The 230,686-nt window shown below is 38.1% G+C and carries 204 protein-coding genes, 1 other RNA gene, 9 pseudogenes and 1 riboswitch (1 of these 215 cut by a window edge); of the genes and pseudogenes, 48 read left to right on the plus strand and 166 right to left on the minus strand.

All coding sequences use genetic code 11. The features are described 5' to 3' along the window. Positions 1-28: 28 nt before the first annotated feature. Genes kdpC through kdpA form a run of 3 tightly spaced genes read right to left on the minus strand, consistent with a single transcriptional unit; the run spans position 29 to position 4,347 of the window. Entirely contained in the window at positions 29-586 is a 558-nt protein-coding gene (gene kdpC / locus QUF86_RS19845) for a potassium-transporting ATPase subunit KdpC (RefSeq protein ID WP_289335342.1), read from the minus strand. Between the two features lie 25 nt (positions 587-611). After that, positions 612-2,651 carry a potassium-transporting ATPase subunit KdpB gene (gene kdpB, locus QUF86_RS19850; protein WP_289335344.1) on the minus strand — a complete coding sequence of 680 codons (2,040 nt, stop codon included), beginning with the start codon at positions 2,649-2,651 and terminating at the stop codon, positions 612-614. Between the two features lie 22 nt (positions 2,652-2,673). After that, positions 2,674-4,347 carry a potassium-transporting ATPase subunit KdpA gene (gene kdpA, locus QUF86_RS19855; RefSeq protein ID WP_289335345.1) on the minus strand — a complete coding sequence of 558 codons (1,674 nt, stop codon included), beginning with the start codon at positions 4,345-4,347 and terminating at the stop codon, positions 2,674-2,676. Between the two features lie 669 nt (positions 4,348-5,016). Continuing rightward, a riboswitch (cyclic di-AMP (ydaO/yuaA leader) is annotated at positions 5,017-5,158 on the minus strand. Between the two features lie 244 nt (positions 5,159-5,402). On the opposite strand from kdpA, the gene QUF86_RS19860 reads away from it, so the two are divergent. Next, positions 5,403-5,777, plus strand: a complete 375-nt coding sequence (locus QUF86_RS19860) for a Na-translocating system protein MpsC family protein (protein ID WP_289316457.1) — start codon at positions 5,403-5,405, stop codon at positions 5,775-5,777. A 776-nt stretch (positions 5,778-6,553) separates the two neighbouring features. On the opposite strand, the gene QUF86_RS19865 is transcribed toward QUF86_RS19860, so the two are convergent. The 9 genes and pseudogenes from QUF86_RS19865 to QUF86_RS19900 all read right to left on the minus strand — a co-directional run bounded on the left by QUF86_RS19865 (position 6,554) and on the right by QUF86_RS19900 (position 14,393). Continuing rightward, positions 6,554-7,564, minus strand: a complete 1,011-nt coding sequence (locus QUF86_RS19865; RefSeq protein WP_483313928.1) for a C40 family peptidase — start codon at positions 7,562-7,564, stop codon at positions 6,554-6,556. A 24-nt stretch (positions 7,565-7,588) separates the two neighbouring features. Continuing rightward, the gene (locus tag QUF86_RS19870) at positions 7,589-8,671 is read right to left on the minus strand and encodes a dipeptide epimerase (protein ID WP_289335346.1); all 1,083 of its coding nucleotides are present in this window, start codon (positions 8,669-8,671) and stop codon (positions 7,589-7,591) included. A gap of 15 nt (positions 8,672-8,686) precedes the next feature. Beyond that, positions 8,687-9,847: a DUF819 family protein gene (locus tag QUF86_RS19875; RefSeq protein ID WP_289335347.1), complete on the minus strand. Its 1,161-nt coding sequence runs from the start codon at positions 9,845-9,847 to the stop codon at positions 8,687-8,689. Positions 9,848-10,039: 192 nt separating this feature from the next. After that, positions 10,040-10,357, minus strand: a complete 318-nt coding sequence (locus tag QUF86_RS19880) for a DUF3870 domain-containing protein (protein WP_289325054.1) — start codon at positions 10,355-10,357, stop codon at positions 10,040-10,042. 739 nt (positions 10,358-11,096) lie between these two features. Continuing rightward, positions 11,097-11,240: a hypothetical protein gene (locus tag QUF86_RS19885; protein WP_289335348.1), complete on the minus strand. Its 144-nt coding sequence runs from the start codon at positions 11,238-11,240 to the stop codon at positions 11,097-11,099. Between the two features lie 136 nt (positions 11,241-11,376). Beyond that, positions 11,377-12,609: a Zn-dependent hydrolase gene (locus tag QUF86_RS19890; RefSeq protein WP_289335349.1), complete on the minus strand. Its 1,233-nt coding sequence runs from the start codon at positions 12,607-12,609 to the stop codon at positions 11,377-11,379. Positions 12,610-12,713: 104 nt separating this feature from the next. Next, positions 12,714-12,974 (minus strand): annotated as a pseudogene (locus tag QUF86_RS19895) (amidohydrolase family protein); the annotation flags it as partial. Continuing rightward, positions 12,953-13,177, minus strand: a complete 225-nt coding sequence (locus QUF86_RS28940) for a hypothetical protein (RefSeq protein ID WP_483313929.1) — start codon at positions 13,175-13,177, stop codon at positions 12,953-12,955. The gene QUF86_RS28940 and the pseudogene QUF86_RS19895, both read right to left, overlap by 22 nt. Before the next feature lie 331 nt (positions 13,178-13,508). Then, on the minus strand, positions 13,509-14,393 hold the full coding sequence (locus tag QUF86_RS19900; RefSeq protein ID WP_289335350.1) for a hypothetical protein: 885 nt from the start codon (positions 14,391-14,393) through the stop codon (positions 13,509-13,511). A gap of 215 nt (positions 14,394-14,608) precedes the next feature. Between QUF86_RS19900 and QUF86_RS19905 the strand changes: the two genes are divergently transcribed. From QUF86_RS19905 to QUF86_RS19915, 3 genes are all read left to right on the plus strand, one after another. After that, complete coding sequence (locus tag QUF86_RS19905; protein ID WP_289335351.1) at positions 14,609-15,340, plus strand: hypothetical protein; 732 nt, start codon at positions 14,609-14,611, stop codon at positions 15,338-15,340. A gap of 689 nt (positions 15,341-16,029) precedes the next feature. After that, positions 16,030-16,983, plus strand: coding sequence for an arginase (rocF, locus tag QUF86_RS19910; protein WP_289316465.1), 954 nt, complete (start codon positions 16,030-16,032; stop codon positions 16,981-16,983). Positions 16,984-17,371: 388 nt separating this feature from the next. Beyond that, positions 17,372-18,808: an amino acid permease gene (locus QUF86_RS19915; protein ID WP_289335353.1), complete on the plus strand. Its 1,437-nt coding sequence runs from the start codon at positions 17,372-17,374 to the stop codon at positions 18,806-18,808. 412 nt (positions 18,809-19,220) lie between these two features. On the opposite strand, the gene QUF86_RS19920 is transcribed toward QUF86_RS19915, so the two are convergent. Next, positions 19,221-19,487 carry a hypothetical protein gene (locus QUF86_RS19920; RefSeq protein WP_289316467.1) on the minus strand — a complete coding sequence of 89 codons (267 nt, stop codon included), beginning with the start codon at positions 19,485-19,487 and terminating at the stop codon, positions 19,221-19,223. 402 nt (positions 19,488-19,889) lie between these two features. Between QUF86_RS19920 and QUF86_RS19925 the strand changes: the two genes are divergently transcribed. Together QUF86_RS19925 and QUF86_RS19930 are read left to right on the plus strand one after the other, a co-directional pair. Next, on the plus strand, positions 19,890-21,221 hold the full coding sequence (locus tag QUF86_RS19925; protein ID WP_289335354.1) for a polysaccharide biosynthesis protein: 1,332 nt from the start codon (positions 19,890-19,892) through the stop codon (positions 21,219-21,221). 261 nt (positions 21,222-21,482) lie between these two features. Next, positions 21,483-21,674, plus strand: a complete 192-nt coding sequence (locus QUF86_RS19930; RefSeq protein WP_289316470.1) for a DUF3934 family protein — start codon at positions 21,483-21,485, stop codon at positions 21,672-21,674. Positions 21,675-21,878: 204 nt separating this feature from the next. On the opposite strand, the gene QUF86_RS19935 is transcribed toward QUF86_RS19930, so the two are convergent. Next, positions 21,879-22,244: a DUF948 domain-containing protein gene (locus tag QUF86_RS19935; protein ID WP_289316471.1), complete on the minus strand. Its 366-nt coding sequence runs from the start codon at positions 22,242-22,244 to the stop codon at positions 21,879-21,881. 96 nt (positions 22,245-22,340) lie between these two features. After that, positions 22,341-22,727, minus strand: a complete 387-nt coding sequence (locus QUF86_RS19940) for a DUF948 domain-containing protein (RefSeq protein ID WP_289335355.1) — start codon at positions 22,725-22,727, stop codon at positions 22,341-22,343. A gap of 407 nt (positions 22,728-23,134) precedes the next feature. Here QUF86_RS19940 and QUF86_RS19945 point away from each other — a divergent pair, with 407 nt between their 5' ends. Continuing rightward, entirely contained in the window at positions 23,135-23,449 is a 315-nt protein-coding gene (locus QUF86_RS19945) for a hypothetical protein (RefSeq protein WP_289316473.1), read from the plus strand. A gap of 106 nt (positions 23,450-23,555) precedes the next feature. On the opposite strand, the gene QUF86_RS19950 is transcribed toward QUF86_RS19945, so the two are convergent. Beyond that, positions 23,556-24,233 (minus strand): hypothetical protein, encoded by a 678-nt coding sequence (locus QUF86_RS19950; protein ID WP_289335356.1) that lies wholly within the window; start codon positions 24,231-24,233, stop codon positions 23,556-23,558. 305 nt (positions 24,234-24,538) lie between these two features. On the opposite strand from QUF86_RS19950, the gene QUF86_RS19955 reads away from it, so the two are divergent. Continuing rightward, the gene (locus QUF86_RS19955) at positions 24,539-24,745 is read left to right on the plus strand and encodes a YqaE/Pmp3 family membrane protein (RefSeq protein WP_289318383.1); all 207 of its coding nucleotides are present in this window, start codon (positions 24,539-24,541) and stop codon (positions 24,743-24,745) included. Between the two features lie 85 nt (positions 24,746-24,830). Here the strand turns inward: QUF86_RS19955 and QUF86_RS19960 are convergent, their stop codons facing one another. Further along, on the minus strand, positions 24,831-27,401 hold the full coding sequence (locus tag QUF86_RS19960; protein ID WP_289335357.1) for a DEAD/DEAH box helicase: 2,571 nt from the start codon (positions 27,399-27,401) through the stop codon (positions 24,831-24,833). A 600-nt stretch (positions 27,402-28,001) separates the two neighbouring features. Here QUF86_RS19960 and QUF86_RS19965 point away from each other — a divergent pair. Then, a complete protein-coding gene (locus QUF86_RS19965) occupies positions 28,002-28,961 on the plus strand; it encodes a sensor domain-containing diguanylate cyclase (RefSeq protein ID WP_289335359.1) in 960 nt (319 codons plus the stop codon). A 284-nt stretch (positions 28,962-29,245) separates the two neighbouring features. Here QUF86_RS19965 and QUF86_RS19970 read toward each other — a convergent pair whose 3' ends face one another. Together QUF86_RS19970 and QUF86_RS19975 are read right to left on the minus strand one after the other, a co-directional pair. Then, on the minus strand, positions 29,246-29,425 hold the full coding sequence (locus QUF86_RS19970) for a hypothetical protein (RefSeq protein ID WP_289316477.1): 180 nt from the start codon (positions 29,423-29,425) through the stop codon (positions 29,246-29,248). Further along, positions 29,426-30,187, minus strand: a complete 762-nt coding sequence (locus QUF86_RS19975) for a type II toxin-antitoxin system SpoIISA family toxin (protein WP_289316478.1) — start codon at positions 30,185-30,187, stop codon at positions 29,426-29,428. It abuts the gene before it with no gap. 285 nt (positions 30,188-30,472) lie between these two features. Here QUF86_RS19975 and QUF86_RS19980 point away from each other — a divergent pair, with 285 nt between their 5' ends. Further along, positions 30,473-31,561, plus strand: coding sequence for an MBL fold metallo-hydrolase (locus QUF86_RS19980; RefSeq protein WP_289335360.1), 1,089 nt, complete (start codon positions 30,473-30,475; stop codon positions 31,559-31,561). Between the two features lie 36 nt (positions 31,562-31,597). On the opposite strand, the gene QUF86_RS19985 is transcribed toward QUF86_RS19980, so the two are convergent. Then, positions 31,598-32,551: a DMT family transporter gene (locus QUF86_RS19985; RefSeq protein WP_289335361.1), complete on the minus strand. Its 954-nt coding sequence runs from the start codon at positions 32,549-32,551 to the stop codon at positions 31,598-31,600. Between the two features lie 260 nt (positions 32,552-32,811). On the opposite strand from QUF86_RS19985, the pseudogene QUF86_RS19990 reads away from it, so the two are divergent. Next, positions 32,812-33,137 (plus strand): annotated as a pseudogene (locus QUF86_RS19990) (YnfA family protein). Positions 33,138-33,485: 348 nt separating this feature from the next. On the opposite strand, the pseudogene QUF86_RS19995 reads toward QUF86_RS19990, so the two are convergent. The 4 genes and pseudogenes from QUF86_RS19995 to ssrS all read right to left on the minus strand — a co-directional run. Next, positions 33,486-33,758: pseudogene (locus QUF86_RS19995) on the minus strand (family 43 glycosylhydrolase); the annotation flags it as partial. A gap of 613 nt (positions 33,759-34,371) precedes the next feature. Further along, entirely contained in the window at positions 34,372-34,560 is a 189-nt protein-coding gene (locus tag QUF86_RS20000) for a hypothetical protein (protein ID WP_289316482.1), read from the minus strand. Between the two features lie 307 nt (positions 34,561-34,867). Beyond that, positions 34,868-36,235 (minus strand): MFS transporter, encoded by a 1,368-nt coding sequence (locus tag QUF86_RS20005; protein ID WP_289335362.1) that lies wholly within the window; start codon positions 36,233-36,235, stop codon positions 34,868-34,870. A 319-nt stretch (positions 36,236-36,554) separates the two neighbouring features. Next, positions 36,555-36,742: non-coding RNA, 6S RNA (ssrS, locus tag QUF86_RS20010), on the minus strand. 330 nt (positions 36,743-37,072) lie between these two features. On the opposite strand from ssrS, the gene QUF86_RS20015 reads away from it, so the two are divergent. Beyond that, positions 37,073-37,279 (plus strand): twin-arginine translocase TatA/TatE family subunit, encoded by a 207-nt coding sequence (locus tag QUF86_RS20015; protein ID WP_289316484.1) that lies wholly within the window; start codon positions 37,073-37,075, stop codon positions 37,277-37,279. Between the two features lie 343 nt (positions 37,280-37,622). On the opposite strand, the gene QUF86_RS20020 is transcribed toward QUF86_RS20015, so the two are convergent. Next, positions 37,623-38,921 (minus strand): globin-coupled sensor protein, encoded by a 1,299-nt coding sequence (locus QUF86_RS20020; protein ID WP_289335363.1) that lies wholly within the window; start codon positions 38,919-38,921, stop codon positions 37,623-37,625. 486 nt (positions 38,922-39,407) lie between these two features. After that, a complete protein-coding gene (gene bcaP, locus QUF86_RS20025; RefSeq protein ID WP_289316486.1) occupies positions 39,408-40,814 on the minus strand; it encodes a branched-chain amino acid transporter BcaP in 1,407 nt (468 codons plus the stop codon). Between the two features lie 545 nt (positions 40,815-41,359). Here bcaP and QUF86_RS20030 point away from each other — a divergent pair. Continuing rightward, the gene (locus QUF86_RS20030) at positions 41,360-42,430 is read left to right on the plus strand and encodes a DUF3900 domain-containing protein (protein WP_289335364.1); all 1,071 of its coding nucleotides are present in this window, start codon (positions 41,360-41,362) and stop codon (positions 42,428-42,430) included. A gap of 299 nt (positions 42,431-42,729) precedes the next feature. On the opposite strand, the gene QUF86_RS20035 is transcribed toward QUF86_RS20030, so the two are convergent. The 8 genes from QUF86_RS20035 to QUF86_RS20070 form a co-directional block, all read right to left on the minus strand. Further along, entirely contained in the window at positions 42,730-43,230 is a 501-nt protein-coding gene (locus QUF86_RS20035; RefSeq protein ID WP_289335365.1) for a sunset domain-containing protein, read from the minus strand. Positions 43,231-43,552: 322 nt separating this feature from the next. After that, positions 43,553-44,473 carry an HNH endonuclease gene (locus QUF86_RS20040; protein WP_289335366.1) on the minus strand — a complete coding sequence of 307 codons (921 nt, stop codon included), beginning with the start codon at positions 44,471-44,473 and terminating at the stop codon, positions 43,553-43,555. Between the two features lie 451 nt (positions 44,474-44,924). Next, positions 44,925-45,779 carry a hypothetical protein gene (locus QUF86_RS20045; protein ID WP_289335367.1) on the minus strand — a complete coding sequence of 285 codons (855 nt, stop codon included), beginning with the start codon at positions 45,777-45,779 and terminating at the stop codon, positions 44,925-44,927. Between the two features lie 229 nt (positions 45,780-46,008). After that, positions 46,009-46,989 carry an HNH endonuclease gene (locus tag QUF86_RS20050; protein ID WP_289335368.1) on the minus strand — a complete coding sequence of 327 codons (981 nt, stop codon included), beginning with the start codon at positions 46,987-46,989 and terminating at the stop codon, positions 46,009-46,011. A gap of 425 nt (positions 46,990-47,414) precedes the next feature. Continuing rightward, the gene (locus QUF86_RS20055) at positions 47,415-49,502 is read right to left on the minus strand and encodes a P-loop NTPase fold protein (protein WP_289335369.1); all 2,088 of its coding nucleotides are present in this window, start codon (positions 49,500-49,502) and stop codon (positions 47,415-47,417) included. Positions 49,503-49,514: 12 nt separating this feature from the next. After that, positions 49,515-49,859, minus strand: a complete 345-nt coding sequence (locus tag QUF86_RS20060) for a nucleotide pyrophosphohydrolase (RefSeq protein ID WP_289335371.1) — start codon at positions 49,857-49,859, stop codon at positions 49,515-49,517. 325 nt (positions 49,860-50,184) lie between these two features. Continuing rightward, the gene (locus QUF86_RS20065; protein ID WP_289335372.1) at positions 50,185-51,648 is read right to left on the minus strand and encodes a GIY-YIG nuclease family protein; all 1,464 of its coding nucleotides are present in this window, start codon (positions 51,646-51,648) and stop codon (positions 50,185-50,187) included. Positions 51,649-52,656: 1,008 nt separating this feature from the next. Then, entirely contained in the window at positions 52,657-53,247 is a 591-nt protein-coding gene (locus QUF86_RS20070; protein ID WP_289335373.1) for a recombinase family protein, read from the minus strand. Between the two features lie 1,224 nt (positions 53,248-54,471). Here QUF86_RS20070 and QUF86_RS20075 point away from each other — a divergent pair. Beyond that, complete coding sequence (locus QUF86_RS20075) at positions 54,472-55,209, plus strand: hypothetical protein (RefSeq protein WP_289335374.1); 738 nt, start codon at positions 54,472-54,474, stop codon at positions 55,207-55,209. Positions 55,210-55,213: 4 nt separating this feature from the next. Then, positions 55,214-57,436, plus strand: a complete 2,223-nt coding sequence (locus QUF86_RS20080; RefSeq protein ID WP_289335375.1) for a pyridoxal phosphate-dependent decarboxylase family protein — start codon at positions 55,214-55,216, stop codon at positions 57,434-57,436. A gap of 482 nt (positions 57,437-57,918) precedes the next feature. Here QUF86_RS20080 and QUF86_RS20085 read toward each other — a convergent pair whose 3' ends face one another. The 11 genes and pseudogenes from QUF86_RS20085 to QUF86_RS20135 form a co-directional block, all read right to left on the minus strand. Beyond that, positions 57,919-58,506 (minus strand): hypothetical protein, encoded by a 588-nt coding sequence (locus tag QUF86_RS20085; protein WP_289335376.1) that lies wholly within the window; start codon positions 58,504-58,506, stop codon positions 57,919-57,921. A 78-nt stretch (positions 58,507-58,584) separates the two neighbouring features. Then, complete coding sequence (locus tag QUF86_RS20090) at positions 58,585-58,731, minus strand: hypothetical protein (RefSeq protein ID WP_170971731.1); 147 nt, start codon at positions 58,729-58,731, stop codon at positions 58,585-58,587. A 489-nt stretch (positions 58,732-59,220) separates the two neighbouring features. Beyond that, positions 59,221-59,415 carry a hypothetical protein gene (locus tag QUF86_RS20095; protein ID WP_289335379.1) on the minus strand — a complete coding sequence of 65 codons (195 nt, stop codon included), beginning with the start codon at positions 59,413-59,415 and terminating at the stop codon, positions 59,221-59,223. A gap of 19 nt (positions 59,416-59,434) precedes the next feature. Continuing rightward, positions 59,435-60,057: pseudogene (locus tag QUF86_RS20100) on the minus strand (recombinase family protein). A gap of 273 nt (positions 60,058-60,330) precedes the next feature. Then, positions 60,331-60,513: pseudogene (locus QUF86_RS20105) on the minus strand (hypothetical protein); the annotation flags it as partial. A 238-nt stretch (positions 60,514-60,751) separates the two neighbouring features. Further along, entirely contained in the window at positions 60,752-63,451 is a 2,700-nt protein-coding gene (locus tag QUF86_RS20110; RefSeq protein ID WP_289335382.1) for an NACHT domain-containing protein, read from the minus strand. A gap of 384 nt (positions 63,452-63,835) precedes the next feature. Next, positions 63,836-64,708, minus strand: a complete 873-nt coding sequence (locus tag QUF86_RS20115) for a YopX family protein (protein WP_289335383.1) — start codon at positions 64,706-64,708, stop codon at positions 63,836-63,838. 779 nt (positions 64,709-65,487) lie between these two features. Further along, on the minus strand, positions 65,488-65,649 hold the full coding sequence (locus QUF86_RS20120; protein WP_289335384.1) for a hypothetical protein: 162 nt from the start codon (positions 65,647-65,649) through the stop codon (positions 65,488-65,490). 1,143 nt (positions 65,650-66,792) lie between these two features. Next, positions 66,793-67,242 (minus strand): PH domain-containing protein, encoded by a 450-nt coding sequence (locus tag QUF86_RS20125; protein ID WP_137024313.1) that lies wholly within the window; start codon positions 67,240-67,242, stop codon positions 66,793-66,795. A 1,033-nt stretch (positions 67,243-68,275) separates the two neighbouring features. After that, positions 68,276-69,640: a hypothetical protein gene (locus QUF86_RS20130; RefSeq protein WP_289335385.1), complete on the minus strand. Its 1,365-nt coding sequence runs from the start codon at positions 69,638-69,640 to the stop codon at positions 68,276-68,278. 560 nt (positions 69,641-70,200) lie between these two features. Further along, positions 70,201-70,611 carry a hypothetical protein gene (locus QUF86_RS20135; protein WP_137024436.1) on the minus strand — a complete coding sequence of 137 codons (411 nt, stop codon included), beginning with the start codon at positions 70,609-70,611 and terminating at the stop codon, positions 70,201-70,203. Between the two features lie 506 nt (positions 70,612-71,117). Between QUF86_RS20135 and QUF86_RS20140 the strand changes: the two genes are divergently transcribed. From QUF86_RS20140 to QUF86_RS20150, 3 genes and pseudogenes are all read left to right on the plus strand, one after another. After that, the gene (locus QUF86_RS20140; protein ID WP_289335390.1) at positions 71,118-72,248 is read left to right on the plus strand and encodes a site-specific integrase; all 1,131 of its coding nucleotides are present in this window, start codon (positions 71,118-71,120) and stop codon (positions 72,246-72,248) included. Between the two features lie 50 nt (positions 72,249-72,298). Beyond that, positions 72,299-72,853, plus strand: a pseudogene (locus tag QUF86_RS20145) (DUF3898 domain-containing protein); the annotation flags it as partial. 978 nt (positions 72,854-73,831) lie between these two features. Then, positions 73,832-75,082, plus strand: a complete 1,251-nt coding sequence (locus tag QUF86_RS20150) for a helix-turn-helix domain-containing protein (protein ID WP_289335393.1) — start codon at positions 73,832-73,834, stop codon at positions 75,080-75,082. Between the two features lie 123 nt (positions 75,083-75,205). On the opposite strand, the gene QUF86_RS20155 is transcribed toward QUF86_RS20150, so the two are convergent. The 3 genes from QUF86_RS20155 to QUF86_RS20165 all read right to left on the minus strand — a co-directional run bounded on the left by QUF86_RS20155 (position 75,206) and on the right by QUF86_RS20165 (position 78,713). After that, positions 75,206-75,967: a GIY-YIG nuclease family protein gene (locus QUF86_RS20155; RefSeq protein WP_289335394.1), complete on the minus strand. Its 762-nt coding sequence runs from the start codon at positions 75,965-75,967 to the stop codon at positions 75,206-75,208. Between the two features lie 550 nt (positions 75,968-76,517). Further along, positions 76,518-77,852: a helicase C-terminal domain-containing protein gene (locus QUF86_RS20160; RefSeq protein ID WP_289335395.1), complete on the minus strand. Its 1,335-nt coding sequence runs from the start codon at positions 77,850-77,852 to the stop codon at positions 76,518-76,520. Between the two features lie 12 nt (positions 77,853-77,864). Further along, positions 77,865-78,713, minus strand: a complete 849-nt coding sequence (locus QUF86_RS20165; RefSeq protein WP_289335396.1) for a pyridoxamine kinase — start codon at positions 78,711-78,713, stop codon at positions 77,865-77,867. A gap of 209 nt (positions 78,714-78,922) precedes the next feature. Between QUF86_RS20165 and QUF86_RS20170 the strand changes: the two genes are divergently transcribed. Then, positions 78,923-79,462 carry an ECF transporter S component gene (locus QUF86_RS20170; RefSeq protein WP_096340597.1) on the plus strand — a complete coding sequence of 180 codons (540 nt, stop codon included), beginning with the start codon at positions 78,923-78,925 and terminating at the stop codon, positions 79,460-79,462. A gap of 139 nt (positions 79,463-79,601) precedes the next feature. Here the strand turns inward: QUF86_RS20170 and QUF86_RS20175 are convergent, their stop codons facing one another. The 6 genes from QUF86_RS20175 to QUF86_RS20200 form a co-directional block, all read right to left on the minus strand. Then, complete coding sequence (locus QUF86_RS20175; protein ID WP_095396088.1) at positions 79,602-79,859, minus strand: hypothetical protein; 258 nt, start codon at positions 79,857-79,859, stop codon at positions 79,602-79,604. Positions 79,860-79,882: 23 nt separating this feature from the next. Next, the gene (locus QUF86_RS20180; RefSeq protein WP_153246107.1) at positions 79,883-80,050 is read right to left on the minus strand and encodes a hypothetical protein; all 168 of its coding nucleotides are present in this window, start codon (positions 80,048-80,050) and stop codon (positions 79,883-79,885) included. A 143-nt stretch (positions 80,051-80,193) separates the two neighbouring features. Beyond that, on the minus strand, positions 80,194-80,316 hold the full coding sequence (locus QUF86_RS20185; protein ID WP_260089139.1) for a hypothetical protein: 123 nt from the start codon (positions 80,314-80,316) through the stop codon (positions 80,194-80,196). A gap of 4 nt (positions 80,317-80,320) precedes the next feature. Beyond that, positions 80,321-80,665, minus strand: a complete 345-nt coding sequence (locus QUF86_RS20190; protein WP_289335397.1) for a YolD-like family protein — start codon at positions 80,663-80,665, stop codon at positions 80,321-80,323. An 87-nt stretch (positions 80,666-80,752) separates the two neighbouring features. Further along, positions 80,753-81,013, minus strand: a complete 261-nt coding sequence (locus QUF86_RS20195) for a hypothetical protein (protein WP_289335398.1) — start codon at positions 81,011-81,013, stop codon at positions 80,753-80,755. Beyond that, entirely contained in the window at positions 81,000-81,470 is a 471-nt protein-coding gene (locus tag QUF86_RS20200; protein ID WP_289335399.1) for an endonuclease domain-containing protein, read from the minus strand. Before QUF86_RS20200 ends, QUF86_RS20195 begins: the two co-directional genes overlap by 14 nt. A gap of 313 nt (positions 81,471-81,783) precedes the next feature. On the opposite strand from QUF86_RS20200, the gene QUF86_RS20205 reads away from it, so the two are divergent. The 8 genes from QUF86_RS20205 to QUF86_RS20240 all read left to right on the plus strand — a co-directional run bounded on the left by QUF86_RS20205 (position 81,784) and on the right by QUF86_RS20240 (position 86,920). After that, the gene (locus QUF86_RS20205; RefSeq protein ID WP_289335400.1) at positions 81,784-82,095 is read left to right on the plus strand and encodes a hypothetical protein; all 312 of its coding nucleotides are present in this window, start codon (positions 81,784-81,786) and stop codon (positions 82,093-82,095) included. A 20-nt stretch (positions 82,096-82,115) separates the two neighbouring features. Then, positions 82,116-83,261: an FtsK/SpoIIIE domain-containing protein gene (locus QUF86_RS20210; RefSeq protein ID WP_289335401.1), complete on the plus strand. Its 1,146-nt coding sequence runs from the start codon at positions 82,116-82,118 to the stop codon at positions 83,259-83,261. Next, entirely contained in the window at positions 83,245-83,925 is a 681-nt protein-coding gene (locus tag QUF86_RS20215; protein ID WP_289335402.1) for a hypothetical protein, read from the plus strand. Before QUF86_RS20210 ends, QUF86_RS20215 begins: the two co-directional genes overlap by 17 nt. 84 nt (positions 83,926-84,009) lie before the next feature. Continuing rightward, the gene (locus tag QUF86_RS20220) at positions 84,010-84,663 is read left to right on the plus strand and encodes a hypothetical protein (protein WP_289335403.1); all 654 of its coding nucleotides are present in this window, start codon (positions 84,010-84,012) and stop codon (positions 84,661-84,663) included. A 32-nt stretch (positions 84,664-84,695) separates the two neighbouring features. Beyond that, complete coding sequence (locus tag QUF86_RS20225) at positions 84,696-84,908, plus strand: hypothetical protein (protein WP_289335404.1); 213 nt, start codon at positions 84,696-84,698, stop codon at positions 84,906-84,908. Positions 84,909-84,945: 37 nt separating this feature from the next. After that, positions 84,946-85,680, plus strand: coding sequence for a DUF5677 domain-containing protein (locus tag QUF86_RS20230; protein ID WP_289335405.1), 735 nt, complete (start codon positions 84,946-84,948; stop codon positions 85,678-85,680). Positions 85,681-85,711: 31 nt separating this feature from the next. After that, a complete protein-coding gene (locus QUF86_RS20235; protein WP_289335406.1) occupies positions 85,712-86,131 on the plus strand; it encodes a hypothetical protein in 420 nt (139 codons plus the stop codon). Positions 86,132-86,404: 273 nt separating this feature from the next. Next, positions 86,405-86,920: an Ltp family lipoprotein gene (locus QUF86_RS20240; RefSeq protein ID WP_289335407.1), complete on the plus strand. Its 516-nt coding sequence runs from the start codon at positions 86,405-86,407 to the stop codon at positions 86,918-86,920. Positions 86,921-87,034: 114 nt separating this feature from the next. Here the strand turns inward: QUF86_RS20240 and QUF86_RS20245 are convergent, their stop codons facing one another. The 7 genes from QUF86_RS20245 to QUF86_RS20275 all read right to left on the minus strand — a co-directional run bounded on the left by QUF86_RS20245 (position 87,035) and on the right by QUF86_RS20275 (position 93,514). Then, a complete protein-coding gene (locus tag QUF86_RS20245; protein WP_289335408.1) occupies positions 87,035-87,808 on the minus strand; it encodes a M15 family metallopeptidase in 774 nt (257 codons plus the stop codon). Between the two features lie 17 nt (positions 87,809-87,825). Continuing rightward, positions 87,826-88,074, minus strand: a complete 249-nt coding sequence (locus QUF86_RS20250; protein WP_289335409.1) for a phage holin — start codon at positions 88,072-88,074, stop codon at positions 87,826-87,828. 9 nt (positions 88,075-88,083) lie between these two features. Beyond that, positions 88,084-88,449 (minus strand): hypothetical protein, encoded by a 366-nt coding sequence (locus QUF86_RS20255; RefSeq protein WP_289335410.1) that lies wholly within the window; start codon positions 88,447-88,449, stop codon positions 88,084-88,086. Positions 88,450-88,721: 272 nt separating this feature from the next. Then, complete coding sequence (locus tag QUF86_RS20260) at positions 88,722-89,762, minus strand: SGNH/GDSL hydrolase family protein (RefSeq protein ID WP_289335411.1); 1,041 nt, start codon at positions 89,760-89,762, stop codon at positions 88,722-88,724. An 18-nt stretch (positions 89,763-89,780) separates the two neighbouring features. After that, a complete protein-coding gene (locus QUF86_RS20265) occupies positions 89,781-91,454 on the minus strand; it encodes a chitobiase/beta-hexosaminidase C-terminal domain-containing protein (protein WP_289335412.1) in 1,674 nt (557 codons plus the stop codon). 51 nt (positions 91,455-91,505) lie between these two features. Further along, entirely contained in the window at positions 91,506-92,492 is a 987-nt protein-coding gene (locus QUF86_RS20270) for a hypothetical protein (protein WP_289335413.1), read from the minus strand. A 2-nt stretch (positions 92,493-92,494) separates the two neighbouring features. Further along, positions 92,495-93,514: a phage tail protein gene (locus QUF86_RS20275; RefSeq protein ID WP_289335414.1), complete on the minus strand. Its 1,020-nt coding sequence runs from the start codon at positions 93,512-93,514 to the stop codon at positions 92,495-92,497. A gap of 100 nt (positions 93,515-93,614) precedes the next feature. Here QUF86_RS20275 and QUF86_RS20280 point away from each other — a divergent pair, with 100 nt between their 5' ends. Together QUF86_RS20280 and QUF86_RS20285 are read left to right on the plus strand one after the other, a co-directional pair. Next, on the plus strand, positions 93,615-93,962 hold the full coding sequence (locus tag QUF86_RS20280) for a tail fiber domain-containing protein (protein ID WP_289336264.1): 348 nt from the start codon (positions 93,615-93,617) through the stop codon (positions 93,960-93,962). A 339-nt stretch (positions 93,963-94,301) separates the two neighbouring features. Further along, positions 94,302-94,571 carry a hypothetical protein gene (locus QUF86_RS20285; RefSeq protein WP_289316516.1) on the plus strand — a complete coding sequence of 90 codons (270 nt, stop codon included), beginning with the start codon at positions 94,302-94,304 and terminating at the stop codon, positions 94,569-94,571. A gap of 212 nt (positions 94,572-94,783) precedes the next feature. Here the strand turns inward: QUF86_RS20285 and QUF86_RS20290 are convergent, their stop codons facing one another. The 8 genes and pseudogenes from QUF86_RS20290 to QUF86_RS20325 form a co-directional block, all read right to left on the minus strand. Beyond that, positions 94,784-97,018: a transglycosylase domain-containing protein gene (locus QUF86_RS20290; protein ID WP_289335416.1), complete on the minus strand. Its 2,235-nt coding sequence runs from the start codon at positions 97,016-97,018 to the stop codon at positions 94,784-94,786. Positions 97,019-97,098: 80 nt separating this feature from the next. Beyond that, complete coding sequence (locus tag QUF86_RS20295; protein ID WP_289335417.1) at positions 97,099-97,335, minus strand: hypothetical protein; 237 nt, start codon at positions 97,333-97,335, stop codon at positions 97,099-97,101. A gap of 914 nt (positions 97,336-98,249) precedes the next feature. Beyond that, complete coding sequence (locus tag QUF86_RS20300) at positions 98,250-98,642, minus strand: VOC family protein (protein ID WP_289335419.1); 393 nt, start codon at positions 98,640-98,642, stop codon at positions 98,250-98,252. Positions 98,643-98,745: 103 nt separating this feature from the next. Continuing rightward, complete coding sequence (locus QUF86_RS20305; RefSeq protein ID WP_289318386.1) at positions 98,746-99,024, minus strand: ArsR/SmtB family transcription factor; 279 nt, start codon at positions 99,022-99,024, stop codon at positions 98,746-98,748. A 198-nt stretch (positions 99,025-99,222) separates the two neighbouring features. After that, the gene (ppsA, locus tag QUF86_RS20310) at positions 99,223-101,835 is read right to left on the minus strand and encodes a phosphoenolpyruvate synthase (protein ID WP_289335420.1); all 2,613 of its coding nucleotides are present in this window, start codon (positions 101,833-101,835) and stop codon (positions 99,223-99,225) included. A 524-nt stretch (positions 101,836-102,359) separates the two neighbouring features. After that, a pseudogene (locus QUF86_RS20315) lies at positions 102,360-103,433 on the minus strand (helix-turn-helix domain-containing protein). 509 nt (positions 103,434-103,942) lie between these two features. Then, positions 103,943-104,854, minus strand: coding sequence for a VanW family protein (locus QUF86_RS20320; RefSeq protein ID WP_289335421.1), 912 nt, complete (start codon positions 104,852-104,854; stop codon positions 103,943-103,945). A gap of 43 nt (positions 104,855-104,897) precedes the next feature. Then, entirely contained in the window at positions 104,898-105,752 is an 855-nt protein-coding gene (locus tag QUF86_RS20325) for a hypothetical protein (RefSeq protein WP_289335422.1), read from the minus strand. Positions 105,753-106,541: 789 nt separating this feature from the next. On the opposite strand from QUF86_RS20325, the gene QUF86_RS20330 reads away from it, so the two are divergent. The 3 genes from QUF86_RS20330 (at position 106,542) to QUF86_RS20340 (ending at position 108,400) form a co-directional block, all read left to right on the plus strand. Next, positions 106,542-106,979: a serine hydrolase domain-containing protein gene (locus QUF86_RS20330; RefSeq protein ID WP_289335423.1), complete on the plus strand. Its 438-nt coding sequence runs from the start codon at positions 106,542-106,544 to the stop codon at positions 106,977-106,979. A gap of 11 nt (positions 106,980-106,990) precedes the next feature. Further along, positions 106,991-108,013 (plus strand): serine hydrolase domain-containing protein, encoded by a 1,023-nt coding sequence (locus tag QUF86_RS20335; RefSeq protein ID WP_289335424.1) that lies wholly within the window; start codon positions 106,991-106,993, stop codon positions 108,011-108,013. 258 nt (positions 108,014-108,271) lie between these two features. After that, a complete protein-coding gene (locus QUF86_RS20340) occupies positions 108,272-108,400 on the plus strand; it encodes a DUF3898 domain-containing protein (RefSeq protein WP_289336265.1) in 129 nt (42 codons plus the stop codon). 446 nt (positions 108,401-108,846) lie between these two features. Here the strand turns inward: QUF86_RS20340 and QUF86_RS20345 are convergent, their stop codons facing one another. Together QUF86_RS20345 and QUF86_RS20350 are read right to left on the minus strand one after the other, a co-directional pair. Continuing rightward, positions 108,847-109,989, minus strand: a complete 1,143-nt coding sequence (locus QUF86_RS20345) for an Ig-like domain-containing protein (protein WP_289335425.1) — start codon at positions 109,987-109,989, stop codon at positions 108,847-108,849. 1,814 nt (positions 109,990-111,803) lie between these two features. After that, on the minus strand, positions 111,804-111,983 hold the full coding sequence (locus QUF86_RS20350) for a hypothetical protein (RefSeq protein WP_289316525.1): 180 nt from the start codon (positions 111,981-111,983) through the stop codon (positions 111,804-111,806). A gap of 701 nt (positions 111,984-112,684) precedes the next feature. Here QUF86_RS20350 and QUF86_RS20355 point away from each other — a divergent pair. Further along, positions 112,685-112,924 (plus strand): hypothetical protein, encoded by a 240-nt coding sequence (locus QUF86_RS20355; RefSeq protein ID WP_289316526.1) that lies wholly within the window; start codon positions 112,685-112,687, stop codon positions 112,922-112,924. 161 nt (positions 112,925-113,085) lie between these two features. On the opposite strand, the gene QUF86_RS20360 is transcribed toward QUF86_RS20355, so the two are convergent. Continuing rightward, positions 113,086-114,690 (minus strand): phosphodiester glycosidase family protein, encoded by a 1,605-nt coding sequence (locus QUF86_RS20360; RefSeq protein WP_289335426.1) that lies wholly within the window; start codon positions 114,688-114,690, stop codon positions 113,086-113,088. Between the two features lie 278 nt (positions 114,691-114,968). Here QUF86_RS20360 and QUF86_RS20365 point away from each other — a divergent pair, with 278 nt between their 5' ends. Then, positions 114,969-115,283, plus strand: coding sequence for a hypothetical protein (locus QUF86_RS20365; protein WP_289335427.1), 315 nt, complete (start codon positions 114,969-114,971; stop codon positions 115,281-115,283). A 111-nt stretch (positions 115,284-115,394) separates the two neighbouring features. Here the strand turns inward: QUF86_RS20365 and QUF86_RS20370 are convergent, their stop codons facing one another. The 4 genes from QUF86_RS20370 to QUF86_RS20385 form a co-directional block, all read right to left on the minus strand. After that, positions 115,395-115,664 carry a peptidoglycan-binding domain-containing protein gene (locus tag QUF86_RS20370; RefSeq protein WP_289335428.1) on the minus strand — a complete coding sequence of 90 codons (270 nt, stop codon included), beginning with the start codon at positions 115,662-115,664 and terminating at the stop codon, positions 115,395-115,397. Positions 115,665-115,751: 87 nt separating this feature from the next. Continuing rightward, the gene (locus QUF86_RS20375; protein ID WP_289335429.1) at positions 115,752-115,979 is read right to left on the minus strand and encodes a M15 family metallopeptidase; all 228 of its coding nucleotides are present in this window, start codon (positions 115,977-115,979) and stop codon (positions 115,752-115,754) included. A gap of 145 nt (positions 115,980-116,124) precedes the next feature. Next, entirely contained in the window at positions 116,125-116,316 is a 192-nt protein-coding gene (locus QUF86_RS20380; protein ID WP_289335430.1) for a M15 family metallopeptidase domain-containing protein, read from the minus strand. A 169-nt stretch (positions 116,317-116,485) separates the two neighbouring features. Further along, positions 116,486-116,695 (minus strand): hypothetical protein, encoded by a 210-nt coding sequence (locus QUF86_RS20385; protein ID WP_289316530.1) that lies wholly within the window; start codon positions 116,693-116,695, stop codon positions 116,486-116,488. Positions 116,696-117,386: 691 nt separating this feature from the next. On the opposite strand from QUF86_RS20385, the gene QUF86_RS20390 reads away from it, so the two are divergent. After that, entirely contained in the window at positions 117,387-117,632 is a 246-nt protein-coding gene (locus QUF86_RS20390) for a hypothetical protein (RefSeq protein WP_289316531.1), read from the plus strand. 374 nt (positions 117,633-118,006) lie between these two features. Here QUF86_RS20390 and bla read toward each other — a convergent pair whose 3' ends face one another. The 9 genes from bla to QUF86_RS20435 all read right to left on the minus strand — a co-directional run bounded on the left by bla (position 118,007) and on the right by QUF86_RS20435 (position 124,603). Further along, positions 118,007-118,789 (minus strand): subclass B1 metallo-beta-lactamase, encoded by a 783-nt coding sequence (gene bla / locus QUF86_RS20395; protein WP_289335431.1) that lies wholly within the window; start codon positions 118,787-118,789, stop codon positions 118,007-118,009. A gap of 541 nt (positions 118,790-119,330) precedes the next feature. Further along, the gene (locus tag QUF86_RS20400) at positions 119,331-119,516 is read right to left on the minus strand and encodes a DNA/RNA non-specific endonuclease (RefSeq protein ID WP_289335432.1); all 186 of its coding nucleotides are present in this window, start codon (positions 119,514-119,516) and stop codon (positions 119,331-119,333) included. Between the two features lie 281 nt (positions 119,517-119,797). After that, on the minus strand, positions 119,798-120,208 hold the full coding sequence (locus tag QUF86_RS20405) for an immunity protein YezG family protein (protein ID WP_289335433.1): 411 nt from the start codon (positions 120,206-120,208) through the stop codon (positions 119,798-119,800). Position 120,209: 1 nt separating this feature from the next. Next, positions 120,210-120,521 carry a DNA/RNA non-specific endonuclease gene (locus QUF86_RS20410; RefSeq protein WP_289318388.1) on the minus strand — a complete coding sequence of 104 codons (312 nt, stop codon included), beginning with the start codon at positions 120,519-120,521 and terminating at the stop codon, positions 120,210-120,212. Positions 120,522-120,825: 304 nt separating this feature from the next. Continuing rightward, positions 120,826-121,314 (minus strand): hypothetical protein, encoded by a 489-nt coding sequence (locus tag QUF86_RS20415; RefSeq protein ID WP_289316535.1) that lies wholly within the window; start codon positions 121,312-121,314, stop codon positions 120,826-120,828. After that, positions 121,314-123,398, minus strand: a complete 2,085-nt coding sequence (locus QUF86_RS20420; protein ID WP_289335434.1) for a T7SS effector LXG polymorphic toxin — start codon at positions 123,396-123,398, stop codon at positions 121,314-121,316. Before QUF86_RS20420 ends, QUF86_RS20415 begins: the two co-directional genes overlap by 1 nt. A 5-nt stretch (positions 123,399-123,403) precedes the next feature. Beyond that, on the minus strand, positions 123,404-123,685 hold the full coding sequence (locus QUF86_RS20425; RefSeq protein ID WP_289316541.1) for a YwqI/YxiC family protein: 282 nt from the start codon (positions 123,683-123,685) through the stop codon (positions 123,404-123,406). Then, entirely contained in the window at positions 123,685-124,113 is a 429-nt protein-coding gene (locus QUF86_RS20430; RefSeq protein WP_289316542.1) for a DUF5082 domain-containing protein, read from the minus strand. The genes QUF86_RS20425 and QUF86_RS20430 overlap by 1 nt, the downstream gene beginning before the upstream one ends. A gap of 241 nt (positions 124,114-124,354) precedes the next feature. Further along, positions 124,355-124,603: a hypothetical protein gene (locus tag QUF86_RS20435; protein WP_289316543.1), complete on the minus strand. Its 249-nt coding sequence runs from the start codon at positions 124,601-124,603 to the stop codon at positions 124,355-124,357. Positions 124,604-125,055: 452 nt separating this feature from the next. Here QUF86_RS20435 and QUF86_RS20440 point away from each other — a divergent pair, with 452 nt between their 5' ends. Beyond that, on the plus strand, positions 125,056-125,466 hold the full coding sequence (locus tag QUF86_RS20440; RefSeq protein ID WP_289316544.1) for a hypothetical protein: 411 nt from the start codon (positions 125,056-125,058) through the stop codon (positions 125,464-125,466). 154 nt (positions 125,467-125,620) lie between these two features. Here the strand turns inward: QUF86_RS20440 and QUF86_RS20445 are convergent, their stop codons facing one another. The 21 genes and pseudogenes from QUF86_RS20445 to QUF86_RS20540 form a co-directional block, all read right to left on the minus strand. Further along, complete coding sequence (locus QUF86_RS20445) at positions 125,621-125,917, minus strand: hypothetical protein (RefSeq protein WP_289316545.1); 297 nt, start codon at positions 125,915-125,917, stop codon at positions 125,621-125,623. Between the two features lie 346 nt (positions 125,918-126,263). Continuing rightward, entirely contained in the window at positions 126,264-126,479 is a 216-nt protein-coding gene (locus QUF86_RS20450) for a hypothetical protein (protein ID WP_289335435.1), read from the minus strand. A 249-nt stretch (positions 126,480-126,728) separates the two neighbouring features. Then, the gene (locus QUF86_RS20455) at positions 126,729-127,754 is read right to left on the minus strand and encodes a serine hydrolase domain-containing protein (protein ID WP_289335436.1); all 1,026 of its coding nucleotides are present in this window, start codon (positions 127,752-127,754) and stop codon (positions 126,729-126,731) included. Positions 127,755-127,896: 142 nt separating this feature from the next. Further along, positions 127,897-128,727 carry an ammonia-dependent NAD(+) synthetase gene (nadE, locus tag QUF86_RS20460; protein ID WP_202310774.1) on the minus strand — a complete coding sequence of 277 codons (831 nt, stop codon included), beginning with the start codon at positions 128,725-128,727 and terminating at the stop codon, positions 127,897-127,899. A 34-nt stretch (positions 128,728-128,761) separates the two neighbouring features. Beyond that, positions 128,762-130,231 (minus strand): nicotinate phosphoribosyltransferase, encoded by a 1,470-nt coding sequence (locus QUF86_RS20465; protein ID WP_289335438.1) that lies wholly within the window; start codon positions 130,229-130,231, stop codon positions 128,762-128,764. 61 nt (positions 130,232-130,292) lie between these two features. Then, positions 130,293-130,844 carry a cysteine hydrolase family protein gene (locus tag QUF86_RS20470; RefSeq protein ID WP_289316550.1) on the minus strand — a complete coding sequence of 184 codons (552 nt, stop codon included), beginning with the start codon at positions 130,842-130,844 and terminating at the stop codon, positions 130,293-130,295. A 15-nt stretch (positions 130,845-130,859) separates the two neighbouring features. Then, positions 130,860-131,624, minus strand: coding sequence for an NUDIX domain-containing protein (locus QUF86_RS20475; RefSeq protein WP_289335439.1), 765 nt, complete (start codon positions 131,622-131,624; stop codon positions 130,860-130,862). 193 nt (positions 131,625-131,817) lie between these two features. Beyond that, a complete protein-coding gene (locus tag QUF86_RS20480; RefSeq protein ID WP_289335440.1) occupies positions 131,818-133,347 on the minus strand; it encodes an acyl-CoA carboxylase subunit beta in 1,530 nt (509 codons plus the stop codon). Positions 133,348-133,370: 23 nt separating this feature from the next. Continuing rightward, on the minus strand, positions 133,371-134,153 hold the full coding sequence (locus tag QUF86_RS20485) for an enoyl-CoA hydratase (protein ID WP_289335441.1): 783 nt from the start codon (positions 134,151-134,153) through the stop codon (positions 133,371-133,373). Positions 134,154-134,163: 10 nt separating this feature from the next. Continuing rightward, the gene (locus tag QUF86_RS20490; RefSeq protein WP_289335443.1) at positions 134,164-135,072 is read right to left on the minus strand and encodes a hydroxymethylglutaryl-CoA lyase; all 909 of its coding nucleotides are present in this window, start codon (positions 135,070-135,072) and stop codon (positions 134,164-134,166) included. 17 nt (positions 135,073-135,089) lie between these two features. Then, on the minus strand, positions 135,090-135,302 hold the full coding sequence (locus QUF86_RS20495; RefSeq protein WP_289316554.1) for an acetyl-CoA carboxylase biotin carboxyl carrier protein subunit: 213 nt from the start codon (positions 135,300-135,302) through the stop codon (positions 135,090-135,092). 40 nt (positions 135,303-135,342) lie between these two features. Beyond that, a complete protein-coding gene (locus tag QUF86_RS20500) occupies positions 135,343-136,692 on the minus strand; it encodes an acetyl-CoA carboxylase biotin carboxylase subunit (RefSeq protein WP_289316555.1) in 1,350 nt (449 codons plus the stop codon). A 12-nt stretch (positions 136,693-136,704) separates the two neighbouring features. Beyond that, a complete protein-coding gene (locus tag QUF86_RS20505) occupies positions 136,705-138,342 on the minus strand; it encodes an AMP-binding protein (RefSeq protein WP_289336266.1) in 1,638 nt (545 codons plus the stop codon). 123 nt (positions 138,343-138,465) lie between these two features. Continuing rightward, a complete protein-coding gene (locus QUF86_RS20510) occupies positions 138,466-139,608 on the minus strand; it encodes an acyl-CoA dehydrogenase (protein WP_289335444.1) in 1,143 nt (380 codons plus the stop codon). 61 nt (positions 139,609-139,669) lie between these two features. Next, positions 139,670-140,341 carry a TetR/AcrR family transcriptional regulator gene (locus tag QUF86_RS20515; protein ID WP_289335445.1) on the minus strand — a complete coding sequence of 224 codons (672 nt, stop codon included), beginning with the start codon at positions 140,339-140,341 and terminating at the stop codon, positions 139,670-139,672. Positions 140,342-140,524: 183 nt separating this feature from the next. Next, positions 140,525-141,286 (minus strand): hypothetical protein, encoded by a 762-nt coding sequence (locus tag QUF86_RS20520; protein ID WP_289335446.1) that lies wholly within the window; start codon positions 141,284-141,286, stop codon positions 140,525-140,527. A 28-nt stretch (positions 141,287-141,314) separates the two neighbouring features. Next, positions 141,315-142,361 (minus strand): cytochrome d ubiquinol oxidase subunit II, encoded by a 1,047-nt coding sequence (locus tag QUF86_RS20525; protein ID WP_289316559.1) that lies wholly within the window; start codon positions 142,359-142,361, stop codon positions 141,315-141,317. Between the two features lie 18 nt (positions 142,362-142,379). Further along, positions 142,380-143,741 (minus strand): cytochrome ubiquinol oxidase subunit I, encoded by a 1,362-nt coding sequence (locus tag QUF86_RS20530; protein WP_289335448.1) that lies wholly within the window; start codon positions 143,739-143,741, stop codon positions 142,380-142,382. Positions 143,742-144,521: 780 nt separating this feature from the next. Further along, positions 144,522-145,010: pseudogene (locus tag QUF86_RS28945) on the minus strand (Glu/Leu/Phe/Val dehydrogenase dimerization domain-containing protein); the annotation flags it as partial. Between the two features lie 106 nt (positions 145,011-145,116). Beyond that, the gene (locus tag QUF86_RS20535) at positions 145,117-145,623 is read right to left on the minus strand and encodes an acyl-CoA thioesterase (protein ID WP_289318391.1); all 507 of its coding nucleotides are present in this window, start codon (positions 145,621-145,623) and stop codon (positions 145,117-145,119) included. Positions 145,624-146,071: 448 nt separating this feature from the next. Then, a pseudogene (locus tag QUF86_RS20540) lies at positions 146,072-146,329 on the minus strand (proline dehydrogenase family protein); the annotation flags it as partial. 523 nt (positions 146,330-146,852) lie between these two features. Between QUF86_RS20540 and QUF86_RS20545 the strand changes: the two are divergent. After that, complete coding sequence (locus QUF86_RS20545) at positions 146,853-148,295, plus strand: flavin monoamine oxidase family protein (RefSeq protein ID WP_289336267.1); 1,443 nt, start codon at positions 146,853-146,855, stop codon at positions 148,293-148,295. 104 nt (positions 148,296-148,399) lie between these two features. Here the strand turns inward: QUF86_RS20545 and QUF86_RS20550 are convergent, their stop codons facing one another. Genes QUF86_RS20550 through QUF86_RS20560 form a run of 3 tightly spaced genes read right to left on the minus strand, consistent with a single transcriptional unit; the run spans position 148,400 to position 152,030 of the window. Beyond that, positions 148,400-149,512 carry a Ger(x)C family spore germination protein gene (locus tag QUF86_RS20550; RefSeq protein ID WP_289335450.1) on the minus strand — a complete coding sequence of 371 codons (1,113 nt, stop codon included), beginning with the start codon at positions 149,510-149,512 and terminating at the stop codon, positions 148,400-148,402. After that, positions 149,509-150,603: a GerAB/ArcD/ProY family transporter gene (locus tag QUF86_RS20555; RefSeq protein ID WP_289335451.1), complete on the minus strand. Its 1,095-nt coding sequence runs from the start codon at positions 150,601-150,603 to the stop codon at positions 149,509-149,511. Before QUF86_RS20555 ends, QUF86_RS20550 begins: the two co-directional genes overlap by 4 nt. After that, a complete protein-coding gene (locus QUF86_RS20560; protein WP_289335452.1) occupies positions 150,600-152,030 on the minus strand; it encodes a spore germination protein in 1,431 nt (476 codons plus the stop codon). The genes QUF86_RS20555 and QUF86_RS20560 overlap by 4 nt, the downstream gene beginning before the upstream one ends. A 212-nt stretch (positions 152,031-152,242) precedes the next feature. On the opposite strand from QUF86_RS20560, the gene QUF86_RS20565 reads away from it, so the two are divergent. The 5 genes from QUF86_RS20565 to QUF86_RS20585 all read left to right on the plus strand — a co-directional run bounded on the left by QUF86_RS20565 (position 152,243) and on the right by QUF86_RS20585 (position 156,959). Further along, positions 152,243-153,769 (plus strand): spore germination protein, encoded by a 1,527-nt coding sequence (locus tag QUF86_RS20565; RefSeq protein ID WP_289335453.1) that lies wholly within the window; start codon positions 152,243-152,245, stop codon positions 153,767-153,769. An 18-nt stretch (positions 153,770-153,787) separates the two neighbouring features. Beyond that, positions 153,788-154,879: a GerAB/ArcD/ProY family transporter gene (locus QUF86_RS20570; protein ID WP_289335454.1), complete on the plus strand. Its 1,092-nt coding sequence runs from the start codon at positions 153,788-153,790 to the stop codon at positions 154,877-154,879. Then, positions 154,876-155,961 (plus strand): Ger(x)C family spore germination protein, encoded by a 1,086-nt coding sequence (locus tag QUF86_RS20575; protein ID WP_289335456.1) that lies wholly within the window; start codon positions 154,876-154,878, stop codon positions 155,959-155,961. The genes QUF86_RS20570 and QUF86_RS20575 overlap by 4 nt, the downstream gene beginning before the upstream one ends. A gap of 250 nt (positions 155,962-156,211) precedes the next feature. Continuing rightward, positions 156,212-156,763 carry a Rid family hydrolase gene (locus QUF86_RS20580; protein ID WP_289316567.1) on the plus strand — a complete coding sequence of 184 codons (552 nt, stop codon included), beginning with the start codon at positions 156,212-156,214 and terminating at the stop codon, positions 156,761-156,763. Between the two features lie 19 nt (positions 156,764-156,782). Continuing rightward, positions 156,783-156,959 carry a twin-arginine translocase TatA/TatE family subunit gene (locus QUF86_RS20585; protein ID WP_289335457.1) on the plus strand — a complete coding sequence of 59 codons (177 nt, stop codon included), beginning with the start codon at positions 156,783-156,785 and terminating at the stop codon, positions 156,957-156,959. Positions 156,960-157,051: 92 nt separating this feature from the next. On the opposite strand, the gene cysI is transcribed toward QUF86_RS20585, so the two are convergent. Further along, positions 157,052-158,770 carry an assimilatory sulfite reductase (NADPH) hemoprotein subunit gene (gene cysI / locus QUF86_RS20590; protein WP_289316569.1) on the minus strand — a complete coding sequence of 573 codons (1,719 nt, stop codon included), beginning with the start codon at positions 158,768-158,770 and terminating at the stop codon, positions 157,052-157,054. Between the two features lie 26 nt (positions 158,771-158,796). Next, positions 158,797-160,611 (minus strand): assimilatory sulfite reductase (NADPH) flavoprotein subunit, encoded by a 1,815-nt coding sequence (locus QUF86_RS20595; RefSeq protein WP_289335459.1) that lies wholly within the window; start codon positions 160,609-160,611, stop codon positions 158,797-158,799. A gap of 350 nt (positions 160,612-160,961) precedes the next feature. Here QUF86_RS20595 and QUF86_RS20600 point away from each other — a divergent pair, with 350 nt between their 5' ends. After that, complete coding sequence (locus QUF86_RS20600; protein WP_289316571.1) at positions 160,962-161,870, plus strand: LysR family transcriptional regulator; 909 nt, start codon at positions 160,962-160,964, stop codon at positions 161,868-161,870. A 216-nt stretch (positions 161,871-162,086) separates the two neighbouring features. On the opposite strand, the gene QUF86_RS20605 is transcribed toward QUF86_RS20600, so the two are convergent. The 4 genes from QUF86_RS20605 to cuyA all read right to left on the minus strand — a co-directional run bounded on the left by QUF86_RS20605 (position 162,087) and on the right by cuyA (position 166,606). Beyond that, a complete protein-coding gene (locus QUF86_RS20605) occupies positions 162,087-163,163 on the minus strand; it encodes an alanine/ornithine racemase family PLP-dependent enzyme (RefSeq protein WP_289335460.1) in 1,077 nt (358 codons plus the stop codon). Then, the gene (locus tag QUF86_RS20610) at positions 163,160-164,248 is read right to left on the minus strand and encodes an N-acetyltransferase DgcN family protein (RefSeq protein ID WP_289335461.1); all 1,089 of its coding nucleotides are present in this window, start codon (positions 164,246-164,248) and stop codon (positions 163,160-163,162) included. Before QUF86_RS20610 ends, QUF86_RS20605 begins: the two co-directional genes overlap by 4 nt. Positions 164,249-164,850: 602 nt before the next feature. After that, a complete protein-coding gene (locus tag QUF86_RS20615; RefSeq protein WP_289335462.1) occupies positions 164,851-165,354 on the minus strand; it encodes a DinB family protein in 504 nt (167 codons plus the stop codon). 256 nt (positions 165,355-165,610) lie between these two features. Beyond that, a complete protein-coding gene (gene cuyA / locus QUF86_RS20620; RefSeq protein WP_289335463.1) occupies positions 165,611-166,606 on the minus strand; it encodes a D-cysteate sulfo-lyase in 996 nt (331 codons plus the stop codon). Positions 166,607-167,152: 546 nt separating this feature from the next. Here cuyA and QUF86_RS20625 point away from each other — a divergent pair. Beyond that, a complete protein-coding gene (locus QUF86_RS20625) occupies positions 167,153-167,866 on the plus strand; it encodes a GntR family transcriptional regulator (RefSeq protein ID WP_289335465.1) in 714 nt (237 codons plus the stop codon). A 196-nt stretch (positions 167,867-168,062) separates the two neighbouring features. Here the strand turns inward: QUF86_RS20625 and QUF86_RS20630 are convergent, their stop codons facing one another. The 19 genes from QUF86_RS20630 to QUF86_RS20720 form a co-directional block, all read right to left on the minus strand. Beyond that, positions 168,063-168,671 (minus strand): nucleotidyltransferase family protein, encoded by a 609-nt coding sequence (locus tag QUF86_RS20630; RefSeq protein WP_289335466.1) that lies wholly within the window; start codon positions 168,669-168,671, stop codon positions 168,063-168,065. Further along, positions 168,664-169,713, minus strand: coding sequence for an XdhC family protein (locus tag QUF86_RS20635; protein ID WP_289335468.1), 1,050 nt, complete (start codon positions 169,711-169,713; stop codon positions 168,664-168,666). Before QUF86_RS20635 ends, QUF86_RS20630 begins: the two co-directional genes overlap by 8 nt. Before the next feature lie 123 nt (positions 169,714-169,836). Next, positions 169,837-171,111 carry an MFS transporter gene (locus tag QUF86_RS20640; protein ID WP_289335469.1) on the minus strand — a complete coding sequence of 425 codons (1,275 nt, stop codon included), beginning with the start codon at positions 171,109-171,111 and terminating at the stop codon, positions 169,837-169,839. A gap of 129 nt (positions 171,112-171,240) precedes the next feature. After that, positions 171,241-173,634, minus strand: a complete 2,394-nt coding sequence (locus QUF86_RS20645; protein WP_289335470.1) for a xanthine dehydrogenase family protein molybdopterin-binding subunit — start codon at positions 173,632-173,634, stop codon at positions 171,241-171,243. A 13-nt stretch (positions 173,635-173,647) separates the two neighbouring features. Beyond that, positions 173,648-174,124, minus strand: a complete 477-nt coding sequence (locus tag QUF86_RS20650; RefSeq protein ID WP_289336268.1) for a (2Fe-2S)-binding protein — start codon at positions 174,122-174,124, stop codon at positions 173,648-173,650. Continuing rightward, positions 174,124-175,005 carry an FAD binding domain-containing protein gene (locus QUF86_RS20655; protein WP_289336269.1) on the minus strand — a complete coding sequence of 294 codons (882 nt, stop codon included), beginning with the start codon at positions 175,003-175,005 and terminating at the stop codon, positions 174,124-174,126. Before QUF86_RS20655 ends, QUF86_RS20650 begins: the two co-directional genes overlap by 1 nt. A 51-nt stretch (positions 175,006-175,056) precedes the next feature. Next, positions 175,057-175,506, minus strand: coding sequence for an SRPBCC family protein (locus tag QUF86_RS20660; protein WP_289335472.1), 450 nt, complete (start codon positions 175,504-175,506; stop codon positions 175,057-175,059). 446 nt (positions 175,507-175,952) lie between these two features. After that, positions 175,953-176,912: a VOC family protein gene (locus QUF86_RS20665; protein ID WP_289335473.1), complete on the minus strand. Its 960-nt coding sequence runs from the start codon at positions 176,910-176,912 to the stop codon at positions 175,953-175,955. Positions 176,913-176,953: 41 nt separating this feature from the next. Further along, positions 176,954-177,742 (minus strand): SDR family NAD(P)-dependent oxidoreductase, encoded by a 789-nt coding sequence (locus QUF86_RS20670; RefSeq protein ID WP_289335474.1) that lies wholly within the window; start codon positions 177,740-177,742, stop codon positions 176,954-176,956. 41 nt (positions 177,743-177,783) lie between these two features. Then, complete coding sequence (locus QUF86_RS20675) at positions 177,784-178,293, minus strand: aromatic-ring-hydroxylating dioxygenase subunit beta (protein WP_289316578.1); 510 nt, start codon at positions 178,291-178,293, stop codon at positions 177,784-177,786. A gap of 21 nt (positions 178,294-178,314) precedes the next feature. Then, positions 178,315-179,616, minus strand: coding sequence for an aromatic ring-hydroxylating oxygenase subunit alpha (locus tag QUF86_RS20680; protein ID WP_289335475.1), 1,302 nt, complete (start codon positions 179,614-179,616; stop codon positions 178,315-178,317). A gap of 39 nt (positions 179,617-179,655) precedes the next feature. Continuing rightward, positions 179,656-180,441, minus strand: a complete 786-nt coding sequence (gene nadX / locus QUF86_RS20685; protein WP_289335476.1) for an aspartate dehydrogenase — start codon at positions 180,439-180,441, stop codon at positions 179,656-179,658. A gap of 16 nt (positions 180,442-180,457) precedes the next feature. Then, positions 180,458-181,903, minus strand: a complete 1,446-nt coding sequence (locus tag QUF86_RS20690) for an aldehyde dehydrogenase family protein (RefSeq protein ID WP_289335477.1) — start codon at positions 181,901-181,903, stop codon at positions 180,458-180,460. A 12-nt stretch (positions 181,904-181,915) separates the two neighbouring features. Beyond that, on the minus strand, positions 181,916-183,604 hold the full coding sequence (locus tag QUF86_RS20695; RefSeq protein ID WP_289335478.1) for a thiamine pyrophosphate-binding protein: 1,689 nt from the start codon (positions 183,602-183,604) through the stop codon (positions 181,916-181,918). Between the two features lie 30 nt (positions 183,605-183,634). Then, positions 183,635-184,426: an SDR family oxidoreductase gene (locus tag QUF86_RS20700; RefSeq protein ID WP_289324892.1), complete on the minus strand. Its 792-nt coding sequence runs from the start codon at positions 184,424-184,426 to the stop codon at positions 183,635-183,637. Between the two features lie 122 nt (positions 184,427-184,548). Continuing rightward, a complete protein-coding gene (locus tag QUF86_RS20705; RefSeq protein ID WP_289335480.1) occupies positions 184,549-185,487 on the minus strand; it encodes a VOC family protein in 939 nt (312 codons plus the stop codon). Positions 185,488-185,610: 123 nt separating this feature from the next. Beyond that, a complete protein-coding gene (locus tag QUF86_RS20710) occupies positions 185,611-186,144 on the minus strand; it encodes a cupin domain-containing protein (protein WP_289316585.1) in 534 nt (177 codons plus the stop codon). 289 nt (positions 186,145-186,433) lie between these two features. Beyond that, a complete protein-coding gene (locus QUF86_RS20715) occupies positions 186,434-187,249 on the minus strand; it encodes an IclR family transcriptional regulator (RefSeq protein ID WP_289335481.1) in 816 nt (271 codons plus the stop codon). Between the two features lie 149 nt (positions 187,250-187,398). Then, positions 187,399-187,545, minus strand: coding sequence for a hypothetical protein (locus tag QUF86_RS20720; RefSeq protein ID WP_289335482.1), 147 nt, complete (start codon positions 187,543-187,545; stop codon positions 187,399-187,401). Positions 187,546-188,304: 759 nt separating this feature from the next. Between QUF86_RS20720 and QUF86_RS20725 the strand changes: the two genes are divergently transcribed. Next, on the plus strand, positions 188,305-189,594 hold the full coding sequence (locus QUF86_RS20725) for an MFS transporter (protein WP_289316588.1): 1,290 nt from the start codon (positions 188,305-188,307) through the stop codon (positions 189,592-189,594). Between the two features lie 315 nt (positions 189,595-189,909). After that, positions 189,910-190,092 (plus strand): YppF family protein, encoded by a 183-nt coding sequence (gene yppF / locus QUF86_RS20730; RefSeq protein ID WP_289335483.1) that lies wholly within the window; start codon positions 189,910-189,912, stop codon positions 190,090-190,092. A 185-nt stretch (positions 190,093-190,277) separates the two neighbouring features. Here yppF and QUF86_RS20735 read toward each other — a convergent pair whose 3' ends face one another. Genes QUF86_RS20735 through QUF86_RS20760 form a run of 6 tightly spaced genes read right to left on the minus strand, consistent with a single transcriptional unit; the run spans position 190,278 to position 196,347 of the window. Then, positions 190,278-191,603, minus strand: a complete 1,326-nt coding sequence (locus QUF86_RS20735) for a GntT/GntP/DsdX family permease (RefSeq protein ID WP_289316590.1) — start codon at positions 191,601-191,603, stop codon at positions 190,278-190,280. A gap of 55 nt (positions 191,604-191,658) precedes the next feature. Continuing rightward, the gene (locus tag QUF86_RS20740; RefSeq protein WP_289316591.1) at positions 191,659-192,381 is read right to left on the minus strand and encodes a GntR family transcriptional regulator; all 723 of its coding nucleotides are present in this window, start codon (positions 192,379-192,381) and stop codon (positions 191,659-191,661) included. A 17-nt stretch (positions 192,382-192,398) separates the two neighbouring features. Beyond that, entirely contained in the window at positions 192,399-193,412 is a 1,014-nt protein-coding gene (locus QUF86_RS20745; protein WP_289335484.1) for a sugar kinase, read from the minus strand. Next, positions 193,405-194,160: a 2-dehydro-3-deoxy-phosphogluconate aldolase gene (gene dagF / locus QUF86_RS20750; protein ID WP_289335485.1), complete on the minus strand. Its 756-nt coding sequence runs from the start codon at positions 194,158-194,160 to the stop codon at positions 193,405-193,407. Before dagF ends, QUF86_RS20745 begins: the two co-directional genes overlap by 8 nt. Beyond that, a complete protein-coding gene (locus QUF86_RS20755; RefSeq protein WP_289335487.1) occupies positions 194,157-195,266 on the minus strand; it encodes a DgaE family pyridoxal phosphate-dependent ammonia lyase in 1,110 nt (369 codons plus the stop codon). The genes dagF and QUF86_RS20755 overlap by 4 nt, the downstream gene beginning before the upstream one ends. Further along, on the minus strand, positions 195,244-196,347 hold the full coding sequence (locus QUF86_RS20760) for an amidohydrolase/deacetylase family metallohydrolase (RefSeq protein WP_289335488.1): 1,104 nt from the start codon (positions 196,345-196,347) through the stop codon (positions 195,244-195,246). The genes QUF86_RS20755 and QUF86_RS20760 overlap by 23 nt, the downstream gene beginning before the upstream one ends. Before the next feature lie 972 nt (positions 196,348-197,319). Between QUF86_RS20760 and QUF86_RS20765 the strand changes: the two genes are divergently transcribed. Then, a complete protein-coding gene (locus QUF86_RS20765) occupies positions 197,320-197,640 on the plus strand; it encodes a hypothetical protein (RefSeq protein WP_289335490.1) in 321 nt (106 codons plus the stop codon). A gap of 341 nt (positions 197,641-197,981) precedes the next feature. On the opposite strand, the gene QUF86_RS20770 is transcribed toward QUF86_RS20765, so the two are convergent. Together QUF86_RS20770 and QUF86_RS20775 are read right to left on the minus strand one after the other, a co-directional pair. Next, positions 197,982-198,335, minus strand: a complete 354-nt coding sequence (locus QUF86_RS20770; protein ID WP_289316597.1) for a GNAT family N-acetyltransferase — start codon at positions 198,333-198,335, stop codon at positions 197,982-197,984. 808 nt (positions 198,336-199,143) lie between these two features. Further along, complete coding sequence (locus QUF86_RS20775) at positions 199,144-199,590, minus strand: MarR family winged helix-turn-helix transcriptional regulator (RefSeq protein WP_289316598.1); 447 nt, start codon at positions 199,588-199,590, stop codon at positions 199,144-199,146. 122 nt (positions 199,591-199,712) lie between these two features. Here QUF86_RS20775 and QUF86_RS20780 point away from each other — a divergent pair, with 122 nt between their 5' ends. After that, positions 199,713-200,900, plus strand: coding sequence for an MFS transporter (locus tag QUF86_RS20780; protein ID WP_289316599.1), 1,188 nt, complete (start codon positions 199,713-199,715; stop codon positions 200,898-200,900). A gap of 81 nt (positions 200,901-200,981) precedes the next feature. Here the strand turns inward: QUF86_RS20780 and QUF86_RS20785 are convergent, their stop codons facing one another. The 24 genes from QUF86_RS20785 to parE all read right to left on the minus strand — a co-directional run. Continuing rightward, positions 200,982-201,281, minus strand: a complete 300-nt coding sequence (locus QUF86_RS20785; RefSeq protein WP_289335491.1) for a hypothetical protein — start codon at positions 201,279-201,281, stop codon at positions 200,982-200,984. Positions 201,282-201,440: 159 nt separating this feature from the next. Next, positions 201,441-202,484: an oxidoreductase gene (locus QUF86_RS20790; protein ID WP_289335492.1), complete on the minus strand. Its 1,044-nt coding sequence runs from the start codon at positions 202,482-202,484 to the stop codon at positions 201,441-201,443. 39 nt (positions 202,485-202,523) lie between these two features. Beyond that, the gene (locus QUF86_RS20795) at positions 202,524-202,955 is read right to left on the minus strand and encodes a DUF1801 domain-containing protein (protein WP_289316601.1); all 432 of its coding nucleotides are present in this window, start codon (positions 202,953-202,955) and stop codon (positions 202,524-202,526) included. 473 nt (positions 202,956-203,428) lie between these two features. Further along, the gene (gene nagE, locus QUF86_RS20800) at positions 203,429-204,904 is read right to left on the minus strand and encodes an N-acetylglucosamine-specific PTS transporter subunit IIBC (protein ID WP_289335493.1); all 1,476 of its coding nucleotides are present in this window, start codon (positions 204,902-204,904) and stop codon (positions 203,429-203,431) included. Positions 204,905-205,096: 192 nt separating this feature from the next. Beyond that, positions 205,097-206,335, minus strand: coding sequence for an exo-beta-N-acetylmuramidase NamZ family protein (locus QUF86_RS20805; RefSeq protein WP_483313930.1), 1,239 nt, complete (start codon positions 206,333-206,335; stop codon positions 205,097-205,099). A 13-nt stretch (positions 206,336-206,348) separates the two neighbouring features. After that, the gene (locus QUF86_RS20810) at positions 206,349-208,289 is read right to left on the minus strand and encodes a glycoside hydrolase family 3 protein (protein WP_289335494.1); all 1,941 of its coding nucleotides are present in this window, start codon (positions 208,287-208,289) and stop codon (positions 206,349-206,351) included. A 213-nt stretch (positions 208,290-208,502) separates the two neighbouring features. Beyond that, complete coding sequence (locus QUF86_RS20815) at positions 208,503-209,513, minus strand: MupG family TIM beta-alpha barrel fold protein (protein ID WP_289335495.1); 1,011 nt, start codon at positions 209,511-209,513, stop codon at positions 208,503-208,505. Continuing rightward, entirely contained in the window at positions 209,510-210,877 is a 1,368-nt protein-coding gene (locus tag QUF86_RS20820) for a PTS transporter subunit EIIC (RefSeq protein ID WP_289316605.1), read from the minus strand. Before QUF86_RS20820 ends, QUF86_RS20815 begins: the two co-directional genes overlap by 4 nt. A 32-nt stretch (positions 210,878-210,909) precedes the next feature. Then, on the minus strand, positions 210,910-211,767 hold the full coding sequence (locus tag QUF86_RS20825) for a MurR/RpiR family transcriptional regulator (protein WP_289316606.1): 858 nt from the start codon (positions 211,765-211,767) through the stop codon (positions 210,910-210,912). An 11-nt stretch (positions 211,768-211,778) separates the two neighbouring features. Then, positions 211,779-212,687 (minus strand): N-acetylmuramic acid 6-phosphate etherase, encoded by a 909-nt coding sequence (murQ, locus tag QUF86_RS20830; RefSeq protein ID WP_289336271.1) that lies wholly within the window; start codon positions 212,685-212,687, stop codon positions 211,779-211,781. 415 nt (positions 212,688-213,102) lie between these two features. Further along, positions 213,103-214,284, minus strand: coding sequence for an ABC transporter substrate-binding protein (locus QUF86_RS20835; RefSeq protein WP_289335496.1), 1,182 nt, complete (start codon positions 214,282-214,284; stop codon positions 213,103-213,105). A 21-nt stretch (positions 214,285-214,305) separates the two neighbouring features. Beyond that, positions 214,306-215,013: an ABC transporter ATP-binding protein gene (locus QUF86_RS20840; RefSeq protein ID WP_289335497.1), complete on the minus strand. Its 708-nt coding sequence runs from the start codon at positions 215,011-215,013 to the stop codon at positions 214,306-214,308. Beyond that, on the minus strand, positions 215,006-215,770 hold the full coding sequence (locus QUF86_RS20845; protein ID WP_289335498.1) for an ABC transporter ATP-binding protein: 765 nt from the start codon (positions 215,768-215,770) through the stop codon (positions 215,006-215,008). Before QUF86_RS20845 ends, QUF86_RS20840 begins: the two co-directional genes overlap by 8 nt. Positions 215,771-215,772: 2 nt before the next feature. Then, on the minus strand, positions 215,773-216,768 hold the full coding sequence (locus QUF86_RS20850; RefSeq protein WP_421155315.1) for a branched-chain amino acid ABC transporter permease: 996 nt from the start codon (positions 216,766-216,768) through the stop codon (positions 215,773-215,775). 1 nt (position 216,769) lies between these two features. Further along, positions 216,770-217,633 (minus strand): branched-chain amino acid ABC transporter permease, encoded by an 864-nt coding sequence (locus tag QUF86_RS20855; protein WP_289335499.1) that lies wholly within the window; start codon positions 217,631-217,633, stop codon positions 216,770-216,772. A 1,534-nt stretch (positions 217,634-219,167) separates the two neighbouring features. After that, the gene (locus QUF86_RS20860; RefSeq protein ID WP_289336273.1) at positions 219,168-220,856 is read right to left on the minus strand and encodes a sigma-54 interaction domain-containing protein; all 1,689 of its coding nucleotides are present in this window, start codon (positions 220,854-220,856) and stop codon (positions 219,168-219,170) included. A 138-nt stretch (positions 220,857-220,994) separates the two neighbouring features. Beyond that, positions 220,995-221,396: a MaoC/PaaZ C-terminal domain-containing protein gene (locus QUF86_RS20865; protein WP_289335500.1), complete on the minus strand. Its 402-nt coding sequence runs from the start codon at positions 221,394-221,396 to the stop codon at positions 220,995-220,997. After that, the gene (locus QUF86_RS20870; RefSeq protein WP_289316612.1) at positions 221,393-221,845 is read right to left on the minus strand and encodes a MaoC family dehydratase N-terminal domain-containing protein; all 453 of its coding nucleotides are present in this window, start codon (positions 221,843-221,845) and stop codon (positions 221,393-221,395) included. Before QUF86_RS20870 ends, QUF86_RS20865 begins: the two co-directional genes overlap by 4 nt. Positions 221,846-221,863: 18 nt before the next feature. Beyond that, complete coding sequence (locus QUF86_RS20875; protein ID WP_289335501.1) at positions 221,864-222,628, minus strand: SDR family oxidoreductase; 765 nt, start codon at positions 222,626-222,628, stop codon at positions 221,864-221,866. Between the two features lie 20 nt (positions 222,629-222,648). Then, positions 222,649-223,824, minus strand: a complete 1,176-nt coding sequence (locus QUF86_RS20880; protein WP_289335503.1) for an acyl-CoA dehydrogenase family protein — start codon at positions 223,822-223,824, stop codon at positions 222,649-222,651. 26 nt (positions 223,825-223,850) lie between these two features. Continuing rightward, positions 223,851-225,002 (minus strand): acyl-CoA dehydrogenase family protein, encoded by a 1,152-nt coding sequence (locus tag QUF86_RS20885; RefSeq protein WP_289316615.1) that lies wholly within the window; start codon positions 225,000-225,002, stop codon positions 223,851-223,853. Between the two features lie 39 nt (positions 225,003-225,041). Beyond that, the gene (locus QUF86_RS20890) at positions 225,042-226,643 is read right to left on the minus strand and encodes a long-chain-fatty-acid--CoA ligase (protein WP_289335504.1); all 1,602 of its coding nucleotides are present in this window, start codon (positions 226,641-226,643) and stop codon (positions 225,042-225,044) included. Between the two features lie 331 nt (positions 226,644-226,974). Further along, positions 226,975-229,419, minus strand: a complete 2,445-nt coding sequence (gene parC, locus QUF86_RS20895; RefSeq protein ID WP_289335505.1) for a DNA topoisomerase IV subunit A — start codon at positions 229,417-229,419, stop codon at positions 226,975-226,977. Further along, positions 229,409-230,686, minus strand: the 3' portion of a protein-coding gene (parE, locus tag QUF86_RS20900; RefSeq protein WP_289335506.1) for a DNA topoisomerase IV subunit B. Its footprint extends 708 nt past the window's final position; the window shows 1,278 of its 1,986 coding nt (coding positions 709-1,986); its start codon lies beyond the right edge, outside the window; the stop codon is at positions 229,409-229,411. The genes parC and parE overlap by 11 nt, the downstream gene beginning before the upstream one ends.

The following is a 230,686-nucleotide window of genomic DNA, read 5'->3' on the forward strand; positions in this document are numbered from 1 at the left end:
AGAGTCGTCTAAACCCTCCAAAATATGATTATTTTAATTCGTCCAATGCCATATTCAACTCCAAAACATTAATTCGGGGTTCACCAAAAATTCCAAGTGACCGCCCGCTTGTATATTTTTCCACGAGTAGATATACTGTTTTTTCAGATAATTCCCTTTCTTGAGCTATACGAGGAACCTGTACCTTCGCTCCATTAGGGGAAATATTGGGATCAAGTCCTGATCCCGAATTCGTCATCAAGTCAGATGGAATGTCTGCTTTATCGACAGTAGGGTTTTCTTTTAAAAAGTTCGAAATGTCTTTTCTTGTCCGATTTATCATCTTCTCATTTGAAGGAGAAAAGTTTGGCGAACCTGAGCCCGCCGCATCATATTCAATAGAAGAAACACGGCCTTGAAAGTAACCGGGTTCCTTAAAGGATTGGCCGATCATTGCGGAACCTATCAATTCACCCGATTCATTTTTAATTAAACTGCCCTCTGCTTTTGCAGGCATCATCAACTGTGCTAGCCCTGTCATAAGTAACGGATAGGCCACTCCAGATATGACTAGAAGCACCAAAACCAAACGTAAGTTTTTTAACATGGATTACCATCCTTAATTTATATTTTTAAGACATGCTTAACACGACTAGTAGCATATCGATCAATTTAATACCAATGAAGGGAACTAACACTCCGCCTAATCCATACAGGGTCAAATTCCTCGTCAGCAATCTTGTAGCGCTCATAGGAACATATTTAACCCCTTTCATCGCCAAAGGTATTAGCAACGGAATGATGATGGCATTAAATATTAAAGCTGATAATACGGCGCTTTGGGGTGTCGCCAATCCCATAATGTTCAGGGCTTTCATTTGAGGTATCGCCAACATGAACATGGCCGGTATTATCGCAAAATATTTAGCTACATCATTAGCGATGCTAAAGGTTGTCAATGCTCCCCTAGTCATGAGCAACTGTTTCCCAATCGCTACCACTTCGATGATTTTTGTGGGATCTGAATCTAAATCCACCATATTTGCTGCTTCCTTCGCCGCGTTTGTCCCTGTATTCATCGCCAACCCGACATCTGCCTGTGCCAATGCAGGAGCATCGTTTGTTCCGTCTCCAGTCATTGCAACAAGCTTGCCCTCCTCTTGTTCCCGCTTGATGACAGAGATTTTATCTTCTGGCTTGGCCTCGGCAATAAAATCATCGACACCTGCTTCTTTCGCGATGGTTTCAGCTGTTAACGGGTTATCCCCGGTGCACATTATGGTTTTAATACCCATTTTCCTTAATTCACCAAATCGTTCCTTCATGCCTGGTTTCACAGTATCTTTCAAGTATATTGTGCCAAGTATACGGTTTCCTTCTGTGACAACCAGTGGAGTACCTCCTTTTTTAGCCACTTCATCACAAGTGTCTTTTAATCCGATAGGCACTTTTCCTCCCTGATGCACTATATATTTCATTATCGTATCAACTGCACCCTTTCTGACCCTTTTCCCATCAGGAAAGTCCGTTCCGCTCATTCTGGTTTCCGCCGTAAATTCAATTCCTTCGGTACCGTTTTTATCCAGCATTTTTTCAGGTAACCCATTTTTTTTGGCGAATTCCAATACAGAGCGGCCCTCAGGGGTTTCATCATGTAAAGATGCGTATACGGCATATTGGTTAAGCTCTTCCTGACATATACCGCTAGCCGGTATTAAGGCTGAAGCCATGCGGTTACCATGTGTTATGGTTCCTGTTTTATCAAGGATGATCGTATTGATATCACCAGCCGCTTCGACCGATTTTCCAGACTTCGCAATTACATTGAATTGTGTTACCCTATCCATACCCGCTATTCCTATGGCTGAGAGTAAGCCCCCGATTGTTGTGGGGATCAGGCAAACCAGTAATGCCACCAAGGTCGCGATTGGAAGGGTAACTTGAATATAGGACGCAATCGGTACCAGTGTGGTGCAAACAAGTAAAAAGATAATGGTCAAGCTAACCAGCAGAGTGCCAAGTGCGATTTCATTCGGTGTTTTTTTCCTTTTAGCTCCTTCGACCAAATTGATCATCCGATCCAGGAAAGATTCACCAGGGTCTGCACTGACTTTAACCTTGATATAATCACTGATGACTTTTGTACCCCCTGTTACAGAACTGAAATCCCCACCAGTTTCTTTTATTACAGAAGCTGATTCTCCCGTGATCGCTGATTCATCTATGGCTGCCACTCCTTCGATGATTTCCCCATCCGTCGGTATTAAATCGTTTGCGTTCACTAAAACCATATCGCCTTTACGTAATTGCAAGGCATCGACTATTATTACTGATCCATCTTTCTGGATTAACCTTGCTTTAGTATCCTGCTTTGTCTTTTTGAGACTATTGGCTTGCGCTTTTCCGCGTCCCTCTGCAAGAGCTTCGGCAAAATTAGAAAAAATGATCGTTACGAATAAAATGATGGATACTGCAATGTTATACCCCCTATCAGCCACTCCACCAAAAAGCGCAGGAAATATAGACAGAAGAAGCGTAAGGGCAAACCCCACTTCAACTACAAACATGACTGGATTGCGAGCCATAACTTTTGGATTCAATTTCTTGAGTGCATCTTTACTTGCCTCATAAACAAGGTTCTTATTTAAACTTGCTATTCGCTCTATTCTCATTTGAAATGCCCCTTTTCAACATTTATCTAATCGTAAGCCATTCTGCAACCGGTCCAAGTGAAATTATTGGAAAGAAAGTCAAAGCTCCAATAATTAAAACCGAGGCTAAAAGAATGACAAGGAACGTACCATTATCCGTTTTGAAAGTTCCTATTGTCTCAGGAACAGGCTTCTTTACAAGTAATGATCCTGCGACGGCAATCATGGCGATCATGGAAAAATAACGTCCGAACAACATGACTAAACCAGTGGAAACATTCCAAAAAGGGGTATTGTCGCCTAAACCTTCAAAACCGGAACCATTATTGGCTGCTGAAGAGGTAAACTCATAAACGACTTGAGTAATGCCATGAAAGCCCGGGTTTGAAATAGCTGCTGAACCCATTTGTGTCGCTAAAGCAATGGCCGATGGAACTAATATGATCAACGGGTGGAGAAGAATCGCTATAGCTATTAACTTCATCTCCTGGCCTTCAATTTTCTTACCCAAAAACTCAGGTGTACGTCCCACCATCAGTCCGGCAAGAAATACAGCCAATATGGAATACATGAGAATATTGACCGTACCCACACCATCTCCGCCAAATACACAATTCACCATCATCATTGCAAGTGGTGCTACACTTCCTAGCGGTGTTAGGGTATCATGCATATTATTTACCGACCCTGTGGTGGCAGCTGTAGTTATACTAGTGAATAATGCACTCTGGGCCACCCCGAAACGAACCTCTTTCCCCTCCATACTCCCATCCTCTTGCGAAAGGCCTATTTCCTCTAATGCTGGATTGCCATTTTTCTCATTAAAATAAGTAATGCTAAAGAAGAGAAGTAACATGAATCCCATTGCTGAAAATAGGATCCAGCCTTGCTTCTTATTCCTCGCCATATACCCAAACGTCAGCGGAAGGGCAGCTGGTATTAGGAACATGGATAATATTTCTAAGACATTCGTGAAACCATTAGGATTTTCAAACGGATGGGCTGAGTTGACCCCAAAGAACCCTCCTCCGTTTGTTCCTATGTGCTTAATGGATTCTAGTGCCGCTACAGGTCCCCTTGCTATATTTTGGGTGGCTCCTTCTAATGTTGTAGCGACTGCCGTAGGGCTAAATGTTTGCGGAACCCCCTGGGACACTAAGACTAAACCAATTAAAATCGATAATGGTAGCAGCACTCGAGTAATCGTACGGATTAAATCCACATAGAAGTTTCCTAGGCTCCGCTGACCTGTCAATCCTCTAAAAAAAGCCATACATAAAGCAATGCCGGTAGCTGGGGTCGTAAACATCAAGAATATGATTACTGCCATTTGAGATAAATAAGAAAGTCCCGATTCTCCACTATAATGCTGTAAATTGGTATTCGTAAGAAAGCTTGCAGCGGTATTTAATGCCAACAATGGTTCCATGTTGTCTATCTTGCTGGGGTTGCCTGGTAACTCCCCTTGGAAGCGAATGATAATATAAGAGACTAAGAACATCACTAAATTACTCATTAGCAGTGCCTTGGCGTACTGCTGCCATTTCATATCCACCGTGTTAATGCCGGATAGTTTAAAGATATACCGTTCCATCCTTCCAAACACCCGATCTTGTTTCGTTAATTCAAGGGAATAAACATTCGTTAAATATTTAGCCAATGGTATGGCTAAGATAATCGCAACTGCCAGTACCGCAACGATTTGCACTAGATCCATTTCCTTCTCCTCCGTTAGTCTCCCTTAGTATTTTTCCGGGTATATTAAGGCATGTATTAAATACAACGTAACCGCTCCGACGATGATCATTAAAAACATTTCTCTACTCTCCCTTTGCAATGACTTTATTACAGAAATGAATGAATCCTAAAAAGAGGATAAACGGTGTAGCCATTAATGAAAGTGCTATAATATCCATTTTTCTTCTCCCTTCCCGCCCAGCCATTAAATGTCTTTATTCCCCTTCACCTCCTAAAAGATTGGTTTCTTATAGTTACTGGCTAAAATCGTGGTTCCTAGCGTTCACCTTTGGATTATGATATTGGACCTTTAACACTGTTCCTTTTCTCAGGCAGACGTCGGTTAAGGCATAAAAAAATAGACCAATGGTTACTTTTCCCCTAGTTTGCAGCCCTGCACAAATCCAATCTCCGTCCTACAGCGTCATGAACGCATCAGAAAAAGAAAGATATACAGAAACAAACATTTTGTTGGAGAAAAAGTAATCATTGGTCTACTTAACGCCCAGCAAGCCATAGAGCTTACTCCACGATCCGTCTTCCAAGAAACCTTTTCAATTATAGGCATAATAAAAAGACCTACGGAAATGTCAGGTTGCCATTTTGCTATGACATAACAAAAAAGCCTCCTGAATCAAGGTGGTCTTATGACCTCCTTCGCTTTAGCCGACGAAGTTAGCTGACGGGTAGGATGGCGAAAGAGTATCTCATCCCTTCTGCAAATGCAGAATTAACCCCATGAATAGTGGGTCCTCCGTTCTCAATCACTTGAGATTTGGCCGGTATCAAATTGTTTTTCATGAGGATTATTGTACGCCCCTCATTCAAGGTTTGTAAACTCTTATTAATCTTTAAAAACCTCCATTTCTGATCATTTAAGACGATATTTACCCATTTCATCAGCAAAAATGCTATATTTCTTAAATATACTAACTTTTTCACTTTTTTCTAAAGTTTTACAAACTGTTATTGACAGGAACTTAGACGTGGCATTATGATAAATCCCATAAATTCGTCAGATAAACTGGAGGCATTATGATAAATACAAAAAAAAGGATTGAGGCTGAAATAAGCGAAGCGTTCATTAAGTTCCAGCGTGAATTGATAGGAAGAGGACCTCAGGAAACTAAAACTTATATAATCAATGATATGTTGATAACCCGTTTCAAGGGTGTCCTTACTGTTGAGGAAAAGCACCTTGTGAGTCACAATTCCGGCAAAAAACTGGTAAAAAAAATGCGTTCACTACTTCGTGAAATGTACACTAAGGATTATGAAAAAATAGTTGAAGATCATACTGGTTGTAAGGTTCTTTCTTCTCACAGTGATATAAGCACTAAAACTGGCGAAAGAATTGAAGTTTTCATTATGGATAAGGATTTGGAACGGCTTTTTGATACCATCAAGTAGGTTAAAAAGTTATGATTATACCACTTTAATATTATAGTAAAATAATTACAAAAAGCTTTATATTAGAAAAACATCAGTGGGGTGACAATAATTGCCACCCCACTGATGTTTTTTAAGGTTCACTTTTCTTTTAACCACTTTTTTATCATTATACATTCTCCAATTAAACCACCTGCTAGAAAACATATAACAGCGGTTCCTAAAGTAGGTGTTGCAGCATATTTTATCTATTATTACAAAAAGCCCCTTACAGTGGAGCTTATGCAGCTGCAGGTGTTGTTGGTGGCTCTGTTCCATATATATATTACTCTATGAATGATGCCGAATGTATTATTGGTAACTATTCACACAACAAAAGTACTGATAAATTTCACAAAGACAAAGCTCGAAAAAAACAAATAGGGAAAACAAGTGTAAGTTATCAAAAAAGATTTCAGTATATTAATCCTGCCCCTTCCGAAGTGTAAAACGCTAAAAAAAGCACGAATGATGTTTTAACAACATTCATGCTTTTTGGGGATAATCTTAACTTTATCCTGTCAAGTAGACAATAAAAAAGAGTTTTTTTATTGAGAGGTTTTTTACTGCATCTCAATTAAACTGCTCAACAGGCCTTTATTCAACACCACGGCACTTGGAACACTAGTGATGCATCTTTTTTAAACCAACCATTCTCTTGTTCATAGACTTCAATAGTGATTTTTCGATCATTCTTACCATCAAAATAATAATCTATCTTCAAAACATTTTTACCAGAGTTTGTGTATCATTAAGAATCATTCGATATATCTTCTTGCTCCGGCATATTCCTCTCCGTATCCCGATGTTTTTATTTCATCTATCCTTACATGTGTTGAGCTGTTTGGCGAATGGATCATTTTGCCGTCGCCAATATACATTCCCACATGATGGACCCTTCCTTTCCCTTTATCATGTGCAAAAAATAGTAAATCACCTGGTTGAAGATCTTCTGGTTCCACCTTTTTACCATGTTGCGCCTGAATGGAGGAGTCCCTTGGAATCGTTATTCCATTAGCATGGTACATCGTATAGGTAAAACCAGAGCAATCAAATCCAAAACCGGACATTCCAGCCCATAGGTAAGGAAGCCCTAAAAATCCCTTTCCTGTTTCTACGATGTCCTTACCGGTTGGAACTGGAATTTGACTTTCGTCTCGGTAGACGGACACGTCTTTCTTTTCTATCCATTTTGCTCCATTGCTTGGTGTCATCACCTTCACTTTATCCTTTTTCACCTGTAATAACGGAAGACGTGTATTGAAGCTGATCTCCATGAATTTCGACCGATGTTTCGAATCCGAATAAAGCCAAGTCTTTGGAGCATTTACAAGGGCAAATCCTCTATTGAACTGCTTCTCGAAGGATTTTCCTAATTTCAATTGCCCCTTCGGCATCCAGCCTGGATAACCTGCTTCATTACGGGGCGTAGGCTGATTGGCAGCAGCTACTTTCACCCATTCACCCCGTTCTTCTAGAATGGTCACTTTAGAACCATATAACGCTTGTGTCTCCAGGTTACCCACAAGCCACAGTTTGTCTTCATAATGCATGGATTTAATCCATGCATTCAAATCAACGGGGTTCGATGCTGAAGGGGCATCCAATTCCCTTAATAGACCCGGCTCCGTCCAAAGAGTTGCAGCAGTTACATCCACATAGGCAATTCTCTCCTGTTCTCTTGCGCCGGCTTCGTTGGGATTTAATACTAAAATACTGAGCGCAAAGAAAGATAGCACTAAAACGGTTAACCTTTTTCGTCTAATCAAAATAATCACCCTTTCAAAATAGTTTTATTGAGTAAAAGAGGATTTCCTCTTGACTCCGAGTCCAGGTTTTTCGGCAATGAGGAGTTGATCTTTCCTAAATTCAATGCCTTCAAATGGTTCATTCTTAATCCATAATGGTGCATCTAAATCGATTTTCGTTATATTTGGATGAGCGGTTGCCAGATGTGCAGCGGCGGCTACGCTCACGGATGATTCCATCATACTGCCGATCATGCATTCCACCCCTGCTGCTTCTGCCATATCCGCGATTTGAAGTGCCCGTCGAATTCCTCCTGTTTTCATTAATTTAATATTAAGGAAATCAACAGCATGTTCATTCAGGAGTCTCATGGCATCACGAGGGGAAAACAAACTTTCATCTGCCATTATCGGCACTTGGACAGACCTCTTTATTTCTTTCAATCCTTCGATATCATGGGCTTGCACTGGCTGTTCCACCAAATCAACGTTCAGCTTTTTTTCCTCGAGTTCATGAATGATGGAAATCGCTTGTTTTGTTGTCCACCCTTGATTTGCGTCAATCCTGATAATGACCTGGTCGCCAACAGCAGCACGAATGCAGGCAACCCGCTCCACGTCACTCCTCCAGTCTTTCCCCAACTTTATCTTCATTGTTGAGAATCCGCCATCGATGAGGGACAATGCCGCCTTTGCCATTTCTTCAGGTTTATCAACGCTGATTGTCATATCATTTTTCAGGACATTCGATTTACCACCCAGATATTGATATAAAGGCAGCCGCCATCGTTTGCTGACTGCGTCATATAAAGCTATTTCAACAGCAGCTTTTGCACTTGTGTTGCCTACACAGGATCGTTGTATTAGTTGAGACAATGCATTGATATTTTCGATGTCGCGGCCGATTAGATGTGGCGTGATCACTTCTTCAATGACAGTCATGATTCCTTTTGTAGAATCACCTGTGATGGCAACCGTGGGGGCTGCAGCTCCCAAACCTTCCGTTCCATCCTCCAACCTCACGGAAACCATGATATTTTCAATTTCCATAGCTGTACGTAATGCAGTCTTGAACGGCTTGACAAGTGGCAAAGTTTCCACTGATACTTGTAAACTTTCAATCTTCATATTAACAACCCTTCCTTAAAAGCTTGAGAGTATATATGATGTAAGAATTCCAAAATAGGTACCCAGAAGACTGCCAAGTACAGCCATCAAAATTCCGACCGGTATTAGGGCACGGTTGAATGCACCAGCCAATATTGGGGCTGATGCCACCCCTCCTATATTCGCCAATGAGGCAACTCCCATAGTGAATAGATCCAACTTAAAGATTTTAGCTAAAATGACCATGATCAACCCATGAAAGAATAGAATCATAAATCCGGATAAAATATACACAGGCGCCTGAAACAGCTGTGAAAAATCGGCATGGGAAGCAATTAAACCAATGACTATATAAAGCATGACTTTGGAAATTTCCATGGAACCGGCAATACGGCCAACCTTTGTGACAGCCAGAATTAAACCTATTGTCGATGCAATGATGATCGTCCAAGTGGTCGCATTCACTGCGGCACCCAGTACTGGCAGCCTTTCCCCCATTTTGGTTGCCCCTGCTGATACAATTAAAGCCAGCGCCAGGAAACCGATCAATTCCACAAATCCAAATTCCGTTTTTGTGGTTTCCCCCGCTTCAAGCTCGGAAGTCATTTGATCAATGAACGATGTATCCGCTTTAGTCCAAATATTGAATTTTCCAGCAAGAGGCACCAGCCAAAACAAGAACATGACCCAAATGGAATAATTGACTGTATCCATGATCAACGCATAACCAAAAATATTTTCAGGAACTTCGAGTATGCCTTGTAAGATCACCATATTGGCAGATCCCCCCGTCCAGCTGGCGCTTAAAGCCGAGAATGCCTTCCATGTTCCTTCCGCATAAAAGCCATTCATTAAAACGTAAGTAAGGGTGAACCCTCCAATGATGCTGAATGAAGCGGCAAAAAAAGTTAAAAGCATCTTTGGTCCAAGTCTGATTATTTTACGCATATCGCATTGCAAAAGCATGAGCATCAGCATGGCAGGAAGCAGGAGTCCCCGTATGGTGCCATATGCACTTTCGACTGACTCACTGTCTGAAAAGACCCCAAAAGTTTTCATCAGAGCCGCTCCAATATAAATTAGGACAATACCAGGTACATACTTGAAGAACTTTCCCCCTATCTTTTTTTCCGCTACTGCAATCACGGCAGTAAATGCCAATAAAAAACAGACAAACATCACGCCATCTTGAATCATTTCCCATACCTCCTTATATTTAGGGGGTTCCGTTAAACTAAAATGTGATTTTCCTCTTCAGTAAAAAGCCAATAAGAAGAATTCAAATCCGACAGAGTCTAACATAGCCCCACATAAAAAAATCCAGCTGCCAAAGAGTGCGCATACACTCTTTAACAGCTGGATTTCAATCGCGAATAACAAAAGAAGCAGCTATAAATTATAAAGTTGTTGATATTTAATGCTCGCATTTCTTAGAGCGACGGTCAGTGCTTTCTGAGATGAACCAAAGTAACGTTTCTCAATTACTTTCTCCAATTCATCGGGTTGAAGTATGGATTTACCTACTAACATGGAATGAATGAACCGCGATGTAAGCGATATCGTAGTCGAGCATTCCACATCCACTATTTCATGTGTATCATTATCAATGACGAACCCGATAAAAAAGCAGTTGAATTGCTGCGTAATTGGGTTATTAGAAGCCGCCTTCGATTCGCCAACGATATATACTGTATTCTGATGAAACATAATATTTGTGCCTCCTGCCATTACAGACATCATAACAGGTATAAATAGGGTGACTATCTATATTATTACAATATGAAATGGTTATTTATATTCTAATATATATAACATGCATTTGACAATATATTTAGTATATTAAGTTAATTCCCAACTCCTTCGGCAAGAGACTTGAAAAGTTCTGGCCAATACGCAGCCCAAGTCCTTTTAAACGCATGTCATTAAGTGATAAATACCCATCTTCACACCATTATACGGAAGGTTATGCTGCCAATCTTAAACTAGATTAGCATGATTCCTTCCGTTCTATTTTTAGTTGGGAGATAAAAGATGAAAGACACTATTGAATTAATAGTATCTCAGTTTGTCGACAAAAGGTTGGCAGAATAGTCTCCTCTTGGACCAGTATTGAGCGAATCACGTGCTTAACACTTGAGTGCCCACTTCAATGACAGCTTCCATTTTCCGAAAGCATAGTGGTCACATCGAGGATTATTACCATAATTGAAGAAATTTGCGACACTTCTGCCGAATAACTGGCTAGCCGAGACCCCGCAGACGCTTGCGGCGAGGAGCCTTGGCAGACAGTTGGCGGAAAGGGAGCGGATTTCTGAAATCAACTATAACGTTATTATTTTAAAAAAACTGTAGGCAAACCCGCTTTTCATCGAGTTTGCCTACAGTCTGAGACACTATTATATTAATAATATTTTTTCCAATCAATTAATTCAGCCCCTCATAAGGCTTATATTTCGCATACATATCTTTTCGTCGATGGTTGCTGCACCACTTTTTCGATATTCATAAAGTTCGTCGATATCGACAGTTCAGGCAATAAACCTAAGAACCCTATAAGCGGAACCAAAAGCAATAGCTTAATGGCATTCAATTTATACCCTCCCCTATTTAGCTTCTTAACATGGATGCATCACCATCAGTTTAGCTGACTTTCATACTAAGCCGATGGTTTGATAGCATCCTTCGGTCCCAGTCATTTCCTGCTTTCAACCAACCATATATTCATCTTAAGTGGACTGTATGGCAATAACCGTTTCCAATATTACATTGACGCCTTTTTCACAATCTTCCCAGGTAGTAAGTTCCTCTTCACAATGACTTTTACCGTTGATGCTTGGGACGAAAACCATGGCAGTCGGTATATAACTAGCTATAAACTGAGCATCATGTCCTGCGCCGCTTACCATTCTTTTATATGGTAAGCCCAATGAATGGGTCGATTGCTCAAGCAAATTGCAAATCGATTTATCGAACCATACGGTATCCCTGTCCCATAATTTTTTCACTTGGATGTCGCAGCCACTTTCTGAACCTGTGGTTGTAAGGCCTTCAATGACTTCCTCCACCATTTCGATGACCTTGGAATCCTTATGTCTCGCTTCTAGCGAAAAAATCACTTTATTAGGGATGACCGTATGGATATTAGGAAACACATTTACCCTTCCCATCGTAAAAACTAAATCTTCATCAAGCATGCCCAGCTTCTGACGGGCCTCCATAATCAAGCTATTCGCCGTGAAAAAAGCATCCTTTCTCATATTCATCGGGGTAGTTCCCGCATGATCGGATTCTCCAGTAACTTCTATCTCATAGCAAACCATTCCAAGGACACATTCAACGACACCGATCGTCAATGATTCACGTTCAAGAATGGGCCCTTGTTCGATATGCAACTCTAGAAATGCAGTCGCTGCTTTTAAACGGGACTCTTTATCCCCTGCATAACCAATGGCATTCAAGGCGCTTTCGAAAGTGGTTCCTTCACTATCCGTCTTTTGCAGCATGATTGATTTTTCGAATTTCCCTGAAAGAACTCCCGATGACATCATGGAAGGTTCGAACCTGGCTCCTTCTTCGTTCGTAAAATTGACGATCATCACCGGAATTTTTGGTTGGATATTATTTTCCACCAGAGTCCGCACGACTTCCAAGCCTGCAGCTACACCCAAGATCCCATCAAACCTCCCGCCCTTTTTAACGGTATCCATATGTGACCCCATTACAATGGGCGGTTTGTTTTCAATTCCCGCTAAAGTAGCGTAAATATTCCCCATATCATCAACCTTAATGGTCATCCCCAATTCTTTACAACAAGCGCAAAAGTAATCACGGACTAATCGATCTTCTTCGGAAAGGGATAACCGTGTGACTCCGTTGTTTTCTGTGCGTCCATAATCCGCGAATTTCTCGAGTGTACGACTCAGCCTCTCACCATTAATTAATAATTTTTGCTTTTTCATAGCGAAAATCCCCCTTTTAGATAACCTGCTAAAAATTCAACATTTGTTCGCTTAATCCAAAAAAATCATAGTGAAAGTCTTGGTTGTTTACTAGATACTCTAGATTATATTTCCACTAATGATTCCCTATGATAGAGAATCTCTCCATTCAGAATCGTTGATTCAACCTTTAAATCCTTAATATTTTGAGGATCAACCTTCAAAATACTATCATTCAATACTACTAGGTCTGCCAGCTTCCCTTCCTCTATGCTGCCTTTGACATCCTCATCGAAACTCGCAAACGCGCCATTCCAAGTGTATAGTTTAATGGCTTCCATTACGCTAATCGATTGAACCGTCCCTATTTTCGTACCAGACCTGCTTTATGAGAATCTATAAACCCAGGAAGTAATGACTTTCCCTGCAAATCAATCACATTTGTTTCTTCTCCGATAAAAACCTTGATTTCCTGATTCGTTCCGACTGCCGAGATTATATTTCCTTTAATTGCCAAGGATTCTGCAACTGAATTTTTTTGATCAACTGTTATGACCTCTCCGTTTATGAACACGATATCAGCTTTCAAACACTCACACCTTCCTTATTATTTACCCTCATTACTCGTATCATTTCCTTTTCTTTTGCTGTCTCTCACTTTCACTTATTGGAATATTCCGTTTTTAATAGATTCATTATATCCACCCCAGATTATGAATTCATTAGACAAATAGTCAAAAGTTTTATCGTTTTTTTATACCTTTCATATGATTATGTCTATCCTCTTATGACTTTTAGTCCCCATTTACTCACGTTTTTTAGATAAGGAATGATAGAATTTAGGGGGAATTTCACCAATCAAAAAAAGGATAGGCACAGCCGCTGATATGCTTACCTATCCTTTCCATTTTTCATTTTTTTTACAACCCATTCAATCTCCCAATAATGCCAATGGTCAAATACTGTTTATTGGCATTAAATTCCCATAGCCAATATCGAAGGGATAATTCACTTTTATCCACTTCTTTAATAAAAGTTTTTATCCCAATCAATGCTGCCCCATAACCCACGTTTGAAGCTAAGGCAAAGATGGCATTCAGCCCTTCATTAATGGTATCCATATACTCGGGTTCCATTTTTAAGATATCAGTCCATGTAATATAGAATCCATTTTGCTTGATACATTTAGATATAGAGTGATTCAACGTACATACTATCTCATCCCTAAGATCTAAAAATCCATTCTTTATCTCTTCTGCGTCTCTTTTCTGATATTGTTTACCATAATCAGAAAGCAGTTCCTTGGCCCAATTATAAAAAAGTTGGGTATAAATGGCGGAGGTTGCCACGATATCAAAACCATTATGATAATCAGCAAAAATACTGTCAGAAAGCTGACTTAACCGATTCTCGGTATCCTTTATATACTGAATGATTCCCTCTGCCTTTTCACCACGCTTCAGCATGGAAGATAGGTGGTGATCAAACCCCATTTTGTCAAGGCCTGTTACATCGATTTCAACAAGTTGAATTTTTTCCCGAGTCCGTTCAGGCAAATTCTCAGTACCCTTTTCCATGCTTTCCATATCAATATCAAATAAATATATGGAGTTGCATTTAGTTGCCAGATACTCAATATCCAAATCATCGCAATTGCCTGCACCAACAATCGCCACTTTATCAACATTCTCTCTTTTCGAAAAGGCGGCATCGAATAACCCTGTAACTTTTAAACGATGCTGTTTCCACCTCATCTTTCTGAATTCTTCTCGATTATGATTGATTTCTCTTTGAAAGGTTTCCAAGTAAATCTCTCCCTTTAGGGTACTATCCATTTAATTATTGTAACAAAGTATCCCGATATTGTAGAGGGCAGGTCATTTTGATTTCGCAGTTGGATAAGGTTCGCTCCTTAAATTAAAGCCAGATTTCTAAATTTCAATAGTTAAATAAGCTAGGCAAATGTTAGAATGAATATGGGAAATATTGAAAGAAAGCAGAGATAACAGGAGGCTGTTCCTTGAGCAAAACAAAAAAGATTTCACTGACTTTACTAGGTGTTTTTTTAATTATCTTGACCGGTGTCGTGATACTTGTGTTTTCATTCACACAGAGCATGAAAGCAGATCTTGATGAAGAAAAGAAGGTTAAACAACAAGCTGAACGATACTTAGAGAAAAACTTTGAAGATGGAACGGAAATATATGATGTCCTATACGATAATATGGGTAACTGGGGCTATTTTGACTATGCAGCTAAAGTGAAACATGAAAAATATGGTACTCAATTTTTAGTTTTCTTTAATGAGGAAACAGGGGAAATGGAGGACACATTCATATCTGATAAATGGCAAGATGATGCTGAAAAAGAAATAAGGCCTTATATAGAAAATGAACTGGGGGACGTATTGATATCCAAGGATATGGGAGATATTGCTGAAAGTGATGATTGGGAAGAGATTCAAGAAGAAATAGGTGATTCGAATCAATTACTCTTGGTTTTTGATGAGAGGATCGGGAATGAATTAAAGATTGATCCAAATAAAGCAACTAGCTATAAAGATTACGAAGTTGCCCCAACCATTCGGATTACCCTTTCACGTAAAAAACAGGATGCAGATGAAGACCGATTTACTGAAATTATCACTGCCCTAAAAAAAGATGGGGTGCTTAAACATGGAAATATGATTGTAGAATTTATCAGCACCAATGGTGTGCTTCTCGAAGATGAGGAATGGAGTAAATCATTTTAAAACCTTCAGATTGTTTTAAAAAAAGGTAAAGAGCAACATTCATAGCCTGCTGCTCTTTACCTTTTTTTGTTTCTGGAAACACCCCCTAAGTTTTTCTCTACCAAACTATCCTATTTTTTTGTCGCAAATATCTTTGATTTTCCAATCGTCTTTTTTTCATGCTATTGCCCACCAGACAAAAACCATACTGGAAATGTCCAAAATACATTGAATTTGCCGACAGTGTTGGGCTAAATGTGATAATGTTTCGCTTCTCGTGTAACCTCAGTTTGGCGAACAGCCCTCCGTTTTTCTGGTCAGAAAAAAATTTTTTTATATGAAAATAACAATCCTTCCATGTTTTATATAAGAAACTGCCCCATTTCCTGAATAAATGTATCTAGTAAATTATATTTCATACCTACTGAATCATCCTTGGCGAAAATTTCTGATTGGTAGCGCTATTACTTCCATTCCTGGGATAAAAATCTTTACAATTCCAGGTTTTATAAGTATTTATCGCAGTTTTCTTAATTCCCCTTATACCCTACATGGTAATATTCTATATTCATGAATCATCAAAAATAGGAATTTTTACCCAAGACTTTTACCCTTTTCCCAATCGTATAAATATTCAAAAAAATGTCGAGTTGAGTCATCTATCCTTTTACCCTTATACTAGGGAAGAAAAATCGAAGGAGGAATTATACATGAAGAAGGAAATTTCAATTATTGGTGTTCCAATGGACCTTGGTCAAACTAGAAGAGGAGTGGATATGGGGCCTAGTGCCATTAGATATGCAGGATTGAGTGAAAGACTTGAAAACATTGGCTATACTGTCCGTGATGAAGGTGATATTAAAGTAGAAATACAAGAAAGAGCACAAAGTGATAGCGACACAAATTTAAAGAATCTGCAGGATGTAGCAGAAGGTAATGAAAAATTGAGTCAAAAAGTGGATGAAGTCATCCAATCAAATCGGTTTCCTTTAGTATTAGGGGGAGATCACAGCATAGCTATCGGCACATTAGCTGGTTTAGCGAAGCATTCTGATAACTTAGGGGTAATTTGGTATGATGCACATGGCGACTTAAACACAGCTGAAACTTCCCCATCAGGAAATATACATGGTATGTCCCTAGCAGTAAGTTTGGGCCTTGGCCACCCTGCATTGACTAACATTGGCGGATATTCTCCAAAAATCAAACCAGAGAATGTTGTCATTATTGGTGCCCGTTCCTTAGACCAAGGTGAGAAAGAGTTAATCAAGGAAAAAGGAATTAAAGTTTTTACCATGCATGAGATTGATAGAATGGGTATGACAAGAGTGATGGAAGAATCGATTGCTTATCTGAAAGAACGAACAGATCTTGTACATTTATCACTTGATCTTGATGGTCTTGATCCAGATGATGCACCAGGGGTAGGAACGCCTGTAATGGGAGGCATTAGTTACCGTGAAAGTCATCTTGCCATGGAAATGCTGGCTGAAGCTAACATCATTACATCTGCAGAGTTTGTAGAGATAAACCCAATATTGGACGAGCATAATAAAACGGCTGAAGTTGCTGTCGCATTAATGGGCTCATTACTTGGGGAAAAATTACTTTATGGAGCGGAAGATCACCTTATCAATCCTGGTTTACTGGCTGAAGTAAAATAGTCGAACTCTATTGAGATGACAGTGATTGATAGAATTATAGAGAGAGTTCTTTACATGGATGCTCCATTGGAATAAGTCCATAATTCATCAGGGTGCTTCTCTCCCCATTGGCGGATGATCGACATGATTCAATTTACATCCCTAGTTTCCTGACGCTTGGCTTCCTTTTCTTTATTAAGCGACGCTATCGAAATTAATTCTGCATAGGTACCTATGTTTATTGACTCATGTTTATTGCAGAAGTAATCTCTTTTCCGGGGGAATTCGACAACACCTGAGATTCAAAACCGAAGCTTTTAGAATTGTGAATGAAAAAACACACAAATTCCCTAAAAACGTCCAAACATAAATGAAACCGTTTGCACCCATCAGGTAAAGGAGTTTTTCAATGAAAACAACAGAAAATCAACCAAATGAATTAAAACGGAGCATGAAAGCAAGACATTTATTTATGATTTCAATAGGGGGATGTATTGGTACGGGCTTTTTCATTGGATCAGGCTATACCATCCATGAAGCAGGGGCCATCGGTGCTATCCTCTCCTACATAGTCGGCGGCTTCATTATGTACTTAACGATGCTTTGTTTAGGTGAACTATCAGTTGCCATGCCTGTTTCCGGTTCGTTTCAGACATATGCGACAAAATTCATCGGTCCTGGAACCGGTTTTGCAATAGGATGGCTTTACTGGTTAGGTTGGGCCGTTACAGTTGCCTTGGAGTTTCTGGCAGCAGGACAGCTTATGCAAAGATGGTTTCCTGAGTCACCAGTATGGATGTGGTGTGCAATCTTTGCTTTTCTCATATTTTCACTAAACGCCTTATCAGCAAAGGCATTTGGAGAATCGGAGTTTGTTTTTTCAAGCATAAAAGTATTGGCCATCATTCTGTTCATCATAGTTGGCGGTGCTGCTATGTTTGGTCTTATTGATATGAAAGGTGGACAAGAAGCTCCATTTTTCTCCAACTTTTTCAGTGAAGGTCTTTTCCCTAATGGGATATCAGCCCTACTAATCACAATGATTACAGTGAACTTTTCATTCCAAGGAACGGAATTAATCGGAATTGCCGCTGGTGAAAGTGAAAACCCGGAAAAGGTCATACCTAAATCCATCAAACAAACCGTTTGGAGAACCCTTTTCTTCTTTGTTCTTTCTGTCTCTGTACTCTCAGCGATGATTCCAAGGGAAAAAGCTGGAATTGCTGAAAGTCCATTCGTTGTTGTACTAGATAGCATCGGAGTTCCGTATGCAGCTGACATCATGAACTTTATCATTCTTACAGCACTGTTGTCAGTGGCAAACTCCGGTCTTTATGCTGCGACACGTATGCTCTACTCGCTCTCCAGGGAAGGAATGGCAAGTCCGAAGCTCGGTTTGGTAAATAAGAGAGGGATTCCGCTTAATGCCTTGCTTATCACCCTGGCAATTGCCGGTTTGTCTTTACTTTCAAGTGTAGTAGCTGCAAAAACAGTGTTTGTCTTTCTTCTCTCCCTTGCAGGATTAGGGGCACAAATTGGCTGGATTGCCATATCGGCTTGTCTTCTTGCTTTTAGGAGATCATATACCCGCCAAGGAGGAAAGGTAGAAAATCTGAAATTCAAAGTACCGCTATACCCGTTCATTCCAATTCTTGCTTTAACAACAAACTGCATCGTCATGATCAGTCTGGCGTTTGTTCCTGAGCAGCGGATGGCCCTTTATTGCGGGGGAGCATTCTTCCTTGGTTGTTATGCGGTTTATCACTTTAAAGTGAAGAAAAACAAGAAAGTAGAAACTCCAACACAGGAAGTCCAATTAAATGCCGGTAAAAAAATGGTCATTTAATTTTATCCAGATTGCTGCGGAAAAGAGTAAAACGATGAAAAGCATTCGCTTTTCATCCTTCGATTCCGATAGAAAGTATGCGACACTACATTAAAGAAGAAATACCCTGGATGTTTTCACACCCAGGGTATTTTTTATACTTAACCACTATTAATCTCGGTATTTCAATTTTCCCAACCTAATCACCTGCGTAGCAATCGAATGATAGTCATCAATCATTCCTATCAGTTCCCCATTCTATACCCTTCTGCTCAAAAAAAATTATTATAACCCGGTCCATGATTAAAAGCATATAATAGGAAGTTACATTTCAGTTTTAACGCATGGATAATTCAGCTCGAATTAAGCTAAAGAATGAATCTTATGACATTTAACAAGCATCACAAAAATAAAATCATCTTAATCGATGATTTTATTTTTGTGCATATTCTTTTAATCTAGGCAGGATTGGCTCTAAAATTTCCTTGGCTATGTAATCCGTATCCAATCCGATGAAGCGTTCACTTTCCAATTCGACCGATCTCGCCTTTTCCGGGTCATTACAAAAAATAAACGATATGATACCGTTCTCTTCGGTCATATCTACATACTTAAATGTAATGTCATGTTTCGTAAGACAACTTTCAAACGCAATGCACAATTCATCTATATTTGATTGACTAATAGATGTGAATTTCATATTGATCACCCCTCTGCTAAAGGATAGCAAAATAAAGCATGAATTACAAAGTGAAAATCAAAGCAGCAGCTAATGTTTCATGATCATGATTCATCCGACACAATTTCCAAAAGGGAACCTGACTTATCTTCTTTTTATCAGTGTAAAAACCTAAAATCAAGAAATGAATACAAACCATGACATGAATGATGTCTTCTGATGATGATCTCCATAAGAAATTTCATTCAACCAATCGATTTCATCCAATTTCCCATCCTTGTTTGATTTAATTTTCCATCTTCCATAATCAGTATATCCATAGCCATATCTGCATGATGTACCCCCGCAATATGGACTTCCTTATGAATATTCCAGGGCATGTCTCATATCTTTATACAAACACCTTGTTAGGAGTGGGCCAACATGAAGTCTTTTTATAAGGGAACGCTCATTTTGATTGTCGCAGCGTTTTTTGGTGAATGTATCGAATTTTTAGTGAACATGATCCTAGCCAGGGAATTACAGGAAGAGGGCATGGGGCTTTATATGTCCATATTGCCAATTTTCTTTTTAATATATGTGATTGCCAGCCTTGAATTACATATTTCCATTTCAAAATTCGTCGCAGAAAATAAACAGACCATGCATTATAATCTTATCATTCATGCACTTAAAATGGCGGCTGTCATCGTGTTGGTCATGTGTGTGGTCATGCCTTTCATACTTTCCTTCTCATCAATAATGGACAAATATCATCCCTATATTAAATGGCTGCTCATCACACTAATCCCAATCGTTGCATTTTCATCGATTGCAAGAGGTTATTTCATGGGTGTCCAGCAAATGGGGAAGATTGCTTTGTCCAACTTTTTGAAAGATATCATTCAATTTGGTTTGCTTTTCCTCATCTTTAACTTATTTCATTTTAACCAGGAAAAGTCACTTTTGATGGCCTTTTTTGTTTTAATTGGCAGTGAGTTCCTCGTTTTTCTATACTTGATCAACCTTTTGATTCTTCAAATGCGAATCATGAAACGCGGTACGAACTCGCGAACGACCGGTAAACATGCACGGCAAAAGTTATTGGCGGTTTCGCTGCCCACCATGGGGTTAAGGATCTTTCATGCCATAACAAATGCCATTCAACCTTTTTTGATCCATACGGCACTTCTCTCGGCAGGATTCGGTGCGGTCGTGGCAACAGAGCATTTTGGGATGCTCACTGGGGTTGCGATGACAATCGGCTTCTTTCCGGCCTTTATCGCGCATTCCTTAATGATCATGCTCATTCCGAATGTTTCGAATGCTTACAAGAAACAGGATAAGGAAAAATTGAGGGTTTTATTGCAAAAATCGATGTCTTTTACCGTATTGTATGGAGTTCCAGCCGTGATCTTCATTTATTTCTTTGCGGAACCTTTGACCTCCCTCTTTTTTTCTTCAACATCTGCCGCATACTATTTAAAATTATTATGTCCTTATTTCCTTTTTCACTTTTTTGTCATTCCAATGCAAGCCTACCTCATCGGCCTGGGCTTAGTGAAAGATGCCTTCATCCATACAGTTTGGTCCCATATCGTTGCATTTTTAATGATGTATATCCTTGGGTCTCAAGCTTCTCTTAATATGGGAGGCATCATTTTAGGAATGAATACGGGCGCTGTATTATTGACTTTCATGCACTACTTGACCATTTGCAAAAAGATTGGGATTAGCATTTTACTGACGAAATCGAGATCCATATCGATAAAGTGAAGCAAAGACCATGTTCATCCCCCTGATGCACAAAGTTACTTTATTTCACTTTCATTTTTATTTTGAGGAAACACAGCAAACCAATTATATACAAGTTCCATCCAGCAAATCCCTTGCTGTTGTTGGTTTGTAAGATTTGGATTAAAAATTTTGAGCCTTTCCCTGTACATATCACCTTGGTTCCTGTATATTTCAACATACTTGGGTAATAATCAAGTAAAATGGTTTATACTAACCATACAATTGTAATGGAGTGATTTCATGAGTAAAGCTAAGGCTAAGAGTGGAACGGGTAAAGGTACGGGCACAGGTACGGGCAAGAAGGGCTGGAATCGTTGGAAAACGGGTGCCAACAAGAAAAAAAGCGCAAAACCATATGTAAGTAAAGGCGTCAAACATTCCAATGAATCAAAAACTTCAGGCCAACCTGCAGGTGACAAGTCCGAAAAATAATAACTTGTTCTGAATCCAAAAATTAATATTTGTTCCATATTCTCATACAGGGTGTTAAGGAATCTGTATGAGAGAGATGGGTCTAATAGATATAATATTCATGGGCGATATCCATATATGCTAAGAATGCGGCTATTATTATACATACCATCAAAAAAGACACTCCCAATCCCGGTAGTGTCTTTCACTTTTTTTATGTTCTTTTTATCTAAATTGGCTTTTGGGTTTGATAGCATTGATTTTTTTCGGGGTAAACTCTGTCCGGAAGCCGTTAGTGGCTTTTTTAACAGAGTCTGTAACTGAATGTATCGCTTCACCAACATCCTGAGCAGAATCCAATAAAGGTTCAACCGTTTTCATTTTAGTTTTTACATCGTCGGTGATTTCATTTGCGGTTTGCAACAGTTGTTTCGATTCTCCGGATAAATCGTGGATGGCATTTCTCACTTCAACCAATGTTTGATTGGCTTCTCCTATAGTGGCCATTCCTTTTTGAAGTGTACTGATCAAAAAAACGACCAACCAAATGAAGGCTAAAGCGATTGCAGCCACACTATATTGAATAATCATGTTGAAGCTCCCCCTCTAAATTTAAAAGTAGAAACGATTAATCCAAATATGTTAGTGGATCCCGGGGTTCATGTTTTTTTAAAATGACCAATAGCACTATTTGATTTTGATTTGTATGCCCTCAGCTTCTGTTTGAGTTGAAGGAGCTGTCGGAGTGGATAAATCATTTTTTTGGCGGCCATCCAAGCTGGCTTCTTTCATGGAATTGGTCACATTATGAATCATTTCCCCAACATCTTGGGCGGATTCTAGTAAAGGATCGACATTTTCCATCTTCCCTTTTACATCTGCTGTAACTTGATTCGCAGAGTGGATCAATTGTTTGGACTCCTGCGTCAATCCATGTACTGCGTTTCTAACCTCTTCCAGTGTCTTATTTGTTTCTTCGAGCGTCCCCATTCCTTTACGCAGCGTCTGGTTGACATTATATATCAAATACACGACAGCTCCGGAGACACTGGCCACACTTAATTTCATGAACATTTCATTTCTCCACTCCCTTCATTTAAATTTATGCACTCGTCCTTCCATCATCCATCCTTCTATATCCTATAAGATGATTTATAGTAAGGATGAGACCGTATATGGGGAGAATCATCAGTCTGTTTTCGTAAATGTCCGGATATTTGTTCTTATTTAGAACAGGCGTAGGAAGAGGTCCCCTTTTCCCCCACCATTCTTCACCCCTACTTACCCATTCTTTTTTTAATCTTTTAAAGGGTGACGATACACACATATATTCTAACGAGGTATATGTTGGAATTATAATTAATCATATTGATGTCCTCACTTACAAAAGTATTTAAAAAATGAAATTTTTAAAAATACCAAAATCATACATTGAAATCCGCCCTTTTTAGGCACACTACTATTAAAAACAGGAGGATACCATGACACCTCGGAACGTTTCAGCTAAAAATGATTCAGAAGAGAAAGATACTCTTGCTTCACCTGATAAGGAAAGTGAACTAGGCAAACTCAACCGATTATTAGGTGCGGTCATGAGATATTTATCAGATGATGAGCAAGAAGAAATCGATATAGAATATCTTCTTGAAAACACAGAAGGGTTGCGGGATTGGTGGAGCCAATATAGGGAGCTTGATCGAAAAAGGGTCGAAGAAGAAATAAAAAATTCCCTGACAGATCTATCCCTTGAAGAACTTGAAACCATCCGTGAACAAATTCGCACAAAGGAAAAATAAAAAAATCCCTGCATGGGGATTAACTACAGGGAATTCTTCTTTCATTTTATATACATTATTGAATATAAAGTTCATGCCGTTCATGAAGCACCAGGAACCTTCTGATTCAAATACCGTTCAATGAACTTAGTTTTAGTTGATCGATCATTGAATCCACTAATGCTTGCAATGGATTTAAAATTGCTCTTCCTGTCTGAAACTCATATCTCTTGGCTGCGTCAACCATTGATAGTTGAGCAACCGACAGCAGTTTATTTTCGTTATTAAAGTCATGCAGGAACTTCACGATTTCCTGGCTATATTTCTCACCCAATCCCTGCATAATGTATTCAAAGGTATTGTCGATGATGATAACTTGAAAATCCACACCCCCATATTTTTCAGAATGGGCATTTAAACGTTTGACTGTTCCTTCAACTGTAGCAGGGTTCGTGAATAATATGACTTGCGGCTGCTGCAATTGGCAAATCTGCTCAAAATACGGTTCATCGATTTTAATGATAGGCATGGGTAAGGATAGTTGTTCTTCGTTTAAAAAGGCGATGTAGTTCGTACAGGTTATCAGGATGGCATCCACTTTACAATTAGCAATCCATTCAACTTTTTCTTTAACCGTTTTTTGAGCATCCGAATACTTAAACTTTTTATCCGTTGCCACCCGGTGCATCATTCCTGGATCTACAAAATGAAGCCATTCAATATCAAATTTCGAGAATGCTTTTTCTATGTATTCTATATTTGTGTAGTGTGCATGCAAACAGCCTATCTTTTTTCTCATAAACATCCCGCTTTCACTTTTGGTTTTCTGATTATTCTAACATAAAAAACGGCGTTATTTTGCCCACTACCGGCCAAAACGATAATTTCTAATTCTTAGCCATCCCACTCCTGCTATAATTGGATGAAAAATATACCCTTTAAACAGAATGCCACTCGGTTGGGTATGAATCGGGACTTCAAGCATATATTTATCAAGGCGATACCAACGCAAGTATTAGTGTTTGAATATAAGGATCATCTAAATGAATATCATGTAAATAATCAAAAAGGAACTGGTCAGATGAAATTTTTAAATGGAGAGTGTTCATTATTCTATATTTAATCGCGATTATTTTCCCTCCCTTAGCCGTATTATTAGTGGGTAAACCTATTCAGGCTGTGCTTAACTTGATCCTCACACTATTTTTCTATGTTCCCGGTTTAATTCATGCCATCTTAGTGGTGCATGATAAACAAGCTGATAAACGAATGAAGCGGCAAGCAGCACTTATTGCTAAATCGAAACGAAATGACTAAGTGAATATATACAACCACTTTTAACCCAAATAACGTACACCAAAGGTGTACGTTATTTGGGTTATTTAACATCAGAAAGAATTCGTTACTTGAATCTGTGCGACTTCCTAGGCCCTTTATGGTAACATGCATCACATATCTGAAAACGTGAGTCATTCGGCAACCTTTTTCCACAGCGCTTGCATTTTTTTTGATAATTCAACATTTCATCTTTTAACTGATCATGAACGCCATCACTGATTTCTTCACGGATACGCTCCCAATAAACAGCTTCGGTCCTCTTGCCCATCCGATACAAGAATAATAAATGAAGCCCTATCGCTTTATAAGAAAGCTCCAATTCCTCCAGGTTTCTAGTCTTGATGATCGGTTCAGGAAGATCACTGCCCTCGGCAATCGCTTCGACCGTTTCCAGCCACTGCCTGATCAGACTTGGTTCCTTGGCTGAAAAAGGAATATGCAGGAAACCATATAAATCCATTAAGGAAAAACGCACTTCGATTTCAGTATCCCGTATCAGCTCGTAAAGCTCCCTTTCTTCCGATAGAGACGCCTTTTTCGTGCCTTTAGGAGGCTCGAACCTTTCCCACATTTCGAAAAATGTTCCCATGTTCCGGTAATATTTTTGAAAACGTTCAAATACAGCAGAGGTTGGGGCAATGGTGAAGGTTTGAACTGGTTCATCCATTTGTTCCAGCAACTTATTCATGATTTTAACCTCTGCTGTAAATGCTACCTTGCCAGTGTCGTAAATACCTTTTCTACCCGCCCGCCCTGCGATCTGTTTGATTTCTTGAGAAGTCAATCTTCTTCTTCGTGTCCCATCGAATTTTTCATTTTCAAGAAACACGATGCGGCGGATTGGCAAGTTCAATCCCATCCCAATCGCATCTGTGGCAACGACAACTGATGTTTCACCGCGATTGAATAACTCTATTTGCCGTTTTCTATTTTCTGGAGGCATACTGCCGTATATCATGCTGACATTATGCCCACTCTCTTTTAGACGGGACGCGGTTTCCAGTACCTGCCTTCTCGAAAAACAAATGAGGGCATCCCCTTTTTTGGTATACTTCAATCCAAATTCCCTTTGTTCTACCTCAAGCGGTATTTCCCGTCTGTATTCGTGGAGTTCTAAATCTGCCTCATTCAGAAGGTTCAGAAGCATCATTTTGATATTCTTGCTTCCGATGATATGGACCTCTTTCGCATTTGCTTGAGTGATTGCCCGAAACCACGAAAAGCCTCGATCTTTATCGGCTATCATTTGGGCTTCATCTATAACGATTACTTCATGGTAGTCCTTTTCATGAAACATTTCAACGGTGCTCGAGACATGATTGGCACCCGCAACTGCCTTTTCTTCTTCACCGGTTTTTAATGAGCAAGGAACACCATCCGCATTTAATTTATCAAACACTTCGAGGGCCAGCAGTCTTAGGGGAGCTAGATACAAACCGCTCTCCGCTTCCTTCATTTTTTGTAGGGCCTTATGAGTCTTCCCGGTATTAGTCTCTCCGATATGCAAAACATACCTAACCTTTTTCCCTAATGATGGAGTATAGGCCTTACCTATGATGTCATCAATCATCCTTTGCTCTTCAGCCCGCTTTTTTGCTTCCTCTGCCAATACTTCAGCTTTTCTTCTTTCTCTGTTCGCCTCGTCCTTTTCAAATATTTCTTCGTGCAATGTTTCATCAAAAGGTATACCTTCGAGGTTCAGTAAATCAGAAAGGTATTCTTCCTGAAGTTCATCAAAACAGGCCTGTGACAAATCAGTCAATTCATCCCGTAGTATACCTTGAAGGGCTTCAACCTTCAGTCTCTCACCATATGACTCCAAAAAATCATGATGCAGTGCTACAGGTAAATGGTTCAAGTATTTTTTTGTTGCTAATTTCATAATGAAATCCGAAACTAACCTTTCATACCGGTAAAAATAATTTTCATATTCATAATGGTTTTTTCCCCAATCGAGTAACGTGTGAATATCCCCTGTCAGCTCTTCCAAAAAGTCGGTGACCATTAGGTATTCGTTAGGTTGAAATCCCCCTTCTTCAACCAATTGTTCTTCAAGCAAGTATGGATCGACATATTGGAATTTAGGCTTATTATTAAGATCCGCTGCCAAAATTCCCGCAATATGATACCTGACATGTAAATACAAAAGAAGTGAGTTTTTTTCAAAAAATGTATTGGCCTCTTCTTGCAGCCTTACGCGTATCTTCCAACGCTGCTTAGCTATCCGCTGTTCTTCTTGTCGTTTAAAGAAGTTTTCCCTCGCATTTTTATATCTCTTCTCCCAATCATCTGGATTTTCAGCAAAGGATTTTTTAATCCACGACAAGGCATCAAATGGGCGATACTTCTTTAATTCATTCCGGAACATGCTATTGATCAGCTTATGATCTGAGCCTTCCGTAACAAATCCCCTTTCGCTAAGAAACACCTTTTTTTCCTTTCTCGGCACATCGTTTGATGCTTTATTTAACCAAACATTAATCCAAATTTGCTCAATAAAAGACGTCCTGTCAGATAAATATGTTGCATATGAAGGCATTGAATCTTGATTCTCCAAATAAAAATCCATATCCTGGATTATTTTTTCCTTTGTATTCTCTATAGCAATAGGATATATACTTTCTAATTTTCCCATAATAATCCCCTTTTGAATTATCCGTTATGTACTTATTCTTACCTATTATCCTCTCCAAAACATTGTTTTAAATGAGCGAGATACATTCGTTTTATCTATATAATCCATGTGTTTCGTTAATCATGATAAAGAGCAGAAATGCCAAGCTGCATGACCTCTGGACGCGCTCGGGTTAATTCCAAGTATGTACGTTTAAGGTACTCTTACCATTTCACGTACAGTATAATAGATATTAGATAGACTGATTATCGACTTTAAGAAAGTGAAGTCTATCCCGCATTCAGAAAAAATCCACGATTTAGCTATGGTCATCAGACGAATGAAAATTAATGATATTAAAAGAAAGCCGATATTAAGGTAAAGGGCAATTTTTAACTGACTGACATTCATACTGAACCAAGAAAAATGGAAAACAGCCCATTACACGATCGGCTACTTCTCGATTACAAAATAAAACGAATCCCACCTCTTAATTGAGTTTAGTGGAAATCCGGACGACTGTCACGGTATTCAAATTCCGCTTTAGTGTCTTTCTAGTTCAATATGAGAAATAACTTCCGGAAACCTAAAAAGACTATAGATAAAAGAGGAGCCTTTAAAATGATTCAGCAAGATATCAATTATTATAAAAATTTGGACTCAATCGCTAAAGAAGTGTTAACACTATTAGCTCAAAGCATTGATGTGAATACATTCTTCCTTTCGATATTGAATCCCATACAGAGTTTTATAATCAAATCCTTCAATAGAAATGCAAAGTTAATTTGTGAAGGTGACATCATTCCTTATAATATGGTTTATTGCAAATTAGTTGTTGAGAATGGCTTGGAACCACTCGTTATCCCGAATTTAAAGGAACATGATTTGACTAGTGGACACCCTGCGACGAAGTTTATTGGGAACGGTTGTTTTATGGGGGCCCCCCTTATAAATGAGGGTGAAATCATTGGTACATTATGTGCATTCGACATTAAACCCTATGATTTTAAAGAGTATGATCTGATACTCATTAAGTCTTTGGCAGCTTTGATTAGTCAAACCATCATTCTTGAAAATGGAATTATCAGGGATCCTTTGACAGGTCTTTATAATAGGCACTTCATCTATAATTATTTTGATTATCAAAAGGATAAACAAAACGATGAAATGGCCATTCTTTACATCGATCTTGACCATTTTAAATTTTTCAATGATTCCTTTGGTCATGATGCTGGTGACGAGGTTATTAAACAGGCAGCTGGATGTCTTTTGCAAACCGTACCCGGTGACAGTCATGTGGCTAGAATCGGTGGAGATGAATTCATTGTATTATTACATCCATCTCATTGTGAGAATTTAATGAAAAGCACACAGCAAAGCGCTGAATTATTATTGAACCATTTATCCACCATGCCCATTCAAATTAATGGAAATGATCAATTTGTATCGGCTAGCATAGGGATAAGCTTTTATCCACATAATGGTACGGAAATGGAGTCACTTTTGACAAAAGCGGATCGTACGATGTATAAGGCTAAAGAATCTGGTCGTAAGAATATTCAATACTACCACCCGCTATGATTTTCCGAAAATTCAAAAAAACCAGTTCTCCTTAAGAGACTGGCTTTCTTTCACCTTAAAAAAATCCAACGTTTAGCTTTCAACCTTTGCAAAAGCTTGAGCAGATCAGCATTTCCCTTATGTATCCGTTTCTCGGATGGTGAAGCGGAGGGGGCCGGGATGTTGACTCTCTCGGGTTTTTTGTTCATATTCTGAAAGACCCTTCCTATTCTTTAATTTTGAATAGTATATGCGGGTTTTCCATTAAATATCATCAGGCAAAGGAAAAACCCCTGCCCCGTTTCTTATAAAACATTTTTTAACCGGCTGAAGCGATCAGCTTTTTCTTTTTGTTTCAGGATAATGCGTTCGTTCTGTTTCATCACCTTTTTAGTATGGGGACTTAATCCTACATCGGGTATTTTCACCTGTGGTTTGATTACGGCAACTGACACTTCGCTGCCAGCTTTATCATAAATGCTCATTTATCCTTCACCACCTGGGTTATGTTTTATGACCATATCGAACATCATGATTAATAATGCTATTAATAAACAATCGACTTCTGAAACGAAGCTTTCTGATTTCACGTCAAGGATATAGGGTTCCATCAAAATGCTTACAGGCTGCAGAGCCATTTTCTCTTCATCATTATAATACGTATCTTCTCTTTCCAATGTAGCACGAATGGTACTGCCATTCAAGTTCGGATGCCCATTTATCACCAATTGCTTGTCCTGTTCCGTTTTGAAAGGAAGAATTTTCACGTCCATCCCTTCCTTTGCTGCATAAGCTTGAAGGAGAATGCTCAAATAAGCCAAGTATTCCTTATTCGTTTGATAATACTCAGGAATCCCTTCTTTCTTTAGGAGATGAAACATATTCTTGACCTTTTCCCTATTATCCGTTAAAAGTTTGTCACTTTCCGCAACAGCTCTTGTTGCATAGGACAGTTCGTTATCGCCAATTTTGGATATATACATGCTCAAGAACACAAACATATCAATCAGGATAAATACGATAGCCATAATCAAAAAATTTTTCCACTCATTAAATATACTCATCGGATAGAAATTCCAATAAATCAATGCTCCCAGTATAAAAATGACATACCAGGTTTTTCGAATCGCTTCAATCCTTTTCGTTACCTTGTCTTTATATTTCCAAGAAAGAATGACATAAGCCAATAAAGCAAAAAATACTACCCATACAAAGACTCTGAAAAACATTAACAATCGATTTATCACCCTACCCTTCATCCTGCTGCTACATTTCTTATTCCGTACTCTATATTATTCATTATATATACCTCTATTCCCTGCCTAGGGCGTGCGAAACTTAGCCACTGTCGATGAGTTTTCACTTGACTCCCAAAGTGAGTTTCGAGTTAATGAATCATCGGTTCACATCTATAGACCTGAAGGGTAAATCCATATCATTTCCATTGAGGGACATCGCATTAAATAACCTTATATATTCTGTGATATGATAAGTTAACGAAAAGGTCTGATTAATACGGGAGGAACATATTCATGCTGAAAATTATTAAGATCATCATTTCTTTTTTTATATTATTGTTACTTTTCCTTAACCTCTATCCTCCGCTAGGGAGGCGGACAAACAAAGAAAAAGTGAGAAGATTCACTACAAAAGAGAATTTTGCCAAGGGTAAATTCCTCAATCAGATTCCTGCTGGTCAAGCGATGAGCCTTAAACATACTGGTTCCATTTTAAGGGATTACATAAAAGGCAATCCAAAAAGGAGGCCCGACCATCCAATCGTAATAGGAGCAAAAGAACCTGCATCATCTGTGAATTCCAATAAAATCACCTGGTTTGGTCATTCTGCATTCATGTTGGAGTTGGATGGTAAAACCATTTTAGTGGATCCAATGTTTGGAAAAGCCCCCACTCCCTTTCCTTGGTTTGGAAACAAGCGCTTTAGCGGGGAGTTGCCTATCGATTTGGATTTGCTGCCTCCTATCGATGCCGTCTTACTCTCACATGACCACTACGATCATTTGGATTATTTCTCAATAAAGAAGTTAAAAGATAAGGTCGGTCAGTTCATTGTTCCACTCGGTGTCGGTGGACATCTTGAAAGGTGGGGCGTGAAAAAAGAACTGATTCAGGAACATAATTGGTGGGATGAAGTTTCATTCAAAGAGTTGCAATTTGTTTGTACGCCTGCAAGGCATTTTTCTGGAAGAAGTTTAAGCGATGGCAATACGACACTTTGGTGTTCTTGGGTAATTAATGGCAAACAAGAAAAGGTATTTTTCAGCGGCGACAGTGGATATGGTGGCCACTTTAAAGAAATCGGCGAAAAATACGGTCCTTTTGATTTAACTTTAATGGAATGCGGCCAATATGATGAGCGTTGGTCAACCATCCATATGATGCCTGAAGAAACTGTTCAAGCACACATCGATGTAGAAGGAAAACTGATGATCCCCATTCATTGGGCAGGTTTCACATTGTCTTTTCATGACTGGACAGACCCGATAGAACGGGTAACAAAAGCGGCCAATGATCATGCCGTACAGGTCTGCACACCTCAACTAGGCGAGCCAGTAATGATTGGGACAGCAGATTTCCCTCAAACAAAATGGTGGAAATAAAAATGGTCCTTCCCGAATGGGATGGACCATTTTTATTCATTTCGCACTTTGTTCCCCTTTATATTCAAGATTCACTTTTATCGAATGCTCTTTCTTCCCGCCAAAATAATTCGTGCCTATTACACCTAAAATGATTAGTATCGACCCCAATATATCGTAGATCGTAATCTTTTCATCAAGAATGAGAGCTCCTGCAGCAATCGTGACAACTGTGGAAAGATTTGCAAATACGCTCATTTGGGACGCTTTGATCTTTGATAAAATCGTATTGGATAATAACGAAGTGACCAATGAAGCCAATATTCCCAGATACAAAATGGAACTGATGAATTCCATACTCGACCATGGTGTAAAAAATCCCGGCATCGTTCCTTGTTTTAGATGGGTGAAAATTGCGGCCACGTTAAAAATGACAAATCCTGTTCCCATCATGAAAAAGGACATTTCACCAGGTGTAAAATCCTTGGCAAGTGAACGGGTCATCGTTGTATAACATGCCGTTGCAATACAGGATAGCAAGATCAACACCATCCCAAGCATGTCAGAAAAATTGATCGTACTCCCTTTCACCACGAAAATAAAAATGACCCCAATTACAGACAAGATAATCGAAAGCTTTTGATATAAAGATGTTTTCTCCTTCAGGAAATATCCAGCTATCATCAATGTTAGAATTGGAGTGACTGCAGATAGAATTCCAGCATCTGTGGATTGTGAATACTTAAGTCCGAAAGTTTGAAAAGCAAAGAAAAGAGTTGGGAATAACAAGGATAGCGGAACCAGATTTTTAACCGACTCCCAGGAATAGTTCACTTTAATGACTTTAACGGCGACAAGGAATAAAATGATGACGAAAGAAACGGTGAATCGGAACGCCAAAGTATCAAGCGGATTCGATTCTGCAATGGCCATTTTGGTGAATAAGAAAGATAGGCCGACAATACTTGCATGAAAGATGGCTAACATGTATGCAAAAGTTCGGGATTTCATGGATGCAACTCCTTAACTAGATTACTATATTTCCTTTTTAGGTATAGTACCCTTTGCATCTGTATTGCAACCCAAGTTAGAGTTAAAAGATAAAGTTGGCATAAATTCCTCCTTTGAATTAAATGAATTAAAATGCTGCAGTTAACGTTCATGCGGTTATCACTTTTTTTCATAAGATATAGATTAAGAACACCGTTAAGTATGATCATGTACAGTTTCAAATATGGTAAAATTTCAACGAGGAAGCGAGGTATACATATATGTTAGTTACTACAGTAATATTCCTTATGGCAGGATTGGCGGAAATTGGTGGTGGCTACCTTATTTGGCTTTGGTTAAGGGAGGGTAAATCCATTTATCTTGGTTTAGCCGGAGGTTTCGGGTTGGTATTATACGGTATCATTGCAACTTTCCAAACGTTCCCTACTTTTGGACGTGTATATGCTGCATATGGCGGGGTTTTCATTGTTTTATCGGTTTTATGGGGATGGGGCATTGATAAGAAAACTCCTGATTTATATGATTGGATTGGAGCAGTAATCTGTTAGCTGGGGTTTCAATCATGATATGGGGACCTAGACAGTAAAAAAATTAAAGGGCCTTATGCCCTTTAATCAGACTGTAGACAAACTCAAAGAAAAGCGAGTTAGCCTGCAGTTTTTTTAATTTAAAAAACGTTCCAGCTTTTCAGAACCCCGCTCCATTTCCGCCGCCTGTCTGCCAAGCGTCTGGGTGTCTCTGCTAGCCGGTTTTTCTTGCAGGAGTGTCGCAAATGCTTCAATCCTGTGCCGTATAAAACAGTAAAAAATCAGGGGAATATAACCAAGTCTTGTTTTAAAATCATGAAAGGGAATGAGACCATCCTGAACCTATTTTTGAATATTCAGACTACAGACCACGAACTCTCCTAATTCCGGCAACATCACCTTACATGCTAGTATGTTGACCACCCTTGGGAATCCCAGTTTAAATCGTTGATTAACAGATTGGGTGTACCATTTGCTAAAGCATCATAGGCATGTCTGACTATAATATCATTATTTAGAATGTCCGAATGTCCAGGGCCCCTCCATCTGTCGTTCCCTGCATCAAAAATAGTCCCTCCGCCATACATCATATTCATTCCATTTTTATCATAGTACGGACCAGTTATGCTTGTCGATCTGCCAACAGCCATTTTATACGTGCTGTTGACTCCCTGGAAATAATTATCAAGGTTTCCCATTATTGACAAGTTTGCTGTCACTCGGGACATACAATTTTCCCCCTCCGAATTCCGATGGTCATACTATTAAACTAAGGATTGAACCCTTCTTGATACGCCAAAAAAGCCCTCTTATCAAAAGAGGGCTAAAAGGGGTTCAGAATTTGAGGTGATGAGGATGCTTTTTAAACATGATTCCTTGATACTCTCGTGTTTCCTTTCGAACCAGCAGCTATCATTAAGAGGCTATAGAAAATCTTTTCGAACAGGTCTGTATCTTTCAAGCGTCGCTTAAAATGACTGTAGGAGAAAGCGGCCCTGAAAACGCATCTTTCATCAAGTGATGTACCCGAAACAACTGATTCAAAGCAACAAGTTCAACTCCTCCGCAGGTAGGGTTTCTATCTAAAAGTTGATTGGAGGGGAAGGAGCGAGACTCCTGCGGGCACAAGCCAAGGAGGTACCCGGATCGCCAGCGAAAAGCGAGTGCCTTGCGTTCCAGTCAACGTTCAAATTGTACAAGCCATAAAAAAACTGTAGTCAAACTCGATTTTCATCGAGTTTGACTACAGTCCTGAGCCCTCTTATCAAAAGAGGGCTTTTACCTAATATAGGATCAAGCTTCTAAGGCTTCTTTACGCTTTCTTTCCTTTGATTCAGTTATTAGATCATAACCAAGATAAAGGATGATGGCTCCGCCTAATAATTTTATATATAACGGAACGTCCGCTACAAAGAAATAAATCATAGAAAATAATGTCCCTATAATGCATAACCAAAAAATAATATGTTTTAAAAATTTCAAAGTAATGACTCCTCTCAAAAGATGAGGTAATTTCTAGTTCGCTCCACTTTAAGGAGGAATTAATTAACCGTACCATCATTCTAACATTTATTCTTTATATAATGGAGTGAATCGTATTGCGAAATTATGAACATTTATGGGTTATCCATATTTATATCCTTACAATCGATTTCTTCTAGCGCAGGACAAATGCCAGGACTTGTCAATTTTCATAATTTTGATAGGAACCATGACTCCGCTAACAGAAGGTAATTATACATAAAATGACAGCTAGGTATCCCTTCACTGACATTTCATGCATTTGATTTTACATGATATTCATTTTATTGGACTCTACCGCCATTTCTTCAGTTTGTTCCTTATGATCATTTTTGTAATAAGCCATTTTCACTGGAACGAATGATAAAGCTACCGCGGCAATAAGACCCGGAATGGCGAAGGCAATGAAATTCAATTGGATGGGTAGCGAGATGGATAATAAGAATCCGCCAAGAATGGGTCCAAGCATACCGCCGATCCTTCCGATTCCAGATGCCACTCCTAGTGCAGTCGATCTAATATTTGGTGGATAGTACTGGGAAACATAGGCTTGTACAAGGTTTTGGGCACCGATGGTACAGGCTCCTGCAATCGCTACCAATGTGTAAATCACGAAGGAACTTCCACCCATTCCCAATAGAGTCAAACTGACTGCCCCAAGCGCATACATCGGCACAAGCATTTTCTTGGATCCATAACGATCACAAAGTTTAGCGATGATAAGCGTGCCTATGATAGCTCCCCCTTGAAGAACGATCAAGAAACCTAAGCTTGAATTCAGCGCATACCCTGCCTCGATCATTAGCTTTGGAAGCCATGTATTCAAGCCATATACCATCAATAGGCACATGAAAAAGGCGATCCAGAACATCAACGTGCTCAGGGCACGGGAATCCTTAAACAATCCAACAATCGGCATATTTGTATCCGTTTTTTTCACATCTACAATCTCGTCCTTGATGTCGAATTCACTCTCCGGACTGACCCTGGATAATATCCTGATTAACTCCTCTTTTCTGTTAACTCTAATCAGATGCGTCGAAGCCTCTGGTAAACGTTTCATCATGAAGGGTAAAAATAACAATGGTATTCCTGCAAACCAGAATATTGATTCCCAACCTAATGTCGGCATAACCAGGATACCCAGTATCGGTGCAAGCATCCCTCCGAATGAATAACCGCACAAAACGATCGAAACGACCATGCTCCGCATCCTTTTCGGTGCATAATCCGTCAATAAGGCAATGACATTCGGCATGATGCCCCCAAGACCTAATCCCGCTAAAAATCGGAAAGTCGAAAACATTGTAGGCGTATTCGCAAATCCACATAAAAGCGTAAACAAACTAAATAAAATCAGTGTAATCGCTATTACGTTTTTTCTGCCAATCCGATCTGCTAATGTACCAAAGAAGATGGCCCCGAACAACATTCCAAATAGACCGTAGCTGCCCATAGCCCCAGCTTCCACAGAAGTAAGGTTCCACTCCTCCGTCAATAGCGGGACGACCGTTCCGTAAACGACAAGGTCATAGCCGTCAAAAAGGATAATGATAAAACACCATGCCAGCAATCCAAAATGAAAGCGGTTGAACTTACTGTTGCTAATTACCTCGGTCGTATTAATTCTTGCCATAAAATTTTCTCCTCTCCTGGTGACTACAATAATTCTCTCAAAATGACAGCGCTTACGTAATCCTTTAAAAAAAATATCGATACACCCATATTTTATACAAATAGTGAACTGAGTTATCTAATTATTATTATAATGGCTAATTATCTGATATTTCAATAAAAACTTTCATAATAATTAAAGCTTTAAAATGATCCAAGACAATACAAGGGATATATGTTTTCTGAATTGTCCTTAAATGCAACTAGCTATAACGTATCTGGACATACGTATAAACAACAAAAAACCAGTCCCTTAACGGAACTGGTTTCTAATTTAAAAAAGGTAAGCCGCCATTGCCGTATTCAAGTAAGAAAGTTTTAAACCACCACTCCTCAAAGTGGGTGTTTGCAAAAACAATCCTGTTGTCCAAGTCAGTGACGAGGCATAACATTCCTGTTTCGATGTAAAACTCCCTATTACAGCTTAAAGGTTAAAACTTAATTATCATTACGAACAACGCAGCTTGTATAATTATAATACCTAAATATCATCAATCTTGCAAGTTTAATAATCCCAAGCACCCAAAAAATTATCATGTTAAACGAAATTAGTTACATGATCAAACGGCAGAACCAAAGCGACATGTACTTACTCCCCCCTTTATTGGGTTTCCTAAGCTGGGTAAGATATATTTTTAGAAATATTGTGCAAGATAAAATTAGGACAGAATAGCAAGTGTTTATCTTACGGATGTCTAGTTTCGGATGTTGAACCTGACAATAAATACTAAATAACCTTTGCAAATACTTGTCAGGAGTCTATAATATTAACTAACAGATTTGATTGGAGTGACTAGTTATGCTTTCAAATATTGGTTTTCCCGGCTTAATTTTAATCCTTCTTTTAGCTTTAGTTGTTTTTGGACCGAATAAGCTTCCTCAAATCGGACGGGCCGTCGGCACCTCGCTTAGGGAGTTTAAGGATGCAACCAAGGGAATAACGGAAGAAATACAAGAGGAATTCAAGGAAGACGTACAAGCTGCAAGGAAAGAATCGATAAAATGAAAAATGAAAAAGACGCCTGCACGCAGCAGGCGTCTTTGATGCGTTTGAGGCGCAGAACCGTCAGGCCACATCCCGACGTTTAGCTAAAAGCTTGTTCTTCGACTTACACAAATTAGCTCATCGCTTTATTAATATAACATTAATTCTATTTTATTTCAAGAGATTTATTAAACGGCCTTCCTTGGAATTGAATGTTGATCCAAATTCTATAAACGTTTGTTCTTATCCTGTACACCGCTTTGAGTTTTTTTATTAATATATTCTATCGAGTTGTTTATTAAAATACAAAAAATCACATAATCCCCCTTTAAGCCCGTTCTTCAAAACAAATCCTTGAACTTCATTACAAGTTCATCGTCATTTGGGTCAATTGATCCGATGAAACGGCAACTTGATTGAACGCTTCATTAATTTCATCGAATATATCATTCAGTTCTGTCATTTCCTTGGTTATTTTAATATTTTGCTCTTTTACTGAAAGCATGGCCTTTGCTATATCGGTAAAAAATATGCCCGATTCTTTTCCTTGCTTCGTGCCTTTAGTAATCTCCCCGCTAACCATGGAAATTGAAGTATTCATTACATTGGTAAAATGAGCAATGCCACTAACCAGCTTCACCACTTCCGAAACTGATTGCTTGGTATTTTCCGAAAGCTTCCTTACTTCACCGGCAACAACCGCAAATCCCTTGCCATTATCACCCGCTCTTGCCGCTTCAATCGCTGCGTTCAATGCCAACAAATTCGTTTGTTCGGCAATAGAAGTGATAATCGTGACAATTCGTTCAATTTCCTTTGATGTATTGGATAGCTGTTCCATATCTTTTGAGATGATCGTCATTTGATCCTGTGTTTTTATCAACCTTTTCTCTAACCCATGTAACATTTCTACACCTTCATTCGATTTCCCCTCTGCATGTATCGCAATCTCTGACCCCTTTTGAGTGAAATCATGGATTTCGATTACCTTATTTGCCATTAATTGCGTTGCTGAACTTGTCTCTTCACTGATTGCTGCCAATTCTTCGGCATTTTGATTGACCTGTAGTTTAATCATTTCTTTTTCTTCCAGGCTTTGTTGACGAATCTTCTCATTTTCAAGTTCATATGCTTCTAAAACTATTTGCTGCTCTAAATTAAAAATTTTAGTGACTGCCAGAATGTTATCCTGATATTGCTCTTTATTCTTTATATTGGCCATCACATGAATGATTATTGATTGCAGTAAATCTTGAAAAGCACTCATATACCATTTTGGCTGTAGTCCAATTCGCACATGTACCTGTGCGATAACATAGCGCTGTTTTATGTAAGCATCATCAATGGTACCGCTAAACATTTCGAACATATGACGATGCAGTGTCTTTTTCAACCTATCGATAGAACTATTGGCCGAAATGATTTTCAATAAAGAGGATTCATTTTCTAGATTTTTATAAAAATTTTCAACAATTTGGGTCAGATGTTCTTTCACTTCATCTTGTAAAGAACGAATGATGCATAAATCCCCGATCGTCAAATGAATCATCTCCACTTGTGTCAATACGCTCGGATACTCCCTGATATTGATACCGACTTGTTCCTTAAATTGCAAATAGTCTATTGAATCTATCTTTTGTTTATTTCGCCATAAACTTTTCATGATGAATTGCCCTCCAATTTTTTCTACCCATATATACTATTTCGACATAAAGCCTGTTAATCTTTAACTAATTTGATAATTTTCCCTCTAAACAAGCTAATATCACACAAGACTTATGAACTATATGGACCAAAACAAAAAGACACTCCAGAGAGTGTCTCAGCCTGTAGACAAATTAGAGAAGAGCCAGTTTACCTACAATTTTTTCTTTAAAAAAAGTTCCAGTTGATTTCAGAAATTCGCTCCCTTTCCGCCGACTGTCAGCTAAGACTCCTCGCCGCAAGCGTCTGTGGGGTCTCGCCTAGCCAGTTATTCGGCAGGAGTGTCGCAAATTTCTTCAATCTAGAGGGTTTAATCCGAATAAACAAGTAAAAAAACATGAAGGATAATCAAGTTTTCATTTAAAATCATGGTTCGGGGTGAGAGCATTCCGAACCTCCTTTTGTCGTCTGACTGAGACACTACAGAGAGTTTCTTTTTCAATGATTATTTTTCCTGCTGGTTAAGGTTGGAATGTTTACGGGAATAAGTGAAGTAAATAACGACTCCGATAGCCATCCAAATCAAGAACCTTATCCATGTATGACTTCCCAATTGAATCATCAAGAATACGCAAAAAACGATTGCTAAGCCCGGAACGAGCGGTACAGCCGGACAATAAAAAGCACGTTTCATATCCGGTCTTGTTTTCCGTAAAACGATGACCGCTACGGAAATCATCGTAAACGCAGTCAATGTTCCAATGTTGACCAACTCAGCCAATTCACCAAGCGGTATGAATGCTCCCAGTAAGGCCGCTATCAATCCAAACATCCATGAAGCAGCATATGGTGTTTTATATTTCTTATGAAGTCTTGATAAAGATTTAGGCATCAGCCCATCACGTGACATCGCAAACATTATCCTGGTTTGGCCATATAACATCACCAAAATAACCGTTGTCATTCCGAGGAACGCACCTAGATCAATGATTCCTGCAACCCAATTTTGTCCTGCGCTTTGCAAGACCAAAGAAATCGGGTGATCGAGAGCCGTGCTGAATTGTGCATACGGTACCACACCTGTCATTATTAAACTCACGACCATGTATAGCACAACACAAATGACAAGTGAACCGAGTATTCCACGTGGTAAATTCTTTCCTGGATTTCTTGTTTCTTCAGCAGCAGAAGCAACCGCATCAAAGCCGATGAAGGCAAAGAACATTAATGCGGCAGTTGAAAATACCCCATCGATTCCAAATGGCATGAATGGCTGCCAGTTTTCCGGTTTCACATAATAAATAGAAGAAACGATGAACAGCAAGACTACCAACACTTTTATGACGACCATTATGTTATTGATCCTAGTCGTTTGTTTCGTGCCTCTGGAGATCAATAAAGTAATCGCCATTACTATCAAAAAGGCTGGCAAATTCATATAAGTAGTGACACCATCAACCGAACCCGGTGCTGCCGTGAATTTCTCTGGAAAGTTAATCCCGAATCCACTTAAAAATGATTGGAAATAGCCTGACCAGCCGGCCGATACGGCACTAACGGCCAATAAGTATTCAAGGATTAAATCCCAGCCGATTATCCAAGCGGCAAATTCACCTAGAGTTGCATAAGCATACGTATAAGTCGAACCGGAAACCGGTACGGAAGCTGCAAATTCCGCATATGAGAGTGCAGCGAATAAACAGGCAAGACCTGCAATGACGAACGATAATGAAAGTGCAGGACCAGCATTTACAGCACCAGTACCTGTTAATACAAAAATGCCTGTACCAATGATCGCTCCAATTCCAAGCATCGTTAAATCCCAAGCGCCTAGTTCCCTTTTCAATCCCTTACCGCTGGAACTTGCGTTTATCAATAAGTCCTCAATGGACTTCTTTCTAAAAATACTCATGCTATCTCCTCCATAAATTTTAAAAACTATTCTGAAAATTGCAGACGAATAAATTAACTTGCTATTTATATCGGAGAAATTTCGACAAATTCCTACAATGCCTGAATTATCTGACTTTCAAATTATACGTATTAACACTTCCATCGTCAATGGATTATTATTGTAAAATTCTGTTTTTGATTCTTCTACATAATGCAAGAATTAGCATTAAACAGAATTATCCTTCATTATCAATACATTCAGTAGTCACCTTTGTAGTTCACCCTGTTTTTAGATCGACCGTTCATTATCTTAATATCATCAATAGTAAAATACTGAAGTGTTCCCTGTAATCTTGTATTTTGGTTTTATTGAGTTTTAACATTATTTATCCTAGATGGATTTAACGTTCATTTTTCCATATGTATTATTATGAAATAATACACCAATATTATTCTGATCATTCACGCACCAATAGTTTGACGGAATCAAAGTACATCTCTATACTTATTAAGTCTTAAAAAAAGTACGGGAATCATGCTTAATAATTGAAGAAGGTGACATTCATGGATTTTACGATTACCTATCTGTCTTTTTATTTAATCCAAGTCGATGGAAAAGGCGATCAGGCTGATAAGCGTTTTAAACATTTTCAAACTCTTGATACCCAGGAATATGAAGAAAGTCCTTTAAAGGATTTTTTGGATGGGGAATTGATGAAGATTTCCAAACGAAAAGTGGACCGTCATCCAAAAACTGAACAAATACCGACGAAAATCGGTTCTTTTATTGTCGAAGAAGGACATGCACTGGATTCCAACCCTAATTACAATGTATTTAACCGTGTTCGATATGCTAAAACGAAAGAAGAATTCCAAGAGGAAAATGAACAATTCACGCGGTCATATATTGATACTAGTGCCGTCCGCGGCGGTGTCTTCATAATCGCATCGGCTAAATTATCGAAATATCTCGATGAACCATTCGTTTTCTTATTAAAATGTGATTTCGAGCCAAAGGTTGCTTCCATTTCGGATGAACGGACCCTGATCAGACACGTTGAAATGGCCATCACCACCAAAAATATGAAATCCATTCAATATCCCTACATGCCCGAAGAAGGTATGGTAGAAGAAGCCGAACTGAAAATCCACCAGGCTTCACATGCTCGCTACTTCGAGGACTTTTTGAAATTCGTCGAATATGGTGAATCAATGCCGGAAATCATGAAAAACCAGGTCATCCACATGGTCCATGAGCATGTATCCGCTCAATTCGAAGAAAACAGTGACGAACTGCAGAAATTCGAACAGGACCTGGAAATCTGGGAAACCAGCGATAAAAGGGAAATCCAAGAACGCCTTGAAACCCACCAAGTCGTCGAAGCCACTGCCCAGATTGTCGAGCATACACCTGAAGCCGAACTACGAATGAAGCTTGGCAGTACATCTATCAAAGGACTGTTAGCCGATTTTGGCGACAGCATCCATTTAGGAAAGATTAACGGCAAGTATGTATTAATGATAGAATCCAATACGATAGAGTTCGATAAAGGTGTTTCGCCGATTGAATTTCATAGGCCGGATGATTTGATGGAGATTGTGGAGCGGATTAGTAGGAAAAGTGTTGGGGATTAAACAGGGTTTTGGAGGGTTTTTGTGATCATTGTTGTGATCATAAAAACAGTGCTATTTAAACGTTTGTGATCGTTTGTGTGATCAATTTTGTGATCAAATATATGCTCTAAAACATGTTAATAAGGGTTTCCTTTAATAAGTACAATTAGAATATTGAATCAAAAAGACAGTGAGCGAATCTTTGCTCACTGTCTTTTCGTTAATGACTAAACATTAGGTTATTTGATACACATCCTGCACGTCATCTTCGATTTCACGCTTTCGATCATTTACTTTTGGCATGACTGTATAAAGAGATACTATAATTTAGATTTTCTATATCCAGCAGATCTCGCTTCAGCTTCTGTACAGAATGTTTCTTCAGGTTCAGTCTTATCATAAAACTGGCCTGAAGGCACATGGTAAATCTTATCGCCTGAACTTGAAATATTACCTCGAATGTTTAAACATGCATGTTCTTCTTTTTCCTGTTTCGCCTTCTCAGCCTCTTCTCTCTCAGCTTTTTCTTGTTCTTCTTCTTCCTGTTTCGCCTTCTCAGCCTCTTCTCTCTCAGCTTTTTCTTTTTCCGCTTTTTCCTGTTTAGCCTTCTCTACCTCTTCTCTCTCAGCTTTATCTTTTTCCACTTGTTTTTTATTATCTACCTGTTCAGTTTTCTCTTTTTCTTTATCATCATCTTCTTCATTATCATTAAACATTGCTGAACAGCTACCTAAAATAATAATTATAATAAAAATTAAACAACCACAGCCAAAACACCCTCCTTTCTTTTTCTTTTCTTCTTCGTTCTGTGAATTAGACATATTATGTATCCCCTTAACAATTGATAAAATGCTATAAAATTATATCACTGAAAACCAAAAAAGCGGTTATTATATATTGAATTCCAATTGTTTTGTTTTTATAAATGATCACTTGCCCTTTATTCTTTCAACTCTCCCCATGTGTGTGTATCTGCATCATAGAAATTTATATCAAGCTTGTTGGATTTCGTCTATTATTCGTTTTTCCACACGAATTCCTTCTGTTCATAGTATGGGCATAAAACAAAGAATCTCCCAAAATGTAACACTTATTGAGACAGCGTCATTTTATACAATAAAAAACAAATTCGGATTATGGATATTAAGTTTCAAAAACATTTCTCTTATGCCACTTAAAAAACAATTTATTTTCAGAATGAATCTGAATTTTAGATGTTGGTAATAATCCATACTTCAAATAATCTTCATTACAGATCACTGAAGAAATGTGCAAACGTCCTTGTCCATCAAATGCAATTAACCCTTTATCATACAGGGCATCATGATTACAACAAAGAAGTACGCCATTGTATGGATTTATACGTTCTTCATTTGTGCTATCTTTCCAAGGTTTCGAATGGCTCGCTCGTAGTAACTCAGGTAAGTCAATACTGCATAATGCGCATTTATACTCCCACAAAGGCATAAGGCACTTGCGAAACTTCTGTTGACCTAAACGAATTTTTGTTTTTACTTCTGATTCTGTTTCTGCAATAACTGGAACTAATGTATTTCGTTCTGTTCTTCTCACATTATCAATCGATAACTCAAGCTGTTCCTGGTCTACTTGATATATATTTAAATCACTGATTAAATCTAGAAGTTTAATAGCCAGTTCCTCATTACAAGGATATAAATAGCCTTGATTGCCTTTAGCATTTTGTTGAAATGCTGAATACTTAATTGGAATGAACGGGAGAATTTCTATAAAACTATCTCTAACATTTAATGGTACATCTAACTCATGGTATTCTAATTTCACTAAATAGCCCTCATCGTTCCATTTGCTATGATTTTGCATATTAGAAGGTTTAGGAGCATTTTGATAATTATCAATTGCAACGCTAATTGCAACAAGTAAACCTTTTACATAGTGAAAGATTCGATCGCCTTTTTGTACCTCTTTCATACGTTGCCAAGAGTGCGGTACATTTCCTCCTTTATCTTGTTGTGGCGACCAAATAATCCCTAGATCTTTTTCCTCCTGATAAGTGTGACCTTGCATAACAATAAAATTATTCAAATTGCTTCCCCCTAAACACGTGCTGTTGATACATTCTATTTTACATTATATGTTCTATTAAAATAACACCTTCCACCTATTCGTCTCAGATCGCCAATATCGTCCTGTGTAATAGTCCGACAGCAAAATCTAAGAACAACACAAAAAAGGTTGATATACGTCAGTCACTCTTGATTATTTCTAACCAGAGAACCTTAATAAATCAACCCTTGGAGAGATTCGGACTCCGACCGACGCCTTAGAAGGACGTTGCTCTACCCAGCTGAGCTACTCTATATATCGATGTTCTTCTTTCGTTCAGTATAACGGTCAACTTTTCGACTTAGACCGTAAACATATTTTTCATTGTAGCTCAATAGATCATTTATAACAACACATAGGAACTACGTTAAAAATGAAAATAACAAATGATCTTTTCTTAATTAATTAAAAAAACTACATTTTATATTTCTTATTCCAATTCATCATCAGCAATAGAGTAATCTGCTGCTATTCTTTCTAACATTTTTCCGTGAATTAAAAACCCGACACTATTAAATACTACAATTTCATATCTTCCAGTAGTTTCGTTAAATCTAACTTCCCCTGTGGCTGAGAATACCAAATTATTGAAGTCATTAAAGTATCTTTCTAGATAATGAAACATTCCAATATAACGGTTATTGGCAGCAAAGAATGCTTCTTCAAACTTTATATCTACCTTAATTTTATTTTTCTCAACTACTATTACAGTATTTGTACTATTATTAATTTTCACCCTTTTTAAAATTCCAGTAACTGTTCTTGTTTGTCCTATATCTCCCTCTTTCAATGCATCTGCATTTTTCTTAAATAATCGAAAACCGTCAGTGAGGGTAGTTTCATCTATTTCATCTGGATTAGATACTATTCTATGCGCAGGTGTCGAGTCCTTACTTCCTCTTATTTTGTCTCTTTCTCTTTTGGTTCTTCTCTTCTCTCTATCTCTTTCCAACCTCTTAACTTTTTCCGCTTCAGTCATCATCTCTAATGCAAACGCTTCTCTGAGAGACCTTATTATCCTTTCATCACTTGCTAAACCAATAACTTGCCCTTCTGTTCTTCTTCCTTCACGAGATCTTGTTTTTTCGAAATAATAAAGGCATGTTTCTATATGAGGGCTTTCCCTCCACGTCCTAAAATGATCACTATTATTATCTCTAAAAACATATGAAAGTTTAGCAGTACAATTTGTTGTTGTACAATAAAGATGACCTTTATACTTATTATTATAATCAGCAGCGTTTATGTTATTTATATCAATCAATTCCTTCTTATTGTTTCCCATATAATAGGCTTCATAAATACTAACCAAATTAAAACACCTCTCTTTTAAAGTCACATACTATTAGGAATATAATTACATATTACTATAATTTTTTCAATAATTTGTTATTATTTACACATTTTTTAGATATTAATTCTCACTTTTCGGGAATAATAGTGAGTAATAAGTAACAATAAAAAAAGAGACGGTATACGTCTCTTAAATTGCTAGGAATAATATATCAATACGTTCATCTAACTTTTGATAAAGAATGATATTTAGCATGCCATAAAAAATACTTAGCATTATCCTCATTCCAGCCTGCTATTTGTCTTTCTTTTAATTTACTTAAATGCTCTTCTAACATTTTAGTTGTTATTTTTTGATTCACTACTATTCTTCCTTCTTCAACGGTAATGTATCCTTTCTCAAATAAATCATCACAACCAAATTTACACATCGGCATTACAATATTTTTATAGTCAAGTTTCTCTTCATTGGAACAGAAAGATCTTTTTTTAATATGGGCTGCAACCAAAAATGGAATTGGATATTCCTTACCACATATTCCACATCTGCCGACTGTCATATTCCCAAAGAGTGCTTTTCTAAGAAAACCTTGTTCAGCTCTGCTTTTAGTTTTCCCTTCAATGTCTAGCGTATCTTTATTGAAACTCTCAATAATATCCTTGTATTCAATCTCACTCACTGGCTGAACAACCGTTTCACTTTCCAAGTCAAAATAACTTAAAAGGGCATCACTCTTTTCTTCATCAAGAACACTAAACCCTTGAACTTTGAAATTTTGTGAATAACCTACAATCTCATTGAACAAGGAGATTGGTATGTCATGTTCTCTGATTTCATCAAGGAAGTATATAAATTCCCAAGTCTCTCCTTTTGAATTCCATCCCCATAGATTCTCCGCAAGTGGGACGTTATGTATTTTGTATGTTACATACCCATATGAGTACAGAACTTTATTGGCTGAAAAGAACGTTACATCGGCAGGTTGTATTTTACTCCATTTATTCGCATTGACTTTATTTACTCCAGCTGTTACTCCCCATGTCGGAACTAACCCACTTGGGTACAATTCTTCCAAGCGAATAAGCTCTTCCGTGGAAATGAACGGTTTTATTCTAAGTATGTCGACAGGTCTTACTAGTGTATCGACATAGTGTTCTCTTGCATCTTTATTTCCAGTGGGTTGAAGAATTACTCTACTCATTTTGTACACTCCTATGTATTCATTTGACACCGTAAGCTTTTTCAACAGGATACTTTAATCTTTTCTTTTGCATTTTGTTTTCTTCTAGGATCAAGATTTAAGTCATTTGCTAATAGAAAGAAGCGTAAATTATCAGTTCTGAAATAATGTCTTCAATTTTAGTCCTGCAAGTCAAAGTCTATCAAGTTCCTTTAATCATTCCTGACAGTTATAAAATAAATACGTTACCCATTCAAAAAATTTGTTTTTTTCGTTATTTATGACTAAGTACTTTTTGTATTAGTCACCTGTATCTGTATAATTCTTGCGTCTGATTCGATTCTAGTATACTTTTAAAACCATATTTTCTCCTCTGTAAATTTACTCTAAGTCGAATCTTTCTTATGCACGTTTCTTACTTTACTATAATGTATCATCAAAGTTTACTATTTCTTTCTCTTTTCATTTATGAAATACTCAGTAAACTTCAAATAAACGTTTTCCTCATCTATAAAGTAATTGTCATTTGTAGCTGCTATTTCTGCACTTAATACATCGGTATTAATTTGCCCTTTTAAAAAGTCCACCTCTAAAAACTTTACGATGAATTCTGTTAGCTCTTTTTCATACAGTCTATCTTCTTTGTCAATTTGATTACCTTTGTTTAGTTTTTTCAGCATTATTAAAGCATTTTTAAGCCGTTTAATCTTTCTTGGCTCAACATTAGATGCATACTTTTTAATGGTTTTTTTAATTACTTCCATTTCATGAATAGTAAATGATACTAACTTTTGTTCTTCTTTATCTAATCGAAAGTCTCCCTGCTCTATTTCTACACTTCCATGTTGGTCCGATACATGGTTTTTCTTTAGTGCTTCTTGCATCTCAATATTTACTGCACTTTCTTCAGACTCTCCCATACCTCCGAATAGTTCTTGCACTAACGTTGTATAATCAATTTTTTCTTCGAGATAAAGCGATAAGTCCAGATATTTATCCATAAATTCCTTACCTAGTTTATAGTAGTCAATATAGGCATCCTTTTGTTCACCTTCTACAAATCCCCTGTAGTCTCTGTAGCTATGAACAAGTAACTGCTTATCATTTAAAGTCACACTTTTACCGATTATCGGGAAAAGAATATCGTGATTAAATGAAAATAGAAAAGAAATTACAGACTTATTCTGATCAATCTCACTAGTAGATAACTCATTATTTAGTCCTTTAAATAGCTGAATAAGCTCGATAATGTCAGGTAGCAAGTCCTTATGAATGCGATCCAATTCATCTAGAACTAATAATATCTTTAGATTTTTTTTCTTAGGGATATCGTTTATTAAAGTCAACAGTTGTTTATATTCATTAACACTTTTAATGTAGCTACTTTCTTCATTCCTATCGTCAAATAAAAATACATTTTGTTTAACTAACGATAAAATAGTTTTAGTTATCGTATATAAAAATGTTAGTATACTTATAAGAGCTAACACCTCTTTAAAATCTTTGGGTAGTAGCATAGTTGGTAATGAGGATTTAGAAAAATTATAGATAAAAAAAGACAGCGATAAAATTACAAGAGATGGTAACCACCATTGCCGCTTTGACCAAGCTATCAAATTCTTAATAAAAAATTTCGTTTTAAGTGACCAAAATTTAGACCCAAAAACATTCTTTTTTATATCTTTTACTGAAAGATCGTCTAACAGCTTTTTAAGTATACTAATCCAAAGTTTGTCTTTTTTATGCATAAGTGAACAGTCAACTTTACATACAAAATAATGGTTCTCAGTTGAGTTCCTTTTCCTAATAATATTGGTTATCATTTCCACAACAGAACTCTTGCCCATTCCCCATCTAGCAAAGATTCCGAAATATATAGGGGAAGACTTACCCTGAATATATTCAATATAAAAATCACTCAACTCCTTAACGAGATTATCTCTTCCTAATAAATCTTTATGTGCTATTTCATCAGTCATCCCGTCTTCACCGTTTGGGAAGACTCCGCTTATAGGTTTTATAAGTGTTGCACTTGGAAGTTGAAGGAAGCTTAACAGGGCATAACTCTTATCCTCATCTAGAACTGTAAAACCTTGCACCTTGTAACTCTCAGAATAACCAACTATGTCGTTGAATAAAGAAATAGGTATATCATGTTCTCGCACTTCATCAAGAAAGTATATATATTCCCTTGTTTGTCCATTTTCATTAAAACCCCAAAGGTGTTCAGCTAGTGGTTTATTATGTATTTTAAAAGTTACAAAACCATATGAGTATAGTACTTTGTTAGCTGAAAAAAAGGCAACATCTGCAGGGTGTATCTTATTCCATTTGTTCACATTAGGGCTATTAACTCCACCAGTTACTCCCCATGTAGGAACAAGTCCACTTGGATAAAGTTCTTGTAAATGTTTAAACTCATCACGTGTTAAGTATGGTTTGATCCTTACTATATCTACAGCACGAACTAGAGTATCAACATAGTGTTCTCTTGCATCTTTACTTCCAGTGGGTTGAAGAATTACTCTACTCATTTAGTGACACCTCTACAATTTTGTATATTTTGTTTTGACACCAAAAGCTTTTTCGACAGGATATTTCCTAATATTCTTTTTGATTTTTTCCTTAACAACCTCTTCTATATCTAAATTCAAGTCATTTGCTAACAGCATAGAATAGATAATCACATCCGCTATCTCCTCTTTAATGTTTCCTAAATTATCACCTAACGCCTCTTCGCTACTTTTCCATTGAAAGTTCTCTAACAACTCACTTGCCTCTAACGAAATCGAAATAGCTAAATCCTTCGCATTATGAAACTGCTTCCAGTTCCTCTCATCTCTAAATTCCACAACAGCTGACATCAATTCATCTATACTGTTTTTTCCCATACATATTACCAACCTTTCACGAAGCTCATTTAGGATAATTTTACCACAATAATATTAAAGGCACTTACATATTAGTATATGCCTCTCATCAAAATTAACTTTTTGAATTAATAAAATCGATATTTCATTAATTGGGAAATAACAGGATGTTAAGTTGACCTACAATGTACCTTACACAAAGAAAAAGAGTCTTTAAAAGTGGGAATATCCCCCCAAAACTTCATAATAAAAAGGATGAGGTAACTCATCCTTTTTATAATACACTTTTCTCCTATATAAAGAGTTTCGGTTTTGGGCAGTTTCAAACAAAGAGTAGTTTATTCCTTTATAGAACTTGTAATTTTTCCTCTTTTATACTTTGACTTTGACGAAATTCTAACGCCTTCATTGTTGTAGTAAATTCAACCGTTGGATCTATGCTTTGTATGATGTTCTCAAGATTTACAATATCTGAGTAGAAAAACTCTTTACGCAAGTTAATTTTGTTCACTCTATTGACTTTAAGAGTTTGATGCATTTTTTGTTCTAACCCAACAGCATCATCACTAAATACCATAGCATGGATATCAAATTTAAAAGGTACGGATGCATCACCAAGCTCGTCAATACGGTCTAGTGGATTTAAACGTCTTGTCATGCCTATCTTAAACATATTATCACCGAACGAACCAAGGTTGGATATCACATAGACATATCCAGCTTTACCGTTTGCCCTTTTTAAAATCTCTTCTTTTTGTTCCTCAATTTTTTCAACTTGTTCTACTAATTCTTTTAATCTTGCTTCAAGTTTAGCAATCTTATCAAGGTCGGTTTCCTTACTTATCAACTCTTTATTATTACTAATCTCTTTCAAGTATTTCTCTTCTTCCTTTTCAATTTTCTTTCTTTCTTGTTCAAGTATGCGTTGTTCTTCCGCTTCTTGTCTCATTTGCTCTTTAATGCGACGTTGTTCCTCTTTCTCTTTTTCCTTTTGAACATAATAACTGTATTCTATTTCAATAGCATTATTAAATAATGGTTCTAATTCCGAGAGAAATCTAGTGATTGTTGGTAATATACTTGCATTCCCATTACCACAAATCGTTAAATACTTATCCGTTAAACTTTTAGCATTTTCTAGTGCTTTATCTAGATTTGTATAACTAAGTGTGTACAGTATGTTTTGTAGTTCAGCTTGCAAACCAATAACCATTAGGTGATAGATGGTTTTGTTTGCTTTTGTGGTATAACGGGATTCATAAGAAGTAAGTACCTTCTTAATTTCCCTAATATTAGCATTCATATCTTTCCGCAGTGTTTTAGAATCTTTATGATGTAAGTCAAGTTCAATGATAGTGTTTAAAACCCCATCACCTAATGATTTTTCTAGTAACTCCAGTTCTTGTTCAATAACAGTATAATCCACTGCACTTGGAAACTTTTCAATTAATTCTTTTATACCTACTGATTCACTTTTAAATTTTGTAGCCGCTTTCTTTAATTTGGTTAATTCTTTGTTCACTTTTTCGAGATTTTCTTCTGCTTCATTAGCTTCTTCTTCTATCTTATCTTTTTTACTAATCAAGTCACTTAAATTACTTCTCGTGGTAACTTTAAGTTCATCTGCTTCTTTTTTAGCAGTCACTATTATTTCTTCAGCTTCTGATTGAATAGATGCTTTAGCTTCGGCAATTGTTTCAGAGATTATTTTTTCTCTATTATTAGTTTTCTCTACTATTTCTTTCAAATATGACTCTTTTTCTTGGATAGTTTTGTTTAAATTAAGAAGTTCTTTAATTTTTTTAAACACAGTTTACCCTCCATGTCACTAATTTTTTGATGTTTGTCTTCTATATAGTATGAGTAAAAAGTTTAACTCATTCGTTAAAACATATCATACTAGAATGCTATTTGATTAATATTTCTTATTAGCTAACTTTATTATTTTTTTGTTTATCATAGTCTCCAATATAATGATATAAAGTTGTTCTTGATAATTAAATATCTCACATATTTCTTTCTTAGTTTTACCATTTTCATATATTTCATCATACCATTCATTTGTTGTTATGAATGAGCCTTTCTTCCTCCTCCTTTACGTCCTCTTGCCTTTGCTGATTCTACTCCACTCTTTACACACTCATTAATCTTTTCCGTTTCTGCCACTGCAACAAAGAATTGAATTAAAAAACGTCCCATTGTTGTAGACGTGTCTGTTTGTCATTTTAGTTCGTGCTTTTCGCACTGCTAATTTAATAGTAAATGTCCTTTAAATGTTGCCTTTGAAGAGCAATGAAATTGATAAATAAGTAAGAATAAAAGCCTCCTATTTACTGGAGGCGTTTCTTTTCACAAAGCAGTATGATCTGTTCGAATCGGGTCTATTCGTGACGTGTGCCTATACCTACTATGTACCTAACCCATAGATGAGAGGGCTATTAATGTGGGAAATACCCCCCACCTTTTCTACACGCATTATGGCTCTACGAGGAAAGATACAATTTCTACAACCACATTACCTTCCTAACATGTAACGGTGGTTTTCCTTTAACATTTTCTAAATATTCGACTTGAATTATTTAGAAGTTTGATAATGTTTTTCCTTGATTTCATAGTAAAGCCCCATCAGATTTAAGGTCGTCTCCATTCCTTATCACAATTGAATTTATTGCAATTGATCAACTTCGTAAAAATAAACTTCCTGCTGAGTAGTAGTAAACTCTGTATATATAATTGATGACCATCCTTTAACTTTATCCAATACTTCACTTCATCCGATCATACCAAAGTTTTTGGTAACTAACTTTAATCGTAATCGTCATCCCTTTGCTATTGATTTCTTAACCGCTCTATATAATGTAGCTCTGCTTATCTTAGTTATTTCAGATATCTCATTAACCGTCAGTTTATTTGTGTCCCTGTTGTTGAAAAGCTCAAGAGCATGATGTAATCCTTTATGCTTGTCGGTATACTTGCTCGGTCTTCCTTTATATACTCCTCTTTGCTTTGCTAGCTCGATGCCTTCCAATTGCCTTTCCTTAATCATGTCAGCTTCAAATTCGGCAATACCACTTAATACCGTTATCATTAGTTTACCAATAGCAGTAGAGGTATCTACCTTATCACCACCCATATTTAAGACAACAAGACTAACATTCTTTTGGTTAAGTAACTCAATTGTGCTTAAAGCGTCCTTTGTACTTCTAGCAAATCGATCTAACTTTGTAACAACCACAGTGTCACCTTCTTGGACTGTCTCAAGTAGTTTGTTAAACTCCTCCCTGTTATCCTTCTTTCTACCACTAACCTTTTCCTTATATATCACTTCACAATCATTGTCTTTTAATTGATTAATCTGTGCCGTCAGATTCTGCCCAATAGACGAAACCCTACCATAACCATATCTCAAATATTATCACCTTTTCTAAAACATTTATGAAACATGTATATGATACATTATGAAGCGGCATTAATACTTGGTCAAGGATGTGTTTCAATTGGGTGTACTTAAATGAGATGAATATATCTAAATGAAGACCCAACGTTTGAAGGAAAACAGTTACGATTTATTAAATCATGTGCTTGACAAACAGTTATTTCAACGAGTATATGAGCATCATTGGGCAAAATAAGTCACTCATTCCCCCTTAAACTCTATTTAAGCTAATTTATTCATATATAAGTTGTTCGCTAGTAATAAAGAGTATATTAATAAATCTGCCAGATCATCTTTTATGTTTTACTTGTTTTCATTAAGTGCTTCCAATTTTAATAAAATGCTAAGTCTTTCGGATTATGTAACTGTTTTCAATCGTTCATCCCTGTTCTTGAATTTCCCGTCATTTTAGTCCTCCATATTCAATCATTTTGAAATTGTTACTTTAATGATTCTTCATCAGTTAATAAAGTAGAATATGTTACTCCTTACATAAATATGGCTCATCATGCCATATACCATTGTCAATGCTGAAACCTTTTGACTTTGTCCTCTGTATTTTTTTTAACCATACTACTGCTTCTTCTTGGATACTATTACACTTATATCCACTGCTGCTTGGTGTTTTTTAATCATTACGAAAAGTAATTCTAACAAAAACAAAAGTTATAATGTTTGAGATTTTCATGAATAGTCCCTCCAATTAAGGAAGGGTTTTTTTATTAGTCAAAAAACTGAATAAAAAGCTCATCAGGCTGAGTAGGGTTTTTAGCAATTTTTTACACATCACGCATAGGAGGAGCTTTAGCTATGATATAACTAGTGAGTTTTTGTTCGAAATAACCTGCACAGTGTCATCAAGCATGAAAAAGGATGAAATATAATAGTCATTTCTGACAACTAGTAGTAATAAATTGGATAATTTGATTCATCGCAACTTCTACAGCTACTCTCCCATTAAAACTGCTGATCTACGCCAAACCAGTCTCAAAATTTCATTTCGCATATAGATTACAAAATGTAACTAACTAAGTTAAAATCCAATAAAGCGGCAAAAAAAAGATTAAATTATAAGGGTTGTCTTATAAATTTGTTAGGCAGCTTATGCATGTTCATATTAGAATCTCCTCTTCTATAGAATAAAACAAGTATTGATTATCAATACTAGTTAATAAAATTACAAAGGAGGATAGTTTAATGATGTGTCAAAATACTTCAAATATGCTAACGCCACTTAATACACCTGACCAACATGGTTTCGTTATGATTGGTACACAAATCTTATTTCTAGATCACCTACCAATGTTCTCTATGGAAAATCACAAGTTCCAATTAATTTTGAGAGCCAGTATCCCTCGTTATGCAATGGATATATACCTAATGGAAAAACGAACGAATAAAGATAAACCGTTTATTTTAGGAAACCTTAATACAAACTTATTTACTTTACCCCAAATAAAGAATGGTCAATTAACAAGTTTTATAGCAGATATCTTTTGTGGTGTTCCTACCGATCCAAATTCTGATAAACCACTAATACACAATGTTCCAGTAGTTATAGAAAGAATCATTCATTATCGGCATTTTTCTGAGCAATTTGATTATCCATCTAGCTTAACTTACTTGTTATTCGGTCAAGGTACAGAAGTTTTTCTTTCCCATTACATAACAAGGAAACCGAATTTCCACCAAATCGTTGAAGTATCATCTGTTCCTGATTGGTTACCTGCAGAATTAATTGAGTCTGGAGTACTTATAAATATACCCAGCTTATCTGAAAAAAATAACCTTAATAATCCTCTTAAAGAGGAAAAATATGACGTTCAATATGAAGGTGGAGTTCCTTTATATCCCTTAACTTTAGGTACAACTATGTGGTTTGAAACAGATCACTTGAATGGTGAACATTATTTCAAAAAAATAATCGAGGGTTGATAAGATGAATACACAAAGAAAGAGAGCTGCAGAATCATTCGCAAAACAATTAGAACAATACCTTGCCCAACTGCCTGAACATCAACTATATAGCTTAAAAGGAGATGGTACAGCCTCTTTAGAAAGCTGGTTCTTAGGTCCAAAAGCAGAAAATCAAGAGTTATTTCGTAGCCTTGCAATACAAGCAATTAATGAACATTGTAATGACAGACGCATTTATTTTAAGCAAGACCCAGAGTACATAACTGAGGCTGTTAAAGAAACAGAGGAGTATAAAGAAAGCGTATTTGAAATGAAGCAACAATTTGAGAAACTGTTAAACCAGCTCAAACTTTCCGTTCCATTTTACGGATATCGTTATCATGGACATATGAACTGGGATTTAACTATGCCAGGTCTTTTAGGCTATTTTGCAGGAATGTTATATAATCAGAACAATGTGGCAGCTGAGGCTTCTCCTGTTACAACAATTTTAGAAATGTTAGTGGGAGATGATTTATGTGAGATGTTAGGATATTACATTCCTGACAAAACGGAAATTATAGAGAAGAAAAAAATTCGCCCTTGGGGGCATATTACGTGTGATGGTACTGTTGCAAATATAGAAGGAATGTGGGCAGCAAGAAACCTAAAATTTTATGCTATATCAGTAGCTGAAGCCTTAAAAAATGAATCTTCTTTATATAATGCTAAGCAAATGACAGTTAAATTAGTAAATGGAAGAGATGAAGTTCTTATAGAACTTGATACATGGTCCTTACTAAATTTGAAAATTGATGAGTTATTATCACTTCCAGAGCGTATCAAAAGTCATTTGAAAGATGATGGTGTAATCAATAACAATGATGAAGAAGATCAAAAAATTGAGAAGATAATAAATGATTGTATAGAAAAATACACGATACAGTTTTTGGGTTATAACAATTTTTCTAAACGTTATTTAAAAGATATATCTCATGATCCTGCAATTATGATAACAGCAACAATGCATTATTCGTTTCCTAAAGGTGCAGCAATTTTAGGTATTGGAGCAAGCAATATCATTTCAATACCTGTAGACTACGATGCACGTATGAACGTTAATATTCTTCGACAAGAACTAGAAGAATGTCTATTAAAAAAACGTCCCGTTATGATGACGGTTTGTGTCATAGGTAGCACCGAGGAAAGTGCAGTAGACCCATTAACTGAAGTTATTAATTTGAGAGAAGAGTATCGTAGCAAGGGACTAGAATTTTGGATTCATGCAGATGCAGCCTGGGGAGGGTATTTTGCTACAACTTTAAATTTAAGAAATGATGATTCGAAAATGATTGAAACTCCAAGTTTAAGTATGAGTGAATATGTTAAAAAACAATATAGATCATTAAAAGATGCTGATTCAATCACAATAGACCCACACAAAGCAGGATATATCCCCTATCCCGCAGGGGGATTATGTTATAGAAACTCGTCCATGCGTAATCTTGTAAGCTTTACTGCTCCTGTAGTTTACCACGGAGGAATAGATCCTACGGTAGGTGTATATGGTATTGAAGGATCAAAGCCTGGTGCAGCTGCAGCTGGTGTATACTTAAGCCACCAAGTAATACGTACAACTCCAAGAGGTTATGGAAAAATTTTAGGGAAAACAATATTTAATAGCAAGAGATTATATGCAGCTATTGCAACAATGGCAAATGATAACGATCCATATACTGTTATACCATTTCACCGACTCCCTTCTGAGAAAGCAAATAAACCAGAATCGGAAATAAGAGAGGAATTGCAATTTATTAGAGAAAACATTGTTAATAAATCAAATGAAGAGATTATTAAAGACCCCAAAGTAATGGAGTTACTCTGTGAACTAGGTTCTGATCAATCAATTATTCCTTATATTTTCAACTTTAAATTTGAACAAAACCTAAATAAAGATCTTAACCTGATGAACGAATTAAATCAAACTATATTTAAAATGCTAAGTTTATCACCAGATCGTACAGATGTTTTAAAAACTCCATTGTTACTTACTTCTTCTGAATTTAACTCAAGTGGGTATGGTGAAGATTTTGTTAATTGGGTAAAGGAACGTTGTGGTGTAGAAGGTGAAGGAAGCGTAACATTTCTCTTGTCAACAACTATGAATCCATTTTTGACTGATACACCAAAGGGATCTATGATCCCTACCTTAATTCAATCTCTTCGTGAGACAGTCATTAAAGCTATAGATCAAATAAAAAATTGATAATAAATAAGCTCTAATTATTTGCATAGAAGATCCAATAGGTATTAAAAAGACATGCGATTTGACACATAATCAAAGTTTTATTAGTTGTCATAGTGGAGAAAATTTTAGTAGCATGTTAAATAACAAGAAATAGAAAAAGGATTGAGGAGAAAGACTCAATCCTTTTTTATACTTTTTAGTTTATGCCAATTTTTCATTGTACACTTTGACCAAGTCCTATTAACACAATTCCTCTACTTACCTCCTGAAAGAGTTCCATATTTACAAAAACTATTTTAACCTTCTTTTTCTAGGAAATCATATTGTACTAACTGGTATAGGTAAGGACATTATGGAAACATATGTAACTTCAATTAAAACCAAAAATTTATTTAACTACTTTAAATTTACTATATTTTAACTTAGATTGTATTTCTTCCATTGCTTTATCTATTCTTCAATTATTTCTTTTTATCCTAAATTTATAATTATTTCAAAATCTAATAACTATTATCTTTTGCATATGTATTAGATATAAGACTATCAATTAAAGTTATATGCTTCTTTAATTTTAAATCATTAGACATACTCTCATCTATAAGTTCTTTATATTGTAATAGCATTTTATTGTTTATATTAGGCACAGGGACATAATTACAAAGTTCATTTACGTCATATTCTTTGCCACCTTTTTCAAATAGTATTGCTTTATATTTATCTACACCCCATATATTAATGTATGCCCCGTATCTATAATCTAGCGGTTCACTCATCCAATCTTCTTTTATCTTTTTAACATCAGATTGGTTATCATATCTAGATTTTTTTAATTCTACTACTAAAAAATTAAAGGCATTGACTTGTCTTCTATGAAAAATGATATCGGGTCTATTATTTCTATAATTACGTTTTGTTACATCTAAATCATTATCCAACCAAAAAATATATCTTTTAATTTCATTAGATAAATGATGACTAAGATTCCACTCTGTTAAATTCGTCTGGTCTGTATTCACAAAAATTTCTGGTTGGTTTTTAAATAAATTCTTAATAGAAGAATATATTATATCTTTAATTAAGTTATTCACTTGAAACATCCCTTCTCTAATTCGTTGATAACGAGAATTTTACTAGACTTAACATGTACAATATTTAACACTTAGCCTTTATTCACCTTCTTTATAGGCTAGGTTTATTAATTCCTTTATACTTTTTAGAGTTACAATGTCCTTCAACACTCTATTACCTTTAGTTGAAATTGATAAAAATTTATGAAGTCTTGTTTCCCTTCTTACCATTATTCCTTCAGCCATATAGTAATCCACTCCTTATAGACTGCGGGCATAGTTAAATATTTCTTTTGCTATTTGTTGTTTTAATTAGATCATGCAACTGAATCTCTTTCAAATTAAACACCTCCAATCTTTTTCAAGTCCTGTACATAAACAATAATTCATAGTAAATCTAGAAGTTGTAATTTTGTGCTTTACTGTTATTATAGTCATAACAATACAGTTAATTAATAGAATATGAGTTAATTTAAGATAATTTTCCACAATTTCCGCCAATAGTCTTTATGGTTATCATATTCGTGGCAGTAATAGCAATAATTTATGTACTTGCAAAGAAATGGATAAATAAAAATAGACTGCAGTATGTACCTGTTCTAATCGGGTCTATTCGTGACGTGTGCTTGTACCTACTATGTTCAAATCACATAAAAGTGGGGGCTAAAAGTGTTGAAAACACCCCGCCCTACTACTTCAGGTCGACTATTGTATGATACCGTAAACACTCTCGTTCTAATAATCTGTATAACGTTCCTGTTCCAATTGTTCACGACTTACATATATAAAGAAAGACTTACCTTCTTGATAACATTCGATTGCCTGTGTTGTGATTTCTCTGATTGATTTCTTACCCCCAAGTGTAACCTCTAACTTACTTTCTTTATTTACCTCCTTTTCTTTGCATATCGATACCTTCACGTTTGACATTGTTATTTCTATCCACGTTCTAACTGCGGCTAGTTGCACAAACATAAAGTGTAAACTCACTCTTATTCTCGTATTCCTCAACTTTACTGTAGAAGGTTGCCTTAGCCATTCCCAAGGATTCCATGAACTGTACCGCTGTTATCTTATTAGCTTTCCACTGCTTGTAATAATTCTCCCTGTCTCTCGGCATTGCTACCGCTGGACGACCAAACTTGACCCCCTTCTTATTTGCTTCTGCAATGCCCTCCGCTTGCCTTGTCTTGATTTCATCTCTTTCCTTCTCAGCAATGTAAGGATGATCTTTTGAATCGCCAGTTTGATAATATCTTCTTGTTCGTTGCTCGTATTAATCATAGGCTCTTTTATGAAACGCTGCTGTACTCCATTTTTAACAAACCAATCATATTCATTCATCGTCTCGTTCATATTCCGACCCATACGAGTGATAGAATCAAACACGACTGTATCCCCTTCACGAACTATCTGTTTTAATAACTGATACTTCTGACGGTTAAAGTCTTTTCTTCTCAACTTATCGATAAACATATCACGTTCACCAATTCCCTCAGCTTTCATCGTCTCAATTTGCCTTACTACATTTTGCTCTTTGGAAGATACACGAACATATTCGAATATCTTCATAGTCTCATAACCTCCAATTTAGACTTAGACACTTGTCGTTACTGTGATTGTATTAATTGGCTAATCGTTACCGTATAAGTACAGCTATAAATAAAAGTGATTATCTTTTACGAACTCTATTGCAAATTATAAGAACAATTACGAAAAAAGACACCCAATTAATTTGGATGCCTTATCACTATTATTCTTAAAATTATTTCTTTTAAGCATTCAATTTTATGATACTTTGGCTTCTGCTGATTTTTAACTGTTCAGTTACTTCTAATTAAATTACTAACTAAGATTGGTGTTCCAACCAGATCTCCCCAGATATGATACAGTCTTTCTCTCCATCAATAATGTCAGGCATTGCAGGGCCAGCTGGTTCTGGCTGTCAGCCACAACTGCTTTAGTTGTTAAAAACATAGCAGCAACTGAACCAACATTTTGTAAGGCTGAACGAGTTACTTTGTAGGGTCAACGATAATTACAATATCTAAAGTAGATTGACTACTTCTCATACTAATGTTTTTTATTCCATTATATACGTAAAGCGACCTAAGGAAATACTCTAAGGAAGCCATACCAAGACTTTTTCCCTATTTTCAACATATTTTTTTAAAAAATTATATTCCTCTAATTTATAGGTGACGCAGGTGGGCCTGGATATAATGGTGTTTGTCGGTCGTCAAAGTAATAATTCCCTAGATAAATTTTATGAACTAATCGGTTCACTTATTATCTCTTCGATAATATTGTTAATCCCCAATGTTGTAATCGTTACATTCTTAATGCTAATATCGGAAAATCTGTCAAAGAAGGTTTTCATTTTCCTTAAATCAAGGCCATTTTTTGATAATGTTACTAAACTTTCTTTTAACTCTGCTGTATTGAGATTTTTATGGATTACATTACTAAGATAATTAAATATATAAGGTAAAGTAAAAGTACCGGAAAACTTTGAAATTATAAAATCATATAATTTATCTTCACCAAATAAATCTATATATCTTATAATATCTTCCAAATAATTATTATCGTCTTGATAGAATTTTACATATAGGTAAGAGTTACTTTCAACAAGCGTTCTAACCTCTGCTTCGTACTCTTTTGTAGTATTTCCATCTAACTCAATAAAGAAAGTGTGAAAATTAATTTTCAGTGATTTATCGGATTGTCTTACGACTTCTTCATATATTTCTTTTAAGTATTTTTTTATAATGGGTTTATAATGTTTAGTATTATATAATTTCTTAATTTCTATAAAAATCTTTCGGGCATAATTATTTCTATCTTCCACTTTTATATTCATTTCATTAATACATTTTTTTATTGAGTCTTCTATTAATTCATTTACTATGTGTTCTCCTACGTTTTTTAAATGGCTTATTATCTTTAAAAAGAAATAATTAATCTTAATATTATTGGAATTACTCCAATGAGTTTCTATTAACGAATTGATTACATCATCGTCACCTTGTATCTCATCTATCATGCTTATTAATAATTCAAGAACAATAAACCAGTATGAATTAGTAATATATTTATTTATAATTTCATCTCTTAAGTCCTTATTTCCTTTAGCATCGGAATTTTGAAAAATGTAGAGAGCGGTATAATATTCATGAAAAGTTTTATGTGTAAAATTATTATCAAAATAGATGGATCTCTTTTGTGCATAATTTAAAAACTCTTTTGCAAAAGCCTGTGCCTCATCTTCATCTTCTGATAAATTTTTAAAACTCAAAATAATTTTTTGAACTTCTTTAAGTACTGTTGAATTTGTAATAGGTGTTTTATTTTTCTTTTGTTTTCCACTCAACTGTAAATATTGCCAATACGCTAGTTTTGTAAATACTCTAACTTTTTTATTTTTTACGGATAATTCAATATTTAACTCCTTTAAATCATCCCACTCCTCAACCAGAGTATTAGTACACCCTCTATAAATTTCCAATTTGGAGTGAGGAAGTTTTCCATTATTGCGATAAAGTATTACTATCAAAGAAAGAGACAAAGGGTTTCTACTTAATTCATCATCTATATCTTTTATTAATTCTAAAAATGCATCGACCTCTTCATCCAATATTTTTTCATTTACTTCGTTTTCGCTATACCAATTTCTAACGTATTCTTCAATTTGGTCGTCATTAAATTCTAATATTCCAACTTCCAAGAAATTATCATTTAACTTTGCTTCTTCATAACCAATACTTCTAGAAGTTACTATACCCTTTGAATTGCCGTGTGTTATTAAAAAATTCTCAATGTCCCTCTTAATCTCTAACTTATCATTTATGTGGAAAATCTCATCTAAGCCATCAAAAAGGACTATATTTTTATTTCTTGATAAAATTCTTTCGATATCTCGTTTTGTTACATGAGTAGCAGCATATTCTGTGATTAAATTTTCATAAATATAATCAGTCAGATTCTTATTATGTTGTTTCTTGAAAGCGAGAAATTTTCTTAATTCAACTCTAAAAGGAATATATTCCTTAATAGGATGAGATGTTTTATCAGACATTATATAAAACATACAATATTTAAGTAGTATAGATTTACCTGCCCCAGGATTCCCCAATATAACTATGTGCTTATCCTCAGTAAATACCTTATCAAGTAAATCATTAAAAGATATAACTTGATTATTCTTTTCCCATTGCTCAATTATCTCTTGTTCGTCAATATTGACTTCTTCTGAATCAGTATCCTTTAAAAAATCTTCTGCAACATCATCCTTGGTTTCATGCGATTGGTCTTCCGGATGATTAACCTTTTTAGAGTCCTTACTATCTTTTTTTCTGTTTTTTAAAGTACTTTCTTTTACAATTTTTAACCTAGGTAAAATATAAATATCCTCTAATAACTTACGTGATTTTTTTACTTCTGAAGATAAACTCAATCCAAAAAAGTTAATTTGAGATATATTGTTCATTAGTGTTCTCTTGTAGTTCTCAAAAAAAATATCATAATTGAAACTGTCAGTTTGACTTCTCAATATTTCCTCAATTGAGTTAATCTTTTTATATAGATCAATATCGCCTAGAATTGAATCAAATAAAGGGTCTATTAGTAACTCTTCTTGTAACTGATATACAAACTTCTCTAAAAAATCTTTTGGTAAAGTTTCTTTATCAAAATGTTCATACATTTCTTCAATATTCACTGTAGATTTTTTGAATAGTAATTTAATTAATATGTCAATAATTTCTTTTTCTGTAAAAAATGACTCTATTGTTCCTGCTAATACATCTGGGTAATCTTTTTGTAATGATTTGGATACCTTTTCTACAGCTTTGTAAAACTTCTTGTCAATCGTACTTATATTATCTTTTAATGACTTAGCACTTTCCTTACCTAATAAAGTTGCCCCAAAAGATACTAATCCTTTTAATGCAAATGTTTCTAACATTTTCTCCCCCTAATTCTGACTAAAAGTCATCCCACTTTTTGTAATTTCATATTAATTTTAGCAAGAAATGTACGTATATGTAAATTAGGAATATATTTATGGTTAATCTTATTAGTTATATTCATATACGGAGTCATATTATTTCTATTATCAACTACTTCTACCAAAAAAAGTGCTTTTTATAATCGAGATTTGATTCCCATTTAATTTGACAAGAACAACATCTTGCTAGTGTTAATTTATTTGTTCGATTTTGCTGCAAAAAATCTAAAATGACTTTAAGATACGAAAAAGAACTTAGAGAGTTTCCGATTTATTTTTCATTTTCTTTGGAACAAAAACATCCTTTAATTGAACAAGCATATTTCCTATATCACTTTCGTATTATTCACTAATTAACGCTTTAAATAGTTCTTCATTTTTATAAACATTTCCTATTATTTCAACCAAATTCATATCTATTTCACAAAATAAATGATGCACCATTGTAAAACTCGGATATTTTGGATTATCAATAACCCAACAAGAAGAATCTTCCTCATATGTACAGATTCCTTTAAATTCTCCGAGTGAGAAACCATATTCCTTATAATCTTTACGATATTTCCTTTTATATTCTTCTTCATTTAAACCATTTTTTACAATATCACCTTCGTATATGTCCTTACCATTAATGTCTGTCGCTCCCGAATATTGCATTAGTTTACAGCAGGGGTCAATAGAAGAACAGTGCATTTCATCTTTAAACTCTAGTTCCCAATCACTTCCTTCAAAAATAAGTCGGTAACCACTGTTTTTCGATACATAAATAATATTTTGCCCATCCCATACACGAAATTTTATTTTAATTGGTTCTACATTTTCAGGAGGGGAATACAACGTTGGAAGCCATTCCTCATTTTCGTAGACATTTCCAGCAACTTCTACCATATTTATAAACTCTTCAAGGTAGTATCCACCTTCTTCAGTACCATCACTTACAACCCACCCATCATGCATATATTTAACTACTCCCGTAGGTTCATCAGGATCGTAATCGTCATCATCTAGCAAATCAAGTTCTTCATTATCATATACGTCCTTAATAAAGTCACCCTCATAAATCTCTTTCCCTTTAACATCCTTTAACCCAGAGAACTGTTGTTTTTCACCTTCTTCTACTATCCTTTTTAATGAAGCATCAAGACCTTCAAGTGGTGAAAAATAACAAAACCGCTTTTCGTCTTTGTCCCACACTCGAAATTTACTTTCTTCCATATTTTTCTCCTCCTTTATTAGATATTTTATTCTAATCATATCTCAGAAACTAATTCTGGGCGTTTTTTGTGAAAATAATATTTATAGTAAGTCTACACAACTTGTTTCAAATTGTTGCAGTAACAATTAGTTAATGCTTACCTAGATTTGCATGATTCCCCTCTCATACTTTAACTAAAACGTTATTCTAATCCAATATTAACATATTCCTCCAACAGTTAATAAGTTAGACTTTTTATTTAACAAATCTACCCCGTAGCACATACTTTCGAATTCTATTTGGCGTCGATGAAATGACCAAAAAGGGATATAATGTATTGAAATCATCTGTCCAAATGGAATTCACTTTGCACGAACTCATTATAGTTACATAAATATAAGAAGGGAAATCACCCGACATACATGTTACAGAAACAATGTTGTTCCTTCCTCTTATTCTCAAAAATTATTAAAATCAACATTTTCATTGACAAAGTAAAAAGGGTATGATGATCATACCCTTCAATCTATAAAGCCATTGGATTTTTCAACCCATTTTCCCATCCATCACATTATGAAGAGCTTAACTAAACTTCTACACCATGCTTTTCTTGATATTTTTGAGCTTAGAAAAACGTTTGGTCATTAAACTCCTCCTCGCCTTATCCACACGTATTATAGCTCTGTATGGAATAGACACCCCAGTTATGATGTGTCCTCCTTTTTCTAAAATACGAGCCAAGGCATTATCCTCGACTCTTCTTATTAGAAATATATTCCTCATATAAGCCTTTCCTGTTTCACACCTTTTCTGTTTCTCTCCAGTGATTTAACACCCCAATACCCATCAAGATACCTGCTAACCCAGTACCAAAGTCATACGGATCTTCACCAAGCATAGGTTGAAGTATGTCGTTTAAGAAAAAAATAACCATAGCAATAATAATAAGTATCTTGTTCATCTACATCTTCCCTTCTTTATTGCCTCCATGGGTACAGCGAAGTGACTGGGTGATGCTCCCCATATCTCAAATCTTACAACATACTTTGCATCTAAGTAAATATTTGTAATTATATACATGTTAATCCAAATAAGACCTACTATCGCCTCTATGTAACTTGCATACGGTGCGACTGCCTTATCGGAATCAATACAGGTTTGATGGTGAACGATATCCTAAGCTAAAAACAGAATTCATTTAGATGAACGATGAACTATTTCCGCAACTGTTTTATACTGTCCTAGACCCTGGTAACCATACCCATCTTCAAATATCATCGTTGAACAGAGTGTTTGGGCTGAGACACTTCTTAATACTTTAATAAGAGAGACGAATATATAATAAGAGAGAGATAATGCCCCTCATCAGGCGGTGGGGAGATCAAGGGATTTTGTTTGATTCTTATTCTTAGACTCTAAACTCTCCATGTTTCTTATGCATTACTTACAATATAGTAACTTGCTGTGATATGCTTGTTCGTTTTCAATATCAGAAGGATAATGTACCTTGATATACTGGTCAAATTTCTTTGTCTTTCCATTAGGAGATTATTCTAATCAACTCCATCCCTTCGCCTGCGGCTTGGGTAAGTACTTCAATTTAAGTGAAAGACTAATACAATTATTTTTTCATCTTTTAAAGGAATGAGGTTATTGATTATATAGAAAGTGAAGATGTGGATGATGCATTGAGCCGACTCCAATTTTTTTACAATCTTAGTTCAGAAATGTCTCAAGTGATTCTTACCTATAACACATATCTACACTATATGTTACCAAGGTTTATTAACAATGAGGGTTATGATGGGATAATATTTGATAGTCCATTAGGTACAGGAAAAATGTGGTTCTCTTAGTAACTTCAATTGGTCAAATACAGTATGACTTTTTTAAGGTATATTAAAATCAATAGATAAGGTAATTGAAGCGTTCAGTCACATACAATTCTAATAAGTACAAGCCTCATGAATGTACAGAAAAGACTTGAGGTTTTAAATAAGCCTCAAGCTTCAAATTTTTGTGTTGTTTCAGTATAGTACACGTTGCTTGGGTCTATTTAGGAAAGCCCCCGTTATCAGGGCATAGACTGTCTTTTTACACAATATTACTTAATGTGCATTTTCACAAATTCATATATTTCCATGAAGTTTGGTGAAGAGATGTGTGTTACTCTATCTTTTTTACTACCAAATAATCCTGATTTGTTAAGGTAAATCATGTTGTTGGTAATACCAAGAGCCTTCATCATGTCGTAGTCCACTTCGTCGTAGTTCTTATACTCATATACATGAGTCTTTAGCTTACCAAATGGTGGCTTCACTTCAATGAGGATAACCTTTGTATCTGTAAAGAATAGGTATCCGAAAGTTGTACCTTTGAATGCTCCTGTGGAAAGGAAGTAAAACTTCTCGTCCTTCGCCTCTTTCTTAAGTACATTCAGTACTTTTCTGTAATGTTCCCTGTTTGTTTTAGGGAGCTTCTCTGCTTCGCTGACTAATCCATCAAACGTAGAGTATTCTCCAATAATTGTGATTTCTACTTTTATTTTACTCACCTTGTATCCTCCACTCAAATTCCTTATCTTACAAAACATAGTATACTACCTTTTCGCTAGAATGTAAGGAGGAACTCTTACATGGAAGAGTAAATTCATTTATCCAAATTTTTACATTACTGTTACTGTTACTAATTTTCTTATTGCAATAACCTGCCCCGTTAGTGCAATAAGAAAAAAGCCCATGTTAAAGAACTGTTTACTAGCCTACTTATTATACCTAATCCGCTTTTGTATTCACTGCGGGCGTGAGAGGGGACTGTTTTTTCTTCATAAAATAACAGTTTTATTAATAACATAGCATCTATACAGCTTTGATGCGGCTTATCAACGAAGTCCTCCGTCTTAATTACTCCCCTTATACAGTTGCCAAAATTGGTCTGTAATTAATTTTTCAATCATATCCAGTTTTACTAGCATTTGCTTTTATTGCTGCTACTGTACTCCACAATTTGCATCAAGCTTTTCCATTGTCTTTTCATGAAAGAGTTTTGACAGGTTATCCTTTTCTATTTATTTCTCCTTTGATAATGAGTTGTATTTCTCTTGCATTGGACAAAAATCAAGAATGATAATGATAGTTGCCGTTCTGAACGCAAGTGAAGAACGAGCAACGCCGAGGAGGAACGGAGCTAGCGTAGTGACGGGCGTGATCAACGCCTTCTTTGTCTCTTTTACAATATCTTAAAGGCTTGTCAGCCCGTCCCTCGTACGTTCCTCACTCGCTCCTCCCCGACCATGTGCTAATCTCCGCTTTGCTACGATTAGCCACATGAATATAATTAATTATTGTTTCATTTATTCCATTAAAAGGCTCAAGTCTTTATTGCTATGAGTTACGCAGCCCCAACGAAGCAGGCGAGTTGTTAACTACCTCCGCAGGAGGTAAATAAAAAACTGTCTCTCTTTTGTTTGTACCCTTTTTTATACTTTCATTATAAGGGATACCCCCACCAAACTCTTATTTAGTAAGGCTTTGGTTTTTCATTTACCCCTTTGCAAGGGCAATGAATTTTTGAAGCAGCCTCTAAACTTATACCACTGAAATCGACTCTTTAGATTCCCTTTGTAACTGGGTTTGGTTTCTTATTATGTCATCAAAAATTTTCTCCTCAAAATATGCCACAGGTTCTCCATTGAGGTACTTCTCTAACATCTCTCTCATCCGAGAAGAGGGAACATATAAATTAATTTTTTGCCCCTGCCTTATACAGCTTCTGAACAACCACTGCAACAGTTCTGATAAAGCCCAACCATCTTCATCTACCTTAATATTATGACTTTTAAAAAATTGTTTTGTAACTGGATTCATATATCTGTTAGATAAATAAATTAAAGTATTCCTTTCAACATAATTATTGGTAGCCCTGCATGTGACTTCTACAAACTGCTTCTTTGCTTTAGGAACTGATAATTGTTTTTCAAACTCTTTTACACAAGTCCACATCACTTTATCTGATTTAGCTTCACACTTGTTGCGGTAGAAATTATATGCATTATCTGAAATCATTTTCAGAATTGATTTCTTGTCTAAATGGCGCTTAATCCAACTACTAGAAAATGCACTTGTCTCCTCTCCAATAGCATTTAAATCCTTCTTATCCTTGTGTCCCTTGTAATAGATACGTATGTTTTCCTTTAATACTGGGAGTTCCTTTTCCTTCGTAGGTTTAACATAGGATGTTAACTCATACTTACCTACGGTATTGAGGTCTACAGAATGAAATTTGTATTTAACATTAAACAAATCGAAGTAATACCTTTGCAATTGACCGTAAAACATATAGGTCAAAATATAGACATCTTTAAAGGATTTAAAAACAGCTGCAGGGAATGTCCAATACATAGCTGTATTGTTATGGATAATTAGATTGTTTGTATATGCTAAATGCTTTATATGACTAAATCTATCACCAGCATATTCTCTATTATTCCATTTAACATAACCATTTTCTTTTACTGTAATAAAATGTTCATCCTTATCCGTCTTTGCTTGCAGTAAAACCTTAATATCATCTTGCTTTATTGGCACCTGTTCTATGACATTCATTACTTCATCAAGGATCAACGTGTAATCTTGTAAATAGATTAACTTTAATATCTCATCATCGATATTTAGAAATAATGAATGAGTCGCTACTATATTTTCTCCCTTTTCAAGAAGTTGCTTAAAGCTCTCTATCTTAGTTACATTTTGATCATCTTTGGTTGGTTCATAAAACTTTCTTCCTGTAACTGACTCTTTAACACGCTGCACTTCCGTTAGAAACGGAGTAATATAAATGAACTTTTCTGATAATTCCACTTCATTCATATGTTGAATTGCCCATGAGGTTTTTCCTTTTCCGCATGTTGCATCTACTACAGTTAATCTTTCACATTTCTTTAAATAATCCAAATATGTTCAACTCTCTTTCGTGATGCAGGTTGATCTATTCCCATCAATTTGCCACAAAATGCCTATTATTTAGTGGTCATCGTCAACTACTTTCAAAGTATAAAGTATCAACTGTAAGTGTTTCGAAGATCCTATTACAAATACTTATGGATGATAGGTTTGTGTTCAGCGGAGATGGTGATATATCCGTCTCGCCTCGAGCATTTTAATACCTGTGTTGTGGATGTACAGGAGGCTACCATTTTCCTTCCAATACATGAAAGAAACAATTTTTTGTTCGTTCTTATGAACACCCTCTAGCTTCACTTTACTAATCTTAACGCTACATTATTTTTGTTTATCATCTAAGGATGTATACCATGTTCCTTTTTAAATTCTTAGATGAATAGCGGCCTTTTTGTTTCAATGAAAATTAGTATTTATACGACCATTCTTTATTTTTGTAATAGATGAAGAAAGCAGGACTCGAATTTGGAATCCTGTTCATGATTGTTATTATTGATAATTATGATTAAATGCCTAATACTTTCATCCATTCAAAATAATCATCATTATCAACTTTATCTAACTTTTTGCAATGATTTAATGCGTTCTATTTCTTGATTTAGATCCTCAATTTCCCAAGTATCTTCATCGCCTGTTAAGGCAAGTACATCTCCATACCAACCGAGTAAATCTACTTCTTCGTCATAATTTCCCCACTCTTTATCAATCTCAACAAGACGTTCAATGCTCATTTCAGATTCAATTTTTCCAATCTTTCCAATCTTACTGATTGATTGTTTAATTTTTTCAACATATTCTTTTTGAGATTTAATAATTTCTCTCAAACTATTAACTTTTTCAAAGTCACCAAATCTTAAAAATGTTTCCAAAAGATCTTTATCTTCTTTAATCGTCTCCTGTGCATTTTTCATATCTTTCTGAAGTCCTGCAATTTTCTTTTCAATAAATTGTTCAACTGTAATCACTAAGTATCATCCTCTTCGATAATTTTGTTTTCAGCAATAAAATATGGCATTCCCTATTGCATAACCTACAAGTACAGATTTAGTCAAACTATAAGTTTTCTATTATTCCACACCTCATTTCTATTTTAGTATACTATCAATTTTAATTTTTGTAAAATTATGTAAATTAAACAAATGTATTGCAAGTGTTGATACCATTAATTGAAAAAAGTTAATACAGCCTTATTCAGATTATTAAATACCTAAACTAAAGTATTGCAATATAACTAATCATTTCAAATCCCGAAAAAATTTTTAAAAATTTTATTTTATTTTTTCCTATACCCTTATTCTTCTTTTCATTTGACATTTGATCCTTTTCATCGAAAAAAGAACAGCCACAATGACCGCACTCAAATGTTCATTTAAATATTTTCTTATTGGCAAGTATCTATAACATCATGCTAATATAAAGTTAGGAATCCCTTTTGCATGTATAGAGCAACTTTTAAGGAGGTTGTTCAACTGTGAAAGGTAGTATAAAAAAAAATAAAAACACCAGCAAATGGGATTTAGTTTTTGATGCTGGAAAAGATCCTTTAACTGGTAAAAGGAAGCAAATTCTCAGAAGAGGATTTGAATCAAAACAAGATGCAAATAATGAAATGATTAGGTTAAAGGCAGAAATATTAGAAAACGAGTTTCTTGATTTGACGCATATGACTTATGGTAAATATATGGAAGAATGGCTTCAAGAAAGAAAAAGCCGTCTACAGGCATCTACCTTTGAGATACACTCCATCTTTTATAGAAATGTCATAAAACCAAGACTCGGTCTTCTTAAATTACAGCAAATTGCTCCTATACAAATCCAAAAATTTGTTACCGACCTTGTGAATAATACATCTTATTCAGAACACACTGTCCATCTCATCTTTCGAATTGTTAGTGCATCCCTTAAGAAAGCTAAAATCCTAAAGCTTATCAAAGATAACCCTACGACTGGAATTACACTTCCAAAGATTAAGCGAACAGAACTAAATGTTTGGTCGCTTGAACATGTCAATTTCTTTATTAGAAAAGCTAAGAATATAAAACGGCTGACCCGCTGCCATATCGGATTTCTCTTGTCAATCTTTACAGGGATGCGACAAGGAGAGATTCTCGGGCTAAGGTGGAAAGATATTGACTTTGAGGCACAAATAATTTTTGTAAGGCAAACACTTACGCAAAACGCAGAGATTAAGGCAGGAGCAAAAAACGAGGCAAGTGTCCGTTCCATTTACATCCCTAGTAAATTAGTGGACGAATTAAGGATTCAAAGAAAACTAATCATTGAGGAAAAACTATTACTTGGCTCAAGCTATCATGATTTTGACCTAGTAATCTGCACAAAAAGCGGAAAACCCATGATACCAAGAAACTTTCGAAAAGAGTTCTATAATCTAACAGAGAAGATTGGACTTCCGAAAATACGTTTTCACGACCTTAGACATACACATGCTACTATCTTAATTCAGCAAAATGTAAATGTGAAGCTTATCTCGGAGCGGTTAGGTCATGCAGATATTGAAACCACGCTCAATACATACAGTCATGTTCTTCCTGATATGCAGAAATCCGTCTCGGAAAAATTGGACAAAATCATAGAAATGTGATCGAATATGTGATCACTACACACCCAAAGTGCCTTAAATGTAGTCGTATCAATGTTTCAGCTACCTCCTATCCATACATGCCCGAAGAAGGTATGGTCGAAGAAGGCGAACTGAAAATCCATCAGGCCTCACATGCCCGCTACTTCGAGGACTTTTTGAAATTCGTTGAATATGGAGAATCGATGCCGGAAATCATGAAAAACCAGGTCATCCATATGGTCCATGAACATGTATCCGCACAATTCGAAGAAAACAGTGACGAACTGCACAAATTCGAACAGGACCTCGAAATCTGGGAAACAAGCGATAAGCGCGAAATCCAGGAACGTCTTGAAACCCATCAAGTCGTCGAAGCAACAGCCCAGATTGTCGAGCATACACCTGAAGCCGAACTGCGCATGAAACTAGGCAGTACATCAATCAAAGGACTTCTAGCCGATTTCGGCGACAGCATCCATTTAGGAAAGATTAACGGGAAGTATGTATTGATGATTGAAGCCGATACGATTCAATTTGATAAAGGCGTTTCGCCGATTGAATTTCATAGGCCGGATGATTTGATGGAGATTGTGGAGCGGATTAGTAGGAAAAGTGTTGGGGAGTAAACAGGGAATGGTTTTTGTGGTTTTTTGAACGTTAAAAAGTGTTGATATAACTATGATTCCCCTCATTTTTGTGACCACATTTGTGACCACGAAATTAGCGTAAAAAGAGTTTTTGTGACCAAAAATGTGACCACGGTTGTGAACATAAATAATAAAATTTCAAGGTCTAATGGCTTGTATTTTAAGGTTTCCATTTAATCAAATAATTCTCAAACCACTTCGCTTTTTTTTGCAAATGAAGTGGTTTTTCCTATTGTATTTTATATATACAATCAATAAAGACACCCAACTAATTTGGATGCCTTTCACAACTACTTCACTTGTTCTTGTAGCACTTCTTTTAATAATTCAATCATACTTTCTTCACTTGGGTCATTTGTTCCAACTTCACCTCGGAAAGCGAACGATGTTTTTTCTTTCACTCATCTAAATTAAAAATACGTTTATCTGGTATTCCCCCTCTTACTCCACCCTCTTGGTATTAGGTGAATATAACAATGAAATACCGTATCCCCTTGTTTTACTTCACGCATCATTAAGCCGAGCTTTGATAAATATAAAAACAAGACTTCCAATCGTTTCGTTTTTATCCTAATTGAATGTAGTCGATCTGGGTTGTACAAATTCAATGTATTGACTCATTCAAATATCGGAAAAGTAATCCACACCCCCTATCTGATACACCTTATTTTAGAAACTGAAAAACAAAACGAAACAACAATCCTTTGATAAAATTATCATACAAACAGCATTAAATAGGTGTTTTTACCTATATTATAGATAAAAAAACATAGTAAAAAATACTTATTTCGTGAAAAATAAGCAAAATCCCTTTACCTGAAATTTGAAACCATATATATTTAAGTCAGAAGCAAACGAGTACTCCCGCCAAGTTGCACTCGTTATAAGATATATCTTTACAGGTCGGAAACCTAATATCCTGCTTCTAATATCAAAATTATGCGAGGTTATTATAACATGAAAAATCAAGAAAAAGAAGTAAACAGAAACAACAAAAGACCACTAAATCTTAAAGTGGAAATGGAACTTCATAATCAATCATCATCAGACTTAGCTGAGATTTTAGATGTTTCTCCACAATCAGTTAATGGATGGTTAAGCGGCAGAAAGAATATTGCTGCTGAGCATCTTGAGACATTAGTGAAAATCTACGGGAAACCTGCTGAATATTTATTAGCTGAAAATGAACAAGTTGTAGCTGCTGTAGATTTATTCAAAAATAATGTCATTGCTCTTCAGCCGACAAGTGATTCAGTCGCACAAAAGAATTATGAAAAAACAATTATTAAATCAATTAAACTTGAAGATATTAAACCCCATCTTAATACATCTCAGTACGAAGAACTACAAAAAATTTATCCAGATGGTAATTGTTATATCTGGGGAGTTAAAGATGGAAAAAGTTCTGTTACTAAAAAACAATATGACAAATTAAATGTAAATGATACAGTACTGTTCTATCAAGCTGGTTTGTTTTATTCTAAGGCACTGATTACATTCCTAATGACTAGCGCTACCCTATCACTACACCTATGGGATGACGAACTGTATAAAAACATTTATTTCGTCACTAAAGTTGATGCCTTTAATTTAGCAGTTGAACAATTCAATAAATTTGTATATGGACGAGAAGAAAAGTTTCCTTTAATGGGCTTCCGTGTATTAGATCGTGAAAAGTCTCTTCAACTATTACTTGCTTTAGAAATTATTGAATCTGAATACATTTTATTAGAAGAATCAGACTCAATTGATGAAAAAAAGTTACTAGAAGATTTACTCGCTCTAGAAGAAAAAGAAAGCCTAAATTCCAATGCAACAGCTCAAGGACGTTTAGAACAAAGTATCATGCGTAAAATTCTTTTCGGCAACCGTAAAACCTCAAAATGTGCATGTTGTAAAAAAGAATTTCCTGTTAGTTACTTAGTTACAGCTCATATTAAAAAACGTAAATTCGCATCTAAAGAGGAAAAACTAGATTCAAATATTGTCTTCCCTTTATGTTCTTTCGGTTGTGACGCTGCTTTTGAAAAAGGCGATATTTTTGTTGAATACGGAGTATTTAGATTGAATCAAACTGCTAACACACCTTATCTAGCAGAAACCTTAAAGCATTTTCACAATCAACCTTGCGATTATTATAATGATAATACAGAGAATTTTTTTAAATGGCACAAAGATTTCCATGTATTAAATGTACCGACTAAATAACAAAAAACCAAACTCGTTTAATTTACGGGTTTGGTTTTTTGTTTGATAAAAGAAGTTTGGGTTAATAACTTCTCTTATTTCAAAAATAATAAAATCGATATTTCATTAAGAAAAACAAATCAATTACGTCAAATTTTCTTCTTTATCAATATAATTGTGGCTAAAGAGTAATGTTGATTGCTCTATAAATTGTACTATTTTAACAAATTCATCTGGGTTAGTATCAAACCACTCTTTTCCTTGTGCTGTCTCAATTCTTTTGTTTCTATATGTAAGAATATTATGGATCGCTTGCTCCAAAACATGCGAGTTATCTGTCTTGATTATTACTGCAATTTTTGGTTTTTCTGGTAAAGCCGTAGATGCCTGTGCAATTATCCTTTGCAAAGGATCTCTGTTAGTTTTTCCTATCTTACATGGCCAAGTATTTTTCCCTAATTTTTTTGAACTAATTCGATAAGTTGGTAAAAAGTATAAATAGACAGCACTTTCTCCTTCTCCTAAAACAACTTCTGATGCAATGTTCACTTCTTTAATCTCTTCTTTAATCTCTTCCTTAATCTCTGAAGGTTGAATTTTTATATTTTCACTACTAGTTTCATCGACTTCACTAACTTTCAAACTCTTATCAGTTATTACCCAATATCCATGAGCAGGATTCTCAGCCATTCCTTGCTTTTGTAGGTTTTCTAAGGCCTTCTTTAACATTCTTGGCTTGTCAAAAGCATTTGACTCTTTTCCCCCTCTTTTTATATGGACCTTTGTAACCTCTTCGAAAATTGTTTGCCTCGTTTCTGTTCTTCTGTTAAATAATTCTAAAATTAGTTCTTCACACATTTTTGGTTTAAGCGGTAAATTTTTATATTTATATTCAAAAGATTCCAAGTAAGGTAACCTCCAATTTTACTAAGACTAAGCTACATTCTATCAAATGGACAGTAACTATATAAGTAGATCTTACATTAATGTTTTACATTGAAATGACTTGCAACACCCATTTACCTTCGTTTTGTAACGATCATTTTCGAGACGTGTGCATATACCTACTATGTACCTATCCCATAGATAAGAGGGCTAATAATGTGGAAAATACCCCCCTCACCTTTTCCACATTATTATAGCTCTAGAGGGAATAGACATATCCAAGTCATGCTGTGGCATCCTTTTTCCTATAAACAAAAAGTCGAGGAATTATCCTCGACTCTTTCATCAATACCTATCGAACTCCTGACGACGACTTAGAACAACGTTGCTCTATCCTGCTGAGCTACTAGGTATATCACTGTCTTGATTCCGTTCAGTGCAACGGTCACTTTTAGAACTTAGACCGTTATCTTATTTGTATTATAAACAGATAAGTTAATGATGGTAATACGGTGGTACTAAAATAAAACAAACTGCCTGTTTACACCATTTCTTAAGATATCAAAAATACTTATCTTAGTGCCTCAGTGTACTTTTCAATTATTGTTGAATAGGTTAGTTTAAATCGTGCAAGTTGCTGGTGAATTTCTCCCTCAGTCCATTCAGTTGGGAGCTTGCTCGATAACACCTCTCCAAACTTGAGAATACCGCTTTTAAATTCTTCAAGCTTTTCCAATGGCATTACACGTGAATCGTCTGATGGGTGGGCATTTTCCATAGATATATTTCCCTTATGAAGCAATATTGGAATGTATCTTTGATGCACTCCATACTTATCATTATGCCACTGGATCGAATGGAGCAATTGTTCAATGTCACTTCTTGATATTTCCATACCAGTTCTTTGAGATTTTGCCTCAATTATTACATTAGTACCATCCTCTAACCTCCAAAGATTATCTGGTCCATCTCCTTCTTCTTCCTCAGGTCTTTGACTATAAAAGCCAAGAAACTGTCCGATTTTATATACGCTCTCTTCAAACAGTTTGGATTCCACATGCGGCGAATACACGAAGTTTGTTAATAATTCTTCAATTGCAATTAAAACGTCAGTGCCATTACCATAGTTTGATATCCAGTGTTTTATTACACCTGCTTGTCTTCCCTTAACTTTGGTATTCTTTGTAAGGTAGCTATGACGTGGCTTTAGTACCTTCAATGATTTGTCTTTAGCTAATATTTGAAGATCATTTGAGCGAACTGGATCAAACGGAAATATCAGACTAGCCGCAACCTGGGTATACCATGCCTCATCTATTTCATTAAGCTGTTCTCGATAAGTTTGTATATAATCCAACATGTTATCTAACGATTCCGTATACCTTTCTCTTCTATACAAATTCATAGATTTTTGCTCAAACACAGCTAACTCTAAAAGGAATGATATGTCCTCTTTACTATTGGGTTCAACTTGTAAAATCATTTCTTTATGAAAATCACGCCAATCTTGATCTCTTGCTAAAACACCATCAACTGCACCAACAATCTCTTTTATTGCCTCTTCGGCATTTTTAGGTTTTTCGTCCTCAAAAAGAGTTAGTCCAAAGTCTATTTGTTGTCTCGTTTCTGGGGCGAAGAATAGCTTATTAGAATTTTTAGCTATAAAGTTAATTAGTGAATTATCTAAGATAAAAACTGAACAATAGTCACTACCCGACCGAACAGCTCTTCCCAATCCTTGTTCGATAGTCTGAGCAACCTGACCAGATAATATTGGAGAACCTTCTCTCACAATTTGTTGGTATTTGTCCCTTAAAGAATGAGCAGTTGGCAGCCCATCCATAACTAAAACGGTACACATTTTACCAGCTAAATCAACACCATCATATCTATTAACAAACACCATTTTTTAAAGCATTCATAATAACATTCGTAAATATTTTTCGAAGTTAACTCCTTCTACTTTAGGAATTTGCTCCAAGGAGGAATCATTGATAGCCTCTATCAGGAATGCCACTGCGAGCTGTACGGATTTTTCTAGGTTCTCTCCACGCATCATGCTTCCCATAATCACAGATGCAAATAAATCACCAGTACCTGAATAGCTTTCACCGTTATACTGCGTCGCACTATAAAAGGTTCTACTTCCGTCCAAATGCATATTTCCGATAAACTGCTTCTCTGAATCTGCTGACGGTGGATTCATTCCAGTGATGATAACCTGAGCTCCCGTTTCTTGCTGCAACATATTCCCTGCTTCTTCTATCGCTTTAATATAGTCCTCTTCGTTTGAATAGCTATGCAGCTTTTCATAAGACAATCCGGTTAATAAACAGCACTCTGTAACATTTGGTGTAATGACATCTGCACGCTTCACCAGTTCTCTCATAAGTACCAGTAATTCATCGGTAAAAAGTTTATAGACTTCTCCTATATCCCCCATTACTGGATCAACAAGTAAAATGGTTTCTTTTGTATAAAATTTATCTAAAAAATGGAAAATATTGTTAATTTGCTCTTCACCAGTAACGAAGCCGGTATAGATTCCATCAAAGGTTACATTAAGCTTGCTCCATTCTTCTATGAAGTATTTCATTTTGGATGTAAAATCTTCACAAAAAAAACTTGGATATCCGGTTTGCGCAGTCAATATGGCCGTTGGTAAAGGGCATGCCTGCACGCCCATGACCGAAAGAACCGGAATTGCAGCTGTTAATGAACATTTTCCAAAAGATGATAAATCCTGTAGTACAGCAACTTTTTTCATAATAACCTCCATATGGCCTATCCACTTTAAACTTTATTTATCTTATCATAAATCAGCTAAAAACAGTCATCTCCTCTCTCTTTTCAATACGTATAATATCTGTATTTTTTATCAACTGACCTCATAGTTTTTTAATAAATTGACACTTTTATAGACACCAGTCTTTTGCTAAAATCATAGGAAAATTCTAGTTAGGAAGGTTTACAGATATGCAAAATACACAAAGTTATTCAAGGTCAAGTCAAAAAACTATGGATTTAATTATTACCGCAATGTTGATTGCACTTGTGTTCCTATCTACTTTCTTTTTGAATATTAAACTGCCAATTGCCGCAAATGGAGGGTTAGTTCATCTAGGAACAGCTATGCTTTTTATTGCATCTATTTTATTTGGTCCTAAAAAAGCAGCTCTTGCTGGTGCGATAGGAATGGGGTTATTTGATATAGTTGGAGGGTGGACATTGTGGGCACCTATCACCATTGTGGCGCGTGGTTTGCAAGGATATATAGTTGGTAAAATCGCTTGGTCAAAGGGTCGCAACGGTACTAGCATTGCTTTCAATGTAATAGCAACAATCGTTTCCATTCCATTTATGATAGCTGTTTATTATATTGGTGAAGGGATTCTATACGGTAATTGGATTGCACCTTTAGCTTCGATACCTGGAGATCTCGTTCAAAATATATTAGGAATTATCGTTGCCGTTCCAGTTTGTGTGGCTTTGAAAAAGGTTCCTTATTTTAAGTAAATTCGCTATAAAGGTAAACGTCAAGTAGCCCCCAAATACTACATGGATGGTGTATTTGGGGGCTATGTTTTGTTTGCTTCCCTTTTTATCGGTACTCTGCATGCAGAGGGTAAACTAGATGACCACGACAAGACTTTATCTATTTCTTTTTTTCATTCTTAAGTCTTTTAACGTGAGCTCTCATTTTATCTAATTCCTTTTGTTTCCCTTCTTCATCATTTGCCAATGCAGAAAATAAAGCTATCGTGCCTAATTTGTCGAATTCTACATCTCCAGATCCACCTTTAGTAAAACTAAAGTATAGTTCCGTAAACGCCTTAGCCATTAATTCGTAGTTAGGTTCATTTACAAAATAGCCATTTCCTCGCAGTTCTTTTCTTGGTTTACTCTTTTTCACATTAGAATAGTCCTTTCAATTAACTATTTATTCTTTTCCTTATACAAAAACAGCCTACTTTCTTCTTTGGCTATACACTCGAAAAGCTTCCTTCTAAAATATTCATTAATATCGATATTATCCGCTGAAATAACTTCTACATCGGTCATATCGACATCATTAAGATTAATTTTCTTTGACTTTTTATCCAATCAATATCACTCTCCTGTCCTACATAATAATCTCCAAACAAAATATCTTATATTCACATTTCACTAAATTATCTATGAAAATAGTAACGAGTAAAATTATAGAAAATAAAAAATCACCAATCGTATAGACTGGTGATTTCTATTCATTTTGTATATTTAGCTAAGATTAACTTCACTTCTTTTTTCAAGTATTCATCTACTGTAAATTCATTTAGGAATGTTCTACTCTTAATCCACAGTTTTCTTTTTGGTTTTGCTTTAGTCATTTTTTCACTCCCTTACCTCTACCGCTACAAGTTCCTCAAATTTCACCCTAATAATATGTCCCTTCTCATTCTCCAACTCTAAATGTATGACCTTTGTCAAAGGATCTAACCTATGTATCATCCCTGTATATTCCCAATCAAATCCATCTTCAAAAACTGTAAACTTTACAGGTGAAGCATACTCCATTGCAGTGTGTATTTGGTTCTCAAACTCCTCTAATTGGTATTCATCTAATATCGGTTTAACTTGCCGATAATAATCCTTATTTACTTTATTAAGTAATTTTACGTATTCAGGCAGCATCAAAGCTGGTTGCCATTTAAGTTTTCCACGATCTTTTATAGACATAAGAACATCTCCATTTCATTCTATAAATATATTATAGAACATTTGTTCTTTGTTTAGTCAAAAAAAATGAAGGGGAAAATTTCCCTTCTATAGATAACGCAAATATCTTTCCTGTAAAAGTGTTTTTATTAATCCTTCTAAATCCAAACTACCTTCCTCAGTAACAGTTCCAATTCCTTCTATATATGAGAAATCTTCAGTATCGATAACCTTTCGAGTAACTATTTTACCCTTAGCAATAATGAAGTCTTTATAATATGCAATATCGTCATAGTCGCTAATCTTTGTTGTAACTAACTCTCCGTTTTTATTAACGTATTCAATTATTCCTTCTTTACGTTTTGTCATATAAATCCTCCGAGTGACATCCACTTGAGTGTTTCTTTTGTATTTCAGATTCAATTCGAGTAATCACCTTGCTCATATTCCTGTTTATTGTACTTCCACTAAATCGCAGCGTTATCCACCCTTTTGATCTCAGGTATTTATCTCTTTTTCTGTCATGTGCTTTTTGTTTTGGTGTTGAATGGTAAGCCTTACCGTCACATTCTATGGCTATTCGGTACTCTGGTAGCGCTAAATCAAGTCTATACGGACTCATAGGATACTGTGCTGTAACTCTGTAATCCCTCATCCATAAAGCCTTCAATACCCTCTTTTCAATTGGACTTTCACACTTATCCAACTCCTCAAAGTATGGAGGGATATATTGTTGCACTTGTACCCCTTTGCTTCTCCGCATGTCCAAGCCAAGAAAAATAAATCCAGTTATAACAAGTCCAAAAAACACGATGTATTCTACCATTGTAAATAAATTTCCCCTTTCTCGTAGGTACAAGCAACATCTACGAACTTTCTACATACCATTTACCAAAGCAGATACGATTCCCTTGTTGTATTAGATACTGATTATCTGAAATAAATCAACTAATTATCCACTGATCAGTTACTTTTTTTTTACTTATTATCATTACCAATGAAATACAAGTTTAATCCGTTGGTATCACCGAATAAAAGGAATTTGTTAAGAGTGAACGGAGTGAAGGATTGAGGGGGAGCGCGAGGGGGATTTATTTAATTCGCAATTGTCTAGGTATTTAAAAGGAGGAATTATTCTTATGAGAAGAAAACATACTATAGAGTTGCATTCATTTATGGATCGAAGTTTTAAGGATAAAAAGAAGGTAAAAAGGCAAGCCAGTCCGAATATTAACCTATATTCAATCAGTCCATTTGTTTTATTAGACCCTACGATTTGTCTTATGGGTATTGGACTTGTATCTGTTGCCCTCTTAGAAAAGTTTTTTGAACAACAGGGAAATTATGATGTTGCTGAAGCACTACACACAGGAGTTAATATTGCTATCCCTTGTGTTGCATTCGGATTTATATGGAGATTAATGATTGCAGTTAGTGGTGCGTTCCTATGATGAAAATGTGGAGAGCAAAAATGAAGCTGCGCGGTTCTTTAATGAGGGCATTTAAGCTTGGTGGAATTCACAAACAAACTACTACTCAATCAAAGACGTATACACGCTATCCTAAGATTCACGAAGTCCATATTGACGAGGAAAATGAAGCTATTCGATTTACATTTACTTTACCCGATGGTGCTAATCCTGATTTAGTTTTGAAACAAGAATGGGTATTCAAACAGTGCTTTGGCAATAACATTGAAATAGATGGTAAGGTGAAGAAGTTTATCTTGTGGTGTTATTCAAAGGACATGGAAAAAGATATTCCATATGATTTTAAAAAGATTCAACCTCATTGTAAGGATAAAATAATCCCTATTATGTGCGGTGTAGATAGGTCAGGTAAGTTGAATGTAAAGGACATGGCAGAAGAACACCATATGTTGCTCACAGGAACTACTGGAAGTGGTAAGAGTTCTTTAATTAGGGGAATATTGACCTCGTTAATACTGCATAAAACACCGGATGAAATACAATTCTTACTTGGTGATTTGAAGTTCTCTGAATTTGGTATATACAAACGATTGCCGCATGTAATGGGTGTTTATATGGATGCTAAGTCACTCCTCCCTCCTCTTCAAATAATTGAAAAAGAAATGGTTCGAAGAGGTAAATTACTTGATGCGATGGACGTTGAAAGTATTTATGAATTAGAAGTGCAGCTACCTACTATTGTGGTTTGTATTGATGAGGTTATATTGCTCAAAGATAAACCAAAAATAATGAAAATAATTGAAAGTATTTCTTGTATAGGTCGTTCTAATGGTGTTTATCTGATGTTGTCAATGCAACGTGGTGATGCGAAGTCATTAGGTGGACAATTGAAAAATAACCTTACCTTTAGAATATCAGGTAAACAGTCAGATGAAACGAATGCAAAAATAAGTGGTATGAAGCAATCAGTTGATTTAGATACTGCAGGTAGGATGATACTTTCAACTCAAGGTAAAGAAAGAGTAATTCAAGTACCTTACATGAAAAAGAAAGAAGCAAAAGGGTTACTTGATCCATTTAAAACGGAACAGGAATCAGAGGTATTTAATGTAGAAGAAGATGTCGCAGAACGAAAGGTAAATGAATTTTCATTAGATGAGGTGTTCGATAGTGAACCAAAGAGATAAAGCGATTATTAACGACTTGAGACAAGTCAGAATGATGTCAAGAAACCAGATAGTTGAATTACACTTTAAGCATCTTAAGAATCCTATAAACTCTTGTAATAGCGTTTTAAAGCGTTTGACAAGGGATAATTTTATTAAATGCAGCACTCTTCACTCTCCATACGTTTACTTCAACTCTGACTGCAATATTAAACCAGACTCAACTAAAATCCCCCACTTCCTTGAACTTGTAGATACGGTAATTGAAATGAAAGCACATAGGGAAACCAAAAACCTTATGATTGAGCCTAAATATGGAGACAAGGGAACAATAGAGCCTGACATTTTTGCTATTTGGTTTAATCCCATATTTATCGAAGTTCAACGAAATGTTTATACAAAAGAAGTCATGCAAAAGAAAATTGATCTTTATGAAACTTATTATGATACAGGAGATTGGAAAGATGAACCCTGGCAAAAACCAGACAAAAAGGTATTCCCATCTATCCTAATTATTACACCTACTCGATATGCAGTTAAAAGTACAAAACTTGAAATCTATCAATCCCCTTCCATTTCTGACTTCATTGAAAGTAGGTCAGATGAATCAAAACTACAAATCAAACCTAAGCCTGTTAAAAATTTTATTCAATCAAATGGTGGTTCTTTGAAGCTGAAAAAGTAAATTCTATTCACAAATATATCCATTACTGTTAAACTTTAAAAAGATAATAGGTTATTATACCTGCATCTTAGGGAGGGAATTAATTTGAATGACAAAATAAAAGAAGTTGGTTATGCAATTGCAAAAGCTGGAGTGGGCTCAATTCCATTAGCAGGTGGTGTTTTGTCTGAACTATTCGGGGTAGCTTTCTCTGACCCTGCATCCAGAAGAAGAGAACAAATTTTATTTGAAATGGATGAAAGATTAAATAAATTAGAAAGCGAAGGTTTTCAAATAGACAGTTTGGCTGAAAATGATGAGTTCTTATCAATTGCCATGCAGGCATACAATATTGCTTTGAGGACACATCAGGCTGATAAAAGAGCTGCATTAATGAATGCAATCTCTAATACACCTCGTTTATCTATTGATGAAAACGAAAAATTAATGATGCTTAATTACATTGATAGTTTTAATGAATGGCACTTGAGAATTTTAGCATTTTCAGATGAACCTAAAAATTATTTTAATGAAAAAACTAAACCAAATATATCCTTTGGTGGTAAATCAGATTTATTGATAGCGACTTTTCCTGAATTGAAGAGCAGAAGAACATTTTATGATCGTATAGTAAGAGATTTGTACGACACCGGATTGATTCTACATGAATCGTTACATGGTACATGGTCAGAGCAGGGTTTATGGGCAAGTGGAACTACTGAATATGGTAAAAATTTATTAGCATTTATTTCGGAGTGAAATAATTAATTTAAGAAAGAGGTATTGTAAAAATGCTTAAAATAATATTTACCCTTATAGACAAGGACAACGAAAAAAGCAGAGTTACACAAGAGAAATATGGAGATCAATGGACTGAAGAAACACTACTGGAGTTTGCGAAACAACATGCTTTAGATTATTTGGAAGACGAAAACTTTATACATTTAAGAGAAGTAAAATGGGAGCTGGTTAATGTTATAAATGAAGGTCAAGTTACTAGGTAAAAGAATATTTTATTGGAATTGAAGGAGTGAAGTTAATTTGGTATTGGAAGTAAGATGTTTGCCTGAATATAAGCTTTCATTAAAAATATTCAATGCATTAGACAAGACCGTAGAATTGGTTAATGAGTTTGAAAGCACACCTCAGAATATCTTAGCGGCACAAGCTTTTGCAAAAATTAATATTTCTTTTAAATCTGTATTTGAATTATGTAATAACTCACTGCCTCACGATGCTATGACTGTCTGTAGGTCGATATTTGAGACATTATGTATTCTTAAAGCAACTTGTAATGAGTCTGATTTTGCTGAAAAGTACGAAATGAGTTACCGGCACAGTACCAAAAAATTATTAGAATCAACATTGAAGTATCCCAATGACTTCTCAACGGAAATGAGGAATTTTGCAACAGAAGAAGTCCTTAATACCGTTAATAATTTTATAAAGACTGAAAAAATTAGAAACTATAATGTAAGTGAAATTGCAAGTATAGCCGGACTACAGCACATGTATTTAACTTTTTATAAAATTGCCAGTGAGTATGCACATGGATCTATTTTAAATATGCAATATATCACTCATGAAGATGGGTATCAATTTATAGATTACAAACCCTCTGAGTTACTTTTCAAAGAAGTATTATTAAATGGAGTGTATTTTTCTTTAATAGCTATTGAATCATATACAGCGTTTATGAAAGTACACCTAGATGATCTTAATATAATGGTGCAAGAAATGGATGATTTGTTTAGTAGACTAACTAACACAAATTAAATTGCTTGTTTTAGTTTAAGGAGGCATTTCGATGATAAGATATAATCATCCAGAAGCTATAAAGAAAATATCTGAAATACTTTTGAAAAACGGTTACGAGGTAGCAAGGGTCAATAAGCCTAATATTGAAGCTGACATTATCCTTACTTATCATGATAAAAAGCTAAATATTTTGGTAAGGCATTTACAAAAAGACCATGCTTATAAAAATAGTACTAGACCTTATAAAATTTATAAAGTTGAAGCATTTGAAAATGATGAAGATAGAAATATAGGTAATAAAAACCTGGACTATGTAATTGGATATAACTTCAATGATGATTGTTTTGCGTGCGTACCTATTGGAGAATACAAGGATAAAAGAAGTACTGTTATACATGAAAAAGAGGATACTAGGCATGAATTTTTTAATTCTTTCTTATCAATGGATGAATTCCTTAATAAATCTTAAATTTTAAAAAAGCCCCTCCTCAAAAAGAGTAAGGGCTTTTGTGAATGGATGAGTACCACTTTGGGGTTAGTACTACACTATAATTTCCCCTAACATAAATACCATTTAAACCCAATATATTCTTATTTATTCAATTGTTTTAACTTCCTCTCACTTTTTCTAATCTATGAAAAAGAGGAGATGAATTTCCTTATTTACAAAACCAAACCATAAATGTTAGTATATTATCAGTGATTAGGTTGTTTTACCTATTTTAGTAGGGAGAGAAAAGTATTGAAAAAGTTTTTTAAGATTGGTTGTTTAGGATTTATCGGGCTTATTGTATTAGGTATAATTATCGGTATCGCTACCGGTGGCGATGATACTGAAACAAAAAACAGTACAAATAAAGAAGAAACAAAAACAGATTCTAAAGAAATTGCAGAAGTTAAAGAAGAGCCTAAAAAAGCAGAAAAAGAGGAAGAACCAAAAGAACCAGAAGTACCTACAGAATATAAATCAGCTTTACAAAAAGCGGAATCATACGCAGAAACTATGTCGATGTCAAAGCAAGGTATTTATGACCAGTTGACTTCAGAAGCAGGAGAACAGTTCCCGGAAGATGCAGCGCAATATGCTATTGATAATATCAAATGGGATTGGAAAGAAAACGCTCTGAAGAAAGCGAAACAATATACAGAAACTATGGCGATGTCTAAAGATGCTGTATACGACCAATTAATTTCAGAAGCTGGAGAACAATTCACTCCAGAAGAAGCGCAATACGCAATCGACAACTTAGATAAATAACACAAAACGAAAAGCCCCTCTCAATAAGAGAAGGGGTTTTTCAATGTGGGTAACTATTGGGGTAGTACCATATTATAAATACCCCCTCCAAATCCCATTTATGCCCATTTGTTTTTATTGCTTGATTAATTGTTTCAACATTGCTGCCCTGCTTTTCTTGCCGTATATACCGTCTACAGGATTACAATAAACAGATTGGAAGCGTCTCATGGCATCTGTAGTATGTTGTCCCCATTTTGAGTCTATACGTCCAAGTTTAAAGTTAAGCTTATCTAATGCAGTTTGAATTTGTTTAACAGCTTCCCCTTTGTCGCCTTCTCTGTATACTCCAGTCGGCAAGTCGAATGACTTCACAGGATTTGTTTTAACAGGTGCCTGAGGTTTCGTAGTGGTTTTATCTACATTCTCTTTAACAGATCCAGATTCTTCTGCTGCGTCCTTAAATACAGGTTTCTTCCCTGCTTGCAAATCTTTAAGAGTTAATCCGCCTGTCATTTCAAAATGTGGTGAATCATAAAAACCTTTCCAATCTCCACCCCATGCAAATCCAAGCTTTTTGGCCTCTTCTACACATTCCGCCCAATCTGCTTTACCGTCCTTGTCAAAATCGGATTTGGTATCCCATACTGCCTTTTTGCCGTCAGGGGTAACTAAGCAGATATCAATGGCTAAACCGTAGTTATGCATAGATTGACCAGCTTTAGCATTAGTGACAATTGGATTAGATTTATCTGTCCTTCCTTGTGCATACAAAGCATTCTGTTCTGCAAATGATCTAAAACCGTGAGTAATTTTCATTTTGTAGTTTGTAAGTCTTTTATTTGCATTTACCTCAAATAATTTTGCTTGTTTCTCAACATATGGATTCAAATCGTTTAAGTTAACCATTATGTATTTCCCCCTTATTATTTTAGTCCTTCTTTTTTAAGTACTTCTTCTTGTTGCTGAGATTTTTTAGTTAGTAAATATTGATTCTTATAGACACCGAATAAAGCAAACGCTAATGGAACTGCAGCTAATAAAAAGTTCAACAAAGCATCTATAGTTTTTGTATTAAACCAAGTTATTTCGAATCCTAACGCTTGAAAAAATAAAGCAGTGCCCCAAGAGCACCGCCAATCATAGCAACATATTGTTTTGTTTTTTCCATGCATATCATCTCCTTAAATAAAGTAAGTAATTGCTGCCCATGCTAACCCTAAAATTACACCTACAATTCCCCCAGCACCATATGCAGCTTTGAGTATATCTGCCCTGGTTGTAAGCTTTGCAGTTTTAATACCATACATCTGTTCAAGTAATGTGGAATTAAGTTTATTTGTTTGTTCAAGTAAACTGGCATTGGCTTTATTTTGTTCAGTGAGCATATCTTTTGTTGAACTAAATTCCTTAAGTACAACATTTTGAGTTGCCAACTGCATTTTTTCCATGCTTGAAATTTTTTCGGTGACTATTCCGTAGTTTGACTCCAATTGAGTGATCCTTTGTTCATGATTCTCTAATCTTGTTGGCATGTCCATTTCTTCCATGTCAATCACCCCTTTCATTGCATAATAAAAAGCCGCCCATAGGACGACTTGAGTATTTTTTTCCTTTTTTTTTAAAAATCGCGATATTATATTCTTAATAAATAACAATGAGAGATGTTAACTTATGATTATTTTTTGTGCTCTAGTAATTACACCCGTTATATTTTTTGCATGCTATGTAAATATTCCTTGGATGCAAAGTGATGCATTTAAGGAAATGATAAAAGATGATGTAAATTGGGAAGATCGCGAACCCCACGACTGGTAAAAGTTTAAGATTTTTCCCTTAAGACTTTAACAGTTCCATACTTATTAAAGCTACCCACATGCTCATGCGTAATTGTCCAATAGCCAGTGTTTAATGTTGGTGCATTTTTAATAACAAATGAAAAAGAATTACCTAAATAGACAACATCATCAACTTGTATTGTTCTCGAACTATTAGTGAAAAATTTAAATGTAGTTAATGTTAGATCAGTTGCCGGATTGTTTATCCACCCTTTTGCAATCACTTCATGATCATAAAAATCACTAAAGTCAATTTTCCTCGCACTAATATGCTCCGCGATTTCATCTCCAATCGCTCTATAGCCAAAATCATTTGGGTGAAGTTGATCTTTCATCAATATGTGAGAAGCGAGCGATTTACGTCCGAACACTAGGTTAGGAATATCAATAATGTCTAGTCTAGGACTATAACCTCTAAAACTCTCATATATTTCAGATAATCGTGATGAATATTCCTCTGCCAGTTCGTTAGGCGTTACCCAACTTGCGGTTGATGTAGTTAGAAATGTATTTGGAATCCTTAGTAATATATAGCTACTCGTTTCATTAAGCATACGGTCAATGACTGTTTTTAAGTCATCTCGTATTTGAGTTACGCTCCCTCCAACACGAATATCATTAATTCCATAACTTAATACGTATAAATCTGCTTGGTCTGCAACTACTGTATTAAGTGGGTTTTTACCCACGTTAATCACAAAATTTCGGACAGTATTCCCATCTGCCCCCCTATTTAGGTATGTAGCTCCTTCAAGTAATTTGCCACTCCCAATATAAAGTGTATCGAAGCGATTATATAAAGCAGGAGCAACATCTGTTGTACTGTCTCCAACAAATACAATCTTCTTGCCACTTTTAGAACCTTTATAAAAGTTTTGTATATAATTGGGACTATTTCCAACGACCATTTCTGATAGTTTTTGCTTCAATGTTTTATTATCCTCTACAAAAACACCTTCTGCTCTTGTAATAGGGTAAATAAACGAACCGTTATTATCTTTTATTTTTTTAAATTTACCTTGCATTTGATCTACCCTCCATTGTTAAAACGTTGTAACACTAAAGTTGTCGAAATGTGAAGTGTTGTCTCCGTTTGCTGTACCAAGTCCATGCATAGTTGCTGTTTTAAAATCAGTATCTGTAATTGATTTTGCAAGTGAATCATTAATATAAATTTCATGCGTATTTCCATTGAGTTTAACTTTTACAGTGTTGCCATTTGTAATAAATAGTGATGACGTTCCTAAAGATGTAAATACCCCTGCTTTTCTTTTATAGATCTGTAGTCCGTTATTAGAGCCGTTGTTTTGAGCAAGATAATAATTATCTTTATCAACGTACCTCCATATTAATCTAGTTTTCACAGGTACAACAGTAACAAAATCAGCTTGCACTGTAATTAAATCTGATTTAGTCGAATCTAAAACCGCTGTAAAATCAGCCGTTGCTGTTGTTGATACTTGGTATGCATGATTTGAGGATATTCCCCACACTCCAGCACTTCCGGTTGAAACAGCAGTTATCCATGTCTGTCCTGTATCTGCAACTCCTAAAGAATTCACATTGTCTGCTCTGTTAAACGAATCAGAAACAATTGATACCGGACTCGTTTTTGTATAAGTAACAGTCTGCACAGCACTTGCATTTCCAGCAGTATCTACTGCATAAGCCTTAACAGTGTCAGTTGCTGTCAATATCAAAGGTGTTGTATATTGAACCCGCGTACCTGAAGCAATCGGGTTAGAATCATCTAACGTATACCAAATAGTCACTGTACCAATGTTATCAGTTGCAGACATATTGACAGTTTTAGTATCTGTAAATGTTCCGGCAGGAGTAATTGTTAATACTGGCGGCGTTGTATCCGCTGGTGCTGAAGCATCTTTTGTAAAGGTAACAGATTTAACGGTACTAATATTACCTGCTGTATCCTTTGCGATTACTTTAACTGTTGTAGTATCACTTAGATTTATAGCGCTCGTATATTTAGTACTGGAAACTGTAGGTGTAGTTCCATCTAGGGTGTAAAATATTTCTGCTGTTTCATTGGTGGACATGGTTACACTTTGAGCAGTTGCAAAAGTGCCACCATTAGGCGTGATTGTTAGTACTGGAGCAGTTGTGTCAGGAGTAGGTGTTGTGTTTCCTGTATCTATAATTACTGATTCACTTCCTGTCCAATCCTCAAACAAAATAACATTTGATGGAGCTGATCCACCACCAGTACCTCCGCCACTTTCGATAATGTCTGCAATCTCAGCTAGTCTTTCTAAATCATATTCTTTAAGGAATTCTCCAGCAGCTATTGCTTGATTGAGGATAGGCCATTCATTTGCACTTTCCAATGAATCATTATCCAATATCCCCTTGATTACCGAGTAGGAAAATTTAGTGGAAACTGATACATAGTTAGAAGCATAATAAAGCATCAACTCTGCTACATGAAGACCTTCTGTTAAATAAGCCTGTGTAGTTAATTTAACTTCACATTCTCCTTCTAAGACATTATTAACTTGACAATCTAAAAATACTTTCTTTCCATCTGGTTTCTGTATAGCTAATCTTACTTCTACACCTTCTGCTAAAATAACTGGTTTACCATTTTGTAAAACATTTATTACTATTAGTGGTGTATTTAAATCATTGGTATTTATAGTGAACATGTTGTTTTGTACTTTTTTCATTGTGTCCACTGTTATTGAAAATGGTTTATACATATCTTTTCTCCTTTCAAAAACATAAAAAATAAGCACTCTATTACAGGGTGCTTACCCTATAGTTCCACCGTTTGAAATGATACCACCGCCATAAATATTCTCATTCTTAGTTCCAACTACAGTGTTATTGCCGTACTTATGAATAATCGAACGTGCACAAGATATCCCATTTGTATTTCCTGTACCAGTGCAATTAGATTCAATGGTAATTTGAGAGCTAAAATTGGCAATGATTCCATGTACACTATTTGATACAGTACACCCTGATACAGCACCTTTGCTTGCTGAATAGCTAATTCCAGCCATTCCCGCTGTTTTATTATCCTTTGTTGCTACACAATTATTAGTATTTATATAAGAACAACGATTGTAATAGAATCCATCTTTTGTAGTTGTTGTTGCTTCCATGCCACTAACATTCAAATATGCATCTACATTAACCGCATAAAATGAATTGATCTTTACATTGGTTGGGATATTTTGATTACCTACAAGTTTAATATCTGAACCCTTCTTATTTCTAAGAACTAAATCTTCTGCGTATGTACCATTATCTATCCATACGGTAATTTCCCCACCTGACGTTAATTGAGGAATCGTGTCTAATGCTTTCTGAATGGTCTTAAAAGGTGTAGCAACAGAAAGTCCGGTGTTGGTATCACTCCCAATTGCTTTATTGACGTAATAATATATATCTACAGGCTCATCAATATTAATCCTTTTCTTAAATTTATCTTGAAAGGTTAATAGTTGTTGTATGTTATTTGCATTATCCTCAATGTCTGATTCCATTGCTTCGGTATGTTGAAATAATGAATTATACGTTATTCCATTTTTCGCTGTTCTCGCAGCAAGGACTTCTGGATTGCCACCCCCATTTGGGTTTACTAAAATAGTGGTCAAACGTTTATTTGTTACATAATTTTTGTCATCTAACTTTTTCAATTCATTGCCTACACCCTTAAAATTTTCGTTTAAAGTATCTCTATATTCTCTGTTGAATTGTAATTGATCCAATTCTTTAGGATTAAAAACCATAATTATTTCCCCTTTCTTTTAATCATCTGTTCTGTTCCATTTAAAAGTACATTTCCAATCGTAATGACTGGAGTTTTAACGCTTGTTGGATAATCCGTTATTTCCACAACTCTTGTATAGATTTCAATCCCTAATTTCTCATGAATAAGCCACCCAGCATCTCCTAGTCCAATATCCTGACCAACATCATTTACTAAAGTGTGATAATCAAATTGTGTGGAAATTAGAGGGGTATCTTTTAATTCATCTATAATGTAATTCAGTAGACTTGTATTATCTGTAAATCTGTCATCGTATATTGGATCTGCATGTAAAATTCCGTATTCGGGTATAGAGCTGTTTGGGCTTAAATAATCAACACTCGCATAATACTTTTCACTACCAACTCTGCTTCGATATAATTGCAATACTTTTCCTGTAGATTGAAAAAAGACAGGTGATGTACTTCCTGTTGTATATGTGTTTTTCCCATCCCTGCTTTCAAGCCTAACGTCAACTGTATGAGATTTACTTTCCAAACCTCTAATGATTTCAAAAGTCTTTACTTTATTTGATGCTCCATCATATAAAGAAACAGTTTTGGTGTGGTCGCCATCAATTGTAAATACAACCTTTCCACCCATGAACGTACAGATCATATCCATGCTAAAACCTGTGCCTGTAAACTTGAATTGAAAACTATCACCTAGTACATCTGTTTTCTTACCCATTCCAACTCCTGTATTTTTTGCATCCCATTCCGCTTTTTCTTCTACTGTAGGGTTATCCCATTTTCCATCAAAGTCATCAACAGTAAGTGTAGTTTTAACACCAGTTGAAATATCGGTTTCTTCTCTTTTTTTACCGTAACCTTTTACATAAGTTCTCAAAGTATTGAGTTCATACTCTTGGTCTGTTCCTGTAATATTGTGTTTATACCTAAATTGAAAGTCATTCTCTTTCCAAGTAGAAGCTGAGAGTAATAATAATACTGCTCTTATCGCTACAACTCGAGGAAGGAATACAACAGCTTTGATTGTCAATTAATGGGGTACTGGAAACATTATCATCGGCAGAGATAACAGAAACGCTGAGGTCTTTCGTGTCCTTAATAATGGTGACGTTCAGGTACGTGGGATTACAATCACCAGTGATAAGAATGCTAAGGAGAATTTCTCGAATGTCAACACGCTCCAGGTTCTTGACAAATTAGTAAGCATGCCAATCCAGTCTTGGAACTACAAAGAGGACCTGTCCAGTTTGCGTCACATTGGCCCGACTGCTCAAGATTTCAAAGCCACCTTCGGACTAAATGGGGATGATGATATAAACATCTCAAGCACCGATTTGCACGGTGTAGCCTTGGCTGCGATTCAAGGGTTAAATGAGAAAGTTGAAAAACTCAAGGATGAAAATGCTCAGTTACATATGAATTTAGTTAACCTAGAGGCACGTCTATCAGCTCTTGAGTCTATAGGTCAAACCGAATGAAGCAGCAAACGAAAGGACCAAAAACTGGTCCTTTTTCTTTTGATTAAATATATAGGATAATAACGTTGTCCACAAATCCCTTACTAACAGGGGGTATATAGGTCGGCACAGTTAAAAAACAGTAGTAAGCCAATCTTTATGTATAACAACCCTTTAGCTGTCTTTTTCTAAAGGGTTGTTTATAGTCATTAATTTTTCTACCACGACCTACGAATTGCATTGTAAGTCATCCAACCTTCTGCAATTCATCAAATCTTTACATGATTAATATATTCTATTTGGTTTTCTATTATATAATTCTATTATAATTTAATAATTCATCATATGGAGGGTACAATCATGGAAATAAATGAAAGACAACCATTTGAGTCTATTTTATCTCCTCGTCAACTTACTGAGCTAAAAATCTTATCTGCTAAAACAAACATAGCTATCCATGAATTATTAGCAATGTCATCAGTAGTCTCTCTAATAGAGAAACTGGACAATACTACCAAACTGAATGATGAGCTTAATAATAAAGAAATGATATTAATAAATAAAGTTTTTATTAATAAGAATAAAGAAGTATTAACTAAAATACAAAAAAGCACTGACCATTTAGGTTAAGTGCTTTTTCAATTTATAAGTTTCTTTACACTAATTAGGCGTGCGATATAAAAATCATTTGAATTTTTTATTTGCATCGATTGGGAACATATCTTCATATCCATTCTCTGATCTTCAGCTAACGCACCCTATAGTTTAAGTAGAAACCTTCACATTCTCTTTTGTGTATCATAAAAAAGGATGGAACCAATGCGATCCCATCCTAAAAATCTTTATTGTTTGTTTTTCTTTTCCTCTTGTTGTTTATGCTTCTCTTCCTTTTGTTTGTGTTTCTTTTCCTCTTGTTGTTTATGCTTATCTTCCTTTTGTTTGTATTTATTTTCCTCTTGTTGTTTATGTTTCTCTTCCTCTTGTTTATGTTTTTTATCCTCTTTATTTCCATCAATATCAAATGGTTTATCTTTATTATTTTTTGTAACTGGTGGAGCTTCTTCAGGATTTGCACCTTTAATGAACAGTTCATTATTCACCTGGTATACATCACTAGGCTGCTGGAAGCTACTTTGGTCTGTTCCAAACGCTTCCAGCATGACCTTAAACATTTGGTGCGAGATTTTAGTTGTATTTCCATCCATATAATTACCTGGACCATTTTTAGTATATCCAGTCCAAACCGCCATAGTGTATTGCGGTGTATAACCAGCGAACCAACTATCATTTACCGAACCGGATGGATATCCATATTGTACTCTGGTTTTACTGTCAAAATTGGTTGTGCCAGTTTTTCCAGCCACATCTAGTCCAAGGACATTTGCTGTTTTTCCTGTACCAGATTTTACGACTGTCCGTAACATATCCGTCACCAAATAAGCTGTGTAATCATGCATAACGCGTTTTGGCTTTGGAGTTAAATTAACAACTTTGCCACCAGGATAGACAACTTTACGAACAAAATGTGGTGTATTGTATTCACCGTTATTTCCAAAAGCACTATATGCCCCTGCCAACTCTAATGGATTAACCGTATTACTTCCAATCGCATATGATTCGTACACCTTATTATTATTAAAAGTAATACCCAGATTTTCTGCAAAGTTTTGTGCTTTATCCATCCCTACTTCTTGAAGGGTAAGGAGTGCTGGAATATTGTATGACCATTGAAGTGCTGTTCTAATCGACAACATTCCGTGATATTGATGATCCCAGTTAGAAATAGATTGACCATTTGAGTAGGTTATCTCATGATCATTAATTTGGTGTGCTGTAGACCATTTTGAATTTTCAATAGCTGGACCATAATCAAAGACTGGCTTGAAAGTAGATCCTGGTTGACGTTTAATATCAACCGCAAAGTTGTTGCCTCGGAAGGAAGCTTTATATTGGTTTCGACCGCTTCCAATAGCTCGAACTTCTCCTGTTTTTGTATCTAAAAATACGAAGGCTCCTTGAAAATTGTCATTTGGATAAGAAATAATCGTATCGGTGTTCATTATTTTGTCCGCAAAGGTCTGAGCTTTTGGATCTAGCGTCGTATAAATAGATAATCCATCCGAACTGATATCTACATTTTTCAGCTTTCTTTCAACTTCTTTTACAACAGCGTCCAAAAACGCCTCGTACGGCATTCCTTGTTGTTTCTTTTTTGGAACAATTCCTGATGTAACTGGAACCTTCTTTGCATCCTCCAATTGCTTTTTCGTAATATACCCTTGTTTATACATAGCTTCTAAAACAATATTACGACGATTTGTTGCAGCTTTCACATGTTCGGGTTCAGTGGGATCGTAATAACTTGGACTCTGTGGGAGCCCCGCCAACATAGCGGCCTCCGGAAGTGTTAATTTATTTAGATGATCGGCATCGATTCCGTAGTAATTTTTGGCGGCAGCTGCTACACCATATGCCCCGTCTCCAAGGTAGATCTTATTTAAATACATCATTAAGATTTGATGTTTAGAATACTTTTGCTCAAGCTGATAGGCCAAGCTCCATTCCTGTACCTTTCGCTTTATTGTTTTCTGAGGTGACAAAAAGGAGTTTTTAATGACCTGCTGTGTAATCGTACTTCCGCCTTGAGATCCGAAATCCCCTTTTAGGTTCTTGAAGATTGCTCTCGCAGTTCCTTTTATATCAATGCCATTGTGTTCATAAAAATGTGCATCCTCCGTGGCAATGAAAGCATGTTCCAACATTATTGGAACTTGAGAATACTTAATTTTTGTCCGCTTTTCTTTACCATATTCGTAAAGGAAATTCCCGTTTTTATCGTATAATTTGGTAGAAAGCGGATCGACTAGTTTTGAAGCATCTATTTTAGGTGCATCATTAATCATTGCTGCAACCGTAACTGCCCCTATTCCAATTGAAACAACACCTAACAGTAAACACCAAAGTAAAACTTTTTTCAAGAAAGACCTTCTTTTAGGGGATCTTTTACCTTTTTTTTGATCTTGTTTTGTTTTTTCCACTTGTTTTCGTTCCTGACGAGAACGATACGTTTCTGACATTAATCTTCTCTCCCATATTCAAGTTACTCAACAAAATTGAAGAAAACTATGCAAATAACCTTTTATTTACTCACTAGTCATTAATGATTAGTATGGTATTTAAAACAATGCATTTCATTCAAAACCTGTATATAACGTATTAAGGAAGAATTTATCCTATACTCTCCTTGGTCGGTTTTCGCAATAAAGTAATTACTTCGTACTATCTTATCTAATACATCTTTTAGAACGTCTTCCTTCTTTACATCTGGCCCTTTTATTATTTTTTCTCGTTTAATATCATTATCCAAGGTATAACAAACAATAAATTTCTTCAAATTAAATCCCCCTTTCGAGAACAACTTCTGATTGTCTTAAGTAGGGAAACACGTCTACTTATTTGAAGCGAATAGTCTTAAAATTTATATACTGAATAAGAATGCAATTATCGACCAGCTTTGTCTTTCAAAGACGTTATTCATGAAGCAAATACCCATGTTGATAAAATGATGGATAGCATTCCTACTATTTTTGAAAAATACCTTTGTGTACCATCTATAAATATTTCATGAATACCATAGATACAGCCTAAAAAGATATATATCAAAGCGTGTATAGAAAATTTCATTTTTTTAAGTCCATTAATATTAATTCGGATTGAACCTTAGTATTATGGGGGCAAAATATTTAATCCTCGATTCCCCCCTCTATATAAAGACCAAATCTGCACTTTAGTCAATAAAAAAGCCACCAATTATGGCAGCTGGATCTTCGACTTTTGTTCCCGTTTAAGCACATTCTCTTTTTCTATATATTATGTTCGTTTTACGTAATAACCTGGATAACTTACCTATATAGACCATAGTGACAATAATGTTATTTAATTTTAAAACCTTAAACAAGCATAACCCCGTACTAAATTAGGACGGGGTTAAAATGTAAGACGCTTCTATGCACTTAAAAATATAACAATAAAGTCGTTTAAATGTAAGGGTTCTACCCTAATCGCGCCCGTTTGCTGAAGATCGTTAATAAAGGAAAGCACCCGTTAGAGTTTAAGTGAACTAATTTACAAGGTTACATTTCTATTTGAGAATGACAACTATGTTATTTAATTTTATACCTTAAACATGTATAACCCCGTCCTAAAATTAGGACAGGGTTAACATAAAGTTGTTTAATTTTTGATAAAAAAACACTTCACCGAACTTAAATATTACCAAAAAAGGCGTTTAGAAACTAGGTTATTTCGTCATAAAGTTACTTTCTGCAATATCTGAATAAGGTTTCCACATGTATCGTCGAAGACAGCTATTGTTAATTCGCCCATTTTTGTCGGTTCCATGGTAAACTTCACGCCTTTTTCGCTTAATCGTTTGTACTCTACGTGAATATCTGCAACGCCAAACATGGTTACTGGGATGCCTTCAGCAAATAACTTCTCTTGATACTCCTTTGCGGCAGGATGCTCATTCGGTTCGAGTAAAAGCTCGGTACCGTCATGATCATCGGGAGAAACAAGCGTAATCCACCTAAATTTCCCCATGGGAACGTCATGCTTTTTTACAAATCCCAGCTTTTCTGAATAAAATTCCAATGCCTTGTCTTGATCTTGAACGAAGATACTGGTAACAATGATTTTCATACTGTTTTTGTCTCCTTTGATATTTGCGATGTATGGTACTATGCTAACAATCTGGCTCCAAGCAGAAAAACCCATACATTCGTCAGAAGTTTTTTTAATAAAATTACTCTATCCATCCTTTCAGCAAATTTTCAAGTGGTTCGTTGTTGAATATAAGTACTCGATATTTTCCCTTGCGTTTTGATTTTACGAGCCCAGCATCTTCCAATGCAGAAAGATGTTTAGCTATCGCCTGTCGCGAAATGGAAAGGTCGTGCTTCATAATGAGACGTACCGTAAGTTCATACAACGTCAGCTCGTTGCGTTCGGATAGTTCGTCTAATATAAGCCGCCTAGTCGAATCGCCAAGCGCTTTGAATATAGCGTCTTTGTCCCAATTCATATATCGAGTATAAGCAACTCTACGGTTGCTTGTCAAGAATAAGCAACTGTATGGTTGCATGATAAAGGAACCGTATCATGCTATCTTAACAAGTTAAAGTCACATAATAGTAGTTTGAACCATTATAGAAATTTAAACTGTATTCTAACAAAAAAGTGCATTAATCCTCCTTGGATTAACACACTAGTTAAACAGCAATTACAATGTTTCGATATACCCTTCTGTTCCATGCACGCGAATTCGTTGCCCGTCTCTTATCAGTTTGGTAGCATTCTCCACCCCAACAATTGCTGGTAAGCCATATTCACGTGCGATAACTGCTCCATGGGTCATCAGTCCACCAACTTCGGTGACTAGGCCTTTTATGGAAACAAATAATGGTGTCCAGCTAGGGTCAGTAAAGGAGGTGACTAATATATCTCCATCTTCTAAATCAGCATCTTCCATGTTTAAGATGACACGTGCTCGTCCCTCTATAACTCCGGAAGAAACAGGTAGACCTACAATAGCTTCGGCTGGGAGATTTTCTCGTTTGTACTCACCTACAATGATTTCACCATCAGACGTGATAACACGTGGGGGAGTGAGTTTTTCATATAATTTGTACTCGTCTTTTCGTTTGCTGATGATCTGGTAATCCAGTTTATTTGTGCGTACTTCGCGAAGTTCTTCAAAAGTGAGATAGTATATATCTTCTTTTTCATGAATAACGTTGGCTTGTACGAGTTGTTCGGCTTCTTTCAGTAAAGCCTGCTTATAAACGAAGTAGCGATTAACCATGCCGTATTTTGGATATTCCCGATAACCGATGAAATTCCGGATTAGATCGATCATTCGTTTTGTTTCTTTGGTTTTTTGTTCACCATCCGGTAATTGCTTCAATCGATCTAATAACTCTTGTTCTTTTTTCAAAGCTTCCTGCCGCCCTTGCTCAACTTTCCGATTGCTAGCATTAGGCTCAAAGTTTTTGATATTACTAAGAATCATGGAGACAAGTGTAGTTGGTTTTTCGCTCCAACGAGTTTTAGTAATATCGATTTCTCCAGTACATCGCATTCCGTATTTGTTGAGATAAGCATAGATAGCGTCTTGGGTTTCCTGTCCGCCATTAAACTTAACAAGTTCATCCAAAAAGTTATCATTTTTAACATGTTTTAAATAATCAATTACTTCTGGATAAGGGCGAATCACATCTGCGACATCCAATAGCGCCAGGCCCATTTCCGAAGTAATATTGTTTGGTACAGATTGAGAAAGCGTATCTGCTACGTTTTTTTCACCTAACCACATGTTCATTTTTTCATTGATCCATGATGAAGCATCCATAGCAGCCATAATCACACCCAAACTTTGTGGGTCAAATAAAATCTTCTTTAATTGCTGGATATCTTCTTGAATAAAATCAAATAAATCTGATCCTGATTTCGTTTGGATGTTTTGTTTTAACTCTTCTATCGATGTTTGACTACTCTTAATCAAATCAGAAACGATTGTCGGATCGTTTTCGATTTGTGCTTGAAAACCCGCAGACGACATACCTTTATTGCCTTTACTGGGACTCAGTTCTTTTTTATCATTTGGTAACGATTTAATAAAATCTCCTCGCTCTACTATGGTCATGAGTGCGTCCTTTATGAGCGGATCGGATTGTCCCAAGGTATCTATTATCGTTTTTCTGCTGACAGGCGAAGCCAGATTATGCGTGACATCAACAAATAACCTTCCACCAGCTTTAAACCGGGGTCCAAAAGAGGTTAACTGGAATAAAGACATTCCCAATGGTTTCATGGGGTCGGTCATCATTTGTTGATGACCGACAGATACATAAACGTGATTTTCTTGATCATTCGCTTCAGGGATCGGGTATAAAGTAGTGATTGGCCGACTCTGGACAATATAAAATGTATCATCAACCAAACACCATTCGATATCTTGTGGGTAACCAAAATAAGCTTCGATCTGTCTTCCTGTGCGTGCTAGTTGTAAAATTTGTTGTTCAGTAAGTGTTTGAGTCTTTTGCTGATCAGGGTCGATCTGTTGTGTCTCTGTTCCGCCTTCTTTTAGTCCATAGATAGCCAATTTTTTGGTTGCTATCATCTTATCGACGATTTCCTCTTCCTGTACTTTATAACAATCGGCAGATACCAAGCCAGAGACCAGTGCTTCTCCAAGTCCAAAACTGGCATCGATTGATAGCAGCTTTCGGTTAGAAGTAATCGGATCAGCGGTAAATAAAATCCCTGAAGCCTGTGGGAAAACCATCCTTTGAACGATAACGGATAAATAAACTTGACTGTGATCAAATCCATTTTGCATACGGTAGATTACCGCGCGATCCGTAAATAGGGAAGCCCAACATTTGCTGATATGCTGCAAGATTGCTTCTTTTCCGATGATATTTAAATAGGTATCTTGTTGACCAGCAAAAGAGGCATGTGGTAAATCTTCAGCAGTCGCACTAGAACGCACTGCATAGGCATGTTCATCGCCAAACTGGGAGAGATAATGAGCAACTGCTTTCACAACATCGGAGGGAATTTCTATTTCCATAATGATTTGTCGAATCTTCCTGCTGATTTCACCAATTTGACCTCGATCCTCTACTTTTAGCAGTGTTAGTTGATCCAACAATGCTTGAAACGTTTCGTTTTGTTCGATGGCTTTTTGATATCCCACTGTTGTAACACAAAAACCTTCTGGTACTTGTATTCCTTGAATTTTTGATAATTCCCCTAATTTTAACCCTTTTCCGCCAACGAGCAAAAGCTGTGTTTTTTCCATTTCCTGAAAACCGAGAACCAAAGAACTCATTTATACATCTCTCCTAACCATTACATTTCTTTTGGTTTCTTTGATATATTTATCCCTCTCAACAAATCTCATTAAAGTTCTTTTGTATTTTAGCAGTAGCAAACGAGAATAAATAGTCTATATTTACCATTTTTCATATGCTATAATTAACTTAGAAAGAGTTAGAGTTCAATTTTCAAAAAATAGCTAGATCTTATCATACAGTAACCTGATAACCCGGTTCATCCCCTCGAAAGCAGCTCATATACCTTTTAGCCCACAATATATATGCCATCTAATCTGGTTTTTTTCCCAAAATACCTTGTATTAATATAAGATATCAATCTCTTATTAAACTAACCTACAATGTTAGTTCAACAAGAATGATTGATTTAACAACATTTAAAAACAACAACATTTTGGAATTCGTTTGACAAGTCGTTCAGAATAGTCCCGGATGACGGAAAAAGAGGTTTAGTTTTTTTACACTTTATGGAAACCCCTTCATTGATTGTCTTTAAAAATTCTTGTTCCCACTTCCAATTTTAAGTTTTATTAATAAGCTCTATATATTGTAAATCTCCATAGCCTACTGTTGGGAACAGAGCAAATAACCTATTAATTAATTCTGATGTTGCTAAATCTTTATTTTTGGAAATATACTTTACTACTGCATTATCTTCTTTTAGCATATCCAAATATATGTCTATTGCCTGATACATGACCGGAAGTAGTTCATTTGATGGTTTATTATGATTGACCAATACTTCCTCGTATACAGAATAATAATGACCTAATTTAAGTTCAGCTTGATTAACTTTAAATTCATCCTCTCTGAAGCAATTTAAGAACACTTTGCCTTCATATCCGGACTGTTCAAGATAGGAAAGTATGGTAAGTAGGTTCATTTGACAAAACATGTCTTCACCAAACCATAAAACGATACATTTATACTCTTTATTAAAAAGATTGTCTAATGGAACAATGACCTTTTTGATATAATTCTCTACCGACTCATGATGTCCAGAAGCTCGTGTGTTTATAAATTCTTTATCAAAAACTTGTTTAGTAGTCGCGTTTACACACATCGCTTCATTAAATGGAGCGTAATCAGAATCTCCCATTAGTCTGTTATCTTTAAACTCCTCATACATAACTTGACCATTCAATATGTTGAGTACGTCTTTGTCAAACAATTCACTCTTCTCATTTTGTAACTGTTCAACCTCAATTTTTCTAGAAACGTTCATTCTACACCATTCCCCGCCTTTATTAATCGTGAGCTTAACAAGGGACTGGACAGGCAACTTGTTAAGTTGATATTCTCTAGGATTGATACCAAAAACAGTTTTAAAGGCTCTGCTATATGCTTCTTGCGAAGAATAATCGCAATCAAAGGCTACGTCAATTATCTTCCTGTTATTTGCTAAATCTTCCGTGGATAAATACAATCTTCTAAGAAGAATATAGCGCCTAATACTTATACCTGTTACTTGGTGAAATTTAAACGAACAATAATAAGGGGACTACCCCATATAATTAGATAGTTCATCTAATGAAAATTGATTTTTTAAATTGTCTTCAATCCAATCAATCATAAGCTGTATCTGTTCATTCATTTATCTCACTCCTTAATAAAATTATATGAGGTATCAATTCCTTTTATTTGATATTTCTTGTGATATATAAAATTAAACCTACACAAAAATCCCGAAATATTGTTTAAAATTATCTAACTTTATATTAAAGCTACATTAAAAGCCGACACTATTAAAGTATAGTGTCGGCTTTTCATTTACATAATCTACCTTACAAATTGGAAAACGATCGCATGATTGGCTTAAGGTTATTAATTATCAATATACCGATGCAGTAATAACCGGATAAAGCCAGCCGGTGGAGTTTGTGACTCCTGCAGCCAGGAAACAATTCTATAGCCAGTATCAGGATTTAATTGTTGGTGAAATTCATTTATATTGATCCGAAGATTAGGTACAAGGTAAGGTTCAGAAATTATACAACGGCGGGGCTATTGCGTATTCCGTCCATATTGTTGGATTGAAAATGAATTTTTTCAGAAAAGTAGGTGATTTTATAAAAAAAACAACCCGCTCGTAAAAGTGTACTTTTACGAACGGTAAATCTGTTCTTTTGATATCTGATTTGAAGCAGCGGGAACTTTTCGTGTCTTATAATTTATCATATCTGAAGAGTAAACCCTGATACTTACCATTCCTCCTTGCGTTGTAGCTCGGATTAGGATAGGTTGATTGTACTTGTTTTTAAAACTAAAATCAGGACCATACCAACTTACTGTAGCATCGCGGCCAGATGGAACATACGGAACGCTCCTAGTATGGGAATAGCGTTGAATAGTTTGCAACCCTGCATTGTCGATAGCATTAAACAGGGTGGATGACACCTGACATATCCCTCCACCAATCCCTTCAGAAAACTCTCCTTTAACGATAACTCGAGCAAGCATATATCCTTTATTTACTGATCTCTTGCCAACGGCTTGATTAAAAGAAAACACCTCTCCTGGAAACACGACATAATTATTAATGGCTTCTGTAGCAAGCGAGATATTATTTGTACGATTTTTGTTGTTCACATTAAAATAAGTTCTATATTCACCTATCTTTTTTTCACGAATCTCCGCAAGTATTTCGCTATCAACTTTTGGATGAATAGCAAGCAAAGGTACTTCTAGTTTATAGGTTCTATTACTGTACAAAAAGGAATAAAATTGCTCTTTAAATGCTTGATGGTATAGCTTGTAACCCACCCGCCCAGGAAGAATATTACCTTGTTTGTCTATTGTGGCATTTACAGGTTTTTGGTAAACTTGTCGGTCTATTTTTTCGACAAATTGATTGTATTTATCCACGTCCATGATAGGAACATCTAGGAAGGGCATAGTAATATCAGCATGGTTGACACTAGCAATCGTTTGTCCTTGGTGGGTTACCGCTATGCTTTCAGAAATATTCACTGGTTGAACGAATAGTAACAGTCCGGCAATCCATGATAATCGCATAGAATTCACCCCCATATTGGATTGGAATTTATTTTTACAAATCTTATTTTAAGTCTTCATAGATCGCATCTTGATCAATGAACCAACGATCAGTCAAACTCTCCCTTCGGATCATAAAATGCATAACCTTTTTTTCTTTACCTTCTCTCTTCTTATAAATAGCTACTTGAACGGGTACATCCACGAGAAATAGCCCATTTAGTTGTTCAGGAGGTTGTCTTAAAGGGTCAACTACTCCAAAATATGTAATATCTTTAACAAGTTTATTGGCTCGATTAGGATGACTCGGATTTGATAAGGTCATTGCTAATAATTTCTGATTTCCTTGATTTATGGCAATGGTAAAAATACGTATAAGTTCATAGGGACTTACCGTTTGTATATAATCATCAAGCTTACCAGCCGCTTTCAATACCATTAATTTATGAGAAAGGTCTTCGTTTTTCAAACGATGCGTAATGCTTCCAGAGAAATGAACACAGAAATGACCTGAAAAACCATTTTGAAGAGCACCAGCACCATGTGGCATTCCGTGCATTGATGCAGCAATCATTTGATTATTGATTAATACAATAATGGCTCTTCTATTCCAACTCCATTTATTATTATAAATTTTCTTCATGATTTGAGTATCTTCTTTGGTTAGTGGCTGTACGTCGGCATGATGGCTACCTGCTCTTCGTTGTACCTTAAATGATAAACCAGTTTCAATATCAATAATGGTGAAATTTGTTTTATTAGGAATAATGTTGTTTACAATCTCCCAAGGTAACATCTCAATTTTAAAGCTAATGGGTACTTCTTCATCTTCCCATTCAATTGCATAGACCGAGTGATCGACCATTAAGACAATTATAAAAATAGCGATAAATACCTGATAAATTTTTTTGTTTTTCATTTGGTTTCTCCTGTACTTTTTCTTATTATTTCAGGACATGATCAGTTGAATACCTTCAAATATTTGGGAATTCTTCAAATTAAACTCCTCCCTGTTAATTTATGTTCTAAAACACTGGGTTTGGGGGAATCAGCTATAAAGGCATAAAATGGCTCAATCAAAAAGTTCATTTTGAAAGTGGAATGCATTGATATTTCTCGGGGTAAATTTAACCTCTATCTCTCTTTGTTAAACTGTTTCTATAAGCTAGTACATCTTAATTTAAGTGTTTAACCTCACATTTGAAAAAAAGAAACCGACTACATCTGTTCTAACCAGGGAGCAAAAAGTTAAATGGTCAAATTTCATTACTCTTAATCATAAGGAATAAAGAGAACATTTATAGGGGGTGGTCTTTATGAGAACAAGTATTTTTAACCTTCCAAGCACCTTCGGCTATCCAAACAGCACTCGCTTTACAAACCACATTGGATACCCCCTCCTTGGCTACAAAGCAGACTAGGACATGCAAGATTTGTGAAAACTTTGTCATTTCGACGCGTGATTTTGTTATATAAATAGATGGTTTCGGTGATTATTGCGCGCTATACTAAACGTTATTCAGAACATATAGACTGAAATGGGGGGGAACGACGTTGCTTAATCTGCTAGCAGCACGGTCATGCAAACGATTTACTTCCTTGTTGCAGCAATAGCTACATAAAAAACATAAATTTGACCAAGGGGAATCGGTAATGAAACCATCAGTAAGAATTTGTATGTTAATGATTGCTATGATTTTGGCGGTTAGTGGCTTCACACCCAAAAATAGCTAACGCCGAATCAAGTGAAAAAATTCAAAAGATCGATAAGTTTGTTGAAAAGCAAAGAAGCATTAGTAAAATTCCAGGGTTATCGTTAGTTATTGTAGAAAAGAGGAAAACGGTATATCAAAAAGGCTTCGGGTACGCTGATGTAAAGGCGAAAACACCTGTGACCTCTAATACATTATTTGAAATCGGATCGACAACGAAAGCATTTACAGGTCTAGCCATTCTGCAATTGGAAAAGGAAGGGCTGTTAAAACGCTCAGATGATGTCCGGAAGTATATCCCATGGTTAGAGTTAAAATATAATGGAGAGCCGCAGACGATTACTTTGAATCAGCTTCTTCATCATACCAGCGGGATAGCTACTAATTCTATAACTCAAATTCCTGAAAGTAATGCGATAACGCCCTTGAGTTGAATGTAAGAACATTGCTGAATCAGCAATTAGATTGGAAGCCAGGCAGCTCATTTGAATACGCAACACTCAATTACGAGGTATTAGGACTCGTTATCGAGAACGTAACGAAGCAGCCCTATGATGTATATATGAAAAAGCAGATATTAGAGCCGATTGGTATGAAAGACTCGCTCGTTGGGCTGCATCAAGTTCAGTCCACTGATATAGCTTCTGGTTATAAAATAGGATTTATGCAAGAGCAGTCTTACACGCCGCCCATTTATCGGGGGAACATACCAGCTGGATATCTTATCAGCAATACGAATGACATAGCAAAATGGATGAAATTACAATTAGGAAACGATTCAAGCAATGCGATAGACAAGCAGCTCATTCAAGAATCGCATATCCCTGATCAGTCAGTTGAGCCTTTCGATAAGGACACCTACTATGCCAGCGGATGGGGAGTTATGAAAAAAAACGAGAAACAATATATTCTTCATGCTGGAGAGAACCCAACATTTAGCTCGTATTTCATCATGCAGCCCGATGAACAATTAGGGGTAGCAATTCTGTCCAATATGAATACGAGCTTTACGACAGCCATAGGTCAAGGTGTGATGGATTTATGGGAGGGAAACGATGTTACTAATAATCATTCAGATAGATATCAAAAGTTGGATAGATTCGTGACCATCCTCTGTATTGTAGTCGGCTGTTTTGGTTTATTTTTCATCCTACTATCGATAAGAGTAATGAGGAAGCTTGTTAGAAAACAACGCATTAGGACATCATTAAACGTAAAGAGAATCTTACTATTATCCATCCATACGCTGATTGTAGCTGCAATTTTGACACTCGTAATCATGTTCCCGAAAATTTTATTTGGATATCCATGGACATTTATAAAAGTGTGGGCCCCAACTACGATTACGGTGTTATTTTATAGTGTCATAGCGACAAGCATCATTTATTATTTGTTTGGGTTATTACTTATTTTTACCAAAAATGAAATTGAATTAAAGAAGAAACAAATCTCGATAAAACAATTTTAACAATATGTTGATCGATATGTATCAAAAATGGGATTCCCGATTTAAGAACGATTTTCCATTAAAGAGCGTGATTGTTGAACAATGAACAGTCGCTATATACTAGGCGGATCCGAATAGTTCTATAAATGATGATGTAAATAATTAAGAAACCCAGCTAATCTTCTCATGTGAAGGTAGCTGGGTTTTTAAATTGGGTGTGCAAAATAACCCTTAAAATATACGTAAATTATCGGTGAAAGTGACAATTATCAAAGCCTTATTAACGGGAAGTATGTATTAATGATAGAATCCGATACAATAGAATTCGATAAAGGTGTATCACCGATTGAGTTTCATAGGCCGGATGATTTGATGGAGATTGTGGAGCGGATTAGTAGGAAGGTATGAGAGATTTAGAGGGTTAATTTAGGGGTTTTGAACGCTAATATAGTCTATGATTTCCCGCATTTTTTGTGACCACATTTGTGCCACGAAAAATAAAATATTAAGGTCTTATGGATTGTATCAATATCTTTCCATTTAATAAATTATTCATCTAACCACTCCGCTGCAAAAAAAGCGGAGTGGTTTTTATTTAATACTCATTTTTTTCGTTACAAATTTATAGATACATTCATATCCTACATAACAGTAACAATAAGGAACAAAGAAACGACACATGATAACAATCCCTTTGATAAGTTATTAAGAGTGTCGTTGCTAACTAAAAGAGATGTGAATGGTCTCTTTTCATAAACCGCCTCAATTTTTTAAATAACACCGATATAACATCTGCTAGAAATCCTTTTATAAACAAAAAGCCGAGGAATTAATCCTCGACTCTGTTATTGAACTTATTGTTTTACAACTTTAGTAGTTGCCTTTGAACTAGTATTCCCTGCCTTATCCTTTGCGGTTATAGAAAGTGTAGTCCCTTTTTTCTGTGCTTTAATCTTGACTGAGTAGCTCCCCTTAGAAGTCGCTTTTGCTGAACCGAGGGTTTTACTTCCTACCTTCACTGTTACAGTTGAATTTGCTTCAGCTTTCCCAGTAACAACTTTATCATTGTCATCTACTTTCTTTACTGTTGGCTTGCTTGGTGCGACAACATCTACTACAGTTACCGATGCACTTGAACTCACATTCCCTGCACTATCTTTAGCTGTGATTGTCAATTTAGTGCCTGCTTTTTGAACTGCTATTTTAACAGAGAATGTTCCTTTAGATGTTGCTTTTGCAGAACCTATCACTTTACTTCCACTTTTAACAGTAACCGTAGAACTAGCTTCTGCCTTTCCCGTTATTACTTTGTCATTGTTATCAACCTTATTAACAGATGGCTTAGATGGTTTAACATCGTCTACAAATGCTGTTGCCGTAGCGTAAATGTCATATTCTGTATTATCGTCAATATATTCGTTATCTTGGTCTATAACACCCACATAGTATGTGCCTTTTTTAGCTTGATACGCTTGTACTTCAACACCGTTATCATATTCACTACCTAGATATACTAAGTTACTATTTTTAACGAAATCTTTTTGCACAGCAGCAAATACTAGATCAATAACATATGAGTCTGTTAATCCTGCCACTAATAAAACTCCACTACTAGGAACAACTACTTTATGAAAATCAACATCATTTAAAGGAAGCAATTGCCCGATTGTTCCTTTTTCATAAGATGCACTATCAGCTGAATCAAAGTCGTCATTGTACTCAGTTTCAAAAATATAATCGCTACTGGCAGAACTACTCATTCTACCCATTTTGTTAAAACCTTTAACTGAATGTGATTGAGAACCAAATACTTCTTTTTCAAGTTGATTAAACGTTTTAGAATCAATAACACCTTTTTCAAGTGGTTTTTCCACCTGACGTTCAATAGCATTTCTTGCCAATCCGTTCTCGTTTCCTTCTGCCTTAACAGAAACTACAGACAATGATGAAGCAAATAGACCTACAGCAACCAATGACAAAATACCTTTATTACGCACGATTACTCCTCCTGAATTCGTTATAAAGAACCACTCACTTCACCTATACTAATACATAAGTACCTGAATTACCATATGTTTCTTTATATATATTTTGACAAAAATAAACATGGCAAGGTCTCCCCACCCCTTCTCCTGGCCCGAAGAAGTCGAACTGAAAATCAACCAGGCGTCAGTTTCCTGCTACCTTTAGGGGTTTCCTGAAGTTCGTCGAATATGGTGATCAATTCCAGAAATCATAAAAACCATTCACATGTGCCATGAACAATTCGAAGAGAACAGTGATGAACTGAATAATTCAAAATGGACTTGTTATCTTAGAAACAAGCGAAAGAAACTTCATATATTCAGTATGTCTTTCACTTATGGATCACAATTAGGGCAAAAAAAAGTCTGAGCATTGTGCCCAGACTCCTATCCAGAAATTATTTTTGGTATGTTGGTTTTTTAATTGCTATCAAAACCCAAAAAACCATGATTATTGGAATGAAAAATAAATTAAAATTAGTTCTTTCATCAACGATAATTGAAAAAACATCGTTAATAATTAAACTAATCAAGCTTACTAAAATGCATAAAAGCAAAGAATGTATCGTTAATTTCAGCATTTTCACTCTCGAAAAGTCAGGTATGTCAAACATTGTGTATCCCCTTAGCTTCGGATATTTCACCAGTATCCTAGTGCTTTACCCGCCTTTTACTTTAGGTTTCTTTTTACCCCATTTGGGACAAGCAGAATAAGCTCCTAATTTATACAAGTCTTGAACATATAAAGTAGTAACAGTCATCCCAACACTAGCTCCAAATAAAAGTTTTAAAGCCTTTTCGAATCCTGAAGGCGGTGCAGCAAGTCTACCAATAAGTGACGCTGTGACTCGAAACGTGACTCTAGAGTCACACTATACCTAAATCCAGAATATGGAGGTCTTTGTGACTGCCTAGTCTTTTCTACTATTATATAAAGTTATCTCGTTTGTCGAGGTCCACCACCCGGATCAGCACTATGTTTGTAATATCTTAAATGACTGGTGGTCTCAAGCTATAATTAATTCTATTTAAATTTTAATAATGGTCTACTGGTGCACCTAGGTTATCCATGTCTTGTGAAATATTTAGAATGATTAAATATCTCCACTCGTTTTTAAGTTTTCCTAAGTCCACAACCTGATGAACCTCTACTTCATCATTTTCATACTCTTTACTAGTCTCGCAAATTTCATATAAACTTTCTACTAATTCGGTATTATCCCAATTCCTAACGTCTAACTGTACGAATGTTTAGCTTTTTTTTATTTTCATTTTCTTCACGCCTAGTTTTTGAAGGATAAGGGATATTGATTACTCCTATTTGATTTAGTTTTGTTAATTACAACTCTATGGCTTTTTGTTGATGTATCCTTAGTGCTAATATTAGAATCACAACTCTTAGCATAATGAACCTGAACTTGATTAGAGACTTTGTCCTAAGTTGTCCACTTATCATCAAAGTTTGCAATCTTATCTACTCTTAATCTTTTTACATCTACATCACTACCATATTAAGTAGCCTTCCTAGCGAATATATTAGCTAGGAACATTAAAATGAACTTGGAAAAGTATCCAAGTTCATTTTTCCCTTGACATTTTTTTTACTACAAGCACCCTTTTGTTAAACACTATGTTAAAGTTCTTGGTTGATTTTGAATAAATCATAATCAGTTGTTGTATCCATTTTTTTGCTAAAGCTGACCCGTTAGTCGAATAAGGAATAACTATTTATATGAAGTTTCTGAAACTTCATATAAAGCATCCATTTTTCGAATAAGAAAATGTGATTACTTTTGATTCTCAATTGCTCTCGTAACAATTCGGAATACAAAGTAAGACATACCACTAAGTCCAATAATCCCTACGAAAGTTAGGAGAGGGATTTGTTCTGAAAATAACATACCTACAACAAATAATATAAAGCATAATATTATACCGACAATAATTAAGACGTCCTTATTTTCCAACGATTCCCCCCCTTTATTTTCACCTCTTGTTTCACTAATCTACTTACGTTAGTTTAAGTAGAAATCTTCACATTCTCATAAACATTTAAACATAAATATCCATTTTAGTTTTTTATTTTGACTATTTTCTAAATCAACCTTTGCCTTTAACATAGCCTGGTTAAATACGAAGGGTTCATAGTTGGGTTTCTCTACCTGAACTTTTCAGGTTCTTCTACATAAAACTCGATAAACCCACAGCAAGGACATACATAACAGGGGCTAATGTTGCTCATAGTATTAGCATTAGGTTTTTTACCTGTTTTGTAAATTCTAATTGGAAAACTATCTAGATTAGCATTCACCATAACTGTTTTACATTTAGAGCAAATATTCTCCAAAATTGCACCCCTTAATAGATGATTTCTTAATATTGGTAATGTATGTTGTATGTTATTCCATATTCTTCTTTTTATTTTAACATAAAAATCCAAATATCCTTTAAAAACACTTTTTAGACTCACATTAAGAGCAACCTGTCATCCATATTATCTATTAAAAATAAACCGTTACATTTAACATAACCTTTCCATTTAGCTCAACTTCGTTCCTCGATGAACATTTAAACACATCAAATCTTTAGGATGATTAAATCTCACTCTAGTAAAATTTTATTATATAATTATACTAATAAAATAATTCAACATATGGAGGGTACAATCATGGACATAAATGAAAGACTAGCATTAGAGTCATTGTTATCTCCTGAATTAATCAGCAAACTGAAAAGCTTATCAGATAATACAGACATGCCTATCCCTGAATTATTAGAAATATCTGTATCGTCTCTCCTAGAAAAGATGAGCAATCCTGCCGAACTAAATATTGGACTTAATAATAAGGAAATGATTTTAAGAAATAAAATCATCATTAATCAAAATAAAGAAGAATTAAATAAATAGATACAAAAAAGCACTTTACCATTTAGGTTAAGTGCTTTTTTTGATTGATGAGTTCCTTGAGTTGAATATTTTTACATTTCAAGAACATTGAAATGTAAAAATATTCATTTTCTTTGGTTTCAAAATCAATTTAAGATTAACCTCACTACATGGCCAATCCATTATTCTACTAACAATATTCCGTCGGCAATTGGGCGTTCACCTGCTGCATCGGATGGTCTTGTGACTCGATCATCCCCAACTGTCATGGTGGTCGATCCGCCGCCATCAAGATTGATGGCATCGACGGCTCCTAATGACTTCATGATTTTCGCACTTTCTTCAAAATTAGCCCCCACACTCCAGCCAGGTGCGCGTCCATCGATGGTGACAAATAATAGATTGCCATTTTCCTTGATTCCTGCAAGCGTTCTAGGATTACGACGTTCCCCAAAACGATAATAAAACCCAGGATCTTCTTCCCAGTGAAAGCCTTCCTCTACGGCATTAATGGAAATTTTTCCGTTTTCCAATAATCGAGGACCTCCATTAATCATGTTGGTGGTTTGGTCTAATTCCATTAGCTTTCCATCCCCAACGATTTCACTCTTCACCTGAATCTTCATCCCTTGTTGGGCGTGGTCACGAAGCCACACTGCTGCTTCCCCCGTTCCTGCAAAAACAGAACCGCTGCTTGGAATGTCTCCCCCACGCTGGTTACGAATTTCCACTACTTTTCCGGCATGATTTACTACCACTTCCACACCGTTACCCGATTCTGTCTTTTCTCCAAATACGGAAGTATATTGGATAAGTTCACTTTCATCCTTACAAGTAAAATCATGTTTCGGCCGTTCTGTAGTGGTGTCCCCTCCAACACCGCCACAATTACGGATTAATCCTGGCTTCCGGTTTAATCCATCCACTTCTCTAACCGCACCATCAGATGAAGTGGCCTGAATTGACGTGGAAACAGAAGCAATGTCTGCCTTCTTTTCAACAGAAGATAAAATCAGAGCTGAACGGCCATTAATCGCTTCACTGACAAGCTGTCCATTACTGGCAAATATACCGGCAAGATCGCCTGGTGTTCCATCCTTTTCTCCTACAACAAAGTAACCGGCATTAACTCCAGCAATGCCATCATTTCTGTCAGCCATTTGGGTCAATGTTTCTTTCCCTGTCACAGCATCATTTGCTAATTCAGGCATCAATTGCCCTTGAAAACGATCCTGATCCACTTCAAGGACGTTTACTACCCATGGTCCTGTTGTTTTCTCTCCGTCCTCACCCGTATACACATTCCGGTGACCCGTATATCCCTTTTCCGATAACTTTTTTCTCATTTCGGTTGCATCCGCTTCCAGCTGATATTGCCCGACGCGAACTATGTATCCAAGTGGATCTTTTTCGCGATCATCCATGGCCCGATTCTGTTCTCTAATGATACGAGCATTTTTGAAACCATCCTTCTTTAAATTTGCCAACAAGCTTTTTGCCTGTTCATGTGTTTCTACAAATGCCACATCCACTGTGAAAAAGTCTTTTGAAGATGTTTCACCACGATTGATTTTGGTATACGTAACTCCTGGTGCTGGATTCATTGAAGTTCTTTGCTCATGCAAATTAGGCGTTCCCAGCGGAAGTACATGATTTTTGATTTGCACTTGTGATTGAACAGTCGAATTTGCTTGAACTAGAGTTTCCGGAATGGTATTTACGACCATCACAGAAGCTAAACTAATAGAAGCGATAGGCAAAATTGCCTTATTCCATAAATTCTTCATTTTTTCCCTCCAATAAAGTTATGTCATCCTTTAACTTTATTGTTTAAATATTATGGAAATTCAAAAGAACTATTATATTTCAGTCAATTTTTAGTGAATAAAAATGAGTATAAATACTCGATAAATATTACTATTCACATTTGTAAAGGACAGAATTTTGGATACTTTCTCTTTGTACATAGTAAATCAACCTTTACTTTTAACAAAGCCTTCATCTTGCTTTGCTACTTGATCAGTGGATATTATAAAATGGGATTATCAATTTGGAGGTGAAATTTATGGAGACAGTAAAAAAGAACGTGTTGTTGATACCAACCATTTTGTCGGTTATCAATGTGATCTGCCTTGCTTCATTCCTCATTGGACTTAGTTCTATGAACTATCCAATTTCAAGTATCTTAACTGATTTTGGCTTGTTATGCCCATTGATCGCAACCTTATCATTCTTCTATTTAGTAATTAAAGTCAAAGGAATAAAGCATTCCGCATTAAAGTACTTTCATATCGTAAATGCGGTTACATTTCTTGTCCCGATATGTATTCTTACTTTTCTTATACTTCGATTCTTAAACGATTGGGATATTTACTTTTAAAAACTGCTATTATAAAAATCCTTTTTCATTCATACAAAAAAATTCCTCATTTTTAGGGCTTTTTGCTAAGCTAATTGCTTCAAGCATTATATTTCTATTCCATTTCATATATCATCCAAATAATTTTGCAAAGGAATTTTCACCGGCGATCCCGTCTGCAGGTATTCCAGTGGCCCTTTGAAATGCCTTGAACGCTATTTCCGTTCCACTTCCAAAGATACCATCTATGCCGTGCGGATTATGTCCTTCCATATAAAGTGCAGCTTGAAGGATATAGGTGATATTCCCTTTCGCCCCTTCCCTAACAATGGGTGAAGCCGCTTTTGTTTGGGGTCTCCATATTCCATCAACATTAATCTTTGCACCATATTGTTTATTCAATTCGGTTTGAAAACCCTTGATCAGCGCTTTTTTAGTATCAGGCCCATAATAACCATCCACATCTATTTTGGCATTGTAACGGCTATTTTATGTCCTTTGAATGGACTTGATAGTCTGATTGCCGCTGTCCTTTGCAGGCGTATCTTTTACAATGACATCGGATTCGACTTGTGTTGCTGGAGTGGTTCCATTCACTTTTGATATTAGTCTAGGCTTTGTTCCCGCTTTTAACTGAGAATAAGTTAGTCCACCCGTCATATCCAAGTGCGGATAATCTTTAAAGCTTGACCAATCCCCTCCCCATGCAAAGCCCAAAGATTTACCAATAGCCGCTACCCGTTTCCATTTTGAATCAACTGTCCATATGCCATTCTTTCCATCATCGCTGACTATGAAATAATCGCGTTGGTCACTCTCGGTTTCGATAAATCACTATAGTTTTTACCATCGTAGTTATAACCTAGGCGACCTTGACCATATAGCTTTGCTTGCTCTTCCATAGACCGATATAACCTGCGCTGATTTGCACGAAGATACCTTCTTGGTATGCTCGTTTAACCATTTCCAATGCTGATTCTTTTACGACTGGATGAATACCGCTGCCCATATTCTTTTCCGAACGATCCAATAAAGTTTCTAATTTAACTGTCAATTTAATCACCTCCTAATATGTTATTGTACTTATTAGGAAATGCTTGTACACCTACCTTGACGTTACAAAAAAAGTGCCCTTTTATGTTGACCTAGTATGGGTTCATCATTCATATAATTCTGGTAAAATAACAAAAGCACAACCCTTAATGGATTGTGCTTTTGTTCTATTATAAAGGCTTATTTTGATCTTCTTTATCTTTACCAATAACTCTTATCAACTCATCCAGCTTTTCATTTCTTTCTTGATCTAATCTTGTCTTTGCATTGATGAATTTAATTATCTTAATTATGAAATACACACTTAATACAATAAGTCCCAGATAAAACAATATAGGTATGATTGCAAAAAGCCCTATTAAACTGCTGGCTTGGTCCATAAATAATTCCTCCCAAATGTAAAATATAGTATTATTATACAGGAAAAACAAAAGATGTTTCGTCCGATATCAATTTATTATTTAAATTGCGCAATATGATAATTATTTTGCGCTAAATACTGAAGCTAGCAAAATTTTTAATAGCTCCAATTAGTCATCAGAAAATTGCTTAAAGATGTGGTAAAACAATATTGAAGAATCTGAGCAGAAAAAGGGAGAAGTTTAAGTTACCCATTATAAAAACCCTTATTTTATCTATTCAAATATACATAAAATAGGGGTTATATATTTTTTGTTGCGTTTCTAACATGATTATAAAATAGATAAATTAAACAACACATAATCAGTCAATACTCTTCTAAATCCCTCCTAATCTCTGCTCTCTACAATATGTTTTCTAAAAAGAGTTTACACTCTAGAACAGATTAGACTTTCAAAAGGCTAATTATCAAGGACAGGTTGCTGTTAACTTATTATGGGTAGCTTCTATTTTTTACGCAAAATAATTATTAAAATCACGTAATATAAATAATAAATTGACAGCTTCCAATCCAAAAATCATCCAGCTCCCAGTACAATTCACCAATCCATAACCAGCTTTCCATTATTTCCATTCATTTTCTTCCATATTTTTGCCTTCCAATCCTTTCCATCATATAATGGAGCTATTAAAGCTGAAGGGGGAATGTAAATGAACGATGGTAGAGATCCATTCGTTTCTTCACTCGCTTCTCATTTAAACATGAGGCTCACTCGTTTAGCAGATGAAAGGGGTATCCCACTGGAAAGATTGTTGGATAAATCCGTCGAATTGTTACTAGAATATATGGAAGACAATGAATTGATCAATGACCATGTTAAGTTAAACAATGTGGAAGCCATTAATAAAAATAATGAAATCATTCAGCAAAGCAGGCAAATCCTTAAGAAAGATTAACCGATGAACACTTAGCCATCATCTTTAAGTGTTTTTTCATCTTTATGGATCGTATAAATCAGGCTCACATCTATCGCCGCTATCTGTGTGTCCAAATAAAGAAGGCAGCCACTAGGACTGCCCTGTAGAACAACTGCCTTACAGTTGCTTCATTCTTTTAGTGATTAATAAAAACGGTGCTTGTTTTTTTGCATTTTTTACATTTACAGCGCTTTCCAGGAAACCATATTGTACTGGGGTCATTGTTCTCAAAACATTTTTCTACATAACAACAATTTATCTCCATCCTAACACCCTCCTTACTATTGTATATGCATGGACTAATCGAAGGTGTGGACAAGTTGCTAAAAGTTTAGAAGTGAATGCGATTTATTTCATTTTCCATGTTTCTGGACAATTTCCAATGTATGTGGAAGCAAACTGAAATCCCCCCAAGTTTTATGGCCTGGAATAACGATTTTCGTATCATTATATACATACATTAAATTCTTCATCGTATTTGGCCATGCTTCCATGTTGGCTCCATCAATGATCCCGGAATTTTTTTGTTCCAGCGCGAAAATCATATCACCAAATAATAAGTTATACTTTGGAAGCCATATTGTCATGTTATCAGAAGTATGGGCTTCTCCCGGGAAGTATGTTTCGATTTTCATATTTCCAACTTTTAAAGTTGATGCCATTGAATCCAGGGAAGGATCGGGCATAGGATAGTTGAACTCTTTTGCCAATCTTGCAGTTTCAGGAGTACTTATTGTTTTTATTTTTTGATCCAATAATGTCTGTATACCCCCAATTCTATCGTATTTGTGGTGCGTAATTATAGCCAGCTTTACAGGTTTTTTGAATTCCTTTTTAATCATATCCAATAATTGCTTTGCCAGCGTATCGTCCCATGTTGCATCGACTAAGACGATTCCTTTTGAAGTATTAAGAACCAAACCATTCGCACCAATCTTATTACCACTGATTTCCGTATAGGTTGTATGAACCCATACATCTTTTTTTATTCTAGTTAAAACCACTGTTCCATCTTCACTGGTTATAACCGTTTGTTTTGATTTGGATTCATGAGCTGAAACCGGTGTCGAAATGTTTAAGAGTAAAAAACAAACACTTGCTAAAACGATTAAAAATCCTTTTTTTAACTTTTTCATATAATTCTTCCTTTCGCTACTATATTTATAGAATTATATACACTTCCAAATTTTAGTTCAAATATATATGACGTTTTATTAATCGCAAAACAACAGCTCCTCTGATTGACGGAGGAGCTGTTGCGAATATGCTTTTAGGCTTGTGCTTCATGGATTTTCTGTTTTTTTTGCCGGTTTCCAAAATTGTTCGATTTCCTCGAGTTTATAATAATCATCTAGTTTTGATTCATTTTATTTTTTATCCCCCTGCTCTATTTTCAATGTTCTTAACTCCCAACGACTATCGTCAATTTTATACTCTATGTTTTGATGATGGCGGGGGCTAATTGATCCTTCTTTGTGTATGCTATCGTTCGTACTTGTCATACTTATATTGTTTCAACACCTCATTATGGTTGTATCTTCTTGGATTAAGCATTTCAAAGAGAATCACCTTTTCAAAAAAGGCAATGTAGTTTTCTATGAGTACCCTTATACAGATTCCATTATAGGCTCTTGGTTTTAACATATATTTTTCGATTAATAAAATTTAATTGACGTCCTATTTTTGGCCCCCTTGATCATCTGGCAAGTTTTCTTCTCTTCCAGCAATCCGCTGTGCATAATTGTTTCGTTTGCCTAAGTCGAGAGACCCTTCGACACTTGTTATACGATTCTTTTCGTCCGTTTTATATACATGACCACCAGGGAATGTATATTCAATATTCGGTTTTAAAACTTTCTTCATTCGCTCTCTTGTATAATGCTTTCCATACTCCACTTTTGTAATTTCAATCTATCCTCTTGCTAGCACTACTTTGCCTGTACCCTTACCACCTTCACTCTTCACCGCAAACTTCTGTAAGATAAATTTTTGTCAAACAGTATAAATAAGCAAGTGTTATCTATACTCTCTTAGTACCAAACTATTTATTCGGCACTAGGTAGCCCCCAAAAAAAAAGAAACCTTGAAAGGTATTTAGCCAATCAAGGGGTTAAAAAAGCATTTCAAGGTTTCATTATATAAATTTAGTTTAGATATTCAGCTTCCCTTTTATCTTGTTTTTCTACAGGGCTAAGTTCCGAGATATCCTCATATCCATAATTCATTTTCATTTTTCCTGTGTTATCTAAAATGAAAGTTAGGTTAGTCCATAGTTCCTGTTCTTGCTCCTTAAATTCTTCGTGCAATCTCGAAAAACAATTATACAATTCATTATCAAGCCCCTCAAACTCTTCCTCATCAACATTAAATAAATCAGTTATATCTAAACTATATACTGGTTCCCCTCCAGTTTCAGGGTAATAGTAGAAAAAAACTTTTTTATAACCTTCTCTATACTCAGCGTATAAAAAGATTTGTTTCCAATCCTCTGGAATTATATTTACTAATGTATTCGCAATTTGTTGATATGTCTGCTCCATTATTTTGGTTTCCATCTCACTTACCTCCTAAATAATTAGTTAATCTATCTGAATATTTTTTACCATCTATTGCATAGTTGATTTTAAACTCACTCGGTCTAGCTGAATGCGCCTCATATATTGGTTTTACTTTAATAGTTACTTCTTTACCCTCTAATAAAGCCTTCTTCCATGTATTTTCTAGAGTCTTATATTCACTCCTATTTAAAGTAGCATTCATAGGTACTAAGTTATCAATTTCACCAGAACCTTTAAAGACACTTGCTATTAAATGTCCACCATCATCGTTTGATAGTCTATCGTCTCCTCCAACCTTTCTTTGGGCTATGGATTTCGTTTTGCTTTACCCAATTCTAATTTAGCTTCAGCAATCGCAATACGCCCATTATCATCAGTGGTATATTTATATCCTTCTTTTGTTGTATACTCTACATTTGGTTTTAAGGTCTCTCTTTGTTAATTGTAAATTTTCTGTTTCAAATTTTGAAATCCTACCTAAATTATCTGTTTTATGGTACATATTCATATCAACAATGAAAAGACCTTAACTTTTGCGTTAAGGTCATACAAAAGAACAAGCTTTTCTTGTCCACCGTTATTCTTTCTTAAGGTATTCTTCTAAAATACTCTATTCATTTTTTCAATTTATACGCAACAATTTTCCCATCTGGATAATCACCATTCCAACCGCAAGGAAAAGCACCGAATTGATATATGTCAAATAATTCTTCAAAAAAGGAACTATTCTTTCCGTTTATTGCTCTATTGATAGCACAATTAGTAAGATCAGCCACAACATCGTTATAAAATATATTATATTCAAATGGGCTTTCTCTTACATTCTTAGAGATTATTTCTAATAATGCTTCCAATCCCTCCGGCTTTTCATCTTCTGGCATTGCATAATAACTACCCCAAACTTCACTCATTTCTAATTCCCTGATATCTTTCCAATTATATTCGTCTTCACCAAATATTTCATCATAAGCTAAGTGCTCTGCTGTTTTTATATCATTAATAAAAACAATTTTATCTGAAATATTATTAGGAAGTTCTCCTTGAAAATTTTTCGAAAACTGTATCACTTCTTCAACAAAATTATTATATATACCATAATTCATTACTTATTATACCACCTTTCCCATAGGTCGACTGTTGCTCCCCCTCCTCTTTTCCATACAGGGGTTACAATCTCCTTTTCCATTCTTTCAATTTTATACTGTTCCAACCCAATTTCTTTTATCCTCTTAAGCTCAATTTCAAGATAAGCATCTTTCATGTATAATGGTAATCCCTTTTCTTGAAGTGTTCTTAACTTTTGTTGCAATTCAAAAACTTGCATTTCTATTTTAGATATATCTTGACTAACATCTATTTCGTCTAATTTTTTTCTTACAAAATTACTATAAACTGAGTGATATCCTTTATGTCTAGAAGTTGTACTAATATCAGCATCAGGTACTCGAAGAAAAAATCCATTTGAGGCATCGTCCATATCCATTCCTATTTTTATTAATACAGGATGACTTCTAAATTCCTTTGGAATAATATGTTGTGCTTGATAAGGCGTTCTTTTTGTAGTTTTAGGTAGACCCATTTCTTCAAACATATTTTTCCCTAATTTTGTAGAACTACCTCCTGTCACCTTTCCAGGACTACCAGGAATAAGCCTTTTAACTTCACCCGTACCCTTAGGAACACTCTTCCCTGAAACACCCTCTACTTTTCTATCCTTCACCGTAAATTTCTGATAGGCTTCCTTAATTGTCTGCTTTTCCATTACAACTTGGGGAAGGCTTGGTCCTCCTGCGAGGGAAACTTGTTCCACACTGATACGTTTAGGAATTTCCTTTTTACCTAGTTCTTCACCTATATTTTTTAACGTGGTTTTTCCTGATTTCGCTATGTCTGTTATTGTAGCTTGAACCTTCTGTACCTGCTTTTGCGCAAATTCCTTGCTGTAAGGAATGAACTTTGTACCACTCGCTACTTTATCTGCGACCTTCGCCGCACCTGCCACACCGCCGATTCCGAGTGCCATCAACAGGCCGTTTTGGCGCTGTTCCTCGGTTAGTTGATTGCCGAACATGTCTTTGCCTGTGACTGCTTCGCCGAGGCCATTGGCTGCGAGGAGTCCGTAGATTCCGTATTCGGTTTTCTGGAGGAGGCTAAAGCCTTTTGTCGTTTTATAGGCATCAAGCGCGTGGTTCGCTGCGTTGAGTCCTTTAGCCGTTTTGTATAGGGCGCTGCCGCCTTTGATGGCCCGGCCGGCCCAGCCGACGACGGGGATGAATCCAGCGGCGGCCATGGCGCCGGCGGCGATTCGTTCGGCATCGGACAGCTTGCGGCCCGTTACTGGATCGACTCCGGTTGAGGCTCTGATAGAATCATAATATCCCGTGAATTCCCCTGTAAAGGTTTTTGTGGTATCCCAGGCTTTTTCATACCACGGGCGGTTTTCGAGTTCTTCCATTTCACGTTCGATTTTCTGGGCTTCGGCTTGTTGCTTTTTGAAGGTCTGATAGTCTTTCATCTGACCGGCGACTTCATCCTTTACTTGATAGACGTCACTATTCTTAAATGCCGATTGGTTGAACGTCATCGGCGAAACGTTGCCGTCCTGTTTGGTGGCATCAAGCAAGGCGCGGAAGAGGCCAACGGCCACGTTTTCCTGCCCGACGGACACATCATATTCCTCGACCAATTGCCGGTCGACATTCTCGACCTTTGTCACGGTGTCATCCAGTCTCTGTCCGGCCAGCGTGATTTTTTCATTAAAGTCATTTTGGTTGAACATATCAAGAGGAAGGATATCGTCAATGCTGTTCAGGATTCTTTGAAGATCGCTCGCTTGTTCATCGACAAGCGACTTCGCTTGGTTAATGCCGGTCGAGACTTCGCCATCTAAAAAGGGAACCTCGACCACCGTATTTCCGGATAGATCCGCCTCTTCCAGGCTGGCTGGAATGCCTTCCAAAAAACTGATTTGGGTAGTGAAAAGTTCCATCCAGGCGTCCGCCACCTCGATTTGCGCTTCATAGAAGCTTTTGATGGCGGTGGCACCAGCACCTTGAAACTCATTATCCAAGCCAACGATGCCCTGAAATTCCTTTTTCAGGGCTGCGACTTCTTTCTTTAATTCTTCATATTGCTTGGCACGCGACTTGGTTGCGGCCGTCAATGTCTTGGCTTCATATATTTTCATCGCGGCTAATACCCATGTGAAGACGTATGGGCGATGGCTTCATCCTGTTCTTTTAATAAATCAATGTTGGCACGGGTATCTTCGACATTTTTCTGGACGATTTTGATATATTGCTCAAAGACCTTCTCCAGGTTCGTTTCCCGATCGATCCATTTCGAGGTGAATTCCAATTTATTGTTGCCAAGTTCGCTTGCCGGCAGATTTCCAAGCGTGACTGTACCAAGTGCCGTCTTCACCTGATCGACTTGCTTCGTTACGGCAGGATGATTCAGTTTGATTGTCGTCATTAAAACAACCGCCTTTTTAAATCTGATATTTTGCTTTCCAGCTGCTCAAATGCCTCTTCGCCTTTACTTAAAAGGTGGTCGGCTTCTTGGGCTATATTCCCCGCTATGCTCAGAAGCGTATTCTCGGCATTTAGCTTTGTAATCATCGCTTCGATTTTCCATTGGTAATCGTCATAATCGTCATGAATGATACTGAACATCACATTATAGGCATCATTACGGGCTTCCTGAAAATGATCTGAGCGCTGACCTGTCCAGCTGCCACCTAGCTCAGGGTCTTTTATTTTCCTGATCTCGTTAAGGCACATACTCTGTTCTCTTATAATATCGTTTTTCGCATTTACCAAACGTTCAATTTGCACATTTAAATCAGCTTTTTTACCGGAGATAGCAGAGTGTATATTACTCAATATATCTGCATATACCATGAAACTCACCTCAAAAACAGTATATTCCTACACTAACTGTCATATTTTTCTTATTTACATTATAAGGATTATAGTCCGAGAGTTAAATAGGGAAAAATATGCTATTTTATCAGTTAAAAGAGAAGTTTGGCATACAAAAGTTTCATACATACCATATTCTTTATACCCTGAATTTTACCAATTTTAAACAATAAGTAAAAAATGCCACCTCGTTAGATCCCCTATTAAAATTTCAACCACTTTATTCAAACTGCCCCAGACTATATCTGTTCATCAAATCACCCTGAACAAACTCCCTGCAAGTAGAAGATAGATGTGACCGTTGAGGATGTATCAGATCTCCAAAAGGCAAATCACCGACAAATTTAACTTCGCCTTCAAAACTCTGTCCGGATTCAGCATCAAAACCGATTACTTTCACAAAGCAAGTTTTGTGTCCGGTTTTCATAAAATCAATTACCGTTAACACATGATTATGTACATCATTCATTCTTTTTTCCTCCAACCATGAAAACATTGAGTAAGGATAAGATCATACAAATTATTCTTTACTATCCTTATAAATAAAGAAACCGATCAAAACAATCATCACTAAGATCGCTATAGGCATTAAAATATTGGAAATAGGTACACCTACTTTCCATGAAAAAACTTATTCTTTATTTTTCTATGTATTTTGATTGATCTATTCACCATTAACTATACCTTTATTTAGCTGTCATTGCATGTCTTGACTTTCCAAGTCATCACTTATGCTTTTCTTATGTTTCCCAATAAAACGCGAAAGAATGAAACACTTACATAGTAGAAGATATACTCGCCTTAGCATGTTTATGATCGCATATTACGTTAATTTAAGGTCAGCTTTTCCCCCCCTGAAAACCAGCCCTCTTCTATATAGATTTATAACCTGCTATAATCTAAGGATTGGAGGTGTGAAAAATGAAAGAAATCATCCAGATATTAGCGGAAGTCGTCAATAATCTTCACGATTTCATCCTATTCTTTGTGAGTGACACATTAAATTCAAATGCAACGGACAAAGATCTGCATTTTTGGATAATGGGAATCATCGGTATCATCATATTTTTGTTCGTGTTATTTTTATCTAATTTAATTTCCCGGATGCGTTTTGGGATTACGATACTCTCTTTCCTTTATACCTTTACTGTCATGGTTGTTTTAGTATTTGCCATTGAAATACAGCAAGCCCTTACCAGCAGAGGGAATATGGAATTTCAAGATGCGGCTATAGGTCTTTGGGGGTTCATCGTATTTTTCATGGTTTTTGCTGTACTATCATCCATATTCCTTTTAGTGAAGAATTTTTTCAAGCAATCAAAAAAAAGGTAACGATAGGTCACCTTACTTAAGATTTTCCTTATGGACATTCAATCAGGATTTTGCATCGGCAATGATAAACTCTCTGTAGCATCATCTTAAATCAGATTGGAAAGGTTACAGAGAAGCGGATTTGAGGCGGGGTAAAATAAACATATGCTATCAATTACTTCGGTTCACTTTCATTGAATAAATCAATGCTAAACAGATTAAAAGAATCGTCGTCATTAATTCGTTCTTGATCATTTCCGGATATTTCAGAACTATTTTCCCTGCGACGGCGATTTACTTCACGTAATTCCGCTTCCAGAAACTCCGCTTGACCATGGGAAAGCTTGATCGTGATTTCATTATTATTTTGATCATCTGCAGCTTTCAAGAGGACATAACTATCCGCTGCATTACGTAAAGTCACATTGCTTACTGTTAAGTTCATGTTCGCGAGTTCATATCTTGCCTTCATAACGTAAAAAGAACCTCCATCGGAAAATACCGGTTAGAATAATGTATATTAAATATACTCTACTTCAAGATATCTAAATATACAAATCCTTTGTTTGATATTTTAGGTCTATAAAAGCTTCTTTCCCTATATACGGAATGACGTTTCAGACTATAGTTTTAAAAAAGGGTCATCTCACGCCACAAAGGTATGCGATGAGTCTTTCAGTCCAAATATTTTCTCTTTAATTTGTTTTGTGCATTTCCGGTCAGCTTGGCTTGCATGAGAACAATATCTATATAGGTATAAAATTAGAAAATGTTATTTTCATTAGTTATAACTCCCTCCTTAAATAAGACAAGACCGTTTAAACGGTCTTGTCTTCATTGCATTTTTCTTCATATTCAAAATTATGTTTTGTATCTTGTACCGGGTGTTCTCTTTTAACATCTTCTTTTTTCCCCATTAACATGTCATCGTATGGTGTATACATGTTAGAAGGCGTTTTCTTTTTAAAAATTATTCTGTAACCAATCAGGACTATAATGCCAACTACTATTATTATAAATAAAGAAGAAACCATACATATCCCCCTCAAATTATCTTAATACCATATTATAACATAAGGCATGAGGGTCAATTTCACTATGGTATTCCTTCCATTTCTCTTTCAGCACTATTTTGTCGATTTGTAGAAAACCTATATTTACAACGATTAGGGGCTATTTTTTGCACTGTTCCGTATTTGATTCGAGTAATTAGGATAGCGCTTTTTAAACTAGGTATTTAAATGAAGGATGGAACCTTTCCCTATCGTAATGGTTTCATTTGTTTATAATTCTTTCTCGATTGCGCGGGCAATATCGTATGGACCCATGCTTTCATTTGAAACAATGACCGTTTTCATCCGATTTGCCGGATATACCGCAGAATGGAAACTTACACCGGGGTCATATCCCATAATATAAAATTTGAATATCCCGTCATTTTTTTTACTAATCCATATACCATACCCATAGTATTCCCCTTCATCTCCCGTAGAAATATGGGGTTCCAATAAAAGATTGGTATATTCTTGATTCAGTAACTGATTGGAAAATAACCCCTCCCAAAACCTGAACATATCTGTTGTGGAAATATACGCCCCTCCATCCGCTCCACCTTTGATCGGAAGGGAATAAACATTCGTTCTCCATGCTCCATTTTCTTCGTCAATGTACCCTAATGCAGTATTTTTAGGAAGCTGGTCCATGGAAAAATAACCAGAATTCTTCATTTCACAAGGCAGAAAGATATTTTTATTGATATATTCAGAAAATTCGAGTCCGGTCAGTTCCTCAACAATCAATCCCAAGACAATATAGCCAGCATTATTATAATGAAATCTTCCCCCGGGTTGGAACATCATCACGCCATCTTGAAACATTGGCAGGAAATCATTTAATCTTTTTATATGGTACATCGGATTTTTCTGCCATAGCTCTTCAAAATCCTCCATCACTTCTTCATCAAAGTAATCAGGAATGCCCGAAGTGTGTGTTAAGAGGTGATGTATGGTTACATTTTGATGGAAATTAGGAAACACCATCGGAAGACAGTCTTGAAGTTTAGACTCAACGCTAAGTTTCCCTTTTTGTATTAACTGGCAAATGGCAATCGCGGTAAACAGTTTACACCCAGAAGCAATTCCGAACCTTGTTTCAGTCGTATTCATAATCTCATCCGATCGATTGGAATAGCCATGTGCTGAGCTATGGATCAGATCATCTCCCACTTTCACACCAATTACACCCGAGAAATCAATTTCCTTGCTTGTTTCTTTAATAAGCCTGGATAAATCCATATGTAGAGTCGACATTTAGTTTTCCCCTTTGCTGGTAAAATTTTTTATTACTGATGTGTTAGCAAAGGTGATAGTAATGGTCTTGTAAAAAAACACCCGCACCTTAAGAGATGCAGGTGTTAAATTTCTTTAACATGTCTCGGCTTCACACGTTCTTTTATTTCCACCAAGTATCATAAACGTTTATGGCTTCATTGCGTTTATGTTCGGTTTTTGTATACCATCCTTCGATGATTTCGGCAGCTTCCGTCCTGATTTCCTTGCCTTCAAGGTAATCATCGATTTCATCGTAGCTAACGCCTAAAGCCACTTCATCAGGTAGTAACGGTTTGTCATCTTCTAAATCGGCCGTTGGTATTTTCGTATAAAGACGCTCAGGAGCACCGACGAATTTCAGGATTTCTTTTCCTTGCCTTTTATTTAAGCGGTATAATGGAATGATATCCGCTGCACCGTCACCATGTTTCGTAAAGAATCCTGTGATCGCTTCAGCTGCATGGTCCGTACCAAGCACGACGCCTTTATAAAGTCCGGCTAAATCATATTGTACCTTCATTCGCTCTCGTGCTTTGACATTTCCCCTTAAGAAATTCGATAGCTTTTCAGAAACTGCTTCTTCCACAGCTTTTACTGATGCATCCACCGCTTCCTTGATGTTGACTGTAACCGTTTGGCTTGGCTTGATGAATTTTAAAGCCAGCTGCCTGTCATCTTCATCAGCCTGTACTCCATATGGCAAGCTTACAGCAACAAACTTATAGTCGCTGCCATTCGTTTCTTCATTCAATTCATTGACAGCGGTTTGGGCAATATACCCCGCCAGTGTTGAATCTTGACCACCAGATATTCCAAGTACAAAGCTTTTCAGAAACGTATTTTTCTTCATATACCCTTTTAATAGATCAACACTTTTCCTGAATTCGACTTCAGGATCGATCGTTGGTTGGACAAGTAATTTTTTTACGATTTCTTTTTGTAATGGACGCATTGGCAAAGCCCCGCTTTCTAATAAAATAGATTGGTCATTTCGTTAGCATTCTTTCTACATTGGCTTTAACTTCATCTATATTCCTCATTTTATTATCCCAACAATCCTGGCTTAGATCTACCGGATATTCCTCTGGATTAAGTGCACGAAGGTACTCCGGCCATAATACTTGAAGATTTTTTTGCGTGAAGGCCTTGATTTCATCTATGGTTGGCAATTCATAAATCAAGCTGCCATCCTTGAAAATATCCACATGCAGATCAACCGCATCGAAATCCGTGACGAATTTACTTAGGAAGGTATGGACCGGATGGAACATTTTTAATTTTTCCTGTTCCTGCGGCTTCTCATATTCCATCGCCAAATAATCACCTTCAGCGTGATGGTTCACTTTGTTGATGATTCGATATACTCGTTTTAAGCCAGGTGTCGTAACCTTTTCAGGATTAGAAGAAATTTTGATGGTATCTCTCATATTCCCATCTTCGCCCTCTATTGAAACCATTTTATAAACAGCACCGAGCGCTGGCTGGTCATAAGCCGTAATCAATTTGGTTCCGATGCCCCAAATGTCAATTCTTGCTCCTTGTTGCTTAAGGTTGATGATCGTATATTCATCCAAGTCATTGGAAGCGACAATCTTCGCATCATGGAAGCCTGCAGCATCAAGCATACGTCGTGCTTCTTTAGATAAGTAAGCTAAATCACCGCTGTCAAGACGGACGCCAATGAAATTGATTTTATCGCCCAGTTCCTTGGCAACACGGATTGCATTCGGGATGCCGGAACGCAATGTATCATAGGTATCAACCAAGAATACACAGTCTTTATGGGAAACAGCGTATTTATGGAAAGCCGTATATTCATCTTTATAAGCTTGGATCATGGAATGGGCATGCGTTCCTGAAACCGGGATGCCGAACAGCTTTCCAGCACGTACATTACTAGTGGAATCAAAGCCGGCAATATAGGCCGCTCTCGCTCCCCAAATTGCAGCATCCATTTCTTGCGCCCGTCTTGAACCGAATTCAAGGGCAGATTCTTCACCGATGACCTGTTTGATGCGCGAAGCTTTTGTTGCAACAAGTGTGTGATAGTTCACAATATTAAGCAACGCCGTTTCTATGAGTTGAGCCTCGCCAAGCGGTGCCTCCACCCGTAAAATCGGTTCATTGCCGAAGACGAGCTCTCCCTCTTTCATGCAACGGATCTCTCCCGTGAAACGGATGTTCTGCAAATATTTCAAAAATTCTTCATCGTAGTGCAGGTCCGTTTTTAAATAGTCGATATCACTTTCCGAGAAGGAAAAGTTTTGAAGGTAATGGACAATTTTTTCAAGTCCCGCAAAAATCGCATATCCGCTATTAAATGGAAGCTTTCTGAAAAATATCTCGAAAACTGCCTTTCGGTCATGTGTTTTGTCCTGCCAATAAGTTTGGGCCATATTTATCTGGTAAAGGTCAGTGTGTAATGCGTAACTGTCGTCGTTGTACTTTTTTTCCATGGATAGTTCCTCCCAAAAGAGAAGCATTCGCTTCCCTTCTATTCTGTTGCGTGAATCGTTATTATAGAATGGTGGCTCCAAGAGATCCTTTAAAATGTCCAAGCGCCCAATGGTGACCGGCATCATTGAACGAGGCCACTGCATTTTCATATACAAAGATTTTATAGCCTAGATTATAAGCGTCGATTGCCGTATGCAAAATACAGATATCTGTACAAACCCCGACTAAATATACATCAGTAATGTGGCGTTCCCTTAGGCGGATATCTAGGTCCGTTCCTGCAAATGCCGAATAACGCGTTTTATCTATATAATGAACATTCTTTTGATTTTTATTTGTTTCATACTCTTCTTTTAACGCCCCATATAGGTCTCTACCCATTGTACCGCTAATATTATGCGGTGGAAACAAATTCGATTCAGGATGTAAGCGGTCTCCTTCTTCATGTAAGTCAATCGCGAAGACTGTGTATTCGCCTTGTTTGATAAATTCCTTTGTTATGCTGACAAGTGCCTTCTCGATATCCTGGCCTGGCCTCCCGCAGGTCAATGAACCTCCGTCTGCCACAAAGTCATACGTATAATCGATATTGATCAATGCCTTTTTACCCATTTCACTATTCCCCCCTTAGTAATAAATAGAGTCCATGACAACCTCTGCATTAAATCGGTAAAGTTGTGAAGGCCGATACGAATTACGTTTCGTTTTCTTTTGCATACCCTTTTCATCCAAGACTTTTTCCAAGAACGGGAGTTTAGGGGCTTTAGCATAAAAAAGTGAATCTGCGCTGATTTTTGCATCATCTCTAGCTGTCAGCAAAACCCGTTGCAGTTCAGAAAGAGTAAATTCATCCGGCAGGAATTTTTGGGCTATCGTCGTTTGCACCATTTCTTTTTTCATTAAGTTCATCGCGTCGTTAATGATTGTATGATGATCAAATGCAAGCTCTAATCGTAAGGCTTCCTGTATCGTGAACAATTCAACCTCGGCTGCATCGTCATTCGCTTTTCTTTGATGAAGATACTCTTCCTGGACAATTGCATAAAAAGCATTGGATATGATCCATCCCCTGGGATCGCGTCCTGGCCGGTCATAGACCCCGAAATGCTTGACATGGAATCCAGCTACGCCCGTTTCTTCTTTTAATTCTCGTTTAGCTGCTTCATAGGCAGTCTCGCCAGCATTGACAAAGCCTCCGGGCAAAGCCCATTTATCTCCTTCGACATTTGGGCGTCCTTCTTTATCTTTTGTTGCGCGTTTGATTAATAATAACTTCAAAAACATTTCAGGCGGGGCTTTCTCTGCCGTTTTCTTCGAAGTTATAGTAAAGATCGCAATATCAGCTGTGTATCCATCTGGAGTAATATATTTCTTTTTTTCCTGCTGAACCATGGCAACTCTCACTTTCTTTCACTAAGTATGGGATCAAGTAATTAGTAAATCATTAATTACTAATTATAGTACTCTTCCTTGTGTGATTTAGCAACTCTAAATGGAAAAAAATTTTCTTATTATTTGAAAAGTCATTTATTTTAACACAAGATAAATAGCCCGGTCATCATGACCGGGCTTTTTTTTGAATTAATTAGACAGGATAGACTCCATGTTTACGATCGGTGAATGTCAATTGTTTACTGCTATATGCTTCAAACCTGGCGCACAATTCATCACGCAGGTCATTTGGCTGGATGATGCCATCAACAATCATCTCGGAGGCTAAGCGGTAGATATCAATGTCTTCATTGTATTCATTGCGCTTCTGTTCGATGAATGCCGGGCGCTCTTCTGGTTCCATGGCATTGATTTTATTCGCATAGACTGCATTGACCGCAGCTTCTGCCCCCATGACCGCAATCAATGCCGTCGGTAAGGCAAGAACGCAATCCGGTTCAAAAGCGGGACCGGCCATCGCGTAAAGTCCAGCCCCATAAGCCTTACGGACAATGACTGAAATTTTTGGGACCGTGGCTTCACTCATGGCCGATATCATTTTCGCACCATGGCGAATGATGCCTGCCCGTTCGACCTTCGTCCCGATCATGAATCCAGGAATATCCACCAGGAACAACAACGGTATATGGAAAGCATCACATAAATTGATGAACTTGGCTGCCTTATCGGCTGAATCATGGAACAGGACGCCGCCCTTGACTCGCGGCTGATTGGCAATGATCCCTATCGTTTGCCCATTTAACCTTGCAAGCCCAGTAATTAATTCAGGAGCAAATAGCTTCTTGATTTCACAAAACGATTGCCTGTCTATGATCCTATCGATCAGGTCATACATATTAAAGGCTGCATTCTGATTTTTTGGAATCAGTTCTTCCAATGTTTTTTCGAAATCTGCAGGCAGCTCAGGCGTTGTGGCTTTAGGCTTTTCTTGATAATTTCCTGGAAAATAGCTTAAGTATCGGCGTGCAAACGCGATGGATTCTTCTTCCGACTTAACAAGCACATCCCCGCATCCTGAAACAGAACAGTGCATTTTCGCCCCGCCCATTTCCTCTTCACTCACTTTTTCGCCAATGACCATTTCTGCCATTCTCGGTGAACCTAAGTACATGGATGCATTTCCCTCAACCATTACGACAATATCACAAAAAGCTGGGATATATGCCCCGCCTGCGGCAGACGGACCGAACAATAGACAAATTTGCGGAACTTTTCCTGATAACTTCACTTGGTTGTAAAAGATGCGTCCTGCTCCGCGGCGCCCCGGAAACATTTCTACTTGATCCGTAATTCGTGCCCCAGCAGAATCGACTAAATAAAGAAGGGGCAACTGCAACTTTTCAGCTGTTTCCTGAATGCGAATGATTTTCTCGACGGTCCTTGCTCCCCAGGAACCAGCTTTTACAGTCGAATCATTGGCCATGACACAGACCCTCTGACCATTGATTTTCCCGATGCCTGTAACTACACCATCAGCAGGTAATCCATCACTGGCACAATTAGCAAAGAAAGCGTCCTCTATTTCAACCCCTTCATCGAAAAGCAGCTCTAGCCGTTCACGGACGAAAAGCTTTCCTTTTTCAGCGTTTTTTTGATGATATTTTTCTAAACCGCCTTTTTTAATCGTTTCAACCGTTTCAGTTAGTTTATCCGTCGTTACCATCCCTGTTCCTCCTTCAATTGAAATCATTGGCCCTTAAAAACCGGTTTGCGCTTTTCCTTGAATGCTGACAGACCCTCTAGTCGGTCACGGGTTTTTAAAGTTGTCTGATAGCAGTCTTTTTCAATTTGCAATCCTGTTTTCAAATTAGTCTCAGCCCCTTGATTGATCGCCGCTTTTGCAGCCCTGAGTGCTAATGGGGCATTGACCGCAATTTCCCCAGCCAATTTTTTCGCTTCCTCAAGTAAATGTTGGGGCGGATATACATGACTGATGATTTTCAAGGCATGTGCGGTTTTTGCATCCAACCTCCTTGCCGTATAAATCAGTTCTTTCGCTGTCGGCATTCCGACTATCCGCGGCAGCCGCTGAGTACCGCCGGCGCCTGGGATGATTCCTAATGCCGTTTCCGTCAGTCCCACCTTTGCCGTTTCCGATGCGATGCGTATGTCACAAGCGAGTGCCAACTCCAGCCCTCCGCCAAAAGCCGAACCGTTAATTGCAGCGATGACTGGGACTGGAAGGTTTTCTACAGCCGTAATCGTGTCACCAATCAACTTGACTGTCTCCCTGACTTTATCATCATTCATACCTGCTCGTTCCTTAAGATCCGCACCTGCACAAAACGCCTTTTCACCTGCTCCCGTTAAAATGACCGTTCGTAAATTGGAATCTCTTTTCAATTCATACAGCCCTTCGACTAAGCAATGAAGCAGTTCTGTAGATAGAGCATTAGCAGCATCCGGACGATTCAAAGTCACGATGGCAATTCCCTTTTCCTCATGACTGATTTCAACTAATGAAGTCATAAATTCCACCTCAATTTTCTTTTTCCGCGTTATATACAGCCATTTGATGGCTAGGCAATGGTTTTTCCAAAAAGCTTTGCATCATGGTCGCAGCCTTAGTTAGTTTTTCTTGATTGATTCCCGTGTGTATTCCCATATTATGAAGCATATGAATCAGGTCATCCGTTGCCACATTGCCGCTCGCACCTGGTGCATACGGGCATCCCCCTAAACCACCGAGCGAAGAGTCGAAAGTGACCACTCCATAATTCAGTGATTCGAGTACATTAGCGAGTGCCATGCCCCTTGTATCATGAAAATGGAGGGCAATTTGGCTGATATCATATCGTTTAACAGCCTGTTCAAGGAACAAGGCAACCTGTCTTGGAGATGCAACCCCGATGGTATCACCCAATGAGACCTCATTAATTCCGTATTCAAAAAGTTGATCACAAACACGGAAAACCTGTTCGGTTGAAACCTCCCCTTCATAAGGACAGCCGAAAACGGTTGAAACATAACCCCTAACCGTTTTCCCGCTTTTTGCTGCTGTCCCGATGACATCCTTCAATACTGGAAAGGTATCGGAAATCGATTTATTGATATTTTTAAGATTATGGGTTTCACTGGATGACATGAACACTGAAATTTCATCGATATTAGCCTCAAGCGCCGACTCAAGTCCCCTTTGATTGGGTACAAGGGCAGCATAAGTGATACCGGGATTGCGCTTAATTCCCTTAGCCACAAGGGCGGCATCACTCAATTGAGGAATCCACTTTGGATGTACAAAAGAAGTCACTTCTATATAAGATAGTCCTGTATCAGAAAGCTGGTCGATCCAATCGATTTTGCTTCGCGTAGGTATGATGACCTTTTCATTTTGTAGCCCATCACGCGGACCGACTTCCTTAATTATCACTTTTTCGGGCCAATTCATCTTACCCCTCCGTCCCTTTATTCAATGACGGCCAATACATCGCCCTCATTTACAAAATCCCCCTCATTCACTTTAAGTTCTTTGATGGTGCCGGCATCCTCAGCTCCAATCGGGATTTCCATTTTCATGGATTCCAAGATAATGATATCCTGTCCCTCGGTTACACTTTGCCCCTCGTTCGCTACGATCTTCCAAACGCTTCCTGCCATGCTTGCCTTTAATTCTGCCATCTTATATTCCCCCAGATCATTAATGTTTTAAAAATATGCGTTATACAGTCAATTTTTTAATATATTTCACAATGAAATCCGTAGTTGTATCCCCTTGGGAAAAAGCTTCATGAGAAATTATTTCCCTCAGCAATGGAAGGTTTGTTTTAATTCCTTCTATGTTATAGCTTTCCAGCGCTTCTCTTAATCTCTCGATTGCTTTATCCCTCGAATCGCCGCTCACTACCAATTTGGCGATCATCGGATCATAGAAATGCGAGACGACGGAAGTTCCATGAACCGCCATTTCATGACGGATCCCCTCACCTTCAGGAAGTTCCATGCTGGTGATTTTCCCCGGTGCTGGGTAAAAGGTTTTCGGATCTTCAGCGTATATGCGCACTTCAATGGAGTGTCCATCCTTTTTAATCTTTGCTTGTGTGAATTCCAGTTTGTTGCCTGACGCTATTTTAATTTGCTGCTCGACTAAATCCAGTCCCGTAATTTCTTCGGTGACAGGATGCTCAACCTGAAGACGCGTATTCATTTCCAGGAAATAGAAATTTTTATCCGCATCAACTAAAAATTCGAGGGTACCCGCATTGCTATAACCAATGGATTTTACCGCTTTCACTGCAGCCATTCCCATCCTGTTTCTTGTTTCTTCGTCCAGGAAAGAAGAGGGAGCTTCTTCCACGACCTTCTGGTGACGCCTTTGAACGGAGCATTCCCTTTCCCATAAGTAAACAGCATTCCCAAAGGAATCCGCCAATACTTGAATTTCGATATGACGAGGTTTCTCTATCAATTTTTCAATGAACATATCTCCATTGCCAAAAAACAATTGGGCACGTTTTTGATTCCCTTCGAAGGCTTTGGATAGTTCATCTTCATCGGCAACGGCCTGCATGCCGATTCCCCCGCCGCCCGCCGCTGCTTTTAACATGACTGGATATCCAATCCTTTCGGCAACGGCTGCCGCTTCTGCGCTATCAATTAATGGACGTGAAAATCCTGGAACCAATGGAAGTCCTGCTTCCTCCATCTTTTTCCGTGCCTCGACTTTATTGCCCATCTGCTGGATGACCTCTGGTTTGGGACCAATGAATATCAAGCCGGCTTCTTCGCAAGAACGGGCGAAATCTGCATTTTCACTAAGAAATCCGTAACCTGGATGAATGGCATCTACTCCGGTTTCTTTAGCGAGTTCCAAAATCTTATCGACGTTCAAATAGCTTTCCTGTACTCTCGAACCGCCCAATAAATATGCCTCATCTGCCAATCCCACAAATGGCGAATCCGAATCTGCTTCCGAATGGACGGCAACAGTATGTATTCCCATCTTCTTGCATGTACGAATAATACGTGATGCTATTTCTCCTCTGTTTGCGATAAGAATTTTTCGAATCATTCGATATCCTCCTTATTTAGTTCGTTCCGATAGTAGGTCAAGAGTTTGTTCCCGAAGCTTATACTTTTGGATTTTTCCGGATGCAGTCATTGGATAAGCATCGGTAAATTGAATGTAACGGGGAATTTTATGAAATGATATTTTCCCTTTGCAATACTCAATCAATTCTTTCTCCGTAAGGGTTTCTCCCGCTTTCAAAATGATCCATGCCGCTACCTCTTCCCCATACTTTTGATCTGGAACGCCGAGTACCTGTACATCGACTATTGCAGGATGTTGATAGAGGAATTCTTCTATCTCACGGGGATATATATTTTCCCCGCCGCGAATGATCATATCTTTCAGCCGACCTGTAATCTTGCAATAACCATTTTCGTCCATCACCGCTAAATCTCCCGTATGAAGCCAGCCTTCCCGGTCAATCGCCTGCTCAGTAGCTTCCGGGTTATTATAATATCCCTTCATCACATGGTATCCCCTTGAACAGAGTTCCCCCTGTTTGCCCCGCTGGACTTCTTCCCCAGTAGCTGGATCGATAATTTTCACTTCCACTTTCGGCAAGGCCCTTCCCACTGAGGAAACACGAAGTTCGATTGGGTCATCCGTTCTTGTCATCGTAATACCTGGAGATGATTCCGTTTGACCATAAGTAATCGTAATTTCCGAGATCCCCATCTTATTCACCACACTTTTCATGACTTCAATCGGGCATGTTGAGCCTGCCATGATTCCGGTCCGCAACGAACGTAAATCATACTGGTCGAAGTCCTCGAGATTAAGTTCAGCGATGAACATCGTCGGTACACCATGAAGTGCCGTACATTTTTCGGATTCAACGGCCTGAAGGACTGCGCGTGGATTGAATTCCACGATGGGCACCATTGTTGCCCCTACAGAAACAGAGGCCATCGTACCAAGGGAACAGCCGAAACAATGAAAAAACGGAACGGGGATGCAAAGCCGGTCATCCTTGGTAAGCTTCATGCATTCCGCGACATTCAATCCGTTGTTGACCAAGTTTGAATGCGTTAGCATCACCCCTTTTGGAAATCCTGTCGTCCCTGATGTATATTGCATATTAATCACATCACTTGGAGCCAATTCCCCCATCCTCATGTCCAGCGACTCCTCCGAAATGGATTCGCTCCCGCTAATGACTTCATCCCACGAAAACGTGCCGGGATAACGCGTTTCGCCTAAAACGATGATATTTTTCAATTTTGGCAGTTTCTCAGATCGTAATTTTCCCGGTTCTGCATTTTTCAATTCAGGTACGATTTCATACAGCGTATCTATATAGGAATGATCCTTATATTGTTCCATCAGGATAATCGTCGTCGAATCCGATTGCTTAAGCAGGTATTCCAGTTCACTTGTACGGTAATTAGTATTGACCGTAACCAGCACCCCGCCCATTTTCGCGGTGGAAAATTGGGATATAAGCCATTCCGGTTTATTGGACGCCCAAATCGCGATATGTTCCCCTTTTTCAATATCGAGTGACATGAACCCCCGGGCTGCCTTTCGGCAAATCTTTTCAAATTCGCGATACGAATGGCGAAGGCCAAGTTCATGGTAAACCACAGCTTCATTATCACCATATTGTTCAGCAGTCTTTTCAAGCAGTTTCCCGATAGTAACATCTAGCAAATCGGACATCATACTCCTCCTATCAAATAAAAGTAAGAATGAACGCTTTTTGCTGTATAGATAACATCTGCTTTTCGCCTAAATGAACCCTATCATTATTGTTCATTTTGCGTTCCAAAAAGATTAACAGCCTAATTGTCTGGCGATTACGATTCTTTGAATTTCGGATGTGCCTTCCCCAATTTCCAATAACTTAGCATCTCTTAAATAGCGTTCCACTTCATATTCGCGCATGTAGCCAGAACCGCCATGTATTTGAATCGCTTGATTGCTGGCCCGGAACGCTGTCTCACTTGCAAAAAGCTTGGCGTATGCCGCTTCCTTTGCAAAAGGTTTTTTGTTGTCTTTTAACCATGCTGCCTTATATACCATATTCCTAGCCAATTCAATTTCCATCGCCATGTCTGCAAGCTTGAATTGAATCGCCTGGAAACTTGAAATGGATTTACCGAATTGAATGCGCTCTTTTGAAAAAGCTAAAGCCTTGTCAAAGGCTGCTTGTGCGATGCCGACGGCCAAAGCTGCAATCGAAATCCTACCGCCATCCAGCGTGAATAAAAATTGTTTGAACCCTTTATCTGGATCTCCCAATAAATTTTTCTTTGGCACGCGGACATTATCAAGAATGATTTCACACGTATTGGAAGCGCGAACTCCCATTTTTTCATAATTGCTATTGATCGTAAGCCCTTCCGTATCCGTTGGCACGATGAATGCAGAGATGATGTTCTTGCCCCTGGAATCCTTACCCGATACAGCGGTAACAGTGATGGTTCTTGAATAGCTGGCATTGGTTATCCATGTTTTCTCGCCATTAATCACATATTCATCACCTTCTAATACAGCAGTCGTTCTCGTCCCCCCAGCATCCGAACCCGCATTAGGCTCTGTTAACCCGAAGGCTGCCAGAGTTTCACCTGTCGTGATTGGAACCAGATATTTTTGCTTCTGTTCTTCGGTTCCAAAATAGTAAATTGGACTTGCCCCAAGTGAAACGGCTGCTGCATAGCTTAAGCCGGTTCCCCCGCACGCCTTGCCAACCTCTTCAACGGCAATTGCATACGAAATCGTATCTCCACCCGAGCCGCCATATTCTTCAGGGAACGGAATTCCAAGCAACCCGAGTTTCCCCATTTTTTTGAATACATCCTCTGCAAACATGGACTTGGCATCCAATTCTATCGCAATTGGTTTAATTTCCTTTTCGGCAAATTCCCTAACCATTTCCTTAATCATCTGTTGTTCTTTTGTAAGTGAGAAATCCATTTGTTCATTCCCCTTTCTTTTGAGACCGACTAGTTGGTCTGTGCAAGTCAAATTTTCCTGTTTAATCCGCAACCATTTGGTTTTTCAGTAAAAATGGCTGGGTTATTTCCGCTTCTTTTTGTTTATCTGTCAATAATGCATGGAGAATTAAATCTACGTAAATATCACCGATTTCATCGATTGTTTTTCCGCCGTCCCTTTTGTACCATTTGTAGGACCAGTTCACCATGCCCAGAATCGACATCCCGGTTATTTCAACAGGCAATTCGCTGCGGAACACTCCCTTGTCAATACCTTCTTTGATGACGGAAAAAATAATTTCCTTATACATTTGACGCTTTTTTTTAATTGCTTCAACATAAGGTGGCTTTAAGTAAATGCTTTCTTGATAGAAAACTGAGATGTGTGGTTTATAGAGGTCAAAAACTTTAACGAATGATTGAATGATCTTTTGCATTTTTTCTGTTGGATGGGTACTTGCTGAAATGGCTTCTTGTGCTTTTGTTAAAACATATGAAATAAAGTAATCATGAATGACAAATAAGAGCTCATCTTTGGAAGAGAAATGGTGATAAAAGCCACCCTTGCTAGTTCCGCATGCCTTAACGATTTCGTTAACGGAGACACCATGAAAACCATGCTGATCGAAGAGTGTCAACGATGTTTCAATTATTTTTTCTTTTAACTCCGTAAGACTGCACCCCCTCTTGTATCCGCTTACATCCAACAACATAAAGTGTGTTACTATGTAGTTAACTGGATTTATTTAGATTTTACCAAATATTTAAAAATTGTCAATTTTTAATTATAAACAAAAAAACAGCCCTCATGACCAAGAGCTGTCAACTTACTTTATTTAAGAAAGATATGCCTGAACAATGATTCATTCAAATTATCCGTTGACCAATCACACTGATTATTTATTATTCTTTGCCTTGACTGGTTTTACCTGGGCTTTTACAAGCTTCCATCCATTGTTATAATTCCAGACTGATTTAATCTCAAATATCGGATCACGTTCATCGGACCCTTTCACATTTTGGATTCCCATAAGCCCCTTTCCTTTTCCCAAAACGGTCTTGAGGTCCAGTGAAGAGTATGGATCAACCAAAAGCTCGGTAGGTTCATTAAGCTTTCCATTACGATAAATGCCCAATTCATCATACGTTTGTTTTCTGGAACTGACATCTATCACCACTGGCTTTTGCCCTTCAATTCTGATTTCCGCTTTGTATCCGTCTAGAAATTGGGCCATTACGGGAACGGATGGAGGTACTTCCAATTCCTTAACTTTTCCATCTTTAAACGTATAGGCGTAACTGGTTATCAAACGGTCCTTGCCTTCCATCAAAACCGTGACCAATACATCCTGGACCCCGTCATTATTCAAGTCCGCAACCTTGAGATCAGGTTTATACCCTGGTTCAAGCGGGACGCTGATTGTACGGCGATTGCTTTCAACACTTAACTCAATTTTCTTCAGAAACTTACTTCCTTCCTCATACGGCAGCCCCTGAACCTGGATGATATCTATTTTCTGGTCACCTGTTACATCTCTTTTTGTTGAAATGTATGTGCCATCGACCTGAAAATTTTTATCATGTGCTTCAACCGCTTGATAGCTCAAAAAAAGTGAGATGACTAAAACCGCATATTTTAGCAGATATAACTTTTTCATAGTGATAACCTCTCTTTTCCAAGATGAACTAATTTGACATTTGGCGCCGTTTGAACTTTCGACGCTGATCTTTCATGAAGATGGACCAGAAATAATAGAAACCTGGCACTAATATCGCAAAGCCCACGATATATGTGGCAAATACTGCCCGGAATGAAGTCGGATCGGTAAATCCTGAGAGAATCGTGACATTTGGATAAATGATATAGGGTAAATGTGCGATTCCATAAACATAACTGCCGATTAAATACTGAATGATAATCGCTATTACGGCGAGGCGAGGCATCCCTTTAACCTCCCGCTTAGAAAAATGGGGCAGATACAGAGCTACACCGCTAATGATGAAAAAGACGAGCGAGACAAGTAATAATGCAGAGTTTTTCATCATTCCTTCGTAGATCCAATTCGCTTCATTTTTTAACGTGAGCATAACCAGCAGAGCCATGACTAACATTAGCGGTCCCGTTATCATCGCATCCCTGCGGTATATTTTGTATGCTTTCATTTCATCAGCCTGTTTTGAGTAATCAGATAGGAGCAAAGATGATAAAAAAAGCGTGCTCATAATTCCGAACCCCACAAATGCATACTCATTCGGACTCGTGAAAAGTCTAGAAAGATTCAATTCTTCATTCCCTCTCACGCCCTCGACAAATCCAAGATGGGTGATTGGCAATACGCTTATTAATAGTCCGGGTATGATCAATCCCGTTAATCCTGATATATACGTTAACGCTTTTTCATATTTGTCTACGCTATGCGAGAAAACCAAGAAAGCACTTCTAAGGGATAGCAGGACCAAAATCAGGCTCGCGGGAACGATCAAAGCTACCCCAATCGGGAAAACCGCACCTGGAAATAAACTGTAAATCGCAATGACAAGACCAACGACAAAAGTATTAGTCACTTCCCAAGTCGGTGATAAATAGCTATTCGCTATCTTCGTAGCATTCGTTTCTTCCTTTTTAATGTAAGTCATTGCCCAGAAGCCAGCGCCAAAATCCATGGAGGCCATGATGGCATAAAGAAAAATAAAGCCCCACACCAGTGTTATTGCAAGAAGAGCATCACTCATTCGCCTTCCCTCCCCCTTTTATGAATTCGAATCGAAAAGCCTTACATCTTTCTGTTCGGCTTTATATATATCATCCATCACGGAATGTCGCTTGAAATAATACAAAAGTGTAAACACGACCGAAACGCATAAAATGATATATACAAGAATGAACATCGTGAAAAGAAATCCAAGGTTTTCGTACGAGGTGACTGAATCCTCTGTGGTCAGCATCCTGTATATCGTCCATGGCTGCCTGCCTGTACAAGCAAAAATCCAACCGCATTCGATTGATATCACCGAAAGCGGCCCTGCAGCAACAAACAGCCAGAGAATCCATCTCGGATAAGTCTCCTTTTTCAGCCACTTATTCCAAACCAATGCAAACAGTGCTAACGCTATTAACCCTGAACCAATGAGGACCATGGCGTTGAATAAGATATGGACATAAAGCGGCGGCCAATACTCTTCTGGAAAGTCATTCAAACCCGTTACGACCGTATCGAAACTATTTCCAGATAGGAAGCTTAGTAACCATGGAAATTCAATCCCATACTTCACTTCCTGGGCTTCCCTATCTGTATAACCGAATAAGGTAAGCCCAGCATGGTCCTTTGTTTCGAACAATCCTTCTGCCGCCGCCAATTTTTCTGGCTGTTCCCTATATAAATGCTGTGTAGTCGCATGACCATTCAGTGCCGTCAAAAAAGAAAAAACCAAACCTAATACAATACTGAGCTTGAGTGCTTTTTGGTGAAAATTAAATTCAGTAGTCCCATATTTATTTTTCAGCATCTTATAGGCTGCAACTGCCGCTACGACAAAAGCTCCTGTAGTATAAGCAGTCAGAGCCGTATGTCCTGCAGTCACTAAGAAACTTGGGTTGAAAAATGCCGCCCAAGGGTCGACATCGACGATTTCCCCATTTTCAAACCGGAAACCAGCCGGTGTCCCTTCAAAAGCATGGACATTCGATATCAAAACAGCCGAAGCCATTGCTCCGAATGCAACAAAGAATAAACTCACGATTCGGGCCCATGGCTTGATTTTTTCAGCAGCATACACATAGATCGACATGAACAACGCTTCAACCATGAATGCATAAATCTCGATCTGGAACGGAAGCGCCATGACACGCCCAATCACTTCCATGAAACCTGGCCATAATAGTGACAGTTGCACACCCGCAATCGTACCGGTCGGAATCCCGACCCCTAGTAAAACCCCTAATGTTTTGGTCCAGCGTTTAGCCATGACAACATACTGTAAATCCTTTGTCCTTTGATACATCAATTCCGCGGCCAACATCATCATCGGCAACCCGACGCCGATCGTTGCAAATATGATATGTACAGCCATATTCGTCCCGAACATTGCACGGGCCATTTGTATATGATCCATACTGTCTTCCTTTCTAACCTTTGTCTCTTGGTAGTATCTCCTCTATAAAGGAAAATATTTAATAATTTTCCACAAACTAAGTTTTCAAAGGTTTTACAGAAAGTCAGTAATTTACTTAATGATGTTTTTGGATTATTTTTTATTCAATATTCTATCGAGGTTATTCTTAGGATATATTTATTTCGGTTAATCGCTTCTTAACCTCGCTTAGATTGCATGTACGAACGGCAATTTTATTATAACTGTGCAAACAAAAAAGTATTTATAAAATAAATTTCTTCCTCTTTACCTTGTAATTTATTCTTCCGCATAACGAACGGGTCACCAAACCATTACCATTGACATCAATAGGAGTGGAATCAAAGATTGCCGCGAATTCTTCACAATCCTCTAAAGAACATTCATTTTCATATTTCCTTCACATAAAAAATACACACATACCCTACAAAATAGTAGTCTATGTGTGTATTGCGGCCGGCATTGACTTTTGCCCAGTTTTAGGAATTATTTTCCTATATATCAAATTAAAAGTACGGATACTAGCCTATATATATTTATTTATTTATTATCCTTAGAACTATCTTAGTCATAAAAAGAACAATACAATTAAAAATTAACCTTATTACAAAAATAGCTCCAGCGAGTGGTTTTTGCACCATAACGAAGGACTTCTATAATAAAAAAACTCTACCATATCGTAGAGCCCTAGAAACCAGCAAGTATTTCTAGTACTACCAATACGTTCAGTATTGCTAATATGGTTGTTGCTTCAATTATCGTTGTCGCTGTTTCACACCCTTGTAATCTGCCTATTACAAGAGGGTTTACAGTAATAAATCCATTCGAATCTTGCTTATGACTGTATTCATCTATCATCCATGCCAAATTTGTGGGAGTAAAGACCTCTGGGGAATCTCTTTGGTTGTTCCAACAATTTGACTAATCGCACCCATATACATCGACTTAACCGTTCTAATTCAGATGAGGACATGTTCGGGGGGATCTTCTCCTCTATCAAAAGGAATATCAAAAATGCCACATATTAAACTCATTCACATGGATAAAGCAGTTACTTCTGGGTGAAAACGGACTCCACCCTTTGAAGGCTCAACTGCATCATTTTGTTAAGATCGATAGCCGGTGAAAACTTTTACTGAATCATCACCCATTCGAACAGGAATTCGAAGAGTAAGGATTCGAACAGGTTCTTTCAGTAACTCGTACAATGTTATCTAACTTTTGAATTACTTTTTTTATAATAAACTGGATTGAACTTAGTAAATCAAATACTTCACTTTGCTTATTGTCCGGCTTTTCAGCTTGATCTTACCTTCTTTCACCTCATAGGTTATAAGTTTTATCTTCTATATGAAAGTTAAGGATAATCTACATTTAAAAACGTAGCCACATCTTTGCTTTTTTGTTTTCTCTGGTTCCGCATTTTTGCTCGATCTAATGCCGTTTCATGTAATTTTTTTTCTTCTTCTGTCTCCGGAATAACTTTTGGAACACGTGTTGGACGTTTTTGTTCATCAAGTGCAACAAATGTTAATATAGCAGTCGCTGCAATTCTCCGTACACTGCTTTTTAAATCTTCAGCAATAATTTTTACAAATACCTCCATTGAAGAAGTGCCTGTCCATGCCACATAAGATATAAAACAAACTGAATCCGTTGTACGAATGGGATGTAAAAAGTCAACTGAATCTGTTGAAGCAGTTACACATTCACTTCGACTATGACGTGCTGCAGAAATCGATGCCACTTGATCGACGTCACTCATTAAGCGGCCGCCAAATAATGTATTATGATTGTTCACATCATTTGGAAAAATACGACTCGTTCTTATCACCCTTGATTCTTTGCAATATTTTGCTTCTATAAACCCGTCCTCCTAAAACATGGGCCTGAAATCACCTATGTAAACTTTTAGTATATGGTAATATTATGATACAATTTTGAGATTTTTATCCTTCACTATCGGCCTACGTAGCTTAGTGTTCCGAGAATGGGCAGGTTGCTTTAAATTATCATTCACCCTCTGCTGTTGCTCCAGCTCTTTGCGAAGCATTAAAAGCACCTCCTGTTCGAGTAACTGTTGTCTTTCTCTTGGAAGGAAACAGACTTTTCATATTGGTAAAGCCACCGGTCAAGGGAGGATGTGGTCAGATCATACTCATCACTAGCGGAGAAAGAGACAAGCTTTATGCTTATGTTTTTCTATTTTAGAAAAATAGTAGATATGCCTATCTGTTTAGTTTCCCATTTTCGAACTCTAAACGTAAAATATCTTACTATGAAAACTTCACCCATTATTATAAACTCATCAATTATTTAGAAAAGAATCCTTTAAGGGCAAATGCAATATCCTAAAGGAATATACACACGCATTGTATATCCTTCTTTAGCTAAACTTAGTTGCAGGTCTATTCTAAATCCATATAACATCTGAAACTCAAATTGGTTACTTGGAATATTGGTTTTTGAACAAATTCTTTTACGCTGGCAATTATACGATGATCATGGGACAAAATCGCCGTATAGCTACCACTCAGCAAATGCTCTTCAATGATTCTCATATAATTTTTATGTGCACTCACTAAAAATATGAAACTATACCGACTTCAATTGTTGTGCTAAATTAGCGTTTGGTTTCAATGGACAAAGAAAGAAAATAAATTCTTGAAATTCGAAACGATGAATTTAATCATTTTTAAAAACTTCCTTGCCACGCTTAATGCCTCAGTTATTTAATAATTTCATCCCATTGATCAAAAAGGCTGAACACTGCTTCTCTAACTTTCTAAATTAATTTCGGCTCCATCATAAATAGTAGTCTTAAGATCGTTAGCTGCCGAAAAAAGGCATCATCTTTTAACCACAAATCAGCTGCTTATTCATCTCCTGCACTTTTAAATTATCTAAAAATTAAGTATTCCACATAACGGATAAACCTAGCGGAATATGATAGCAATAATCAATCATGACAAATTAATGAAGATCCTTCATAAATGGTGGACCCATGAGAATATGATAGCGTATTAGGAAAGTGTAACAAGAGAGGAGAAAAACACTTTGTCCTTTTTCAAAGATCCGCTATCACCCGATCAAATGCTTGCTGTGATCAGAAATGGCCTGGGTCCTTCCCAAATCCCCAAAAGGATAATAATCATTGGTGCCGGCATGTCAGGGTTGGTTGCAGCATCCCTTTTAAAAGAAGCGGGGCACGATGTAACGATATTGGAAGCAACCGGGAGGGTCGGAGGGCGTGTTTTGACCATACGGGAACCATTTTCAGAAGGCTCCTACCTTGAAGCCGGTGCCATGCGCATCCCGAATTATCATTACTTAGTTGCTGAATACATCAAGAAGTATGGTTTACGAGTCAACACTTTTGTGAATGCGACTCCTAATGATCCCATTTATGCCAATGGAATCAAGACGACCGCTGCCATATATCAACGGAACCCGGATATACTGAGGTACCCTGTAGCTCCCCATGAAAAAGGCAAAACAGCTGAAGAATTACTCAACATGGCAATCAAGCCTGTGACTGACTTTATCATTCAAAACCCACGTAGAAATTGGGAAATAGTCATTAAAGAGTTTGATAAATACTCCATGAGCTACTTTTTGCAGTACAATCCAGTAGGAATCAGTCTATCAACAGGGGCGATTGAAAGCATCAAAGTCCTGATGGGTATAGAAGGATTCCCTGAACTTTCTTTTCCTGCCATACTTCGGGAGTTTATGCCGCTCTTTAATCCAGACGTAAATTTTTTTGCAATCGAAGGAGGAAACGACCGGCTTCCTTATGCTTTTCTACCGGAATTGAAGGATAATCTTAACTTCAGATATGAAGTGACAAAGATCGTTCAACATGATAATCAAGTCACCATCCATTCCAAACATACTCAAAGCAAAAGACCCTTAACGGTCACCGGTGACCTTGCCATCGTGACCATCCCTCTTCAATTGTTGCAATTTATGGATATTGAACCCCGGAATTCCTTTTCCCATAATAAGTGGAAGGCAATAAGGGAACTCCATTATGCTGCGTCAACAAAAATTGGACTTCAGTTCACGCATAGGTTTTGGGAAAAGGAAGGAATCCTCGGTGGTAAATTGACGACCGATTTACCCATTAGATTTTCTTATTACCCCAGCCAAACGAGCAACCAGAGTGAATCCGGTCTCATCTTAGCAAGTTATACATGGGAAGATGACGCCACTTTGTGGGATATACTTCCAGAAAATGATCGATTACAACACGCATTGAAAAATTTGGCAGTGGTCCATGGAAAACAAGTATATGATCATTTTTTATCAGGAGCTTCTTATAGCTGGACACTGAATCAGTATGCATACGGCGCTTTCTCCATGTTTAAACCTGGTCAGGAGACGGACTTGTTTCCATACATCCCAACCCCTGAAGGAAGGGTCCACTTCGCTGGTGAGCATACATCAACCGTACCAGCATGGATTGAAGGAGCCATTCAATCCGGCATCAGGGTGGCACATGAAGTGACGAATCTGCCTAGAACGTTCTATTAGACCTTATATAACGAAGGGACTTTTTGAACCATAAAGTTTCAATCGACTAAAGAGCCATGACAAAAAACCTTCCCGTTTGGAAGGTTTTTCATTCGTATGATCATTCACTTTACTCCTCCTTTTGAACCAAAGTCTATGATCCTTAAGTCCACTTGATAATTAATATCAGCTTTACTGAATACTTCGTCCCATTTCTGCTTATTTTTCTCCCAGAACTTTGGATGCTGATTTTCCACATAACGATAAAATCCTGCTACCCCTGTTTTATATTCATGCTGTAATTTGTATACGATTTTCTTGACATCCTTCTCAACTTCATCCTCGGCAATTCGCTCAATCTCTTTTAAATAGGCTTCTTCAAATGAATTTTCCTTACCATACCAATCTTCCGAAAGTCTTCCTGTGTAACCGACCTTAACATTTATCGTCAAATGATCCCCTTTCAATTCCGTCGTGATTTTCCTCCTTGTCCTTTTGATCACTTCAACACTTAAAGGCTTACCGTGTTGGACCGCTTCGATTATCCCGCCTTTCAAATTTCCGTTCAACCAATTCAAAGCAGCTATATCCTCATCATTCATGACCCCGACCAACTTTGAATTGTTGATTACACCTGCACCCTCCAATATTAATTTCCCACCTCTTATATCAACTGCCTGAATGGCAAAGCTTCCATCTGATTGCAAACTTGAGGAAGCTTTGCCCATTGTTAAAGGTGGAAGGATTTTATTCGTTCGCTTCACATTATCTTTCAATTCATAAATTACATTCGAAGGGATCTCCCCATCGTCGGATAGTCCCAAAATTTCTTTTGTCGGTCTCTTTGTTAAATAAACAAGACAACTTCTCCTTGTATTGTTATCGCGTATGGACTGATTAATGATAGCTTCCATAGGTACTTTCTTTAATACATCTTCATTAATGATCAGGATACGCTGATGATTGGTTAAAACCGTATTGGTTATGAGCAAAGAATCCCTTATTGCTTCATGCAACGTTTTGGCACTGACTGTAACATTCTTATATTTTAGTTGAGCTTGATTCTCCTGAACACCACTTCCTGGAGGTACCAGAATTTGCTGTGTTAACATAATTTCGTCTTTCTTTTTACTATTATCGATTCCCATTCCGACCACAAGGGATAATTCTTCAATATTTTGACTGTCCCAACAGCCTGTAAGCAAAGGAATAAGCAAGATTAACCATAATCTTTTCATCCGCTTCTTCTACTCCTTTTCACTTGAACGATTGTGAATGTAATAATTGGCAAGCCAATCAATATATAGGGAAATACATAGCCCAGCAAATCGCTCAGTTTAAAAATCTCGGTTGTATTTTTAGGGATTTTGGCGAGAAAAAAAATGATTGGAACCAAAACAATAAGGTTCGTTGAATATGAATTGTTGAAAATTTTCGTCAGTCCTTCTGCTGCGAAGTAATAGTAAATTGCATGTGTACAAAAGAACTGAAGAATCCAGGTGATTAAGAGAAACAGCTCTAAACGCTCTATAAATATCCCTTTTACTTCATACGATTGAATAAAAGAAATGGTTGGCCAGGTAACAGCTTTGACTTCAGGTACAGTCAGTGTAGCGACTACCAGAACATATGTAATCACATATAATATCATCGGTATGAAAAAACCGATTAAAACGCCACTTTTTACCTTGTTTTGATTTTTAACGACGCCAAACAAAAAGATGAATAGTTCAATTCCAAAAAAAGACAAAGCCCCGGAGCCCATTCCTTTCATCACAGGGAGAAACCCTTTTCCAAGAACAGGCTGCAGGTTTTTTATATCGACTACTTTTATACTGAACATATAAATGAACAAAACGATGACAATTGTCAGTGGTAGAAAGAAGACGCACACCTTTGCAATGGCTTTAATTTTGCCTGTCAATAGATGGACACTCGCTAAAATCAATGTGAGCATTACTATTTCGACCGGGGTCTCCTCCAACAAATAAAATCGGATCATTTCACTCATTGCAAGAACTTCAAAACTGGCCACACCTACAAAGTACACCACCACGATCAACCCAATAATTTTGGAGAGCCACTTTCCATATGCCTCCTCCATGTATGTGTAATAGTTAGCCACCTTATGTTTTTTTAACAGTACAACCAATAAGCATATGAAAAGGGCAATAGCGATCCCATTAAAAATCAAGACGATCCATCCATCGGATGAATTAACTTTTTCCGTTATCGTCCTTGGAAGCGTAAGCATCCCAACTCCTAACATGGCGCATGAAATGATCGAGGCCAATTCCCCACTAAGAATTTTGCCGTCTGCTTGGCTCAAGAAAGTTCTCCCCCCTTTTTCCGCTTCGGTAACCGGAGGAACGCGTCCTTCCAAGTCTTTTTACCGATAAAATCCGTTGGTTGAAAATAAGGTTCTTGAAAGCTAGTCAATTTCGACAAATGGCTGATAACGATGATAAAGAATAAAGTGGTTCCATATAAGCCTAGAACGGCGGAAAAAATCATCGCCCCGAACCTTAATGCCCTGAATGCCAGTCCAAAGCTATATTGTGGTACCGTAAATGAGGTAATCGTAGTAATCGCAACGATTATGACCATGAGGGAACTCACAATATTCGCTTGAACGGCTGCTTGTCCAATAATGACACCACCAACCAATCCAACCGTTTGCCCAATGGGCGCCGGGAGCCGAATGCCTGCTTCACGAAGCAGTTCAATCGTCAATTCCATGATGATCGCTTCAACAAAAGGCGGAAATGGCACGTTCTCCCTTGTACCAGCGATGGTCATCGCTAGTTCCGTCGGCAGCAATCCAGGGTTGAACGAAACCAAGGAGATATAAATTCCTGAAAGAAAAACGGTAATAAATAAAGAAAAGTAACGAAGGACTCGTAGAAAAGAACCCGCTACCCACCTTTCATAATAATCATCAGGTGACTGCAGCAGCATCGTGATCGTCGTAGGTGCCATCAACGCAAATGGCGAGCCGTCAACCATGATGACCACCCTTCCCTCCTGCAGTGCCGCCAATACTTTATCCGGACGCTCCGTATTCTGGATCTGTGGGAAAGGGCTAAACGATGTATCTTCAATTAATTCTTCAAGCATCCCCGAGTCTTGGAGATCGGTAGCTTTTACTCCATTTATCCGATTATTCACTTCTTTTAACAAAGAATCGCTTGCTTTACCTTCATAATAGATCAATGCAACTTCCCGCTTTTCAAGCGTCCCTAACTTCTGTTGTTTGACGATTAGGTTGGGATGGTTTGAATATTGTCTAATCAAGCCGATATTTTCCTGGAGACTTTCGATAAACCCAAGCTTCGGTCCACGGACAACCCTTTCTGTCGAAGGTTCACTCAGTGTACGAATTTTCTCCTTTTCCAGATTCAAAACATAACCATTTGTCATTCCATCTATAAATAAAAGCGTTTTCCCGTCAAAAATAAGCTCCTTGGCTTTTTCATATGTTTCAACATCCTGTTCCCTGACTGAACAGATTTTGGAAATGACCAACTGCTCGATGGAAACCGGGTGACTGGATTTAACCTGGGCTGCCGATAAATTCAGAACTATATCATTGAATGCTGAATAATCCATCATTCCACTGACAAATACAAATAATCCTGAAATTTCATAACCGGGAATGAATACCTGTTTAAAAACTACATCATCCTGCATATCCAATTCAGATTTCAGTTTTTCCTGCTTTTGATCCAATTTAATATGCAAGGGTTTACTTTTCATGGTGAACTCCTTTGGTTAAATGCGTTTTATTGTATCAGTTTCCTCTATTTTCAATTTTTTTATTCGAACTGGAAATAGTGACAGCTTTTAGACCAAGGGTCCTTATAATGTATTCCCTTTCCGAAACGAGCATCCTAAACAATCCAAAATGGTTAATATGTATTTATATTGCAAATGCTAGGATAATAAGCTTCAGTTTAGAGGTGACAACATTGTTTAACCGCGGAAAGTTCAAAAAAAAACCCAATCAACCAAACGATAAAAATGATGAATTAAATAAAGTTTCGGATGTAAGGGACCTATTCAATACCCTTTCTTCATCCAATGATTTCATGAACCATCAAGGAACATATCATGGCGTAGGCTATTGGGTATCTTTTTATCGCTCTTTAATCGATGCACAGGAACTTCATAAAAGTGTTCTTTCTGTCATACCAACTCTGGAAGCGATAAATTTGGAGCAAATTAAAGAAAACGTTCCTATAGAAAATACACTTATCACCAATACCAAGGTTGTAATCGAAGAAAGGATCATGAGAGGCGAAATTGCCATTCGTTTAGATGCGAATCTTGATGAATGCCTATTAATCAATGTTGCGGCCCAACAAGGAAGGCAAGTTGATAAACCTGAACTTGAATTTGGAATCATAAGTGCTCAAGAAGCTTTTGTCGAGGATATTGATATCAATCTGAATCTAGTCAGAAAAAGGCTGCCTATCCCTGGATTGCAAGTAAGTGAACTGACTGTGGGGTCGTTATCTAAAACGAAAGTGGCGGTTTTATCCATAAAAGGAATCGTTGATCAGGAAAATATCGATAATGTTATCCAAAGGATCAATGAAGTTGAGTTTGATGAAATATTGGACGGTTCATATCTCGCGCAATTGCTTTATGATGATTCAAATACCTTATTTCCCCTTTTTCTAAATACGGAAAGACCTGATCGCATCGCAAGTGCATTGGCAGAAGGTAAAGTAGCCATGTTGATCGATAGGTCGTCTTCTGCACTTATTACACCAACCATTTTGTTGGAATACTTTATAACCATGGAAGATTATAATATGCCATGGGTTCCGGCATCTGCTTTCCGTTTATTAAGGATATTCGCGGTCGCTTTTTCGATATTTGCCACTCCTATTTATGTAGCGGTGCTGACTTATCATTATGAACTGATTCCTAAAGATCTTTTGGAAACGATCGTCACTTCAAGAAACTTAATACCTTTTCAGCCTTTGATCGAAGCATTATTCTTGGAGATCTCCATTGAGTTATTACGTGAAGCGGCTGCCAGGCTGCCAACGAAGGTAGGTCAGACATTAGGTATCGTCGGCGGTATCGTTATCGGTCAAGCTGCCGTTGTCGCCGGTTTGACCAGTAATATCTTATTGATCATCGTTGCCCTCTCAGCACTGGCATCTTTTGTTACGCCTATTTATAAAATGGGTAATGCCATTCGGTTACTGCGTTTCCCCTTTTTAGTAGGAGCCCAAATTTGGGGGCTGCTCGGGATTACGATAGCGGCCGTTTTTTTGATGACCCACCTTATCAAATTAACGTCGATGGGACACCCATACCTTGAACCGATATACCCATTTCGCATGCAAGATTGGAAAGATAGCTTTGTCCGGCTACCCTTTAATCTTTTCAAGTCGCGGCCTATAAATTTACGTCCTGATGATATATCCAGACAGCCACAGCCAAAAAAAGCAAGAATCAAAAAAAATGATTTTAACGAGTGATTTAAATGAGGGTCCTATATGAACCAAGCTGGAGTTAATGAAAAGTATAAGGTATCACCGTTCTATGTGTTTTTTTTAGTGCATTCCATGCAAACCGGAGTAGGCGTTTTAAGTTTTCAAAGAGTTTTAGCGAAGACAACGGGAACAGATGGCTGGATTTCGATACTACTAGCCGGCCTGATCGTTCATATATTGATTTGGGTCATATATAAAATCTTCAGTATCGTCCCTGGCGATATCATTTCGGCCAATAATCATGCATTCGGAAAATGGATCGGGAATTTCTTCAGTCTATTATTCATTCTTTACTTTTTGATCATAGGGATGACTATCATGATTAGCTATATAAATGTCATACATGTATGGATGTTTGAAGAGGTAGGTTCTTGGGCGTTTACCTTGGTTTTCCTGATCCTGATTTATTATATAAATACGGGAGGATTCCGTACAATTACGGGTATTACCTTTTTAAGCTCCATTTTGACATACTGGCTATTATTTGTCCTATTCTATGCCATGAAATACTCTGAATTCACCAATTTGCTTCCTGTTTTCCACCACACTCTATTGGATATATTGAAAGGAACAAGAAGTACTTCATTAACAATTCTTGGTTTTGAAATGATCGTGATGTTTTATCCGTTCATCAAAGATGCTAAAACTTCACAAAAATATGCTCATGGTGGAGCCTTGACTACAACCTTAATAACCGTATTCTTTTATTTGGTTTCACTTGTTTTTTATTCACAAAAACAGTTGGAACTGACTATTTGGCCGACACTGACAATGACCAGCATTGTCGAATTACCCTTTATTCAGCGATTTGAATATATAGATGTTTCTTGGTGGGCCATCGTTATCATTCCCAACATGACCATCGCCTTGTGGGCTGCCAGCAGGGGTATCAAGCGTTTATTCAATGTTCAGCAAAAGTATCCATTATGGGGGATGTCCATTTTCATCCTGCTTACAAATATTTTTGTTTTTGATGTAGATTCCCTATATATATTGAATAAAATAATCAATCCATACGGCGTGCTCTTCATTGCTTTATACTTGCCTCTTCTTTTAGTCATCATCTATATAAAGAAAATGAGGAAACGTAAATGAAAAAATTATTTCTTATTATCTTGACTTTTCCCCTCCTTTGCAGTTGTGCCCAACCAAGGGTGGTTGACGAAGTTAATATGTCCCAAGCCATTGGCTACGATATACTCAAGAATGATAATGTCGAAGGAATGTTCGTCATCCCTATCTTCCAACAGAACAAGATGGGTAAATATCAAATCTTAACTGGAACATCGACTACAACGAGTGATGTCCAGGCTGTCGTTTCCAAAAAAGCGGATAAGCCGGTATTGCTAGGACAGACACGCATCGTTTTATTTAGCGAGAAAATGGTTCGTGAAATCGGAATAACAGAACTGACCGATTATCTCTACCGTGAGCCGCAACTTGGAAACAGAGTCATTTTGGCTGTCGTTGAAGGAAAGGTCAAGGATGTAATAAATACGAAAGCACCAAATACGAATGTGAATATTGGAATCTTTTTATCGGATTTGATTAATCAACAGAATGAAACAGGGAACGGACCGGATACTAACCTCCATCTTTTTTTAGGAAACGCTCTAGAAGCTGGCGGCGATTCGTATCTTCCTTTAATTAAATTAATTAATAATGAAGTTGCGGTTTCTGGAGTCTCCCTATTTCATGAAGATAAGATGGTCACGAAAGTTCGAACGGGTGATATGTTCATTTTTAAGACATTAGTTCAACATCATAGGCGGGGAGTATACAAATTCAAATTAAAAGACAAGAAGAGAAGCGATATCGTAGTGGAAAGTATCCGAAGCGGTTCAAGTTATGAAGTATCCGACTCAGAGAGTAGTCCCTCGATCACGATTAAGATCAAAATTAAAGGACAAATCAGGGAATCCATGCGAAGTGACAACCTTACCAATAGAAAGATGATAAAAAAAATTGAACAGGATATGGAAGATGATTTAACGAGGCAAGCAAACCGTCTTATTAAAGATTTTCAGAAAAAATCCCTTGACCCGATTGGCTTAAAGGAAAAATACCACGCCAAAAATAAAAAAATGACCTACGAACAATGGAAAAAGATCTATCCCATGATGGACATTAAAGTAGAAACTAAAGTTGACATCCTCCAAACCGGGGTCTCAGAATAATAAATATTAAACGAATATCAATAGGGCATTTAATATTCTTCATCTGTTTGTGAAAACTACTACCATATATTGAATATACAACAAGGTAGAATTCATTTTGCTTGTGAATATCACAGTTATTAAATCGGTTGCACGGCAGGTGCTTTTAAATCAGCCAGATAGTATAAAAGAAGGTAAGGTCACTACTTAGGTAGGATAAAACAGAATTATTAACCTTACGATGTTTTTATAAATGAATGGAGCTGACTTTATGAAGAAAACCATGATATCAGTCATTGCTACTTCAATATTAGGTATAAGTGTAATCGTAGGATTCTCTTTAGCTTCCGCAAGTAGTGAAAAAGATGAATTGAACTCTGATAAAGTGACCTTCTTTGGGTCCCCAACTTCTGCGATTTCCAGTTCAGTTGCTGTACCTCAAAGTTATAACCGGTTATTGTTTAGTGGAACAGTCTCTCCTCTTTTAAACAAGGATGGAAAAACCACTTATGAGAGATATGGCAATACAGAAAGGCAGGCTATCGGAATTTTAGAAAAATTAAAAGCAGATTTGAAAACAAAAGGACTTTCCCTCGCTGATGTAACCTTTCTTCGTGTGTATGTCGCACCAGATCCAAACAAAGAAGATACTCCAGACTATCAAGGTTGGTTTAATGCCTACGCTATGTTCTTTAATACAAAAGAAAATCCAGTGAAAACAGCTCGTTCCACAGTTGGGGTGCAAAGTCTGGTTTCGCCGGATTATCTCATTGAGATTGAAGCAGAGGTAGCCTTTAAAAATAACAGCAAGTCAAAAAAATAGACGATAGGAGTGAATGGTCATGTTTCAAAATCTCGGTGTTCCAGGCCTAGTTATCATTCTTATCACTTGTGATTTTGGTCCTGAAAAATCACCTGAAATCGGGCGGGCTTTTGGACGAACTTTATCTGAATACAAAAGTGCAACCAAGGGGTTGGTTGATGAGGAAAAGAGGAAGATTAAAAACTTGAGTTATTGAAGGATACAAGCCAAAGAACTTTTCTACTTATTTAAAAGCACCTTAAATACAAACTGAGACAGGAATACTTTCCTGTCTCTCGTTCGTGTTAATCAATCATGAAAATTCGTTCCATCCGTCACTTCTTTAATAATCCCTGCATTGATGACAAAGTCCCCGAAATGCTCCCCTTCCTGACGTTCCTTCGCATAACGGGAAAGTAGTACGCTCAACTCTTTTAAAATCTCTTCTTCACCGATGTTCTCACGGTACATTTTGCTTAATCGGCTTCCATCGAATGCAGCACCGAGATACATATTATATTTGCCAGGTGCTTTCCCGATAAAACCGATTTCTCCTAGTGCATGTCGGGCACAGCCATTCGGGCATCCGGTCATTCGTATCGTGATTTCTTCGTTCCTCAGCCCGTTTTCATCAACGATGGCCTCGACTTTATCAAGGAGAACCGGCAAATAACGTTCCGCTTCTGCCATTGCCAACCCGCATGTTGGAAGCGACACGCATGCCATCGAGCTGCGTCGGAGCGCTGAATGGCGTGAACCATCCGTCAAACCGAATGTTTCGAGCAATTCAACGATCTTTTCCTTTGTCTCGCTTGATACATTGGCAATGATCAAGTTTTGATTGGCCGTCAAACGGAAATCACCCGTGTGGATCTTAGCGATTTCGCGCAAACCGGTCATCAGTTTGTAATCTTTGATATCGGCAATTCGGCCACCCTCGACAAATAGTGTAAAATGCCATTTACCTTGAATGCCTTCTACCCAGCCATAGCGGTCACCATTATTGTCGAAATGATAAGTTCTCGCCTCCTCCAGTTTCCATCCAAGACGATTTTCCAGTTCAGCCTTTACCGGTTCGAGCCCAAGCCTGTCAACCGTATACTTGAACCGAGCATATTTCCGGACGGAACGGTTTCCGTAATCGCGCTGAATCGTAATGATCTTTTCCGCGACATCCAGTATGTGGTCAGGCTTGCAAAAGCCGATTATTTTGGCTAGCTGTGGATAAGTCGCTTTGTCACCATGGGTCATTCCCATACCGCCACCGATCGCCACATTAAAGCCAACGAGTTTCCCATTTTCAATAATGGCTATGAAGCCAAGATCCTGGGAGTAGACATCAATGTCATTGGAAGGCGGGACCGCAATGCCTATTTTAAACTTCCTTGGCAAATAAAGCGGACCGTACATTGGTTCGACTTCCTCCAATTCAGGTGTACCGACAACCTTTTCTTCATCCAGCCAGATTTCATGGTACGCCCTTGTACGTGGCAATAAATAATCACTCAATTTTTTCGACCATTCATATACTTCGGAATGGATTTCGGATTGAAATGGAATCGAATTGCACATTACGTTACGGTTTACATCCCCGCATGCAGCGATTGTATCCAGCATGGACGCATGGATTTCCTGAATGGTTTTTTTCATATTCCATTTTAAGATTCCATGCATTTGAAACGTCTGTCTTGTTGTCAATTTCAAAGTACCGTTACCGTATTTCTGAGCAAGGTCATCCATGACAAGCCATTGAGAAGGCTGTGCAACACCGCCTGGCATGCGGACACGCAACATGAACTGATAGGCAGGCTCAAGTTTTTGTTTTTGACGCTCATTGCGTAGATCCCGGTCATCCTGCAAATAGCTGCCGTGGTGTTTCATTAACCGATTGTCATCATCCGGAATCCCGGCGCTGATCCGCTCCTGCATCACTTCTCCAAGTGTACCTCGCAAATAATTGCTTTTCGCTTTAATTTGCTCAACATCACTAGGCGGACCTTCTGGTGCTTTTAATAGTGGGTTCACCATGTTGTTATCTCCTTTTCATCCATATTTCAGTACACATCACGTTGATAACGTTTATTCTGTTGCATATCTTCAAGATAAGCTTGCGCATCAGCATGGCTCATCTGACCTTCTTTTTCTATGATCTCAATAAGCGTATTATGGACGTCATGTGCCATGTTTTTCTCATCACCGCAAATGTAAACCGCTGCCCCTTCTTGAAGCCATTCGTATAATTCCCCGCTGTGCTCGAGCATCCGGTTTTGAACATACACTTTTTCATCCGCATCACGTGAAAAGGCAACATCCATTTTCGTAAGTACACCTGTTTTCAACCACTTTTGCCATTCAGTCTGATAAAGGAAATCCGTCACGAAATGCTGATCGCCGAAAAAGAGCCACGTTTTCCCTTTCGCTTCCGTTTCTTCGCGATCCTGGATAAAGGATCTGAACGGAGCAATGCCCGTTCCCGGTCCAACCATGATGATTGGAGCATCTGGATTCTTAGGCTGCTTGAAGTTCTGGTTATGCTGAATATAAACGGGCAAGGTGTCCCCTGGCTGTATTCGGTCCGCACATAATATGGAGCAGACTCCTTTTCGATCCCGACCGTGACTTTCATACCGGACAGCACCGATGGTCAAATGCACTTCATCCGGATAAGCGGATAAGCTATTCGCGATCGAATATAGACGGGCTGGCATTTTCCGGAGTATGGATACGAACTCTTGCGCCGTTTCACCCCATGATCCAAAGTCACGGACAAAATCAAGCAAATCACGGCCTTCACGATATTCTTTTAGGCTTTCTTCATTACCTGGTGATAGGAGCTCCTTTAATTCCTCGTTACCTGAAAGCTGGGCCACCTGCCCAAGGAACGATTTTGTCAAAACCGTAATTTCAAAATCGGAGATGAGCGATTCCCTAAGCTGACGAAGATCCCCCTGCTTATTGACCTTCACGGTTTCTTCAGGGTCCCAATCGAGTTCCATAAGAAGCATATCCACTAATTCAGAATCATTTGTCGGATAAATACCAAGGCTGTCTCCAGGTTCGAATGTAAGACCAGATCCTTCAAGTGATAATTCAAGATGATGTGTCTCTTTATTTGAGCCACGACCGTTCAAGTTTATATTTTCAAGCACTTCCGCTTTAAACGGATTTGTCCTGGAATACGTGTCTTCACTTTCTGAAGCTTTCGCTGCAGGGACAGCTGTAACGGTACTGCCTTGCTCTTCACTTAAACTGGAAATGACTCCTTCCAGCCATTCTGAAGCCGGCTCATCATAATCAAGGTCACAGTCCATTCGCGGAAATAACCTTGTCCCGCCAAGTTCCTCCAAGCGTTTATCGAATTGTTTTCCCGTTTCACAAAAAAACTCATATGAGCTGTCCCCAAGCGCCAATACCGAAAAGCGGAGTTCTTCAAGGCTTGGTGCCCTCCTGCCATGAAGGTACTCGTGGAAGGACAGCGTATTATCCGGTGGATCACCTTCTCCATGCGTGCTAACGGCGATAAGTAGATTTTGGACTTTTTTCAAATTGTTCACTTTAAAGTCACTCATGGATGAAATGGTAACCTGAAAGCCATTACCCTCAAGCTTTCTCGCCGCATTTTCTGCCAGCCCTTGAGCATTGCCCGTCTGTGAACCATAAAGAATGGTAACTTCTTTTGATATTGTCTTCCCGCTGCTTTGAGCTTCCATTACCGGGGTTTCGGCCGTTCCCATATTCGAAACTGACAAAGATGCGGTCAGATAACCGCTCAACCAAATTTTTTGTGTTTCTGTCAAGCTAGGCAGTAGATTGTTAAGGATCTCTGCCTGCTCATGTTTAAAGGGACTGTTCATTACCTGAAGTTGCACGATTTCCACCTCACAAAGGGATATTAACTTATCTTAGTTGACTCTTATATATAACGAGTGGGTTTAAACATTTATTTCCATCCATAAAATTAATTAACTCGTTTACTCCTATAGACCAAGTCGGTTTTAACTGTAAAAAAAATTACAAAGTACAGTTCATACACGGAGGGAACATTTTTTCATAGCAAGCTAGAAATAAAAAATAAGGTTATAAAGGACGTTAGCCTTCCCCAGCCTAGACTCTTCCTAAAATAAGTTTCTTATTAAACTTTACCGGAAGGCACATCATTAGTAAAATATATATAATTTATTGTAACTATTAAGAATATTAATAATAAGGTGGTAATTCTATGTACTATGATGCTCTAAAAACATTTGTGACCCTTGTGGAAGTCAAGAATTTTACTAAAACGGCAGAAATGCTCCTAATGTCACAACCAAGTGTTAGTTTGCACATAAAAAAATTAGAGGAAGAGTTCCAAACCAAATTATTTCTCCGCTCCCCTAAATTCCTAAAAGTCACCTTGACAGGAGAAATTCTTTACGATCGGGCTAAGCAAATGATCACAATATATGAACAGACCAGACAAGACATCCAGGAACATGATAGGTCCATTAAAGGAGAATTAAAGATAGGGGCAAGTTTTACGATAGGAGAGTACATCCTACCTTCGTTGCTCATCGACCTTCAAAAGGATTACCCTGAACTTGAACTTCAAGTCGTAATTGGAAACACTGAAGAAATCGTTCAAGCCGTTCGGTTATACAAAGTGGATATCGGCTTGATCGAGGGTCAAACTAATGAAAAAGAGCTTTCTGTACACCCCTTCATGCAAGATGAGCTTTTCGTTGTTTCTTCCAACGACCATGAACTCGCTTATAAAGACGAAGTGGAGATTACCGATTTACATGACCAAGCATGGGTAACCAGGGAAGTTGGGTCCGGTACACGAGAATACCTTAACCATGTCATACGTTCAAATGGTTTGAAAATTAAATCGATACTTACGATAAGCAGCAATCAAGGCATTAAAGAAACACTTATAAAAAACGGCGTAGGGCTGGCTCTCCTTTCCCAAAGTGTCATTGAAAGGGATGTGCAAAATAAAATCCTTTCTATTATTCAGTTAAAAAATGAATCCTTTAACCGAACTCTTTCCTACGTGTATTCACCAATTATGGAAGATAAAAAGAATGTCAAGACTTTTATAACTGAATTAAACAAAAAATGGCCTATGAAAGCAAAGCCGGTAGGCTGATCATTGCGAAGAATGCTGTTCTATGAATGAAGTTACAGGCTGGTAATCCTGATGACAGGAACCTTTTTAAGTATATACACTAACAAACTTAACCGAATGATCCGGGATTAGGCTGTTTAACAGGTTGCTTCTGTACTTTATTAGCATTCACAGCCTGCCTTTTGATTTAATGAATGGAGAGGAAAATGGAGTTTATTACGTGGAATGATGACTTGCTTAAATGGCGTTGCTGTATTTTTTATAAACATAAGGAGAAGTCATTATGGAAAGAAGCGCACCATAGTTAAGGTTAAAAGTGACTTCGTCTCCTACTATCAGATTACACTTTTTGGGATCAAGCACGGTGTGGTCACTACTCGAACCAAGGATCTCGATATCCGTTTTCGGAATTAACCCTGCCACCAGAACATCCTGATTTCCCACTCCAAGAATAACTCTACTCATTTGGCCACGATCTTGAAATTGAGGAAAGACTCCAAAAGCATTCTGACCTATTTCCCCATAGGGTACGGAAGGTTTTCTTTTCGATTCAATAACTTCAGTCACGAAAGTGAAAGCATCAGTATATAAGTCTGGGATGGCCAGTCTATTTAATGTTTCACGACCCAAATAAATGGATTCGCCCAACCGTAAATTGTTAACCTTCCCTACTGAATCAACTGCCATGAACCAATTATAATTGGCAGAGTTCCCTCCCGATATATAGGAAAGAGGAAGCGAGAATTTCGTTTCAACTGCGCTGGCCAATAAAGATAACATGCCCATTTTCTGCTCGTTTGGTTTTACTCCACCAAAGCAGGCAAAGTTAACTCCTATGCCCACTATTTTGACCCCTTGGAGTTTCAAGACCTCTGAAATAAAAGAATCAAGATCTTCAGGCATGATCCCTTCTCTTAAATCTCCCATTTCGATCATTAGAATAATCTTCTGCTCCTTGTTATGCCTTAAAGCAGCTTCTGATAATCTTTCAATAACGGAAAACTCGGTATTCAAGCTAATATCTGCATTTTTTATAACGGAATCCACTTCACTTAAAGAAGGAGATTTTAATAATACAAAGTTTGCCTTGATTCCTGCATCACGCATTTTTTGGAGATTGGCAACCTTCGAATCTGCGAGCATATGAATCCCTTGATCCAATAAGATCCTTGCTATTTCCGGAGCTCCGCAAACCGTTTTTGTAACGCCCATAATCTCAATATTTTTTGTGCCATATATTTTAACAAGCTCAGCTGCATTATGGGCAATTTTTGCAAGGTTGATTTCGATCCTTGGTGTAAAAGACTGTGTCATTTAATCAATGCTTTTTCCTGTTTACCATTCAAGTTGGGGAAGGCATCAAAAATACTTGCAATCAGTTTGTCGCAGCCAAATTTTAGTACATCAGTCGTTGGAAGTTTAATATCCTCTTCATATTCGGAAATTGTTTTAGCCAGCTCATCATCGGACATGTTTTCATGGTTGATGGTCACCGCAATCACTTTTGCCTTTGAAAAGTTTTCAATAAGATCGATCTCGCTTTTTACCGTCGGCATTTCCATATAGCTAAAGTCACCTAAATGTTCCCGTTTGGGTGCGTGCTGAATGATGACCGCTCCAGGTCTTGAGCCTCTTATTATTCCACACGAACTTATATATGCTGGGTGGCTTAACGCCCCTTGGCCTTCGACTATAATAATATCCGGATTATCATTTTCATATGCCTTCATGATTTGGTTTTCAATTTCACCTGTCATGAATTGGGACGGGATTGCATCAATCGCCACACCGTATTTCGCCCCCTGTATCAGTCCCGTTTGTCCCGTCGCAATAAAAGCGACATTAAAGCCCCTTTTTAGTAAGGCATCTTCGAGCAGAACCGACGTTGTACGCTTGCCTATTGCACTATCCGTACCAAGAACGGCTACAATGGGTGTATCGATGTTTAAAATCCGTCCTGAAAAGAGATGCATATCCTTTTTTTGTGCAGGTTTTCTTACGTCATGGATCGTGATCTCGAATTGTTCTGCGTGCTTAATGAACTCTGGGTCATCTGTAAAAAACTCATGAAGAGGGTTAACGATATTCATCCCATGTTCCATGGCTTTGAGAAGGAGATTTCTCTCATCCTTTTTAAGGAATGCCTCTGAAGGAGCTATTCCATATATGAATTGATCAGGAACATTCTGTATATTTTCGAGTGCCTGGTTAAGGTCCTTGAATATAGGTATTCCATTTTTCTCCCCAATTAGGCATTCGCCCGCATCCATTCCAGCCTTTGTACTATCAATCACACCAACAATCTCAAATTTCCTAGAGCTTCTAACTAGTCCATTAGCTGTCTTTCCATCCATTGTCCCAAAATTATTTTCACAATATACTATAGCAGTTTCTTTCATAAGGCTTTTCCTCCCAAAATCTATTTTTACGACCATATCTCGACTTAAAGATAATTTACATATTTAATCAATAAAAAAACTCCTGATCCATAAAAAAAAAGCCATATTTAGGAGAAAAATTGTAACTAATTTTCAAAATATACAAAATTTTCACCCGCTTTTACAAGTATAGCATAGTTGACGAATAACTGTTCGATTTGTTTAGTTTTATTTCAAGACTTACGATTTGTTCCGTACCATCCATTTTTCATTATGTAAATATAGTAAGTAACTTCCTTTTTCCCTATTTCAGCCGTAAGTATTTTTCCAAGTGAAGTTAAAGTGCTTTTCATTCAAAACAGCAAACTCATAGTAACTGTCCTTATATTAAAGCCCCATTTTTTCGTATAGTTTAATAGCTTTGTTCTCTGTAAAAGCACTTAGCTCCCCCCTTCTGTTTCATATAAAGGAAAAGCTCCTTAAGACAGCTCCGAAGTATTAAGGGGATTCCACGATTAAAAATCCCAATTTCTCAGTCTATGAATGAGGAATTGGGATTTAAATATTAAACAATGGACCCTTTTTGTTGAAGGTCATTACTTAAACTTTATAAGATAGCATAATTATAGTGGTGGATTTTCCACACCTAAATGAATCCAATCTTCTTTTGGCGGCCCATAAACCCCAGAAGGTTTTATTCCTGCTTGACGCATCAGAACCGTAACTTGTCCCCGATGATGAACAATATGCTTGATTAGTCCCATAAGGATGGACGCATTTGTTTCCTGTCTTCCAAAAGCTTCTTGTATTTGTTCTAAGGATTCGTCTGTCCATTGAAGTTCAATAATTTTGGCTGCATGAGAACTTACATTTTTAAAAGTAATAGCTATTTCCTGGGCTGAAGATGGGACGTTTTCTGCACTTTCTATCCGATCAATCTTTAAACCGAAATGAGCTAGATAATCTGGAATGCTTGTTGTAAAATGCCACGCAATTCTTCCCAAAGTACGACCTTCAGGATAAACTTGTTGTTCTAATGAATCATCTGTCAAGCTATCCAAAACTTTTTGAGTCAGTATAGCTTCTTTATTCCATTCTTTAATAAAATCTGAAATTGTAATATACATATAATCCCTCCCCTATTTCGATAGATAATTACTTACTCAAAGTACATTATAAAACATATGTTCCCCCTATTCAAATTTAGTTAAAATAAAGAGTTATAAACTGGGGATTAATGACTCATATTGGAATTAGCCTGCATATTAAGTAAAGAAATAATCGTTTAGAATACTCTCACTGCTTCGGTTGTCTTGGCATTTGAGCTATGCAAATGAGCGAGCTTTTTCCACTTTAAGATTAGTATTTATTATTTAATGACATTTAATTAAAGAGAGAAGTATTAGCATATAACGATGAAGCACCACCTGAGTGTACAAAAAGGATGTTATCCTCCGGCTTAAAGGTGCCTTTTTGGATTAAATCAATGAGTCCCGCTGCCGCTTTACCCGTGTATACCGGATCCAGCAAAATCCCTTCTGTTCTTGCCATAAGCTTGACAGCTTCCACCATTTCAGGGGTAGGCAAAGCATAACCAGGACCGACATACTCATCCAAACACGTAACAGCCTCACGAGGGATTGAATTTTGTATGCCGATGTGTGTTAAAGTTTCTCTAACAAGCTGAAAAACTTTCTCTTCTTGTTCAGCTTTTCCTCTGCTTACATTTATGCCAATTACTGAAATTCCACTTTGATTTCCATGAAATCCTGCCACCAAACCAGCATGCATTCCCCCACTGCCGCTTACACAAATAACTGCTTTCAAATCTATCCCTTGCTCAAAGGACTGTGCTAAAATCTCCTGAGCGCATGCAATATATCCCGTTGCACCAATGACATTGGATCCTCCAACGGGAATGATGTAAGGTTTATCTCCTTTCTCTGTTACCTCTTTAGCGACTTTCTGCATTTCTTGCATTAAGTCCGCTCCATTAGGTACAACTATAATTTGGTCAGCCCCCAATAAATGATAGAGAAAATAGTTACCGTTAAAATCCGGCTCTGAATTTTTTGAAAGTCCCTCTTCCAACACTAGGATGCATTTCATTTTCTCTTTAACGGCAGCAGCTAGTGTCAAGCGGCAATGATTCGATTGAATGCCTCCACATGTAATCAACGTATCCGCGCCTTGTTCCAATGCATCGGCAACAAGGAATTCCAGTTTTCTTGTTTTATTTCCCCCAGCCGTCAGACCAAGCATATCATCTCGTTTAACATAAATGGATGGGCCCCCAAGAACTTGAGAAAAATGATCTAATCTCTCAACTGATGTATATGTTGGTGTATATCGCTTTCTAGGAAATTGTGCTAAATTCATTATAAAAACTCCTCCTGTATCCTCTGTTGTACACTTAAAAAAATCAATCTGACGTTCTCGTTATTTAGAAAATAAATAATAGCAAACGCTTCTATTTCCATCATAGCATGTTTAGGTAAACGAGCAACTTCATTGCACTTCTAGCAGGATAGAATACATCATTCATCACGGCAAAGTGACTATATCAAACCGATGTTTACTGTAAGTTTGCTTCCGCTTATTCTATGACACCCTTGTTTTCCACTATATTATCGGGCAATTCCCCCCCTTGTTTCAGGATAGTTGGGGCTTCCCTGAATTTCATACCTTGCCTCTAAGGACAGATAGCCTTGTGGTCTTCTTTGGTTTTAATTGTTTCATAGATTATATAAATCACCTCTTGGATTTTAAATAAATGCTAAATCATTAGTTATGCCGAAACAGAAACGGACTCGAACCATTGAAATGTATAAATAATCAAAAGTCTGAAGCATTGAAATGACTTCAATCGTTTTTTAAGATAAAATAAATATACTTGTATATAATTGGATTTTAGAAAGGAGCACCATGGAAACCAAACACTATCAATATATTACAGAACAAATAGAACATTATTCTTCTAAGCCCTTAAGGGAAGCTATATTTTTCGTTATTAAAAATGCGATCATCGAAGGGGTATTTTTACCAGGAGATCGTTTAACGGAAGATGATATCGCCCAACAATTCAATTGTAGCCGTACACCGGTTCGTGAAGCTTTGAGGAAATTAGAACAGGAAAATTTGCTTCAGGTGAAACCTGGTATAGGTATGGTCATATCCAATGTGGATATTGGACTTTTGCAGCAAGAATTGGAAATCAGGAAAATGCTCGAAAACTATTCGATACAAAAAGCATGTGAAGGAATTACGGAAGAGGAATTGAAAAAATTGGAATGGGCAACGGATAAACTGCAAGGGGCAATAAATAGTAATGACCGAATAGCGGCTAGTCGTGCAAACATTGAATTTCACCGCTTATTATATTCCTACTCGAGAAATACCTTTCTCCAAAAGACTACTGATTCATTATGGCTTTCTTTAAGAATTTCCTTTTTGTCGGCCCGTAATGAAGATGTTACAATGGTTGATAAAGGCTGGTATGAGGATCGGAACAACGAGCACTTACAGTTAATCCATGCAATTCGTGAAAAAGATGTAGAAAAAGCAATAAAGGTCAATACAATCCATATCCAAAAAAGTCATGATTATTACCTTGATTACATAAAACGTATATCTGAATGAAATTAACATTAATAAAAGGGTGCCTATTTGCGAAATTCAGTCCGCAAATGTAGGAACCCTTTTATTTTATGCCACATTTAACGACCCTCAGGCAGTATACGATCGATTCGCGTGATATTCCAACCTTCTCTCGCTTATTCCGGCCCTCCGCGCGATATTTCGTTCAGTATTTCTCATGTCATTCATTTGGTTTGCATTATGAATCCAAATGCAGTTTCACTTTAAGGAAATCTTGAGGCGTGTCAATGTCAAATCCCCACATCGGATCATCAAAAGGAACTGTTTCAGTCAGCCGGGCATATTTCCTGATGATGTTTTTACCACCTTGATCACCTTCTATTGAATGGAATTCATTGAGGATCACTGCATCGACTAGTATCGGATGTCCTAAGTCTCCTTTATATTTCGGTTGTACGATCCGTATTCCTTCATCTTTACATGCTGTATATTTTTTAATTAAAGCTTGTATGACGTCAGGGGAAATAAGCGGCTGATCCGCAAGGAAGATCATGACTGCATCCACCTGTTCTTTGATGGATTGAACTCCAAGTTTTAGGGAGGTGGACATTCCATCTGCATATTTCGGATTATGAATAATCTTCAATTCTGGAAAATCAGCACAATGTTGACGTATTTCTTCTATATATTTACCGGCAACCAAGAAGATGGGCTGCATGGAGCTGCCAACGATAGGATGAATGACATGACGAAAAAGAGGTTGGCCCCGTAAAGGAAGGAACAGTTTTGGTTCTCCCATTCGAATGGACATGCCTGCCGCAAGTATGATTGCGCCTATTTTAGGCATGAATCTTCACTTTACCATGCAAGGGTGCAGGAATTCTTCCATTCCTTACAGCCATAAGTTCCGACACAATACTTAGTGCAACTTCTTCCATCGTTTCAGCACCGAGGTCCAAACCAATTGGTGAGTGAATTGGACCGCTGTTGAAGTCTTCTCCAATGGTATTGAGCATTTCCGTGGTACGGGAGATTGGGCCAAGCACACCAATATATCGTGGGTCACTTTTTAAAGCCACTTGTAAGGTTTTCTCATCTAAAGACTGGAGATGATTCATGACTACCCACCATGATCCAGTGAATTCACAAGGATTTATTCCCTCTGGGCATTTTTGTAAATTCGAAGCCGAAGGAAACAGACGATCATTATTGAAATCTTTACGTGAGTCCAATACCGTTACGGAAAACCCAGCTTTTGCCGCCAAATCGACAACTGGTACAGCATCCCTGCCAGCCCCAGCGATTATCAAATGCTCACTAGGCTTAATAGCATCAATTAAAAACCGGTTTCCCTCCAGGTTCACCATTTCCGCACGAGTTTGTGTATCCATCACCATTCTTGCTTTTTCAATGACTTCAGAAGGCACATTCTCATGATTTCCAATGAGGTTACCATATCTATCGATGATTAACCCTTTACCGGTGGAGACATCCAATATCAATGTGAATTTTTGACCTTTCTGGACAATTTGATTGGTCATGATCCAGAATTCGTCATCTGGCTCAATAGGGAGGATAAATATATCCAATTTACCTTTGCATCCTATTCCCAATCCCCAAATTTCATTCTCGCTTAAGTCATATTGGTGTGTAAGGAAAGTGTTGGTTTCCATAGCTTTTTCCGCCCAGCCATATAAATCGTTTTCCAAACACCCGCCACTTATCGTGCCAAACATCTTTCCGTCCGATGCCATCATCATTTTTGCACCTGGAAGTCTGTATGCAGAACCTTTTACACCTATCTGCATGACCATAGCTGCTTTTTCGTGCCGCTCCCATGCTGAATTTATATTTTCCAATACTTCCTTTAGTTCTTGTAACCTTGACATACTTAACCCCCTTCTTGAAATCTGGTATTCACATATTTGGAAGCAGAAAAAAGGGAGAAAAATAGAAAATTCCCATTTGACTCTCCCCCCATTATTCATTTTCAGTAATTTAAATCAGATCACCTAATATCCTTTTCTGACTAAGAAAACACTTAAGATTAGGGAGAGGGCAACAAAACATAAAAGGGCAATAAACCCGCCATTATATGAACCGCTCATTTGACTGAACAATCCGACAACCATAGGTCCTAGAGCTGCAATTAAATAAGATACACAGCCGAAAACCCCACTGATGCTCCCCATTACCTCCGGTGATGCTACACGGTGAAGCATGGTCATGGTAAGGGCAGCTGGCATAAACAAAAGACCTATCAGTAAAATGCTCAATACGGCCGCAACTGTGCTGTCAGTAGTGAAAAGGGAGAAAAGCATGAAAACGATGATAAGCCCGCATGCCCCGCATACAAAAACAGCCCTTTTCATGAATCGATCAGAGAGAAACCCAGCAACCATTTGTACAACAATCGCTAATGCAAAACCCCCGGCATTTATTACAGCGGAATTTACAAAAGCTATCCCTTTTTCTTCCGTTAAATAGCTTGGTAAAAAGGTGGAAATTCCATAGTAGGCAATGGAAATGCAAGAATAAACAATCGTTAAGATCCAGAACATCGGACTCGTAAGAACCGCTTTTACATTCCCTTTATTTGCGGCAGGAGTTTTCCCCTCTTTTTGATTACTTTGAATATAGTTTAATTCCATTGAATTAACTGCATAATGCTTAGCCGGATTATCTCTTGTCATGATCACAAATATAATCAAGCATACGACCGATAATGCTGCAAGTATAAAGTAACTTTCCCTCCAGCCGTATGTGGACGCTATGATGGCTATTAGCGGAAGCCCGAGAACTGGTCCTATCGCATTCCCGTTATACCATGTTGTTTGTGCTTTTGCTTGTTCATTCTGCGGGAACCAGCTTGAGGTCAATTTCAGTGCCATTGGATACAGGACACCTTCTCCGATTCCCAATATGGCCCTGGACCATAAGATTGCACTAATGGAATCGGCCATTCCACCTAAAACCATCGCAAATGCCCATAGAGTGATCCCTATGAGACCGCTGCGTAGCGCACCAATCCTATCAACGATGAAACCCCAAGCTAATTGACCAAAAGCATAAGTCACTAAAAATATGCTGCTAAGTGTTCCTTTCACTAAGTTTCCATCAATGCCCAAATCAGTTAGAAAAGGCTTGTTTGCCAGTAAAATATTTATATTTGCCTTATCCATCATGGAAACAGTGAAAAGAATAAGCAAAGGAAAAGCCGTAAAGAACCAACGAGTGTTCGTCATTTTCCCCGATGGAACTTGCAGTTGTGGATTTAAATTATTCAAGAAAATCAGCCCCTATTCATGAAATGTTCGTAACGAGTGTAATCCCCTATTTACACCTTCCATTTTCATGCTCGTCTGTCATTATGTCATGGCATAGGGTAATATCCATCAACAATGAATCCTGAATCGCTAAAATGAATCCTTATAACCTACTTCGATTTTATACTGTTCCCTTTCCGCTTCCTTAATCCAATTACGGAGTTTACTAGGGCTAATGGGTAATTGATTGATCATGATTTCTAATGGATCGAGCGCATCAACGACAGCATTCGCTATCGCTGCAGGCGGCGAAATGGCTCCACCTTCACCTACTCCCTTGATACCAAGTGGATTTCTGGTGGAGAGGAATTCTTGATGGGACTTTTCAACAGTCGGGATCTCCATGGATGTCGGCAATAAATAATCCATATAAGATCCAGTCAAAAGTTGACCTTTCTCATCGTAAACGATTTCTTCATATAGGGCCGCACCAATTCCCTGGGCTATGCCACCCTGAACCTGACCATCCACGATCATTGGATTGATGACCTTTCCTGCGTCATGGACCACACTATAGCCCTTCAACTCGACAAAACCCGTTTTCTTATCCACTTCCACCATGGCAATATGGACGGACGATGAAAAAGTAACAGTCGGCGGAACGAAGTAATGTGTGACTTGCAGGCCTGGTTCCATTCCTGCAGGCACTTTGCATCTGTTTCCTGGACGTGCCGCTTCCGCAATTTCCTTATAGGTCACACATTTTTCAGGTTCGGTCTTAACAAATGCTTTACCATTCTCCATTTGTAAATCAGAGGATTTCACTTCAAGCATGGCAGCTGCGACAACCAATACTTTTTCCCTTAACTTTGCTGAAGCAATTTGAATGGCCGATCCGGCATTTACTGCACTCCGGCTTGCGTACGTCCCGGCACCAAAGGCCAAGTTCGCTGTATCCCCGACCCTTATAGTAATTTCATTGGGGCTAAGCATTAATTCATCCGCACAGATTTGGGAGAATACCGTTTCGTGTCCCTGCCCCTGTGGGGATGCTCCAAGATATGCCACAACTTGACCGGAACCATCAATCGTGACATAGGCGCTTTCGAATGGACCAGCACCGGTTCCTTCTACATAAGTTGAAATGCCGACACCGACAAGCTTTCCTTGCTTTTTCCACTTTTTTTGCCGCTCTCTAAAGCCTTCGTAATCAACCATTTTCAACCCTTGATCCAGTGCTGCAGGATAATCCCCGCTATCATAAATCAGCTGTGCTCCATCTTTAACCAAAATCCCTTGGTCATAAGGCATATCCTCCGCTTGAATCATGTTCTTTCGCATAACTTCCACTGGATCCATTTTCAACTTTCTAGCGACCATATCGATAATTCGATCCATTACGAAAACGACCTCTGGTCTCCCCGCTCCCCTGAATGGAACATTCGGTGTTTTGTTCGTTAAGACAATCTGGCAAGTAGAATCATAGTTTGGAATCTTATATGCCCCCCTTAGATGGTAGGCACTATTGTAGGCGCATGTTAAACCAAAATAATTCACAGCGCCACTATCTATAATGAAATGATCTTTAATTCCTAAAATAGTGCCATCCCGATTATAAGCAACCTCAACATCATGGATTTGATCCCTTGAATGGCGGGCACTTGTCATATGTTCAAGGCGGTCTTCAATCCATTTTACAGGTCTATTCATTAACTTGGATAAATATGGAACCATGATTTCTTCTGGGTGAACCCCACCCTTTGGTCCGAAGCCTCCACCTACGTCGGGTGCTGTCACCCTGATTTGCTGTTCAACCAAATCCAATGATCTAGCTATATAGGTTCTAATCTCAAAAGGGAGCTGGGTAGAAGAATAAACATGTAATTGATCGGTTCGGTTTTCATAGGTTGAAACGACCCCCCTCGTTTCGAGCGGGTTGGAAGAAACTCTAGGCGTTTGGATTCTTGCCTTTAGAATATGATCTGCATCCTTAAGCGACTGTAAGTCATTTCCTGTCGTTACATGAAAATTTGACTGGATGTTACTCTGTAAGTGTTCTTGAATCAATGGTGCGCCTATTTCCAATGATTTGAATGGATCAACTACCACTGGTAATGTTTCATATTTCACTTTTATTAAATCTGCTGCATCTTCAGCCACATACCGGTTTTCTGCAACTACGACTGCAATTGGTTGCCCAACATACATCACCTTATTCTTGGCCAGGACATCTTCATAACAAAAATGGATAGTGGGATTGATCGCTTCCACAAGATTGGGAGGCAAAGCACAATGGGATTCAAATTGGACAAGAGGCTTTATTTTCCCATCTATATCCTTTCCGGTGAGGATTGCATGTACACCTTCCAATGCCTGAGCTTCGCTGATATCAATCCCTTTGATGGTGGCATGTGCATGCGTGCTGCGGACAAAGACTGCTTCAACCATATTTGCCATTCGGATATCTCCCACGAATTGCCCTGTACCTGTAACCAAACGATAGTCTTCCTTCCGTTTAATACTTTGGCCAACGTATTTCGTCATGCCTCATCCCTCCTTAATTGGACACCTTCTGGGCAGCCTGCTTGACAGCTTTAATAATGTTGGAGTAGCCTGTGCATCGACATAAATTTCCTGATATGCATTTTCTTATTTCTTCTTCATCCGGATTTGAATTTTCTTCCAGGAAACTTGAAAGCGTTATCAAAAAACCTGGTGTACAAAATCCGCACTGCAGGGCATGATTGTCAGAAAATGCTTGCTGTAAGTGACTAAGTTCCCCATTCTCTTGGATCAGTGACTCCACAGTCTTGACTTCACATCCATCCGCTTGGACTGCAAGCATTAAACATGAGCGGACTGGATCACCATTAACCTGGATTGTACAAGCACCGCAAACTCCATGTTCACAGCCAATATGTGTTCCAGTAAGTAACAGGTTCTCCCTGATAAAATCCGATAATAGCAATCTAGGATCTACTTCCCTCGAAATATCTTGTCCGTTAACTTTTAGGTGTATCTTAATTCCCTCCATCACATCACCCTGCCCCCTTGTGCACGAACGGTCGCTTGCTTTAAGGCCCGGATGACCATCGTACCAGATAGTTCCCTTCTATATTCGGCAGTACCATGGAGATCCGATTCAGGTTCGACCAACTCCATGGTTAAATCACCCGCTTCGTTAAAAATTTCCTCAGTAGGTTCCTTTCCAACTAAAAGACTCTCCACATCCTCTAAAAGTGTGGGAACGGAGTTCACTCCACCAATAGCTAATTTAACATCAGAAAATCTGCCACCTTCACATAAATCCACTACTGCAGCCACCTCAACCAAACCAAAATCCCCATGCCTTCTGGCCACTTCAACAAATGCCGATCCACTAGTCGGTTTTATGCTCGGGAACCGAATCTCTTTAACCAATTGATCCGGCTGCAAGGATGTTAGCATATAGGTAAGAAAGAATTCTTCAGGACTCACTATTTCTTCGCCATTTACATCGGCAATGACTATTTCACCTCTTAAAGCGGTTAAAACGCATGGTAGCTCCGCAGATGGGTCCCCATGGGCAATACTGCCACCAACCGTTCCCCTATTGCGAATTTGTTCATGGCCTACCCACCGGATCGCTTCCGATAGCAATGGACACTTTACCTTAACCAATTCAGATTTTTCTATTTCCGTGTGTTTCGTCAAAGCTCCGATAACCAGTGATTCACCATCTTCCTGTATATAGCTCAACCCTTCAGCCCTACCTATATCAATAAGGTATTTAGGTGTTGAAAGTCTCATATTCAATAATGGGATCAAACTTTGACCACCGGATAAAACTTTCGCATCTTCTCCGTATTCCGATAAATAGTGGACCGCTTCTTCCATGCTCGAAGGTCGAAGGTAATTAAACTTAGCTGGTTTGATAGGAACCCCTCCATTCTTATTTCACCTTTCAAATTGGTTTGAATGATCGCATCAAATTCTTTGATATGTTTTTAACTGTTTCTCCATATCCTTAAAGAATTTACCTGCCATGAATTTTGCAATACCACCAATGACCCTGCTTCCCACACCAGCGATCATTCCACCTATATCTGCGTTACATTCCCAAATTAATTGGCATCCCTCACCATCAGGAACGATTTTACAGGCCATTTCCGCAGAAACAAAACCCGGCTTCCCGCTGCCTTCAGCATTTAAGATATACTGATAAGGCACTTCTAAATCCCTCAATTTAACCTTTCCCGTATAGTCACCTTTTACAGCTGCAACACCAAGCTTTAGTTCAACATCGTATTCGCCATCTGCAACTAATGACAGATCTTGACATCCTGGTATGGCATTCTTAAGTAATTCCGGATTATGCATGGCTTCCCAAATCACTTCTGTACTATAATCAAAGTTTATTTTTCCTGATATCTCCAATTCACTCAGCCTCCATACGTACAAATTTTGGTTATAACCCGTTTGTTTCTTGAAAAGATTAACATTCTAAGATGCATACATGTATACATCTTAAATTAAATTTTTAGAACCAATGAACGCCCTTTAATAATATTAATATTCCGAATTATTTGTCAACTATTTTTTTCTTTTGTTGCTAAATATCTCACTTTTATCCAACCGTACAAGGCAATGGTTGAAGTCCCCCGCTTGCCCATTGCCTTGTAAATGCTTTCTACGGTTTTAATTTGTCCAGTAAGTTTATCAACTGCCAAGGGGGAATGCTGATGAATGGCTGAACTATAGATTATAGTGAATAAAAGTTTCGGATATATAGACTCCTGGAGTTCAATATTCCTGATTATGTAAGTTCAAAGGGCTCAGATAATTGCTTTCGGAACACTTTTTGATGATCAAATGAAATACGATTACGCATCAAAACGTTCTAGCAATTCAATAATCACTTTATAGGTCGAGGTTGTATCCATATAGGCATATCTGCCTTTTCCGTTAAAAAAGTTCCCTGTCTGTATGACCGGGTACCCCATTTCTTCCAACATCTTCATTTTATCCTCCATGTCTTCTACGACAAACGAGATATGGTGAACTCCCTCTCCATATGTTTCAAGATGATCTTTCCACGTGCTAGGTGATTCGCCCGGCTCGATCAATTCAATCTGAATTAACGGAGTATCGATAAACATATATCTTGATTTCCCTTCAGTGGGCTGCCCTTTGTAAATCACATTTTTAATTTCGGTGGGACCCGAATGAATGATGGGAGGTTTTTCAATACCCAACAACTCACAATATGCATTTGCAGCCTCATCCAGATCTTTCACAACCAGTGCAAGTTGTTCCACTTTGTTTGTCCCTAATAGCGGCTGAACTCTTGCATCTTCAGGTCTTTCCCATTCCGTTTGTCTTGGTTCTGCACTTTCAAGCAGTTCAACTAAGGTTTTGTGATCATCCAGTGTATCCACATATACATATCTGCCGTCACTTGAAGTGAATTCGCCCGTTTGCAAAACCGGGTATCCACTTTTCTCCATGATTGGCAGTCTCTTTTGGATAGAGTCAACATCAAAAGCAATATGGTGGATCCCTTCGCCCACTTCATCCAGGAACTCACGCATCGTTCCTGGATTTTTATCCGGTTCTATTAGTTCAAATTGCACGGTTGGTGTATTCAGAAAAGCCAGTTTAGATTTTGATTCCGTCGGCACACCTCTAAAAGTGACCTTCGAAACAGAACTGTCCCCAGTTAAAAATGGTTCTGCCTTCTTAATGCCCAGCAGTTTTGTGAAAGCTAGATTAGCAGCTTCAATATCTTTTACAACAAATGCGAGTTGATTAATATTCCTATTGCCCAATAGTGATTCAGCCATACTTATTAACCTACTTCCCATAGTTTATTTTGTTATAAAACTCACCCCAGTCCGCGAACTGACAATCCCCCATCACTGGAAATGACTTCTCCGGTAATTGCACGCGCTTCGTCCGATGCTAACAGGACATAAGCAGCTACATGATCTTCGGGCATCTGGGCAAGCTGAAGTGGGTTTCTTTTTTTTATGCTTTTGGCCTTCGTATCATTATCCACGATTTTCACGAATGGACTTAGAGGGGGAATGACGGATAATGCTGTCAGTGTACCACCAGGCGCAACAGCATTCACCCTAATATTCGGAGCGAGTTCAAAGGCAAGTTGGCGCATCAACCCTATTTGAGCGTGCTTGCTTGCTGTGTACCAAACCCCGCCGCCATCAGGATAGAAACTAGCACCGGATACGGTGAAAATAATATTGCCATTCGATTTTTGCAGTTCTTTAAGAGCGGCTTTCGCACCGAAGAAAGATCCTTTTACGTTAATATCGAGCAGAAAATCATATGCATCGGAAAGTGCCTCGGGAGTTACGTCGGCAAATTTAGCGAAACCATCAAAGACTCCTGCATTGGCAACGAAAACATCCAGCTTTCCAAATTGCTCGACAGTGGCCTGTACAGCCCTCTCATTGTCTTCATATTTACTTACATCACCTTGGTTAATGAGAATCTCTTCACCAAATTCTTCTTTCATTTTCTTTAGCGTTTCTATCGAGCGACCGATAATGCTGACTTTTGCCCCTTCTTGTATAAAACGTCTAGTGACAGCCTCTCCTATACCTGAATTGCCTCCGGTAATCAACACTACTTTATCCTTTAACGCCATTGCCATTGTAACCAGCCTCCTTGTTTTCTCTTTTATCCAAGTCCATATTATACGAAGATAGCAAGATTCCTGGTATTTATCGTTGTTTGGTCAACAATGAATATCCGTTTGGAAAGTTTCCATTTACCATCTTCGAATATGAATTCGTCATTTCGTTCCCCCGAAATCAAATCGTGTTGAATATCCGTGCTTCGGCTTCGATAGATAAGCAGATAACTCTTAACGACTGCCTTTTCACCTTCTACAAAGTCTTTAACGCGTACATTAGAGACAAAACGCCGTGTTCTTGATGGTGGTATTTCCGCCCATGCATAATCAGTTTTCAATCTATCCACGCGCAGCTTCAGCAGCTCAATATCATCATTAAATGTAAACATGTCCGTTGAATAATCCGGGCGTTCCACCCCTTCTTTATTAACACGAACAGGCATTTGATAACGCAAGCTGGTGTGCATTAGATCGAACCAATCATCAAATTCAATATCATCCAATAATTGTGCTTCATCATACAACCACTGTTCAAATTCACATTTAAGTAACATTTTCTCCACGTTCATTTCCGTTCCCCCTCCCAGTTATTATTTCGTCATTAATTCCAGCCAGTACTTGTAGAAATTCCGTTGGCTGGCTTCTGTAAATTTATCATCGTAAGCAATACCCGGTCCGATAAAATCAACAGGATCACGATGTAGACCCATGGTATAATTATAGGTTAAGTTCTTAAGGAAAGGCATTGGACCTTGGGCTGCTTCAGTAATATCCGTAAACACTTCCGTATCATCCTGTTCGAAAATACCGGATGGGCTAAAGGTCAATATAAACGAATCTCTTGATCTATCTTTCCAATCTTGGGAGGCGTTCTTTTCCACGAGCATCCAAGCGATCACTTCCATTTTATTGTGACCGATTGGACGCCACATTCTAATTGAAGTGTTGGAGATGAACTGGTCTTTGATTTTTGTATGGGATATTAAAAAGGATAAGTTGGGGAAAACGTTTCCAATCATATTCTTTAAGTTTGATAACACTTCATATTGTTCTTCAGTCAGGTTACTTTTAAATTCATCTTTCAATTCTTCAGGGAAAGCGAAGTCAGGGTTAGGTGTCCCTAAGTTTAGTCCATGTCCATTATCCATATGGATTTGAAAACCACGCTTTGAATAGGTAGCATTGGGCACCATCCCCAGTTTTGCGATGGAGCCGTGCGTGACCATCGTGTGATAGGAATCACCAGCAAAGTTATCGGAACCCACTTTCCAGTTGGAATTAACGACGAATCTTTGAGGGACGCCGATAACTTCCATTTCTGCACGACCTACAAGTAAGTCCAAATACCATTTAATATCTCCAAGAAACTCTTCAAGCGGCTCTGCATCTTCATTCCAAGTTCCAAATAAAAGACCTTTATAAGATTCAAGCTTCACTTTATGAAGGCCCATTTCTGAACGGTCAAGGGTGCCCCCATAAATGTCCTTTTGTAATGGTACCCCCACGAGCTCACCTGTGTTTTTAAAATTAAATCCATGATAGGGACATGTAAATAAAGACTTGTTCCCTTTATCTGCACGGCATAGTTTCATTCCGCGATGGGTGCACATATTATAAAACGCCCTGATTTTCCCTTCAGCATCACGAGTAATGATGAGCGAGTAGCCAGCAAGTTCACGGGTCATGAAGTCTCCTTTGTTGGGAACTTCAGATTCATGACCGACAAAAACCCATGTTTTCAAAAACACTTTTTCATGTTCTATATCATAAACCTTTTGATCTCCAAGGAGGTATGCAGGTATAACGCCTTCCTCTGGTTTAACGGTTTCATTCAAATAGTTGACAACTTGCTGTTTTGACATTTCTTCTAAGGATTTATCAGTTTTAAGCATACTTACTCTCTCCCTTCCATAAGCTTGACCAATAATTCATTACCCGATTTGAACGCTCTTTTCCTTGTTTTGCAGAGTAGCCAAAACACTTAATGCGGCTAGATAACTCGTTTTCGGATTATTTGGCATCGGATCATTTTCCACTTCAAGCTTTAGTTTCCCAAATGAACCTGACGCTTCAATTAAGTGGTTGTTTTTAAACACTTTTGGATCGGCAATGATTTTCACTTTCGTCTTTTCAGGTCCAAGACCAGCCAAAGACAGCACAATCGCAACATTAATGTTTCTCGGAAACTGTTTGATCGCTTCTGCAGCCGATCCTTCGAATAAAACCGTTTCTTCTTCCACTGAAGCACCTGTGGGCAATGCGTTTGGCGGTTTTCTCGTAGTAATGCAAACAGAATCAAGGCCATTCACCGCTTTGGCCGATTTAAGGACATCGAGACCTCCAATCGCACCAGACGGAAGGAAAATATTCACTTTATTTTTTTTGCAAATCTGGTTTGATTGTTCTTCGAAGGCAGCATTCGCCATCACGCCTATACTGCTTAACAAGAGATTTCTCCCGCTTTTAAGTACTTTCAATGAGTACTCTTCAGCAGCTTCAATCGTTGCAGCCTCTATGACTAAATCTACATCCGATTTAAGGAGTTCGTCGACATCACTATATGGCTGTGTCCTGAAATCTTCAGCCAGTTGAGCTGCGATTTCTTCACTGCGGGCATAAATCGAAACGATTTTCCCACCTGGAAGAAGTCCGTCGTTATTAATTGCCTGAAGCAGAAATTTCCCGATATTGCCGCACCCGATTAAGCCTAACTTCATATAGTTTCATCCTTCCTCAATCAGCAAACCCGTAGGAGTCCGCAAAGAATTCCAGCCCGCAATGCCTTGTTTCCCGGGAAACACCACTTTCTTTTAAACCAGGGAAATCCAGAGCCAAGTCGCTGAAAACGGTATGATTATTATGGAAAACCGCACCAGCTTCGAGTCGATCTGCCATTTCAACAGCTATATCTTCATTATCGGTCCAAACAGACGCACGCAAGGCAAACTCACTATCATTCGCTAATTTTACAACTTCATCAATATCATTGAAAGGTAAAATTGGAATGACAGGACCGAATTGTTCTACCCTAACCACTTCACTCTGCTGATTGACACCAGTAATAATGGAAGGAAGCATATAATAACCTTTATCCCAAGTTTCAGGATTCAGTTGAATGCCAGCAGTGATTATGTTTCCTCCTTCCTTAGCGGTACGTTCGATCAAGCCATTCACATAGTCATACTGTACTTTATTATTCAATGGACCCATCGTTACGTCAGGCTGAATGCCATCCCCAATTACCACCCGGCTAAACTCTTTGGTCAGCTTCTCAACTACCTCGTCAAAACGTGATTCATGGACATATACTCGTTTAACCGCAGAACACACCTGACCTGCAGCCCGTAAAATCCCCATCCTCAAACGTTTGATCGCCGCTTCATCCATAGTTGCGTCTTCCAAAATAATGGCAGGATCATTGCCGCCAAGTTCCATATACACTTTTTGCAGGTTTCCAGCTGATTTCTTCATGATATCTTTTCCAGTTTCTGTACTTCCGACAAACGCCACTGTCCGTACACGGGAATCGGAACAAAGTTTGTCGCCGATTGCTTTTCCTGATCCTGAGACTATATTGATGACTCCTGGAGGAAAATGTTCAGCAACTACTTTTAAACAGGTCATTATCGTTAACGGGCAATTCGTTGCAGGTTTTACTACAACCGCATTGCCTGCCAAGACAGCAGGTATGACCCTTTTAAATGTTAATATCATCGGAGAATTCCACGGTGTGATAATTGCCGTGACACCTCTTGCCCTTCTCCGGATTTGAACTTTTTGATTTCCTGGGAGCACTTCAGGCTTCCACCAATCAAGTAGTTCTGTCGCGCAGCCCTTCATGACTTCAACACAGCGTAATAAATCCTTTTTAGCTTCAACTAGTGTTTTGCCATTTTCACGTACAAACACTGTAACATTTTCCTCGATTATTTTTGAAAGTTCTTCTGCCGCTGAGTTCATCCGGCTAGCCCGATCCCTCACATCAGAGCGAGACCACGTTTCAAAAGCATTTTCTGCCGCTTCAATCGCGTCATTCACGATTTCCCCAGAGCATTTTGCCACCTGGCCAACTACTTCCGATGTGTTTGCGGGATTGATCACATCGGCTTTTTCAATCATTTCTATCCATTCTCCATTAACAAGGCATTTTCCTGAAACAAATGGGTATGTCGAAATCATTCTCAATCCTCCTTATAGTTTTTTTGGTTTAAATGCTTCCGCAGCTCCTGGTGGTCCACCAAATGGCTTGGCCATTGGACCGACAGCATCCATATCAACAACGATCATTGAAGGTTTACGTCTTTCTTTTGCTTTTTTCAGTTCAGATATGAATTCATCTCCAGATCCAATCCGTACTGCATCAAAATGCATGGACTCAGCCAGTTTCACAAAATCTGGACTTAATAAATCCACGGCTACCTGCCGACCATATGCGGCAGTTTGAATATTGCGAAGAACCCCATAGCCTGAGTCATCGAACAATACGATGATAACTGGTAAGTTTTCTTCGGCTGCCGTAACCATTTCCCCGACATTCACCATAAATCCACCGTCTCCAGCCATAAGAACTACGGTTTTATCTTTACACCCCATTTGGGCACCGATTGCTGTTGGAAGACCTTGACCAATTCCACCGCCAGATGCATGAATGGATGTTCTCGGTTCATAGATTTCAAATAAACGGCTGCCCCAAACGTTTGCCTGTACAGTTACATCTCGAACTAAAATGGTATCGTCCGGTAATATCTCCCTCATGCCATCTACAAATTGCTCATAGGGTCCAAGCGTTTCCCGGAGTTGAGCACGCACTTCATTTCTAAGCGAAAGGACTTCTTGTAAATAAGAAGGTTCAGCCTGCACTGAATTTCTTTCGAGATTTTGAATGATGGCAGCTAGCATATCTTTTGCATCGCCAATCAAACCCAGCGTGGCCTTATAATTCCGGTTAATGGCCTGCCAATCCGCATCGATCGCTATATGTTCCTCTGGCACCGGCACTTTCCAGTTGGATGTTTCATTTCCCCTGAATCTTACACCTACACTGATCAATAAATCCGCATTTCCCAAAAACTCTTTTGTTGTTTCATAAGCCGCAAAATGTCCGATGCATTGTTCATGGTTTTCTGGGATCGAACCTTTTCCTGACTGACTGGTTATAACTGCTGCACCAAGGATTTCCGCCAATTTTTGCAGCTCTTGCGAAGCATTGGCAGTGATGACTCCACCCCCGGCCCATATCACAGGACGGCGTGCTTCAACCATTTTTTGCACGGCTTGTTCGGGAATGAATGGCGTTGAATTTGTTTCAGACGTTGAAGCTCGTTGTCCTTCGAGGGTTAGATCTTCTATGATTGCCGATTGATAGTCAATGGGAATTTCCAATGTAACCGGTCCTGTTGGTGCAGTTAACGCCTCTTGGATCGCCTTCCTTACAACTGCCGCAGTTTGCTCAGGATTTCTCAGCCTCACTGCATTTTTACACGCTCCGCTCATCATTGAAAGCTGGTCTTTACACTCATGTATGTATCCTTTGCCTGTACCAAGATAAGAAGAAGCTACCTCACCAGTAAGATGAAGAAGGGGAACACCAGCTGCCCAAGCTTCCACTAATGAACCAGCTGCATTACCTGCCCCTGTACCGGTACTCGTGATCACTACACCCAATTTCCCAGTAGCGCGGGCATATCCATCGGCCATATTGACGGCACCGCTCTCACCGCGTGAACAAATGAGTTTAATGCTCCCTTCTCTAAGAATTGCATCATAGATGGGCATATTGTGAATACTGACAATCCCGAAAGCCGCTTCCACTCCTGCTTGAACTAGTTCCTTTACGATGGAATCGGCGGTCGTAAACTCTATTTCTTCTTGTATTTTCATCGCGTTATCCTACCTTTTTTAGTAATATATTTAAAGTGCCTTTCCGATCGCTCCTGCTGTCTCAATCGTCGAACCCGCTACATAACTTGCTTTGTCTGAAGCAAGGAAAACAATGACACTGGCCACTTCTTCCGCTTCCCCTACGCGGCCGAGAGGGATATTACGTTTTTTCGCAAGGTCTCCGTAATATTCTTCCGGGTCCATATCCGGCGCATTTTTCAATCTTCTTCGCTCCCATTGATCGGTCCGGATCAATCCAAGACTCACTGAATTCACCAGTATGTTGTCAAAGGCCAGTTCCTGGGACAAGGTTTTGCTTAAATTAAGGAGACCAGCCCGTGCTGCTGCAGTCGCTACCATGTGACGTTCAGGTTCTTTAGCAAGCGTTGCATTAATATTAATAATCCGCCCCCCTCCCCTTTTAACTAAATGAGGATGCGTTGCACGAACGGCATATATGATGGCAAAAAACTTTAATTGAATCTGTTCATCCCACTGCTCATCCGTAATGTCAAAAAAGTAGCCCATAACGCTTTGACCGGCTGCATTCACCAATATATCGATCCCGCCAAACTTCTCAGCCGTACCATTAATGAAAGAATCCACATCAGATTTGGAGGTGACATCACAGGTTGAAGCAAAAATATCATCCTTAGTGCCAAATGAGAGCAATTGACTTTGTGCACTATCCATACGCTCTGTGCTTCTGCCGCATATAGCCACTTTCGCTCCTTCAGCTAAAAACATTTCTGCTGTTTTTAATCCCACGCCCGATGTGCCGCCCATAATGACAGCCACTTTCCCTTTCAATCCTAAATCCATCTTGTCACTCCTTTTTCAAAACCATTTTCCTTAAGTGCGCTGACCTTTAAAATACAGGAAGTTGTTTCACTGTAACCAATACATCTAGCGCAAGTACAAATGGAAGGAAATGGAATACCTTCTCATTTTTTAGACATGACTGAATCATCTATAGCAGAGTCCACCCAGCCAGGATCGGGATCTCCGCCCATTGCTTTGCGGGCTTCGGGTTTCGGCGGCCCTGCAATCCCCCATTGATCCATTAAATGTGGTACCCGTTTCCATACACGTGCTCTCCATTCCGATTCATCTTCAATCGTTTCCAGATAACATGTATACTCCATAACAAAACCGCCTGGATCTTGAAAATAACAGAAAATATTGTCTCCAGGTCCATGACGTCCAGGTCCCCAAAGTTCTGACAGTCCTGCTTTCCGCACATTGCTTATGCCGCGCATCAGTTCATCCACGGAATCGACTTCGTAGGCGATATGATTGACTGACGCATGTTCATCTTGATTGAAGGCAATGGAGTGATGCTTTCTGTTGCATCGCAGGAATGACATTTGATGCTCACTCCAATCGGTAACTTTAAAACCAAGTACGTCTGTATAAAACTCAACGATCATATCCAAGTTCTTAGTGTTCATTACAACATGATTCAGCTTCACTGGATCAACATTTTTCTTGTTCCAAATTGACGTTTGAACTTCCACCCAAGCCGAAAGCTCTATCACGCGATTTTCCGGATCAATAAACCGTAGGCCATAACCAGCACCTGCTTCATCCAAATATCCAGGCGGTTCAATAATTCGAACACCCTTCGATTGTAATATTCCCGCTGCTCGATCCACCGCATTTTTATCGACCATTCCGAAAGATAAATGGTGCAACCCACGTTTTTCTCCCTTGTGTAGGCTTAAAATATGATGTTCCGGTCCTGCCCCCCGAAAATAAACGGTATTCTCCTCATCCGGAGCATCCACTCTATCCAGTCCCCAAACCTTTTCGTAAAACTCTGCTTGATCGTCGAAATTCGGAGTAATCATGCTAATATGTCGTAAATGAGTAATCCCTAACATCTTTTTTATACCTCCCATAAATCAGATTACCTTTTAGAAAATTTGCATTGACCACATTTAAATCTAATCGAAAAGGGCGCCTCATTAATTTCCATAATGCAGGTGCCCTTTTCGGCTAAATGATCAGTCTTTAATGATGGCTTCTCTTTCTTTTGAGCGTTGTTTACGCAGTTCTTCCAGCTCGCTGCCTTCAGGATATGTTGGCAAGTTAGGCTTCACTGCCCCTAGCATCACGAGCATGCGCGCTTCAACATCACCGTCATTCCTAATTCCCCGATAAACCCCTGGTGGGCTACTAATGCAGTCTCTCGCACTTAGTTTAATTTCATGCACTTCGCTAAAGCTATCCTCTTGAATTAACGCAGTGACTTCACCCTCAAGAATGAAAAATACTTCTTCAACATCATCGTGAAGATGCAATGGCCCGATACATCCCGGCGGCAGCACCATTGTACTAAGAGTGAAATGTTCACCTGTAATTACATTTGTATCGTTATTTGCGGTGGCACCGCGTCCGATATATCTCATCTGTGCACGTCTATAAGCTGGATCGATTTCTTCTTGGAACTTCAAGACACCCCAATCAAGCGTACGGTCTTTCAATCGGGCAACATATTTTTTTTCAAAATCTTTCACTGAAAAAGTTTCTTTTGTCATTTTAAAATTCCTCCCTTATTTGTTGTTTCTAAACCACAATGTGTTTCATAAGCAAAACATTGTTTCGTCTATGAATTAATACTAAAATGAAACCGCTTCATTGTCAATGAGTTTTTAGAATATTTAAAACTATTTTTACAATTCACACCTTCTTCCCTCTTGGTATAACTTGGAACGATGCAACCACCATATTCCTTTTTTTAACACAAAAAAAGTGCGGATACCCTAGAATTGGGGATCCACACTTTCGAAGATTATTCATTTTTTTTAGATTGGCACTCAATCATGATCAGATATCTTCATGTTGAAACGGCGTCACCCCACTATATCCCATATAAACGGATAACTGCCGAGAAACATCAAGGAGTTTAGGCAAGGCGATTTTATCGATGAAATCTTCCTGATAAGCCGACTCCGTCGCCACGACATTCAAGGCAGCCAATACATTTCCAGTGCGGTCAAAAATCGGAGCGGCAACAGAACGGATGCCAGGGTGGAATTCCCCGCTTGTCATCGAATAACCATTTTGCCGAATCGATTCCAATTGTTTTTGAAACTCACCCGGCGTGGTAAGTGTTTTATCTGTATAAGGAGTTAGGTTTGAGATTTTGAACATTTGCATTAGCATTTCTTTCGGTTGATAGGCCAAAAGCAATTTTCCATTGGCCAAAGCATGTGCCGGCAGCCGCAAACCTATGTTCACATTGACAGCGGATACCCCTCTAATTGGGGCACTCCCAACATACACAACTTCCTGTCCATCCAAAATGGACAGATGGCAGGAGGCTCCGATTTCATCACGCAGGTTCTCCATATAAGGTTGGACAATTTCCTGGAACTTCAAGCTATTCAAATAGCTGAAGCCCAATTCAAGTACCTTTGGCGTTAAACTGTAACGTTTCGTATGTTCATCCTGAGACAGATAACCAATATTTTGTAATGTGAATAATAAACGATATGGTACCGTTCTGCTTACTCCCAGTTGTTTTGCAATTTCTGAAAGAGACAAACTCGGCTGTACTTCATTAAAGAGCTTAATGATTTCCAACCCTCTTACCAATGAATTAGCACTATATTTCTCTTTCTCTTTTTCTTCGCTTGCCATTAGAGTATTCCCCCCGTTGTTATTGATTTCTCTGCGAACTATATACCCTATTGTTAAGATTTCTTCATCTCAACTACCTAGAAGGAACTTGCAGTATATGTACATCTCTTCCTGCAATTTCTTTTGGTGAATATTTTTTCATGCTTACTTCAATCTTTGCCTGCCTTTTGTCTCAGTAAAAACTCGGTAACATATTCATTGAAATGCTTTCCCAAACCATGGAGGATAACAAGCGCTTTTCCTTCACCCGATTCCAAATAATGAATCGAGCTTTCTTCTAAATGGCTAATTGGCATCCTTGTAACCTCACAATCCTTTACTCTTCATGAATATTAAGTGTTTATTTGTCAATTAAAGCATAATTACATTTATAAAACTATTTGAAGGGCCTAGCTTTATTGACGTAACGATAGAATTACACGACTTATCGAAGACATCTCGATCCACCAAATATATCTAAATATGCAAATAAGAACAAATGAAGAATCTTAATACATCAATATTTTTCTACCAAATCATGTGATTTTCCATAATAAGTATTTCATATATAAAACAACCTAAATGAATTATAAATTTTCCTGATTTTAAATTCAATATAAACAAGTCAGAATTTTTGATAATTTAATATTAATTCCTTTTTTTGACACAACTCAAATTCACTTCTCTTTTTAAGTCCTATATAAGGGCCTTTCCACTCATTTGCTTGTATGTTTTCCCCCACAACGTACAATAGTGTGCAACGGAGGTCGATTTTAAACATGAATCCCAATGGGTTATTTAAAAATGGCCATTGAATCATTTATTCTAAAAATGGAGAATTATCAAAATATTAAATTGACAATCAATTCTATTTATTTTATCGTAAATAAAGTAAAACTTTGTTTCACTTACAAAACATACCATTGCTTATTTATCTTTCATTATTTTAACGAAAGGCGGGATACAGATCTTAAAGGAGAAAATCAAAACTAGTACCTATCTAAAGGAAACCGTTATTCACTTATTCCAATGGTAAGTGTTTTAAGCAATGCTAAAAGCTATAAGGAGATGGTATTATGTTAAATGGGCAAAAAAGATGGCTGTATATTGCCGTTCCAATTTTTTTCTTTTGGTTTTTTGGACAAATTGATAAGGTTGGCATTTCCATCATTCAAACAGATCCAGAATTTTTGAATGCACTTGGTATGACAGGCGACGACAAAAACGCGAAGATCGGTCTTCTTTCTTTTGTATTCACCATTGCTTATGGAGTTTCAAATCTTTTTTGGGGCTTCATCATTGATAAATTAGGTGCCCGAAAAACAGCCATCGCAGGATTATTCGTATGGACTTTAACCATGATTACATCAGGTCTAGCAAATTCATATGAAATGTTTTTAATTAGCAGGGTCATTCTCGGTTTTGGCGAAGGGATGATGATTCCAGTTTCCGGTAAATTCATTTCTAACTGGTTTAATAAACGAGAATTGGGGAGGGCCCAGGCATCATGGCTCACCGGAAACTATTTAGGTCCTGCAATTGGAGCCGTTGTTTTGGTGCTCGTGATATCTTTACTCCACTGGCAAGCAGCTTTCTTTATGCTAGCAGCCTTCAACTTGTTTATTAATATCCCGATGTTCATCTTTTTGACGAGGAATACACCAGAAGAGCACCCCCGTATAAGTAAGGAGGAATTGGCTTTCATTCGCCAATCGGATGATGAAGACAAAGAAAGCATCCCTTCCGAGAGTAAGAGTTTCGCCCAGGATTATCGTTTCTGGATAGTCTGGTTCGGCATGCTCGTATGCTCCTTCCTTTTTTTCGGGATCAGCATTTGGCTCCCTACCTATCTCATCGAAGCAAAAGGATTCGAAAAGGAAGGGATGTCGAGCATTACTTCGCTTTCCTGGCTATTTGCTTTAGGGTTTGTCTTGGCATGCGGTTTTCTGGCGGACAAAACCCGACGTCCAAGTTTGATGGCCTCGATTCTATTTTCATTGACGGCTGTCTTTCTGACTGTAGCGGTATTCATCCCCAATCCTATTTTGGCCGGGCTATGTATGGGACTGGCAATGGGATGTCAAGGCGGTGTGTTCCATCTAAGTAATATGCTCATGGTAAAATACTCAACACCTGAAACGGCAGGACGTGCTGCTGGACTAATGGGATTCACGAATATAATGGGAGGCTTTTCAAGCTATATCATGGGGTGGCTTCGTGACTTGTCCGGCGGGGATTTCAGTACTTCGATCGCCATGCTGATTTTTGCAGCCCTCTTAGGTTTAGGAGCTTATATATTCTCCATTAAGAGAGAAGCGGCAGAACTGCTTTTATCACCTTTGCCTGCTCAAAAGATACAAGTCTAAAGAGAAAGTTCCTTGTAAAATCAGACCAACACTAGTTTAATGGACTATCTAACCCTTGAAATATCAAGGGTTTTTTTCTTGGGCGGACCTAAATGCAAGCCGGCACAATAAAAGTTGGAAAGAGCTCATATCAGTCGGTATAGCTCTTTTTAGCATTTCCCGATTATAATTCGTCAATTTTTCCAGCGTTCATTCCTAATCATTCCTTTATTTGTATAAAAATGTCGATAGTTAAAATATTCAAAAAATGACAATTACTCGGTTACCCATGTTATATTGTTAATGAAAAAAATACTTGTCAAGTAAGGTGAGTGTGTGAATTTAGAAGTTTTAATACTCCATTATATTCAGGAAAAACGTCAAAAGCCTAATCATGCCAATGAATTATTGGATTATATTCAGGATGAATATGTAAACGGGAAGCTGTCAATCTTACAATATAGAAGTCTTTGTCAGGACCTATATCTTCGAGGAGCAAAACAAACGTCTTCTGGGTGAAAACTGCCCTTGTCACTAGTCAAATCACTTCCATAGCTAAGGCAACTATATTCAATCCTTTTCATTTACTTTAGAAGAGATCCCTTCCCAGAAAGTTTTTCAATAAATAAACCTCCGTGATATGTCACCCCAAGACATATCACGGAGGTAAAGGTTACTTATTCAACAATTGCATCCTTTGTTGACTATATGAATATATCCAAAATTAAAACCAGACCGAATGCCACGAAAGAAAGCAAGGTTTCCATGACTGTCCATGTTTTGAAGGTTTCTTTTACGGTTAATCCCATATATTCTTTTACTAACCAGAAACCGGCGTCATTAACATGGGAAAACATAAGTGAGCCTGCGCCCGTGGCAATAACGAGTAATTCTAGATTAACACCCGTCATATTGGCAACGACCGGTGATACAATTCCTGCTGCCGTGGTCAAAGCGACTGTTGCAGAACCTGTGGCAACCCGAATCAATCCGGCCACAAGGAATGCAAGGACGATGGGTGATAATGATATTTCTTCAGACATGGAAGCAATTGCAGTCCCTACGCCACTATCAATTAAAATTTGCTTGAATCCTCCACCTGCACCGATAATAAGGATTATGGAAGCTAATGGCAATAAGCATTCTTCCGTTAACTTTTTAAGTAGCGATTTGTCCATGCCCTGTCTGAAACCCAAGAAATAGTAAGCTGCAAAACAGGAGATTAATAAGGCGATCACTGGACTTCCGATAAACAATAGGAATTTTTCTATGGAACCTGGTAGCGACAGATAAGGCGCCACTACAGTTAAAACCATCAACAAAACCGGCAAAAGGATGATGAAGAACGAAACTCCAGTCCCCGGTAATCCACTTGACTTTGTTTCCACCCGAATCAATTCCGGTTCTCCAACAGGAATGACCCGTTTATGAAGCCATTTTGCAAATATTGGACCGGCAATTACAGCTGTCGGGAATGCGATGATCAATGAGTACAGAAGTACGTGTCCCATGTTTGCATTATAGATTCCAATAGCTGTCATGGCTCCCGGATGTGGAGGTACCAGACCATGTACGATCGATAAACCAGCAAGCACTGGAATACCTATTAACAAGATGTTCACTTTGGTTGATTTTCGAATGGAAATGACCAAAGGCAGCAATATGACTAAACCAACTTCAAAAAATACCGGAATACCGATGATGAAACCAGATAAAAGCATGGCCCATGGAAGGTTCTTCACGCCGAATTTATCAATGAAAAAGTCAGCTACCTGCATACCAGCTCCTGAGTCGGACATCATCTTTCCTAAGATGGTCCCTAAGGCCAATATTCCAATAAGGTGACCAAGGACAGCTCCGACACCCGTTTCATAAGCTCCTACAATCTTGTCCATTGGCAGTCCGGAAAAAACCGCTAAAAATAAACTGGCTACAGTCAAGCTTATGAATGCATGCCATTTCCACCATGATACCCCCAAAATAACAATTACGATTGCTATCAGCGTGATTCCTAATAAATATAGATCCATATGTTCTCCCCATCCCTAAGAAATCGCTTACAATCAAACCAATACAATAAATAGATTATTGTACCGGCTCGTTATATGTCACAATGTAGTTCTGTTTAGCCGTGTGGTAATACCCTTCACTGTATTCCATAACATTTCCGTCCCCATCACTGGAAATCCGAATCCTTTTCAATACTGGACTATTGTTTTCGATTTTCAGTGTTTCGCAAATGTGATCCGGAGCGATAGCAACGGCAAACTCATCTCTGAATGTTTCAAGTTTGACGTTTTGATCTTCCAAAAAGCGGTACAAAGAATTGATTTGGACCTCTTTAATCTCTTCTTGATTTATATTAAGTGAAACATAATGTGTAAAGTAAATATAAGGTTCATTGTCCAATAAATATATTCGTTCGATTCTTGTGCATTGGTCACCAAATAAAGAATGCAGCTTAGCGTCCGAAGAAAGGTCAACATGACTTATGTTTAACACCTTTTTTAAAATGAAGTGTCCTTCTTCCACCAAAAGCTCTGTAAAACGCTTTCCTTTAGAAAGTTTGACAATCGATCCATTAGCTATGACCCTCGTGCCTTTGCCGCTTTTCTTTTCAACATACCCCTCTTGCACAAGTTCTTTGATTGCATTACGGACAGTAACCTTACTTACATTAAATTCTTCTTCCAATAGAGGCTCGGAGGGAATGTTTGTGTCGATGGCATAAACCCCATGTAAAATACGATCCTTCAATATTTCCTTTATTTGTAAATACATCGGTCCATTTTTTCTGTTCACATTCATTCCTAATCTCCTGCCTTTTATCTCTTAATATCTTCCATTTTACCTTCCATCGCCGAGAGTATCTCCTTTTCGGTTGCCAAAGGAGTATCTCCAACGACAGTACATGCCAGCATTCCTGATACAGCCGCAAACCGAACTGTCTTTTCAGGGGAATATCCCAGTAATTCACCATGTAAGATTCCGCTGGTATAGGCATCTCCTGAACCTATTCTATCATATACGGAAAATGATAGAATATCGGAAAAGTAAAATGTTCCTTCCTTATATATATATCCCCTCAACGTATGGGTATTATCGCTGTTGATCGAACGATGTGTCCCCGCTATCGATTGAATATTGAATGCCTCTGCTACTTCTGGGATCAACTCAACAAGCTGCCCTTCCCTTGTGGAGCCTTCTGACTTCATTCCTAAAATATATAGGGCGTCTTTTTCATTCATCATGACGATATCAGCCAAAGAAAGCATTTCTTCATAATGAGGCTTTGCGTCAGCGTAACCACCCTCCCATAAAGAGGGGCGGTAATTGCAATCGAAACAAACTGTACCGCCTTTTTCTTTGACTTTTCTAGCCAGCACCTTCATACTTTCCCGTACATTTTCCGCCATGGCAAGCGTGATTCCGCAAAAATGGATGATATCCACATTTTCCGAAATCATATCCATATCATAATCGGAAGAGTATGCTGTATTAAAACTGCTTTCCAGTCGATTGGAATATGTGACACGGCTCGCCCGCTGTCCAAAACCATTTTCCAAAAAATACATCCCCAAGTATTTTCCACCTCTAGAGATGAAGTTCCGTCCAATTCCTAAGCGCTGCAAAGCTGAAACCGCTGAATCCCCAAGGGGGTTATCCGGTAATTTTGTAACAAGATATCCATCATGTCCAAGCTTGGTCATCGCAGAAGCAACGTTTACCCCCGTGCCTGAAAAGGAGTATTGCAGAGTGTTAGCCTGTGATAGCAATTCATACCCTGGTACCTGCAAACGCATCATTACTTCCCCGAATGCCACAATCCTTTTAGGCATGTTTTTCAACCAATTTTTTTGTTATGGCTAATAATTTCCGTACATCCTCCCCATTCGTTTTTCCAGTTTCTTCATCGATGATGGAAGAATAGACATGGGGAATGACTTTAGGCACTTTTGCTTCCAATGCGATTTCCAGTATGGTCTCGAAATTATTTAAATCGATTCCGCCTGTTGGTTCCAAAGCAAATCCCTCTTCACCACAAGCTTTTGCCACAGCACGATACTCATCTTCATGCTTCAGGCCTTTCATCGGGAAGTATTTCAATGCATTTCCTCCCATATCGCGAACCAGCGCAATGGCAGCTTTGATAGGCACAATGGCCGTTTCACTTGCACCTGCACTTACAGGACCAGTGGAAATATTCACATAACCGACTTTCCCCGTTGGAGAAACAAGTGAATTTATCCAGCTATCCTTCTCACCTAAATTGGCCCTTGTAGCACCTACAGCCGGAAAAACCTGATTAATATGACTGCCTGGATAGTATTTTGCAATTTCTGCGACAACTGCTGCCTGTCTATTATCGCCCGCGCCCAATCCTATAGAAACGGCCTCATCAATGGATTCCCCGTATTCTTTCATTGCTGTAACACCAGCTTCCACAGTTGGATAATCCTTTGAGAGTACACCAACCAAAACATGGCCTTCCGCTGCTTCAAAGACTTCCACTGCATTTTCTACACTATTTGCTAGTACATTTAAGGCTACACGATCATTCAATAACCGTTTGTTTATGTTTGTCATCCTTGTTTTCCTCCTAAAATGGTTCTTAATTGAGCTTCAATGACGTTTATATCATCACCTTGCAATGGACGTGGATCTATATCGAAAAAGCCTTGCCGTATCCCATAATCACGTGTATAAATGGCTATATCCCCATTTCTGAGCTGCTCGTTCACTTCCTTCGCCGTTGTTTCCGTAATCAAATGATCAATGGAAATACGTGCCCTATATATGGCACGACCCGCTTCATCCTGAACAATCGTTACTTTTACGCCATCAATGGAGTCAAGTGAAGCGAGAACTTGTAAACTAGCTTTTTCTTTTTCACTATTATCCGTTTTGACAAAATACTCATCCAATGCCTGAAGCAGCCCAAAAGTAGTTTCTTTACCGACCTTCATGCTCCTTCCTATACAGTGCAATTGAACCTTTAACCATTCGATATATTTTTTTCTGCCAGCTACGATACCGGATGTCGGTCCTTCAATGGCTTTTGATCCACTATAAATCGCCAAGTCGGCAAATTGTACATATTTCTCCAAGTCTTCCTCCGCTGCTGCATCGACAATCAGAGGGATATTATTCGTTTTGGCCACTTCCCATGCTTCTTCGACAGATATCATATTTTTCTGAACGGCATGATGTGATTTCACGTATAAAATGGCGGAAGTATTTTCATTAATGGCATCCTCAATATGTTCCGCTTTCCCTTCGTTTGCATAACCAACTTCAACCAATTTTCCGCCACCCAGGTAAATCATGGTTTCAACCGGTGCACCATACTGAACGTTATGGCCCTTCAACATGATGATTTCATTCTTTTTAATCGGTTCTTGATGAAGCCTTTCGCTTTTTCTTCTGTTTCCTTCAGTAACGATCGCCGCTACTGAAAGGGCGATACCACTTGATGCCGAGTTTACGACGACAGCTGCTTCAGACTGAAGCAAATTCGCTATATGCTGGCCTGACTTATCCACTAAATCAGAAATTTCAACATAATTTTGTCCACCTTTTTTCATCGCGTCCATCACTGTATCCGTTGGAGCAGAAACCCCCAATATGCTCATTCTTCCGCTTGCATTGATGACTCTTTTCAAACCGTATTTAGCATTCAATGTACTCTCCATTTATAACCACTCCTTTTACGACAACTCTTTTTTCTGCCATTCTTTTTTCGTCATCGGAATCCAATAAAAGCGTCGGCTCATCCTCAATTGAGAATAAGGTTAAGTTAGCAATATCCCCAGCTGAAATCCTGCCTAGCTCTGGTTTATGCAACCATGATGCTGCATTGACCGTGACGGCATCTATTACTTCTTTTAATGGATAGCCCAGATACAAAAATTTTGTAAGCACATGTGCCATATTAAAAACTGGGCCATTCTCTCTGTTTTTCCGATAGATATCCGTACTGATCGTATTGAAGCGGATTCCCCGCTTTTTCGCCGTTTCTGCCGTTTTAAAAGAAAAGCTTGCCGTTCCATGACCTACATCCAAATGAACTCCACGTTCAATCGCCTTACTGAACTCAGGCAGTGGCTCTTCTCTTTCATCAAATAAATTATTCGCTTTACCATTTAAGAAATGTGTAATAATGTCCTTTTCCTCAAGTAAATCAAGGACTTCCTTAATATCAGGCGGCCCTGAACCGATATGAACCATTAATGGTAAATCAGTTTCAGCCGAGAACTTCCGAGCGATTTTCAATGGTTCGATACCATTTGGACCAACCACACTTTTACTTATTCTCGCTTTAAGTCCAACGACAAAATCCCCGTACTTGGAAATTGCCTTCCTGATTTCCCCTTCGTCCAGCCATGAAATATCCGATAACTCATCAATCCTTTTCAATCCAATCCGCGAAATATTCAGAAAGGCGAAAACATTCGTTTTGGAATTTTCACAACTGCTAACCAAATCAGATATCCTATCTGCCCCCGTGCTTCCCGCATCAATGACCGTTGTTACACCCGTTTTGTATCCAATCTCATCAACATCATCACCATAAGGATCGAATTCCGGGAAAGCATGTACATGCATATCGATCCATCCGCTGGAAACAAATACTTTTTGATCATAATCTATTACCTTATCTCCTATTGCAGTTCCGGGAAGTGCGATTTCTTTAATCATCCCATTTTCCAGTATGATATCAGCTGCATATCCCTCTAACATCTTTACATTCTTCAGAACTAACGTATCTGTCATTTCTCTCATCCTTTTCGGTACATCCTATCGATTGCAAGGACTTTGTATACGGTTACACTGAATTGTGTGAGAATTCATTTCATTTCTCTTTACAAAAATAGATTATCATATTTTGTTGAACTAATCAATATAACGTTATAATGTTTGATTTGAATTTACAGAATACATAAATCATTTATTATTCTTCTTTTGTCATTATTGTTAATTTGTTCCTTATAGTGTGATCTAGTTTGGGGGTCTTTTAAACAATTACGGGACTGTCCAATGAAATAAAAGGTGGGAAGAAAAACAATCTGTTTTTCTTCCCACCTTTTATTTTTTCACGGATTTATACAAAAAGACAATTGATGTAACAGATGTTCCAAAATCCTAAATTTTTAAAAAAGGTCCTATGGGAATACAAAAATAGCATTCCAGTCGGTTACCCTACTAAATAAAGATAACCTCTAGATACTTTAGGATATAGAGAGCATTGCAACATTTTATTCTAAATACATTATTAAAAATAAGGACTTTTTCTTCATTTAATAACAATCTCTTTGAATTTTTTGAATATTAGATATAATTCGATACTATATAACTATATATAAGGGAGGTCAAAATAAATATGGAAATAAAGGAAATAAAATTTAAATCAGTGAAAATTGTACTTATCTCTACTTGTATAGGTTTAATTATAAGGATGTTTTCAGTAATTATAGCTGATCAAAAAGTATTTTCTATTAACAACATAGACATATTAATTTTATTTATAGCCATAATTGGATTAATCATATTTTTGAATAAAAAGAAAAAAATAAGATAAAATTCAATACTAATAAAAAGTTTATTGGTGGTCTCTAATGTTCCTAATGCATTCGCAGAAGAGAAAATTGAATTAACACCTTCATCAACAGCAGTAAACCAATCGTAGAAGTCAATTTAATTAGTGAAGATTTTATACAAATACAACCAACTGCTAGCATTATTGAAATGAGCAAACCTATTGCTCATCAAGCTAAACTAACAAATGCCCAATTAGGAAAGATGGTAAAGGCTTATCAAAAGGGAACAACATGGTTAAGCATCGTAAGTACTCTTGTGTTTGCAGGTGGTCCAACAGCACCAGCAGGAGTAGCTACTGCACTGGCATCCGCACTCGCTGGCAGTCCAAATAATTTAATTGCAGCATATCATTCCGGAAAACACGCTTACCACGTATCAGTCTATGCTAGTGGTAAAAAACCAAGTTTATCAAAAATAACTTATATTTATTACACTAAATCGAATCTTTCATTTAGAAGCCCTCGTTGATTAATCTACCTGCCAGTATTCAGACTGAGATTAGCCTACCTAAGTAATTGCTCTTAAAATTAAAATATATAAAGTATTACAAAAAAATAAATCATTAAATTTATTAGGTAATTCGGTACAATTAAATAAAGGTTCAGTCAAAATTATGCGTATATTGGCAATTTATGCATTTATTCATAGAATTATTTCAATTATTAATTCCAGCAGGGCACCTCCCCTTTGAATAGGTGCATATTATTCTTCCTGAATCATTTCATTTTTCATTAGGATCCCTTTAACTTGTTTTGTACGAAAAAAAGGCTGCACCTAATAGGTACAGCTCCCTAAAAAACGCGCCGAATTCACGATTCCAACGAAATATATTCAGCACCATTTTCTTTTGCCCAATTATGTATATAACTAAGCAGATTATATCCAAGGCCACTAGGACGATGATTTACATCAGTAACCAAATCTTGTACAAACACATAGCGTTCATTATATAAATCTTCACGCCAGCTAATACCCGCTAAAGCTACGATGCTTGTATCATGATATAAAGCAAATAGCTGTTTACCCTCCTTACGCATATCATTTAATAATTGTAGATATTCCTTTAAAGTCAAATCAGTTCGTAACTGACTCAATATAGGGTAAGCCTGTAAGAATTGATGTTCTACAGTTAACTCTACTATATTTTCCACTGGTATTTTCATACTAATAATCTCCTAACTTTTTCAAGTTTAATTGCATTACCTTGCCCATATAAATCGGGATTAATTTTCTTACATTTAAACCCAGCCAATATGTTTTATAAACAAGGGGCTAAAGGTATCCAATGTTGAGAAATTAAACCTAAATTACATAGAACATGATAAGGTACTCAAATAAATGTTTTTCAATAATTGTTCTTCTATCAGTTTCCTATTCTTTTCCTCCTCCATAAATAATTGTTAGATATATATGTAAAAATAATATGCATGAATCGTGCCATTTCAAAGGAAATATACCAACTAATTCCTAAAATCCCTTTTCTGAAAGTTTATCCGCTAAGAGAATTCCAACCTAAAAAGTCGATTTCCTCTACGATAAGGAATCGACCTTTTTATCTTCTTATAGAACTACACACCAGTTTGTTTGAGTGTATCATTTTACAATTTCTCATGAACCATTTGCATTTCCCATAAAAAAACATCTTAATCTTTTGATACATATTCAATTTCCCATCATCATATCTTCTTTAATGGATTTCTGACATCATTTTAAGAATTATTGAATTTGCTGAAATTAGACTACGGGAAATGTGTATGTGGTGAACAGATTACATCGTTGGGCATTTAAGGAACACAATGAAATAAGGTTTAGGAACATTTATGATTAGTTAATCATTCTGATAAATAATCACCTAAAAACAATGAAGTTATAGTGGAATTCATTGCTCAAATATATAAAAATGGCCAGCGTGAAAATCAATATAGTGCTTTTTCTTTCTATATATAAGGGAACCCCTCCCCTCCAAGAAGACTATATTTTATTATCTATACGTGACGACACATGTTCGGTCAGTTTCCCAACGATTTGTTTAAGCCTTTCCGTTTCCTCTTCATTTAAGACGCTATAAAAATCACGAAAGATTTTGGCGAAACACTTATTGATGGAATGGTAGGTTTCCTTTCCACTTTCAGTTGATTGGATAAAAACGACCCGCCGATCATCCTTGCTGTGTACCCTTTCGATCAAATCCTTCCGTTCAAGCCGGTCAATTAGCGCAGTTCCTGCTGCAGGTTTAATCTTCAAATGATTCGAAACATTTTTAACAGCTATGGATTCATTTAAGACTATTAATTGCAATGCACGGTACTGTACAGAAGTTAAATCGTATTTAACTAATAACGGTTCCACCATTTCCTGTGAGAGGCTGCTTAGTTCTTTAATCTCTATATGTAAATTATACAATTCACTTGAATGCATGTTTGACAATCCTTTCTTATTGACAACTATCTATCTAAAACTATAACATAATTAACGTATCAAAAAATTAACCATACGAATTAAAATGGTTATTGATTTTTAAAGAGAGAGAGAGGCTGTCCATGTCAGCAGAGCAACGTAAAAAGATCATAATCCTCATGATCAATATGTTTATAGCAATAGGAAGTTTCGGTATCATCATTCCCATTTTACCAGCATACCTGGCCTCCATTAATCAAGGCGGAACCGCCGCTGGCCTAATGATCGCCATTTTCGCAGGTGCACAACTTATCTTTTCGCCAATTGCCGGAAAATGGACTGACCAATTCGGGCGCAGAAAAATGATTATTTATGGATTGGTCGGTTTGACATTATCCATGTTTATTTTTTATGCAGTCAATTCCATTTGGTTATTGTATGCGTCGCGTATCATCGGTGGGATTGGAGCCGCTTTGCTTATACCCGCAATATTTGCTTATGTAGCTGACATCACCACATTTGATCAACGTGCTAAAGGCAATAGTTTAGTATCTGCCGCTATGTCCCTAGGAATTGTAGTCGGTCCAGGAATTGGAGGGTTTTTAGCTGACTTTGGCCTGAAGTTTCCCTTTTTGATTTCTGCACTGGTCTCCCTATCAGCAGTGGTATTTTCGATTTTTGTATTAAAAGAAAGCGAAACGGCACAAGTTACTCAATCCATGGATGCAGAAACTGAAACAATGGTTCGGAAGATTGCCTTATCCGTGAAAATGCCCTATTTCATTCCACTCATCATTACTCTTGTAATGAGCTTTGGATTAATGGCATATGAGTCTGTAATTGGACTTTATCTTGATAATCAATTCAACTCAAGTCCTAAGGACATCGCCGTCATGGTTACAGCAACAGGTATCGTCAGTGTAATCGTACAATTGTTTGTCGTCGACCGGATTGTTCGGCGTTTTGGGGAAGTGAATGTGCTGAATATCTTTATCAGTGTTGCAGCCATAGGTTTCCTTCTATCACTTTTTGCTTCAAGTTACCTGATTTTCTTTTTAATCTCACTTATTATCTTCCTTTCCACTTCCATTTTACGGCCAGTTCTTAACACACTGATTTCCAAAATGGCAGGGAATCAGCAGGGATTTGCAATGGGTATGAATAATGCGTATATGAGCATCGGAAATGTGCTTGGACCCACACTTGCTGGAATGATGTATGATGTCCACATCACCTATCCGTTCATGTTGGGCCTTTTCCTCTTAATCATTACTTTGATGATTACCATGGCTTGGCAAAAACGATCTCTTCATGCAAAGGCATTATCCTAGAACTCAAAAAGGCATTTCAAGTTTTATAGCATGATGAAAACCCCGAGTAGCAGCGCTATTTGGGGTTTTTCATTAGGATTTTTATATCCTTTCCTCTTGTAATCGTGATCCTTCATTCAGTTTAATCACGAGTAATACGTTCGAATTCACAAGTATTTGCTTCGAATTCACGAGTAAATGTACGAATTTCACGAGTATTTGCTCCAAATTCACGAGTAAATGGCTCGAATTCACGAGTATTTGCTCCAAATTCACGAGTAAATGGCTCGAATTCACGAGTATTTGCTCCAAATTCACGAGTAAATGGCTCGAATTCACGAGTATTTGCTCCAAATTCACGAGTAAATGGCTCGAATTCACGAGTATTTGCTCCAAATTCACGAGTAAATGCTTCATATGTTCCTTAAGTTAATGATTTCCCTAATAAACCAGGAAATCATACATTTGACTATAATAAAAAGCGGCCTTTTTCCTCTTGAAAGAGGTTAAAGCCGCTAATAGTTCTTCTCATTTCAAATTGTTATAAGGGGAAAATTAATTTCATTTAATATAAACGGCTTTCTTCAATTTACTGCTTTCAAAAGCCGCATCAATGATTTTAATGACGGATAGTCCCTCTTGGGCAGTGACTGGAGCTTTTTTTCCGCTCAATATACTATCGGCAACTGCCTGGTAATACGTTAAATAAGAACCATGCAGTGTTTCAATGGTTTCATGTGTCTCGTTTTCTCCTTCAACCGTAACCAGCTTACCATAAAATTCAGGAGCATCTGCACCCCAAGAGTCATCAATCGGTTTTTTACCATCACTTAGATCAGCCTCTTGGCAATCATTACCGGACTTTATAAATGATCCTTTACTTCCATGAACCTGAAAACGCGGTCCATTAGACGGGACGATTGAGCCTGAATGCAATATAACTCTCAGCTTTTCATATCCTAATATCACATGGAAATAATCATCAGTTTCTGCATTTTCTTTTTGCGAAAATACATCTGCCCAAACGAACTGCGGCACCCCAAACAAATGCAAGGCTTGATCGATGAGATGTGAACCTAGATCAAATAGGATACCTGACCCCGGGCCTGGTTTTTCCCTCCATCTATCCCTGACCATCGGCCTGAACCGATCATAATGGACTTGGTATGTATTGATTTCCCCAAGCACTCCATCATCCATAAGTTTTTTCACCGTCAAAAAGTCATTATCCCATCTCCTGTTATGATAGACACTTAAGAGCAGATTCTTTTCCTCTGCAATCTTAATGAGCTCCTCTGCCTCCCAGGCTTCCACTACCATCGGCTTTTCAAGGATGACATGCTTCCCGGCTAACAAGCTTTGCTTGGCCATTTCATAATGTAAACCACTCGGTGTCGTAATAACGGCCAAATCGATTGACGAGTCTTCAAGAATTTCCTCCAAGCTGCCTACCACTTCCACATCCTTCAAATCTTTTAGGACTTTTTCCTTTTGGGAGCTGACAACTTTCACTATTTGAAATTTCCCTAAAACACTTAGTAATGGCGCGTGAAATGTAGCGCCCGATAATCCATACCCAACTAAACCCACTTTAATTTTTCTCATTTTCGGTTCCCTCTCGCTTTCTTTTCTCTGAAACACGCTTTATTTCACTTCATTGTTCGGATACTTTTCTCTCAAAAACTTGACAGACTGATTAATCAATTCTTTCAAAACATCAATTTCGATATCTGCCACTTTATTAATGTACACACACCCTTTTCCAGAAGTATGTTTTCCAAATGCCTGTAACAATTCTTCCCTTTTTTTGTCACCCGGAGAAAAATATAAACTGATTTTTGCTTTTCGGGGTGAAAAGCCAACCAGAGGCGCGTCGCCTTCGTGACCAGATTCATATTTATAATGATAGATACCGAATCCAATGATGCTCGGTCCCCACATCTTTGCCTCATAACCTGTCGTCTTGGCAAAAACATCCAATAATTGATATGCATCTTCACGCTTTTTAGGATTATCGACGTTCTCAATGAACTCAATGACACTACTGTCAGTTTCTTTGGTTTTTTGTTTATACATGATCGGAACCTCTCCTATACTAAAAGGTAGAAAAATTCAAAGATATCCTTTGCTCAAAACGAAGTACCCTATACGATCGTGTTCTTTGCGGTTGTCTTTATGTATACAGCTACAGCCTACATTATCGATGAAATCCTTACTATTCAAATGAATGCGGACGAGCTTCATTTAGTAATTCTCCAAGCTTCATTGCAAATCCTTTATTCAATACCCTTATATATTATAGAACATTGATTCGTTTTATTCTAATTTATAAGCAGAGATTAATAAGATAAATCTAATATTAGGAATTGATTTAATTCACATCGATTGATTGGTACCTATGAAACAGTACGTTATCATAAAAATCTCTACGATCAGAATGATAAGGAAACTTAAAACTAATCGTAGAGTTAGTGTATCCATCCCATTTACATTAAGCAAACAGTTGTATTAAAGGGGGAATTGGAAGTCAATATGCAGTTTATCCCGACCTATTGCCGTCGGATCTTTTCAATTTCATCTGCTATGAATTGTACCTGTGTCCCTACGATGACTTGAATGCTTTGGGGACCCACGATATTGATTCCTGCAACCCCTGTTGATTTGATTTTATTTTGATCGACAGCTCCCATATTCTCCACCTCAACCCTTAATCGGGTAACGCAGTTATCTACAGATGTTACGTTGGCGTCTCCGCCTAATCCCTCATAAATAACAGAAGCCATCCTAAAGAATTTACTCTCATTATTCCCGCGTTGACTATTGTCCGCCTCCGCAATCACTCCTTCACCATCAAGCTCACCTTCTGTATCATCTTCCCTGCCGGGAGTCATTAAATTGAACCTTGTTATCAAGAATCGGAATAAGAAATAGTAGATGACAGCAAAAGCCAGTCCTTGAAGAAGTAGCATATAAGGTTCATTTGCCATTGGCAATCTTGAACTTAAAACAAAGTCAATGAATCCTGCACTAAAACCGAACCCTGCTGTCCATTGGAAAGTCGCAGCAATAGCTAACGAGATTCCAGTTAATAAGGCATGCACAACAAAAAGGGCTGGTGCAACAAACATGAAAGCAAATTCCAACGGTTCAGTGACGCCTGTGAAAAATGAAGCGAAACCGGCTGCAAGCATTAATGAAGCCACTTGTTTTTTCTTCCGTGATTTTGCCGTATGGTACATGGCAAGAGCCGCAGCCGGTAAACCGAACATCATGACGGGAAAGAATCCGGCTTGATACATACCCGTGGTTCCTTTTATTCCCGTTCCAGCCCAGAATTTACCGATATCGTTAAGTCCTATTACATCAAACCAGAATACGGAGTTTAACGCATGATGTAAACCTGTTGGTATCAAAAGCCGATTGAAGAATCCATAGAGTCCTGCTCCAGCAGCACCTAATTCACTTATTCCTTCCCCAAATATTACTAACCAGGAGTAGATGAGTGGCCAAACGAAGAATAATATAAGAGAAACCAGTAACATGGCAACCGCCGTAAGGATTGGGACAAGGCGTTTACCGCTAAAGAAAGCGAATGCATCCGGCAGTTCGACCTTACTGAACCGATTAAACATAGCTGCCGCTATAAGACCCGAGAGGATTCCGACAAATGCATTTTCTATTTTCTCAAATGCTGGGTTTACATCTTTTACATCAATTCCCTGCAGCATCGCTACCGAGTCCGTGGAAAGCAATGTCGTTACGACTAGATAGGCTACCAGCCCGCTCAAAGCGGCGGCTCCATCTTTTCCTTTCGACATCCCCAACGCCACTCCAACAGCAAACAAGATAGCCATATTGTCAATGATGGAAGACCCTGCTTTGATTAAGAAAGCCGCTAACGGACTTTCCGCTCCCCATCCTGCTGGGTCTATCCAATAACCGATCCCCATTAAAATGGCGGCTGCCGGTAATACGGCTACTGGCAGCATCAAGGAACGTCCAATTTTTTGAAGATATTTTTTCATTCCGCTTTCCTCCTTACAATTGCTGATTTAGGGCAAACCCCATATTCTATTAGACAACGGTTCCTTCCATTTTAGAACCTCATTTCATTAATAAATTGACTATATTCAGGAAAAAAGTCTTAGCGATTTACTCCTCCTTCTAATGTTCATAAAAAAAAGAAAAGTCCAAATGGACTTATCCTTTTTCACCACTTATTTATAGAGTAAGTAATTTTTGCGAACCTTTTTAAAAGCATCTTGCTTTTCTTGATATTCTTTCATAATTTCATTTACTGAAGAACCTTCTTCAATTCTGGACCTTATCCAGCCATTTCCAATCAATAAATTGAAATTGTTGGCTGCAAGGAATTCGAAATCACCAGGATATAGGTCCTGAATGGTCTTGATGATGTGAAGTCCAGTAGGGACAGACTTGAATTCCTCTCTATCCGTTATATAAATTTCCACTCCGTGGCTAAGTTTACCTGCATGCTTTGAAAACATAGGTGTAAAAGAGGCTGCCCTGAATTTTACACCAGGTAAACGAAGAGCATTTAATTTCCCAGCAAGCTCATCACCGTTTATATAAGGAGCACCAATCAACTCGAATGGTTTAGTCGTTCCTCTGCCTTCCGAGACATTCGTTCCCTCGATCAAGCCTGTAGCCGGATATACGAATGTAGTGGAGACTGTCGGCATATTCGGTGACGGCAAGACAAAAGGAAGCCCAGTATCGTCATAATCCATATCTCGCTTCCAGCCTTTCATCTTGATGACCTTTAGATCTGCACCAATTTTAAATTCCTTATTGAACAAAGTCGCGAGTTCCCCAACAGTCATCCCATGCTTAAGCGGTATTGGGTACAAACCAACAAACGATGAGAATTCAGGTTCAAGCACCGGTCCATCTACCGACTCCCCGCCTTGTGGGTTCGGCCGGTCCAGCACGATGAAGGGGATATCATTTTCTTTGGCTGCTTCCATTGCATAAGCCATCGTGTAGATATACGTGTAATAGCGTGTTCCGACATCTTGGATATCAAAGACAAGGACCTCAACATCTTTTAACATTTCGGGCGTCGGTTTTTTCGTTTTGCCATATAAGCTATAAACGGGCAACCCTGTTTTTTCATCAATATAATATTCAACGCTTGCACCTGCTTGCGCATCTCCTCGGACTCCATGTTCAGGACCGAATAACGCTGTCAAATTAATATCCGGATCATCATGAAGTAAATCTACGATGCTGGTTAATTTAGAATCGATGCCAGTTGGATTCGTGATCAAACCGACTTTCTTTCCGCTTAACACGTCCTTTTCTTCTTTTAAAAGGACTTCAATACCGGGATTGACTTTTTGTTTTTTCTTCTCTTTAACAGCGGTTACACTTTTTGAGGAAACGATGCCGAAAGAAAGCATGCAAATGGTAAATAAGATAATCATTCTTTTCAAATTGCTTCCCTCCCTATTTTTTTATGGGTCTTCCTGATTTAATATCTAATCCATATCCAAATTTATAAAGCCTTTCAGAGGGCTTAGTCACTGATGGTATATCCACCGGCAACGTGCCTTTAGGCTTTGATTCTCCAAAAATGGTCGAGATGCCTGCCGGGATATTCGGCTGTCTATAACGCCCATTCGAATAACCTTTGAACCCGTAAACAGCAAGAACCGCTTTCGCTTCTTCAAAGTTTGCAACATCATACGGGTTTCTTAAACTCATTAAAACAAATTCTTTGTCCTTCTTATTAGCATGGTTCATGATCGCTCTTGGGAAGGCTGTTGCCCACTTCGACGAATCTTGAATGCTATCATCGATCACTCCATCATTTACAGCCGGATCGTTTTTAACAACATAGGAACCGGTTATGACAAAATCCGATTCATCGATTAGTTTAGCCACTTCATCTGTAAATGACTTTCCTGAAAAACTCATACCCGTTATTTGGACTTTCTTTATTTTCTTTTTATCAGCTAATTCTAGGATGCTCCTTGACATGGATTCAACTTGATCATCAAAAGGGGCCAGAACTAAAACTTTATCATTTTTCTTAGGTTTGAAAGGCAATGTTTTGTTTTCATTTTTCAATAGGGTGATGGCATCTTCCGCGATTTTCCTTTCTTTTTTCAAATGATCTTCATTCCCGACCACTTTAAACGCGGTTTCGATTTTTTTATCGATCGGAGTTTCATCAGGATTTAATATCCCTCTTTTCACTTTCAGTTCAAGTATCCTTGTTACGGATTGATTGACTTGACCTTGAGGAATTTCCCCGCTTTCCACTGCTTCCTTCACTGCATGGAATACAGAGGTTAAATTCTTTTCCATTTGAAGCGAATTAACCTGTGCAGGCATCAATGCAATATCAACACCAGACTTCAGGGCAAGGACAACAGCTTCTTCCTGTCCGAAGTTGTCCGCGATGGCTTTCATATTCAAAGCATCTGTAACCACGACACCATCAAAACCCATTTCTTCACGTAATAGACCCGTGATGACCTTATGTGACAACGTTGCAGGAACCATAATTTCTTGACCGTCTTGTTTACTGATATACGTAGTGTCATCGAATGCAGGAAATTGAACATGCGCAGTCATCATCATATCAACTCCAGCATCGATGGCCCTTTGGAAAGGAACCAACTCGATGGAACGCAAACGTTCTTTATCATGAGAAACAAGGGGGAGACCATAATGACTATCGACTGCTGTATCTCCGTGGCCAGGGAAATGCTTGGTCGTTGCTATCATGTTCTGATATTGCAATCCTTTTATCGTCTGAATGCCAAGCTTTGATACTAGTTCCGGATCAGAACTGAAGGAGCGAACGCCAATAACAGGATTTCCGGGATTATTATTGACATCGACAGACGGCCCGAAATTGACATTTATGCCAAGTGACGAAAGTTCCTTTCCAATGATTTCTCCCGTTTGATAAGCGTAATATTCATTTCTGGCTGCACCAAGAGCCATGTTACCAGGAAGGTTCGTTCCAGTTTGAAGGCGAGTTACGATCCCCCCCTCCTGATCAATCGTTATGAACAGCGGAAGGTCTGGGCTTGCCATCTGCAAACCATCCGTGAGCCGAACCGTTTGTTCGGTACCGACTACATTCTCAGCAAACAGAATCACACCGCCTAGATGATATTTTTTGATGATGCTTGCAACTTCTGAGTTCATTTCAGTAAACCCTGTAGCCTTCGTTTCTCCTTGTTTTTGCCAATTGCGAAAATCCTGCATGAGCATTTGACCGACTTTTTCATCGATTGTCATGTTTTCTACGATTTCCTGAATATCCGATACTGATTTTTCACTCTCTGATCCCTTTGCTGTCGCATTCCCTCCCAGACTGGATAAAACCAAGAATAATGCGATTCCAGCAGGGGCACATATCCTTTTTATCATTTAGGCTTCCTCCCTTGTATACTTTTAAGTTCTGTTAGCAACACTTCCATATCCATTACCATGAAAGGATGAAAATGAATGGAAATGAGCTATTTAGGTCCTAAAAAGAAATCAAGGCAGCATCCGGAAACCCCATCAGACGCCTTCTTTTAACAAGCCTTCTTGAAATATATCCGTTTACCCCAGTATCATTGTTCGTTACAGCTCAAAAGGTCATTCACATATCAGTTCTATGGATTGACCAGGCTTTAGAAGGGACAGCAAGGGAATATCTTCTTCTATAATTCGCCCTATCACATTGACCCGATGACTTGCCTCCAGGTCTCTTCTGCAAATTTGAACCTCTCCCCGATATCGACCGTATCCATCATTGTCCATCGTTATGGATCCAAGGGTGCGTGCAACAGTATTACTCGGTTCAACATTTACTGTGACTCGGGTTTTTTGCAGCCGGAAAACATCTTGAGAAACATCTGGCCTCAATTTAAACTGACCGCTTTGCAAGAGTCGGGATTTCGCTCTAATAGATAGAATATTTAGACTTTTATAGGTAATTAGATTCTCAAGCAAATTATTCTCCGTTCCTTGATCTCCAACGAAAACTCCCTCCACATGCTGAAACAGCTCAACACCGGCAGCATATGGATTCATCAACCTGTGTTTTTCAAGCGTTGGAAGGCCCTCATGCAGTGGGCCGCGTTTACTCCCAGCACCCGGGATGAAAGCAAAGATCGGTATGCCGTATTTCTTGAACATACGATTTTGCACATGAAAGAATTCTTCCTCAAGTCCCGTTTCAGGCCTTGGATAAAAGTTGTGCCATGCTATCAAACTTTCCGGTTCCACCCCGCTCCCAAGCACGGCTAGAAGTTCATCTTCATTCCACGTACTTGCATTCAGTGAGAGGGAAAACACCTTAGATAAAGATGTAACCGCTTCTTGATCAAACCCATCATCAAGGCGAATACCTTTAATCCCTAATGGCCATAAATCCTCAAGTTTGCTAATCCCCAAATGATCAAGCGTGTTTAATGATACATCTGCATGGATTTCCATTCCATAGGACTCTGAAAGCTTTAAAAGCTTGATCATCCTCTTTACGAGGTCACCCTTTTCTTCAGGAATATGAAGCGAGGTAAATGCCCTCTTCACTCCTAGGTTGGCGGCATGGATAATTTGTGCTTCTGCATGTGGATCCTGTAAATAAAAAGAGATTCCAATCACTTGAATTCTACTGCCATTTCATCTTTAAATCCAAACAAATACGTAAAAACAAATCCTGCTATATAGGAAATAAACAACCCTACGAGGAACAGACCGATTTGGTTTGGATGCACTAAAAAGGTAAGCGGCAGTCCCGAAACACCGATTGACGACGTTGCGATACCGAATTGAGCTTGGAATGCCCCACCTACTCCTGCACCTAAACAGGCGGTTAAGAAAGGCCGGCCCAGTGGCAGCGTCACTCCAAATATAAGCGGTTCGCCGATACCAAGCATCCCTGAAGGAAGACCTCCGCCGATTGCTCTCTTTAAACTAGCTTTCTTCGTTTTCATATAGATGGCAAATGCCGCTCCTACTTGCCCTGCACCTCCCATTGCCAAAATGGGTAGCAGTGGATCATCTCCAATCGAATTGATCAATTCTAAATGAACAGGCGTTAAACCTTGATGTAAACCAGTAATGACGAGAGGTAGGAATGCCGCACCAAGCACGAATCCTGCTACAACACCGCCGATATCCAATATATTCAATAACCCTGTCGTAATGGCATCCGATAAAAACCCTCCTACCGGCATAAAAACAATGTAAGTGACAATCCCGGTAATGAGTAAAGCGATGGTTGGCGTCAAAATGATATCCAGTGATTGCGGAATGAATTTCCTGACCTGTTTTTCCACCAAGGCTATGAAGATAGCAGCAAAAAGGACTCCTATCAACCCACCGCGGCCAGGAAGTAAATTTTCACCGAACAATGAAATGTCGCCGACTGCCGGATTGATGACCAAGATACCCGCTACTGCACCAAGTGCAGGTGATCCGCCGTATTCCTTTGCCGCATTGGTCCCAACCAAAATCCCCAAATAGGCAAAGAGCCCTGACCCGATAACGGTTAAAATGATGGCTAATTGCGACTCTGCTGCAAGCCAGCCCGCTTGAACGATCGCTTTTGTAATACCGGTAATCAAACCTGATGCCACTAACGCGGGAATTAAAGGGATGAAAATGCTTGCAATCCTGCGTAAAAAAAGTTTAAAAGGTTTGGCGTTTTTCCTATCATTCTCGGATTTGTTCTTCGAGGCCACTTCTTTTAAGTTCAAACCGCCGGAAGACTCCAGAAGCTTTTCAAATTCTGTATGAACCTTGTTCACCACGCCTGGCCCGAGGACGATTTGTATCGTTTCCTCTTCAATGACGCCAAAAACGCCTTCCATATTTTTTATATCTTCCATGTTTACTTTCGAACGATCGATTGGCAGTACCCTTAGTCTGGTCATACAATGTGCAGCATCGGCAACATTAGATGCCCCACCCAATTTCCCCAATATCTCTTCTGCTAAACTGGCGTACTTATCCCCCTTACCCATTCAAAAACCCCCTTTGTCAAATCTCGTAATATTCATTTATATCGATCTGTCATCGATTTAATGGCAGACCTGGTGTTATCAATATATTGGACAGTCTCTTCATATTGCTCTGAAGCCATCCCCAAAAACAAAATGTCAATCATATATAACTGCGCCAATCGTGAGGATGTCGCTGCACTTCGAAACGGTGCTTCATTCGAAAAGGATGTATGCAGTGTCGCATCACACAAAGAAGATACCGTTGTTTGACCAAAATGAGTCAGCCCGATCGTTTTTACCCCACGTTCTTTTGCCAGCTTCAGTATATTGACAACTTCTGGTGTTTCCCCGGAGAATGAAATGGCAAAAACGATGTCATTTTCATCTGCATTGGCAATCAGGGTTGCAACTAAATGCATATCTGTAAAAGCCGTTGCCCCTTTATTGATGCGAAGTAATTTTTGCTGAGCATCGGCAGCAACTATATTCGAAGCACCCACTCCGCAAAAGTGGACGGTTTTAGCGTTCAGCATCAGCGTTATAGCCCGTTTGAGATTATCATGATCGATTATTTCAGATGTGTCCCGAATGGTCTGAATCGAATTACTCGTCGTTTTCTCAACAATCCGATACAGAGATTCGGAAGGCTCGATATCCCGGTAACCCTGTTCTACAGTCTTCATCAAATCTCCAGCAATCCTTATTTTCAGATCTTGAAACCCCTTTATTCCAAGCGATTTACACAACCTAATAACAGCAGCCCCGCTAGTTTGGGCAGACGTACTCAATTCCTGTACAGTGCTGTTCACAACTTCATGAGGATTCTGTAGAATATATTCTGCTAGTTTTTGTTCTGATTGCGGCAGCTTGCTCAACATCGTCTGTATGATGGATAATCCTCCTGTAGCCATTGTTTCCCTCCTTAATCTTTATGGATCGAGATGGCTTTTCTGACATCTCCATCAGCCTTTTCCAGTAACTCGATTGCTTTTTGATAATCTGTTGCCGTTTTTATCATGACAATCGCTGGTTTAACTTGATTATTTGCCTTCTCAAGCGTATTCAAAGCTTGATCATAGTCAGCATTCGTTACAGTTTCTATGATGCTTATCGCACGGTCCTTCAGTTTTTGATTACTGACATTTACATCAACCATCAGATTTTCATAGACTTTTCCCAAGCGGATCATGGTTGCTGTTGAAATCATATTGAGTACCATTTTATGTGCGGTTGCCGCTTTCATTCTCGTGGATCCTGTTAACACTTCCGGTCCGACCACCACTTCAATCCCTATATCAGCTGATTCTGTGATGCTCGCGTTTTTATTGCATGATAAAGCCACCGCTTTAGCCCCAACTTTCCTTGCATAACGTAAAGCGCCCCTCACATACGGGGTACGGCCGCTTGCCGCAATGCCAATAACCGTATCATTTGCTGTAAGGTTCACGTCAATTAAATCAGATTCCCCAAACTCTTCTTTATCCTCCGCTCCTTCAACAGCCCGAACAAATGCCTTTTCCCCTCCTGCAATAATTCCCAGCACCCTATCAGGCGGGGTACTGAAAGTAGGTGGACATTCCACGGCATCCAGAACACCGAGTCTTCCGCTCGTTCCCGCTCCGATGTATATGAGTCTCCCACCTTTTTTTAACGATTCGTAAGCCCATTCAACTACCGTTTTTATTTCTGGCAAAACCTCCTGTACCGCTGCTGCCACCTTTGAATCTTCTTTATTGATTGCTGAAATGATTTCCATCGTATTTGCACTATCGATATTCATCGTCCCTTCGTTCCGTAATTCAGTCGTTAACGAACGCAGATGTTCTTCCATAGACAATCAAATCCTCCTATTACTTAAATATAATTTCAAAATTTAATAGTAAATAATGAAATTATATTTCATATTATATTCAATGATAGCGGTTTCATTACTTTGACACAAGATATTTTTGTAAAATTCACATTATTCATCCCCTTAACATACCCCACACAGGCAATCTCCTTATTTGGAATCAAATAAAATTTCATTACATCCCGGGGAAATGGATGCATCTATAGCCGCCTTCTGCGTGTAATGATTTACCCATAGAAACCTCTAGTTTTGTAATATTGCACTCCTGATTTTTCCGACAATAAAAAAACGTGTACCGTTCCCAAACTTGGGTACGATACACGCATAAGTATTATAACAAAATGCTAAACTAGTTTACTCACAGGACTCGGGATGCCTGCAACCCCTGACCCAGTTAACGGACGGGGACAACTTTCCCGTCTTTGACAGCGCCGACGACAATAGTTGAAGCAAATCCTCCATTTTCATCAATTGAGGGAATATCATATATTTTTTGATCTGGCCCTATATTTGAAAGACCATCCTGCATATGTTTACGGATAGCCTTCGCATCATCCACACTGCCTGCAGATTTCATAGCTTCAACAAAGGCATACATGGCGATATAATTCAAACCTACTTCGGAACTTGGATCTTCCTTATAATTCTTTTGATATTTCTTAACGAATGCGGGAACTGCTTCTTCATCCGAATCCATCAGTGGAAGAACGCCAATCGAGCCTTCCAATGTTTCATATGAACCGGCAATCGGCTTCATTTGATCTAGCTTTGCTTGATCCATGATGATGAAACCGCCTTTAAAACCTAGCTCCCGAGCTTGCTTCGCTACTTTTGCCGTAGGTTCCGAAGCACCACCGATAAATAGAACATCAGGGTCTTTTTTCAAGGCATTGGTAACGATCGTGAAGAAATCGGTTTCTTTGGCGAAATCGATCGACGAATTATAAACGACTTTACCGCCTTGCTTTTCCCAATGTGGGAGAACGGCTTCCGTCCAGTCTTTACCATATTGGGAGGAAGTAGGTAAAGCGGCTATTTTCTTGCCGAAATTTTCCATTGCGTAAGTTGTAAAAGGTTCGATATACCCTTCGTAATTCGGCGGAATTCGAACGGTTAATGAATTTCCACTCTCGGTCACTGTCGGTTCACTCGTATAAGCACCAATGATGAATTCCTCTTGTTCATTAAAAACCTGCAGTGCCAACACACCTCCGCTATGAGGCGTGAAAATGATTGGCGTATCATGTTCCTGAATTAGACGTTTTGCATTCGCACCTGTTTCATTTGGTAAGTATTTATCATCCAATGATACCAAATTCAATGTGTATTTCTTACCATCCACTTCAAAACCACCAGCATCGTTAATTTCATTGACGGCCATTTCGACACCATTCAATGTCCTTTTCCCATATAGCGCTGCTGCCCCGCTTAATGGACCGCTAAAACCAATGTTAACGACATTTTCACTTTTACCTTTACCGCCACTGCTAGACACAGTGCTATCCCCTTTATTGCACCCAGCCAATACAGTGATCATTAGCAGCATGAAGACAAATATTACTTTCAATTTTTTCATAAAAATCCCCCATTCAATTTTTCAGGCTCCAATATATGCTTTCCTTACTTCATCATTGGCTAATAAATCACTGGCTGTCCCTTGAACGACAATTTCCCCATTTTCAAAAACATATCCTTTATCTGCAATGCTAAGGGCAGCATTCGCGTTTTGTTCCGCAAGCAGGATCGTGATTCCTTCCCGGTTTATTTCTTCAATGACTTGAAACATCTGTTCGACAATAAGTGGAGCCAGTCCCACCGAAGGCTCATCAAGCATCAACAATTTGGGTTTCGACATCAAGGCCCTTCCAATTGCCAGCATTTGCTGTTGACCTCCGCTCAGGCTTCCCGCTTCATCATGATGCTTTTCTTTTAAAATCGGGAATAAATGATAGACGTATTCCAAGGAATCCTTGATCTCCGCCTTTTTCTTTCGATGCACATAGGCACCCATCCTCAGGTTTTCCTGGACGGTCATCTGTGGAAATAGTTTACGTCCCTCGGCACACTGGACTATTCCACCCAAAACATTCTTATCCGGGGCACGGCCCCCTATGGGCATGCCCTGAAAATGAATTTCCCCCTTGGACAGCTTACTGATACCGCTTATGGAACGAAAAGTCGTGCTTTTCCCTGCCCCATTAGCTCCTAACAAAACTACGATTTCTCCCTTGGCAACTTCGATATTCACATGTTTTATCGCAGTGAAACTCCCATAATTCACGGCGACATCGGTTAACTTAAGCACTGGCACTACCTCCCAAATAGGCTTTAATCACCGCTTCATTTCCGCGGATCTCCTTAGGTGTGCCCTCGGCAATTTTTTCTCCGTAATTAAGGACCATGATTTGATCTGCCAAGTTCATGATCATATGCATTTTGTGCTCGATTAAACAAATGGTCAGTCCTGATCGATTTAATTTTTTAATCAGTTCTGTCAAACCTTCCGTTTCATCCGGGTTGATTCCCGCAGCAGGTTCATCGAGAAAGATAATTTCCGGTTCCGTTGCAAGGGCAAGGGCAATGGCTGTCCGTTTCTTTTCCTCCTGCGAGATGCTGGAGACCATTCTGTCAGCAGAATGCGTCAATCCAACAATATCAAGCACCTCCATTGCCTTATCCCTGCATGCCGCTTCCTCTCGTTTTAAACGGTTTGTTCTTAGAATGGCATCAACCAAATTGGATTTGGTTCGCAGCCTATGCCCGACAATGACATTATCCAAGACGGTCGATTGATCAAAAAGGCTTGTCGTTTGAAAGGTCCTTGAAATTCCAAGCCCTGCAATTTCATTCGCTGGAAGTTTGGTGATATCTATCCCTTTAAAAAGGACCGTACCTGAAGTTGGGCGATGAAAGCCACTGATCAAGTTGAAAAAAGTTGATTTTCCTGCACCATTCGGTCCGATTATTGCATTGATTCTTCCTTTTTCAATCATAAAATCCACATTATTGACCGCCGCTAATCCACCAAACCGCTTTGTCAAATTCCTCGTTTCGATAAGCAAACTCATCCCTCCTCCGCTTTCATGTGAATTTCGTTCCTCACCTTGGACCGCTTATTAACTTTTCGCTTGTTTTGCCAATCAAAGATGGCCCCTGCGATTCCACGCGGATAAAAGATGATGATTATCGTAAGCAATGGTCCGAATATCAACATTCGATATTCTTGAAGGAATTGCAGATTCTGCGAAAGGATCACTAATAGTAAAGTACCCACCAATGGACCAGAGAGTGTCCCGATTCCACCAACCAATAAATACATCAATAGATCGAACATTATGGCAGTTGATCCGATATCAGGTCCAATGAAGCGAATGAATGAAGCATACAAGGCACCTGCTAAACCTGCAAAGAATGTGGATAGGACAAATGCGGTTAACTTATTCTTCATTGTGGATATGCCTATCGTTTGTGCAAGGTCCTCGCTGTTCCTGATGGCCATATACGTCCTGCCGGTCAACGAGCGGATAATTCGATACACGATCAAAATCACTGCAAGCAGGAAAATGAGGACCAAATAATATTGTGATGCTGCAGTATCAAATGCGATTGGACCTATATTTCCAGGAGCAGGGATACCGATCAATCCCCTAACCCCTTCTGTAAGCCCCTCCCATTTATCGATGACCAGATATATGATGTAACCAACACATAGGGTATAAATCGCGAAAAAGTGTTCCTTTGTCCTCAACGCTATCAATCCGATTAAAAACCCAATTGCACATGTGATTAAACATGCCGTTACAAGTGCCAACCAAAAGTTCATTCCCGCTTTTACCGTCAGCAGGCCAAGTGAATATGCTCCAATGGCAAAAAATCCAGCATGTGCAAGCGAGAGATATCCAGTATATCCTGACAGTAAATTGATCCCATAAACAGCTATCGCCCAGATGAACGAAAGTGTCAGCATATGGAGATAATAGTCGTTTTGCGCGATAAAGGGGAATGAAAAAGCAAAGATGATAAGAGCGATGATTCCATTTCTTTTCGTTAAAATCTTCACGCTACCTCTCCCCCTTGGCAAAAAGACCTGTTGGTTTCACGGTTAATATCACGACTAAAAGAATGAATGCGATGATGTCCTTATAGTCATTTGAAATATAAGTTGCGCCCAGGCTCTCACTGAAACCTAGGATATATCCGCCTACGATCGCCCCCGGGATGCTCCCCATCCCGCCCAAGATGATAATGACGAATGCTTTTAGGATGACTAAATGCCCCATGCCGGGAAAAACAAGGTTAATCGGTGATGCAAGGGATGAAGCGATGGCAGCTAATCCACCCGATATCATGAAGGTCAGCATCGCGACTTTATTAATGTTGATTCCCACTAATGACGCACCTTCACGGCTTTGGGACATCGCTATTATCGTTGACCCGGTATAAGTTTTCTTAAGGAAAAGGTAAAGTAAAACCATTACTGCGATAGCTGACACGATGATCAATAACCGCTGTAGTGTGAACGTCAAGCCCATGAAGTTGACGACTTGGCCGTATGGAGAAGTCATTGTATGGAAGTCTGCACCCCAGGCAAATTGGGCAAAAGCTTCAAGAAAAAGGAGAATGCCGATTGCTGCTATCTTATCGTGCAATGGAGGTGCCTCCCTTAACAGACGGAACACGAAACGTTCCAAAAGGACTCCCAATAAACCAACAACGATAACGGATACAAACATGGCAATCCAGTAATTGACCCCATATAATGTCATCATTGACAGCGTGATATATCCACCCAACATATATAGGGCACCGTGGGCAAAGTTCGGGATATGCAAAATTCCATATACTAGCGTCAATCCCAGGGCAACAAGACTATATACGCTGCCAATCGTCAAACCATTAAAAAGCTGCTGGATCAAAATATCCATTTACTTCCTCCCTGATAATTATTGAATTTCACTTTGCTCCTATGTTCATTCCCTGGCCCACATTCCTGTTCATATTTTGAAAGCACACATCTGCGACGAAAAACACTTTCACTTATTCCTCACTGGCTCAACCTCTCGGGGAGGAGCAGTAACTCAATCATCGATCAATTAGATAGGCACTGTTTATTTCCCTATTCTCTCCGCCTACAGATATAACTTAGGAGTAGAGGATAACACCACCCGGGCTCTTGTTAGCGCTTTCATTTATAATGACTACTTATTTCAGTACATGCACCTAACGTTTTTAAGTCCTCCTTCTTTCTGCCTAATGAATCGCAGGCGATACGATAATCTGAAATGCATATTCTGTTTTTAGGGATAGCCACTGATTCCTTCTTCTCTGAATAACAGTTTTCCCACGGTAATCGTCTGGATCGTTCACCCCTTTCACCTCGCACTTTCTACAGGTTCTTCCGTAGATAGATTTAATTTCCTATTATGAATGCAAGTGCCGTGCCATAAGTAACACACTGTCCAACCGCCTATTCCCAGTACTGTGAATTCATTATTGAATTGTAAAAAACAAATGTATGGGTTCCATATGGGTTATCCATCATTCACTTTTGACTGAAAAAATCATTTCTGAATCAGTTAAAGAATTAGAATGAAAAAAATGACAAGTATCTAAAAATACCCTTCACAACTACATTTATTTCACGCAATAGCAGGTAATCATGCACAAAAAGCAACATTAAAAACGAAATCTTTTAAAAACTCTTTTAAAAAATAGTTAATAAACACAACTATCAAAAAAATAGGTTAATATAATTACTAAAATAACAAAGGGGGTAATTTTTGATATGAACAAAATATGTGGTAATTATCTATCTGTTTTTATTGCAAAGAAGGCTACTTACCAAGTTGAGGTGGTTTATTCATGAAAAAAATATTACTTCGTTATTCAGTAATGAGTTCTATGTTTCTTACTGATGTTGGTATCTCCGATGTGATGAAGTTAGAACTCAGTACTGTTCAATAGAAGCCCATGAGGTACGGAGACATTAAATTACAGTGCATATGGGGGGAGATTAAGTATTGAGCATCTCAAAATTTAAAATTGAACGTTGCTAGAGTATATACAAGGGTTGCCAAAGTCAAATATTGGTTGGAGACTACTTATTGAAAAAGGAAGGTGATTTCATGCTTGTATATATTCTGGAAAATTTAAACCCTACCTTGATCTTGCTAACACAATAATATTTTTCCTTATTTATTTGAATATTAGAAAAAAATAAAGATAAAAAGTGAATAAATAATGAGGCAATTCCTCCCATCCCGTCTACTAGATAGCAAGTCACCCATCTTATCAGATGGCTAAAACTACATTTCTTTCATCTGCGATAGATCTATAAGATTTTTCCCCTTCCAAGTACTTAACTCCATGTAATTTTTCGCCTATCCGGTATTTAGTCAAAAAAATGCACCTCCCATTGTTGGATGGTGTCCAACAATGGGAGGTGCATTTCATACTTACCTATTCTTTTCCACTGACCTTCAATCGATATTTTTTAAGTTTCCGCACAATTGTTGCCTGGCTGGAATCAAGGGCTTCTGCGATTTCATATGTAGTTTGGTAGGTTTGAGCCGCTTTCGTCAAGATTTCCTTTTCGGCTCTTTCCACCGCTTCCTTTAAAGTTAGGGAAGCATTGAGGTTCGGCTGATTCCGATTTTCCGGCTGATATTCTTCTGGAAGGTCGTTAATCGATAATAATTGATTATCCGTCAGTACGACGAGCCTTTCCACTATATTAATCAATTCACGGACATTTCCTGGCCAATCATGTTGATAAAAGTATTCCTTCAGCCTCGAATCTATTTCTTTTGAGAATTTATATTGTTCGTTTGCCTTTGTTAAAAATAGGTCAATCAATGCCAAGATATCTTCTCTTCTTTCCCTTAGGGGAGGAATCGTAATCGGAATGACATTCAGCCTATAAAAAAGGTCTTCACGAAAATCACCCGATTTGACCATTTCCGATAGATTCCGGTTCGTGGCTGCGATTATGCGAACATCGATTTTCTTTGGCTTTGTACCTCCGATTCTTTGAATCTCCCTTTCCTGAAGGGCCCGAAGCAGCTTCACTTGAAGTTGCAGGGGAAGCTCACCGACTTCATCCAAGAACAAGATCCCACTTTCCGCCAGCTCAAACATCCCTGGTTTACCTTTTTGATTGGCACCGGTAAATGCCCCTCCTTCATATCCAAAGAGCTCGGATTCCAATAAATCAGCAGGAATTGCCCCACAATTTATTTTGATGAAATCTCCTTTTTTAGATCGGATGCTCCGATTATAAATATTACGGGCAAGGACATCTTTTCCAACGCCCGTTTCTCCTAAAATGAGTACGGTCGCATCAATATCCGATATTCTTTCAGCAATCTCATAGATCATTTTCATCTTATCACTGACAAAAACGACGCCATCCTGGCTTGTTATCTTCCGCAGTTTTTCAATTTCCTGCTTATATTGATTATTCAATTCATTAACTTTCGTCAACTCATGCATCAGTTCATTTAAATCTGATAAATCTCTTATATTCGTAACGACTTGCTCTATTTCCCCTGCCGCATTAAAAACGGGACTTCCTGTAATCAATGTTTCTTTTCCAGCAAAATTATCCTGTACGACTGATACCGTTCGTCTCAGCTTCACTACCTTATGCGTCACCGAAGCATTCAGGATGCCGCGCTTAATCAATTGGTCCACCGACTTGCCTATATAATACTCTTTTGGAATGCCAGTGATCCGTTCAATTGCCGAATTGGTATAAAGGGTGATTCCATCTTGATCGGTGATGTATATCCCATCATAGGAATTTTCGATAATGGCATCCAGAGCGCGATTCAACTTATCCGTTTCATGAGCATCAATCAATAAATCATCCAAAAATTGTGTTTCTCTGCCTATATATAGAATATTGTCAGTATCCATTTGTTTCATCAATAAAAATAAATACCGTTTATCACGCAGCCTTGCAGCTGCTAGCCTTTTATTATCGAGAAATTGCCACTCATCGAATTGTTCGGTTAATATTTTATTACCATTCAGACCTAACAATTGATTAAAATAATTGCCCCAATCCTTTATCCGGTTTGCAGAATCCACGACTAGTGCAGGAAAGGTCCACTCTTTGAGCAAATTAAACTGAGAATCCTGTTTCACTTGATTCAATACTATTCACCGCCGCAAAAAGAATTCTTTTTAAGTACAATTCTGGATAAAATTCGAAATCCCTTTAAAATTGTCGAATTTCGTCCCTAAAAAAAGTAGTGATGAAATAACTTTCATCACTACTTTCCCTTAGTAGGCCTTAAAAATAACCTCTCCACTGATCGCTTCCTTACCTGACTGGTTAGTGGCCGTTACATTGAAAAAATATCTATCCCCATTTTTTTCTTTTAGATCGGCTTGAAGAGTTATGACATCATTCAAGAAAACCATACCTTTGAAACGAATCTTGTATTCTTCGATAAATCCGATTTCATAAAGATTACTGAAAATCTTTGCGAGGTTTCCCATCGTCCACATTCCATGTGCGATGATACCGGGAAGACCAGCATTTTTTGCTTCCTCATCAATCGTATGAATGGGATTGAAATCACCTGATGCACCAGCGTACTTAATGAGATCCAAACGCGTTACAGGTTCAAGCTCAATTGAATGTAACGAGTCACCAATATGAAGTTCGGTTAATGTCGTCACTTACTCATCACCATCCTTCTGATCGTTTCATTGATAATGACAAGCTGTTCAGCAGTGAAGACAATTTCCCCATCCGCATCCGTCCCATAATTTTTAAAGGCTAGAAATCCCATTTCCCCTTGTTTTCCCTTTTTCTCATAATAGTCTTTCACTTCCGTATAACAGGTGATTTCTTCCCCTACCTTCAGCGGCCTGTTGTAGCGATATATCTGCTCGCCGTGAATCAACCCTTTATTCGGGAGGTTTAAGCTTTCGATCGTCCCAAAATCAAAAACCCTTGGGAAAGTTGGTGGTGCGATATTCGTTCCATACCTTGATTGCCTGCCTATTTCTTCATCGATGAAAATCGGGTGGGGATCACCAATCGATAATGCGAATTTTTTAACGGCACCCCGTTCAACCATATTTTTAACGGGTTTGGATCGTTTTCCAATACTTTCGTTGAACATAATATCCCGCCTTTCCCCTTAATTTTTTGGACCGCCTGCGACATATAAAACCTGCCCACTAATGAATGAGGATGCTTCATCAGCAAAGAATGCAACAGCATGAGCAATATCACTTGGCAATCCGCTTCTAGCAACAGGAATACTGTTTGCCCTATCCTGGATGAATTGTTCAAAACTCACTCCCACCCGCCTGGCTGTTTCTTTCGTCATTTCGGTTTCGATAAAACCTGGTGCGACCGAATTAGCCGTTATTCCATATTTTCCAAGTTCGATCGCTAGAGTTTTTGTTAACCCCTGAAGCCCGGCTTTTGCAGCTGAATAATTAGCCTGCCCACGATTCCCAAGGGCGGAGGTGGATGATATATTGATGATTCTTCCGTATTTATTTGCAACCATATGCTTCTGGGCGGAACGTACTGCATTGAAAGTACCCTTTAAATGCACATCCATCACAGTTTGCCAATCTGAATCGGTCATTTTAAAAAGTAGATTATCTCGGATGACTCCTGCATTATTCACGAGGATATCAAGGGAGCCGAATGTGTCGGCTATTTCTTTAATGAATGCTTCCACTTCTTCGGAATTGACCACATTGGCCACTTTTGTAAAAATGGAGTAACCCTTATCCCTTAATTCATTTCCTGTTGATGTCAAAACCTCTTCGTTGATATCGATAATGGCTACATTTGCGCCTTCGCTTGCAAATAGTTCGACGATCGCCAGGCCAATCCCTCTGCTTCCACCCGTAACTAAAGCCGTTTTCCCTGTAAATCTCCCTGTCATAATCGTTTCCTCCTAATCTATTATAAGAATTGTCCTAATTTAACATGTCCCTTAATCAAATTCCGGGAAATGATCATCCGCTGTATTTCATCCGTACCATCATAAATCCTCCAAAGCCTAGCCTCGCGGTACCAACGTTCAATAGGAAGCTCCTTCGTATAACCCATGCCACCGTGTATCTGCAATACGCGATCAACGACCCGATTCCCCATATTCGCTCCATAGAGTTTAGCGATTGAAGCTAAATGGCGATTGTCTTCTCCATTATCAAGTGTGAACGCTGCATTCAAAACAAGCCATCTTGCAGCTTCGATTTCTACAGCCGAATCAGCAATCTGCCATTGAATGGCCTGCCGCTCAGCAATCGGTTTACCGAATGTAACACGTTCTTTAGCGTATTCTATAGCCATTTGCAGCAATCTTTCTGCAGAACCGACAGCGCGCGCCCCCACAATCCATCTTGCAAACCCAATCCATTCCAAGCCTAGTTTATAACCGCCATGCACTTCCCCTAAAATGTTTTCTTCGGGTACCCTGACATTATCAAAAACCAAACCTGCCGGTCCCCATTCTCCCATCGTATTGATATATTCTGATCTCCAGCCCATATCACGGTCTACAATGAAACAAGTTACCCCTTCCGTTCCGGTTGCTTGATGACTTTCTTTGTCGGTTACAGCAATGACCATGACGAAATCGGCATCGTTTCCTCCTGTAATGAAAGTTTTTTCCCCGTTAAGCACCCATTCGTTCCCTTCTTTTACTGCCGTCATTTTAATATTTCGCGTATCGGACCCTGCTCCCGGCTCCGTCATGGCAAAACAGGACTTTTTCTCCCCGTTAATCGTAGGGATCAGATATTTCTTTTTCTGTTCTTCATTTCCATAATAAAGAATATTGTCCGCCGAACCTCCAAAGCTGAATGGTACAAACGTTTTTGATACTTCCATCAAGACAATGGCCATCATAAGCTGTCCTAAGTCTGCCCCGCCAAATTCCTCCGGAGTATTGATGCCCCAAAACCCAGCTTTTTTTGCTTTTTCCTGTAATTCTTTTAATGTCCCCTCTGGTAAACTAGGTTTTCCAGCCATTTCATTGCGTAGTACTTCATTTTCCAAGGGAATCAATTCATTTTCCACGAACTTGCGTATTGTTTTTTGTACCATTTTTTGTTCATCCGATAATCGTAAATCCATTTTAACCCCTCCACTTTCCAATTAGACTAGTTTTGATATTTTCTCTTCAATTGCCCAGTAATGATATTTTTTTGGATTTCGGATGTGCCTTCATATATTCTAGTGATTCGGGCATCCCGATAGAAACGTTCAACTGGATAATCCTTCATGTACCCCATCCCGCCATGAATCTGAACGGCCTTATCAGCGACACGATTATATACTTCCGAACCATACAACTTAAGCATCGCCGCTTCTTTAATGATTTTTTCTTTCTGATCGACCATCCATGCGACACGGTATGTGAATGAGCGAAGTGCTTCTATTTCCATTGCCATCTCGGCAATCATATGGGATACGGCTTGATGATCAATGATAGGAACATCGAATTGTTCACGTTCAGTGGCATATTTAGTAGATAGATCCAGCAGGTATTGACAGGACCCCAAATTTCGTGCCGCAAGGCCTGCCCGGCCATTTGCAAGGATTTTCAATGCATTTACATACCCTTGACCAACGTCCCCCAATACATTTTCAGCCGGAACCTCGCAATCTTCAAAAACCAATTCGGCCGAATGTGAGCCTCGTAGTCCCATTTTCCTTTCCAGGCTACCAACTCTAAAACCCGGAAAATCCTTTTCTACTATGAATGAAGTGATTCCTTTTGCCCCTTTATCTTTGTCCGTTACGGCCATAACTGTAAAAATATCCGCTACATCTGCATTCGTTATATAATGCTTAGTTCCATTTAGGATATACTTATCGCCACTTTTGACAGCCGTCATTTTGAGATTCGTCGCATGGGACCCCGCTGCAGGCTCAGTTAAAGCAAATGCGCCAATTTTATTACCGCTTGCCATATCTGGAAGATACTTTTCCTTTTGCATTTCATTGCCCATTTCAACTATCCCTACTGTCCCTATACCTGTGTGGGCCCCAATCAGAGTGGTATATCCATTATGTGTTTTGCCGATTTCCTCATATAAAGCACATTTCCCTACCATTCCGATTCCGAGCCCACCATACTTTTCCGGGATACTAAGTCCGAATAACCCGATTTCCTTCGATAAATTTATGATCGATTCCGGTATATGATCTTCATCCTCTATCTGCATGGAAAAAGGATCGATTTGCTCTTCGATAAACTGTCTTATATTTTCTTTTAATAGCAGGATGTCTTCATCTAAGCGAAAGTCCATTTGCATTCCCCTTTATCTGCGAATTGATTGTTAACGCTTTCATATTTTATCCGAATAAGCGATATGTTTTTCTTGAAGCTTGCGTTTCAAGATTTTACCGACAGCCGTCTTCGGAAGTTCACTTTCAAATGTGATTATTTTTGGGACTTTAAAGACAGCGAGCTGTTTTCGGCAATAATCTTTCAACTCGTTTTCAGTTATCCTTTCACTTGGCTTTAAAACTACCGCTGCATGTACCGTTTCACCGCGATATTGATCGGGAACGCCAAAGACGGCAGCTTCAAGAACCTTAGGATGGCTGTATAGAATATCTTCAATTTCAATTGGATATATATTGAATCCGCCTGCGATGATCATTTCTTTCTTGCGTCCCACAATGTAAAAGAAGCCATCTTCATCCATCTTGGCAATGTCACCGGTATGAAGCCATCCGTTTTGAATCGTATTTCGCGTCTCTTCAGGCATGCCCCAATAGCCTTTCATTACCTGTGGACCCTTAATGACCAATTCACCTGGTGTATCAACCAAGAGGGATGGCTCTCCTGTAATACTGTCAATTATGGCAGCATCAGTATTTTGTAAAGGAATCCCGATACTTCCAGATTTCTGGAGACCGCTAACTGGATTTCGGTGAGTGACTGGTGACGCCTCGGACAGGCCATAGCCCTCTGCAATCTTTGTTCCACTCAATTCGTTAAACCTTGACAATACATTCAATGGCAATGGTGACGAACCTGAAACGCAAGATTTCAATGTATGCAAATCAAATGGATGGGACTGGTAATATTGTAATAAAGCAATATACATCGTTGGTACCCCAGGAAAAATGGTCGGTTTAAGTTTATTGATAATATCGACGATTTCCGTCAACTCAAACCGGGATACAAGAATTAATTCCCCGCCATTATAAAATGTCAGGTTCATCCCTGAAGTCATCCCGTAAACATGAAATAATGGGGAAACTCCAAGTACCCTTTCCTTCCCCTTTTGAGTATTGATACTTGAAGCAGCTGCACTTTGCAGCGTATTCGCAACGATATTACGATGGGTTAGCATCGCCCCTTTAGAACGCCCTGTCGTTCCCCCTGTATATTGGAGGACGGCGACATCTTCGGAGGGTTCAATCCGCACTGTGAAATCCGCCTCTGTTACTGATAGCAGCTTTTTTGTCATTTCACATTTACCTTTTTCCAGCGACACGCACAACATCTTTTCAACATCGGTTTCAGCCATTACGGCTTCAACTATTGGCAATAATTCGTCGAGCACAATGATGAGCCTTGCACCTGAGTCTTTCAGGACATGTATTAATTCGTTTTGCTTATACATCGGATTGATTTGGACAACTATTGCTCCATTCAAAAGAGTTCCGAAAAAACCAATCGGATATTGGGGACAATTAGGGAGCATAAGAGCCACACGATCCCCCTTTTTAATCCCTTCATCAGCAAGCGAGCGGGCACATTTTTTCACTAAGTTCCCTAACTCTGAATATGTATACCTTTGCTCCATGAACGTAACTGCTGTTTTATCCGAATATTGTTCGACTGATTGATAAAATAGTTCTGTTAAAGATATTTCAGGAATATCAATCTCCATTGGATTTCCGGGCGGGATATGCTTTTTCCAAGGTCTATCCATTGGTCCTCCCCTTTCTTCATTCAAAAAATAAAGAAGTCATACTAACAATATGCAAGGAGTGTGCCAAAAATAAATCGTTATGATATGTAGATTCTGTTAATATTAAAATTCAAAATTGAATTATTTGTTGTCCCATTAGAAATATATGGCTCGCAATGCTAGGATTTAAAATTGACTCAATAAGTCATTTTTGACTTAAAAGGTTACTCTCGTAAAAGGAATCAACCTGTAATGGGGATATGCGGGGATTATTTTCTTATAGGACTGTTCTTTTGTGAAAAAAATAAAAAGGGATGCTGATCATGATCAGCATCCCTTTTTAAAAAATGATTCACTGCTCTATGGCGGAGTCATCTTCCAATGATATTTTCCACAGTTCTTTCGCTTTTCCACTAACCGTTTCATCAAAAACAAATGATCCATTCGTGTATCGATCATGATTTTTTAATGAAGCGGCATGGATCGTTTCAATGGTTCCCTTTTCGGAAAGAATGAATAGACTATCAGTTTTGTTGATGGTATCAAATCCAATGACCCTATGAGGATTCGATTTCAATTCCCTCAAGACCACGACACCGCGTTTTGCTCGGCTCGTTTTCTCAAACTCGGTTAATTTCATTTTCTTGATGGCTCCGCGCTGGGTAACGATAAGGATTGATTCTTTACTATCCTTGGCTAAAACCTTTCCGCCAATGACATAGTCATCCTCTTTCAAATTAATCCCTTTGACTCCTGCTGCCCGGACACCGACAACACTTACTTCTTCTTCATCAAACCATAAACCATAGCCGTTATGCGTGACTAGGAAAAGGTCTGCCTGTCCATCGGTATGATGGACATCGACCAGTTCATCATCACCTTTTAAATTGACACCGACCAGTGGTTTTGAATGTCTCTGGGCTTTGTAGGAAGCTATTTCAGTCTTTTTCACCATACCATTTTTAGTGATGAACACTAAGAATTGCGGCAGGGTGAAATCTTTGATAGGAATCGCTTTTATGATTTGTTCTTCCCTATCGATAGGTATGATGTTCGCGATATGCTGACCGGTTTCCTTCCAACGAATATCAGGAAGCTGATGAACTGGACAATAGAGGAAGTTTCCTTTGGATGTGAACAGTAACAGGACATCTGTCGTATTCATCTCCAGCCTCTGGAGCAGGCGATCGGAATCCTTCATGCCAAAATCAAGACCGCCTGATGCTGTATAAGATCGTAATGAAGTCCGTTTGACATAGCCTTCTTTCGTCACGGTCACCATCACATCTTCACTCGCAATCAAGACTTCAAGATTAATTTTGATTTCTTCAATTTCTTTTTCGATTTTGGAACGCCGGCCGTCATCAAAACCTTTTTTAATGAATCGAAGTTCTTTTTTTATTACTTGAAAAAGAACTTTTTCACTGCCAAGAATCTTGGTCAATTCCTCAATTTTGTTCTTCAATTCCTCTGCCTCTGCTTCAAGCGCTGTAATATCCGTATTTGTCAGCCTATATAACTGTAATGAGACAATGGCTTCAGCTTGAGCTTCTGTAAATGCGAAATTAGCGATGAGATTATCTTTGGCATTCCGTTTATCTTTAGAGGCACGGATTACAGCGATGACTTCATCCAATATGGACAAAGCCTTCACTAAACCATCGACAATATGTGCCCTGTCATGAGCTTTTTGCAACTCATAACGGGAGCGGTTCACGATTACCTCTTTACGGTGATCGATATACGCATCTAGCATTTTTGGCAGGCTCATCAATGTCGGCCGTTTTTTATAAATTGCGACCATATTAAAATTGTAAGCAATTTGAAGATCGGAATTTTTATATAAATAATGCAGGACGCCATTGGCATCCGCTTCCTTTTTCAGTTCAATGACGATACGCAGTCCTGTACGGTCCGTTTCATCCCTTACTTCAGCGATACCTTCCACTTTCCGGTCAAGACGGAACTCATCCATTTTTTTAACAAGGTTCGCTTTATTGACTTCATAAGGGATTTCAGTGATGACGATTTGCTGTTTGCCGCCGCGAATCGTTTCCACTTCCGCCAACCCGCGAATGATTATTTTCCCTTTACCTGTTTCATAGGCTTTACGAATGCCTTCAATTCCTTGAATGATACCGCCTGTAGGGAAATCCGGCCCCTTAATGACCGTCATTAAATCAGCGACTGTCGCTTCAGGCTTATCGATTCGCATAATGGCAGCATCAATGACTTCACCTATTTGATGTGGCGGGATTTCAGTGGCATAGCCGGCAGAAATTCCTGTGGATCCGTTTACAAGCAAGTTAGGGAACATCGCTGGCAAAACAATAGGTTCTTCCGAAGTATCATCGAAGTTCGGTACAAAATCGACCGTCCTTTTTTCAATATCTCGTAACATCTCGGAGGCAATCGATGATAGCCTTGCTTCTGTATACCTCATCGCAGCAGGCGGATCACCATCAATACTACCGTTGTTTCCGTGCATTTGAACCATGACCTTTCGCAGCTTCCAGTCTTGGCTCATCCGGACCATTGCCTCATAAACAGATGAATCGCCATGAGGATGATAGTTACCAATTACATTACCGACAGTTTTTGCAGATTTCCTAAATCCTTTTTCCTGTGTATTTCCTTCTACATGCATCGCATACAATATCCTGCGCTGAACTGGCTTTAGTCCGTCCCTTGCATCTGGCAGTGCCCGATCCTGGATAATATATTTACTGTAACGCCCGAAGCGGTCCCCAATTACCTCTTCTAGCGGCAAATCTCGAAACGTTTCTTCAAATACCATCGTTATTGACCTCCTCTTCAATCGACATATTTTCATTATCTAAAATATTCGATTCCTCTTCGAGACCAAAAGCGACATTGGCTTCAATCCATTTACGGCGCGGTTCGACCTTATCTCCCATCAACGTTGTCACTCGTCTTTCTGCACGGGCACCGTCATCGATCTTCACACGTATCAATGTCCTTGTTTCCGGGTTCATGGTCGTATCCCATAATTGATCGGCATTCATCTCACCCAGCCCTTTATAGCGCTGAATCATATAGCCTTTCCCTACCTTGTCTATCGCTCCCTGAAGTTCCTCGTCGCTCCAAGCATATTCAATGACTTCTTTCTTGCCGGTCCCTTTACTCACTTTATATAAAGGGGGCAAGGCAATGTAAACCTTTCCTGCCTCTATCAACGGCTTCATATAGCGATAAAAGAAAGTCAGCAGCAGCACTTGGATATGGGCACCATCCGTGTCGGCATCAGTCATGATGATAACTTTATCATAGTTGGTGTCCGGTGTATTGAACTCCGCCCCGACACCTCCACCGATAGCATGGATGATTGTATTTATTTCCTCGTTTTTAAAAATATCCGCTAGTTTTGCCTTTTCCGTATTGATAACTTTACCCCGTAATGGCAGTACTGCTTGGAATCGGCGATCGCGCCCTTGTTTTGCGGATCCTCCAGCAGAGTCCCCTTCCACGAGATATAATTCATTCCGTTCGGGATTTTTCGATTGAGCTGGTGTCAATTTTCCTGAAAGGATGGCGTCGGATTTTTTCCGTTTCTTCCCGCTTCTTGCATCTTCACGGGCTTTGCGCGCAGCTTCCCGGGCCTGGAACGCTTTAATCGCTTTTTTAACCAATAGTGTACTCGTGGTCGGATCTTCTTCAAAAAAGTAGGCTAAGTGCTCTGACACGATGGAATCGACTGCAGAACGGGCTTCGCTAGTTCCAAGCTTGCTCTTGGTTTGTCCTTCGAATTGAAGAAGTTCTTCTGGGATACGAACAGAAATTATTGAAGACAAGCCTTCACGTATATCGGTACCTTCGAGGTTTTTATCTTTTTCCTTCAATAGCCCCATTTTTCTGGCATAATCATTAAATGCCCGTGTCATGGCCGTTTTTGCGCCAATCTCATGGGTGCCGCCGTCTTTTGTTCGAACGTTATTTACAAAGCTTAAAATATTTTCTGAATACCCATCGTTGAATTGAAAGGCGAGATCGACTTCAATCCCATTTTGTTCCCCTTCTAAGCTGACTACACTATGAAGGGTCTC

The sequence above is a fragment of the Peribacillus sp. NJ11 genome (genome assembly GCF_030348405.1).
Taxonomy (GTDB): domain Bacteria; phylum Bacillota; class Bacilli; order Bacillales; family DSM-1321; genus Peribacillus.

Coding starts and splice junctions, on each gene's coding strand:
- kdpC (WP_289335342.1), bottom strand. CDS start 586: ATGTTAAAAAACTTACGTTTGGTTTTGGTGCTTCTAGTCATATCTGGA.
- kdpB (WP_289335344.1), bottom strand. CDS start 2,651: ATGAGAATAGAGCGAATAGCAAGTTTAAATAAGAACCTTGTTTATGAG.
- kdpA (WP_289335345.1), bottom strand. CDS start 4,347: ATGGATCTAGTGCAAATCGTTGCGGTACTGGCAGTTGCGATTATCTTA.
- QUF86_RS19860 (WP_289316457.1), top strand. CDS start 5,403: ATGATAAATACAAAAAAAAGGATTGAGGCTGAAATAAGCGAAGCGTTC.
- QUF86_RS19870 (WP_289335346.1), bottom strand. CDS start 8,671: ATGAAGATTGAAAGTTTACAAGTATCAGTGGAAACTTTGCCACTTGTC.
- QUF86_RS19875 (WP_289335347.1), bottom strand. CDS start 9,847: ATGATTCAAGATGGCGTGATGTTTGTCTGTTTTTTATTGGCATTTACT.
- QUF86_RS19880 (WP_289325054.1), bottom strand. CDS start 10,357: ATGTTTCATCAGAATACAGTATATATCGTTGGCGAATCGAAGGCGGCT.
- QUF86_RS19890 (WP_289335349.1), bottom strand. CDS start 12,609: ATGAAAAAGCAAAAATTATTAATTAATGGTGAGAGGCTGAGTCGTACA.
- rocF (WP_289316465.1), top strand. CDS start 16,030: ATGAAGAAGGAAATTTCAATTATTGGTGTTCCAATGGACCTTGGTCAA.
- QUF86_RS19915 (WP_289335353.1), top strand. CDS start 17,372: ATGAAAACAACAGAAAATCAACCAAATGAATTAAAACGGAGCATGAAA.
- QUF86_RS19920 (WP_289316467.1), bottom strand. CDS start 19,487: ATGAAATTCACATCTATTAGTCAATCAAATATAGATGAATTGTGCATT.
- QUF86_RS19925 (WP_289335354.1), top strand. CDS start 19,890: ATGAAGTCTTTTTATAAGGGAACGCTCATTTTGATTGTCGCAGCGTTT.
- QUF86_RS19930 (WP_289316470.1), top strand. CDS start 21,483: ATGAGTAAAGCTAAGGCTAAGAGTGGAACGGGTAAAGGTACGGGCACA.
- QUF86_RS19935 (WP_289316471.1), bottom strand. CDS start 22,244: ATGATTATTCAATATAGTGTGGCTGCAATCGCTTTAGCCTTCATTTGG.
- QUF86_RS19940 (WP_289335355.1), bottom strand. CDS start 22,727: ATGTTCATGAAATTAAGTGTGGCCAGTGTCTCCGGAGCTGTCGTGTAT.
- QUF86_RS19945 (WP_289316473.1), top strand. CDS start 23,135: ATGACACCTCGGAACGTTTCAGCTAAAAATGATTCAGAAGAGAAAGAT.
- QUF86_RS19950 (WP_289335356.1), bottom strand. CDS start 24,233: ATGTTTATGAGAAAAAAGATAGGCTGTTTGCATGCACACTACACAAAT.
- QUF86_RS19960 (WP_289335357.1), bottom strand. CDS start 27,401: ATGGGAAAATTAGAAAGTATATATCCTATTGCTATAGAGAATACAAAG.
- QUF86_RS19965 (WP_289335359.1), top strand. CDS start 28,002: ATGATTCAGCAAGATATCAATTATTATAAAAATTTGGACTCAATCGCT.
- QUF86_RS19970 (WP_289316477.1), bottom strand. CDS start 29,425: ATGAGCATTTATGATAAAGCTGGCAGCGAAGTGTCAGTTGCCGTAATC.
- QUF86_RS19980 (WP_289335360.1), top strand. CDS start 30,473: ATGCTGAAAATTATTAAGATCATCATTTCTTTTTTTATATTATTGTTA.
- QUF86_RS19985 (WP_289335361.1), bottom strand. CDS start 32,551: ATGAAATCCCGAACTTTTGCATACATGTTAGCCATCTTTCATGCAAGT.
- QUF86_RS20005 (WP_289335362.1), bottom strand. CDS start 36,235: ATGGCAAGAATTAATACGACCGAGGTAATTAGCAACAGTAAGTTCAAC.
- QUF86_RS20015 (WP_289316484.1), top strand. CDS start 37,073: ATGCTTTCAAATATTGGTTTTCCCGGCTTAATTTTAATCCTTCTTTTA.
- QUF86_RS20020 (WP_289335363.1), bottom strand. CDS start 38,921: ATGAAAAGTTTATGGCGAAATAAACAAAAGATAGATTCAATAGACTAT.
- bcaP (WP_289316486.1), bottom strand. CDS start 40,814: ATGAGTATTTTTAGAAAGAAGTCCATTGAGGACTTATTGATAAACGCA.
- QUF86_RS20030 (WP_289335364.1), top strand. CDS start 41,360: ATGGATTTTACGATTACCTATCTGTCTTTTTATTTAATCCAAGTCGAT.
- QUF86_RS20035 (WP_289335365.1), bottom strand. CDS start 43,230: ATGTCTAATTCACAGAACGAAGAAGAAAAGAAAAAGAAAGGAGGGTGT.
- QUF86_RS20045 (WP_289335367.1), bottom strand. CDS start 45,779: ATGGGAAACAATAAGAAGGAATTGATTGATATAAATAACATAAACGCT.
- QUF86_RS20050 (WP_289335368.1), bottom strand. CDS start 46,989: ATGAGTAGAGTAATTCTTCAACCCACTGGAAATAAAGATGCAAGAGAA.
- QUF86_RS20055 (WP_289335369.1), bottom strand. CDS start 49,502: ATGAGTAGAGTAATTCTTCAACCCACTGGAAGTAAAGATGCAAGAGAA.
- QUF86_RS20060 (WP_289335371.1), bottom strand. CDS start 49,859: ATGGGAAAAAACAGTATAGATGAATTGATGTCAGCTGTTGTGGAATTT.
- QUF86_RS20075 (WP_289335374.1), top strand. CDS start 54,472: ATGATGTGTCAAAATACTTCAAATATGCTAACGCCACTTAATACACCT.
- QUF86_RS20080 (WP_289335375.1), top strand. CDS start 55,214: ATGAATACACAAAGAAAGAGAGCTGCAGAATCATTCGCAAAACAATTA.
- QUF86_RS20090 (WP_170971731.1), bottom strand. CDS start 58,731: ATGGCTGAAGGAATAATGGTAAGAAGGGAAACAAGACTTCATAAATTT.
- QUF86_RS20095 (WP_289335379.1), bottom strand. CDS start 59,415: ATGTCAAACGTGAAGGTATCGATATGCAAAGAAAAGGAGGTAAATAAA.
- QUF86_RS20110 (WP_289335382.1), bottom strand. CDS start 63,451: ATGTTAGAAACATTTGCATTAAAAGGATTAGTATCTTTTGGGGCAACT.
- QUF86_RS20115 (WP_289335383.1), bottom strand. CDS start 64,708: ATGGAAGAAAGTAAATTTCGAGTGTGGGACAAAGACGAAAAGCGGTTT.
- QUF86_RS20120 (WP_289335384.1), bottom strand. CDS start 65,649: ATGAACAAGATACTTATTATTATTGCTATGGTTATTTTTTTCTTAAAC.
- QUF86_RS20150 (WP_289335393.1), top strand. CDS start 73,832: ATGAAAAATCAAGAAAAAGAAGTAAACAGAAACAACAAAAGACCACTA.
- QUF86_RS20160 (WP_289335395.1), bottom strand. CDS start 77,852: ATGGTGTTTGTTAATAGATATGATGGTGTTGATTTAGCTGGTAAAATG.
- QUF86_RS20165 (WP_289335396.1), bottom strand. CDS start 78,713: ATGAAAAAAGTTGCTGTACTACAGGATTTATCATCTTTTGGAAAATGT.
- QUF86_RS20170 (WP_096340597.1), top strand. CDS start 78,923: ATGCAAAATACACAAAGTTATTCAAGGTCAAGTCAAAAAACTATGGAT.
- QUF86_RS20185 (WP_260089139.1), bottom strand. CDS start 80,316: ATGACTAAAGCAAAACCAAAAAGAAAACTGTGGATTAAGAGTAGAACA.
- QUF86_RS20190 (WP_289335397.1), bottom strand. CDS start 80,665: ATGTCTATAAAAGATCGTGGAAAACTTAAATGGCAACCAGCTTTGATG.
- QUF86_RS20195 (WP_289335398.1), bottom strand. CDS start 81,013: ATGACAAAACGTAAAGAAGGAATAATTGAATACGTTAATAAAAACGGA.
- QUF86_RS20200 (WP_289335399.1), bottom strand. CDS start 81,470: ATGGTAGAATACATCGTGTTTTTTGGACTTGTTATAACTGGATTTATT.
- QUF86_RS20205 (WP_289335400.1), top strand. CDS start 81,784: ATGAGAAGAAAACATACTATAGAGTTGCATTCATTTATGGATCGAAGT.
- QUF86_RS20210 (WP_289335401.1), top strand. CDS start 82,116: ATGAAGCTGCGCGGTTCTTTAATGAGGGCATTTAAGCTTGGTGGAATT.
- QUF86_RS20225 (WP_289335404.1), top strand. CDS start 84,696: ATGCTTAAAATAATATTTACCCTTATAGACAAGGACAACGAAAAAAGC.
- QUF86_RS20235 (WP_289335406.1), top strand. CDS start 85,712: ATGATAAGATATAATCATCCAGAAGCTATAAAGAAAATATCTGAAATA.
- QUF86_RS20245 (WP_289335408.1), bottom strand. CDS start 87,808: ATGGTTAACTTAAACGATTTGAATCCATATGTTGAGAAACAAGCAAAA.
- QUF86_RS20250 (WP_289335409.1), bottom strand. CDS start 88,074: ATGCATGGAAAAAACAAAACAATATGTTGCTATGATTGGCGGTGCTCT.
- QUF86_RS20255 (WP_289335410.1), bottom strand. CDS start 88,449: ATGGAAGAAATGGACATGCCAACAAGATTAGAGAATCATGAACAAAGG.
- QUF86_RS20260 (WP_289335411.1), bottom strand. CDS start 89,762: ATGCAAGGTAAATTTAAAAAAATAAAAGATAATAACGGTTCGTTTATT.
- QUF86_RS20265 (WP_289335412.1), bottom strand. CDS start 91,454: ATGTATAAACCATTTTCAATAACAGTGGACACAATGAAAAAAGTACAA.
- QUF86_RS20270 (WP_289335413.1), bottom strand. CDS start 92,492: ATGGTTTTTAATCCTAAAGAATTGGATCAATTACAATTCAACAGAGAA.
- QUF86_RS20285 (WP_289316516.1), top strand. CDS start 94,302: ATGGAAATAAATGAAAGACAACCATTTGAGTCTATTTTATCTCCTCGT.
- QUF86_RS20290 (WP_289335416.1), bottom strand. CDS start 97,018: ATGTCAGAAACGTATCGTTCTCGTCAGGAACGAAAACAAGTGGAAAAA.
- QUF86_RS20300 (WP_289335419.1), bottom strand. CDS start 98,642: ATGAAAATCATTGTTACCAGTATCTTCGTTCAAGATCAAGACAAGGCA.
- QUF86_RS20305 (WP_289318386.1), bottom strand. CDS start 99,024: ATGAATTGGGACAAAGACGCTATATTCAAAGCGCTTGGCGATTCGACT.
- ppsA (WP_289335420.1), bottom strand. CDS start 101,835: ATGAGTTCTTTGGTTCTCGGTTTTCAGGAAATGGAAAAAACACAGCTT.
- QUF86_RS20320 (WP_289335421.1), bottom strand. CDS start 104,854: ATGCGATTATCATGGATTGCCGGACTGTTACTATTCGTTCAACCAGTG.
- QUF86_RS20325 (WP_289335422.1), bottom strand. CDS start 105,752: ATGAAAAACAAAAAAATTTATCAGGTATTTATCGCTATTTTTATAATT.
- QUF86_RS20355 (WP_289316526.1), top strand. CDS start 112,685: ATGGACATAAATGAAAGACTAGCATTAGAGTCATTGTTATCTCCTGAA.
- QUF86_RS20360 (WP_289335426.1), bottom strand. CDS start 114,690: ATGAAGAATTTATGGAATAAGGCAATTTTGCCTATCGCTTCTATTAGT.
- QUF86_RS20365 (WP_289335427.1), top strand. CDS start 114,969: ATGGAGACAGTAAAAAAGAACGTGTTGTTGATACCAACCATTTTGTCG.
- QUF86_RS20385 (WP_289316530.1), bottom strand. CDS start 116,695: ATGGACCAAGCCAGCAGTTTAATAGGGCTTTTTGCAATCATACCTATA.
- QUF86_RS20390 (WP_289316531.1), top strand. CDS start 117,387: ATGAACGATGGTAGAGATCCATTCGTTTCTTCACTCGCTTCTCATTTA.
- bla (WP_289335431.1), bottom strand. CDS start 118,789: ATGAAAAAGTTAAAAAAAGGATTTTTAATCGTTTTAGCAAGTGTTTGT.
- QUF86_RS20400 (WP_289335432.1), bottom strand. CDS start 119,516: ATGAAGAAAGTTTTAAAACCGAATATTGAATATACATTCCCTGGTGGT.
- QUF86_RS20405 (WP_289335433.1), bottom strand. CDS start 120,208: ATGGAAACCAAAATAATGGAGCAGACATATCAACAAATTGCGAATACA.
- QUF86_RS20415 (WP_289316535.1), bottom strand. CDS start 121,314: ATGAATTATGGTATATATAATAATTTTGTTGAAGAAGTGATACAGTTT.
- QUF86_RS20420 (WP_289335434.1), bottom strand. CDS start 123,398: ATGAAAATATATGAAGCCAAGACATTGACGGCCGCAACCAAGTCGCGT.
- QUF86_RS20425 (WP_289316541.1), bottom strand. CDS start 123,685: ATGACGACAATCAAACTGAATCATCCTGCCGTAACGAAGCAAGTCGAT.
- QUF86_RS20430 (WP_289316542.1), bottom strand. CDS start 124,113: ATGGTATATGCAGATATATTGAGTAATATACACTCTGCTATCTCCGGT.
- QUF86_RS20435 (WP_289316543.1), bottom strand. CDS start 124,603: ATGAATGATGTACATAATCATGTGTTAACGGTAATTGATTTTATGAAA.
- QUF86_RS20440 (WP_289316544.1), top strand. CDS start 125,056: ATGAAAGAAATCATCCAGATATTAGCGGAAGTCGTCAATAATCTTCAC.
- QUF86_RS20445 (WP_289316545.1), bottom strand. CDS start 125,917: ATGAAGGCAAGATATGAACTCGCGAACATGAACTTAACAGTAAGCAAT.
- QUF86_RS20450 (WP_289335435.1), bottom strand. CDS start 126,479: ATGGTTTCTTCTTTATTTATAATAATAGTAGTTGGCATTATAGTCCTG.
- QUF86_RS20455 (WP_289335436.1), bottom strand. CDS start 127,754: ATGTCGACTCTACATATGGATTTATCCAGGCTTATTAAAGAAACAAGC.
- nadE (WP_202310774.1), bottom strand. CDS start 128,727: ATGCGTCCATTACAAAAAGAAATCGTAAAAAAATTACTTGTCCAACCA.
- QUF86_RS20465 (WP_289335438.1), bottom strand. CDS start 130,231: ATGGAAAAAAAGTACAACGACGACAGTTACGCATTACACACTGACCTT.
- QUF86_RS20470 (WP_289316550.1), bottom strand. CDS start 130,844: ATGGGTAAAAAGGCATTGATCAATATCGATTATACGTATGACTTTGTG.
- QUF86_RS20475 (WP_289335439.1), bottom strand. CDS start 131,624: ATGGTTCAGCAGGAAAAAAAGAAATATATTACTCCAGATGGATACACA.
- QUF86_RS20480 (WP_289335440.1), bottom strand. CDS start 133,347: ATGGTAACGACGGATAAACTAACTGAAACGGTTGAAACGATTAAAAAA.
- QUF86_RS20485 (WP_289335441.1), bottom strand. CDS start 134,153: ATGACTTCATTAGTTGAAATCAGTCATGAGGAAAAGGGAATTGCCATC.
- QUF86_RS20490 (WP_289335443.1), bottom strand. CDS start 135,072: ATGAATTGGCCCGAAAAAGTGATAATTAAGGAAGTCGGTCCGCGTGAT.
- QUF86_RS20495 (WP_289316554.1), bottom strand. CDS start 135,302: ATGGCAGAATTAAAGGCAAGCATGGCAGGAAGCGTTTGGAAGATCGTA.
- QUF86_RS20500 (WP_289316555.1), bottom strand. CDS start 136,692: ATGATTCGAAAAATTCTTATCGCAAACAGAGGAGAAATAGCATCACGT.
- QUF86_RS20510 (WP_289335444.1), bottom strand. CDS start 139,608: ATGGATTTCTCACTTACAAAAGAACAACAGATGATTAAGGAAATGGTT.
- QUF86_RS20515 (WP_289335445.1), bottom strand. CDS start 140,341: ATGTTGTTGGATGTAAGCGGATACAAGAGGGGGTGCAGTCTTACGGAG.
- QUF86_RS20520 (WP_289335446.1), bottom strand. CDS start 141,286: ATGAAAAAGTTATATCTGCTAAAATATGCGGTTTTAGTCATCTCACTT.
- QUF86_RS20525 (WP_289316559.1), bottom strand. CDS start 142,361: ATGAGTGATGCTCTTCTTGCAATAACACTGGTGTGGGGCTTTATTTTT.
- QUF86_RS20530 (WP_289335448.1), bottom strand. CDS start 143,741: ATGGATCATATACAAATGGCCCGTGCAATGTTCGGGACGAATATGGCT.
- QUF86_RS20545 (WP_289336267.1), top strand. CDS start 146,853: ATGCTTGCTGTGATCAGAAATGGCCTGGGTCCTTCCCAAATCCCCAAA.
- QUF86_RS20550 (WP_289335450.1), bottom strand. CDS start 149,512: ATGAAAAGATTATGGTTAATCTTGCTTATTCCTTTGCTTACAGGCTGT.
- QUF86_RS20560 (WP_289335452.1), bottom strand. CDS start 152,030: ATGAAAAGTAAACCCTTGCATATTAAATTGGATCAAAAGCAGGAAAAA.
- QUF86_RS20570 (WP_289335454.1), top strand. CDS start 153,788: ATGAACCAAGCTGGAGTTAATGAAAAGTATAAGGTATCACCGTTCTAT.
- QUF86_RS20575 (WP_289335456.1), top strand. CDS start 154,876: ATGAAAAAATTATTTCTTATTATCTTGACTTTTCCCCTCCTTTGCAGT.
- QUF86_RS20580 (WP_289316567.1), top strand. CDS start 156,212: ATGAAGAAAACCATGATATCAGTCATTGCTACTTCAATATTAGGTATA.
- QUF86_RS20585 (WP_289335457.1), top strand. CDS start 156,783: ATGTTTCAAAATCTCGGTGTTCCAGGCCTAGTTATCATTCTTATCACT.
- cysI (WP_289316569.1), bottom strand. CDS start 158,770: ATGGTGAACCCACTATTAAAAGCACCAGAAGGTCCGCCTAGTGATGTT.
- QUF86_RS20600 (WP_289316571.1), top strand. CDS start 160,962: ATGTACTATGATGCTCTAAAAACATTTGTGACCCTTGTGGAAGTCAAG.
- QUF86_RS20605 (WP_289335460.1), bottom strand. CDS start 163,163: ATGACACAGTCTTTTACACCAAGGATCGAAATCAACCTTGCAAAAATT.
- QUF86_RS20610 (WP_289335461.1), bottom strand. CDS start 164,248: ATGAAAGAAACTGCTATAGTATATTGTGAAAATAATTTTGGGACAATG.
- QUF86_RS20615 (WP_289335462.1), bottom strand. CDS start 165,354: ATGTATATTACAATTTCAGATTTTATTAAAGAATGGAATAAAGAAGCT.
- cuyA (WP_289335463.1), bottom strand. CDS start 166,606: ATGAATTTAGCACAATTTCCTAGAAAGCGATATACACCAACATATACA.
- QUF86_RS20625 (WP_289335465.1), top strand. CDS start 167,153: ATGGAAACCAAACACTATCAATATATTACAGAACAAATAGAACATTAT.
- QUF86_RS20630 (WP_289335466.1), bottom strand. CDS start 168,671: ATGCCTAAAATAGGCGCAATCATACTTGCGGCAGGCATGTCCATTCGA.
- QUF86_RS20635 (WP_289335468.1), bottom strand. CDS start 169,713: ATGTCAAGGTTACAAGAACTAAAGGAAGTATTGGAAAATATAAATTCA.
- QUF86_RS20645 (WP_289335470.1), bottom strand. CDS start 173,634: ATGACGAAATACGTTGGCCAAAGTATTAAACGGAAGGAAGACTATCGT.
- QUF86_RS20650 (WP_289336268.1), bottom strand. CDS start 174,124: ATGGAGGGAATTAAGATACACCTAAAAGTTAACGGACAAGATATTTCG.
- QUF86_RS20665 (WP_289335473.1), bottom strand. CDS start 176,912: ATGGCTGAATCACTATTGGGCAATAGGAATATTAATCAACTCGCATTT.
- QUF86_RS20670 (WP_289335474.1), bottom strand. CDS start 177,742: ATGGCAATGGCGTTAAAGGATAAAGTAGTGTTGATTACCGGAGGCAAT.
- QUF86_RS20675 (WP_289316578.1), bottom strand. CDS start 178,293: ATGAACGTGGAGAAAATGTTACTTAAATGTGAATTTGAACAGTGGTTG.
- QUF86_RS20680 (WP_289335475.1), bottom strand. CDS start 179,616: ATGCTTAAAACTGATAAATCCTTAGAAGAAATGTCAAAACAGCAAGTT.
- nadX (WP_289335476.1), bottom strand. CDS start 180,441: ATGAAGTTAGGCTTAATCGGGTGCGGCAATATCGGGAAATTTCTGCTT.
- QUF86_RS20690 (WP_289335477.1), bottom strand. CDS start 181,903: ATGATTTCGACATACCCATTTGTTTCAGGAAAATGCCTTGTTAATGGA.
- QUF86_RS20695 (WP_289335478.1), bottom strand. CDS start 183,604: ATGAAAATACAAGAAGAAATAGAGTTTACGACCGCCGATTCCATCGTA.
- QUF86_RS20700 (WP_289324892.1), bottom strand. CDS start 184,426: ATGGATTTAGGATTGAAAGGGAAAGTGGCTGTCATTATGGGCGGCACA.
- QUF86_RS20705 (WP_289335480.1), bottom strand. CDS start 185,487: ATGTTAGGGATTACTCATTTACGACATATTAGCATGATTACTCCGAAT.
- QUF86_RS20710 (WP_289316585.1), bottom strand. CDS start 186,144: ATGACAAAAGAAACTTTTTCAGTGAAAGATTTTGAAAAAAAATATGTT.
- QUF86_RS20715 (WP_289335481.1), bottom strand. CDS start 187,249: ATGGCAAGCGAAGAAAAAGAGAAAGAGAAATATAGTGCTAATTCATTG.
- QUF86_RS20720 (WP_289335482.1), bottom strand. CDS start 187,545: ATGCCAATTAGCCATTTAGAAGAAAGCTCGATTCATTATTTGGAATCG.
- QUF86_RS20725 (WP_289316588.1), top strand. CDS start 188,305: ATGTTAAATGGGCAAAAAAGATGGCTGTATATTGCCGTTCCAATTTTT.
- QUF86_RS20735 (WP_289316590.1), bottom strand. CDS start 191,603: ATGGATCTATATTTATTAGGAATCACGCTGATAGCAATCGTAATTGTT.
- QUF86_RS20740 (WP_289316591.1), bottom strand. CDS start 192,381: ATGAATGTGAACAGAAAAAATGGACCGATGTATTTACAAATAAAGGAA.
- QUF86_RS20745 (WP_289335484.1), bottom strand. CDS start 193,412: ATGCCTAAAAGGATTGTGGCATTCGGGGAAGTAATGATGCGTTTGCAG.
- dagF (WP_289335485.1), bottom strand. CDS start 194,160: ATGACAAACATAAACAAACGGTTATTGAATGATCGTGTAGCCTTAAAT.
- QUF86_RS20755 (WP_289335487.1), bottom strand. CDS start 195,266: ATGGAGAGTACATTGAATGCTAAATACGGTTTGAAAAGAGTCATCAAT.
- QUF86_RS20760 (WP_289335488.1), bottom strand. CDS start 196,347: ATGACAGATACGTTAGTTCTGAAGAATGTAAAGATGTTAGAGGGATAT.
- QUF86_RS20765 (WP_289335490.1), top strand. CDS start 197,320: ATGAGCAAACCTATTGCTCATCAAGCTAAACTAACAAATGCCCAATTA.
- QUF86_RS20770 (WP_289316597.1), bottom strand. CDS start 198,335: ATGAAAATACCAGTGGAAAATATAGTAGAGTTAACTGTAGAACATCAA.
- QUF86_RS20775 (WP_289316598.1), bottom strand. CDS start 199,590: ATGCATTCAAGTGAATTGTATAATTTACATATAGAGATTAAAGAACTA.
- QUF86_RS20780 (WP_289316599.1), top strand. CDS start 199,713: ATGTCAGCAGAGCAACGTAAAAAGATCATAATCCTCATGATCAATATG.
- QUF86_RS20790 (WP_289335492.1), bottom strand. CDS start 202,484: ATGAGAAAAATTAAAGTGGGTTTAGTTGGGTATGGATTATCGGGCGCT.
- QUF86_RS20795 (WP_289316601.1), bottom strand. CDS start 202,955: ATGTATAAACAAAAAACCAAAGAAACTGACAGTAGTGTCATTGAGTTC.
- nagE (WP_289335493.1), bottom strand. CDS start 204,904: ATGAAAAAATATCTTCAAAAAATTGGACGTTCCTTGATGCTGCCAGTA.
- QUF86_RS20810 (WP_289335494.1), bottom strand. CDS start 208,289: ATGATAAAAAGGATATGTGCCCCTGCTGGAATCGCATTATTCTTGGTT.
- QUF86_RS20820 (WP_289316605.1), bottom strand. CDS start 210,877: ATGGGTAAGGGGGATAAGTACGCCAGTTTAGCAGAAGAGATATTGGGG.
- QUF86_RS20825 (WP_289316606.1), bottom strand. CDS start 211,767: ATGGCTACAGGAGGATTATCCATCATACAGACGATGTTGAGCAAGCTG.
- murQ (WP_289336271.1), bottom strand. CDS start 212,687: ATGGAAGAACATCTGCGTTCGTTAACGACTGAATTACGGAACGAAGGG.
- QUF86_RS20835 (WP_289335496.1), bottom strand. CDS start 214,284: ATGAAAAAATTGAAAGTAATATTTGTCTTCATGCTGCTAATGATCACT.
- QUF86_RS20855 (WP_289335499.1), bottom strand. CDS start 217,633: ATGGATATTTTGATCCAGCAGCTTTTTAATGGTTTGACGATTGGCAGC.
- QUF86_RS20870 (WP_289316612.1), bottom strand. CDS start 221,845: ATGTTCAACGAAAGTATTGGAAAACGATCCAAACCCGTTAAAAATATG.
- QUF86_RS20875 (WP_289335501.1), bottom strand. CDS start 222,628: ATGACAGGGAGATTTACAGGGAAAACGGCTTTAGTTACGGGTGGAAGC.
- QUF86_RS20880 (WP_289335503.1), bottom strand. CDS start 223,824: ATGGATTTACGATTATCGGATGAACAAAAAATGGTACAAAAAACAATA.
- QUF86_RS20885 (WP_289316615.1), bottom strand. CDS start 225,002: ATGGACTTTCGCTTAGATGAAGACATCCTGCTATTAAAAGAAAATATA.
- QUF86_RS20890 (WP_289335504.1), bottom strand. CDS start 226,643: ATGGATAGACCTTGGAAAAAGCATATCCCGCCCGGAAATCCAATGGAG.
- parC (WP_289335505.1), bottom strand. CDS start 229,419: ATGGTATTTGAAGAAACGTTTCGAGATTTGCCGCTAGAAGAGGTAATT.